This window comes from Enterobacter cloacae complex sp. SHL012, from assembly GCF_049237505.1.
GTDB lineage: Bacteria > Pseudomonadota > Gammaproteobacteria > Enterobacterales > Enterobacteriaceae > Enterobacter > Enterobacter kobei.
Genome location: NZ_JBMKIZ010000003.1, coordinates 228,107 through 458,792 on the forward strand (window position 1 = coordinate 228,107; position 230,686 = coordinate 458,792).

At 55.6% G+C, this 230,686-nt stretch carries 206 protein-coding genes, 6 tRNA genes, 1 other RNA gene and 1 pseudogene (2 of these 214 cut by a window edge); 88 read left to right on the top strand and 126 right to left on the bottom strand.

Features of this window, described 5'->3' with window-relative positions; all coding sequences use genetic code 11:
* The 3 genes from ACOTY9_RS12235 to ACOTY9_RS12245 form a co-directional block, all read right to left on the bottom strand.
* A protein-coding gene (locus ACOTY9_RS12235; RefSeq protein WP_014885065.1) for a DUF423 domain-containing protein crosses the window boundary here: on the bottom strand, nucleotides 1–295 show its 5' portion. Its footprint begins 101 nt before the window's first position; the window shows 295 of its 396 coding nt (coding positions 1–295); its start codon is at nucleotides 293–295; its stop codon lies off the left edge, out of view.
* A 39-nt stretch (nucleotides 296–334) separates the two neighbouring features.
* Nucleotides 335–1,252, bottom strand: coding sequence for a glycine cleavage system transcriptional regulator GcvA (gcvA, locus tag ACOTY9_RS12240; RefSeq protein WP_014885066.1), 918 nt, complete (start codon nucleotides 1,250–1,252; stop codon nucleotides 335–337).
* Between the two features lie 349 nt (nucleotides 1,253–1,601).
* A complete protein-coding gene (locus ACOTY9_RS12245) occupies nucleotides 1,602–1,829 on the bottom strand; it encodes a YgdI/YgdR family lipoprotein (RefSeq protein ID WP_008499648.1) in 228 nt (75 codons plus the stop codon).
* A 192-nt stretch (nucleotides 1,830–2,021) separates the two neighbouring features.
* Between ACOTY9_RS12245 and csdA the strand changes: the two genes are divergently transcribed.
* Together csdA and csdE are read left to right on the top strand one after the other, a co-directional pair.
* Nucleotides 2,022–3,227 carry a cysteine desulfurase CsdA gene (gene csdA, locus ACOTY9_RS12250; protein WP_348565885.1) on the top strand — a complete coding sequence of 402 codons (1,206 nt, stop codon included), beginning with the start codon at nucleotides 2,022–2,024 and terminating at the stop codon, nucleotides 3,225–3,227.
* Complete coding sequence (csdE, locus tag ACOTY9_RS12255; RefSeq protein WP_348565886.1) at nucleotides 3,227–3,673, top strand: cysteine desulfurase sulfur acceptor subunit CsdE; 447 nt, start codon at nucleotides 3,227–3,229, stop codon at nucleotides 3,671–3,673. Before csdA ends, csdE begins: the two co-directional genes overlap by 1 nt.
* Here csdE and tcdA read toward each other — a convergent pair.
* Together tcdA and mltA are read right to left on the bottom strand one after the other, a co-directional pair.
* On the bottom strand, nucleotides 3,664–4,470 hold the full coding sequence (gene tcdA / locus ACOTY9_RS12260) for a tRNA cyclic N6-threonylcarbamoyladenosine(37) synthase TcdA (RefSeq protein ID WP_006811804.1): 807 nt from the start codon (nucleotides 4,468–4,470) through the stop codon (nucleotides 3,664–3,666). The two genes, csdE and tcdA, sit on opposite strands and share 10 nt — an antisense overlap.
* Nucleotides 4,471–4,547: 77 nt before the next feature.
* Nucleotides 4,548–5,645 carry a murein transglycosylase A gene (gene mltA / locus ACOTY9_RS12265; protein ID WP_014885070.1) on the bottom strand — a complete coding sequence of 366 codons (1,098 nt, stop codon included), beginning with the start codon at nucleotides 5,643–5,645 and terminating at the stop codon, nucleotides 4,548–4,550.
* 208 nt (nucleotides 5,646–5,853) lie between these two features.
* On the opposite strand from mltA, the gene ACOTY9_RS12270 reads away from it, so the two are divergent.
* From ACOTY9_RS12270 to ACOTY9_RS12285, 4 genes are all read left to right on the top strand, one after another.
* Nucleotides 5,854–5,930, top strand: a tRNA-Met gene (locus tag ACOTY9_RS12270).
* A 44-nt stretch (nucleotides 5,931–5,974) separates the two neighbouring features.
* A tRNA-Met gene (locus tag ACOTY9_RS12275) sits at nucleotides 5,975–6,051 on the top strand.
* Nucleotides 6,052–6,095: 44 nt separating this feature from the next.
* Nucleotides 6,096–6,172 (top strand) — tRNA-Met (locus ACOTY9_RS12280).
* A gap of 44 nt (nucleotides 6,173–6,216) precedes the next feature.
* A tRNA-Met gene (locus ACOTY9_RS12285) sits at nucleotides 6,217–6,293 on the top strand.
* 89 nt (nucleotides 6,294–6,382) lie between these two features.
* Here ACOTY9_RS12285 and amiC read toward each other — a convergent pair.
* Nucleotides 6,383–7,636 (bottom strand): N-acetylmuramoyl-L-alanine amidase AmiC, encoded by a 1,254-nt coding sequence (amiC, locus tag ACOTY9_RS12290; protein WP_348565887.1) that lies wholly within the window; start codon nucleotides 7,634–7,636, stop codon nucleotides 6,383–6,385.
* A 226-nt stretch (nucleotides 7,637–7,862) separates the two neighbouring features.
* Between amiC and argA the strand changes: the two genes are divergently transcribed.
* Nucleotides 7,863–9,194 (top strand): amino-acid N-acetyltransferase, encoded by a 1,332-nt coding sequence (gene argA / locus ACOTY9_RS12295; protein ID WP_014885072.1) that lies wholly within the window; start codon nucleotides 7,863–7,865, stop codon nucleotides 9,192–9,194.
* Nucleotides 9,195–9,248: 54 nt separating this feature from the next.
* On the opposite strand, the gene recD is transcribed toward argA, so the two are convergent.
* The 12 genes from recD to rppH all read right to left on the bottom strand — a co-directional run bounded on the left by recD (nucleotide 9,249) and on the right by rppH (nucleotide 27,706).
* Nucleotides 9,249–11,069 carry an exodeoxyribonuclease V subunit alpha gene (gene recD, locus ACOTY9_RS12300; RefSeq protein ID WP_421637368.1) on the bottom strand — a complete coding sequence of 607 codons (1,821 nt, stop codon included), beginning with the start codon at nucleotides 11,067–11,069 and terminating at the stop codon, nucleotides 9,249–9,251.
* Nucleotides 11,066–14,608, bottom strand: coding sequence for an exodeoxyribonuclease V subunit beta (gene recB / locus ACOTY9_RS12305; protein ID WP_348565889.1), 3,543 nt, complete (start codon nucleotides 14,606–14,608; stop codon nucleotides 11,066–11,068). Before recB ends, recD begins: the two co-directional genes overlap by 4 nt.
* Nucleotides 14,605–17,487, bottom strand: a complete 2,883-nt coding sequence (ptrA, locus tag ACOTY9_RS12310) for a pitrilysin (protein WP_250128225.1) — start codon at nucleotides 17,485–17,487, stop codon at nucleotides 14,605–14,607. Before ptrA ends, recB begins: the two co-directional genes overlap by 4 nt.
* 265 nt (nucleotides 17,488–17,752) lie before the next feature.
* Nucleotides 17,753–21,127: an exodeoxyribonuclease V subunit gamma gene (recC, locus tag ACOTY9_RS12315; RefSeq protein ID WP_348565890.1), complete on the bottom strand. Its 3,375-nt coding sequence runs from the start codon at nucleotides 21,125–21,127 to the stop codon at nucleotides 17,753–17,755.
* A gap of 12 nt (nucleotides 21,128–21,139) precedes the next feature.
* On the bottom strand, nucleotides 21,140–21,463 hold the full coding sequence (locus ACOTY9_RS12320; RefSeq protein WP_047343437.1) for a prepilin-type N-terminal cleavage/methylation domain-containing protein: 324 nt from the start codon (nucleotides 21,461–21,463) through the stop codon (nucleotides 21,140–21,142).
* On the bottom strand, nucleotides 21,448–21,849 hold the full coding sequence (locus tag ACOTY9_RS12325) for a DUF2509 family protein (protein ID WP_348565892.1): 402 nt from the start codon (nucleotides 21,847–21,849) through the stop codon (nucleotides 21,448–21,450). Before ACOTY9_RS12325 ends, ACOTY9_RS12320 begins: the two co-directional genes overlap by 16 nt.
* Nucleotides 21,846–22,406: a prepilin peptidase-dependent protein gene (locus ACOTY9_RS12330; protein WP_045269595.1), complete on the bottom strand. Its 561-nt coding sequence runs from the start codon at nucleotides 22,404–22,406 to the stop codon at nucleotides 21,846–21,848. Before ACOTY9_RS12330 ends, ACOTY9_RS12325 begins: the two co-directional genes overlap by 4 nt.
* Nucleotides 22,400–22,861 (bottom strand): prepilin peptidase-dependent protein, encoded by a 462-nt coding sequence (locus tag ACOTY9_RS12335; RefSeq protein ID WP_045134120.1) that lies wholly within the window; start codon nucleotides 22,859–22,861, stop codon nucleotides 22,400–22,402. The genes ACOTY9_RS12330 and ACOTY9_RS12335 overlap by 7 nt, the downstream gene beginning before the upstream one ends.
* 184 nt (nucleotides 22,862–23,045) lie before the next feature.
* Complete coding sequence (gene thyA / locus ACOTY9_RS12340) at nucleotides 23,046–23,840, bottom strand: thymidylate synthase (RefSeq protein WP_014885081.1); 795 nt, start codon at nucleotides 23,838–23,840, stop codon at nucleotides 23,046–23,048.
* Nucleotides 23,841–23,846: 6 nt separating this feature from the next.
* The gene (gene lgt, locus ACOTY9_RS12345; RefSeq protein ID WP_032635654.1) at nucleotides 23,847–24,722 is read right to left on the bottom strand and encodes a prolipoprotein diacylglyceryl transferase; all 876 of its coding nucleotides are present in this window, start codon (nucleotides 24,720–24,722) and stop codon (nucleotides 23,847–23,849) included.
* A 194-nt stretch (nucleotides 24,723–24,916) separates the two neighbouring features.
* Nucleotides 24,917–27,163, bottom strand: coding sequence for a phosphoenolpyruvate--protein phosphotransferase (gene ptsP, locus ACOTY9_RS12350; protein ID WP_014885083.1), 2,247 nt, complete (start codon nucleotides 27,161–27,163; stop codon nucleotides 24,917–24,919).
* A 12-nt stretch (nucleotides 27,164–27,175) separates the two neighbouring features.
* Nucleotides 27,176–27,706 (bottom strand): RNA pyrophosphohydrolase, encoded by a 531-nt coding sequence (rppH, locus tag ACOTY9_RS12355; RefSeq protein ID WP_013098553.1) that lies wholly within the window; start codon nucleotides 27,704–27,706, stop codon nucleotides 27,176–27,178.
* 463 nt (nucleotides 27,707–28,169) lie between these two features.
* Between rppH and ACOTY9_RS12360 the strand changes: the two are divergent.
* The 4 genes and pseudogenes from ACOTY9_RS12360 to ACOTY9_RS12375 all read left to right on the top strand — a co-directional run.
* Nucleotides 28,170–28,235, top strand: a pseudogene (locus ACOTY9_RS12360) (hypothetical protein); the annotation flags it as partial.
* A 154-nt stretch (nucleotides 28,236–28,389) separates the two neighbouring features.
* Nucleotides 28,390–29,082 carry a DNA mismatch repair endonuclease MutH gene (gene mutH, locus ACOTY9_RS12365; RefSeq protein WP_014885084.1) on the top strand — a complete coding sequence of 231 codons (693 nt, stop codon included), beginning with the start codon at nucleotides 28,390–28,392 and terminating at the stop codon, nucleotides 29,080–29,082.
* Between the two features lie 128 nt (nucleotides 29,083–29,210).
* Nucleotides 29,211–29,429 carry a YgdI/YgdR family lipoprotein gene (locus tag ACOTY9_RS12370; RefSeq protein WP_014885085.1) on the top strand — a complete coding sequence of 73 codons (219 nt, stop codon included), beginning with the start codon at nucleotides 29,211–29,213 and terminating at the stop codon, nucleotides 29,427–29,429.
* A 131-nt stretch (nucleotides 29,430–29,560) separates the two neighbouring features.
* Nucleotides 29,561–30,601, top strand: a complete 1,041-nt coding sequence (locus tag ACOTY9_RS12375; RefSeq protein ID WP_014885086.1) for an NADP(H)-dependent aldo-keto reductase — start codon at nucleotides 29,561–29,563, stop codon at nucleotides 30,599–30,601.
* 92 nt (nucleotides 30,602–30,693) lie between these two features.
* On the opposite strand, the gene lplT is transcribed toward ACOTY9_RS12375, so the two are convergent.
* Complete coding sequence (gene lplT / locus ACOTY9_RS12380; RefSeq protein ID WP_045269593.1) at nucleotides 30,694–31,887, bottom strand: lysophospholipid transporter LplT; 1,194 nt, start codon at nucleotides 31,885–31,887, stop codon at nucleotides 30,694–30,696.
* Entirely contained in the window at nucleotides 31,880–34,039 is a 2,160-nt protein-coding gene (aas, locus tag ACOTY9_RS12385; RefSeq protein WP_348565893.1) for a bifunctional acyl-ACP--phospholipid O-acyltransferase/long-chain-fatty-acid--ACP ligase, read from the bottom strand. Before aas ends, lplT begins: the two co-directional genes overlap by 8 nt.
* A gap of 624 nt (nucleotides 34,040–34,663) precedes the next feature.
* Between aas and galR the strand changes: the two genes are divergently transcribed.
* Nucleotides 34,664–35,680 (top strand): HTH-type transcriptional regulator GalR, encoded by a 1,017-nt coding sequence (gene galR, locus ACOTY9_RS12390; protein WP_014885089.1) that lies wholly within the window; start codon nucleotides 34,664–34,666, stop codon nucleotides 35,678–35,680.
* Here the strand turns inward: galR and ACOTY9_RS12395 are convergent.
* Nucleotides 35,641–36,126, bottom strand: coding sequence for a GNAT family N-acetyltransferase (locus ACOTY9_RS12395; protein ID WP_014885090.1), 486 nt, complete (start codon nucleotides 36,124–36,126; stop codon nucleotides 35,641–35,643). The two genes, galR and ACOTY9_RS12395, sit on opposite strands and share 40 nt — an antisense overlap.
* Before the next feature lie 221 nt (nucleotides 36,127–36,347).
* On the opposite strand from ACOTY9_RS12395, the gene ACOTY9_RS12400 reads away from it, so the two are divergent.
* Entirely contained in the window at nucleotides 36,348–37,385 is a 1,038-nt protein-coding gene (locus tag ACOTY9_RS12400) for a LacI family DNA-binding transcriptional regulator (RefSeq protein ID WP_014885091.1), read from the top strand.
* On the opposite strand, the gene lysA is transcribed toward ACOTY9_RS12400, so the two are convergent.
* Nucleotides 37,355–38,617: a diaminopimelate decarboxylase gene (gene lysA / locus ACOTY9_RS12405; protein ID WP_213783060.1), complete on the bottom strand. Its 1,263-nt coding sequence runs from the start codon at nucleotides 38,615–38,617 to the stop codon at nucleotides 37,355–37,357. The two genes, ACOTY9_RS12400 and lysA, sit on opposite strands and share 31 nt — an antisense overlap.
* Nucleotides 38,618–38,739: 122 nt before the next feature.
* Here lysA and ACOTY9_RS12410 point away from each other — a divergent pair, with 122 nt between their 5' ends.
* Complete coding sequence (locus tag ACOTY9_RS12410) at nucleotides 38,740–39,666, top strand: LysR family transcriptional regulator (protein WP_014885093.1); 927 nt, start codon at nucleotides 38,740–38,742, stop codon at nucleotides 39,664–39,666.
* On the opposite strand, the gene ACOTY9_RS12415 is transcribed toward ACOTY9_RS12410, so the two are convergent.
* The 7 genes from ACOTY9_RS12415 to ACOTY9_RS12445 form a co-directional block, all read right to left on the bottom strand.
* Complete coding sequence (locus tag ACOTY9_RS12415; RefSeq protein ID WP_014885094.1) at nucleotides 39,661–40,353, bottom strand: aspartate/glutamate racemase; 693 nt, start codon at nucleotides 40,351–40,353, stop codon at nucleotides 39,661–39,663. The genes ACOTY9_RS12410 and ACOTY9_RS12415 overlap by 6 nt on opposite strands.
* An 88-nt stretch (nucleotides 40,354–40,441) precedes the next feature.
* Complete coding sequence (gene wzz(fepE), locus ACOTY9_RS12420) at nucleotides 40,442–41,566, bottom strand: LPS O-antigen length regulator Wzz(fepE) (protein WP_045134118.1); 1,125 nt, start codon at nucleotides 41,564–41,566, stop codon at nucleotides 40,442–40,444.
* Nucleotides 41,567–41,816: 250 nt separating this feature from the next.
* Complete coding sequence (locus tag ACOTY9_RS12425; RefSeq protein ID WP_023331227.1) at nucleotides 41,817–43,232, bottom strand: sugar porter family MFS transporter; 1,416 nt, start codon at nucleotides 43,230–43,232, stop codon at nucleotides 41,817–41,819.
* A gap of 312 nt (nucleotides 43,233–43,544) precedes the next feature.
* Nucleotides 43,545–44,306 carry a 2-dehydro-3-deoxy-D-gluconate 5-dehydrogenase KduD gene (gene kduD, locus ACOTY9_RS12430; protein ID WP_014885097.1) on the bottom strand — a complete coding sequence of 254 codons (762 nt, stop codon included), beginning with the start codon at nucleotides 44,304–44,306 and terminating at the stop codon, nucleotides 43,545–43,547.
* 62 nt (nucleotides 44,307–44,368) lie between these two features.
* Nucleotides 44,369–45,205 (bottom strand): 5-dehydro-4-deoxy-D-glucuronate isomerase, encoded by an 837-nt coding sequence (gene kduI / locus ACOTY9_RS12435; protein WP_014885098.1) that lies wholly within the window; start codon nucleotides 45,203–45,205, stop codon nucleotides 44,369–44,371.
* 235 nt (nucleotides 45,206–45,440) lie between these two features.
* Entirely contained in the window at nucleotides 45,441–46,619 is a 1,179-nt protein-coding gene (locus ACOTY9_RS12440; protein WP_014885099.1) for an acetyl-CoA C-acetyltransferase, read from the bottom strand.
* A gap of 93 nt (nucleotides 46,620–46,712) precedes the next feature.
* Nucleotides 46,713–47,579, bottom strand: coding sequence for a LysR family transcriptional regulator (locus ACOTY9_RS12445; protein WP_045281958.1), 867 nt, complete (start codon nucleotides 47,577–47,579; stop codon nucleotides 46,713–46,715).
* Between the two features lie 104 nt (nucleotides 47,580–47,683).
* Here ACOTY9_RS12445 and ACOTY9_RS12450 point away from each other — a divergent pair, with 104 nt between their 5' ends.
* Both ACOTY9_RS12450 and ACOTY9_RS12455 read left to right on the top strand, forming a co-directional pair.
* Complete coding sequence (locus ACOTY9_RS12450; protein ID WP_032635641.1) at nucleotides 47,684–48,145, top strand: multidrug/biocide efflux PACE transporter; 462 nt, start codon at nucleotides 47,684–47,686, stop codon at nucleotides 48,143–48,145.
* A gap of 119 nt (nucleotides 48,146–48,264) precedes the next feature.
* Nucleotides 48,265–49,494, top strand: a complete 1,230-nt coding sequence (locus ACOTY9_RS12455) for an amino acid permease (protein ID WP_348565894.1) — start codon at nucleotides 48,265–48,267, stop codon at nucleotides 49,492–49,494.
* Between the two features lie 63 nt (nucleotides 49,495–49,557).
* Here the strand turns inward: ACOTY9_RS12455 and ACOTY9_RS12460 are convergent, their stop codons facing one another.
* On the bottom strand, nucleotides 49,558–49,830 hold the full coding sequence (locus ACOTY9_RS12460; protein ID WP_014071634.1) for a GNAT family N-acetyltransferase: 273 nt from the start codon (nucleotides 49,828–49,830) through the stop codon (nucleotides 49,558–49,560).
* Nucleotides 49,831–49,840: 10 nt separating this feature from the next.
* Nucleotides 49,841–50,071: a 4Fe-4S mono-cluster protein YjdI gene (gene yjdI, locus ACOTY9_RS12465; RefSeq protein ID WP_008499689.1), complete on the bottom strand. Its 231-nt coding sequence runs from the start codon at nucleotides 50,069–50,071 to the stop codon at nucleotides 49,841–49,843.
* 178 nt (nucleotides 50,072–50,249) lie between these two features.
* Between yjdI and ACOTY9_RS12470 the strand changes: the two genes are divergently transcribed.
* The 5 genes from ACOTY9_RS12470 (at nucleotide 50,250) to ACOTY9_RS12490 (ending at nucleotide 56,745) form a co-directional block, all read left to right on the top strand.
* Nucleotides 50,250–51,890, top strand: a complete 1,641-nt coding sequence (locus tag ACOTY9_RS12470; RefSeq protein WP_348565895.1) for a sensor histidine kinase — start codon at nucleotides 50,250–50,252, stop codon at nucleotides 51,888–51,890.
* Entirely contained in the window at nucleotides 51,874–52,569 is a 696-nt protein-coding gene (locus ACOTY9_RS12475) for a response regulator (RefSeq protein WP_014885104.1), read from the top strand. The genes ACOTY9_RS12470 and ACOTY9_RS12475 overlap by 17 nt, the downstream gene beginning before the upstream one ends.
* A 168-nt stretch (nucleotides 52,570–52,737) precedes the next feature.
* Entirely contained in the window at nucleotides 52,738–53,826 is a 1,089-nt protein-coding gene (locus tag ACOTY9_RS12480) for an ABC transporter substrate-binding protein (RefSeq protein WP_096217983.1), read from the top strand.
* Between the two features lie 86 nt (nucleotides 53,827–53,912).
* Nucleotides 53,913–55,682 carry an ABC transporter permease gene (locus ACOTY9_RS12485; RefSeq protein ID WP_256027602.1) on the top strand — a complete coding sequence of 590 codons (1,770 nt, stop codon included), beginning with the start codon at nucleotides 53,913–53,915 and terminating at the stop codon, nucleotides 55,680–55,682.
* Nucleotides 55,675–56,745, top strand: a complete 1,071-nt coding sequence (locus ACOTY9_RS12490; RefSeq protein WP_047343448.1) for an ABC transporter ATP-binding protein — start codon at nucleotides 55,675–55,677, stop codon at nucleotides 56,743–56,745. The genes ACOTY9_RS12485 and ACOTY9_RS12490 overlap by 8 nt, the downstream gene beginning before the upstream one ends.
* A gap of 75 nt (nucleotides 56,746–56,820) precedes the next feature.
* Here the strand turns inward: ACOTY9_RS12490 and arsC are convergent, their stop codons facing one another.
* From arsC to actS, 12 genes are all read right to left on the bottom strand, one after another.
* Nucleotides 56,821–57,246, bottom strand: coding sequence for a glutaredoxin-dependent arsenate reductase (arsC, locus tag ACOTY9_RS12495; RefSeq protein ID WP_014885108.1), 426 nt, complete (start codon nucleotides 57,244–57,246; stop codon nucleotides 56,821–56,823).
* 12 nt (nucleotides 57,247–57,258) lie between these two features.
* The gene (gene arsB, locus ACOTY9_RS12500) at nucleotides 57,259–58,548 is read right to left on the bottom strand and encodes an arsenite efflux transporter membrane subunit ArsB (RefSeq protein ID WP_014885109.1); all 1,290 of its coding nucleotides are present in this window, start codon (nucleotides 58,546–58,548) and stop codon (nucleotides 57,259–57,261) included.
* A gap of 47 nt (nucleotides 58,549–58,595) precedes the next feature.
* A complete protein-coding gene (gene arsA, locus ACOTY9_RS12505) occupies nucleotides 58,596–60,347 on the bottom strand; it encodes an arsenite efflux transporter ATPase subunit ArsA (RefSeq protein ID WP_047343449.1) in 1,752 nt (583 codons plus the stop codon).
* A 17-nt stretch (nucleotides 60,348–60,364) separates the two neighbouring features.
* Nucleotides 60,365–60,727, bottom strand: a complete 363-nt coding sequence (gene arsD, locus ACOTY9_RS12510; protein ID WP_348565896.1) for an arsenite efflux transporter metallochaperone ArsD — start codon at nucleotides 60,725–60,727, stop codon at nucleotides 60,365–60,367.
* A gap of 49 nt (nucleotides 60,728–60,776) precedes the next feature.
* On the bottom strand, nucleotides 60,777–61,127 hold the full coding sequence (gene arsR, locus ACOTY9_RS12515) for an As(III)-sensing metalloregulatory transcriptional repressor ArsR (RefSeq protein WP_014885112.1): 351 nt from the start codon (nucleotides 61,125–61,127) through the stop codon (nucleotides 60,777–60,779).
* 1,169 nt (nucleotides 61,128–62,296) lie between these two features.
* Complete coding sequence (locus ACOTY9_RS12520) at nucleotides 62,297–63,286, bottom strand: hypothetical protein (protein WP_348565897.1); 990 nt, start codon at nucleotides 63,284–63,286, stop codon at nucleotides 62,297–62,299.
* 64 nt (nucleotides 63,287–63,350) lie between these two features.
* Entirely contained in the window at nucleotides 63,351–63,842 is a 492-nt protein-coding gene (locus ACOTY9_RS12525; RefSeq protein WP_348565898.1) for a hypothetical protein, read from the bottom strand.
* Nucleotides 63,843–64,156: 314 nt separating this feature from the next.
* On the bottom strand, nucleotides 64,157–64,885 hold the full coding sequence (locus ACOTY9_RS12530; RefSeq protein ID WP_000082600.1) for a Rha family transcriptional regulator: 729 nt from the start codon (nucleotides 64,883–64,885) through the stop codon (nucleotides 64,157–64,159).
* 975 nt (nucleotides 64,886–65,860) lie between these two features.
* Nucleotides 65,861–66,517: a DUF4145 domain-containing protein gene (locus ACOTY9_RS12535; RefSeq protein ID WP_348565900.1), complete on the bottom strand. Its 657-nt coding sequence runs from the start codon at nucleotides 66,515–66,517 to the stop codon at nucleotides 65,861–65,863.
* Complete coding sequence (locus ACOTY9_RS12540; protein ID WP_348565901.1) at nucleotides 66,510–68,141, bottom strand: site-specific integrase; 1,632 nt, start codon at nucleotides 68,139–68,141, stop codon at nucleotides 66,510–66,512. Before ACOTY9_RS12540 ends, ACOTY9_RS12535 begins: the two co-directional genes overlap by 8 nt.
* A gap of 134 nt (nucleotides 68,142–68,275) precedes the next feature.
* A tRNA-Gly gene (locus ACOTY9_RS12545) sits at nucleotides 68,276–68,349 on the bottom strand.
* Between the two features lie 80 nt (nucleotides 68,350–68,429).
* Nucleotides 68,430–69,173 (bottom strand): amidase activator ActS, encoded by a 744-nt coding sequence (gene actS / locus ACOTY9_RS12550; protein ID WP_032635615.1) that lies wholly within the window; start codon nucleotides 69,171–69,173, stop codon nucleotides 68,430–68,432.
* Nucleotides 69,174–69,337: 164 nt separating this feature from the next.
* Here actS and idi point away from each other — a divergent pair, with 164 nt between their 5' ends.
* A complete protein-coding gene (idi, locus tag ACOTY9_RS12555) occupies nucleotides 69,338–69,880 on the top strand; it encodes an isopentenyl-diphosphate Delta-isomerase (RefSeq protein WP_014885129.1) in 543 nt (180 codons plus the stop codon).
* A gap of 38 nt (nucleotides 69,881–69,918) precedes the next feature.
* Here the strand turns inward: idi and lysS are convergent, their stop codons facing one another.
* The 5 genes from lysS to xerD form a co-directional block, all read right to left on the bottom strand.
* Entirely contained in the window at nucleotides 69,919–71,436 is a 1,518-nt protein-coding gene (gene lysS / locus ACOTY9_RS12560; protein WP_348565902.1) for a lysine--tRNA ligase, read from the bottom strand.
* A gap of 9 nt (nucleotides 71,437–71,445) precedes the next feature.
* A protein-coding gene (prfB, locus tag ACOTY9_RS12565; protein ID WP_096059326.1) for a peptide chain release factor 2 occupies nucleotides 71,446–72,544 on the bottom strand; the annotation gives its coding sequence in 2 pieces (ribosomal slippage) (nucleotides 71,446–72,468 and nucleotides 72,470–72,544; 1,098 coding nt in all).
* Nucleotides 72,545–72,634: 90 nt separating this feature from the next.
* Complete coding sequence (recJ, locus tag ACOTY9_RS12570; RefSeq protein WP_032635612.1) at nucleotides 72,635–74,368, bottom strand: single-stranded-DNA-specific exonuclease RecJ; 1,734 nt, start codon at nucleotides 74,366–74,368, stop codon at nucleotides 72,635–72,637.
* Between the two features lie 5 nt (nucleotides 74,369–74,373).
* The gene (gene dsbC, locus ACOTY9_RS12575) at nucleotides 74,374–75,087 is read right to left on the bottom strand and encodes a bifunctional protein-disulfide isomerase/oxidoreductase DsbC (RefSeq protein ID WP_014885133.1); all 714 of its coding nucleotides are present in this window, start codon (nucleotides 75,085–75,087) and stop codon (nucleotides 74,374–74,376) included.
* A 28-nt stretch (nucleotides 75,088–75,115) separates the two neighbouring features.
* Nucleotides 75,116–76,012, bottom strand: a complete 897-nt coding sequence (gene xerD, locus ACOTY9_RS12580) for a site-specific tyrosine recombinase XerD (protein ID WP_014885134.1) — start codon at nucleotides 76,010–76,012, stop codon at nucleotides 75,116–75,118.
* Nucleotides 76,013–76,113: 101 nt separating this feature from the next.
* Here xerD and fldB point away from each other — a divergent pair, with 101 nt between their 5' ends.
* Entirely contained in the window at nucleotides 76,114–76,635 is a 522-nt protein-coding gene (gene fldB / locus ACOTY9_RS12585) for a flavodoxin FldB (RefSeq protein WP_071922917.1), read from the top strand.
* A 5-nt stretch (nucleotides 76,636–76,640) separates the two neighbouring features.
* Here fldB and ACOTY9_RS12590 read toward each other — a convergent pair whose 3' ends face one another.
* Nucleotides 76,641–77,051 carry a protein YgfX gene (locus ACOTY9_RS12590; RefSeq protein WP_014885136.1) on the bottom strand — a complete coding sequence of 137 codons (411 nt, stop codon included), beginning with the start codon at nucleotides 77,049–77,051 and terminating at the stop codon, nucleotides 76,641–76,643.
* Entirely contained in the window at nucleotides 77,032–77,298 is a 267-nt protein-coding gene (gene sdhE, locus ACOTY9_RS12595) for an FAD assembly factor SdhE (protein WP_010435322.1), read from the bottom strand. Before sdhE ends, ACOTY9_RS12590 begins: the two co-directional genes overlap by 20 nt.
* Nucleotides 77,299–77,592: 294 nt before the next feature.
* Here sdhE and ygfZ point away from each other — a divergent pair, with 294 nt between their 5' ends.
* Nucleotides 77,593–78,573 (top strand): tRNA-modifying protein YgfZ, encoded by a 981-nt coding sequence (gene ygfZ / locus ACOTY9_RS12600; RefSeq protein ID WP_348565903.1) that lies wholly within the window; start codon nucleotides 77,593–77,595, stop codon nucleotides 78,571–78,573.
* Between the two features lie 84 nt (nucleotides 78,574–78,657).
* On the opposite strand, the gene trhA is transcribed toward ygfZ, so the two are convergent.
* Nucleotides 78,658–79,317, bottom strand: coding sequence for a PAQR family membrane homeostasis protein TrhA (gene trhA, locus ACOTY9_RS12605; RefSeq protein ID WP_023331242.1), 660 nt, complete (start codon nucleotides 79,315–79,317; stop codon nucleotides 78,658–78,660).
* A gap of 265 nt (nucleotides 79,318–79,582) precedes the next feature.
* Here trhA and ACOTY9_RS12610 point away from each other — a divergent pair, with 265 nt between their 5' ends.
* A complete protein-coding gene (locus ACOTY9_RS12610) occupies nucleotides 79,583–80,314 on the top strand; it encodes a MurR/RpiR family transcriptional regulator (protein WP_348565910.1) in 732 nt (243 codons plus the stop codon).
* A 116-nt stretch (nucleotides 80,315–80,430) separates the two neighbouring features.
* A complete protein-coding gene (bglA, locus tag ACOTY9_RS12615; protein WP_014885140.1) occupies nucleotides 80,431–81,864 on the top strand; it encodes a 6-phospho-beta-glucosidase BglA in 1,434 nt (477 codons plus the stop codon).
* An 88-nt stretch (nucleotides 81,865–81,952) separates the two neighbouring features.
* Here the strand turns inward: bglA and ACOTY9_RS12620 are convergent, their stop codons facing one another.
* The 8 genes from ACOTY9_RS12620 to ACOTY9_RS12655 form a co-directional block, all read right to left on the bottom strand.
* Nucleotides 81,953–82,696 carry an SDR family oxidoreductase gene (locus tag ACOTY9_RS12620; protein ID WP_014885141.1) on the bottom strand — a complete coding sequence of 248 codons (744 nt, stop codon included), beginning with the start codon at nucleotides 82,694–82,696 and terminating at the stop codon, nucleotides 81,953–81,955.
* A gap of 70 nt (nucleotides 82,697–82,766) precedes the next feature.
* The gene (gene gcvP, locus ACOTY9_RS12625; RefSeq protein WP_032635606.1) at nucleotides 82,767–85,640 is read right to left on the bottom strand and encodes an aminomethyl-transferring glycine dehydrogenase; all 2,874 of its coding nucleotides are present in this window, start codon (nucleotides 85,638–85,640) and stop codon (nucleotides 82,767–82,769) included.
* A 123-nt stretch (nucleotides 85,641–85,763) separates the two neighbouring features.
* Nucleotides 85,764–86,153 carry a glycine cleavage system protein GcvH gene (gene gcvH / locus ACOTY9_RS12630; RefSeq protein ID WP_014885143.1) on the bottom strand — a complete coding sequence of 130 codons (390 nt, stop codon included), beginning with the start codon at nucleotides 86,151–86,153 and terminating at the stop codon, nucleotides 85,764–85,766.
* Nucleotides 86,154–86,176: 23 nt separating this feature from the next.
* Nucleotides 86,177–87,271, bottom strand: a complete 1,095-nt coding sequence (gene gcvT / locus ACOTY9_RS12635) for a glycine cleavage system aminomethyltransferase GcvT (protein ID WP_014885144.1) — start codon at nucleotides 87,269–87,271, stop codon at nucleotides 86,177–86,179.
* A gap of 397 nt (nucleotides 87,272–87,668) precedes the next feature.
* A complete protein-coding gene (ubiI, locus tag ACOTY9_RS12640; RefSeq protein ID WP_023337733.1) occupies nucleotides 87,669–88,871 on the bottom strand; it encodes an FAD-dependent 2-octaprenylphenol hydroxylase in 1,203 nt (400 codons plus the stop codon).
* Nucleotides 88,872–88,883: 12 nt separating this feature from the next.
* Nucleotides 88,884–90,062 carry a 2-octaprenyl-6-methoxyphenyl hydroxylase gene (gene ubiH / locus ACOTY9_RS12645; RefSeq protein WP_121528251.1) on the bottom strand — a complete coding sequence of 393 codons (1,179 nt, stop codon included), beginning with the start codon at nucleotides 90,060–90,062 and terminating at the stop codon, nucleotides 88,884–88,886.
* Nucleotides 90,059–91,372 carry a Xaa-Pro aminopeptidase gene (gene pepP / locus ACOTY9_RS12650; protein WP_086527817.1) on the bottom strand — a complete coding sequence of 438 codons (1,314 nt, stop codon included), beginning with the start codon at nucleotides 91,370–91,372 and terminating at the stop codon, nucleotides 90,059–90,061. The genes ubiH and pepP overlap by 4 nt, the downstream gene beginning before the upstream one ends.
* A gap of 31 nt (nucleotides 91,373–91,403) precedes the next feature.
* A complete protein-coding gene (locus tag ACOTY9_RS12655) occupies nucleotides 91,404–91,982 on the bottom strand; it encodes a YecA family protein (protein ID WP_074146929.1) in 579 nt (192 codons plus the stop codon).
* A 167-nt stretch (nucleotides 91,983–92,149) separates the two neighbouring features.
* Here ACOTY9_RS12655 and zapA point away from each other — a divergent pair, with 167 nt between their 5' ends.
* The 3 genes from zapA (at nucleotide 92,150) to ACOTY9_RS12670 (ending at nucleotide 93,325) form a co-directional block, all read left to right on the top strand.
* Nucleotides 92,150–92,479, top strand: a complete 330-nt coding sequence (zapA, locus tag ACOTY9_RS12660; RefSeq protein ID WP_006811891.1) for a cell division protein ZapA — start codon at nucleotides 92,150–92,152, stop codon at nucleotides 92,477–92,479.
* Nucleotides 92,480–92,520: 41 nt separating this feature from the next.
* A non-coding RNA gene (gene ssrS / locus ACOTY9_RS12665) (6S RNA) lies at nucleotides 92,521–92,704 on the top strand.
* A 24-nt stretch (nucleotides 92,705–92,728) separates the two neighbouring features.
* On the top strand, nucleotides 92,729–93,325 hold the full coding sequence (locus ACOTY9_RS12670) for a 5-formyltetrahydrofolate cyclo-ligase (protein ID WP_045269626.1): 597 nt from the start codon (nucleotides 92,729–92,731) through the stop codon (nucleotides 93,323–93,325).
* A 114-nt stretch (nucleotides 93,326–93,439) separates the two neighbouring features.
* On the opposite strand, the gene serA is transcribed toward ACOTY9_RS12670, so the two are convergent.
* Together serA and rpiA are read right to left on the bottom strand one after the other, a co-directional pair.
* Nucleotides 93,440–94,672, bottom strand: coding sequence for a phosphoglycerate dehydrogenase (gene serA, locus ACOTY9_RS12675; protein ID WP_014885150.1), 1,233 nt, complete (start codon nucleotides 94,670–94,672; stop codon nucleotides 93,440–93,442).
* 267 nt (nucleotides 94,673–94,939) lie between these two features.
* Complete coding sequence (gene rpiA, locus ACOTY9_RS12680; protein WP_014885151.1) at nucleotides 94,940–95,599, bottom strand: ribose-5-phosphate isomerase RpiA; 660 nt, start codon at nucleotides 95,597–95,599, stop codon at nucleotides 94,940–94,942.
* A gap of 127 nt (nucleotides 95,600–95,726) precedes the next feature.
* On the opposite strand from rpiA, the gene argP reads away from it, so the two are divergent.
* Nucleotides 95,727–96,620, top strand: coding sequence for a DNA-binding transcriptional regulator ArgP (gene argP / locus ACOTY9_RS12685; protein WP_008499727.1), 894 nt, complete (start codon nucleotides 95,727–95,729; stop codon nucleotides 96,618–96,620).
* A 44-nt stretch (nucleotides 96,621–96,664) separates the two neighbouring features.
* Here argP and ACOTY9_RS12690 read toward each other — a convergent pair whose 3' ends face one another.
* The 7 genes from ACOTY9_RS12690 to tkt form a co-directional block, all read right to left on the bottom strand.
* Complete coding sequence (locus ACOTY9_RS12690; protein ID WP_014885152.1) at nucleotides 96,665–97,396, bottom strand: oxidative stress defense protein; 732 nt, start codon at nucleotides 97,394–97,396, stop codon at nucleotides 96,665–96,667.
* A 92-nt stretch (nucleotides 97,397–97,488) separates the two neighbouring features.
* A complete protein-coding gene (argO, locus tag ACOTY9_RS12695) occupies nucleotides 97,489–98,124 on the bottom strand; it encodes an arginine exporter ArgO (protein WP_023338768.1) in 636 nt (211 codons plus the stop codon).
* A gap of 145 nt (nucleotides 98,125–98,269) precedes the next feature.
* Nucleotides 98,270–99,124 carry a small-conductance mechanosensitive channel MscS gene (mscS, locus tag ACOTY9_RS12700; RefSeq protein WP_232933030.1) on the bottom strand — a complete coding sequence of 285 codons (855 nt, stop codon included), beginning with the start codon at nucleotides 99,122–99,124 and terminating at the stop codon, nucleotides 98,270–98,272.
* A gap of 186 nt (nucleotides 99,125–99,310) precedes the next feature.
* Entirely contained in the window at nucleotides 99,311–100,390 is a 1,080-nt protein-coding gene (fbaA, locus tag ACOTY9_RS12705; RefSeq protein WP_014885155.1) for a class II fructose-bisphosphate aldolase, read from the bottom strand.
* A gap of 92 nt (nucleotides 100,391–100,482) precedes the next feature.
* Nucleotides 100,483–101,646, bottom strand: coding sequence for a phosphoglycerate kinase (gene pgk / locus ACOTY9_RS12710; protein ID WP_014885156.1), 1,164 nt, complete (start codon nucleotides 101,644–101,646; stop codon nucleotides 100,483–100,485).
* Between the two features lie 49 nt (nucleotides 101,647–101,695).
* On the bottom strand, nucleotides 101,696–102,715 hold the full coding sequence (gene epd, locus ACOTY9_RS12715) for an erythrose-4-phosphate dehydrogenase (protein ID WP_014885157.1): 1,020 nt from the start codon (nucleotides 102,713–102,715) through the stop codon (nucleotides 101,696–101,698).
* A 340-nt stretch (nucleotides 102,716–103,055) separates the two neighbouring features.
* Nucleotides 103,056–105,047 carry a transketolase gene (tkt, locus tag ACOTY9_RS12720; protein ID WP_023331255.1) on the bottom strand — a complete coding sequence of 664 codons (1,992 nt, stop codon included), beginning with the start codon at nucleotides 105,045–105,047 and terminating at the stop codon, nucleotides 103,056–103,058.
* 272 nt (nucleotides 105,048–105,319) lie between these two features.
* Here tkt and ACOTY9_RS12725 point away from each other — a divergent pair, with 272 nt between their 5' ends.
* The gene (locus tag ACOTY9_RS12725) at nucleotides 105,320–106,078 is read left to right on the top strand and encodes a M48 family metallopeptidase (protein ID WP_023331256.1); all 759 of its coding nucleotides are present in this window, start codon (nucleotides 105,320–105,322) and stop codon (nucleotides 106,076–106,078) included.
* A gap of 210 nt (nucleotides 106,079–106,288) precedes the next feature.
* On the top strand, nucleotides 106,289–107,557 hold the full coding sequence (locus ACOTY9_RS12730) for an OprD family outer membrane porin (protein ID WP_023331257.1): 1,269 nt from the start codon (nucleotides 106,289–106,291) through the stop codon (nucleotides 107,555–107,557).
* Between the two features lie 113 nt (nucleotides 107,558–107,670).
* Here the strand turns inward: ACOTY9_RS12730 and ACOTY9_RS12735 are convergent, their stop codons facing one another.
* The 14 genes from ACOTY9_RS12735 to ACOTY9_RS12800 all read right to left on the bottom strand — a co-directional run bounded on the left by ACOTY9_RS12735 (nucleotide 107,671) and on the right by ACOTY9_RS12800 (nucleotide 120,365).
* Nucleotides 107,671–109,311 (bottom strand): thiamine pyrophosphate-binding protein, encoded by a 1,641-nt coding sequence (locus ACOTY9_RS12735; protein WP_348565904.1) that lies wholly within the window; start codon nucleotides 109,309–109,311, stop codon nucleotides 107,671–107,673.
* 13 nt (nucleotides 109,312–109,324) lie between these two features.
* Nucleotides 109,325–110,794, bottom strand: coding sequence for an aldehyde dehydrogenase (locus tag ACOTY9_RS12740; RefSeq protein ID WP_059372830.1), 1,470 nt, complete (start codon nucleotides 110,792–110,794; stop codon nucleotides 109,325–109,327).
* 9 nt (nucleotides 110,795–110,803) lie between these two features.
* Entirely contained in the window at nucleotides 110,804–111,574 is a 771-nt protein-coding gene (locus ACOTY9_RS12745) for an aspartate dehydrogenase (protein ID WP_023331260.1), read from the bottom strand.
* Nucleotides 111,575–111,583: 9 nt separating this feature from the next.
* Nucleotides 111,584–112,378: an SDR family oxidoreductase gene (locus ACOTY9_RS12750; RefSeq protein WP_045134098.1), complete on the bottom strand. Its 795-nt coding sequence runs from the start codon at nucleotides 112,376–112,378 to the stop codon at nucleotides 111,584–111,586.
* On the bottom strand, nucleotides 112,362–113,132 hold the full coding sequence (locus ACOTY9_RS12755; protein WP_023337743.1) for an alpha/beta fold hydrolase: 771 nt from the start codon (nucleotides 113,130–113,132) through the stop codon (nucleotides 112,362–112,364). Before ACOTY9_RS12755 ends, ACOTY9_RS12750 begins: the two co-directional genes overlap by 17 nt.
* A gap of 9 nt (nucleotides 113,133–113,141) precedes the next feature.
* Entirely contained in the window at nucleotides 113,142–113,672 is a 531-nt protein-coding gene (locus ACOTY9_RS12760; protein WP_014885166.1) for a cupin domain-containing protein, read from the bottom strand.
* A 10-nt stretch (nucleotides 113,673–113,682) separates the two neighbouring features.
* Nucleotides 113,683–114,939 (bottom strand): MFS transporter, encoded by a 1,257-nt coding sequence (locus tag ACOTY9_RS12765; RefSeq protein ID WP_023338769.1) that lies wholly within the window; start codon nucleotides 114,937–114,939, stop codon nucleotides 113,683–113,685.
* 25 nt (nucleotides 114,940–114,964) lie between these two features.
* Nucleotides 114,965–116,152 carry an NAD(P)/FAD-dependent oxidoreductase gene (locus ACOTY9_RS12770; RefSeq protein ID WP_045269620.1) on the bottom strand — a complete coding sequence of 396 codons (1,188 nt, stop codon included), beginning with the start codon at nucleotides 116,150–116,152 and terminating at the stop codon, nucleotides 114,965–114,967.
* Complete coding sequence (locus ACOTY9_RS12775; protein WP_014885169.1) at nucleotides 116,149–117,075, bottom strand: VOC family protein; 927 nt, start codon at nucleotides 117,073–117,075, stop codon at nucleotides 116,149–116,151. Before ACOTY9_RS12775 ends, ACOTY9_RS12770 begins: the two co-directional genes overlap by 4 nt.
* Before the next feature lie 78 nt (nucleotides 117,076–117,153).
* Entirely contained in the window at nucleotides 117,154–117,942 is a 789-nt protein-coding gene (locus ACOTY9_RS12780) for an IclR family transcriptional regulator (protein ID WP_014885170.1), read from the bottom strand.
* 12 nt (nucleotides 117,943–117,954) lie between these two features.
* Nucleotides 117,955–118,704: an SDR family oxidoreductase gene (locus tag ACOTY9_RS12785; protein ID WP_196347562.1), complete on the bottom strand. Its 750-nt coding sequence runs from the start codon at nucleotides 118,702–118,704 to the stop codon at nucleotides 117,955–117,957.
* Nucleotides 118,704–119,726 (bottom strand): aromatic ring-hydroxylating oxygenase subunit alpha, encoded by a 1,023-nt coding sequence (locus ACOTY9_RS12790; RefSeq protein WP_047027268.1) that lies wholly within the window; start codon nucleotides 119,724–119,726, stop codon nucleotides 118,704–118,706. Before ACOTY9_RS12790 ends, ACOTY9_RS12785 begins: the two co-directional genes overlap by 1 nt.
* 10 nt (nucleotides 119,727–119,736) lie before the next feature.
* The gene (locus tag ACOTY9_RS12795; protein ID WP_014885173.1) at nucleotides 119,737–120,045 is read right to left on the bottom strand and encodes a recombinase-like helix-turn-helix domain-containing protein; all 309 of its coding nucleotides are present in this window, start codon (nucleotides 120,043–120,045) and stop codon (nucleotides 119,737–119,739) included.
* On the bottom strand, nucleotides 120,042–120,365 hold the full coding sequence (locus ACOTY9_RS12800) for a Rieske (2Fe-2S) protein (protein WP_014885174.1): 324 nt from the start codon (nucleotides 120,363–120,365) through the stop codon (nucleotides 120,042–120,044). The genes ACOTY9_RS12795 and ACOTY9_RS12800 overlap by 4 nt, the downstream gene beginning before the upstream one ends.
* 415 nt (nucleotides 120,366–120,780) lie before the next feature.
* Between ACOTY9_RS12800 and ACOTY9_RS12805 the strand changes: the two genes are divergently transcribed.
* Nucleotides 120,781–121,992 (top strand): MFS transporter, encoded by a 1,212-nt coding sequence (locus tag ACOTY9_RS12805; protein WP_047027267.1) that lies wholly within the window; start codon nucleotides 120,781–120,783, stop codon nucleotides 121,990–121,992.
* Nucleotides 121,993–121,995: 3 nt separating this feature from the next.
* Here the strand turns inward: ACOTY9_RS12805 and speB are convergent, their stop codons facing one another.
* On the bottom strand, nucleotides 121,996–122,916 hold the full coding sequence (speB, locus tag ACOTY9_RS12810; RefSeq protein ID WP_002434404.1) for an agmatinase: 921 nt from the start codon (nucleotides 122,914–122,916) through the stop codon (nucleotides 121,996–121,998).
* A gap of 411 nt (nucleotides 122,917–123,327) precedes the next feature.
* On the opposite strand from speB, the gene ACOTY9_RS12815 reads away from it, so the two are divergent.
* The 6 genes from ACOTY9_RS12815 to ACOTY9_RS12840 are packed head-to-tail and all read left to right on the top strand — an operon-like array spanning nucleotide 123,328 to nucleotide 138,818.
* Nucleotides 123,328–123,894, top strand: coding sequence for a fimbrial protein (locus ACOTY9_RS12815; protein ID WP_023331269.1), 567 nt, complete (start codon nucleotides 123,328–123,330; stop codon nucleotides 123,892–123,894).
* 54 nt (nucleotides 123,895–123,948) lie between these two features.
* A complete protein-coding gene (locus ACOTY9_RS12820; protein WP_023331270.1) occupies nucleotides 123,949–124,686 on the top strand; it encodes a fimbrial biogenesis chaperone in 738 nt (245 codons plus the stop codon).
* Nucleotides 124,687–124,715: 29 nt separating this feature from the next.
* The gene (locus ACOTY9_RS12825; protein ID WP_348565905.1) at nucleotides 124,716–127,289 is read left to right on the top strand and encodes a fimbria/pilus outer membrane usher protein; all 2,574 of its coding nucleotides are present in this window, start codon (nucleotides 124,716–124,718) and stop codon (nucleotides 127,287–127,289) included.
* Nucleotides 127,286–128,281: a fimbrial protein gene (locus ACOTY9_RS12830; protein ID WP_348565906.1), complete on the top strand. Its 996-nt coding sequence runs from the start codon at nucleotides 127,286–127,288 to the stop codon at nucleotides 128,279–128,281. Before ACOTY9_RS12825 ends, ACOTY9_RS12830 begins: the two co-directional genes overlap by 4 nt.
* A 17-nt stretch (nucleotides 128,282–128,298) precedes the next feature.
* Nucleotides 128,299–130,032, top strand: coding sequence for a ShlB/FhaC/HecB family hemolysin secretion/activation protein (locus ACOTY9_RS12835; RefSeq protein ID WP_348565907.1), 1,734 nt, complete (start codon nucleotides 128,299–128,301; stop codon nucleotides 130,030–130,032).
* A 14-nt stretch (nucleotides 130,033–130,046) separates the two neighbouring features.
* The gene (locus ACOTY9_RS12840; RefSeq protein WP_421637369.1) at nucleotides 130,047–138,818 is read left to right on the top strand and encodes a hemagglutinin repeat-containing protein; all 8,772 of its coding nucleotides are present in this window, start codon (nucleotides 130,047–130,049) and stop codon (nucleotides 138,816–138,818) included.
* A gap of 98 nt (nucleotides 138,819–138,916) precedes the next feature.
* On the opposite strand, the gene speA is transcribed toward ACOTY9_RS12840, so the two are convergent.
* From speA to ACOTY9_RS12860, 4 genes are all read right to left on the bottom strand, one after another.
* The gene (gene speA / locus ACOTY9_RS12845; RefSeq protein WP_014885182.1) at nucleotides 138,917–140,893 is read right to left on the bottom strand and encodes a biosynthetic arginine decarboxylase; all 1,977 of its coding nucleotides are present in this window, start codon (nucleotides 140,891–140,893) and stop codon (nucleotides 138,917–138,919) included.
* 8 nt (nucleotides 140,894–140,901) lie between these two features.
* Complete coding sequence (gene yqgB / locus ACOTY9_RS12850; RefSeq protein WP_127312443.1) at nucleotides 140,902–141,033, bottom strand: acid stress response protein YqgB; 132 nt, start codon at nucleotides 141,031–141,033, stop codon at nucleotides 140,902–140,904.
* Between the two features lie 94 nt (nucleotides 141,034–141,127).
* Nucleotides 141,128–141,271, bottom strand: coding sequence for a hypothetical protein (locus ACOTY9_RS12855; RefSeq protein ID WP_418251728.1), 144 nt, complete (start codon nucleotides 141,269–141,271; stop codon nucleotides 141,128–141,130).
* A gap of 68 nt (nucleotides 141,272–141,339) precedes the next feature.
* On the bottom strand, nucleotides 141,340–141,558 hold the full coding sequence (locus tag ACOTY9_RS12860; RefSeq protein ID WP_014885183.1) for a hypothetical protein: 219 nt from the start codon (nucleotides 141,556–141,558) through the stop codon (nucleotides 141,340–141,342).
* A gap of 138 nt (nucleotides 141,559–141,696) precedes the next feature.
* On the opposite strand from ACOTY9_RS12860, the gene metK reads away from it, so the two are divergent.
* From metK to ruvX, 8 genes are all read left to right on the top strand, one after another.
* Nucleotides 141,697–142,851, top strand: a complete 1,155-nt coding sequence (gene metK / locus ACOTY9_RS12865; RefSeq protein ID WP_014885184.1) for a methionine adenosyltransferase — start codon at nucleotides 141,697–141,699, stop codon at nucleotides 142,849–142,851.
* Between the two features lie 334 nt (nucleotides 142,852–143,185).
* Nucleotides 143,186–144,583 (top strand): galactose/proton symporter, encoded by a 1,398-nt coding sequence (gene galP / locus ACOTY9_RS12870; RefSeq protein ID WP_014885185.1) that lies wholly within the window; start codon nucleotides 143,186–143,188, stop codon nucleotides 144,581–144,583.
* A gap of 58 nt (nucleotides 144,584–144,641) precedes the next feature.
* Nucleotides 144,642–145,139 (top strand): SprT family zinc-dependent metalloprotease, encoded by a 498-nt coding sequence (locus ACOTY9_RS12875; RefSeq protein ID WP_196361269.1) that lies wholly within the window; start codon nucleotides 144,642–144,644, stop codon nucleotides 145,137–145,139.
* Nucleotides 145,140–145,233: 94 nt separating this feature from the next.
* A complete protein-coding gene (gene endA, locus ACOTY9_RS12880; RefSeq protein WP_014885187.1) occupies nucleotides 145,234–145,941 on the top strand; it encodes a deoxyribonuclease I in 708 nt (235 codons plus the stop codon).
* A 51-nt stretch (nucleotides 145,942–145,992) separates the two neighbouring features.
* Entirely contained in the window at nucleotides 145,993–146,724 is a 732-nt protein-coding gene (gene rsmE, locus ACOTY9_RS12885; RefSeq protein ID WP_023331277.1) for a 16S rRNA (uracil(1498)-N(3))-methyltransferase, read from the top strand.
* Between the two features lie 19 nt (nucleotides 146,725–146,743).
* Complete coding sequence (gene gshB, locus ACOTY9_RS12890; RefSeq protein ID WP_023331278.1) at nucleotides 146,744–147,691, top strand: glutathione synthase; 948 nt, start codon at nucleotides 146,744–146,746, stop codon at nucleotides 147,689–147,691.
* Between the two features lie 74 nt (nucleotides 147,692–147,765).
* Nucleotides 147,766–148,326, top strand: coding sequence for a YqgE/AlgH family protein (locus ACOTY9_RS12895; RefSeq protein WP_008499752.1), 561 nt, complete (start codon nucleotides 147,766–147,768; stop codon nucleotides 148,324–148,326).
* Nucleotides 148,326–148,742, top strand: a complete 417-nt coding sequence (gene ruvX, locus ACOTY9_RS12900) for a Holliday junction resolvase RuvX (RefSeq protein WP_006811925.1) — start codon at nucleotides 148,326–148,328, stop codon at nucleotides 148,740–148,742. The genes ACOTY9_RS12895 and ruvX overlap by 1 nt, the downstream gene beginning before the upstream one ends.
* A gap of 10 nt (nucleotides 148,743–148,752) precedes the next feature.
* On the opposite strand, the gene ACOTY9_RS12905 is transcribed toward ruvX, so the two are convergent.
* On the bottom strand, nucleotides 148,753–149,733 hold the full coding sequence (locus tag ACOTY9_RS12905) for a type IV pilus twitching motility protein PilT (RefSeq protein ID WP_032635579.1): 981 nt from the start codon (nucleotides 149,731–149,733) through the stop codon (nucleotides 148,753–148,755).
* A gap of 17 nt (nucleotides 149,734–149,750) precedes the next feature.
* Between ACOTY9_RS12905 and ACOTY9_RS12910 the strand changes: the two genes are divergently transcribed.
* From ACOTY9_RS12910 to ACOTY9_RS12935, 6 genes are all read left to right on the top strand, one after another.
* A complete protein-coding gene (locus ACOTY9_RS12910) occupies nucleotides 149,751–150,452 on the top strand; it encodes a YggS family pyridoxal phosphate-dependent enzyme (protein ID WP_014885191.1) in 702 nt (233 codons plus the stop codon).
* Between the two features lie 21 nt (nucleotides 150,453–150,473).
* Nucleotides 150,474–151,040 (top strand): YggT family protein, encoded by a 567-nt coding sequence (locus ACOTY9_RS12915; RefSeq protein WP_014885192.1) that lies wholly within the window; start codon nucleotides 150,474–150,476, stop codon nucleotides 151,038–151,040.
* The gene (gene yggU / locus ACOTY9_RS12920; protein ID WP_014885193.1) at nucleotides 151,037–151,333 is read left to right on the top strand and encodes a DUF167 family protein YggU; all 297 of its coding nucleotides are present in this window, start codon (nucleotides 151,037–151,039) and stop codon (nucleotides 151,331–151,333) included. The genes ACOTY9_RS12915 and yggU overlap by 4 nt, the downstream gene beginning before the upstream one ends.
* A 3-nt stretch (nucleotides 151,334–151,336) precedes the next feature.
* On the top strand, nucleotides 151,337–151,930 hold the full coding sequence (locus ACOTY9_RS12925; protein ID WP_023331280.1) for an XTP/dITP diphosphatase: 594 nt from the start codon (nucleotides 151,337–151,339) through the stop codon (nucleotides 151,928–151,930).
* Nucleotides 151,923–153,065 (top strand): radical SAM family heme chaperone HemW, encoded by a 1,143-nt coding sequence (gene hemW, locus ACOTY9_RS12930; RefSeq protein WP_023338778.1) that lies wholly within the window; start codon nucleotides 151,923–151,925, stop codon nucleotides 153,063–153,065. The genes ACOTY9_RS12925 and hemW overlap by 8 nt, the downstream gene beginning before the upstream one ends.
* A gap of 63 nt (nucleotides 153,066–153,128) precedes the next feature.
* Nucleotides 153,129–153,491 carry an endonuclease domain-containing protein gene (locus tag ACOTY9_RS12935; RefSeq protein ID WP_014885196.1) on the top strand — a complete coding sequence of 121 codons (363 nt, stop codon included), beginning with the start codon at nucleotides 153,129–153,131 and terminating at the stop codon, nucleotides 153,489–153,491.
* 74 nt (nucleotides 153,492–153,565) lie between these two features.
* Here the strand turns inward: ACOTY9_RS12935 and ACOTY9_RS12940 are convergent, their stop codons facing one another.
* Genes ACOTY9_RS12940 through trmB form a run of 3 tightly spaced genes read right to left on the bottom strand, consistent with a single transcriptional unit; the run spans nucleotide 153,566 to nucleotide 155,384 of the window.
* Nucleotides 153,566–154,282 carry a DUF2884 domain-containing protein gene (locus ACOTY9_RS12940; protein ID WP_014885197.1) on the bottom strand — a complete coding sequence of 239 codons (717 nt, stop codon included), beginning with the start codon at nucleotides 154,280–154,282 and terminating at the stop codon, nucleotides 153,566–153,568.
* 56 nt (nucleotides 154,283–154,338) lie between these two features.
* The gene (locus ACOTY9_RS12945; protein ID WP_348565913.1) at nucleotides 154,339–154,665 is read right to left on the bottom strand and encodes a YggL family protein; all 327 of its coding nucleotides are present in this window, start codon (nucleotides 154,663–154,665) and stop codon (nucleotides 154,339–154,341) included.
* Nucleotides 154,665–155,384, bottom strand: coding sequence for a tRNA (guanosine(46)-N7)-methyltransferase TrmB (gene trmB / locus ACOTY9_RS12950; protein WP_014885199.1), 720 nt, complete (start codon nucleotides 155,382–155,384; stop codon nucleotides 154,665–154,667). The genes ACOTY9_RS12945 and trmB overlap by 1 nt, the downstream gene beginning before the upstream one ends.
* A 144-nt stretch (nucleotides 155,385–155,528) precedes the next feature.
* On the opposite strand from trmB, the gene mutY reads away from it, so the two are divergent.
* The 4 genes from mutY to ACOTY9_RS12970 all read left to right on the top strand — a co-directional run bounded on the left by mutY (nucleotide 155,529) and on the right by ACOTY9_RS12970 (nucleotide 159,608).
* Nucleotides 155,529–156,581 carry an A/G-specific adenine glycosylase gene (mutY, locus tag ACOTY9_RS12955; protein WP_023338780.1) on the top strand — a complete coding sequence of 351 codons (1,053 nt, stop codon included), beginning with the start codon at nucleotides 155,529–155,531 and terminating at the stop codon, nucleotides 156,579–156,581.
* Nucleotides 156,582–156,607: 26 nt separating this feature from the next.
* Entirely contained in the window at nucleotides 156,608–156,880 is a 273-nt protein-coding gene (locus tag ACOTY9_RS12960; RefSeq protein WP_003862425.1) for an oxidative damage protection protein, read from the top strand.
* Between the two features lie 124 nt (nucleotides 156,881–157,004).
* A complete protein-coding gene (gene mltC, locus ACOTY9_RS12965; RefSeq protein WP_014885201.1) occupies nucleotides 157,005–158,081 on the top strand; it encodes a membrane-bound lytic murein transglycosylase MltC in 1,077 nt (358 codons plus the stop codon).
* A gap of 270 nt (nucleotides 158,082–158,351) precedes the next feature.
* Complete coding sequence (locus tag ACOTY9_RS12970) at nucleotides 158,352–159,608, top strand: nucleoside permease (protein WP_014885202.1); 1,257 nt, start codon at nucleotides 158,352–158,354, stop codon at nucleotides 159,606–159,608.
* A gap of 88 nt (nucleotides 159,609–159,696) precedes the next feature.
* Here the strand turns inward: ACOTY9_RS12970 and citG are convergent, their stop codons facing one another.
* From citG to ACOTY9_RS13010, 8 genes are read right to left on the bottom strand one after another with little or no spacing between them, the layout of a single operon-like run.
* A complete protein-coding gene (citG, locus tag ACOTY9_RS12975) occupies nucleotides 159,697–160,500 on the bottom strand; it encodes a triphosphoribosyl-dephospho-CoA synthase CitG (RefSeq protein ID WP_348565914.1) in 804 nt (267 codons plus the stop codon).
* Entirely contained in the window at nucleotides 160,478–161,017 is a 540-nt protein-coding gene (gene citX, locus ACOTY9_RS12980) for a citrate lyase holo-[acyl-carrier protein] synthase (RefSeq protein WP_348565915.1), read from the bottom strand. Before citX ends, citG begins: the two co-directional genes overlap by 23 nt.
* Nucleotides 161,018–161,019: 2 nt before the next feature.
* On the bottom strand, nucleotides 161,020–162,537 hold the full coding sequence (gene citF, locus ACOTY9_RS12985; RefSeq protein ID WP_180253790.1) for a citrate lyase subunit alpha: 1,518 nt from the start codon (nucleotides 162,535–162,537) through the stop codon (nucleotides 161,020–161,022).
* Nucleotides 162,538–162,547: 10 nt separating this feature from the next.
* On the bottom strand, nucleotides 162,548–163,423 hold the full coding sequence (gene citE / locus ACOTY9_RS12990) for a citrate (pro-3S)-lyase subunit beta (RefSeq protein ID WP_014885206.1): 876 nt from the start codon (nucleotides 163,421–163,423) through the stop codon (nucleotides 162,548–162,550).
* Nucleotides 163,420–163,713, bottom strand: a complete 294-nt coding sequence (gene citD, locus ACOTY9_RS12995; protein WP_014885207.1) for a citrate lyase acyl carrier protein — start codon at nucleotides 163,711–163,713, stop codon at nucleotides 163,420–163,422. The genes citE and citD overlap by 4 nt, the downstream gene beginning before the upstream one ends.
* Nucleotides 163,714–163,729: 16 nt before the next feature.
* Entirely contained in the window at nucleotides 163,730–164,752 is a 1,023-nt protein-coding gene (gene citC, locus ACOTY9_RS13000) for a [citrate (pro-3S)-lyase] ligase (protein WP_047028062.1), read from the bottom strand.
* A gap of 10 nt (nucleotides 164,753–164,762) precedes the next feature.
* A complete protein-coding gene (locus ACOTY9_RS13005; RefSeq protein WP_045134818.1) occupies nucleotides 164,763–165,626 on the bottom strand; it encodes a fumarylacetoacetate hydrolase family protein in 864 nt (287 codons plus the stop codon).
* 17 nt (nucleotides 165,627–165,643) lie between these two features.
* Nucleotides 165,644–167,005 (bottom strand): 2-hydroxycarboxylate transporter family protein, encoded by a 1,362-nt coding sequence (locus ACOTY9_RS13010; RefSeq protein ID WP_014885210.1) that lies wholly within the window; start codon nucleotides 167,003–167,005, stop codon nucleotides 165,644–165,646.
* 347 nt (nucleotides 167,006–167,352) lie between these two features.
* Between ACOTY9_RS13010 and ACOTY9_RS13015 the strand changes: the two genes are divergently transcribed.
* Together ACOTY9_RS13015 and ACOTY9_RS13020 are read left to right on the top strand one after the other, a co-directional pair.
* Nucleotides 167,353–168,978: an ATP-binding protein gene (locus ACOTY9_RS13015; protein ID WP_023331291.1), complete on the top strand. Its 1,626-nt coding sequence runs from the start codon at nucleotides 167,353–167,355 to the stop codon at nucleotides 168,976–168,978.
* Nucleotides 168,968–169,660, top strand: coding sequence for a response regulator (locus ACOTY9_RS13020; RefSeq protein WP_023337769.1), 693 nt, complete (start codon nucleotides 168,968–168,970; stop codon nucleotides 169,658–169,660). Before ACOTY9_RS13015 ends, ACOTY9_RS13020 begins: the two co-directional genes overlap by 11 nt.
* 54 nt (nucleotides 169,661–169,714) lie before the next feature.
* On the opposite strand, the gene ACOTY9_RS13025 is transcribed toward ACOTY9_RS13020, so the two are convergent.
* Complete coding sequence (locus tag ACOTY9_RS13025; RefSeq protein ID WP_348565916.1) at nucleotides 169,715–171,850, bottom strand: ornithine decarboxylase; 2,136 nt, start codon at nucleotides 171,848–171,850, stop codon at nucleotides 169,715–169,717.
* A 182-nt stretch (nucleotides 171,851–172,032) separates the two neighbouring features.
* On the opposite strand from ACOTY9_RS13025, the gene ACOTY9_RS13030 reads away from it, so the two are divergent.
* Nucleotides 172,033–172,746: a DUF554 domain-containing protein gene (locus tag ACOTY9_RS13030; protein WP_047625992.1), complete on the top strand. Its 714-nt coding sequence runs from the start codon at nucleotides 172,033–172,035 to the stop codon at nucleotides 172,744–172,746.
* 95 nt (nucleotides 172,747–172,841) lie between these two features.
* Nucleotides 172,842–172,917 (top strand) — tRNA-Phe (locus tag ACOTY9_RS13035).
* An 87-nt stretch (nucleotides 172,918–173,004) separates the two neighbouring features.
* On the opposite strand, the gene ACOTY9_RS13040 is transcribed toward ACOTY9_RS13035, so the two are convergent.
* Both ACOTY9_RS13040 and ACOTY9_RS13045 read right to left on the bottom strand, forming a co-directional pair.
* The gene (locus ACOTY9_RS13040) at nucleotides 173,005–174,783 is read right to left on the bottom strand and encodes a hybrid sensor histidine kinase/response regulator (protein ID WP_348565917.1); all 1,779 of its coding nucleotides are present in this window, start codon (nucleotides 174,781–174,783) and stop codon (nucleotides 173,005–173,007) included.
* Nucleotides 174,780–175,412 (bottom strand): LuxR C-terminal-related transcriptional regulator, encoded by a 633-nt coding sequence (locus ACOTY9_RS13045; RefSeq protein WP_047344502.1) that lies wholly within the window; start codon nucleotides 175,410–175,412, stop codon nucleotides 174,780–174,782. Before ACOTY9_RS13045 ends, ACOTY9_RS13040 begins: the two co-directional genes overlap by 4 nt.
* A 175-nt stretch (nucleotides 175,413–175,587) precedes the next feature.
* On the opposite strand from ACOTY9_RS13045, the gene ACOTY9_RS13050 reads away from it, so the two are divergent.
* Both ACOTY9_RS13050 and ACOTY9_RS13055 read left to right on the top strand, forming a co-directional pair.
* The gene (locus ACOTY9_RS13050) at nucleotides 175,588–175,902 is read left to right on the top strand and encodes a lipoprotein (protein ID WP_047344503.1); all 315 of its coding nucleotides are present in this window, start codon (nucleotides 175,588–175,590) and stop codon (nucleotides 175,900–175,902) included.
* A gap of 116 nt (nucleotides 175,903–176,018) precedes the next feature.
* Nucleotides 176,019–178,976, top strand: coding sequence for an autotransporter outer membrane beta-barrel domain-containing protein (locus ACOTY9_RS13055; protein ID WP_180253787.1), 2,958 nt, complete (start codon nucleotides 176,019–176,021; stop codon nucleotides 178,974–178,976).
* Between the two features lie 61 nt (nucleotides 178,977–179,037).
* Here ACOTY9_RS13055 and ACOTY9_RS13060 read toward each other — a convergent pair whose 3' ends face one another.
* Nucleotides 179,038–179,565 carry a helix-turn-helix domain-containing protein gene (locus ACOTY9_RS13060; protein ID WP_348565959.1) on the bottom strand — a complete coding sequence of 176 codons (528 nt, stop codon included), beginning with the start codon at nucleotides 179,563–179,565 and terminating at the stop codon, nucleotides 179,038–179,040.
* Nucleotides 179,566–180,237: 672 nt separating this feature from the next.
* On the opposite strand from ACOTY9_RS13060, the gene pgaA reads away from it, so the two are divergent.
* The 4 genes from pgaA to pgaD are packed head-to-tail and all read left to right on the top strand — an operon-like array spanning nucleotide 180,238 to nucleotide 186,386.
* Nucleotides 180,238–182,676, top strand: coding sequence for a poly-beta-1,6 N-acetyl-D-glucosamine export porin PgaA (gene pgaA, locus ACOTY9_RS13065; RefSeq protein WP_348565918.1), 2,439 nt, complete (start codon nucleotides 180,238–180,240; stop codon nucleotides 182,674–182,676).
* Nucleotides 182,677–182,684: 8 nt separating this feature from the next.
* A complete protein-coding gene (gene pgaB / locus ACOTY9_RS13070; RefSeq protein ID WP_348565919.1) occupies nucleotides 182,685–184,634 on the top strand; it encodes a poly-beta-1,6-N-acetyl-D-glucosamine N-deacetylase PgaB in 1,950 nt (649 codons plus the stop codon).
* Complete coding sequence (gene pgaC, locus ACOTY9_RS13075) at nucleotides 184,627–185,958, top strand: poly-beta-1,6-N-acetyl-D-glucosamine synthase (RefSeq protein WP_023331300.1); 1,332 nt, start codon at nucleotides 184,627–184,629, stop codon at nucleotides 185,956–185,958. Before pgaB ends, pgaC begins: the two co-directional genes overlap by 8 nt.
* Nucleotides 185,955–186,386, top strand: a complete 432-nt coding sequence (pgaD, locus tag ACOTY9_RS13080; RefSeq protein ID WP_014885222.1) for a poly-beta-1,6-N-acetyl-D-glucosamine biosynthesis protein PgaD — start codon at nucleotides 185,955–185,957, stop codon at nucleotides 186,384–186,386. Before pgaC ends, pgaD begins: the two co-directional genes overlap by 4 nt.
* Nucleotides 186,387–186,438: 52 nt before the next feature.
* Here pgaD and gss read toward each other — a convergent pair whose 3' ends face one another.
* On the bottom strand, nucleotides 186,439–188,301 hold the full coding sequence (gene gss / locus ACOTY9_RS13085) for a bifunctional glutathionylspermidine amidase/synthase (RefSeq protein WP_023331301.1): 1,863 nt from the start codon (nucleotides 188,299–188,301) through the stop codon (nucleotides 186,439–186,441).
* Between the two features lie 183 nt (nucleotides 188,302–188,484).
* Between gss and yghU the strand changes: the two genes are divergently transcribed.
* The 4 genes from yghU to ACOTY9_RS13105 all read left to right on the top strand — a co-directional run bounded on the left by yghU (nucleotide 188,485) and on the right by ACOTY9_RS13105 (nucleotide 190,731).
* On the top strand, nucleotides 188,485–189,354 hold the full coding sequence (gene yghU, locus ACOTY9_RS13090) for a glutathione-dependent disulfide-bond oxidoreductase (RefSeq protein WP_014885224.1): 870 nt from the start codon (nucleotides 188,485–188,487) through the stop codon (nucleotides 189,352–189,354).
* A gap of 158 nt (nucleotides 189,355–189,512) precedes the next feature.
* Nucleotides 189,513–189,845 (top strand): YMGG-like glycine zipper-containing protein, encoded by a 333-nt coding sequence (locus ACOTY9_RS13095; protein WP_014885225.1) that lies wholly within the window; start codon nucleotides 189,513–189,515, stop codon nucleotides 189,843–189,845.
* A 193-nt stretch (nucleotides 189,846–190,038) separates the two neighbouring features.
* Nucleotides 190,039–190,371: a type II toxin-antitoxin system RelE/ParE family toxin gene (locus tag ACOTY9_RS13100; RefSeq protein WP_348565920.1), complete on the top strand. Its 333-nt coding sequence runs from the start codon at nucleotides 190,039–190,041 to the stop codon at nucleotides 190,369–190,371.
* Nucleotides 190,372–190,383: 12 nt separating this feature from the next.
* The gene (locus tag ACOTY9_RS13105) at nucleotides 190,384–190,731 is read left to right on the top strand and encodes a DNA-binding protein (RefSeq protein WP_014885227.1); all 348 of its coding nucleotides are present in this window, start codon (nucleotides 190,384–190,386) and stop codon (nucleotides 190,729–190,731) included.
* A gap of 7 nt (nucleotides 190,732–190,738) precedes the next feature.
* Here the strand turns inward: ACOTY9_RS13105 and ACOTY9_RS13110 are convergent, their stop codons facing one another.
* On the bottom strand, nucleotides 190,739–192,286 hold the full coding sequence (locus tag ACOTY9_RS13110; protein ID WP_014885228.1) for a methyl-accepting chemotaxis protein: 1,548 nt from the start codon (nucleotides 192,284–192,286) through the stop codon (nucleotides 190,739–190,741).
* A 257-nt stretch (nucleotides 192,287–192,543) separates the two neighbouring features.
* Here ACOTY9_RS13110 and ACOTY9_RS13115 point away from each other — a divergent pair, with 257 nt between their 5' ends.
* On the top strand, nucleotides 192,544–193,584 hold the full coding sequence (locus ACOTY9_RS13115) for an aldo/keto reductase (RefSeq protein WP_014885229.1): 1,041 nt from the start codon (nucleotides 192,544–192,546) through the stop codon (nucleotides 193,582–193,584).
* Nucleotides 193,585–193,628: 44 nt separating this feature from the next.
* Here ACOTY9_RS13115 and ACOTY9_RS13120 read toward each other — a convergent pair whose 3' ends face one another.
* A complete protein-coding gene (locus ACOTY9_RS13120) occupies nucleotides 193,629–194,117 on the bottom strand; it encodes a TIGR00645 family protein (protein ID WP_014171606.1) in 489 nt (162 codons plus the stop codon).
* A gap of 81 nt (nucleotides 194,118–194,198) precedes the next feature.
* On the bottom strand, nucleotides 194,199–194,702 hold the full coding sequence (locus ACOTY9_RS13125) for an ESA_00282 family adhesion-associated protein (RefSeq protein ID WP_008499806.1): 504 nt from the start codon (nucleotides 194,700–194,702) through the stop codon (nucleotides 194,199–194,201).
* Nucleotides 194,703–194,806: 104 nt separating this feature from the next.
* Between ACOTY9_RS13125 and ACOTY9_RS13130 the strand changes: the two genes are divergently transcribed.
* Together ACOTY9_RS13130 and ACOTY9_RS13135 are read left to right on the top strand one after the other, a co-directional pair.
* A complete protein-coding gene (locus ACOTY9_RS13130; protein ID WP_014885230.1) occupies nucleotides 194,807–195,211 on the top strand; it encodes a hypothetical protein in 405 nt (134 codons plus the stop codon).
* Between the two features lies 1 nt (nucleotide 195,212).
* The gene (locus ACOTY9_RS13135) at nucleotides 195,213–195,662 is read left to right on the top strand and encodes a hypothetical protein (RefSeq protein ID WP_014885231.1); all 450 of its coding nucleotides are present in this window, start codon (nucleotides 195,213–195,215) and stop codon (nucleotides 195,660–195,662) included.
* A gap of 42 nt (nucleotides 195,663–195,704) precedes the next feature.
* Here ACOTY9_RS13135 and exbD read toward each other — a convergent pair whose 3' ends face one another.
* The gene (gene exbD / locus ACOTY9_RS13140; protein ID WP_014885232.1) at nucleotides 195,705–196,130 is read right to left on the bottom strand and encodes a TonB system transport protein ExbD; all 426 of its coding nucleotides are present in this window, start codon (nucleotides 196,128–196,130) and stop codon (nucleotides 195,705–195,707) included.
* 4 nt (nucleotides 196,131–196,134) lie between these two features.
* Nucleotides 196,135–196,866, bottom strand: coding sequence for a tol-pal system-associated acyl-CoA thioesterase (exbB, locus tag ACOTY9_RS13145; RefSeq protein ID WP_014885233.1), 732 nt, complete (start codon nucleotides 196,864–196,866; stop codon nucleotides 196,135–196,137).
* 251 nt (nucleotides 196,867–197,117) lie between these two features.
* Here exbB and metC point away from each other — a divergent pair, with 251 nt between their 5' ends.
* Entirely contained in the window at nucleotides 197,118–198,305 is a 1,188-nt protein-coding gene (metC, locus tag ACOTY9_RS13150; RefSeq protein WP_348565921.1) for a cystathionine beta-lyase, read from the top strand.
* Between the two features lie 143 nt (nucleotides 198,306–198,448).
* Nucleotides 198,449–199,108 (top strand): DedA family general envelope maintenance protein YghB, encoded by a 660-nt coding sequence (gene yghB / locus ACOTY9_RS13155; protein ID WP_023338787.1) that lies wholly within the window; start codon nucleotides 198,449–198,451, stop codon nucleotides 199,106–199,108.
* Between the two features lie 46 nt (nucleotides 199,109–199,154).
* On the opposite strand, the gene ACOTY9_RS13160 is transcribed toward yghB, so the two are convergent.
* Nucleotides 199,155–200,054: an AraC family transcriptional regulator gene (locus ACOTY9_RS13160; protein ID WP_014885236.1), complete on the bottom strand. Its 900-nt coding sequence runs from the start codon at nucleotides 200,052–200,054 to the stop codon at nucleotides 199,155–199,157.
* A 195-nt stretch (nucleotides 200,055–200,249) separates the two neighbouring features.
* On the opposite strand from ACOTY9_RS13160, the gene yqhD reads away from it, so the two are divergent.
* Together yqhD and dkgA are read left to right on the top strand one after the other, a co-directional pair.
* Nucleotides 200,250–201,413 (top strand): alcohol dehydrogenase, encoded by a 1,164-nt coding sequence (gene yqhD / locus ACOTY9_RS13165; RefSeq protein ID WP_023331305.1) that lies wholly within the window; start codon nucleotides 200,250–200,252, stop codon nucleotides 201,411–201,413.
* Nucleotides 201,414–201,518: 105 nt separating this feature from the next.
* A complete protein-coding gene (gene dkgA / locus ACOTY9_RS13170; RefSeq protein ID WP_348565922.1) occupies nucleotides 201,519–202,346 on the top strand; it encodes a 2,5-didehydrogluconate reductase DkgA in 828 nt (275 codons plus the stop codon).
* Nucleotides 202,347–202,387: 41 nt separating this feature from the next.
* On the opposite strand, the gene ACOTY9_RS13175 is transcribed toward dkgA, so the two are convergent.
* Nucleotides 202,388–202,762: a carboxypeptidase-like regulatory domain-containing protein gene (locus ACOTY9_RS13175; protein WP_348565923.1), complete on the bottom strand. Its 375-nt coding sequence runs from the start codon at nucleotides 202,760–202,762 to the stop codon at nucleotides 202,388–202,390.
* 129 nt (nucleotides 202,763–202,891) lie between these two features.
* On the bottom strand, nucleotides 202,892–205,066 hold the full coding sequence (locus ACOTY9_RS13180; protein WP_047344513.1) for a YgiQ family radical SAM protein: 2,175 nt from the start codon (nucleotides 205,064–205,066) through the stop codon (nucleotides 202,892–202,894).
* Between the two features lie 200 nt (nucleotides 205,067–205,266).
* Between ACOTY9_RS13180 and ACOTY9_RS13185 the strand changes: the two genes are divergently transcribed.
* Nucleotides 205,267–206,742, top strand: coding sequence for a TrkH family potassium uptake protein (locus ACOTY9_RS13185; RefSeq protein WP_421637370.1), 1,476 nt, complete (start codon nucleotides 205,267–205,269; stop codon nucleotides 206,740–206,742).
* 32 nt (nucleotides 206,743–206,774) lie between these two features.
* Here ACOTY9_RS13185 and ftsP read toward each other — a convergent pair whose 3' ends face one another.
* The 4 genes from ftsP to ACOTY9_RS13205 form a co-directional block, all read right to left on the bottom strand.
* Entirely contained in the window at nucleotides 206,775–208,187 is a 1,413-nt protein-coding gene (gene ftsP / locus ACOTY9_RS13190; protein WP_023331309.1) for a cell division protein FtsP, read from the bottom strand.
* Between the two features lie 58 nt (nucleotides 208,188–208,245).
* Entirely contained in the window at nucleotides 208,246–208,983 is a 738-nt protein-coding gene (gene plsC / locus ACOTY9_RS13195; protein WP_014885242.1) for a 1-acylglycerol-3-phosphate O-acyltransferase, read from the bottom strand.
* A 163-nt stretch (nucleotides 208,984–209,146) separates the two neighbouring features.
* Nucleotides 209,147–211,405 carry a DNA topoisomerase IV subunit A gene (gene parC / locus ACOTY9_RS13200; RefSeq protein WP_014885243.1) on the bottom strand — a complete coding sequence of 753 codons (2,259 nt, stop codon included), beginning with the start codon at nucleotides 211,403–211,405 and terminating at the stop codon, nucleotides 209,147–209,149.
* A 118-nt stretch (nucleotides 211,406–211,523) separates the two neighbouring features.
* Nucleotides 211,524–211,925 carry a YgiW/YdeI family stress tolerance OB fold protein gene (locus tag ACOTY9_RS13205; protein WP_014885244.1) on the bottom strand — a complete coding sequence of 134 codons (402 nt, stop codon included), beginning with the start codon at nucleotides 211,923–211,925 and terminating at the stop codon, nucleotides 211,524–211,526.
* A gap of 139 nt (nucleotides 211,926–212,064) precedes the next feature.
* Between ACOTY9_RS13205 and qseB the strand changes: the two genes are divergently transcribed.
* The 5 genes from qseB (at nucleotide 212,065) to lysM (ending at nucleotide 215,683) form a co-directional block, all read left to right on the top strand.
* Nucleotides 212,065–212,724 (top strand): quorum sensing response regulator transcription factor QseB, encoded by a 660-nt coding sequence (qseB, locus tag ACOTY9_RS13210; RefSeq protein ID WP_014885245.1) that lies wholly within the window; start codon nucleotides 212,065–212,067, stop codon nucleotides 212,722–212,724.
* Entirely contained in the window at nucleotides 212,721–214,058 is a 1,338-nt protein-coding gene (qseC, locus tag ACOTY9_RS13215) for a quorum sensing histidine kinase QseC (RefSeq protein ID WP_348565925.1), read from the top strand. The genes qseB and qseC overlap by 4 nt, the downstream gene beginning before the upstream one ends.
* Before the next feature lie 105 nt (nucleotides 214,059–214,163).
* Nucleotides 214,164–214,745, top strand: a complete 582-nt coding sequence (locus ACOTY9_RS13220; protein ID WP_014885247.1) for an NAD(P)H-dependent oxidoreductase — start codon at nucleotides 214,164–214,166, stop codon at nucleotides 214,743–214,745.
* A 31-nt stretch (nucleotides 214,746–214,776) separates the two neighbouring features.
* A complete protein-coding gene (locus ACOTY9_RS13225; protein ID WP_008502984.1) occupies nucleotides 214,777–215,091 on the top strand; it encodes a putative quinol monooxygenase in 315 nt (104 codons plus the stop codon).
* Between the two features lie 151 nt (nucleotides 215,092–215,242).
* Nucleotides 215,243–215,683, top strand: coding sequence for a peptidoglycan-binding protein LysM (gene lysM / locus ACOTY9_RS13230; protein ID WP_014885249.1), 441 nt, complete (start codon nucleotides 215,243–215,245; stop codon nucleotides 215,681–215,683).
* Nucleotides 215,684–215,713: 30 nt separating this feature from the next.
* Here the strand turns inward: lysM and ACOTY9_RS13235 are convergent, their stop codons facing one another.
* From ACOTY9_RS13235 to ACOTY9_RS13255, 5 genes are read right to left on the bottom strand one after another with little or no spacing between them, the layout of a single operon-like run.
* Nucleotides 215,714–216,589, bottom strand: coding sequence for a MurR/RpiR family transcriptional regulator (locus tag ACOTY9_RS13235; protein ID WP_200557902.1), 876 nt, complete (start codon nucleotides 216,587–216,589; stop codon nucleotides 215,714–215,716).
* Nucleotides 216,586–217,536 carry an iron-siderophore ABC transporter substrate-binding protein gene (locus tag ACOTY9_RS13240; RefSeq protein ID WP_248197201.1) on the bottom strand — a complete coding sequence of 317 codons (951 nt, stop codon included), beginning with the start codon at nucleotides 217,534–217,536 and terminating at the stop codon, nucleotides 216,586–216,588. Before ACOTY9_RS13240 ends, ACOTY9_RS13235 begins: the two co-directional genes overlap by 4 nt.
* A 9-nt stretch (nucleotides 217,537–217,545) precedes the next feature.
* A complete protein-coding gene (locus ACOTY9_RS13245; protein WP_059373185.1) occupies nucleotides 217,546–218,586 on the bottom strand; it encodes a FecCD family ABC transporter permease in 1,041 nt (346 codons plus the stop codon).
* Nucleotides 218,583–219,566 (bottom strand): FecCD family ABC transporter permease, encoded by a 984-nt coding sequence (locus ACOTY9_RS13250; protein ID WP_014885253.1) that lies wholly within the window; start codon nucleotides 219,564–219,566, stop codon nucleotides 218,583–218,585. The genes ACOTY9_RS13245 and ACOTY9_RS13250 overlap by 4 nt, the downstream gene beginning before the upstream one ends.
* Complete coding sequence (locus ACOTY9_RS13255; protein ID WP_023331315.1) at nucleotides 219,563–220,375, bottom strand: ABC transporter ATP-binding protein; 813 nt, start codon at nucleotides 220,373–220,375, stop codon at nucleotides 219,563–219,565. The genes ACOTY9_RS13250 and ACOTY9_RS13255 overlap by 4 nt, the downstream gene beginning before the upstream one ends.
* A 385-nt stretch (nucleotides 220,376–220,760) precedes the next feature.
* Between ACOTY9_RS13255 and ACOTY9_RS13260 the strand changes: the two genes are divergently transcribed.
* Nucleotides 220,761–222,902, top strand: a complete 2,142-nt coding sequence (locus tag ACOTY9_RS13260; protein WP_014885255.1) for a TonB-dependent siderophore receptor — start codon at nucleotides 220,761–220,763, stop codon at nucleotides 222,900–222,902.
* Between the two features lie 83 nt (nucleotides 222,903–222,985).
* Here the strand turns inward: ACOTY9_RS13260 and parE are convergent, their stop codons facing one another.
* From parE to nudF, 5 genes are read right to left on the bottom strand one after another with little or no spacing between them, the layout of a single operon-like run.
* Entirely contained in the window at nucleotides 222,986–224,878 is a 1,893-nt protein-coding gene (gene parE / locus ACOTY9_RS13265; RefSeq protein ID WP_179121208.1) for a DNA topoisomerase IV subunit B, read from the bottom strand.
* A 28-nt stretch (nucleotides 224,879–224,906) separates the two neighbouring features.
* On the bottom strand, nucleotides 224,907–225,488 hold the full coding sequence (gene yqiA / locus ACOTY9_RS13270) for an esterase YqiA (RefSeq protein WP_023331317.1): 582 nt from the start codon (nucleotides 225,486–225,488) through the stop codon (nucleotides 224,907–224,909).
* Nucleotides 225,488–226,315: a 3',5'-cyclic-AMP phosphodiesterase gene (gene cpdA / locus ACOTY9_RS13275; RefSeq protein ID WP_014885258.1), complete on the bottom strand. Its 828-nt coding sequence runs from the start codon at nucleotides 226,313–226,315 to the stop codon at nucleotides 225,488–225,490. Before cpdA ends, yqiA begins: the two co-directional genes overlap by 1 nt.
* Before the next feature lie 27 nt (nucleotides 226,316–226,342).
* Nucleotides 226,343–226,765, bottom strand: coding sequence for a DUF1249 family protein (locus ACOTY9_RS13280; RefSeq protein WP_003862516.1), 423 nt, complete (start codon nucleotides 226,763–226,765; stop codon nucleotides 226,343–226,345).
* Nucleotides 226,762–227,394, bottom strand: coding sequence for an ADP-ribose diphosphatase (nudF, locus tag ACOTY9_RS13285; protein ID WP_008502974.1), 633 nt, complete (start codon nucleotides 227,392–227,394; stop codon nucleotides 226,762–226,764). Before nudF ends, ACOTY9_RS13280 begins: the two co-directional genes overlap by 4 nt.
* 198 nt (nucleotides 227,395–227,592) lie before the next feature.
* On the opposite strand from nudF, the gene tolC reads away from it, so the two are divergent.
* The 3 genes from tolC to ACOTY9_RS13300 form a co-directional block, all read left to right on the top strand.
* Nucleotides 227,593–229,077, top strand: coding sequence for an outer membrane channel protein TolC (gene tolC, locus ACOTY9_RS13290; RefSeq protein ID WP_348565926.1), 1,485 nt, complete (start codon nucleotides 227,593–227,595; stop codon nucleotides 229,075–229,077).
* 194 nt (nucleotides 229,078–229,271) lie between these two features.
* Nucleotides 229,272–229,937 (top strand): DUF1190 family protein, encoded by a 666-nt coding sequence (locus ACOTY9_RS13295; RefSeq protein WP_014885260.1) that lies wholly within the window; start codon nucleotides 229,272–229,274, stop codon nucleotides 229,935–229,937.
* 2 nt (nucleotides 229,938–229,939) lie between these two features.
* Nucleotides 229,940–230,686, top strand: partial view of a glutathionylspermidine synthase family protein gene (locus tag ACOTY9_RS13300; protein WP_023337808.1) — the 5' portion only. It continues 414 nt past the right edge of the window; the window shows 747 of its 1,161 coding nt (coding positions 1–747); the start codon lies at nucleotides 229,940–229,942; its stop codon lies beyond the right edge, outside the window.

The following is a 230,686-nucleotide window of genomic DNA, read 5'->3' on the forward strand; positions in this document are numbered from 1 at the left end:
CCCACAGGCGCAGATGTGAAAGTGCCAGACAGTAGAGGCTGCCGCTGAACAGCACAGTACCCAGCGCCAGAAAAACGCTGCTCCAGTAAAACCAGATGCTGATCCGACGCTGCATCGCCACCGCCAGTCCGAAAATAGCCAGCGTATGGAACGCCTGGTATTCAAGGCCGGTCTGGATCCAGCCCATCTCGACAGCACCCAACGACTTGCTCAATACATGTGCGCCAAAGGCGCCCAGTGCAACAAAAATAAAGCCACTCACCGCGGCAAAAATAAGCATGAATCGGCTGGTCATGTTTAAGTCCTGAATTAATGCGTGCCCGGCACACAAACGTTATTGTTCATACCTGAAGCGGAATTTCTCTTGCTCGCTTGCCGCCTTTGCCAGTATCCACTGCCGGAAGGCGGCTATTTTACCCAGTTCTGCCTGACTGTCATGACAAACCAGATAAAATGCATTTTTGCTGACCAGTACGTCATTAAATGGGCAAACCAGACGGCCTGCCTCAATTTCGGACTGCGCCATCACGTTGTTAGCCAACGCCACGCCCTGCCCGTGAATGGCAGCCTGTAGCACCATCGCACTGTGGCTAAAAATGGGCCCCTGCTGCACATTTATATGGCTTAGACCTAATTGACGGGTATACGTTTGCCAGTCGCGGCGAGAGGCATCATGTAAAAGCGTATGCTGCGCCAGGTCAGCGGGGGTCTTCAGCGCTTTATCGCCCGTTAACAGCAGAGGCGAGCAGACCGGCAGCAGATATTCTGCGTATAATTTCTCGACACGCAAGCCCGGCCAGTTACCTCGACCGTAAAAAATGGCGACATCCACATCATCGGCCAGCTTGTCTTCCTGACGATCCACCGCCTGGATTCGAACGTCGATCCCCGGATAAGCTGAGTTAAAGCTTGAGAGTCTTGGCACCAGCCACTGAATGGCAAAACTGGGTAATAAACTGACAGTCAGGGCACCTTTTGCACTGCGGGCCTGCAGCTTGCGCGTGGCTTCCGTGAGCTGGGAAAAAATCTCTTTAATATCCTGAAAATAGCTCTGCCCCTCTTCAGTCAACAGCAATGAACGATTGCGTCGACGAAATAGCTTAAGGCCCAGGAAATCCTCCAGAGACTTGATTTGGTGACTTACTGCGGCCTGTGTCACAAAAAGCTCATCTGCCGCACGGGTGAAGCTGAGGTGACGTGCTGCTGCATCAAAAACGCGTAATGCATTAAGGGGTGGCAATCGCTTTGACATGGTTATCTGGCTTAGATGTTAACTGAATTTAACAAATAGGAAACAACGTTTAACCTATTAGTTTTTTTTATCTGAGCCATTATAATTTGTCCGTTGAGGAACTACCAGCAAATACCTATAGTGGCGGCACTTCCTGAGCCGGAACGAAGAGCTTTTTTCGGAATGCGTGTTCTGAAGGGCTTTTGGCTTACGGTTGTGATGTTGTGTTGTTGTGTTTGCAATTGGTCTGCGATTCAGACCACGGTAGCAACGCTACCAATTTTTCACTTCCTGTACATTTACCCTGTCTGTCCATAGTGATTAATGTAGCACCGCCAACTTGCGGTGCTTTTTTTTCGCCTGCGATCGGTTAATGCTCGATCTCTTTCATCTCTTTCACGTCCGTGCGGTTGATCTGCTGCTTGTTCCCGTTCGCATCTTTATACGAAATCATCCCGGTATCGTTATCGGTTGTCGGTTTCCCTTCCGAAACGATGGAACGACCATCGTTGGTATGCATCACGTAGTTGTTACCAGAACAGGCGCTCAGGGCAAAAGTAAACGCACAGGCAGAAATGATTGCAGCTGTCTTATTCATGATTATTCTCCTTTAGCAATTAATGCTATTCAAACCTCGATTTATAACAGGCTAAAACATCCGCCTAACACTATTTAGCATAACCTGCTTTTACGAGGTCGCCAGGATAAGCAGACGAATCTGATAGATATCAACCTCCTTGCCCTGCCGCTGAAATTGCGCGACGATCGCGTTATTGATATGAGGAGTCCCATGAACGCTTTCAGTCCTGCGCAGTTTCGCGCACAGTTCCCGGTGCTGGCCGATGCCGGTGTTTACCTTGATAGCGCCGCCACCGCTTTGAAGCCCCAGGCGGTGATTGACGCGACGCAGCAGTTCTACAGCCTGAGCGCCGGGAACGTGCATCGCAGTCAGTTTGCCGAAGCGCAGCGCTTAACCGCGCGCTACGAAGCCGCACGCGATCAGGTTGCACGCCTGATCAATGCTGAAAGCGGAAAAAGTATCGTCTGGACGCGCGGCACGACCGAAGCCATTAATATGGTGGCTCAGTGCTATGCCCGCCCACGGCTGCAGGCAGGAGATGAAATCATCGTCAGCGAGGCGGAACACCACGCTAACCTGGTGCCGTGGCTGATGGTGGCCGAGCAAACGGGGGCGCAGATTGTCAAACTTCCGTTGGGTGCAGACTTCCTGCCTGATGTGGCACGTTTGCCCGAGCTGATTACCCCACGCAGCCGCATCCTGGCGTTGGGGCAGATGTCCAACGTCACCGGTGGCTGCCCGGATCTGGCCCGCGCTATTGAGATTGCCCATGCCAGCGGTATGGTGGTGATGGTCGACGGGGCGCAGGGGGTAGTGCATTTCCCGGCTGATGTGCAGGCGCTTGATATCGACTTCTATGCCTTCTCCGGACATAAGCTCTACGGGCCAACCGGCATTGGCGCACTCTACGGCAAGCCGGAACGGCTGACGCAAATGACGCCGTGGCTCGGGGGCGGCAAAATGATTACCGAGGTGACATTCGACGGCTTCAAAACGCAGGATGTACCTTATCGTCTGGAAGCCGGTACGCCAAACGTGGCGGGCGTGATTGGCTTAAGCGCTGCGCTGGAGTGGCTGACTGAAACAGACATTGTTCAGGCGGAGAGCTGGAGCCGCGGCCTGGCGACGCTGGCAGAAGAAGAACTTAAAAAACGCCCCGGTTTCCGCTCGTTCCGCGTACAAGACTCGAGCCTGCTCGCCTTTGATTTCGCAGGCGTTCATCATAGCGACATGGTGACGCTGCTGGCCGGGTACGGCATTGCCCTGCGGGCAGGACAGCACTGCGCCCAGCCGCTTCTGGCAGCGCTCGGCGTGAGCGGCACCCTGCGCGCCTCGTTTGCGCCGTATAATACTCAAAGCGATGTCGAGGCACTGATTAGCGCCGTTGACCGCGCCCTTGAAATACTGGTGGATTAATGACTCAAGCAGCGTTAGCCGGACATCCGTTCGGCACGGTCATCACAGAAGAGACCTTAAAACAGACCTTCGTTCCCCTTACGCAGTGGGAGGACAAATATCGTCAGCTGATCCTGCTGGGCAAGCAGCTCCCCACGCTTTCAGACGATCTTAAAGCGCAGGCGAAAGAGATCGCTGGCTGCGAGAACCGCGTCTGGCTCGGGTTTAGCGTATCCGGGGAGAAGCTTCACTTCTTCGGCGACAGCGAAGGCCGTATCGTGCGCGGACTGCTGGCGGTTCTGTTAACCGCAGTGGAAGGGAAAAGCGCGGCAGAATTGTTAGCACATTCGCCGCTAATGTTCTTCGATGAGCTCGGGCTGCGCGCGCAGCTCAGCGCCTCACGCGGTCAGGGTCTGATCGCGCTCAGCGACGCGGTACTGGACGCAGCACGTCAGGCTCAGGCCTGACGTTCCGCCTTCGCCATCATCTTTTTCAGGGCGTGAGAAACCGCCACAAAGCCAAAGGAAGCGGTTACCATGGTGGCCGCCCCAAACCCTGAGGCGCAATCCATACGTTTGGGTCCTTCCGCCGTACTTTTCATTGCGCAGACCGACCCGTCCGCCTGGGGATAGACCAGCGCTTCGGTTGAGAACACGCAGTCAACGCCCAGCTTGCCTTTGCTGTTCTTCACCACGTTAAAGTCGCTTTTCAGGCGTTCACGCAGCTTTGCCGCCAGCGGATCCTGAATGGTTTTCGCCAGGTCGGCGACCTGGATTTGCGTCGGATCGATTTGTCCGCCCGCGCCGCCCGTCGTGACCAGCGGCACCTTGTAGCGACGGCAGTAGGCGATCAGCGCCGCTTTGGGACGCACGCTGTCGATAGCGTCAATCACATAGCTGTAGCCTTTACTCATGTACTCCGCGACGTTATCTGCCGTGACAAAGTCGTCGATCACCGTCACGCGACATTCCGGGTTAATGAGACGAATGCGTTCCGCCATCACTTCAGACTTTGCCAGACCGACGTTATCACGAAGGGCATGGATTTGACGGTTGGTATTGGTGACGCAAACGTCATCCATATCAATCAGCGTGATTGCGCCAATACCGGTTCTCGCCAGCGCCTCTGCCGCCCACGACCCCACACCACCAATGCCCACGACGCAGACATGCGCATCCGCAAACAGCTGCAGGGCTTTTTCACCATAGAGACGTGCCGTGCCGCCAAAACGCTGACGCCAGGCATCGCTGATTACCACAGACATAAAACCTCAGATGTAAAAAGGGTGAGGTTCTTCCTCACCCTGAACAAGTAATCCGTATTGCGCTCAGAATACCACAATCAACCGCTGAATACGTTTCCGGTACCCGGTGCGGCCTTCAGCACCCACACGCGTCCGTAGTGGTTATACCAGCCCGCACGGTGGCCAGCATCCGGACCAATGCCCTGATAAATATCGAAGTGCTGGCCTTTAATCGCCCCGCCCACATCCAGCGCCACCATCAGACGCAGCTCATACTGACCGTTGAATTTACCGTTGTTGTCCAGCAGCGGGACTTCCGCCAGCAGCGTGGTACCCGCAGGAATAATAGAACGATCCGATGCCACCGACGCACGGCCAATCAGCGGAACGGCACTCGCCCCCTTCACCGGCGCGAAGTTTTGCGGTTTAAAGAAGACGAACGACGGGTTCTGCTCCAGTAGTTCACGCACCTCGGCTTCACTGTGCTTTTCGCCCCACTCGCGGATCGCCTGCATCGACATATCTTCCTTCTTCACTTCACCGCGGTCGATCAGCACCTTACCAATACTGCGATAGGCGTGGCCGTTTTTACCGGAATAGCTGAAGAAGTTAAGCGGCGAACCGTCGCCAAAATCGATGTAGCCACTGCCCTGAACGTCCATGATGAAGTTATCCATCAGGGAGTTGCTGTAAGCCAGAACGTAGTTTTCGCTCAGCGCACCCGCGTAGATCTCTGCACGAGAAGGCAGACGACCGCGTTTTGGCGGCATACGGTAGATAGGATACTGGAACTCACCCTGGCGCGTGTGTCGCGCCTGAATCACGGGCGTGTAATACCCTGTGAACTGGACGTTGCCGTAGTTATCCGCCCCTTCCATCTGCCAGGCGTCAATACCAAACTGGCGCATGTTGCGCGTATCACCGCCTGCTTTCAGCCAGTCCTGGACCGCGTTGTACACGCTACTCTGAGTGCCATACAGACGCGGCGACGCATTGCGGATCTGGTAAACCTGCTCGGAGAAATCGCCGGCGTTGATCGGAGCACCGACAGCATCAGGCTGATTAACTAAAGAGAAAGGCTGGGATAACTTCCCGTCTTTATACTGTTGACCGCGATCGGTCGGTTTGGAAGAGCAGGCCGCAAGAATCGCTACCATTGCGCCTGCCATCAGATACTTCGCCCAACGTCCTTTCATTATATCTCGTCTTTAAGTTGCCCATTTCCGCGTGATGAAGATAACAAACCGCCAGGGCTAATGAAATGCGTTCGCATGCCCTTTGGCAAATTTTGCGCAAAAAATAGTCCATACAGCGCCATGTCGTTCAATTTGCATACAAAATCATGATTTATGTAAAAAAGGGGTTGCATCACAAACCTATCCGAGTATAGTGCGCATCCACGGACGCGGGGTGGAGCAGCCTGGTAGCTCGTCGGGCTCATAACCCGAAGGTCGTCGGTTCAAATCCGGCCCCCGCAACCAATTAAAATTTGATGAAGTATCTTCTACAACAGTAGAAAGACGGACGCGGGGTGGAGCAGCCTGGTAGCTCGTCGGGCTCATAACCCGAAGGTCGTCGGTTCAAATCCGGCCCCCGCAACCAATCAAATTTGAAGAAGTAAGTTTCTACAAGAGTAGAAAGACGGACGCGGGGTGGAGCAGCCTGGTAGCTCGTCGGGCTCATAACCCGAAGGTCGTCGGTTCAAATCCGGCCCCCGCAACCAATCAAATTTGAAGAAGTAAGTTTCTACAAGAGTAGAAAGACGGACGCGGGGTGGAGCAGCCTGGTAGCTCGTCGGGCTCATAACCCGAAGGTCGTCGGTTCAAATCCGGCCCCCGCAACCAACACTTCTGAAAACAATAAACACCCTGAAGGGTGTTTTTTTGTATCTGTCGTTTGTGAATGTGCCGGGCGTTTCACCCGGCTGAATGCGCTATCCGCGTCGCGCCAGCGTCGCCCCGTCTGAGAAATACGCCCGAATCCCCGCCAGAATCGACTCCGCCACCTCCTGCTGGAATTTTGCCGTCTTGAGCTTACGCTCCTCTTCAACGTTACTGATAAACGCCGTTTCGACCAGTATGGAGGGAATATCCGGCGCTTTAAGCACCGCAAACCCGGCCTGCTCAACGCTGTTTTTATGCAGCTTATTGATGTTACCCAGCTTGCCCAGCACCGCTTTACCAAACTTCAGGCTGTCGTTAATGGTCAGGGACTGCACCATATCGAACATCGTGTGGTCGACGTAGCGGTCACCGCTTTTGCTCACGCCACCGATCAGATCCGAGGCGTTCTGAGTGTCGGCCAGGTAACGCGCCGCGGTACTGGTCGCGCCTTTGGTTGAGAGCGCAAACACTGACGATCCACTCGGCTGACGGCTGGTAAAGGCATCTGCGTGGATCGAGACGAAGAGATCCGCGCGCTGCTTCTGCGCTTTCGCCACGCGAACTTTCAGCGGGATAAAGACATCTTCATTGCGCGTCATGTAGGCGCGCATATTGCCCTCTTTATCAATCAACGCCTTCAGACGACGGGCAATTTGCAGCACCACGTCTTTCTCCCGCGTATGATATTTCCCCACCGCACCCGAGTCTTCGCCGCCGTGGCCAGGATCGAGCATGATCACAATCGGGCGATCGCGCCCCGCTTTGCCCGGCTGCGGACCACTTTGCGCAGGCGGAACCTGACGTTGCAGATCGCCTTTGTTGTAATCCTCCAGCAGGGCCAGAAGCGGATCCTGAATATCCGTTGCATTGGCTGGGTAGATATCCATTACCAGACGCTCTTTAAACGTCGCCACAGGGGCGAGAGCGAACAGCTGCGGCTTCACGTTCTGTTTGAGCTCAAACACCATACGCACGGTTTGCGGATCAAACTGCCCGACGCGCGCCGATTTAATAAACGGATCGTCACCGCGGATCTGCGCCGCCATCCCCTTCAGCACGGAGTTAAGGTTCACGCCTTCGAGATCCACTACCACACGTTCAGGATTGCTGAGGGCAAATTGCTTATATTTCAGCACACGATTGGATTCGACCGTCACGCGCGTGTACGTCGACGACGGCCAGACGCGCACCGCCACCACCTGACTCGTGGCGGCAAGGCCGACCTGGCTGACGCTAAGCAACCACATTGCCCCGGCCCCTTTTAACAAACGGCGGCGGCTTATTGCTGAATTGGATCCCGACATGCTTCTCCCGAGCAAGAAAACGAACTGATATACAAAAGTCCAGATTGACCGAAAACTTTAACGAATGACGCATAAACTGTCATCTATAAAAGGGTAAACAATTCGCTGCTAACGCACGGATTACTTATTCATTTCTGTGGGTCGCAGAAAATTTGCACTTGCACACGCGGCCACAATCGAATAAAAATACAGAAATTACGAATAAACATTCATTAAGGGTTGTGCCATGGTGAAGGAACGTAGAACCGAACTGGTCCAGGGATTCCGCCATTCTGTTCCCTATATCAACGCCCACCGGGGAAAAACGTTTGTCATCATGCTTGGTGGCGAAGCCATTGAACATGAAAACTTTTCAAGCATAGTCAATGACATAGGCCTGCTGCACAGTCTCGGGATCCGCCTGGTGGTGGTCTACGGCGCGCGCCCGCAGATCGATGCCAACCTGGCCGCTCACCACCACGAGCCGATTTATCACAAACATACCCGCGTCACAGATGCGAAAACCCTGGAACTGGTGAAACAGGCGGCGGGGCTGCTGCAGCTGGATATTACGGCTCGCCTGTCGATGAGTCTGAACAACACGCCGCTGCAGGGGGCGCATATCAACGTCGTGAGCGGCAACTTTATCATCGCCCAGCCCCTCGGCGTGGACGATGGCGTGGATTACTGCCACAGCGGTCGCATTCGTCGTATTGATGAAGAGGCCATTCACCGTCAGCTGGACAGCGGTGCCATCGTGCTCATGGGCCCGGTGGCGGTATCCGTGACCGGCGAAAGCTTCAACCTCACGTCAGAAGAGATTGCCACCCAGCTGGCTATCAAGCTGAAGGCGGAAAAAATGATTGGGTTTTGCTCCTCACAGGGCGTCGTTAACGATGAAGGGGTGATTGTGCCGGAACTCTTCCCGAATGAAGCCCAGGCGCGCGTGGAAGCGCTGGAGGCCGAAGGAGATTACCACTCCGGCACCGTGCGTTTTCTGCGTGGTGCGGTGAAGGCCTGCCGTAGCGGCGTGCGCCGTAGCCACCTGATCAGCTATCAGGAAGACGGGGCCTTACTGCAGGAGCTCTTCTCCCGGGATGGCATCGGCACCCAGATTGTCATGGAGAGTGCGGAGCAGATACGCCGCGCGACCATCAACGATATCGGCGGTATTCTGGAACTGATCCGCCCGCTGGAACAGCAGGGTATTCTGGTGCGTCGTTCCCGTGAACAGCTGGAGATGGAGATCGACAAATTCACCATTATTCAGCGCGATAACCTGACCATTGCCTGCGCCGCGCTCTATCCGTTCCCGGAAGAGAAGATCGGTGAAATGGCCTGTGTGGCTGTGCATCCTGACTACCGGAGCTCTTCTCGCGGAGAAATGCTGCTAGAGCGCGTGGCGGCGCAGGCGCGCCAGATGGGATTGAGCAAGCTGTTCGTCCTGACCACGCGCAGCATTCACTGGTTCCAGGAACGCGGGTTCACGCCGGTGGATATCGATTCCCTGCCGGAAACGAAGAAAGAGATGTACAACTATCAGCGCCGTTCAAAAGTGCTGATGGCCGACCTGGGATAATACGCCACTTGCCGGGAAGCGCTGCGCTTACCCGGCCTGCATTTCGTCCCTCATTCAGAGAGACTCAAAGATTGCGCCCAGCCCGCTTCGGCGTTCCGTGCGGGTGGCGATGGCCTGCATCAGCACGCGTTCATCGGTATACAGCGACAGGCGCTGACGCGCACGCGTGATGGCGGTATAGATCAGCTCGCGGGTAACGACAGGTGAAAGCTGCGTCGGCAGGATCAACGCCGCATGGTTAAACTCAGAGCCCTGCGATTTATGCACCGTCATCGCCCACGCAGTTTCATGCTCGGGCAAACGGCTGGGCTGGAAGGACTTCACGCTACCATCCGGCATCTGGAACCAGACGCGCAACCCCTGCCCGCGATCGAGTGCAATGCCGATATCGCCATTAAACAACCCCAGCGCACTGTCGTTGCGGGAAATCATCACCGGGCGTCCTTCATACCAGCGCGAGTGCAGGGTACGGTTGATTTTACGTTTCTGCGCCAGCAGCTGTTCCAGCCTGTCATTCAGGCCGCTGACGCCAAACGGTCCCTCCCTCAACGCGCAGAGCAACTGATATTCGCCAAACGCGGCAATCACCTGCTCCGGCGGACGTTGCTGTTGTACGCCGGTGAGAAAATGTTGATACCCCAGCAGGGCATCATCCAGCATCGCCTGATACTCTTCCCCACTTTGCAGCGATTTTTTCTCAATGTCGGTAAAGGTACCGTCAAACACCGCACAGGTCGTGTGCCGGTCTCCCCGGTTCACCGCCGACGCAAGCTGCCCGATGCCGGAGTCGCTGCCGAAACGGTAGCTTTTTTGCAGCAGGCACAAGCTGTCGCGCAGCGCGCCCGCGACCGAGTGCTGTTCCGCCGCAAGGGAACACCCTGTCAGGCGGGCCAACTCCTCCGCGCGTTCCGCGGTATAACCCAGACTGGCATAGGTGCAGATATCACCCAGCACGGCCCCAGCTTCCACGGACGCTAGCTGGTCACGGTCGCCGAGGAAAATGACCCGCGCATGAGGCGGCAAAGCATCGATCAGCCGAGACATCATCGTCAGGTCAATCATCGACGCTTCATCCACCACCAGCACATCCAGGTGTAGCGGGTTACCGGCATGGTAGCGCAGACGCTGGCTACCCGGCTGCGCGCCAAGTAACCGATGCAACGTGCTGGCTTCATTGGGAAAAAGCGCAAGCTGTTCCCCTGTGAGCGGCAATTTTTGCAGGGCACCGCTTAATGACTCCGTCAGACGTGCCGCAGCTTTACCGGTGGGAGCCGCCAGACGAATACGACACTTTTGCTCACCGGATAACTGAATCAGCGCGGCAAGCAGTTTTGCCACCGTCGTTGTTTTCCCGGTGCCCGGGCCGCCCGAAATCACCGAGATCCGCCGCGTTAACGCCACGGCGGCCGCCACTTTCTGCCAGTCAGTCGCGTCGTCAGAGGTAAACAGCGTATCCAGCACTTGCCGGAGCTGCGCTTCATCGCAGGGAAGCGGGGCGTTGGTCTCGCTGAAGAAACGCGCCACCGTCAGTTCGTTACGCCAGAGTCGGTTCAGATACAAACGCTCGCCGGTCAAAATCAGTGGCGTCCCGGTATCGGTCGCGCTGACGGCAGGCGAGCGGAGTAGTATCGCCTGCCAGTCCACTGCCTCACCGAGCAGCGCGAAACACGACTGCAGCGCCGGAGGCATTTTCTCATCCACAGCCAGACGCGACAGCGGAAGGCACACATGCCCCTCGCCTGCGTCCTTACTCAGAATGGCGGCAGCGAGCATAACGGCTGGCGCCTCGCCCGCCACCATCATGGCAAACTGCACGTCCAGGTGGCGCAATAATCGTTGTTCTACCGCCTCCAGCAATAGCGCCTGCATCGTCATGCCATCTCCTCTGTGCGTGCAGCAAACAGGTTATCCATTTTTTCAATCAGCTCCGCATCCGGACGGGTGCTAAAAACGCCCGACTGCGGGTCGTTAGCATCCACGCCGCGCAGGAACAGGTAAATAACGCCGCCAAAATGGTCTTCGTAACGGTAATCGGCCATGCGATGGCGCAGGTACCGGTGCAACGCCAGGGTATAGAGCTGATACTGCAGGTCGTAGCGATGCATTTGCATCGCTGAGGCCATCGCCTGTTGGGTATAGGCTTCGCTGTTCTCACCCAGCCAGTTCGATTTGTAATCCAGCAGGTAGTAGCGCCCTTCGTGGCGGAAAACCAGGTCGATGAACCCTTTTAACATCCCCTGAACCTGGCGGAAGTTGAGCGGTGGGCAACCGGCGGATAACGGATCGTACTCACGGATCAACGCGTCAAGCGCGTCGGCCCTGAGCGGGCTGGCAATGGGGAGATAAAACTCCATTTCGACCTGTTTATCTTTGGCGGTCAGCTGGCTGAGGGAAATCCCCTGTGTCGTGAGCGGCGCGTGCAAAACAGCGCGGAGCCAGTCGGTGAGAACCGGCTGCCATTGGGCGTCGTAGCCGCCGCTCTGGAGCATCTTCAGCACCCATTCTTCAGAGACCGGCTGGGTAAAATCCAGCTCTTCAAACAGGCTGTGTAAAAACGTGCCCGGCGAGGCCCCACGCGGGAACTGATGCGGTGTGAGCACCGGTTCAGCGGGCACGCTTCCTGCGCCTGCGGCATCTACGTCCAGTTTAGGCATCAAATCCTGAGCAACGCTTTGCCCGTGCTGCTGTAAACCGGAGTAACTGGTAACGCGCCAGTCGTCGGCAATCGTGCGGGCAACCTGGCGGGCATGCAGCTCTGACGTTCTCTGTTCCGGCGTCTGCCAGCGGCTGTTGTCGGGCTGAGACGGAATATGCAGGGCAACATGCTCTGAGCAAAGAGATTCGATGCACTGGCGCAGACCGGCAGCATCTTTGGGTTCGCCTCGCTGGATAAGCCTTCCCAGCGCACTCAGATGAAAATCACTCTCGCCGCTCTTATCGCCCCGGCGACGAAACAGCGGCGCAACGCCCAGGCTGCAGTGCCAGACCGAGCGGGTCAGCGCCACATAAAGCAGACGCAGATCTTCTGCCAGACGCTCGGCTTCGGCCAGCTCAACGCTTGACTCTGCGTTGCTGAGATCGAGTACCGCTTCAAACGACTCGCGATCGTGGTAAAAAGCCTGATCCTGCACGCGGTAATTGGCGATAAAGGGCAGCCAGACCAGCGGATATTCCAGGCCTTTAGATTTGTGAATGGTGACGATTTGCACCAGGTGTTTATCACTCTCAAGGCGCATCTGCTGGCTGGACGAATTACTGTTCGGGTCGGCAATCTGCTGCGCCAGCCAGCGCACCAGGGCATGCTCGCTCTCCAGCTGTGTCCCCGCTTCCTGCAGCAATTCGCTGATATGCAGAATATCGGTCAGACGGCGCTCGCCGCCCGCGGTTGCGAGCATGTTCTCCGCAATGTGACGCTCTGCCATGAGCTCGCGCACCATCGCCATCACGCCGCGCTTTTGCCATTTTTCGCGGTAGCGAACAAACTCTTCTACCACGGCATCCCACGCGGCTTCGTCATTGTTGAGCACATCAATATCACGCGCATTCATCCCGAGCATCGCACTCGCCAGTGCACTGCGCAGCGTACTTTCACGCTCTGGCGCCAGCACGGCCTGCAGCAGCCAAAGCATCTCCTGGGCTTCCAGCGTTTCAAAAACGCTGTCGCGGTTTGAAAGATAGACGGACGGAATATTCAGTAGCGTCAGGGCGTCGCGAATAAGCGCGGCCTCCTGGCGGCTTCGCACCAGCACCGTGATATCGGATGCTTTTACCGGCGCGGGTTTATCGCCCTTCCACAGCAGCGCATCTCCCCGCGCGCCTGCGCTGAGCCAGTCCCTAATCTGCGCCGCACAGTACTGGGCCATGGCATTTTGATAGTCGGCGACGCCACAGCCTTCGCCGTCCAGCAGCCAGAAGTGCATGGCGGACTGCGTCTCACCGTTGAATTCGAAGCGCAACGAATCGTTTTTCGGGGCAAATTTGACCGGCAGAAACGGGATTTCCCGGAACATAAACGCCATATCCATGCGACTGAACAGCGCGTTAACGCTTTCCACCATGCCGGGAGAGGATCGCCAGTTGGTATCGAGCGTATAGTGCGCATCAACCTCACTGCGGGCTTTCATGTAGGTGAAAATATCCGCACCGCGGAAAGCGTAAATGGCCTGCTTCGGATCGCCGATTAACAGCAGTGCGGTGCCGGGCTGATGGCGCCAGATACGGCGGAAAATACGGTACTGCTGAGGGTCGGTATCCTGAAACTCGTCAATCATTGCGACCGGGAAGCGAGTACGAATCGCCTCTGCAAGCGCTTCGCCATTTTCGCTGCACAACGCCGCATCAAGGCGACTCAGCATGTCATCAAACCCCAGCTCGCCCCGCCGGCGCTTTTCGCGCGCCACGGCATCGCGAATTTCCGTCATCGCACGGGTGATCATCAGATCGTTAAGCGTCAGGGGCTCCGCCAGCAGAGTTTCAATTGCCACAAACAGGGGATGTTCAGGCACAATGCCGTCGGCTTTGGTCCGCTCAACCAGGAAACGCTGTGAGAATTTCTCCAGCGCGTCCGGAAGCTGATAACCGCGCGTCTCTTCCTTCGCCCATGCGCTGATCTTCTCGATCCATTTTCCCTGGTTGCCACGGTTGAACTTGCGTCTGTCGATCCCGGAACTCTCGATGATCGCCTCAATCTCGCCGACTGATTCATTCCATTTTTGCTTGATGTCTGCGATTCGCGCGATGATTTTTTCATGGCGTGAGGCCAGGGTTTCATCCGCTGGCGGCGGCGATTTGATGACCGGCGCTTCCCCCTGAAGATAACGATCGATGGCGCGCAGCAGTGCCTCTGGCCCTTTCCACAAGGCATGTACCGCTTCGGCGATATCGCGCGGTAACGGGTAGCAGTGGCGACGCCAGAAATCCGCACAGGCCTGATAGCGCAGCACGGATTCATCTTCAATGAGTTGTTGTTCAAACAGCATGCCGGATTCGAACGCATTCAGGCTCAGCATGCGCTGGCAAAACCCGTGAATGGTGAAGACGGACGCTTCGTCCATCTGTCGTTCCGCAAGGAGCAGCCACTGGGCGGCCTGCTGCTTATCAGCAATTTCTTCCAGAAGGCTCGCGTAGAGAGGGTTATCCGTACTCTGGCGCAGGCAGGCGATGCGCAGTTCGTGAATATTGGTACGAATACGGCCGCGCAACTCAGCGGTGGCGGCCTCGGTAAAGGTCACGACCAACAGCTCTTCAACGCTCAAAGGGCGCGGAAAAGCAGCGTTACCGCCAAGCCCTAACAGCAGGCGCAGATAGAGCGCGGCAATGGTAAACGTTTTTCCCGTTCCCGCTGAGGCTTCAATCAATCGTTCACCCTGTAGAGGTAAACGTAAGGGATCAAGGGACTCAGCGGTATCGGTCATTCTTTCTTACTCCAGGGCATTGATTGCTGCAGCGCGCTGACGCTCTTCCAGACTTTCCAGCCGTGCGGGTTCACGTACTCCGTTTTCCCGTTCTGGCTACCGGAAACCTGAGACAGAATGGTGATGCCCTGCGGCTTAATCACGGCCTGATGGAAGAAGTCCGCAACCTTCTGCGGCGTCAGCTGTTTTATCTCGGCCACTACTTTATCACGCGAATCAAATTTCATATTACCGCGATCAAAATCTTTGCTCAGCTGCGACGCCTCTTCGCCCAGCGTCTGCGGCGGCTGCATCACCTGCGCAATGACGGCCTGCTGGATCTGGGAAAATTCTTCCGGCTTCATGGCCCGCAGCTTTGCTTCCACCTGCGGGAAGAACGCCTGATAGCGCTGCCAGAGATAGGCCGGTTGTTTATCGCTGCTTTGCAGCAGGAAGCCCAGCCCCCACTGACGGCCAACGTTCATCGAGAAAGCAAATACCGCGTAGCCAAGCTGCTCTTCCGTGCGCAGTTGGTTATAGAACCACGGCTGAATAATCTGCCCCAGCACCGCGCTCTGTGCGGACCCGGAGAATTCGTCATAGCCCGTGGGCACAAACACTGCAGCCAGCGCGGAATCGGTACTGCTCCCCGCTTTTTCAAAAATCACATTCTGTTTTTTCTCAACCAGCACGTCCTGATTACGACACCACTCGTCGCCTTTCGAACCCAACTGAGTGCGGACATTCTCTGCCAGCGTTTTAGCCTGATCCTCGCTCATGTTACCGACGATAAGGAACTCAGGACGCGTGTTAGTTTTCAGCGCATCACGGTAATCCAGCACCTCTTTTAATGAGATAGATGGCAGCAATGCCCGGCGTTCTTCACGCTGGAAATACGGGATTTGCGACAGCATTTGCGCTGGCATCAGCGCCTGATCGTAGGCTTTGCCCTTTTCCGCAGAATCCATCATCTGCGCATACCAGGACTTGGCCTGCTCAAGCTGCTCTTCCGTCGGCGTATAGCTAAAATAGCCCTCCAGCAGTGCCTGGAACAGCTGAGGCAAACGCTGGGTATAGCCATTTGCATTCAGCATCAAACCATTGTTGGCATTGGTGGAGAAGCTGATCCCGCCAACGGCTGCCTGGTTGCTAAGCTGATCGAGCGCGATACCCGCGAGATAGTCATTAAGCGCGAACATCACCTGATTTTTGGCACTATTCATCGCTTTCGGATTACGCAGCACCACGCTGACATCCACCTTTGGCTCGCTCGCGAAATAACGGCTTGGGGTATACACCACGCGCAGCGTCGGCTCATCGACAATGAGCTCGGGGTGCGGATAATCCTTAGTGGTTTTGATAAGCGTAAAATCATCCGGAATGTAAGGGTTCAGTTCCGGCAACGTCAACGCAATCTCTCCAGCCTTCTTTTGCCAGGCAGCGAAGGTCTGGTCGCCGATCTTGTCTACCTGATAAGGTGCATCGACAAAGTAGGCGGTTTTGTTATGCGGTTCGTTCGGGCTGATGTACCAGATACGGGCATTCTGCGGGGTCATCATCGCCAGGCGCGCTTTTAACGCCGCCGCATCATAGCGATCGGCAATATTGACCGCATCGAGGGTGTGTTCCACCGGCACGCGGATCATGGTATCCGCCAGCCACTCCACATAATCCATGTCGCGGGTGATGGACGGGTAACGGAAATCGAGATCCAGCACATGAGCGAGTTCATCAAAATAGCGCTTATCGACGCCTTTCTCACGCAGCAAAGAGAGGTAGCTGAAGATAGCGGCAACCACTTCATCACGGTTGGCCTGCCCTTTGTCGGTCAGGGTGGCGGAAATTGCCAGCACGCCGCTGTTGCCGTTTACAACAGGATCCGAATCGGCGCGAATCCCTTCCACCAGCCCCTGTTTTTGCAGCCAGTCGGATAATGTTCCCGGACTGCGGTTACCAATCAGGTAGGTCACCAGCTCGTCGGTTTTGCTGCGAAACTGTGCGGTGTTGTTATCAATGCGGAACTCAACGCGCAGCACTTTGCGGGGCATGGCAGGAACGTAGTGGATGACGATCCCTTTTTGCGCGTCCGTGACAACCGGCACGTCAATCTTTGGCTGGTCGATATTTTTATTTGGCACCCGGCCAAACGTTTTTGCCGCCAAACCAGCCAGTTCAGGCAGCGGTTTGTTGCTGTAAATAACCGCTTTCATCAGGTTGGCTGAGTAGTATTTGTCGCGAAACGCATGCAGAGCATCAATGACCGGGCTGCCGGGTTTATCGCTGAGCGTCTCCAGATTGCCGCCCGAGAAGCGTGCACCTGGGTGCGCCGGGTTGATCGTCTCAGCGCTGACCTGCGCCATACGCATACCGTCTCGGGTACGGGCCATCGTCAGTTCGGCATTCACTGCATTGCGTTCACGATCGGCGTACTTTTTATCCAGCAGCGGCGCGGCGATAGCATCCGCAAGACGATCAACCGCCCCGTCCAGCGCGTCATTTTCGACTTCGAGATAAAAGGCCGTGCGGTAAGGTGCCGTGCTGGCATTGTGGCTGCCGCCATGCATTTTTAGAAATTCGGACAGGCTATCCGGCTGCGGATACTTCTTTGACCCCATTAACGTCATGTGTTCGAGGTAATGCGCCAGCCCCGGGTGAGCCTCAGGATCTTCCAGCGATCCAATCGGCACGACCAATGCCGAGAGGGATTTCACCGCCTGCGGATCGGAAACCAGCAGCACGGTCATGCCGTTATCAAGCCGGATCGCCTGATACTGCCGGGTGTCTTTTTCGCTCTTACGGATAGTGTCCTGAACGGGTTGCCAACCGGAGTCTGCCTGAGTGAAGGGAGCCCAAAGGGCGATAAACAAAACAAACGCTTTGAACACGGTGCTGCCTGGCATTACGACCTCTTTATCACGGCTATCCCCGTCATACTTCAAGTTGCATGTGCGTTGGCTGCGTGCGTTCACCCCAGTCACTTACTTATGTAAGCTCCAGGGGATTCACACCCTTGCCGCCTTCCTGCAACTCGAATTATTTAGGGTAAACATCATTAACACACTGCGTGCTGGACACGCCAACATCTCTTTATTGGGGGTACATCAGTCCGTGATAAGAAGTGCATCATAAATGAACACCCCATACTGCGCAATTTTTATACAGCGCTCAGGACTGATTAAATTTAAACAACGGTAACAGGTAGCGCTTTGCCTCTTCCGTGATAGCCTCAAAGTACTCTGGTTCGAGCGTGCGCCATAGGCGCTGATACCAGACATCTTCCCCCTCGCCGCGCACCATCATGTTCCCTTCATAGGCCTGCATAAATTTACTGCGCGCTTTCTGCAGAGAAGCCTCATCCGTTAACATCGCATCATTCTGTGCGTCGTAACAGGCTTTTATCCACGCGCCACCACTTTCAGGCAATAACAGCAGGGGTTTGTTCATTCCCTGGAGATAGCCTTCAATGTACAAAGAGAGGTAGCGAAACGCCTGATCTGCCTCCATTGGCGGAAAGCGCCACTCGCCCTCTTTGCGCACGAAGATCCGGCTTTCGCCTTTGTGGCCCAACGCACTGTAGACAAGATGTTCCAGCCAGAGTTGCAATCCTTGTGAAACGCTGAGCAGTGAAGGCCGCCAGCGCAGCAGCCCATCAGGCTGAACCTGAGTGAGCCAGCCGGTGAGCTGGATGCCATTGCAGCTGAGATCGATTTCAAGACTTTGTCCGGGCTGACGCTGCTCTCTTACGCGCTCCGCCAGAGCGTTCATCTCCTGGCATTGCGCCTCCCAGACGATCTCCCCAAACGCGCCGTAAGGCAGTTGCCCTGCCGCACGATAGCGGCGATAAAGCTTGTCAGCATCTTCCTCGTCAACCAGTGCATTCAGCAGTTGCAGATTTAACTGATAGCGCTCCAGCCCTTCCAGCGTAAAAGGCTCTGCATCCGGAATTTCGCTCTCTTCAGAACGGAAGTTGACCTGCAATCGTTGCTGGAAGAAGGCGCGAACAGGATGCGCCCAAAAGCGTTGAAGCTGTTCAAAAGTCAGGGTGTTAATGGGCAGCGGGTCAAGTGTCTGAATGAAATCCGTATGTGCTCTCCCCTCCTTTTTCGCCGCCGGTAGCCACTCGCGGGCATAGCTCTGCTGTTCGCTAACAACGTAGTTCATCGGGTCAAACGGCATACGGCTGTGGACACAGGTGATATGCGCCTTGACCCGCTGTTCGCTTTCATCACAGTTAAGGGCTTCATCACCCGCCAGATAGTGGCTCTGGCCGATATAATCCACTAACTCCTGCACCAGAACGGAGGGGAAGCGCTCGCTGTTATCCTGAATGGAGCGGCCGATATAGCTGATATAGAGCTTACTCTGGGCAGAGATGAGCGCTTCGAGGAAAAGATAGCGGTCATCATCACGACGACTACGGTCACCCCGCTTTGGATTTGCGCTCATTAAATCGAACCCCAGCGGCGCCAGGGCGCGAGGATAAACGCCATCATTCATGCCGAGCAAACAGACCACCTTAAAGGGGATTGAACGCATTGGCATCAGCGTGCAGATATTGATTGGGCCCGCCAGGAAACGCTGACTGATTCGCTCCTGGTCAAGACGCTGCGTCAATTCATCCCTCAGCAGCGACAATGGAATCGCCTCGTGATAGTGGGAATTCACGCCCTCGTCGACGATAGCCTGCCACTGCGTTTCAATGAGCGCCATCGCCGCTTCGGTGTCACTGTCTGGCAGGAAGAAATCATTGAGCAACGCCCTGCAAACCGGAAGCCACTCTTCAAGCTGACGCGGCTGCATTAACTCACGACGCCAGCGGTTAAGCTGCATCAGCAGAGACGCTAAATGCCCCACCAGTTCAGCAATCAAACCGCTGGACTCATCGTATGGCAGCACCTCATTCCACTCGCCCTGACTGCTTTCCATGGCGTAGCCCAGCAGCATACGCGTCAGGCCAAACCGCCAGGTATGTTGCCCGGTCGGAGGAAGCTCGAACTCCTGGACGTTGTCGTCATCAATCCCCCAGCGCACGCCAGATTCATTCACCCACTGGCGAAGGTAGCGCAGCCCTTCCTCATTGATGTTGAAGCGTGCGGCCAGCACGGGAACATCCAGTAACGCCAGGACATCTTCCGAGATGAAGCGGCTATCCGGCAGTGAAAGCAGGGTAACAAAGGCCTGCAAGGCGGGATGCGACTGACGAGCGCGACGGTCAGAGATAGCGTAAGGCAAGTATCGCTCCCCTGTCGCACTGCCGAAAACAGCCTGAATAAAGGGGCTGTAGCTATCGATGTCTGCCACCATCACCACGATGTCACGCGGCGTGAGTTCGGGATCGTCCTGCAGCATCGCCAGCAACTGGTCGTGAAGCACTTCGACCTCACGCTGCGGGCTATGGCACACATGGATCGTGATACTACGATCGTCAGCATCCAGCTTCCGCTTGCTGTCGCTGCGTTCAAACTCTTTCGCCGTCACGCCCATAACGGCACGGTTTTCCAGATCAAGAATATCGAGCTGAATGTTATGCAGCAGGTTATCCGGGGCGATCTCGACAAAAGCATCCACATCGCCTTCACCCGAAGAAGTGATATCAGAGAGCATGTGAATGTAATCACGTCCCAGCTTCCCCCATGAGGCAAGTAGCGGATTGGGCAGGTTCTGAATACCGTCTTCATCGAAAAGCTGCGCGGCGGTGGAGCCGTCTTTAAACAAAGGGACGGATCGCTCTTCAAAAAGGCGCTTTCTTTGGCGGGTTACCAGTCGTGAAAGCCAGCGTTCATCGAGGATATCCCCCCAATAGTGCCGGCAGGGGTTGGTAAACAAAATATGAATATCAATATGTTTACCCAGCGCATTCAGTGCCTTCAGATAGACAGGGGGTAATGCGGATATCCCACAGATAAAGACGCGTGACGGCAGACGGGCCGGGCGCTCCGACGCATTTTCGAGTATCGAGATAAACCGATCGTACAAATTGGCACGGTGCCACTTAGGCTGGCCCAGTTTCTCCGTATGCTCAACCAGCGCTTTCCACAGCGGCGCCTGCCAGATTTGCGCCTCCGGTAGCCCTTCAACCCGCTCACCCGCTTCCCAGCGAATTAACCAGTCAGCACGGTAAACCAGATATTGGTCGTAGAGATCGGCGGTACGGGACGCCAGTTGGAACAGCTTGCGCTTATCGGCATCGTCATTGAGATAGTGGCGCAGCATGGCGAATTCATCGTGCTGCAGCATTTCCGGCAGCAGCGCCATCAGCTTCCAGCTCATGCTCTGCTTGTTGAAGGCGCTCTGCTCGGGAATGTCTGGCAATACGCGAACAAACATTTCCCAGATAAAGCTCGCCGGCAGCGGAAAATCAATGTTCGCGGCAATGCCAAATTTACGGGAAAGCGACATTTGCAGCCACTGCGCCATACCGGTGCTTTGCACCAGCATCATTTCAGGCTCAAAAGGGTCGTCCAGCCGCTCGCGCTCAACGATAAATTCCATCAGCGCTTCCAGCACATCCAGACGATTTGAGTGGTAGACCCTTAACATAGACGCTCCCGACTACTGGCTAACAGGGCAATGCAGACGCGTTATCTCACCGCGCCGCCCCAGAGGCGAAAAAAGTGTAACCGTGATGCTGACACATCCTGAGTGCGTTGTCTGCACCCGACTCACCTGCCAGCCTGCGGGCAGCGCAGTCGTTGAGAGCTGAGCCTGGTTCCAGGCATAATGCCAGAGCTGGCGGTACTGGTTAAACAGGGTAAACCGCGCCGCCAGTGCCCTGTGATAACCGGCCAGTGCGGTGACGATCATCACCAGCAGCATCATCGCCAGCAGAACCTCAACCATGCTAAATCCATTCTCTTTGTTTACGGTAGCTGGCATAACGCGCGATCCTTAAGGGGACAAAAATCACTCCAGCCGCGGGGTGAAAAGTGAATTTTACCGTCGATTATCTCTCCTGAGCGCCAGAGCAGCAGGTCATTGCCTCCGGCAATCAGCAGCACACGCGTCTCACTCAGCCGCCGTAAACACACTCGCCACGCTGATGCCTGTTTGCACTGCGCCAGAGGCTCCGATGACCAACGCTGAACGCGTCCCCACTCAAGCGCAGATTGCACCGCGGCCTGCTGCTGAAATGAACGGCTTTCTCCGCCAACGAGCGCACTAAACGTAGTGAGTTGCTGGTTGAGACCGGTGAGGATCAGAGTACCAAGCACCAGTAAAAGCAGAACCAGCGCAAGGGAAGACATTCCACGTTGACGGTTCACAAGTTGTACCCCGTAACCGTATACACCGCCTGATAAGGCTTCCCCTGCTCGCCCTTGCGGATAGCGGCCAGTTCGATAGTAAACTCAGGCGCAAACCTGGCGTGTTCAACTTTACTCACCATAAAGTGCGTGATCACCAGCCTGTCCGGATCCGTGAGCTTTTCCCATCCTTTGCCTTCACACGAGGTTGCACCACGCAGGGTTTCCAGTGCACCCGACTCCAGACGAAAACCGGTGCTGTCGTTTTCTGATGCACTGTTATCCCAGCTGCCGTTACTGTTGGCATCCCATCGCACAATGACACAGCTACCTTGCCTGCCCGTTAACAACCCTTGTCCCGGGCAGTTACCCGCACAGTAGCCTGCTCGCTGGAGCTGTTTGCCGAGGGAAAACAGTCTCTGCCAGACCTCCTCTTCCTGTTCTCGCTGGCCGGATTGCAGTAACACCGCTCGCTGCAAACCGGGTAAAAAGCGCGATGCGCCGATCAATAACAGGCTGCTGATGGCCGTAGCAATCAGAACTTCAGTAAGGGAAAATCCCTGCTGACGCTTCAACATTGTCCCCCCTGCGAGACCTGACACATCCTGATGCGCCCTCCATCTGAGACAATAATCAGCCACGCTCCTGCACGGCTTTGCACTCTTATCCGACCTGCCCATGCCGTATCCCTCAATCCATAGAACCCGAGTGACGGCGTTACCTCGCTGACCGCGACTTCTGGCCAGAGTGGAATCAGTGCAAAGGGGCTGCCCTGCTCACAGCCTTTTACGGCAGAACTCACCAGGCATGCCCTTTCCCCCACCTGCTGCAAGGTAATGCGGTGCTCGCGGTTGTACCGGTTGGCATGGTTGCGCAGAAACACCAGGTAGTCGCGCACCTGGCTGGCGGTTTGCCACAGCCGCTGCTGCCCCTGCCAACTGCTCCAGCCGTACAGGCCTGAGGCACTGAGAATAACGACCAGCGACACAGCCACCAGCGTTTCGATAAGCGTAAAACCGTTCTCTTTTTTCATACGGGGAGTGTGGCGATGCGCCGATAAAGTGGCGAGCAGCGAATTAACGTTTTACGAGGCGTTATCCAGGGTATTAAGCGAGTTGCAGCGCGTTGCACGCTTTCTGGATAACGCCTCGGGAAACGGGATAAAGACGAAAAAAAACCGGCGCTAAATAGCACCGGTTGTGTCACGCTTTACCGCATCAGATAGCGACGGGCGCTTTGATGCCAGGGTGCGGGTCGTAGCCCTCAATCTCAAAATCATCGAAGCGGTAGTCAAAGATTGACGCCGGTTTGCGCTTGATGATGAGCTTCGGCAGTGCGCGCGGTTCGCGGGTCAGCTGGAGATGGGTCTGCTCCATATGGTTGCTGTAGAGATGGGTGTCCCCACCGGTCCAGACAAAATCCCCCACTTCCAGGTCACACTGCTGCGCCATCATATGGACTAACAGCGCATAGCTGGCAATGTTAAACGGCAGGCCGAGGAACACATCACAGGAACGCTGGTAGAGCTGGCAGGAGAGCTTTCCGTCAGCGACGTAGAACTGGAAGAACGCGTGGCACGGAGCCAGCGCCATTTTGTCCAGCTCGCCCACGTTCCAGGCGGAAACAATGATTCGGCGCGAGTCCGGATCGTTTTTCAGCTGGTTCATCACGGTGGTGATCTGGTCAATATGGCGGCCATCAGGCGTTGGCCATGCGCGCCACTGCTTGCCGTAAACCGGGCCCAGGTTGCCGTTTTCATCTGCCCATTCGTCCCAGATGGAGACGTTGTTTTCGTGCAGATACGCAACGTTGGTATCGCCTTGCAGGAACCAGAGCAGTTCATGAATGATCGAGCGCAGATGGCAGCGCTTGGTCGTCACCAGAGGGAAGCCTTCCTGTAAATTGAAGCGCATCTGGTGGCCAAAAATGGAGAGCGTACCGGTGCCGGTACGGTCGTTTTTCGGCGTGCCCTCATCGAGCACTTTTTTCATCAATTCAAGATACTGTTTCATGGTTCCTCAGGAAAGTTGTTGCTGTGGACGACGACGATACGCCCAAATCATCATAATGGCACCCGCGACAATCATCGGAATGGAGAGGATCTGCCCCATGCTGATGTACTGTACCCATTCACCGGTGAACTGTGCATCCGGCTGGCGGAAGAATTCAACAATGATGCGGAACGCGCCGTAGCCAATCAGGAACAGGCCGGAGACAGACCCCATCGGGCGCGGTTTGCGAATAAACAGGTTCAGGATGATGAACAGCACGACGCCTTCCAGTGCCAGCTCATAAAGCTGGGACATATGACGCGGCAGCACGCCGTAGGTATCGAAAATGGATTGCCACTCTGGATGCGACGGCAGCAACGCCATGTCTTCTGCACGCGAGCCGGGGAACAGCATGGTGAAAGAGACGCTCGGGTCAACACGCCCCCACAGCTCACCGTTGATAAAGTTGCCCAGACGGCCAGCCCCCAGCCCAAATGGGATCAGTGGTGCGATAAAATCTGATACCTGGAAGAAGTTGCGTTTGGTGCGTTTGGCAAAAATCACCATCACCAGGATCACCCCAATCAGGCCGCCGTGGAAGGACATGCCGCCGTCCCAGACGCGGAACAGGTAGAGGGGATCGTTCAGGAATACCGGGAGGTTATAGAACAGCACATACCCAATACGGCCACCGAGGAACACGCCGAGGAAGCCCGCGTACAGCAGGTTTTCCACTTCGTTTTTGGTCCAGCCGCTGCCAGGACGGCTGGCGCGACGACCAGCAAGCCACATGGCAAAAATGAAGCCCACCAGGTACATCAAACCGTACCAGTGAAGCGAAACAGGTCCTAATGAGAAAATGACCGGATCAAATTCCGGAAAATGCAGATAACCACTGTTCATCTGTCACCACAAGATGTTGTTATTCCGCTGAAAGTGGACAGCGGTAGAAATGCGATTCTGCCTTAAGCAGAGGCTCCAAAGTTGCGAATCATAGCATAAGGCGGGCGTGGAGGATGCGCCAGAGATGTAAAAGATGTGTATAGGGTTTTATCAGCACTGGTGCCCTCTCACCACAGGGAGAGGGAGTAAGAGGATTAGCGGCCGCCGCGAATCAGGCCACCCATACCGCGTCGTTCCATAAACGCCGCCACCTGGTGCCGTACCTCCGCGGACAGCTGCGCTTCAAGACTGCGCTCAGCCAGCTCGCGAGCATCATTGATGTCGATATGTCGCAACAAATACTTCACGCGTGCGACGGCACGGCCGTTCATCGACAGGTGGCGATACCCCAGACCAATCAGGATCGCGACGCACATTGAATCCCCGGCCATTTCGCCGCACAGGCGTAAATCAATGCCGTACTGCTCCGCCTCACGGGCAATCATCGCTAACGCGCGAATGATCGCCGGATGCAGACTGTCGTAAATACTGGCGACGCGGGTGTTGTTACGATCGACGGCCAGAATATATTGCGTCAGGTCGTTCGTACCGACAGAGATAAAATCAACGCGGTTAGCCAGCTGCGGCAACATAAAGACCATCGACGGCACTTCGAGCATGACACCGATCCGTGGTTTAGGGATCGCATAGCCAATCATCTCTTCCACTTCCCGGCCAGCACGTTCGATCAGGCGCCGCGCTTCGTCGATCTCATCAATACTGGTCACCATCGGCAGTAAGATGCTGAGATTTCCCGTCGCCGCGTTGGCGCGCAGCATGGCGCGCACCTGGATCAGAAAGATCTCCGGCTGATCGAGCGTAATACGGATCCCGCGCCAGCCCAGGCATGGGTTCTCTTCGCTGATCGGCATATACGGCAGCTGTTTATCCGCCCCGACGTCCAGGGTACGCAGGGTGACGGGCTTGTCGTTAAACATCTGCAACATGCCCTGATACTGCGCCACCTGCTCCTCTTCGGAGGGGAAACCACTTTGCAACATAAACGGGATTTCAGTGCGGTATAAACCGATGCCGTCGATGCGGCTGCCAAGCTTCTCCTCGTGTTCCGGGCTTAAGCCCGCGTTGAGCATGACTTTGATCCGCTCTCCGCTTTTGAGTTGCGCAGGCAGGTTAACGTCATCTTCCGCCAGCTTGCTTAATTCATTCTCTTCGCTGATGAGACGCTGATATTCCTGAAGCAGAACCGGCTCAGGATCGACCAGCAGTTCACCGCGGTAACCATCAACCACCAGCGTGCGTCGGTGCAGTACCGACGGCTGGATATCCGCCCCCATAACGGTAGGAATACCCAGCGCACGTACCATAATGGCGGCATGTGAGTTGGCGGCACCATCGCGCACCACGACGCCGGCCAGCCGGTCCTGAGGCAGTTCAGCCAGCGTGGTTGCCGAGAGTTCATCGGCAACCAGGACAAACCGTTTTGGCCAGGCATTTGGCCCCTGAATGGTGTCATCCAGATGGAACAGCAGACGTTGGCCCAGCGCGCGTAAATCTCCGGCGCGCTCCTTCAGATAACCGTCAGTTAATACAGCAAACTGTTCAGCAAACTTTTCGATAACCTTTTTAACGGCCCATTCTGCTACCGAACCTTTATCCACCTCGGCAAAAAGCTCACGACGCAAACGCGCGTCTGAGAGCAGGTGTGAATAGAGGTCAAAGATAGCCGCCGTCTCTTTTTGCGCACCCGCCGCAAAGCGTTTGCTGTAGCGACGAAATTCATTCGCCGCCTCTTCCAGGGCTGCGGTAAGACGCTCGCGCTCCAGCGCTTCATCAAGCGTGGAGGCTTCGTACACCTGCTCCATTAACGGCAGCGTGGCGTCCATCCAGCCTTCAGCAATCGCCACGCCTGGCGAGGCCGGAAGAGCACGGATACGCGTATGACGATACTGACCAAAAAGCGCAGCAAGCTGAGACTGTGAGAGGATCGCCGCCATCTGTGTGGCCAGCGTAACGAGGAATGACTCTTCGCTTTCATCGTACTGACGCAGCTCACGCTGCTGGACGACCAGAACGCCGAGCAGCTGACGACGCTGGATAATTGGCACACCAAGGAAAGCGCGGAAGCGCTCTTCTTTTACGGAAGGAATGTATTTAAAACTGGGGTGTTTTTGCGCATCGGCAAGGTTGATGGGTTCCGCCAGCCGTCCAACCAGACCGACAATCCCTTCATCGAATGCGAGCGTTACGGTTCGTCCCCGTGGTTTTTTCAAACCACGGGTCGCCATCAGGTAATAGCAGCGCCGATCGTGGTCGGCCAGATACACCGAACAGACCTCGGTCTCCATCGCAAGACAGATGTCAGTAACCAGAATATTCAACGCCTCGTTCAGACGCGGAGCACTGGCCACCTTCTCGACTATTTCTCGCAAGCGGGTGAGCATGATTTGCGTAGCTTAACCTCTTTTACGTCGCCAGGCAGGTGCGCTTTGCGGCTTAGGCGGGATCTCCTGAAGCTGCATAACCACACTTGCAAACTCTTTCATCACCCTACGGTAAACATCGCGTTTAAATGACACGACCTGACGAACAGGATACCAATAGCTTACCCAGCGCCAGCCATCGAACTCCGGCGTACTGCTGGTTTGCATATTGATGTCTGAATCGTTGCCCACCAACTGCAGAAGAAACCACTTCTGTTTCTGGCCGATACAAACCGGCTTTGTGTCCCAACGCACCAAACGTTTCGGTAACTTGTAACGCAACCAGTTGCGGGTCGAGGCCAGGATGCGAACATCTTTACGGCTTAAACCGACCTCTTCAAAAAGCTCCCGGTACATCGCTTGTTCTGGGGACTCTCCCGGATTGATCCCACCTTGCGGGAACTGCCAGGAGTGCTGACCATATCGCCTTGCCCACATGACCTGGCCCTGACGATTACAAATTACTATTCCTACGTTCGGGCGGTAGCCATCGTCATCAATCACCGGACTACCCCAATCTAAACCTTATATATGAATGATTGTTTCACACTACAGGGAGGCGGTAAACCACTCTCTTACAGGCCTGCAACCTAATAACATTTGAATAACTCACAAATAAGGGCAGAGTTATAAACAGAAGTGCAGCAGCGAAGGGAATTTTATTCACCTTTTCTGTGGATATAGTTGTGAAGAAGTGTCTGATTACCCATGAACAACCTGAATCACCGTCAGGCTCCCTCTTTTAATGAAATTATATAAAATTATTATTTTCATATAGTTAAGAATGAAACCATCAACAAAAAAGAGAATAGCGTGACGATCATCACACAAGGGATCATCGTGCTGATGAAAGATCGAACAGCGTCGGTTTTATCCACAGATTGTGCCAATAAGTTAAACACAATTTGTCTGAAATTTGGATTTTCGTCGCACGTCAAGGCTGTAAATTGAAACAGTAGTCAGGGTTATGCCCAGTTATCCCACTTTTCTGTGGATAACATGGTGTAAGATCCTGTTTATTGTCAGTGACCAGATTTGAACAACCCATTTTACGTTTCAGATCTGGTGCTAAATTTTCGATAAAAAAACCTATAAATCATAGACATGGAATATTGGTACAGAAAAAGTTAAACTCTATCCACAAGGGACAATTTCTTCGTTTATTTTTTAATCAAAAGGTTACCTTCATGCATCCGCTTACCCCCTTGCTCACACCGCCGTCAAGCGAGCGTCAGTTGCTGCAGCAGGCTCAGCGTCTGGCGGGTTTCTCGCTGGGCGAACTGGCGGCGATGGCAGGGCTTCCGATCCCGAAGGATCTGAAACGAGATAAAGGCTGGATCGGCATGCTGCTGGAACTGTGGCTGGGTGCCAGCGCCGGGAGCAAACCAGAGCAAGATTTTGCCGCCCTTGGCGTAGAGTTAAAAACCATTCCCATCGACAGCCAGGGCAAGCCTCTGGAGACCACGTTTGTCTGCGTTGCGCCTTTGACCGGTAACACCGGCGTGACGTGGGAGACCAGCCACGTGCGCCATAAGCTGAAGCGCGTGCTGTGGGTTCCGGTTGAAGGTGAACGTCAGATCCCACTGGCTGAGCGTCGCGTTGGCGCGCCGCTGCTCTGGAGCCCGGATGAAGAGGAAGAGCATCAGCTGCGTCTGGACTGGGAAGAGCTGATGGACATGATCGTGCTCGGGCAGGTGGAGCGCATCACCGCCCGACACGGAGAAGTGTTACAGCTGCGCCCAAAGGCGGCTAACAGCAAAGCGCTGACCGAGGCGATCGGCGCAATGGGCGAGCCGATACTGACGTTGCCGCGCGGTTTTTATCTCAAAAAGAATTTCACCGGCGCACTGCTTGCTCGTCATTTCTTACTAAAAACATAGTTTTTTACTTATTTTGCGAGCTAACAAACATAATCGCCTGGTTTTTAAGATTTTACTGCTTCTCCCTGTTTTCATAACGGGTTAATACTACACTATGATTTGATACGAGCCAGATGAGGACGATAACGATGAAAAAATGGGCGGTGTTAATTTCAGCAGTCGGGTTGGCGTTTGCTGTATCGGGCTGTAGCAGCGATTACGTTATGGCGACAAAAGATGGCCGAATGATCCTGACCGACGGCAAACCCGAAGTCGACGACGATACCGGTCTGGTCAGCTACCACGACCAGGCAGGCAATAAAATGCAGATCAATCGCGACGAAGTTTCGCAAATTATTGAGCGATAACAGTCAGAGGTCAGTAGCGTACTGGCCTTTTTGATTTTTTTCTTCCCCTTTTGCTTCCCCTCTGCCATGTTTATATTCCTTTGTCGGGAGGTTCCTGACGCGGTCTACATGTCTATTGAAGGAAGCCGGCTATGCATTATCACCGTATCCCCCACAGCGCTCTGGAGATAAGTCAACTGGGGTTGGGCACGATGACATTTGGTGAACAAAACAGCGAAGCCGATGCCCATGCACAACTCGATTATGCCGTCAGCCAGGGCATTAACCTGATTGATGTCGCAGAGATGTACCCTGTGCCGCCACGCCCTGAAACCCAGGGACTTACCGAAACCTACGTCGGTAACTGGCTGGCAAAACGCGGCAACCGTGAAAAGCTGGTTATCGCCTCGAAAGTCAGCGGCCCCTCGCGCAATAACGATGCCGGGATCCGCCCAAACCAAATCCTCGATCGCAAAAATATCCGCGCCGCGCTGGATGCCAGCCTGAAGCGCCTGCAAACCGACTATCTTGATCTGTACCAGGTCCACTGGCCACAGCGTCCAACCAATTGTTTCGGTAAGCTCGGCTACAGCTGGAATGAGAGTGCTCCCGCCGTTACGCTGCTAGAAACGCTGGAAGCGCTGACCGAATGCCAGCGCGCGGGGAAAATCCGCTACATTGGCGTGTCTAACGAAACGGCCTTTGGCGTGATGCGCTATCTGCACCTGGCGGATAAACACGATCTGCCGCGCATCGTCACCATTCAAAACCCCTACAGCCTGCTTAACCGCAGCTACGAAGTTGGCCTGGCGGAAGTGACACAATATGAAGAGGTGGAACTGCTCGCCTATTCCTGCCTCGGTTTTGGCACGCTGACGGGGAAATACCTGAACGGCGCAAAACCGGCCGGGGCGCGTAATACCCTCTTTAGCCGCTTTACCCGCTACAGCGGCGAGCAGACACAGAAAGCCGTTGCGGCCTATGTGGATATCGCAAAGCGTCACGGTCTTGACCCCGCACAGATGGCGCTGGCCTTCGTGCGCCGTCAGCCGTTTGTGGCCAGTACTCTGCTGGGGGCTACCACTCTGGAACAGCTGAAAACCAATATTGAGAGTTTCCATCTGGACCTGAGTGAAGAGGTATTAGCGGAGATTGAAGCGGTGCATCAGGTTTATACGTATCCTGCACCGTAATAAATGCAAAACGGCAACGCACGTTGCCGTTTTTAGTGTTCGCACCCTCTCCCGTGGGAGAGGGCCGGGGTGAGGGCATCAGACCGCATAAATCAACGGCGACGCTGCCAAAGCCATAATGCGGCAATCGCCAGCGCAAACAGCGCACCAAACCCGACGCCAATTCCCACCACTGGCACACCGACTTTCACCGCCAGCGAGTAGAGCCCCAGCATTAACAGCATCGCCAGGTTTTCACCCAGATTTTGCACCGCAATGGCATTTCCCGCCCCAACAGTCTGCTTGCCGCGCTCCTGCAGTAACGCGTTGAGCGGTACCACGAAGAAACCACCCAGAATACCAATCAGGATCAGCAGAACATAAGCAGGCAATAACGCATGCTGTAGCGAGAAAAGGAGCACCGCGACGCCAATCAGGATCCCCGCAGGCATGCAGCGTGCCACCGTTTCGAGCGTCACCAGCTTCGCCGCCGCGCCCGCACCAACAACAATACCAATCGCCACCATCGCGTTAAGATAGGTCGGCGTCGCATTGTCGGTAATGCCCAGCGCCACCGGCACCCACAGCACCAGCAGGAAGCGCAGCGTGACGCCTGCCCCCCAGAACATACTGGTGCCCATCAGAGAGAAACGTGTTTCACCGTTACGCCACAGCACGCGGCAGGCATTAAAGAAACTGCCGGTCATCGGTTTGAAGCGCCAGGATTGTCCCGGACGGGCTACCGGCAGCTTTGGAATGAACAGGTTAGCCACGACCGCACCGCCATACACCACCGCACAAACGCCCAGCGCCGCCAGGACATGCCAGTCGGCCAGTACACCGCCCGCGACGGAGCCGAGCAGGATAGCGGCGATAGTAGACGACTCCATCAGGCCGTTGGCTTTCACCAGCTTATCACCCGTGGTCAGCTCCCCGAGGATGCCATATTTCGCCGGTGAGTAGGCGGCAGCACCAATGCCCACCAGCGTGTAGCCAATAAACGGATTGAAACCAAAGCAAATGCTGGCGGCCCCCAGCAGCTTCAGACCGTTGGCAAACATCATCACCCGACCTTTCGGGAAACTGTCCGCCACCTGCCCTACAAACGGCGCGAAGATAATGTAAGCGCCCACAAACACCATCTGCAGGATCGGCTGACTCCAGTCAGGGTAAAACTCGGCCTTCAGCAGCGCCAGGGTGGCAAACAACAGCGCGTTATCGCCGAACGCAGAGAGAAACTGCGCGGCAATCACTGCCATCATGCCTTTAGACCTAAGCGATGTGTTAGTGTGCACTGACTCACGCATTTTGCTGTTCCGCCTCTTCAACCATGCCTTTCAGGGTCACAAAGTCAGGCTTACCGCTACCCAGTACCGGAAGGTGTTTCAGGTAACGAATATCGCGCGGTACCGCCAGTTCGGGAATACCATGCTCACGCGCATGGCTAAGTAACCTGTCGCGCTTCAGCTCACTGTCGGTGGTAAACAGGACCAGCGCCTCGCCTTTGCTGGCATCACTCTTCACCACGGTCGCGTGCATCTTATCCGCGGACACCGCCGTCGCCAGCTGCTCAACCATCTCCAGAGAGACCATTTCACCGGCGATTTTGGCGAAGCGTTTTGCACGCCCCTGAATCTGCACAAAGCCCTGCTCGTCGAAGCGAACGATATCACCGGTGTCGTACCAGCCGGTTTCGACCTCACCGTTCACGTTTTCCGCCGTTGGCGCTTCCAGCACGCCCGGGTTTTCCACGCGCAGGTAACCGTTCATCACGTTTGGTCCTTTCAGCTGCAGGCGGCCACCGTCCTCAATGCCCGGTACCGCCAGCAGACGCGCATCCATTCCCGGCAGAATTCGGCCAACCGTACCCGGCTTCGCCGCCATCGGCACGTTGATGGAGACGACGGGTGCGCACTCCGTAACGCCATAGCCTTCAAGAATGCGCAGGCCAAACTTGTCCTGCCAGATCTGACGCGTGCTCTCCTGCAGTTTTTCCGCCCCCGCCACCACATAACGCACACGATAGAAATCATATGGATTAGCGAAACGCGCATAGTTGCCCAGGAAGGTTGAGGTCCCAAACAGGACGGTGCAGTTACGGTCATACACCAGCTCCGGCACAATGCGGTAATGCAGCGGGCTGGGATAGAGGAACACTTCTGCGCCGGTCAGCAGCGGCGTAAACAGCCCCACCGTCAGACCAAAGGAGTGGAACAGCGGCAGCGCAGACATAAAACGGTCACTGGCGGTAAAGTCAGCAATGCTTTTGATCTGTTCAACGTTCGCGAGAATACTCTTGTGGCTGTGAACAACGCCTTTCGGGTTGCCTTCCGAACCGGAGGTAAAGAGGATAATCGCGTCATCTTCCGGCTGCTGTTTAACCTGTGCCAGATGGGGCATCAGCAGGTGAGCGAAAATCCACAGCTTGTCGCCCGTCGTCACGTCCGCCTTCAGATCTTCCAGGAAGACCCAGCGAACCTGAGTCAGCTGCTCCGGCAGATGCCACAGCTTGCCTTTATCCAGGAACTGGCGAGAGGTAAAAACGGTGTTGATTTGGGCCGCAGTGATGGCACTGGTCAGCCCTTTTACACCCGCCGTGTAGTTCATCATTGCCGGAATACGTCCGCGGGACACCGCACCAAAAATCACCGCTGCGCTGATGCCCGCGTTAGGCAGCATCAGGCCAATCTTTTCACCCTTCTTACTGTATTTTTCAAGAATGCGGCCCACAAACAGGGTCTTGGTCAGCAGTTTGCGATATGTGTCAGGCGTGAAATTGATGTCTTCAATACAGTTTTTCCTGGCACCATAGCGATACTGTGCCGAAAGCAGAGATTCATACAGCGTTTCGCGCGGACGAACGGCCATTCGCGCTTCCATCATAATCTGGTGCAGCATTTCTCCGGCAATTTTACGGCGATCGCGGGCACGCGGTGCATCGGGCATCGGTAACGACGTTGGCGGCAGAATATGCAGGGTAATTTTTGGGAACAGACGCTGCTTCACCAGCCCTTTCAGGCGGCTGAAGTGGCTCAGCTCTGCGCCTTCGATACGCAGTGGCACCACGGTCGCTTTTGACTTCGCCGCGACAAATCCCGCGCCGTCATAGATTTTCATTAGCGAGCCGGTCACGGAAATGCGCCCTTCCGGGAAAATGACCACCGGACGCCCCTGCTCTACCAGACGTACCAGATGTTTAATCATCATCGGTTTGGTGGGGTCGAGCGGCACGAAGTCAATTAGCGGCGTGAGCCAGCGCATATACCACTGCTGGCTGATGGAGGTATACACCGCAAACACCGGACGCACGGGCAAAAACAGCGCCAGCAGGATGCCATCGATAAAGGAAACATGATTTGGTGTGATGAGAACGCGTTCGCCGCGAAGCGCCTGGGCATCGCCAGTGACGCGGATGCGAAAAATAATACGGAAAAGTGTACGGAAGAACCCAAATAGCATCTCAACTCCCTTTGCCAGACAGTGTGGAGGGTTGACAGTAAATGGTGGCAGATTACACGAGAAGTGGTATGGGAGCGACAGCAAAAGTGGAGGCAAAAAAAAACCTGCGCATCCGCGCAGGTTGGTGCAAGAGATGAGTACGAAAACGTACTAAGAATTCTCACCAATCAATACCTCTGGGATCTTGATTGTGGCCGTTGCCCCTGCGCTTCGCCAGCAGGAAAACGCAAGGGAATGAGCCGAAGTGCAACCAGGTGTGAATATTCTCTTTTGCTGTTACAGGTTGAACTATCAGGCAAAAAAAAACCTGCGTAAAAACGCAGGCTGGTGTAAGTCGTGTTAATCAACCGGAGTTGATTCCACCTATCAATACCTCTGGGATCTCGACTCTATCAACCTCTTTAACGTCATCGCCACCGGACAATCGCAACAGCCTGAGGCAAAGTGTAACCAAAGGTTCAGATTCACCGTCTTCTGACATGACTGCGCGTGTAACGATTACACGATCAGGGGTGTTCTGCGTCACGTTTGTAGTGAGGGGAAATCGGTGCCCCTTGAATGCACGCCACTTTTCCGCAACACTATTTGGTGTGTAAACGCTTACCCCTAATAAGAAGGTTATAAATGGCGACAATAAAGGATGTGGCTCGTCTGGCCGGTGTTTCGGTTGCCACCGTCTCCCGCGTGATTAATGATTCCCCCAAAGCCAGCGACGCATCGCGCCAGGCGGTACAAAGCGCCATGGAAACCCTGAACTACCACCCCAACGCCAATGCTCGCGCGCTCGCCCAGCAGTCCACTGAAACCATTGGTCTGGTGGTGGGTGATGTATCCGACCCCTTTTTCGGCGCCATGGTGAAGGCGGTTGAACAGGTCTCTTATCAGACGGGTAACTTTTTACTGATCGGCAATGGCTATCATAATGAGCAAAAAGAGCGCCAGGCGATCGAACAGCTGATCCGCCACCGCTGCGCAGCGCTGGTGGTTCACGCCAAAATGATCCCGGATGCCGAACTGATCCACCTGATGAAGCAGATGCCCGGCATGGTCATCATCAACCGCATTATTCCTGGATTTGAAAAACGCTGCGTGGCTCTCGACGACCGCTACGGCGCCTGGCTTGCGACCCGTCATCTGATTCAACAGGGACATACGCGGATTGGCTATCTCTGTTCCAACCACCCTATTTCTGACGCAGAAGATCGTCTTCAGGGCTACTACGATGCCCTGCGCGAAAACGGTCTGCCCTGTAATGACCGTCTGGTGGCCTATGGTGAACCGGATGAGAGCGGTGGCGAACAGGCTATGACGGAACTGCTGGGCCGCGGACGGAACTTCACGGCAGTGGCCAGCTATAACGACTCGATGGCCGCTGGCGCAATGGGGGTATTGAATGATAACGGGATTGAGGTCCCGGCAGAAATCTCGCTGATTGGCTTTGATGATGTGCTGGTCTCTCGCTATGTGCGCCCGCGCCTGACCACCGTGCGTTACCCTATCATCACGATGGCCACACAGGCTGCCGAGCTGGCGTTAGCGCTGGCCGAGCAACGCCAGCCACCGGAAATTACCCATCTCTTCAGCCCAACCTTAGTGCGCCGTCACTCCGTTGCGTCGCCTGCTGAAGCGCAAAGCGAATAACGGTACAGATGTACCGTTTTATCGGGATACTCCAGCCCATCGCCAATGTACTGCCAGCCGTAACGTTCATAGAAGTCACGGCAGGCAGACCAGAGATGGAGTTCGTCGTATCCGGCCTGTGCGGCAAAGGCGATAACGTGTTGCTGTAACTTACCTGCCAGTCCCTTACCGCGCGCCGCCTCATCAACGTAGAGCGCCGCCAGCCACGGACAGAGATCCTGTCGGGTGATCAAATCGCAGCGCCAGAGGCCCACCGTGCCGAGAAGCTGTTGGTCTTCTAAAGCGATAAACGTCAACGGCAGTGCCCCCGGCGCCTGGCTGTGCTCAACGATGCTGTGGAAAAATGCCCGTGGGAGCCCCTCGCCAAACGCCTGCCATATCCAGTCGGTAACCTGCTCCGCATACTGCGGGGCTTCATAAAGCGGGAGGATGACACTCTTTTTCACGTTTCACCTGGGTGTTCTTATTAATGGGCTAGCCTGACGCCTCCAGCCCGGTTTGTCGATTATTTTACCAGAGTCAGACTATTACGTTTTACTTCTGAGGGGCCAGGCGAATCGTTACCAAAAAGCGTGATCGTGGCAGAAGTTTTGCCCTTCCCGCATCGCTTATACGCCGTCAGGTCTGTGTTAAACTGCAGGGCATTACGTGGAAGCAGGAATGTAGAATGGCAACAATGCTGGATGTCTCACTGCGTGCGGGCGTGTCGAAGGCTACCGTCTCGCGCGTGCTGAACGGCACGGGTCAGGTTAAAGAGAGTACGCGTCAGCAGGTCTTTGCTGCGATGGAAGAGCTGGGCTACCGCCCCAACTTTCTCGCGCGCTCACTGGCTAACCAGACCAGCAACAGCATTGGTCTGGTCGTCTCCACCTTCGACGGCTTTTATTTTGGGCGCCTTCTGCAGCAGGCGTCGCGGCAGACCGAAACCCACGGCAAACAGCTGATTGTCACCGACGGTCACGACGCGCCGGAACAGGAAGAACAGGCGGTGCAAATGCTGGCCGATCGTCAGTGTGATGCCATTGTGCTTTACACGCGCTATATGAGCGAAAAAGCGATCATCAAACTGATGAATACCGTGCAAACGCCGCTGGTGGTCATCAACCGTGAAGTCAGTCAGGCTCCGGATCGCTGCGTGTTCTTCGAACAGCAGGATGCCGCATTTAAGGCGGTGGATTACCTGATCAATCAGGGCCATCGGGAGATCGCCTGTATTACCGTCCCGATCCACACGCCCACGGGTAAAGCGCGGCTGATGGGCTATCGCAAAGCGCTGGAAAAGCACGGTATTCGCCTGGACGAGCGTCGAATTAAGTACGGTGATGCCGGAATGACGAGAGGCTATGAGCTGTGCAAGGAGCTGATTGCCGACGGCGTGCCGTTTAGCGCCCTGTTTGCCTGTAACGATGATATGGCACTGGGTGCGTCCAAAGCATTGCACCAGGCAGGACTCAAGATCCCGCAGGATATCTCCCTGTTCGGTTTTGACGATGCCCCAAGCGCGAAGTGGCTGGAGCCTGCGCTTTCATCGGTTTATCTGCCGATAGATAACATGATTATTACGGCCATCGATCAGGCGATCCGGCTGGCAAAAAACCAGCCGGTCGATGCGATCCCACCGTTTACCGGCACGCTGGTATTACGCGATTCGGTCACCACCGGGCCGTACTTTACTCAGATGAGTTCTAAAGCCAGCAGTTCCTGAATGGTCTGACGACGACGGATCAACTCCGCTTTGCCGTTATCAAACAGTACTTCCGGCAGCAGCGGGCGGCTGTTGTAGTTCGAGGACATCGACGCCCCGTACGCCCCGGTGTCGTGAAGCACCAGGTAATCGCCCGGCTTCACCTCTGGCAGCGCGCGGGTTTCCACTTTTCCACCTTCCTGCTGAGTGAATACGTCCCCCGATTCACACAGCGGGCCTGCGACAACCGTCTCGCGGCGCGGCGCATTCGTTAAATCGCGGCCATCAGCGGCCAGCGCGGTAATGTGATGATAGCTGCCGTACATCGATGGACGCATCAGGTCGTTAAAGCCCGCGTCAATCAATACGAAGTGGCGGGAGCCCATCTCTTTGACGCTGCGTACCTGCGCCACCAGCACACCGGCTTCGGCCACCAGGAAACGACCCGGCTCAATTTCCAGCTTCACGTCATGACCGAGATGGGCGGCGATTTGGTCACGCGCGGCGCTCCACAGGCCGTAATAGTGATCGGTATCGATCGCCTCCTCTCCTTCGCGGTAAGGAATGGAAAGCCCGCCCCCGGCGGAGATCGCCTCAAGATCCTGGCCAAAATCGACAACCTGGCGCACCATCGCTCCGCAAACCTGCTCCAGATGACCGTAATCCACGCCAGAGCCAATGTGCATGTGAATACCCACCAGCTTCAGGTTGTAACGCTGCAACACGTCAAGCGCGGCTGGCATGTCGGCATACCAGATGCCGTGCTTGCTGTTTTCGCCGCCGGTGTTCGTTTTTTGGCTATGACCGTGACCGAAACCCGGATTCACACGCAGCCAGACGCGATGACCTGGTGAAACCTGACCCAGCTGCTCCAGCATATCCACCGAACCGGCATTCACCGGCACCTGTAGTTCATGCACGCGCGCCAGCGTGGCGTCGTCAATCAGATCCGCAGTAAAGACAATCGCGTCTGGATCGGTTTTCGGATCAAATCCGGCCGCCAGCGCACGTTCGATTTCACCCAGCGAGACAGAGTCAACCTTGACCCCCTGCTCACGCATCAGACGCAGGATGTGAATATTGGAGCAGGCCTTCTGGGCAAAACGCACCACGTCAAACTGATGCAGGGCCGCGATCTTCTCGCGAACGATCTGCGCGTCGTAGACCCATACCGGGCAACCAAACTCGGCGGGCAGGCGGAGCAAGTTTTCGGCATTTAAATCGGTATCAGTTTGATTGAGCGGGCGTGGCATGGTCTTCTCCGGATAAATTCATTTTTCATGATTACGCCACAGCGGAAGGAGAATAAAAAATATCGTTTTATCGTGAGTCTATGCAAAAATGATATGGACAGTTCTCTGCTTTCAGGTGCCCTATGCCCGCTGTGAATTTACGCCATATAGAGATTTTTCACGCTGTGATGACCACCGGCAATCTCACCGAAGCCGCGCAGATGCTGCATACGTCGCAGCCGACGGTCAGCCGCGAGCTGGCGCGCTTCGAAAAGGTACTGGAACTGAAACTGTTCGAGCGCACCCGAGGAAGACTTCACCCAACGGTGCAGGGGTTGCGCCTGTTTGAGGAAGTCCAACGCTCCTGGTACGGGCTGGACAGAATTGTCAGTGCGGCGGAAAGTCTGCGCGAGTTTCGTCAGGGCGAGCTGTCGATTGTCTGTCTTCCGGTTTTCTCTCAGTCTTTTTTACCGACCCTGCTTCAGCCTTTTCTGGCCCGCTATCCGGAAGTCAATCTCACCATCGTGCCGCAGGAGTCCCCCCTGCTTGAAGAGTGGCTTTCAGCACAGCGTCATGATTTGGGCCTGACCGAAACGCTCTCCACGCCTGCGGGAACGGCACGCACGGAGTTACTTTCTTTAGATGAAGTGTGCGTTTTGCCCGCCGGGCACCGGCTCGCCGGTAAGACAGTGATTGCACCAGAGGATTTCCACGGGGAGAACTATATTAGCCTGTCGCAAACCGACAGCTACCGGCAGCTGCTGGATACGCTTTTTGCTGAGCATCAGGTGAAACGGCGGATGGTAGTGGAAACGCACAGCGCGGCGTCAATATGTGCAATGGTGCGGGCTGGCGTCGGCGTCGCGGTCGTTAACCCGCTCACGGCGCTGGATTATGCCGGGAGCGATATCGTGATTCGCCCGTTTAGCCTATCCGTTCCGTTCACCGTGAGCCTGATCCGCCCGCTACACCGTCCGGCCTCCGCGCTGGTGGACACATTCACCGAACACTTAATGGAGCACGCCCGCCAGGTGGCGCTTCGCTTACCTGAACGGCAAAACCCATTATGAGAGCATAAACTCCACGGCATCGGCGGCGTGAATGGCGGCGGTATCAAAGACCGGGACCGGGCTTCGCTCTGCAGGCACCAGCAGGCCGATCTCCGTGCAGCCGAAGATCACCCCTTCAGCCCCCTGCTGCGCCAGCTTTTCAATCACGCTGACGTAATACGCCCGGGAAGGCTCGCTGAAGGTACCCAGGCACAGTTCTTCGAAGATAATCTGATTGAGGCGCGCCCGGTCTTTCTCATCCGGTATCAGGCTTTCGATGCCGAACTCGCTGTGCAAACGCCCGCGATAGAAATCCTGCTCCATGGTGTAGCGCGTGCCGAGCAATGCCACGCGCGACATCCCCGACGAGCGAATCGCACGTCCTGTGGCATCGGCGATGTGCAGGAATGGCAGCGAACAGCGTGCTTCAATGTGCGATGCAACTTTGTGCATCGTATTGGTACACAGCAGAATGCCCTGCGCCCCCGCACGCTCCAGCCCCAGCGCGGCATCCGCCAGTATTTCACCGGCTTTATCCCACTCTCCGCTCGACTGACAGGCTTCAATTTCATGGAAATCAACGCTGTGCAGCAGCAGACTCGCAGAATGCAGTCCGCCCAGACGCTGCTTTACTCCTTCGTTAATCAGGCGGTAATAAGGGATTGTCGATTCCCAGCTCATCCCACCTATCAGGCCGATCGTTTTCATTATCTCTCCTTATCTCTGGTATCTCTTTTAACACAACCGACGCCCATAAAAAAAGGCGCTGTATTCAGCGCCTTTTTAAACCCTGCGTTTATTGTGTCAACGGCTCTGACAGCGGATGACGGGAGAGCATCGCTTCACGCAGCAACACGCTACCGCAGGCAAAGAGCCCGCCCAGGAGTGCCGCCAGAATTACAATCAGAGGTTTGCCCGGACCGTCTTTTTTCACCGGCAAAGACGGAGAAAGCTGATACCTGAAGGGTTCAAGCTTAACGTCTGCAAAGGAGAGATTTTTCAGCTGCGCCAGATAGTATTCCCGGTTCTGGAAGTCCGCGTTCAGCTCCGTCACATCTTTGAGATTTTTTTCAATCTGCAGCTTTTGCGCGATTCCGTCAGCACCGAGCGCAACGGAGTAATCCGGGTCATCTTTTACCGCCTGCCCGCTGCTGTAGACTGGCTTCTTAATGCCCGCAGCATTTGCCACTTCCAGCGAATAATTCAGCCGCTGCAGGTTAGTATTGTGAATATTGGTCAGACGCACACGGTCGAGCTTAAGCTGCTGCTCTACCTCATTCGTCCTCAGGGCGATCTGGTTACGGATATTTTGCACTGTCTCTTTTTCAACAACCGCCGCGATATAATTGATATACCCCTCCAGTACGGTTTGCGCATCACTGGCTTTCGGTGCCGTGAAGCTCAGAGTCCAGGAGACATAAGGCACTTTATCCGCATCTTTTGCCTGCGCGTCATTCACCGCTTTCATTCTTTCCGCAATATTGACGACCGCACGGTGCAGTTCAAGCGCGTCAACCTCAACCTCTTCGAGCTGTGACATGACGTAAGGGGAAGAGGTCAAATACTCTTTGAGCAATGACTGCGACTGGAATTTTTTGATAAACAGGTCAAAGATTTCCGAACGTGTCACCTGCGCCTTCACATCCAGAACCTGCAGCGCAACCATCATCTGGCGCAGCGGGTTCCACTGCGTCTGCTCTGCCGGGGTGATCACCGCTTTACTGGTCCATTTTTGCGGCAACATAAACGCAATAGCCAGACCTGCCAGCGCAAAGATAAAGACGATGGTGACGATGCGTTTTTTCGCGGCAAGCAGAACATCTAACAGACCCAGAAGGTCGATCTCTTTTGGAGAGATTGCGGGGGTAGCATATGAGGGAAAATCGAGATCCGTATTTTTTTTGAAATCCATTGCTGACATAGCCGTTCTTCTGTTGCGATTGCAGTAAAGTCCTGCCTGGTGAATTCAGTGTTCAGATAATACTAGGAAATAAGAATAATCTGAACGCAAGAATCGGCTATGTGTGTGCTTGCTATCAAAGTTGGTAGTTATTTACGACATTGCTCTTGTTAATTATCGAGCTAAAAAAAAGCCGGGTGGCGCTAGCGCTTACCCGGCGTACATTTTGCCCACGCAGGCCCAGTAAACGTAGGGCCCCCCGGCATTTACATTACACGCCGATATTACGCAGTTTTTCCCCGGCCATCAGTTTGCGTTCAATATGTTCCAGCGTCACACCTTTGGTTTCCGGAATCAGCCAGAAGGTCACGCCAATAAACGCCACGTTCAGCACCGTGTAGAGCCAGAAGGTTCCCGCAGCGCCAATGGCATCCAGCAGCGTCAGGAAGGTCGCACCAATGATCATGTTCGACACCCAGTTGGTGGTGGTGGAACAGGTGATCCCAAAGTCACGGCATTTGAGCGGCTGAATTTCGGAGCACAGGATCCACACCACAGGTGCGGCGCTCATCGCGTAACCGGCAATACACATCATGGTCATCCCGACAGAAAGCCAGGAAAGACCGCTTGAGGCCGTGCCGTTATCAAACTGCATCAGGCAGTAGCCGAGGATCAGCGTACCGAGAGCCATCACGCTAAAGCCAATTTTCAGCGCCGGTTTACGCCCGGCTTTATCGACGGTGAATACCGCAATAAAAGTGGCGAACATAAAGGTGAGCCCCACCACCAGCGTGGCAATCATCTGCTGCTCAGTGGTGGTAAAACCGGCCATTTTGAAGATGCGTGGCGCGTAGTACATGATGATGTTCATCCCGGTGAACTGCTGCATCGCCTGCAGCAACATGCCGAGGAACACCGCGCGGCGCACGTTGCGGTTGATCTTAAACAGCGCCCAGCCCCCCTGCTTCAGCTTCAGGCTTTCGCGGATTTCGTTCAGCTCTTCACGCGCTTTTTCAGAAGTATCGCGCAGCATCCGCAGCACCTCTTCCGCCTCGACGTGACGCCCTTTTTGCGCCAGCCAGCGCGGGCTATTGGGCAGGAAGATCACTAGTACAATCAGCACCACCGCAGGCAACGCCAGCACGCCGAGCATGGCGCGCCAGTTGCCGCTGTAGCTGAAGTACGTATCGGACAGGAACGCCAGCACGATGCCCAGCGTCACCATCAGCTGATACATACTGATCATCCTGCCGCGCACATTCTCACTTGCCATCTCAGAGAGATAAAGCGGTGCTGTGTAGGATGCGATCCCCACTGCCACGCCGAGCAGCACGCGGGAAAGCAGCAGCACCTCTACGTTGGTCGCAAATGCAGAGCCAATCGACCCCGCAACAAACAGGACGGCGCCGACCATCAGGCTGTATTTGCGCCCGAGGCGGAACGAAAGCCAGCCGTTAAACAGCGCACCGATAGCCGCACCAAGCATCATGCTGCTCACCACCCACTCCTGCAGGCGATTACTCAACGTAAAATGATCGGTAATAAACGGCAGCGCCCCGGCGATGACGCCGATATCCAGGCCGAACAGCAGACCCGCTACAGCTGCCGCAATGGAGACAAACTGGTTCATGCGTCGGGTATCGCGCAGCGCAGCGGGCATCAGGGTAGAGTCATTGATAGATGTCATATTTTTCCTGCCTCAACAGCAAAATTTGTTAAGTGAAATTACGAGAAAGCGCGGAAAAGTGTCAGGCTGGAATTCGCGAAGATATGGATGATTTCGCTATGGCATAGCGATCTGTGATGGACATTACAATTTCAACTAATCCTGAATAATCACAATATTTTACTAATGCGTTAATTTTTCAGGAATAAAAGTGTGACAGCAGTCATTTATCATTTTTCAGTATGGATTTTTCGTGTTTATCGATATGGATTTTGACAATTTTTAAGCAAAAAAAACCTCCGCTGAAGCGCAGAGGTTTTGTCAGAAGCGACGTTATCGTGCCAGCCAGCCGCCATCCACCGCAATGGTATAACCATTGATGTAGTCCGAGGCTGAGGAGGCCAGAAACACAACCGGCCCCATCAGGTCACTCGGCAGACCCCAGCGCCCGGCCGGGATACGCTCCAGAATGGCCGCACTGCGTTCTTCGTCCGCACGCAGCTGCTGGGTGTTATTAGTGGCCATGTAGCCCGGGGCAATCGCGTTGACGTTGATATTGTGCTGCGCCCACTCGTTCGCCAGCAGACGGGTCACGCCCATCACCGCGCTTTTTGACGCCGTATAAGACGGCACGCGGATGCCGCCCTGGAAGGAGAGCATCGAGGCGATGTTAATGATCTTGCCGCCTTTTCCCTGCGCGATGAAGTGCTTTGCCGCCGCCTGAGACATAAAGAATACGCTCTTAATATTCAGGTTCATGACGTCGTCCCAGTCAGTCTCGCTGAAATTAATCGCGTCTTCACGACGGATCAGACCCGCGTTGTTGACCAGAATATCAATATGGCCCCATTCCGCCACCGCGCGCTCAAGCAGTTGCGGAATGCCGTCAATTTTACGCAGGTCGGCGGTAAGGCTAAGAAAACGACGCCCCAGCGCAGTCACGCGCTCAATCGTTTCTGTGGGTTCAACGATATTAATCCCGACGATGTCACAACCCGCTTCCGCCAGACCTAACGCCATCCCCTGACCCAGGCCAGTGTCGCAACCGGAAACCACCGCCACTTTGCCCTGCAGAGAAAATGCATCCAGAATCATGTTAGTTCCTTACTCTTCAGCGCCTGTCACCAACAGGCAGATTGATACTTAACTGCCCGCGACTAGCGCAGATCCTTAACAGCAACGTGGTCCATGTCATCGAAGACCTGGTTTTCGCCGACCATACCCCAGATGAAGGTATAGGCTTTGGTCCCTACGCCAGAGTGAATAGACCAGCTTGGTGAAATCACCGCCTGCTCGTTATGCATGACGATATGGCGCGTCTCCTGCGGCTGCCCCATCATGTGGAACACGCAGGCATCGTCGTCCATGTTGAAGTAGAAGTAGACTTCCATGCGGCGTTCATGGGTATGGCACGGCATGGTATTCCACAGGTTGCCCGGAGCCAGTTCAGTCAGCCCCATGCTGAGCTGGCAGGTTTCCAGCACATCCGGAACGAAATATTTATTGATGGTGCGACGGTTGCTGGTGAGGTTATCGCCCAGCGTTACGGGCGCTGCGTCCTCAGGCGTCACTTTTTTTGTCGGGTATGAGGTATGCGCAGGGGCGCAGTTATAGTAAAACTTCGCGGGCTTACCGCCGTCGATGCTGGCAAAGACCACCTCTTTCGCCCCTTTACCGACGTACAGCGCATCGCGGTGACCAATCTCGAAGCACTGGCCGTCCACGGTAATCGTGCCCGGCCCGCCGATATTAATCACCCCCAGCTCACGACGCTCCAGAAAATAGCTCACGCCCAGCTGTTTACCCACTTCCCCGCCCACGGAGACGGTTTTTGCCACCGGCATAATGCCGCCGACAATAATGCGGTCGATATGGCTGTAGACCATGGTGTACTTGTCGGCCTCGAACACCTGCTCAACTAAAAACTCACTGCGCAGCCCCTGCGTATCCAGCGTTTTGGCGTGCGCACTGTGAATGCTTTGTCTGACGTCCACGGTAACCTCCAGATGTGGTCATGCCCAAAAGAAGAAAATAAACGAAACAACGTTCCGTTTTCATGATGAACACATACTATCGGCATAAAATAGGCTTTTCAATTAAATTCAAAACAACGTTTCATTTTTTATTTTGTTTATAACGAAAATGACACCCGGATCACGGTTAAGAGGTATGGGAATGAAGGGAGGATAAAAAAAACCTCCCGGAGGAGGTTTCATTAATCAGGAAAGATTAGCGTTCGATGGCCAGCGCCACCCCTTGCCCACCGCCTATACAGAGCGTTGCTATCCCTTTGCGGGCATTGCGTTTTTTCATTTCGTGGACCAGTGAAACCAGTATCCGGCAACCGGACGCCCCGATAGGGTGACCCAGCGCAATGGCTCCACCGTTTACGTTGACCCGCAGCGGATCCCACTCCAGCATTTTGCCGACGGAGATCGCCTGCGCGGCAAACGCTTCGTTCACTTCAATCAGATCCACATCGGAGAGTTGCCACCCTGCGCGATCCAGACAGCGACGGGTAGCGTAGACGGGTGCGATCCCCATCAGTGCCGGATCAACACCCACGCTGGCAAACGCCTTGATGCGGGCCAGGACAGGGAGATCCAGCTCCAGGGCTTTACTTTCACTCATCATCATAACGGCTGCGGCGCCGTCGTTAATGGAAGAGGCATTGCCCGCCGTGACCGAGCCCTGGGTTTCAAACGCAGGATTGAGTCTTGCCAGGCCTTCAGCACTGGCGTCAGTGCGCGGCTGTTCGTCAGTATCCACGACAACCACCTCGCCGTTCTGACGCTGCGTACTGACCGGGACAATCTCGTCGCGAAAACGACCAGAATCAATCGCAGCACGCGCCTTTTGCTGGGAACTGAGCGCGTAAGCATCCTGCAATTCACGGCTGATACCGTACTCGCGCGCCAGGTTTTCCGCCGTCACGCCCATATGATAGTCATTGAACGCATCCCACAGCCCGTCATGCACCAGGCTGTCGAGCAACTGACTGTTACCTAACTGCGCACCGGTACGACTGTCGGTGAGAACGTGCGGCGCACGGCTCATATTCTCTTGTCCGCCAGCAATAACCACATCCGCTTCACCGCATTGAATGGCTTGCGTAGCGAGATGAAGCGCTTTGAGTCCTGAACCACAGACGTCGTTGATGGTGATGGCGGATACGGTGTTGGGCAGACCGCCTTTCAGGGCCGCCTGGCGCGCAGGGTTTTGCCCGGCTCCGGCAGTGAGAACCTGCCCCAGGATCACCTCATCAATTTCGTGTGCGGCGACCCCGCTACGTTCCACCAGCGCTTTGACCACCACGCTGCCCAGGTCAACCGCCGAGTGACGCGCGAGCGCTCCCTGAAAACAGCCGATAGCTGTACGCAACGCACCCACTATGACGACATCTTTCATCACGACCTCTGTGTTAAATGACATGACGATAGTAGAGGATTGTTACTGGCAATTATCTTAATTGTTTAAAAATAGTGAGTTTAATCACAAGGATTAACGGACATCCTGCAGATACTGCCGCAGCCAGCTTCCGGCAACGCCGGGAGGGGATCGTTTATTCCACAGCAGATCGATGCCGATCGCTCTTGGCCAGCCAGGCACATTGAGCTGAACCAGGGATTTCGCGGCGGCAAATTCATCCACCAGCGCGCACGGCAACACGCACCAGCCGAATCCCTGCACTGCCATACTCAAGAGTAACAGGTAATTCGGTGCTGACCAGACGGGCCCTCGCGCAATTTCAGCCTCGCGTTCCAGATAAGTGCTAAGCCGCAGTTCGCGCCAGCCGTGCAGCTCGTCACTCTGCACTTCGGCTTGGCCCGCCAGGGGGTGCGTGGTCGCAACATAAATTGCCATACGGGTCTGCATCGGCAGGCGGGTAACGCCAATGTCGGTGGGGTAACTGTCCCGCGCTTCCGTCAGCCCCACCTGCGCTCGCGCCTTTTGCAGCAGATCGATCACATCCTCTTCCTCGCCAATCAGACATTCGAACGCCGTATGGGGAAAGCGAGCGTCAAACTGCTTCATCATCTCTTCCAGCACGTCCGGGTTCAGGGTATCGGAAAGGACAAATGTCAGACGCGCCTCCGTTTGTGCCGTTAGCGACACCGCCAGTTCATCCAGCCGCGTGCTGGCGGCAAGGATGGCCTGCACATAACCCAGCACCTGTTCACCCTGAGCCGTTAACACCGGCTGACGCGCCGAGCGGTCAAACAGCTCAAAACCGAGATCGGCTTCAAGATGGGCAATGGAGGTGCTGATCGTCGACTGACTTTTACGCAGCCGACGTGCGGCAGCAGAGAAAGAGCCAGCCGCAACGGCCTCAACAAACGCGGTAAGGGCTTCAGGTGAATAGCGCATAACCTATCTACTTTATCGATGGATACCATCTTTAATATATCAGCTTTAACGATAAAAATAGGCCGCATCACCGCCCATACCGGCGAATTAATGAGGTCTACACTATGCAACATCAGGATGCACTCCAACGTAAACTGCCGGAGCGGATCTTCCATGCTGTCTGTTTCGAAGGGATTGCCACGGCGATCCTCGCCCCTACGGCCGCGTGGCTCATGCAGCGCTCCGTAGTGGAAATGGGGGGATTGACCGTTATTCTGGCCACTACCGCCATGCTCTGGAACATTATTTATAACTTCGGTTTCGACCGTTTCTGGCCAGTCCAGCGGGTAACACGCACGGCAAAAGTGCGTGCGCTGCACGCCCTGGGGTTCGAATGTGGGTTTATTGTGATTGGTGTGTCGATTGTCGCTGCCGTGCTGGGCGTCACCTTGCTTCAGGCATTCACACTGGAAATAGGTTTCTTCCTGTTCTTCCTGCCCTACACCATGTTCTATAACTGGGCATACGATAACCTGCGTGAGAAATTCCTTAAGCGTCGCCAGCAACGACGCGCCCTGGCAGGCTAAATGCTCTCTGGCCGGACGCCTGTTCCGGCCAAATGCCAACGAAGCAACTGCGCTCTACGAACATAATTATGGTAAATTGCACGCCATTCTGATGGTTTGATAGTTGAAACGTTGCTCTAATGTCGAAAATTTGGTCAAAAGATGAGACTCTCTGGAGTTTCGCTCTCTATGGCACGGCCGTGGGCGCAGGAACGCTGTTCTTGCCCATTCAGCTGGGCTCTGCAGGCGCTATTGTTCTGTTTATTACCGCCCTTGTGGCCTACCCGTTAACCTACTGGCCGCATCGCGCGCTGGCGCAATTTATTCTCTCTTCAAAAACAAAAGGCAATGAAGGGATCACCGGCGCCGTCTCGCACTATTACGGCAAGAAGATTGGCAATCTGATCACCACACTCTATTTCATCGCCTTCTTTGTGGTGGTGCAGATTTACGCGGTGGCCATCACCAACTCGTTAACCGAGCAACTGGCAAAACACCTGACGGTGGATACCGCCGTGCGCGTGCTGGTCAGTTTAAGTGTGGTGCTGGTGCTGAATCTGATCTTCCTGATGGGACGGCATATCACGATAAAGGTGATGGGCTTCCTGGTATTCCCGCTGATTGCCTACTTCCTGTTTGTCTCGATCTACCTGACCGGGAGCTGGCAACCCTCGCTACTTACCAGCCAGATGGCCGTTGATCGCCATACGCTGCATCAGGTATGGATTTCCATTCCGGTGATGGTGTTTGCCTTCAGCCATACCCCGATTATCTCGACATTTGCCGTGGATCGTCGCGAGAAGTTTGCTGACGCCGCCATGGATAAATGCAAGAAGATCATGAAGGTAGCGTACCTGATTATCTGCCTGAGCGTGCTGTTCTTTGTCTTCAGCTGCCTGCTCTCGATTCCGCCGTCCTATATTGTGGCCGCCAAAGAGCAAGGGGTAACCATCCTGTCAGCACTGTCGATGATGCCCTCTTCTCCCGCATGGCTCGGCATTTCCGGGATAATCGTGGCGATTGTTGCGATGTCGAAATCGTTCCTCGGCACCTATTTTGGGGTCATTGAGGGGGCGACGGAGATCGTGAAGTCGTCGCTCAATCAGGTGGGTATGAAAAAGAGCCGCGCCTTTAACCGCGCGATTTCCATTATGGGTGTGTCGTTAATTACCTTCGCGGTCTGCTGCATAAACCCGAACGCGATTTCGATGATTTACGCCATCAGCGGCCCGCTTATCGCCATGATTTTGTTTATCATGCCGACGCTGTCGACGTACCTGATCCCTTCGCTGAAGCCTTACCGCTCCCCTGGCAGCCTGCTGACGCTGATCGTCGGCGTGCTGTGCGTGTCGGTGATGTTTGTTGGCTAATGTTCCTGCCATACATTGTGCCGGGTAGCGCTGCGCTTACCCGGCCTACATTCCTACAGAGAATCACGCCCGGATATCGTCATATTCCCGCGTATTATCAAACTCATGTTTCGCAAACGGACACAGCGGAATAATTTTACGGTTCTCACCGCGCATCTTCTCGACCACTTTCGCCACCAGCTGTTTGCCAACGCCCTGCCCTTTCAGGCTCGGATCGACATCAGTATGCTCAATAATGCTAAGGTGCTCGCCGGTCGGCACGAAGACAATCTCCGCCACCTGATTTCCGTCTGCATCATTCACGTAAAACTTGTTATGGCCTTCCAGAATATCCATGGTTCCTCGCTTATTTTTGGCGATACTTCAGCGCACCGCTCGGGCAGGTATCAATTACGCGTACAACCGTTTCGACGTCCACTTCATCAGGAATAATCCACGGTTTACGTTTCAGATTAAACAGCTTTGCGCTCCCACGCACGCAGTTACCTGAGTGTTTGCAGATCCCGGTGTTGAAGTACACGTCAATTTTCTCGCCGGTATAGGCCCGGTAACCCGCATCCAGAAGTTCTTTATCCATGACATTGCCTCTGTAATTATTCTCGTGCTGAATGAAGCATAGCCTTACGGGATCCCGATGGCTATCACGTTGAAAACGAAAAGCCAGCTCACAACTCTTTTCTTACCGGATTGCGTCCCCTATTTGCACATGTCAGGCTCCATAAATGTCCCCCTTTTCCATGGCTACCGCGGGTTGAATGAAACGCAGACTCTCTTTTCAGGTAAAGCTGTTTTTAGCGCTGGTGTGCTTCTCCTGCCTGCTGTTAGTGCTGCTGGGTACGATCCTGTTTCATTTTATTGACCGGCAGCTCCATCACGATCTCGGCCAGCGCGCCCGGGTTCAGGCCAGTGAGATTGCGCTGATGCCGGGTCTGGCGGAAAAGGTGGCGGCCAGAGATATCCCCGGCATCGCCCGGTTAATTCAGCCGCTGCGTGCCGAAAGTGACGCCAGCTATATTGTGATTGGCGATACCCGGGAGCAGCATCTTTATCATTCGGAATCCCCGGAGCGCATTAATTTACCGATGATCGGCGGCGATAATGCCGAAGTACTCAAGGGCAAAACCATTATTTCCGTGCGTCAGGGCGGGATTGGGGTTTCGCTGCGCAGCAAAGCGCCCATCTTCAATGCACAGTATCAGGTGATTGGCATTGTCTCGGTCGGCTATCTGACTTCGTATATTGCCAACATTAACGCCCGCATTCTCTGGCAGGCCGGTTTATACGGGATTGCCCTTCTGCTGCTGCTGTTTATTTTCTCCTGGCTGTTTACCCGCAACCTTAAAAAACAGATGTTCAGACTTGAGCCGAAAGATATTGCCCAGCTGGTTTTGCAGCAAAGGGCGCTGTTAGAAGCCATGTATGAAGGGGTATTTGCCGTCAATGAAGAGAAGCAGCTGATTTTAATTAACCGCGCGGCACGAGAAATGCTGGATATTCATCGTAGTGAAAAAGATCTTATCGGCAAGCCGCTGGACGAGGTTCTGCAAACCTCGCCGGGGTTTTTAACACAGCGCTACGCCTCGGTGAGCAGCGGCCGCCACGACCAGATTGCGGTACTTAACCAGCGCGAGGTCATCGTCAACCGCGTGGCGATTGAGGTCGAGCCCGGCGTTGAAAGCGGCTGGGTATACAGCTTTCGCGACAAAAACGACATTAATACCCTCAGCAGCCAGCTCAGCCAGATCAAACGCTATGCCGACAACCTGCGCATTATGCGCCACGAACAGCTGAACTGGACCGCGACGCTGGTGGGGTTGTTGCAGATGAAACACTATGACGAAGCGATCCGCTATATCCAGGTGCAGTCGGAAGGAGCACAGCGCGTGCTGGACTTCGTGTCGGCCCATTTTGCCTCTCCGGCCTTATGCGGGCTGCTGCTCGGGAAATATGTCAGCGCACGTGAAAAAGGGGTTGAGCTACAGTTTGATCCCGCATGCCAGCTCACCCGCATGCCGTCCCGCCTCAGTGAAACGGAGCTGATGTCCATTATTGGTAATTTGCTGGATAACGCCGTGGATGCGACCCTCACCGCACCGGTCCCCGCGCCGGTAGAACTCTATATTTCCGATCGCAACCAGGAGCTGCTGATTGAGGTGGCCGACCGGGGCTGCGGAGTGGATGATGCGCTGAAGCCGCATATCTTTCGACAGGGATTCAGCAGCAAGCCGGACAGTGAAAACGACATTGTGGGTACCGAGCACGGTATCGGCCTGTTTCTGGTGGCAGGCTATATCAACAAAGCGGGCGGCAGCATTGAGATTGCCGACAATACGCCGCAGGGCACGATTTTCTCTGTATTTATTCCGAATGGGCTAAAGCATGACCCAAGCACTTGATGTTGTGATCGTTGAGGATGAGCCGCACCTGGCGGAGCTGCATCGCGAGTATATTGAGCAGAACTTTCATCTGCACGTGGTGGGCATCGCCGCGTCGATTGAGCAGGCATGCAGCCTGATTCGCCAGCATCAGCCGCGGCTTATTCTGCTGGATAACTATCTTCCGGACGGCAAAGGCGTGGAGTTAATCGACACTCCCCTGCTGAAAAGCTATGAGTGCTCGGTGATCTTCATCACCGCCGCCAGCGATATGCAGACCTGCAGCCATGCCATGCGCAGCGGCGCGTTTGATTACCTGATTAAACCGGTCTTTTTCCAGCGCCTGCACGCCTCGCTGGAGCGTTTTATGCGCTTCATCCACACCGTGCAGCAGGTAAAAGTCGTTGATCAGCATGCGCTGGATCGCCTGTTTAACCTGCCTGCTGCTGAATCCCCGCACACGCCGTCGACGAAGGGCATTGAGCCTCAGACCCTGGAGCGGATCAAACGGCTGTTTGCCGATCGTCCCGACAGCGCAATGTCGGTGGAGGAGGTCGTGGAAAACGTCGGGGTCAGCAAAACCACGGGGCGTCGCTATCTTGAATACTGCGTGGAGAGTGGGTTAATCAGCGTCGAAATGCTGTACGGCAATATCGGTCATCCGCGAAGGCTATACCGTAAAGCCCCCGATAAAACGTAATCCGCGAACATTAGCCAGCAAACGTTCGCGGATTCTATGGTGTTAATTGCTGAAACGACGGTGACAATCACACTTCGGAATCATCGCCCGCTTCCCCCTATTGTGGGTGGAGGCCGATAGGCTATGTTGACAATTAGTTCCTCAAATGTAACTAAAAGGTTAACTATAATGTCGAACACATTCCGAATTTCTCTGATTACCGCTACCGTCCTGTTCTCCGCTTCTGCGCTGTCTGCCCTGCCGCAGGGCTATCCGGCTGAGTATCAAAAGGTTGTCGATGCCGCCACGAAAGAGGGCAAAGTTGTCATCTACTCCACCACCGACACCAAAGCCGCCGGGCCGCTGATCGAAGGCTTCGAAAAAACGTATCCAGGCATCAAAGTTGAATATAACGACATGAACAGCACGGAACTGTACAACCGTTTTATCAGCGAACAGGCCTCCGGTGGCGGTAGCGGTGATGTGGTCTGGAGCTCGTCCATGGACACCGGACTGAAGCTCGCCGCTGACTACGCTATGGAGTATAAATCGCCGGAGCAGAGCCAGTTGCCGAAATGGGCGGTCTGGAAAGATAAGGCGTACGGCACCACCTATGAGCCGGTGGTCTTTATCTACAACAAACGCCTGATCCCGGCCGGTGACGTGCCGGATTCACACGCCGCGCTGGCGAAGCTGATTGCCAGCCAGACGGATAAATTCAAGAGTAAAGTCACCACCTATGACATTGAGAAATCGGGTCTTGGTTTTATGCTCTCAGTGCAGGATCACAAGGCCGATCCAAATTACTTTAAAACCCTGGCCGACGTTGCCAAAGGTGGCTTAGCGGTGCAGTCATCTACCGGCACCATGATGGAGAGGGTCTCCTCCGGTGAAAACCTGATCGGCTTCAATATCCTTGGTTCTTACGCTGAAGCGCGTGCGAAGAACGACCCGTCGCTCGGCATAGCCTATCCAAAAGATTACACCCTGGTGCTGTCGCGCGTGTCGTTCATCAGCCAGCAGGCGCAAAACAGCAATGCGGCAAAACTGTGGCTGGACTATGTGCTGTCTGAAAAAGGCCAAAGCATCCTGGCAAATCAGGCGGACATTCCATCCATTCGTAACGATATCGAAGGCAAAAACGATATCGACGGCCTGACCAAAATCCTCGGCACTGCGCTGAAGCCGATCCCGGTTGATGAATCGCTGCTGGAGTATCTGCAACCGAAGAAACGCCTGGAGTACATCAAAGAGTGGCGTGCAGCCGCCGCCAAATAAGCGTCCTGGCGCGGCGGCGTGCGCCGTCGCGCGTCTGTTCATCTGACTGAGTTCATTTTTCCGGGCTGCAACACCAGGGATACCCCATGAATACATTACGCAGAAAGTGGCAAAGCCTGCCGCGCGGTATTGTCGTGTTGATAACCGCCCTGGTTATCTATACGCCACTGTCGTTTATCGTGATACAGAGCTTCCTGTCCGCTCCGTTCTTTTCCCCGGCAAAAGAGTGGAGCCTTGAATCATTTGGTTTTATCTTCACCGACCCTGATTTCTACAAGGCCCTGAGAAGCGGCTTTCTTCTCGCGTTCGGACTGGTCATCATTGCCATTCCGCTGGGTGGCGTGCTGGCGTTTCTGATGGTGCGTACCGATCTGCCAGGCCGACGCCTGATCGAACCGCTGATCCTGGTCCCGATTTTCGTTTCACCGATGGTGCTGGGTTTTGGCTATGTGGTGGCTGCCGGTCCGGTGGGCTTCCTGTCCCTGTGGGCACAGGCGCTGATCGGCTTTGTGCCGTGGAACATCTATGACATGTCGAGCATCGTGGTCATTGCCGGCCTGACGCATGTTCCGCATGCCTATCTCTATATTTCCTCCGCGCTGCGTAGCGTGGGCTCCGATGTGGAAGAAGCCGCGCGCATCGCGGGCGCCTCTCCGCTGCAGGTGATGACCTCCGTCAGCCTGCCGATGGTGCGGCCATCCATCCTGTACGCCATCGTGCTGCTGTTCTTCCTCGGGCTGGAAGTGTTTGGTCTGATGCTGGTACTTGGCGATCCGGAAGGCAACATGGTGCTGGCGACCTATCTGTACCAGCTGACGAACAAGCTCGGAACGCCTTCCTATCATCTGATGGCGGCGGTCGCCGTGGTGCTGATTTGCATCACTATCCCGCTGGTCATGCTCCAGCGTCGCCTGATGCGCACCGCCAACCGCTTTGTCACCATGAAAGGGAAAGCCTCTCAGGCTCGCGCGTTACCACTGGGTAAATGGCGCTGGGTGGCCGGGGCGGTGGTCGCCTTCTGGCTGACTGTCACCATCGGTGTTCCCCTGCTTGGCGTGGTGCTGCGCGCGTTCATCTCCAACTGGGGGGTGGGCGTTTCACTGTGGGATGAGCTTTCGCTGAGTACCTTTCGCACCATCTGGGCGCAGCCTAACCTGCTGCGCGCCATCGTCAACTCGATGTCGATTGGCGTGATTGGCGGCGCACTGGCCGTCGCGTGCTACCTGTTTGTTGGTATTGCCATGCACCGTAAACCGGACAACACCACGCGGTTCCTGGATTACAGCGTGCTGGTGCCGCGCGCCGTGCCGGGATTGCTGGCGGGTCTGGCCTTTTTGTGGGTGTTTCTCTTCCTGCCGATGTGGCTGGATAACGCCCTGAAATCCGGCTGGCTTTCCGGATTCGTCTGGACCGACTGGATGCGCGAAAACGTCATCGTCTGGCTGCGCTCGCTGCGCAGCACCATTTTCAGCGTCTGGCTGGCTTATACCGTGGTGTGGATGGCTTACGGACTGAGGCTCATCTCTTCCACGCTGTTGCAGGTGGGGCCGGAGCTTGAAGAGGCGGCACGCAGCACCGGCGCGACGCGCGGGCAGATCACCCGCCACGTCACCATTCCGCTCTCCCGCTACGGGCTTATCGGCTCATGGCTGCTGATGTTCCTGATCTTTGAGCGCGAATACTCAACCGGTGTGTACCTGCTCTCCCCCGGCACGGAAACCATCGGCTCGATGCTGGTTTCCCTGTGGGCCGCGGGTGCAATTGATATCGTGGCGGCGCTCTCTTTCATTAATATCCTGCTGGTCGTGGTAGGTCTGGGCATTGCCCTTCGTTTCGGAGTGAAATTACATGATTGAATTAGCGGTTGACGATCTGCACTTAACCTACGGCGACAATCCTGTTTTAAAAGGGGTCTCCATGAACCTGAAACGCGGCGAAGTGGTCTCCCTGCTGGGCCCTTCCGGCAGCGGCAAAACCACCCTGCTGCGCGCCGTCGCGGGTCTGGAAAAACCAACTCAGGGGTCGATTGTCATTGGTCAAAATAAAGTTTATGACGGTACGCCGCGCAGCGAGGTTCCGGCGGAGGAGCGTAACCTGGGGCTGGTGTTCCAGTCCTACGCCTTGTGGCCGCACAAAACCGTATTTGAAAACGTGGCCTATCCGCTCAAGTTGCGTAAAGTCCCGGCTAAAGAGATCCAGCAGCGCGTACAGGATGTGCTGGACCAGCTGGGTCTCGGTCATCTTGGTAAACGTCACCCGCACCAGCTCTCCGGCGGGCAGCAGCAGCGCGTGGCGATTGGCCGGGCGCTGGTCTATAACCCGCCGGTGATTTTGCTGGACGAGCCGCTGTCCAACCTCGATGCCAAACTGCGCGAAGAGGCCCGCGTATTTCTGCGCGAGCTGATCATTAAGCTCGGGTTATCCGCGCTGATGGTGACGCACGACCAGAACGAAGCGATGTCGATTTCTGACCGCATCCTGCTGCTCAACAACGGTAAAATTGAGCAACAGGGTACACCACAGGAGATGTACGGTTCGCCGAAAACGCTGTTTACGGCCGAGTTTATGGGCAGTAATAACCGCCTGCATGGCAAAATCACCGAAGTACGCGACGGCAAAGCACGCATTGAAGGAAAAGACTGGGTGCTCTGGGGCCAGGCGGGTGAAGGGGTACAGAGCGGTAATGAGGCTACGGCGGTGATCCGCGTCGAGCGCGTGGCGGTAGTCGAAGGGCCGGGGGAAAATCAGCTTGCGCTGCCGCTCCTCACCAGCATGTATCTTGGCGACCGCTGGGAGTACCTGTTCCGCACGGCGGGGGATGATTTTGTGATCCGCGCTTACGGGAATGAGCTTCGCGACCCGCAGCATTGTCATCTATCGCTGCCAGAGAAGCATGTCTGGATATTCCCGAAAAACTAGAGAAATCGGCCTGCCATTCAGTGGCTAAACGGGATGGCAGGCCGACAATCAAAGCGCGAATGCGCTCCTCCATACTTATTTCAATCGTTTACCTGTTTCATCAACGACCTTCTCGCCGTCTTCCTTCGCGAAAGCCGCTTTCTGCGCATCCGGAAGAATATCCAGAACCACTTCTGAAGGACGGCACAGTTTGGTTCCCAGCGGCGTCACGACAATAGGCCGGTTAATCAGGATCGGATGCTGCAGCATAAAGTCGATTAACCGATCGTCAGTAAACTTATCTTCCGCCAGCCCCAGTTCTTCATAAGGCTCGACATTTTTACGCAGCAGCGCACGTACCGTGATCCCCATATCTGCAATAAGTTTGACCAGTTCATCGCGAGACGGCGGATTCTCCAGGTAATGAATGACGGTGGGTTCATTTCCGCTGTTGCGGATCATCTCCAGCGTATTACGCGACGTACCGCAGGCCGGGTTGTGATAAATAGTGATGTTGCTCATAACAGTATCTCATTACAAAGTGAAAGAGAGACGTAGCGCCAGCGCGGCCAGCGTTACAAACAGCACAGGCAGAGTCATAACGATCCCGGTGCGGAAATAATATCCCCAGGTAATCGTCATGTTCTTCTGTGAAAGGACATGCAGCCAGAGCAGCGTTGCCAGGCTCCCAATAGGGGTGATTTTTGGCCCCAGGTCGCAGCCAATCACGTTGGCGTAGATCATCGCCTCTTTGATAACACCGGTTGCGGTGCTGCCATCAATAGAGAGCGCACCAACCAGCACGGTCGGCATGTTATTCATGATGGAAGACAGGAAAGCCGTCAGGAAGCCGGTACCCAGCGTCGCGGCCCAGAGTCCTTTATCCGCCAGCACGTTCAGCACACCTGAAAGGTATTCGGTAAGCCCGGCGTTGCGCAGACCGTAGACCACCAGGTACATCCCCAGCGAGAAGATGACGATCTGCCAGGGTGCGCCATGCAGCACTTTGCCCGTGTTAATGGCATGGCCGCGTTTCGCCACAGCAAACAGGATGACGGCCCCCACTGCCGCAATCGCGCTCACCGGAATACCGAGCGGCTCAAGGACGAAAAAACCTACCAGCAACAGAATTAAAACGACCCAGCCGGTACGAAACGTCGCCGGATCTTTAATCGCTTTTGCCGGTGTCTTAAGAAGAGACAGCTCGTAAGTCGGCGGGATATCTTTGCGAAAGAACAGATGCAGCATCACAAGCGTGGTGACAATGGCTGCAATATCGACCGGAACCATCACCGACGCGTATTCGGTGAACCCCAGACCGAAGAAGTCTGCCGAAACAATATTCACCAGGTTCGACACGATAAGCGGCAGGCTGGCGGTATCGGCAATAAACCCGGCGGCCATCACGAATGCCAGCGTGGTGCCTTTGCTGAACCCTAATGCCAGCAGCATGGCAATCACGATCGGTGTCAGAATAAGAGCAGCACCGTCGTTGGCAAACAGTGCAGCCACCGCTGCGCCGAGCAGAACGATATAGGTAAAGAGCAAACGGCCCCGACCGTTTCCCCAACGCGATACATGCAGCGCTGCCCACTCGAAAAAGCCGGATTCATCAAGCAGCAGGCTGATAATAATGACGGCAATAAACGTTGCCGTCGCGTTCCAGACGATATTCCACACCACCGGAATATCGCCTAAATGCACAACGCCTGAAATTAAAGCCAGGGCTGCGCCCAGCGTCGCGCTCCAGCCAATTCCCACCCCCTTCGGCTGCCAGATAACCAAAACAAGGGTCAGGACAAAAATAGCGCCTGCCAGTAACATAAAACCTCCTGACAGAGCGGCTCTGCCGCCCTGTATTAACCAAAAAATTAACGCATCAACGCTCTGAGTTTTTCTATACCGGCAGGCTCTGACGCCAGTAGCGGAACAAGCGCTATACGGTCAGCATGCTGATGCTTAACCGCCTCAATCTGCGGCAATTCCTGCCGGGCGCGCTGGCAAAGCAATGGAGAATGCGTATCCGCAATAGAAAGGCTGTTATTGATAATCCAGCCCCACGGATGAATTCCCGCGCGTTCAAGATCGGCCTGCAAATTCGCTGCCTCCAGCACAGGAGTGGTTTCCGCAAGCGTAACCAGCAGCACTTTGGTTCGCTCCGGGTCCTGGAGCTGCATCATCGGGGTAGTAAAATGGCTTTTGTCGCCCATTTTTTTGGCAATTTCGCGGTGATAAGCACCGGTTGCATCCAGCAGCAACAGCGTATGCCCCGTGGGAGCCGTATCCATCACTACAAACCGCTTACCTGCTTCGCGGATCACGCGGGAAAATGCCTGGAAGACGGCGATCTCTTCAGTACAGGGGGAACGTAAATCTTCTTCCAGTAGCCGTTTCCCTGCTTCGTCCAGATATTTTCCCTTCGTCTCAAGGACATGCCGGCGATAGCGTTCGGTTTCCTCGTGTGGGTTGATCCGGCTGACCTGCAGGTTATTCAGGCTGCCATTTAACGTTGTGCTGAGATGTGCGGCGGGATCGGAGGTGGTGAGATGGACATCAAACCCCATGTCTGCCAGCCTGACGGCGACTGCAGCCGCCATCGTGGTTTTACCCACGCCACCTTTGCCCATCAGCATAATCAGGCCGTGTTCGTTACGGGCGATATCCTCGACCAGGCCAGAGAGCGATGCGTTTGCAGGCGTATCCAGGGCGTTCGTTGCAGGGAGCGGTAATGCCTCAGAACGGCTGTCCAGCAGGCCCTTTAATGCCGACACGCCAACCATGTTGACGGGTTGCAGTAATAAGGTATCTGTCGGCAGCCCGGATAAACCGGCAGGAAGATTTGCCAGGGCCTCTTGCTCCCGTTGCCATATCGCAGCAGCCAGTGCGTCATGTTCCGCTTCGGCTGCCGGCAAAACGCCATTAATCACCAGATACTGGTTTTTCAGGCCGATCGCCGCCAGTTCTTCATGGGTGCGGGCGACTTCCTGCAAAGTGGATTTCTGCAGTCGTGCAACCAGAACCAGACGGGTACGCGCAGGATCGGATAACGCCTCTACCGCGTGTGCGTACTGCTCACGCTGTTTTTCCAGCCCGGCCATTGGGCCGAGACAGGAAGCACCGTCCGGGTTACTTTCAATGAAGCTACTCCAGGCGCCGGGAAGCTGGAGCAGGCGAATAGTGTGGCCCGTCGGCGCTGTATCAAAAATGATGTGATCGAAGCGGGTCAGCAGGGAAGCGTCTGTCAATAAACCGGTGAACTCATCGAACGCCGCAATCTCAGTCGTACAGGCGCCGGAAAGCTGCTCGCTGATACTGTTAACGACGTCATCGGGCAAAAGCCCCTTAACAGGATCAACGATTCTGGCGCGATACTGCTGTGCAGCTTCCTGTGGGTCTATCTCCAGAGCGGAAAGCCCGGGAACGGCATTAATAGAGTGGATCGTGTTACCGATAGTTTGATCAAAGACCTGGCCGACATTGGAAGCGGGATCGGTACTCACCAGCAATACCCGCTTACCCCGTCCCGCCAGGCGGATAGCCGTCGCGCAGGAAATGGAGGTTTTGCCCACCCCGCCCTTTCCGGTAAAAAACAGGTAAGGCGGGATATTCTGTAAGAATTTCATATGTCCTCCCGACATACTCAGCAACAGGAAGTATTCCCACCACAGCAGCCGGTGGGCGCTAAGCCCACTTTTTCCAGCGGGATCCCAAACCAGCGAGCCAGCTCAGCGCGTTTTGGATATCGCCCGGCCATTACCGTTTCACCGTCCAGCAACAGCAGCGGAAGCCCTTCTGCTCCCGAGGCTTCCAGGAAGGCTTTCGCTTTTTCGTTCTGAACGAAGCTCATGGGCTGCTGCGCCAGGTTGTAACGTTCCACCTGTACGCCACGTCCTTTCAACCACTGCACATCCGCAGAAAAATCAACCAGAACCTGATCGACATCTGAACCACATACGCCGGTACTGCAGCACAATGCCGGGTCAAACACCGTTAACATTTTCATTCTGAACACCTCACATTTGAAAAATCATATATGTTCAGGCAAATTTTTTTTAGAGACAAATAGCCTTACCGCTACCAGAGCAATTTGCCGTTGCCAGCTTACGGGCGATGGCCTGTACGTCGTCCTGCTGGCTTAACCAGGCTTGCTCAATCACCTGAGCAGCCCATGACGGAATATGCGGGGAAAGACGATAGTGAACCCACTTGCCCTGCTTACGATCCTGCAATAGCCCACTTTCCCGTAGCATTGCCAGATGACGGGAGATCTTGGGCTGCGACTGATCCAGTGCCGTGCAGAGATCGCATACGCACAACTCTCCCATCTCTCTGAGCAGCAGTACGATGCCCAGACGGGTTTCATCGGAGAGGTATTTGAAGAGTTGTAAGGATGTTAGTGACATCAAACCTCCTGAGTATTTACCAACAGGATACTCGGCATGAACGAAAACTCAATACACATTCGAAAAAACACATATGTTTTTAATGATGGGTTTGAATCGCGACGGATGCTTTATGTCTTATAAGGGGAAGAAAATTATTAGCATCACTAATACCCGATTAAAATTAGTGACTTGCTCCACCCGATCCCACCAGTAATAATACCGCCCAGAAACGTTACCAGCATAATAATCACGCAAAAAAACAAAATGAAAATCTTTTTAGAAATAGTGGCGCAGTCAGTGCTATGGCTCGTCATCGGCTGGATCTTCTGTCGTGCATGGATGCGAGGCTGCAACGGGGAAGATAAATGATCAGATTGTCTCTTGAGGAAGTAGTAGAAGGAGTTGAACGTCATAGCTTTATCTTTGAAGACGAACAACAGCATTCTCTGATCGTATTTATACTCTCCAGCATTTACGCCCAGGCGTCACAGGGTACAGGAGGCCAGCCAAATCACTGGAATGGCTAATTACCGCACCAGGGAGTACAGCCCTTTATTTTCCGGGATAAGAAATATCAGCAGTGACTAAATGCGTCTCTGATTTATCAGTTTGGATGCGATACGCAAAATTATACCGCTCCCCAGATGTAAACTTATTACTGATCCCATAAACCAGCAAAAAAAAATAATCAGCTAAAACAGAAGCTTGTTGTTCAAGGTAAAGGGAAGAGGTTACAAGGCTTTTAAAGGAGTGGAGCGGGCGAAGGGAGCCGAGGACAACTAGCTAACTTCTTGTTTCTTAAAGACTGATGAATCCAGTGGTTACAGTGATGGTTACACATTGAGAAGCTGAAGGTCAAGACTTGAAGTACGTAACATTCCCACAAAGGAATAGAACACAGTCACGGACTACCCGGCCCTTTGGTCTGACTGAGGGTCGGGCTACGGGGTAAATCGTCAGGCTTATTGTATTAGATGGTCTCTCACATTTTTCAGTCAAAACTCATCAGTATCAGTCTTTAGGCCAGACCATCAGCACGACTACCAGAGCCAGCTTTAGCAGGAAGACCACGAGATAGACTTTGTGCAGGTCCATTTGGTCCTCCTTTCTGTATCCACGAACTAGATTACTAGTACAAAATAAAGGCCAGACATCCAGTTCGGAAGTCTGACCAATAGTCGTTATTGTTAGTTAGCTTCTTTAGTGAAGCTCAGGCGTTTGACTACAGGCAGGACAGCAGTAGCCGAGCCAGTACCCATCTTGATGGTCGTAGCGGCCTCAGCGACCACAAAGACCTTACCGAGGATTTCCAAGTCGTGGGACTGAGAGTCGCCATCACGGGATAAAACCACAGTAACATTCTCACCATCGTGACGGAAGCAACCGAAGCTCAGAGCCGTAAAGCGCTTAGCCATCATGAAGACGCCACGGTCTGCACCGTTGTAGTAGGCGATGTCTGTCCCCAGCATATCGACGATAGCGTCCTCACCACCGAAGCCCTGCTTAGCAGCCAGACGGGAGAGAGCCTTGAGGTGTGACTCATGGGCGATGATACCGTAATCAGTAACCTCAGAACCGAAAGAAGACTCGGTGTTCTCATACAGAGCGTCCATGATGGAGTCCGCTTTAGTGGTCAGACTGCCCGTCAGGACTGGAAGCTCTACGGTCTTCAGCAGCTTGGAGGACTCCAGTACATCGACCATCTTAGAGTTAATGGTACGGACCACGTTATCGCAGATGTTCAGAGCGTCCTGCTGGAGCGTCCCCTGAGTGAAACCAGTAGAGGACTTCTGGTCCCATAGCTTGGTCTGGTGAGACACGAGGATAGCCTGTTCAATCGGCTCAACGGTGATTTCAGTGCCAGACGGAGCGGTCACGACTTCAGGTCGCTTACCACCACGGACAGGAACGACCACAGAGCGGTCAGCCAGAGTGTGAGCAATGATTGGAGTCGGTAAGCTGTTACGGGTCGGCAGGACTTCTACCGGGAACGGGATGTTATCCTGAGCGTCTTTAAGCACAGAATTGAGCATGGTCTTCACCAGCTTAGCTAATTTGAAGGCATAGACCTGAGGGTCTGCGTCAGTTGGCAAACCTTCGTTAATCTGAAGGTTGTCGGTGTCGGTGATACGAACAGGCTCAATGCCGAACTGGAAAGCGTCTTTAGTCGTAGTCATGATAATTAATCTCCTTATGTCAAATACTTGAAGTCCCTAACGGTAAGTCAGGGACCGTGTGTTCTTAGATGGAATCCATCCAGTTAGCGCCACTATCGAGGTCAGCCATAATTGAAGCCTTGGAACGACCAGCAGAATGGGTAGCGCTGCGGAGGTTCTCACCATATGTCCGGCGTTCAGCTTTGACCTGTTCGCGGCGCTGTAGCTCTTTCTGCCATTCGTCCTCGGTCATGAACATTTCGCGGGTACGCTCTTTTTGAGACGCCAGCTCTTTCGCGATACGCTCAGCCTCGACACGTTTGTTCATCTGGCGGCGTTGGTAGGCGGTCATCAGGTCATTACTGAAGAAGTTGCCAATAGCTACACCAGCCTCAGCCAGAGCTTCAAGTAACTCCATCGCCTCGCGGCTGGTAGACGGTAGGCCTGACAGGTAGCCCGGAATAAGGGTCTTGATAGCGAGGGACAGCGGATAGGGCTGACCGTCCAGACTCACAGTATTCTCGTAGAGATTGATGTCGGTGACTGACAGTCTCCAGTCTTGGTTATTGAATAACATAGTAATTACTCCTCTTGAGAGTTGAGACTATCGGTCGACCACAGGCGTGTTTAGTCCTGCGGCGTCTCCCCGCATCGGTCATCTCAAAAGGTTTAAAATTAGGTATTAAGTAAGTGAGCTGCTAACGGTTAGGCGCTAGCTTGCTAGCTGACGGCAGTTTCATAGCGACCAGTTGCGCTATCAGATCGTCTCGTGATTGGTGCTGGCGGGTCTCATCTTCCGGGTCTAGACCAAGCTCTCTGAGGAGGACTTCAGTCCGGTAGCCACGGTAACGGAGAGTCATGCGGCCCTCAGGTGTGTGCGGGTCAATCATCTTAGAGTCCCTCCAGCTTGCCGGATTGGGCCTGCTTCAGTAGATGCTCTTGCTTCTGCTGGTCGGTGCCAGTGAAGGCAATAAGGATGCCTCGCAGTTTATCGACTATCGCAGGCTTACCGAAGACCTCCAATCCCTTAGCGTTGAAGCGAAAGTTATAACCACCTGCTGAGAACTTCTGGTCTGACGGCTTAATGATACGGAAGCAGTCGGAATACTTTGGATTTACAGACCACTCGTTACTGATTGGGTTCTTACGAAAGAGACCACGATGCTGAAGAAGTGCGGTCATTAGCTTCTGAGCGGGTAGACCATAGGTTTTGCAGTAGTCACCCCAAGTCACGCCTCGACGGTTAGCAGACTGAATGGCTGCTCGCTTCTTCTGGTCTTCCAGTTGAAGGACTCGACGCTCTAACGTCTGAATATGGTCGTAACACTTGGCGCGGAGGTGAACGGAATAGCCAGCGACCAGAATAAAAGTATGCTTACGGTCTAGACGATACAACGGCTGCTGTTTCCCCTGCGCGTTTAGATAGACATCTTCAGTCACCCCGATATGACTGCTCAGTTTTGAGCACTGCTCAGTTTTGAGCGCGTTAAGCTCCTCAGCCATATTGCGAATATCACGCAGGACATTTCGGTGCTCCTTGCCTGTCAGCTCAGCAATTTCAACTGAGGTCATGGAGACAAGCTGGTCGAGGTTAATGACGCTGATTTCTTGTTGGGACATTTACGTGTACTCCTTTTGTTTGCACCCTGAAGTCGCACCCCACTGACCTACTCAAGCCCCCACGTAAAGGGAGACCAGCAGGCAACAGGACGCAAACAGAATGACTTGAGGTAATTGTGATGTGGTCTGCGATGACCAGTAGTGATAAAGGTGCAAGACAGCATGTCCGACTTCCAGATGGTGAGCGGCGATAGACCCAAGTCATAATGAAGACACGAGAACGCTAACGGGCTGGGGGGTCTGACAGAGGCTGTCTTGCTAGCCTTGGTATGGAGAAAGACTTAATGTCGGGAGAGCTTCCGCATAACTTGACGCATCAAGACCAGAGGCGGAATGTATGGTCCCTATAGTGATAGCTAAGGGTCCAGTCCCTATAGTGAGGGTATAAGATTTGCTACCTGATAAGGCCATAATCTGACCTCCAGTTAGACCCGAAGCATGGAGACCACATCATATCGACCATAGTTTACTTCGGGCTGACAGGACTGGAGGCTGGACTTAAAGTTCTCTTTATTGGAATTGTGATAACACAATCCATAACAAGATAAACTCATGGTCTCCTCCAGCCTGCTGGTCAGGGCTCAAAGTCCAACCTCAGACACCACTACTGGTCTAACCTCTTTGAGTTTCCGCCTGTCCACGAATGGATGGCAGACCTCAGTAATGGTGTCTTGGTTCTTCACAATCTCGCACACCGATGGTCTCATAGACGGAAGTTCCGCTGAGGTCTGGTGTTCTCCGCCTGTCAAAGGAGAGAGATTGCTACGTTAAAGGGAATGGTCTCAGGCCAAGGCGATTTAACACTAGGCATATGCGGATGGTTTCCAATCGGTCCGCTACCGGAAGCCTGAGACTTAATGAATGCGTGTATGGGTCGTGACTGCTGTTAAGGTGGGGGACTTAGGGTCTCCCCCTATAGTGATAGTTTAGTCCCCTTCCCTATAGTGAGGGTATATTCAATCTGACCGACCAGTCTTACTCGTTAGCTGCCTGCTGCTCCCTCGCCTTCTTATCCTGATTCTCAATGCCTTGGCGTGGACCTTCAGGCATACTCTTGAACATATCATCAAGCTCTCTAGGTCTCGTGATTTGGTCATCGACAATGATGTTCAGTAACTTAAAGAGACCATGAGCTAACTTCGGGTCATCATCAAGGTTAATCTCTCCCGGATGGACTGCCTGATTACCAACGATTCGGCAAATGTCTGCGGCCTGCTGGATACGAACGGGGAGTCCTTTCTTAACGAGAGACCGAATGTCAGTGTTAATGTTTTCACCCGGCTCCTTGAGATGGACCATTAGCTTCTGAAGACATAAGCGTAGAAGTGCAGCAGCGCCTTTAGGAGAAAGATTAACAATGCTTCTGGCTTCCATGTAATCGGACTTGCAGTCTTCCGGCATGTCTGGGTTTGGTAGTTCAACATTACCAGATGCCGGGATAACCATATTGCCTTTAAACCAAAAAGCGTCGTCATCACAATGGGTGCAGGTTGACATATGGAAGTCGGTCTCTTTGTAATAATATTGGCTGTTACTTCCTCCCATATGCCGCCATACCTGCTTCGCATAAACGCCACAGTGAGGACAGTTAAAAGCCTCTCCTTTAAATTCCGCCGGATAATACTCAGCCATTTACTTCAGTCTCCTTATAAATACCCGCCATCACATTAACCAATCTATCTACCTCGACCTCTTTCGCGTAACGGTCGTAAGTTATAGACCCTGAGCTATGACCCATAATCGCCTGAGCATACGCTAACTCGACCCCATGTTGTTTTAACTGGGTCGCAACTGTATGTCTAAACGAGTGGAATGCTAAGCCACTACGGTCAGCGAGGACTTTAGGCAGCAACGTCCGGTTAAACCATTTGCTCACCTGCTCACCGTAGCCGTTCTTCATCAGCTTGAGGCCATCGAATACCATAGCATTATCACCCTTAGCCTTTCTACGGTCTTCCACAAGCGACATAAAGTCAGCCAATACAAAACCATAAGCACCATCTACCAACGGGACACAGCGATCACTATGCGCATTCTTAACGCTCTTGCCCGGTAAGCTGATATCGTCTTCGTTGATATGGATATACACGGTCCCGGCCTCAGTGACCCTGACGTCTTTGACCTGTAGCTGAGCCACCTCATTAAGTCTTGCTCCAGTGATTGCCGCCAGAGCAGTGACGTAATAGTGGTAGGGCTTACCTGAGGTCTTCTGAGAGTACGCTTTAGCGGCGACCAGTAGTTGCCCTACCTGCTCAGGACTGAACGCATCACGAGCGTCGGAGGCTTTACGCTGCGGGACTTTCAGCTCAAGACCTTCGGTCAGGTTCTTAGCTATCAAGTCGTTGCGTACCGCCCACTTAAACACAGCAGCCATCTTGATAAGATATTTATTGTTGATGGTAACGACGTCCAAACAGTCAGTTTTAGACTCCCGGTTCAGCAGGTCAGACAGCGGCATAGACTTAAAGCGTTGCTTGCGGTTCTTAGGTATCTGCTGGAGGACTTCACGGACCCTGAGCATATCTGAACGGGTCGCCTTGCCGACATCCTGAATATCCAGATAGTCGAATATCTCGATTAGCGTGGAGTGCGACGCTCGGTTCTCGCTTAGGGTCGCTGGCTTCCAGTTCTGGGCGTTCTCCTGCTCGTACTGCTCAATGAGAGACGCGAGGGTCAGAGCTTTAGTTACTCGTTCCAGAGTCGCGAGAGGTTCAGGGACTTCAGGTTCTGCCAATACAGATAGGGAGACGGACGGTCTTAGACTGCCAGTCTCAGGCTCAAGGTAAGACAACAGGCCAGAGCTATCACCTTTGAGTCTATCCTGACAGGCTTTAAGTACACCGATAACGTCATTGATATAGCGATGCTGGTCTACAGTCAGACGCTCAGTCGCTACAGCTTCCCGAAGGTTGGACTTAATGTCGTCGTACTGGTCAACGTAAAGCTGGTAGGACTCAGGGTCGTTCAGGTCATCACGGCTGACACTAAGTTCCCACTCGACAATGGTCTTCAGGTGCTCCCGCAGCTCCTCATAAGAGGCGTTAGGGTTATCTGCGTGGATTGCTTTAAGTGCTGACTTGATGTGCCGTGAGTGAGCCATAGCGGTACGTCTATCCTTGGTCCGTAAAGATACTGACGCTAGTTTATAACGGTTGTGAGAAGGAAGCGAAGCGGTCAGGCGACCAGTGGTCTTCATCCTAAGACGGATGTAAAAGACACCGTTACGCTGATAAAGGTAGGTTCTTGAGTTGAGCATGTACTGAGACCTTAGGTCTGCTCACTACTTCAACAAAGTTAGTCACAGTGTTGGTTACAGTGAGTAAAACTATCGGAAGGCTTTAAGCCATGTCCCTTAGGATTCAGTAACTTATTGAACTTTAAGAAGTGTCATGGAGCGGGCGAAGGGAATCGAACCCTCGTATAGAGCTTGGGAAGCTCTCGTTCTACCATTGAACTACGCCCGCTTTGAGGTGCGTAAGGCATTATAGACCTTACGCCTCTTCATACAAGCCTCTTCACCACTAAGTGGCGATAAAATAATCACTTAGCACTTCGGTTTGCTGCCGGGTGCCGGAAGATAACGCTGCGGATCGATGGCCGTCGCCTTATAACGAATCTGGAAGTGCAGCTTCACCGAATCCGTTCCCGTGCTGCCCATGGTGGCAATCTTCTGCCCTGCTTTGACGTTTTGCCCGTTATTGACCAGCATCGTGTCGTTGTGCGCATAGGCCGTGATGTAGTCTTCGCCATGCTTAATCATGATCAGGTTACCGTAGCCGCGTAGCTGGTTACCGACATAAACCACCTTACCTGCGCCTGAGGCATAAACCGGCGTACCGCGTGCAGCGGCGATATCAATGCCTTTGTTACCCCCTTCAGACAGGGAGTACGGCAGCACCACTTTACCGCTGGCTGGCCAAATCCAGCAGCGTTGACCGACCGGTGGCCAGGAGGACTGCGGCACCGCATAGGATGGCGTCACTTTAGCGGTTTTGCCTTTCGCAGAGGATTTTTTACCCGAGGTCGAACTACCGTTAACCTTCAGCTTCTGCCCCACTTCGATGGTATACGGTGGAGAGATGTTATTCAGACGCGCCAGATCCTTCACGCTGGTCCCCGTCGCGCGCGAAATCCGATACAGCGTGTCACCGCGCTTAACGGTGTAGACCGAACCGGAATAGCTGCCCATATCTGAAGATTTACTCCCCGAACAGCCGGCCAGTAATAATGTCAGCGTCAGGCAAAAAATGGCGATGATGGGGTTTCTCGTCAGGCTTCCTGCAAACAAAACAGATCCTCGGTCAGCGTGAATGGCGCCCTATGATACCAGCCCTGGCAGAAATGGGTCAGCCCTTTTCCGCTCTGTGGGTCAAACCGTTCGTATAAGAATGCCGTATAATACTGCTCTGCTGATGGTGCAGAACCATCCGCATCGTTGGCACTGGAGCACGAATGAGTATTCAAGAACACGTTATTTTGGTAAACGACCAGGGAATGGTGATTGGCACTCAGGAAAAGTACGCCGCACACACCACCCAAACCCCTCTGCATCTGGCCTTCTCCTCCTGGCTGTTTAACGCCGAAGGGGAGTGTCTGGTCACCCGACGCGCGCTAAGCAAAAAAGCCTGGCCGGGTGTCTGGACGAATTCCGTCTGCGGGCACCCTCAAACCGGTGAAAAGACGGAAGAGGCGATTATCCGCCGCTGCCGCTATGAGGTTGGCGCTGAAATCACGGCGATTACCCCCGTGGCCGCCGAGTTTCGCTACCGCGAAACCGATCCTTCCGGGATTGTGGAAAATGAGATTTGCCCGGTATTCGCGGCACGCATTACCAGCGAACTGCGTATTAATCACGAAGAAGTGATGGAATTTGAATGGGTTAAGCTGGAATCGTTGTTCCACGCCCTAAACGCCGCGCCCTGGGGTTTCAGCCCGTGGATGGTGCTGGAAGCAACGGTCGCACGAGACGCTTTGAGAGCGTTTGCCGCGCAATAAAAAAGCCCCTAACGGGGCTTTTTTTACATCTTAACGCCTTATTTCACCGGACGCATCGCCGGGAACAGGATCACGTCACGGATGGTGTGGCTGTTGGTGAACAGCATGACCATACGGTCAATACCAATACCCAGACCCGCCGTCGGTGGCAGGCCGTGCTCCAGCGCGGTCACGTAGTCTTCGTCGAAGAACATCGCTTCGTCATCGCCCGCTGCTTTCGCATCAACCTGATCCTGGAAGCGCTGCGCCTGATCTTCCGCATCGTTCAGCTCGCTAAAGCCGTTGCCGATTTCACGGCCGCCGATGAAGAATTCGAAACGGTCAGTGATTTCCGGGTTCTCGTCATTACGACGCGCCAGCGGAGACACTTCAGCAGGGTATTCGGTGATGAAGGTCGGCTGAATCAGGTGCGCTTCGGCCACTTCTTCGAAGATCTCGGTCACGATACGGCCCAGACCCCAACTCTTCTCAACCTTGATACCGATGCTTTCCGCGATCGCTTTCGCAGAGTCGAAGTTATCCAGATCCGCCATGTTGGTTTCAGGACGGTATTTCTTGATTGCTTCGCGCATGGTCAGTTTTTCGAACGGCTTGCCGAAGTCGAACACTTCTTCACCGTAAGGGACCTGGGTGGTGCCCAGAATGTCCTGCGCCAGGGTACGGAACAGGGATTCGGTCAGCTCGATCAGATCTTTGTAATCTGCATACGCCATATAGAGTTCCATCATGGTGAACTCTGGGTTATGACGAACGGAGATACCTTCGTTACGGAAGTTACGGTTGATCTCGAATACGCGATCAAAGCCACCTACCACCAGACGCTTCAGGTACAGTTCCGGCGCGATACGCAGGTACATGTCCAGGTCCAGGGCGTTATGATGGGTGATGAATGGACGGGCAGACGCACCGCCTGGGATCACCTGCATCATCGGGGTTTCCACTTCCATAAAGTCGCGGTTCACCATGAACTGGCGAATACCGGCCATGATCTGGGAGCGAATTTTGAAGGTCTTGCGGGATTCATTGTTAGAGATGAGATCCAGATAACGCTGACGATAGCGCGCTTCCTGATCCTGCAGGCCGTGGAATTTGTCCGGCAGCGGACGCAGCGCTTTGGTCAGCAGACGCAGCTCGGTACAGTGGATAGACAGTTCACCGGTTTTGGTTTTGAACAGTTTACCTTTCGCGCCAAGGATATCGCCCAGATCCCACTTCTTGAACTGCTCGTTGTAGATGCCTTCCGGCAGATCGTCACGGGAAACATACAGCTGAATACGGCCACCCACGTCCTGCAAAGTCACGAAGGAGGCTTTACCCATAATACGACGGGTCATCATACGGCCAGCAACGGCCACTTCGATGTTCAGCGCTTCCAGCTCTTCGTTCTCTTTACCGTCGAAGTCAGCGTGCAGTTGGTCTGAGGTGTGGTCACGACGAAAATCGTTCGGGAACGGCACGCCCTGCTCACGCAGCGCTGCCAGCTTCTCGCGGCGGGTTTTCAGTTCGTTGTTAAGATCGACTACCGCGTCAGCGCCCTGTGCTTGTTGTTCAGACATGTTGGTTCCTCATAACCCTGCTTTCAAACTTGCTTCGATAAATTGGTCCAGGCTGCCGTCCAGCACCGCCTGCGTGTTACGGGTTTCAACCCCGGTACGCAGGTCTTTGATGCGGGAGTCATCAAGGACGTAAGAACGGATCTGGCTGCCCCAACCGATGTCGGACTTGTTATCTTCCATCGCCTGTTTCTCAGCATTTTTCTTCTGCATCTCCAGCTCATAAAGCTTCGCTTTCATCTGCTTCATGGCCTGGTCTTTGTTCTTATGCTGGGAACGGTCGTTCTGGCATTGTGTTACCAGCCCGGTTGGAATGTGGGTAATACGCACCGCCGATTCCGTACGGTTAACGTGCTGACCACCCGCACCGGAGGCGCGATAAACGTCAATACGCAGGTCCGCCGGGTTAATTTCGATATCAATATCTTCGTCAACTTCCGGGTAAACAAACGCCGAGCTGAAGGAGGTATGGCGACGGCCACCGGAGTCGAACGGGCTCTTACGCACCAGACGGTGAACGCCGGTCTCGGTACGCAGCCAGCCGTAGGCGTAGTCGCCAATGATCTTGATGGTGACGGATTTAATACCGGCCACTTCACCTTCAGACTCTTCGATGATTTCGGTTTTGAAGCCGCGCGCTTCTGCCCAACGCAGGTACATACGCGTCAGCATGCTGGCCCAGTCCTGCGCTTCGGTACCGCCAGAACCTGCCTGAATATCGAGGTAACAGTCAGCGCTGTCGTATTCGCCGGAGAACATACGACGGAATTCCAGCTGCGCCAGCTTCTCTTCCAGCACGTCGAGTTCTGCCACGGCTTCGTTAAAGGTTTCTTCGTCGTCGGCTTCGACGGCCAGCTCGAGCAAACCGGAAACATCTTCCAGCCCCTGAGCCATTTGATCCAGCGTATCTACGATAGCTTCGAGAGAGGAACGCTCTTTACCCAACGCCTGTGCGCGTTCAGGTTCGTTCCAGACGTCCGGCTGTTCCAGCTCGGCGTTTACTTCTTCAAGACGCTCTTTCTTGGCATCGTAGTCAAAGATACCCCCTAAGAACGTCAGAGCGCTCCGTGAGGTCCTGAATACGGTTTTTTACCGGATTAATTTCAAACATGGTCTGTTTTCTTTTATGGACTTGTCAAAATGCGGTGATAAGAGCGGGATTGTACCGAATCCACGCCCTTTTTTATAGAGATTACTGCCGCTAAATTGGCCAGATATTGTCGATGATGATCTGAAGGGTGCGGTTTCCGCGAAACTCGTTGATATCCAGTTTGTATGCCAGTTCGACCTCGCGCACGCCGTTGTCCGGCCAGATGGCCGTATCGACGTTGAAGGCGATGCCGTCCAGCAGCGGTCCGCCGCCAACGGGCTCAACCATGACTTTCAGATGACGCTCGCCGACGATACGTTGCTGAAGCAGGCGGAAACGGCCGTCGAACAGCGGTTCAGGGAACATCTGTCCCCACGGACCGGCATCGCGCAGCATCTGCGCCACGTCCATTGTCATCTCATGCGGTGAGAGCTCGCCGTCGGACACCACTTCTCCCTGCAACAAGGCAGGGTCTATCCAGTCGGTGACCAGTTCACCAAATAGCCGCTGAAATTCGTCAAATTTCGCCTCTTCCAGCGACAGACCCGCCGCCATCGCATGGCCGCCAAATTTGATCATCAGGCCCGGGTACAGCGTATCCAGACGCTCCAGTGCATCACGCATGTGAAGACCCTGAATCGAACGGCCAGAGCCTTTCAGCGTGCCGTCACCAGCCGGGGCAAACGCGATCACCGGGCGGTGGAAGCGCTCTTTAATGCGCGAGGCCAGAATGCCAACCACACCCTGATGCCACTCAGGATGATACATCGCCAGCCCGCCCGGCAGCGTTTCACCGCTGCGTTCGAGTTTTTCGCAAAGGGTCAGCGCTTCGGCCTGCATTCCCTGCTCTATCTCTTTACGGGTCTGGTTCAACGCGTCGAGCTCATTGGCCAGGACGCGCGCTTCGCCGATGTTATCGCACAGCAGCAGCGCCACACCGACGGACATATCGTCCAGCCTTCCGGCAGCGTTCAGACGCGGCCCAAGGGCAAAACCCAAATCACTTGCCGCCAGCTTGAGCGGATCGCGGTTGGCAATTTCCAGCAGCGCCTTAATCCCCGGACGGCACTTGCCCGCGCGAATGCGGCTTAAGCCCTGCCAGGTCAAAATACGGTTATTGGTATCGAGCGGCACGACGTCCGCGACGGTTCCCAGCGCCACCAGGTCGAGATATTCGGCCAGGTTTGGTATGGCGATACCGCGTGATTCGAACCAGCCCTTATCACGAAGCAGGGTCCGCAGCGCCAGCATCAGATAAAACGCTACCCCCACACCGGCGAGAGATTTTGACGGGAAATCGCAGTCGCGCAGGTTGGGATTGATGATCGCTTCAGCGTCCGGCAATGTTTCACCCGGCAAGTGGTGATCGGTGACCAACACCGGGATCCCCAGCGCGTGCGCATGATCGACACCTGCATGGGAAGAGATCCCGTTATCAACGGTCATGATCATCTGTGCCCCGCGGGCGTGAGCCTGATCGACTACTTCCGGGCTGAGGCCGTAACCGTCTTCAAAGCGGTTCGGCACAAGGTAAGTGACGTTATCGCAGCCCAGCGCGCGCAGACTCAATACGCTCAAGGCCGTGCTGGTTGCGCCATCTGCATCGAAATCCCCTACCACCACAATACGCGTTCCCTCACGGAGCGCGTTGTAGAGCATTTCGATGGCTTTTTCGATGCCGTTGAGCTGCTGCCAGGGCAGCATCCCTTTGACGCTGCGTTCAAGATCCTCAGCACTGCGCACGCCGCGGCTGGCGTAGAGACGCTTCAGCAGGGGTGGGAGATCGTCTGGCAAATCAACCGGTTCAACCGCCTCGCGGCGGCGCAATTTTATCGGGGCTTTCACGCGGATTATTTACCACCAAACTGTTTCTGGTGCGCGTCGAGGAACTCTTTCATCTCTTTTGGTCCCTGGTAACCCGGCACAACATAGCCATTGCTCAGGACAATCGCTGGCGTACCGCTTACGCCAAACTGCACGCCCAGCGCGTAGTGGTTAGCAATATCGATATCGCAGGACGCAGGCTTAACCTCTTTACCGCTCATCGCATCGTCAAACGCTTTGTTGCGATCTTTCGCACACCAAATCGCTTTCATGTCTTGCTCTGGCTGGCTCTGCACGCCTGCACGCGGGAAGGCCAGGTAACGCACGGTAATGCCCAGCGCGTTATAGTCTTTCATCTGCTCATGGAGCTTGTGGCAGTAGCCACAGGTGATGTCGGTGAAGACGGTAATCACATGTTTTTCCTGCGCCGCTTTATAGACGATCATCTCTTTTTCGAGCGCATTCAGGTTTTTCATCAGCAGCTGGTTGGTGACATTGACCGGCTGCGCGCCGCTCACGTCATACATTGGCCCCTGAATAATATGTTTGCCGTCTTCGGTGACATACAGCACGCCGCTGTTAGTCAGTACCGTTTTCATCCCGGCAACCGGTGCAGACTGGATGTCGCTGCTGGTAACGCCCAGTTTAGCCAGTGACTGTTTAATAGCGGCGTCATCCGCATGGGCGAACCCGGTAAAAGAGGCTGCCAGCAGAGTGAACAGCGCGAAAGACTTTTTCATAGTTGATCCCGTTACAATTTGTCGGCACTCACGCACGAGGGTGGTGCTGTTGGTGTAGCTGCCGCAGGCGTTCCGTCGCGACATGGGTGTAAATTTGCGTCGTAGAAAGATCGCTGTGTCCCAGTAGCATCTGCACCACGCGTAAATCTGCGCCGTGGTTTAACAGATGCGTCGCGAAAGCGTGACGCAATACGTGCGGCGAAAGCTTTTCACTGTCGATACCCGCCAGTGTGGCGTAATGCTTGATGCGATGCCAGAACGTTTGTCGTGTCATCTGCTGTGCGCGCTGGCTCGGAAACAGGACGTCGATAGACACGCCATTGAGCAACCATGGACGGCCATGCTCAAGATACGTTTCCAGCCAGTAAACCGCTTCTTCTCCCAGCGGCACCAGCCTTTCCTTATTTCCTTTACCGATGACGCGCACCACGCCCTGACGCAGGCTGATGTCGCTCATCGTCAGGCCAACCAGTTCAGAGACACGCAAACCGGTAGCATACAATAGCTCAAGCATGGCTTTATCGCGTAACTCCAGCGGCAGGTCAACAGCAGGTGACTGTAATAATCTCTCAACTTGTGCTTCGCTGAGATCTTTCGGCAGCCGCTGCGGAAGTTTTGGGGACGCCAGCAGCGCACTCGGATCGTCTTCCCGAATCTTCTCACGGTAGAGATGCTGGAACAGCCGACGCATCGCGCTGAGCAAGCGTGCAGAACTGGTGGCCTTATAGCCCCCTTCAACCCGTTCCGCGAGCAGCGCCTGAAGGTCGTCGCTTTGCGCACTCGCCAACGATAATTCGCGACGCGCCAGCCACTCCACCAGCATGGTGAGATCGCGCCGATAGGCACTGAGCGTGTTCTCGGCCAGATTTTTTTCCAGCCACAGCGCATCGAGAAACTGTTCAACGAGTGCGAGATCCTTTTCCACATCGGCCCCTTTGATTCTGCAGTCAGGCCATTATGCCTGATTGCGACTGGTTTCTGGTACACTACGCACAAAGTCAAAGCATGAATTGAGATAGTTACGCGATGAATATTGGTCTTTTCTATGGTTCCAGCACCTGCTACACCGAAATGGCGGCAGAGAAAATTCGCGACATCATTGGCCCCGAACTGGTGACGTTGCATAACCTGAAAGATGACGCGGTCGCGCTGATGGAACAGTACGATGTACTGATCCTCGGCATCCCAACCTGGGATTTTGGTGAGATACAGGAAGACTGGGAAGCCATCTGGGATCAGCTCGATTCAGTCAATCTCGACGGCAAAATCATTGCGATGTACGGCATGGGCGATCAGTTGGGCTACGGCGAATGGTTTCTTGATGCACTTGGCATGCTGCATGACAAACTGGTACCGAAAGGGGCGACGTTTATCGGCTACTGGCCAACCGAAGGATACGAGTTCACCAGTCAAAAACCGATCATTGCCAACGGCCAGCTGTTTGTCGGACTCGCGCTGGATGAAACCAATCAGTACGATCTCAGCGACGAGCGCCTGCAGGCCTGGTGCGAACAGATACTTGGCGAAATGGCAGAAAAATTTAGCTAAGTGGGTTACTCCTGCGTCGGCTGTTGCAACAACATCCGGCGCAGATCTCGCCATTCTGAGGCATCCATACTGTCTGCCGCCAGCCACAGGTGCTGGCAACGCCCGCCGTCCACATTGCGTAACCGTAACATCATGCCGGAGTTGAGCATCCATGGCATGCCCAGAATATCCCACTCTTTTCCCTGCCAGCGCAGGCGGGAATCCATCAGTAACTTGATCTCACCCTGACGAGCATTAATGCGACGCTGGCTGCGTACGCTGTCAAAAACGACAAACGAAAGTAACAGCAGCCACAGCGGCGTATAGCTCAGGGGCCATGGCATGAGTAACACGATGGCCGCAACCAGGCCGTGGAGCATTAACGACATCCACTGCGAGCGCCACGAGACGCGAAGATCAGATTGCCACAGGACCACGTTCCCGATTCCGTGTTTGAATTAATTGCACCATCCGTTGCAACTCGGTGTCGGCGGGTTTGCCGTGGTTCATCAGCCAGTTGAATAAATCCGGATCGTCAGACTCAAGCAGGCGAACAAACAGCCGCTTATCATCATCGCTTAAGCTGTCATACTCATATTCGAAGAAAGGCATGATGGAAATATCAAGTTCACGCATGCCGCGACGGCATGCCCAGTGAATACGGGCCTTGTTGTTAATATCCATGTTCAGTTTCCTGCATTACGTTTGGCACAGTCGGGCCCCCGTTCAGTGTTCTTTATTTCTCTACGGGGACACCAGCTAGTGTAACGTGTTTTTGACCGTTTCATTACTGGAATATTGCGATCAACGAGCAGGCTTCCAGAATAAACCCTACAAAGACAGCGGATTACACTATTTTACGTAGCGCTACGCATAACCGGTTTATGGCACAAATGGTCTGCTGAAAGCGCTTGCATTGCCAGCAGGCTCTTTTACCATTAGGCATTATCAAAGCGTTAAGCAATTCAGGATATCGTTATGGCATTTACACCATTTTCTCCTCGCCAGCCCGCCGCCTCTGCGCGTCTGCCGCTGACGCTTATTTCTCTTGATGACTGGGCGCTGGCGACGCTCGCCGGCGCCGACGCCGAAAAATACCTCCAGGGCCAGGTCACCGCCGACGTCAGCCAGATGACCGAACACCAGCACCTGCTGGCGGCGCATTGTGACCCCAAAGGCAAAATGTGGAGCAATCTGCGTCTTTTCCGCCGTCAGGACGGTTTTGCCTTTATTGAACGCCGCAGCCTGCGAGATGCGCAGCTCAAAGAACTGAAAAAGTATGCAGTCTTTTCCAAAGTCACTATCGTCCCGGACGACGAACATGTTCTGCTGGGCGTGGCGGGCTTCCAGGCACGTGCCGCGCTGAAAAATCTGTTTGCTGAGCTGCCGGATGCAGAAAAACAGGTCGTCAGCGAGGGGGCCACCTCCATCCTGTGGTTTGAACATCCGGCGGAGCGCTTCCTGCTTGTCACGGATGCCGCAACCGCCGAACGCGTCACCGAAGCACTGCGCGGCGAAGCGCAGCTCAACAACAGCCAGCAGTGGCTGGCGCTGAATATTGAAGCCGGTCTGCCGATCATTGACGCCGCCAACAGCGCGCAGTTTATTCCACAGGCTACTAACCTGCAGGCGCTGGGCGGCATCAGCTTTAAAAAAGGCTGTTACACCGGCCAGGAGATGGTGGCGCGTGCAAAATTCCGTGGGGCAAATAAACGTGCACTGTGGACACTGGCAGGTCATGCCAGCCGCGTACCGGAAGCGGGTGAAAATTTAGAGCTGAAAATGGGCGATAACTGGCGCCGTACCGGCACCGTGTTAGCCGCCGTACAGCTGGATGATGGTCGTCTTTTAGTCCAGGCTGTCATGAACAACGACATGGAAGCCGACAGCGTGTTCCGCGTGCGTGATGATGCGAATACGTTGAGTATTGAGCCGTTACCGTATTCGCTGGAAGAGTGATGCTATATCGCCCGGTGGCGCTGCGCTTACCGGGCCTACCGATCCCGTAGGTCGGGTAAGGCGAAGCCGCCACCCGACAACAAACTACACCTGCCCGACATACAAATAAATCGCCAAAAAATGGCACACGCTGCCGCCCAGTACAAAACCATGCCAGATGGCATGATTGTATGGAATGCGCTTGCAGACGTAGAAAATGACGCCCAGCGAGTACACTACGCCTCCCACTGCCAGCAACGTAACCCCGCCAACCGCCAGCTTAATCGCCAGTTGATACACCACAATCAGCGACAGCCAACCCATGGTCAGATAGGTTACCAGTGACAATACTTTAAACCGGTGTGCAATGGTTAGCTTGAAGAGGATCCCCAGCAGCGCCAGGCTCCAGATGACAATCATCAGTCCGCGCGACAGCGGCGAGTTGAGCCCCACCAGCAGAAAAGGCGTATAGGTTCCTGCAATAAGCAGATAGATAGCACAGTGGTCAAATTTCTTGAGCCATATCTTGGCCCGTTGATGCGGAATCGCGTGATAGAGCGTCGACGCCAGGAACAACAGGATCATGCTTCCGCCATACAGGCTATAGCTGGTAATCGCCATCGCGCTGGCATTGGTATCAACCGCCTGTACCAGCAATAACACTAAACCGACTATCCCAAACACCAGGCCAATGCCATGGCTGATGCTGTTGGCTACTTCCTCCGCCAGTGAATATCCCTGTGCGATTAATGGTCTGCTCGCCATACAAAACTCCGGGAAACTAAAGATGATTATTCATCGCATGACTATGCTAACTGAGAATGATTCCAGTGAACACCTGTTAGCTAAAATATTTTCCATGTAATTTTTTTACAATAAAAATCAAAAGCATAGATATATTTTTCACCTGACATTTGTTCACATTAAAATTTATGCGTTACGAATCAATAGCATAAAATTAGATCCTGCCGTCTGGCTGCATGTTATGATGGTTAAACGAGGTCTGAATGAGAGTTTTGCCACTGTGAGTATGTTCACCCACTCCGCCATTGCCAGTCTCAATAACCTGGAGATGATGGTCTACAACTATGTCATTAAAAACCGTGACAAAGTGATGTACATGACCATCCGCGAACTGGCGGATGCGGCGGGCGTCTCAACCACCACCATCCTGCGCTTTTGCCGTAAGCTCAACTGTGAAGGGTATTCTGAGTTTCGCGTGCGCTTTAAGCTCCATCTTGAACAAAACGAACCTCAGCAGGCGAATTTCGGCGCCAGCGAAATTATCAGTTTCTTTAAAAGCGTGAATAATGAAGAGTTCGACGCTTTACTGGATGACGCGGTAAATATCATTCTCTCTTCGGAGCGAATTATATTTGTCGGCGCAGGGACATCAGGATCGCTGGCAAAATACGGTGCCCGTTTCTTTTCGAATATCGGAAAATTCAGCAACCATATTGATGACCCTTATTTCCCGGTCACCAATGATATGGCGAAAAATGCACTGGCAATTGTGCTCTCTGTGTCGGGCGAGACCGAGGAGATCCTGCGCTTCGCCAGCCAGTTCAGCCTGCATCACTGCAAGGTTCTCTCCATTACCAGCCATGAACACTCGCGCCTGGCAAAACTGGCGGACTTTAATCTCTCCTGGCACGTTCCCCAGACGCGTATTGCAGGCGTCTACGACATCACCACACAAATCCCCGTTATCTATATTCTGGAATCTCTCGGACGCAAACTGGCGAAGAAACTGGCGGAATAAAACATCCTGTTTTTTTGATGTGACAAATCACAATTTCCGCGAATTGTTATATCGTGACATTCAATTTCGCTTTGCTAGACTCAAAACCAATACGTCATTTATTGAGAATAGCAGCGATGAAAAAATTGACCTTACCGAAAGATTTTCTATGGGGCGGTGCCGTTGCGGCGCATCAGGTTGAAGGCGGCTGGGACAAAGGCGGCAAAGGGCCGAGCATCTGCGACGTACTGACCGGCGGGGCGCACGGCGTGCCGCGCGAAATCACGCAGGACGTAGTGCCGGGTAAATACTACCCAAATCACGAGGCCATCGACTTCCACGGCCACTACAAAGAAGATATCAAGCTGTTTGCCGAGATGGGCTTCAAATGTTTCCGCACCTCGATTGCCTGGACGCGCATCTTCCCGAAAGGTGACGAAACGCAGCCAAACGAGGAAGGGCTGAAGTTCTATGACGACATGTTCGATGAGCTGCTGAAATACAACATCGAGCCGGTGATCACCCTCTCCCACTTCGAAATGCCGCTGCACCTGGTGCAGGAGTACGGCAGCTGGACCAACCGTAAAGTGGTCGATTTCTTTGTACGCTTCGCGGAAGTGGTTTTTGAGCGCTACAAGCACAAGGTCAAATACTGGATGACCTTCAATGAAATCAACAACCAGCGTAACTGGCGTGCGCCACTCTTTGGTTACTGCTGCTCAGGCGTGGTCTATACCGAACATGAAAATCCGGAAGAGACCATGTACCAGGTGCTGCACCACCAGTTTGTGGCGAGTGCCCTGGCGGTGAAAGCCGCGCGCCGTATCAATCCGGAGATGAAAGTCGGCTGCATGCTGGCCATGGTGGCGCTCTATCCGTTCTCCTGCAAACCAGAAGACGTGATGTTCGCCCAGGAATCCATGCGCGAGCGCTATGTCTTTACCGATGTTCAGCTGCGTGGCTACTATCCGTCTTACGTACTGAATGAATGGGAGCGCCGCGGTTTCTCCATCAAAATGGACGCAGGCGATGAGCAGATCCTGCGCGAAGGTACCTGCGACTACCTGGGCTTCAGCTACTACATGACCAATGCGGTGAAAGCGGAAGGTGGCACCGGTGACGCGATTTCTGGCTTCGAGGGCAGCGTACCTAATCCGCACGTCAAGGCGTCCGACTGGGGCTGGCAGATTGACCCGGTGGGCCTGCGTTATTCCCTGTGCGAACTGTACGAACGCTATCAGAAGCCGCTGTTTATCGTGGAAAACGGCTTCGGTGCCTACGATAAGGTGGAAGAGGATGGCAGCATCAACGATGACTATCGTATCGACTACCTGCGCGCCCACGTTGAAGAGATGATCAAAGCCGTCACCCACGATGGCGTGGATCTGATGGGCTATACGCCATGGGGCTGCATTGACTGCGTGTCATTCACTACCGGCCAGTACAGCAAGCGCTACGGTTTTATCTACGTCAATAAACACGACGACGGCACCGGCGACATGTCGCGTTCCCGTAAGAAAAGCTTCGAATGGTATAAAGGCGTGATTGCCAGCAACGGCGAGCAACTTTAACGCCGTAACGCCGGGCGGCGCTACGCTTGCACCGGCCTACAAAACCTGCGAATCGTAGGCCGGGTAAGGCGAAGCCGCCACCCGGCGTTTATTTCCCGCCCGCCAGTTCAATAAAACTGCCCGTCACGTATGACGCCTTCTCGCTCAGCAGCCAGACTATCGCCTGCGCGACCTCTTCCGGCTGGCCGCCGCGCTGCATCGGCAGTAACGATTTCACGCGATCCACCCGCCCCGGCTCCCCACCAGACGCGTGAATATCGGTATAAATCAGCCCGGGCCGCACGCAGTTTACGCGGATACCCTGCGCCGCGACCTCCAGCGATAATCCGGTAGTCAGGGAATCTACCGCGCCTTTGGAGGCCGCGTAATCGACATACTCCCCCGGCGCGCCCAGACGAGACGCGGCAGAGGAGACATTGACAATCGCGCCACCCTTGCCGCCATGTTTGTGCGACATGCGCTTTACCGCCTCACGGCAGCAGAGAAAATAGCCCGTGACGTTGGTGCTCAGCACGCGATTAATGCGTTCAGCGGACAGATTTTCAATAGTGGATTGCTCAAACAGAATGCCTGCATTATTGACCAGCGCGGTAAGGGGCTCACCTTCGCGATCGAGGCTGTCAAACATGGCCATGACCTGCGCTTCATCGCTAATGTCTGCACGCAGGGCAAATGCTTTTCCACCCGCCTCAACGATCTGATTGATGACGTCCTTTGCGGCTTTGATATTGTGGTGATAGTTCACCGCCACGGTATAACCTTCGCGAGCCAGTTGCAGCGCGGTGGCTTTGCCAATGCCGCGGCTGGCGCCGGTGACCAGTGCAATTGCCATTCTCTTCTCCCAATAAAAAAGCCGGGTGGCGGCTTCGCCTTACCCGGCTTACGTTACTACAGCAAAAAAATTACTGGTATTCGCTCATCGGCACACAGGAGCAGAACAGGTTACGGTCGCCGTATACGTCATCAAGACGCTTCACGGTCGGCCAGTATTTATTCGCCACGCCTGCCGGGAAGACAGCCAGTTCACGGGAATAACCGTGATTCCACTCGGCCACCATCTCGTGCTGGGTGTGCGGAGCGTTAACCAACGGGTTATCTTCCAGCGTCCATTCGCCGTCCTGCACGCGGTCTATCTCCATGCGGATGGCCAGCATCGCGTCAATAAAGCGGTCCAGCTCGGCTTTGCTTTCAGACTCCGTTGGCTCCACCATCAGCGTACCCGCAACCGGGAACGACATGGTTGGTGCGTGGAAGCCGTAGTCGATCAGACGCTTGGCGATATCCAGTTCGCTGATACCCGTCGCTTCTTTCAGCGGACGAATATCGAGGATGCACTCGTGTGCCACACGCCCATCGCGGCCGGTGTAAAGCACCGGGAAAGCCGACTTCAGGCGAGTCGCAATATAGTTAGCATTCAGGATCGCGACCTGGCTTGCCTGTTTCAGCCCTTCCGCGCCCATCATGCGGATGTACATCCAGCTGATTGGCAGGATTGAAGCGCTACCGAACGGTGCAGCAGAGACCGCGCCCTGACGGGTCAGCATACCTTCTATCTGCACGACGCTGTGACCCGGCACGAACGGCGCCAGATGCGCTTTCACGCCGATAGGCCCCATGCCCGGACCGCCACCACCGTGTGGGATGCAGAAGGTTTTGTGCAGGTTCAGGTGCGACACGTCCGCGCCGATGAAGCCCGGAGAGGTAATGCCCACCTGAGCATTCATGTTCGCGCCGTCGAGGTACACCTGACCGCCGAACTGATGCACCACTTCACACACTTCGCGGATGGTTTCTTCGTACACGCCGTGAGTCGACGGGTAGGTCACCATGATGCAGGAGAGCTTATCGCCCGCCTGCTCGGCTTTCGCGCGCAGGTCGGCCAGGTCGATGTTACCGTTCTTATCACACGCCACGACCACCACTTCCATGCCCGCCATCTGGGCAGACGCCGGGTTGGTGCCGTGGGCAGAGCTCGGGATCAGGCAGATATCACGGTGGCCTTCGTTACGGCTTTCGTGATAGTGACGGATTGCCAGCAGCCCCGCATATTCACCCTGCGCGCCGGAGTTCGGCTGCATGCAGAGCGCGTCATAACCGGTCAGTTTCACCAGCCAGTCGGAAAGCTGGTTGATCATGACATGATACCCTTCAGCCTGCTCTGGCGGGCAGAACGGGTGCAGCTCGGAGAACTCAGGCCAGGTGATAGGGATCATTTCTGCCGCGGCGTTCAGCTTCATGGTGCACGAGCCCAGCGGGATCATCGCCTGGTTCAGCGCCAGATCTTTGCGCTCCAGAGAGTGCATATAACGCATCATCTCGGTTTCGCTGTGATAACGGTTGAACACAGGATGCGTCAGGATAGCGTCATTGCGCAGCATGCTCTCCTGAATAGAGCGGCTGTCATGCGCGACCTCTTTGTCCAGCGCATCAATATCCAGACCGTGCGCATCGCCCAGCACGACATTAAACAGGTTGACGATATCGTCGCGCGTGGTGGATTCATCAAGGGTGATGCCCACGGCGTGATGAATGTCGCTGCGCAGGTTAATTTGTGCGGCATCCGCACGTGCCAGCACCGCCGCTTTATCTGCGACGTCAACGCACAGCGTGTCGAAGTAGTGCTCATGACGCAGCTTCAGGCCTTTCTGCTGCAGGCCACAGGCCAGAATATCCGCCAGACGGTGGATGCGGCTGGCAATGCGTTTCAGCCCAACCGGGCCGTGGAAGACGGCGTACAGGCTGGCGATGTTTGCCAGCAGAACCTGAGAAGTACAGATATTAGAGTTCGCTTTCTCGCGGCGGATATGCTGCTCGCGAGTCTGCATCGCCATGCGCAGCGCGGTGTTACCGGCGGCATCTTTCGATACGCCAATAATGCGGCCCGGCATGGAACGTTTAAATTCATCTTTCGCGCCAAAGAATGCCGCGTGCGGTCCGCCGTAGCCCATCGGCACGCCGAAACGCTGGGCCGAGCCGAATACAATATCCGCACCCTGTTTGCCCGGAGCCGTCAGCAGCACCAGCGCCATAAAATCAGCGGCAACGCTGACCACCACTTTGCGGGATTTCAGCTCGGCAATCAGTGCGCTGTAATCATGCACTTCGCCGGTGGTACCCACCTGCTGTAACAGCACACCAAAGACGTCCTGGTGATCCAGCACTTTGTCAGCGTCGTCGACAATCACGTCAAAACCAAAGGTTTCCGCACGGGTACGCACCACGTCCAGCGTCTGCGGATGCACGTCCGCCGCCACGAAGAAGCGGTTGGCATTTTTCAGCTTGCTGACGCGTTTTGCCATCGCCATGGCTTCAGCTGCCGCGGTCGCTTCATCCAGCAACGAGGCGGAAGCGATATCCATCCCGGTCAGGTCGAGCGTCACCTGCTGGAAGTTCAGCAGCGCTTCCAGACGGCCCTGGGACACTTCCGGCTGATACGGGGTATAGGCGGTGTACCAGCCCGGGTTTTCCAGCATATTACGCAGGATAACCGGCGGTAACTGCACGTTGGTGTAGCCCATGCCAATGTAAGACTTATAGCGCTTGTTAAGGCCAGCGATGGCCTTCAGCTCCGCCAGTGCGGCGAATTCCGTGGTGGCTTCTCCCACCTGAGGCGGCGTGGCAAGCTGGATGTCTTTTGGCACGATCTGGCCGATCAGTGCGTTTAATGAATCCGCGCCAACCGTTTTCAGCATCTCCTGCTGTTGCTGAGCATCCGGCCCAATGTGACGTTCAATGAAAGCGCCACGGTTTTCAAGCTGGCTTAAAGTCTGTGTCATGAGCGATGGTTCCTGAAACGTGCAGTGAATTTAAGTTCCCTCTCCCCTCGGGAGAGGGTTAGGGTGAGGGAAGATAGGCACCCTCACCCCTGCCCTCTCCCGGAGGGAGAGGGGGATTAACAATTACTCGTCTTCTAACAGGGCTTCGTACGCGGTCGCATCCAGCAGCGCGGCAACCTGAGATTCGTCACTGGCTTTGATCTTGAAGATCCAGCCACCTTCATAAGGCTCGCTGTTCACCAGCTCCGGCGAATCGCTCAGCGCGTCGTTCACGGCCACAATTTCACCGCTTACCGGTGCGTAGATATCGGATGCTGCTTTAACGGACTCCGCCACGGCGCAGTCATCGCCCGCGCTCACGGTTGCGCCCACTTCCGGCAGGTCAACAAACACCATGTCGCCCAGCAGCTCCTGCGCATGCTCGGTGATCCCTACGGTGTAAGTGCCGTCCGCCTCTTTGCGCAGCCACTCGTGTTCTTTGCTGTATTTCAGTTCTGCTGGCACATTGCTCATTGAAGTTCTCCTGATAAAAATAGTTAGGCGACCGGCTTACCGGCGCGAACAAAAATCGGTTTGGTCACGTTGACCGGCATTTCGCGGTTGCGGATTTGCACCACCGCCGTCTCGCCAATGCCCGCCGGCACGCGAGCCAGTGCAATACTGTAGCCCAGCGTCGGGGAGAAGGACCCGCTGGTGATCACGCCTTCGCGCGGATTGCCGTCGGCATCGGTAAAACGCACCGGCAGTTCTCCGCGCAGCACGCCTTTTTCCTTCATCACCAGACCAACCAGCTGTTCAGTGCCCTTCTCGCGCTGCATTTCCAGCGCTTCACGGCCAATAAACTCACGGTCAGCGGGTTCCCATGCGATGGTCCAGCCCATGTTGGCCGCCAGCGGAGAGACGCCTTCGTCCATCTCCTGACCGTAGAGGTTCATCCCCGCTTCAAGGCGCAGCGTATCGCGCGCGCCCAGGCCAGCCGGCTTCACGCCCGCTTCCACAAGCGCACGCCAGAAATCAGCTGCTTTCTCGTTTGGCATGGCAATTTCATAGCCCGCTTCACCGGTATAACCGGTCGTGGCAATAAACAGATCGCCCGCCTGCACGCCAAAGAAGGGCTTCATCCCTTCGGTGGCTTTACGCTGCTCGTCGCTGAACAGAGACGCGGCTTTCGCCTGCGCGTTCGGCCCCTGCACGGCAATCAGCGACAGATCGTCACGGACGGTGATGTCGATGGCATAAGGTTCGGCGTGTTGGGTGATCCAGGAGAGGTCTTTTTCGCGGGTGGCGGAGTTTACAACGAGGCGGAAGAAGTCTTCGGTGAAGTAGTAGACGATAAGGTCATCAATCACGCCACCCGAGGCGTTCAGCATACCGGTATAGAGCGCTTTCCCCGGTGTCTTCAGCTTCGCGACATCGTTCGCCAGCAGATAACGTAGAAACTCCCGGGTGCGGCTACCGCGCAGATCGACAATTGTCATGTGGGACACGTCGAACATACCGGCATCGGTGCGCACCGCGTGGTGCTCATCAATTTGCGAGCCGTAGTGCAGCGGCATCATCCAGCCATGGAAATCCACCATGCGGGCGCCGCATAACACGTGCTGTTCGTACAAAGGAGTCTGTTGAGCCATCTTGTCCTCGTTGAAAAATTCACCGTGAAACCCGGTATCGGCCTCGTTTCCGAATGCCGACGCAAACGTTCTCTTTTACCTGAACTTACCACCGAAACCGGCGGTTAACCATAAGGTAAAACGGGTCATCACATTAGCTTATGACCAAAAAACGCTGAAAAGCCTACAGAGTTATTCACTGGAAAAATGCGATTAACCCCGCACAAAATTAACAATGATCTAACAGGATTTAGCACATGGTGATATTTCATGCGGAAAAACGGGCCGAATTTCCGTCACATAAAAATCATGACATTAGATTATCTAATGCGAAAAATGACGTGGAATTAGAATATTTCAAACGAGGGAATTTTCCCGGCACAGAGGCCGGGAAAAGAAAGTGTGACGGGGGTCTATTTTATTTCAGCCAGTCCGGCAGGTCGTTAAGACCCATCGCCTGACGCAGGAGTTGAGGTTTGACGCCAGGGAGGGTATCGGCGAGCTTGAGCCCAATATCACGCAGCAGTTTTTTCGCCGGATTTGCCCCGGCAAACAGCTCGCGGAAGCCCTGCATGCCTGCAAGCATCATCGCCGCACTGTGCTTGCGGCTGCGCTCGTAGCGACGCAGATACACATGCTGCCCAATATCTTTACCCTCTCGCTGCAGACGACGCAGCTCTTCTACCAGCTCCGCCGCATCCATAAAGCCGAGATTAACGCCCTGCCCGGCCAGCGGATGAATGGTATGGGCCGCGTCGCCCACCAGCGCCAGACGGTGCGCGGCAAACTGACGCGCATAGCGTCCGGTTAAGGGGAAGACCTGACGCTCGCTCTCAAGAGTACAAAGCCCCAGACGGTTATCAAACGCCACGCACAGTGCCTGGTTAAAGGCCTCTGGCGTCGCCTCTTGCATCTGCTGCGCTTTTTCCGGCACCAGAGACCAGACAATTGAGCAGAGATGCGGATCGCTTAACGGCAGGAATGCCAGAATGCCGTCGTTGTGGAAAATCTGGCGCGCCACGCCGCCGTGCGGCTCTTGGGTACGGATCGTCGCCACCATGGCATGATGGCGGTAATCCCAGTAGGTCAGCGGAATATCCGCTTTATTGCGCAGCCAGGAGTTAGCGCCATCGGCACCGACCACCAGACGCGCGGTGAGCATATCGCCACTTTGCAGGGTGATAAACGCCTCGTTTTCGCCCCACGCAACCTGCTGGATTTGCGCAGGCGCAACCAGCGTTACGTCGCTGCACTGCTGAGCTTTCTGCCACAGCGCGTGGTGGATCACCGCATTCTCAATGATGTGACCCAGATGGCTATAGCCCATGCTTTCATCATCAAAAGCAATATGACCAAAGCTGTCTTTATCCCATACCTCCATGCCGTGATAGCAGCTCGCACGCTGGGCCACGATATCTGACCAGACGCCAAGGCGCGTCAGCAGCTTTTCGCTAGCCGCATTTATTGCCGACACGCGGAGTTCCGGCGGGGCATCAGGTGCGACGGGCTGAGGCTGCTTTTGCTCCAGCACGGCCACACGCAGGCCGCTGCCTTGTAATCCGCAGGCCAGGGCCAGTCCAACCATTCCGCCGCCAACGATGGCAACATCAACATTTTGCACAGTGATAACTCCTTAACGCGCGACCCAACCCAGGGTCCGCTGCGCCAGCACGTCGCGTGCCGGAATGAACAGTTCCATCGCCATCAGCCCGAGGTTGCGACCGGCAACCAGCGGCGCCCAGCGATTGGCAAAGAGATGGACTAAACCATCGGTAACGCCGATTGTCGCCTCTTTATCGGCCTGACGTCGCTTCTGGTAATGGCTGAGTACCGGGTATGCGCCGCAATCTTTCTGTTCGCTCCACGCTTGCGAAAGCGCTTCGGCCAGGCTCATCACATCCCGCAGACCCAGATTAAAACCCTGACCCGCGATGGGGTGAAGCGTTTGCGCGGCGTTGCCGACCAGCGCCACGCGGTGCGAAACAGACTGTGATGCGGTAGTTAACGACAGCGGGTATACCGCACGTTTTCCCGCATGGGTAATGCGACCCAGCCGCCAGCCAAACGCTTTCTGCAGTTCACTGCAAAAACGTTCGTCGGACCAGGCCTTAACGTCTTCCGCCTTTTCCTGCGGATGGCACCAGACCAGAGAGCAACGACCATCCGACATCGGCAGCATCGCCAGCGGACCGTGTTGCGTGAAGCGCTCAAACGCCCGGCCGTTGTGTTCTGCGGCAGTAGAGACGTTCGCAATGACCGCAACCTGCCCATAAGGCTGCTGCTGCCACTCAACGCCGCACTGGGTTGCGAGCGCCGAGCGCGACCCGTCCGCCGCCACAAGAAGCTGGCCGTCGAGAACGGTGCCATTATTCAGCGTCACGCTGACCGTTTCTTCACTGCGGGTAAAGCTCGCAACGCGTGACGGACAATGCAGGGTCACGCCTGGCGCGTCCTGCAACAGACGAAACAGGCGCAGGCCAACATCATGGAGTTCAACGACCTGACCCAGGGCGTCAATACGGTAATCATGGGCATCCAGCGTCACAAACCCGGCATGGCCGCGATCGCTCACATGCACGGTATGAATGGCGGTGGCGCAGTCGGCAATCGCCTGCCAGATGCCAATTCGGGAAAGCTGTTGGCAGGTTCCCTGCGCCAGGGCAATGGCGCGAGAATCAAAGCCGGGGTGATTCTTCGTTTGTGGTGCAACCGCCTCAACGAGATGCACCGGAAGCTGCCCCTTCGTCAAATGCGAGATCGCCAGTGCCAGGGTGGCGCCGGTCATGCCGCCGCCAACGATAATCACGCTCATACGCGTGCCGCTGCCATCAGCGCCTCGATATCGTCTGCGTGTTTCACCACGCTCGCGGTCAGGTTTTCGTTACCGGTTTCGGTGATGACGATGTCATCTTCAATACGAATGCCAATTCCGCGGTACGCTTCGGGCACATCGGCATCCGGCGCGATATACAGCCCCGGCTCGACGGTCAGCACCATGCCCGGTTCCAGCACGCGTGAACGGTCGGTACCGTACGCCCCCACATCATGCACATCCAGCCCCAGCCAGTGGCTCAGGCCGTGCATAAAGTACGGACGATGCGCATTTTCGGCGATCAGGGTGTCCACGTCGCCTTTCAGGATGCCAAGCTTCACCAGTCCGGTAATCATGATGCGCACAACTTCGCCGGTCACCTCCTGAATGGACGTGCCCGGGCGATACAGCGTGAGCGCCGTTTCAAGTGATTCGAGAACGATGTCATAAATTGCTCGTTGCGCGGGCGAGAACTTACCGTTCACCGGGAAAGTACGGGTGATGTCACCCGCGTAGCCCTGATATTCACAACCGGCGTCAATCAGCACCAGATCGCCATCGCGCAGCGCACTTTCGTTTTCGGTGTAATGCAGAATGCAGCCGTTCTCCCCGCCGCCGACAATGGTGTTGTATGACGGGAAGCGCGCGCCGTGACGGTTAAATTCGTGGTGAATTTCGCCTTCCAGCTGGTATTCGAACAGACCAGGACGGCATTTTTCCATGGCGCGGGTGTGTGCCAGGGCGCTGATTTCGCCAGCGCGGCGCATCACGTTCAGCTCTTCTTCAGATTTGAACAGGCGCATCTCATGCACCACCGGACGCCAGTCCGTCAGCGTGGCCGGCGCGGACAGATTCTGACGCGAGCCTTTGCGCAGCTTATCCAGAGCGGTGAAAACAATCTCATCGGCGTACGCATATTCGCCCTGCGCGTGATAAAGCACGTCGAGGCCGTTGAGCAACTGATAGAGCTGCTGATTGATTTCGCTAAACGCCAGCGCGCGGTCGACGCCCAGCTTCTCCGGTGCGGCCTCTTGCCCTAAGCGGCGGCCAAACCAGATTTCAGCGGTTAAATCGCGTACGCGGTTAAAAATCACGCTGTGGTTGTGGGTGTCATTACTCTTAATCAGCACCAGGACCGCTTCCGGCTCGTTAAAGCCGGTGAAGTACCAGAAATCGCTATTCTGGCGATAGGGGTATTCGCTGTCGGCACTGCGCGTCACTTCCGGCGCGGCAAAAATCAGCGCCGCACTGCCGGGCTGCATTTTTGCCAGCAGCGCCTGACGACGGCGCAAATACTCTTGTTGCGAGATAACCATGACACCCTCCTGTGCGTTATTTTTCTTAATGTAAGGTTGGCTTACGAACTTCCGGCGCGGTCGGCTGTGAGCGCGTAAAGTTGTCGTGGCACAGCAGCGCCGCCACGCGCACGTACTCAATAATCTCTTCGAGGGACATTTCCAGCTCTTCCTGGTCTTCCTCTTCATCGTAGCCGAGCTGGGCGATGTTACGCAGATCGTCGATCGCTTCACCCGCTTCGCCGGTCACTTTATCAAGCTTAGGCTGGGTTACGCCCAGGCCAAGCAGATAGTGGTTTACCCAACCCGCGAGCGCATCGGCACGATCGAAGACGCTGACGTCATCACCATCAGGCAGATAAAGCTGAAAAAGGAAGCCATCGTCCTCCAGCGAATCACTGGTTGCCGCATGCATTTTACGCAGCGATTCTGCCAGCTCGTGGCCAAACGCCAGCCCTTCGTTCGTGAGGTCGTGGATCAGCGGCTGCCATGAGCTGTCGCTGTTTCCGCCGCACAGTATGCCGCTGATCAGACCGTGCATTTCGGCAGGGGTTAGTCCGACTCCCTGCTGGTTCAGTAACTGGTTTAAATCCTTGTAACCAGGCATTTCGTTCTGTATAGACATACGCATTCGTCATCAAAGGGAGGATATTCATGATATGCTACCACTTTGGACCCTGGTGATACCAGAAAAGGGCTTGTATCTTCACATCAGGGTAGCTATAGTGTCGCCCCTTCGCAGCCCCCGGGGCAGTAAGCGAAGGCAGCGCAGTCAATCAGCAGGAAGGTGGCATGTCTGCACAACCCGTCGATCTCCAGATTTTTGGCCGTTCACTGCGAGTGAATTGTCCGCCTGAACAAAGGGATGCTTTGAATCAGGCTGCGGACGATTTGAATCAGCGGTTGCAAGATCTAAAAGAACGCACTAGAGTCACAAATACTGAGCAGCTGGTTTTCATCGCCGCGTTGAACATCAGCTATGAACTGACTCAGGAAAAAGCGAAGACCCGCGACTACGCGGCTAGCATGGAGCAGCGCATTAAAATGCTCCAGCAGACCATAGAACAGGCATTGCTTGATCAAGGTCGCAATCCCGAAAGACCGGGACCAAAGTTTGAATAACACTTCTCAGTTGACTATGGTAGAGTAACTGTGAAGACAAAATTTCTCTGAGATGTTCGCAAGCGGGCCAGTCCCCTGAGCCGATATTTCATACCACAAGAATGTGGCGCTCCATGGTTGGTGAGCATGCTCGGTCCGTCCGAGAAGCCTTAAAACTATGACGACACATTCACCTTGAACCAAGGGTTCAAGGGTTACAGCCTGCGGCGGCATCTCGGAGATTCCCTCTTTCTTCTTCTACCTACTACCATGACTCAATTCCCTGAAGTTTCTGCCTCACGCCAGGATATCCGTCAACTTATTCGCCAGCGTCGTCGTGCACTTACGGCTGAACAACAGTCGCATTTTGCCCAGCAGGCCGCCGCGCGCATGATGGCGTGGCCCCCGGTGGTTATGGCTAACACGGTCGCTCTGTTCCTGTCGTTTGATGGCGAGCTCGATACCCAACCACTTATCGACCAGCTCTGGCGCGCCGGGAAGAAGGTTTATCTGCCGGTGCTGCATCCTTTTAGCAAAGGCAATCTTCTGTTTCTGCACTACCATCCGCACAGCGAGCTGGTGGTGAATCGTCTGAAAATTACCGAGCCCAAACTCGACGTGCGCGACGTGCTCCCGCTGTCACAGCTGGACGTGCTGATTACGCCGCTGGTGGCGTTTGATGAACAGGGCCAGCGCTTAGGAATGGGCGGCGGTTTTTACGACCGGACGCTGCAAAACTGGCAGCAGTATGGATTACAGCCGGTGGGGTATGCGCATGATTGTCAGGGCGTGGAGGCGTTGCCCGTGGAGAAATGGGATGTGCCGTTGCCGGCGGTAGTGACGCCATCGACGTTGTGGGAGTGGTGAAACAGGCGTGCAGCCTGATGCCCTCACCCCAGCCCTCTCCCACAGGGAGAGGGTGAAAACATAAAAACGGTAACGATAGTTACCGTTTTGCATTTACCTCGCCACCCGACACCATCAGTAAAGCAGACGCGCGCGAATCGTCCCCGGAATAGCTTTCATGCTCTGCAGCGCTTTCTCGGCAACATCTTCATCCGCTTCGATATCAATTACCACGTAACCCATCTGCGAGTTGGTTTGCAGGTACTGGGCGGCAATGTTGACGCTCTGCTCGGCAAAGATTTGGTTGATAGCCGTCAGCACGCCAGGACGGTTTTCGTGGATGTGCAGCAGACGGCGACCACCGTGCAGCGGCAGAGACACTTCCGGGAAGTTCACCGCAGAGAGCGTGGAACCGTTGTCGGAGTATTTGCTCAGCTTACCCGCCACTTCAAGGCCGATATTCTCCTGCGCTTCCTGAGTAGACCCGCCGATGTGTGGCGTCAGGATCACGTTGTCGAATTCGCAGAGCGGAGAGTTAAACGGATCGCTGTTGGTGGCAGGCTCCGTCGGGAACACGTCAATGGCCGCCCCCGCCAGATGCTTACGCTTCAGAGCATCGCACAGCGCAGGGATGTCGACCACCGTACCGCGCGCGGCGTTGATCAGCAGTGAGCCCGGTTTCATCAGCGCCAGCTCTTCTGCACCCATCATGTTTTTGGTGGACGCATTTTCCGGCACATGCAGGCTTACCACGTCGCTCATGTTCAGCAGGTCAGAGAGATGCTGCACCTGCGTCGCATTCCCTAGCGGCAGCTTGCTTTCGATATCGTAAAAGTAGACGTGCATCCCCAGAGATTCCGCCAGAATCCCCAGCTGAGTACCGATGTGGCCATAGCCGATGATACCCAGTTTTTTACCGCGCGCTTCGTATGAGCCCGCAGCCAGTTTGTTCCACACGCCGCGGTGCGCTTTGGCGTTAGCCTCCGGAATACCGCGCAGCAGCAGCAGTAATTCGCCAATCACCAGCTCCGCCACGGAACGGGTGTTGGAGAACGGGGCGTTAAATACCGGGATACCGCGTTTGGCGGCAGCATTCAGATCAACCTGGTTGGTACCGATGCAGAAACAGCCAATCGCAACCAGCTTCTCCGCCGCAGCAATAACGTCTTCCGTCAGTTGAGTACGGGATCGCAGGCCAATGAAATGGGCATCACGGATGGACGCTTTCAGCTCTTCGGTATCGAGCGCGCCCTTGTGAAATTCGATGTTGGTGTAACCCGCCGCACGAAGGCTATCAAGCGCTTTCTGATGCACGCCCTCGACCAGCAGGAATTTAATCTTGTCTTTCTCCAGTGATACCTTTGCCATTTCCCCGACCCTGTTTTTTATCTGAACTGATGTTGTGCTGGATTGAAATCCGCTGTAGCCAACATATCAAAAAAAACTATTGCAGCAATATGAACGTTTGCGTCGGCACTCTGAAGAAAAGTCATACAGGGCAAAATGGCAGAGCAAAATGCTAAGGAAATTTACAAATGTGGCAGGATCGGCAAAAGAGGTGGAAAAACGTGACACAAGTCACCGAATTTAGCTTTTCAAAAATTTTTTAGCGGGGGGAGCGCTCCCCCCGTCAGATCATTTTACGATGGTTTTCACACCGTCAGCGGTGCCGATCAGCGCCACATCCGCGCCACGGTTGGCGAACAGCCCTACGGTGACAACGCCTGGAATAGCGTTAATCGCATTTTCCAGGGCAATCGCGTCGAGAATTTCCAGGCCGTGCACGTCGAGGATGACGTTACCGTTATCAGTGACCACACCCTGACGGTATTCCGGACGACCACCCAGTTTCACCAGCTGACGGGCAACCGCACTACGCGCCATCGGGATCACTTCGACCGGCAGCGGGAAATTACCCAGAATATCGACCTGCTTGGAGGCGTCAGCGATGCAGATAAATTTGTCTGCAACGGAAGCGATGATCTTTTCACGGGTCAGCGCTGCGCCACCGCCTTTGATCATCTGCATGTGGCCGTTGATTTCGTCTGCGCCATCAACGTAAATCCCCAGACGATCCACTTCGTTGAGGTCGAAAACGGTAATGCCGAGGCTTTTCAGCTTTTCCGTGGACGCATCAGAGCTCGAAACCGCGCCCTCGATCTGCCCCTTCATCGTGCCCAGCGCATCGATAAAGTGTGCCGCCGTTGACCCCGTACCAACACCGACAATGGTACCTGGCTGTACGTACTGGAGAGCGGCCCATCCTACTGCTTTTTTCAGTTCATCCTGCGTCATGATCGTTTTGCCTGTGGTGTGAAAACTCAGGGCGCATTATAGAACACGTCGAATGGATTTCGTCTGCCACAAAGGGAAAATTGTGTCATAGTGCAGATTAAGCAAAATTTAGGAGCCAGCCAGAGCAATGAAACGTCCGGACTACAGAACACTACAGGCACTTGATGCAGTTATTCGTGAACGCGGTTTTGAGCGCGCAGCGCAAAAGCTGTGTATCACCCAGTCCGCCGTATCACAGCGTATCAAACAGCTTGAAAACATGTTCGGGCAGCCGCTGCTGGTGCGTACCGTGCCGCCTCGCCCAACGGAGCAAGGTCAAAAGCTCCTCGCCCTGCTGCGCCAGGTTGAGCTGCTGGAAGACGAGTGGCTGGGTGACGAACAAACGGGCTCCACGCCGCTGCTGCTCTCTCTGGCGGTCAACGCCGACAGTCTGGCAACCTGGTTACTGCCCGCCCTTGCCCCGGTCCTGGCCGACTCCCCTATTCGCCTGAATCTACAGGTTGAAGATGAAACCCGTACCCAGGAACGTCTGCGTCGCGGTGAAGTTGTTGGGGCGGTCAGTATTCAGCCTCAGGCGCTGCCAAGCTGCCTGGTGGATCAACTGGGGGCGCTGGACTACCTGTTTGTGGGTTCAAAAGCCTTTGCGGAGCGCTACTTCCCTAACGGCGTCACCCGCGCCGCGCTGCTGAAGGCGCCTGCCGTGGCGTTTGACCATCTGGACGATATGCATCAGGCGTTCCTGCAGCAGAACTTTGACCTGCCGCCGGGCAGCGTGCCGTGCCATATCGTCAACTCGTCTGAAGCTTTTGTGCAGCTTGCGCGTCAGGGCACTACCTGCTGTATGATCCCGCATCTGCAGATTGAGAAAGAGTTGAAAAGCGGTGAGTTGATTGATTTAACGCCGGGGCTGTATCAGCGCCGGATGCTCTACTGGCATCGTTTTGCGCCGGAAAGTCGCATGATGCGCAACGTCACCGATGCACTGCTGGCGTATGGGCATAAGGTGTTGAGACAGGATTAAAAAGAAAAAGCCGGGTGGCGGCTACGCCTTACCCGGCCTACAGGTTACTGAGCCGGTTTCGGCTGTGCTGCAACGGGCTCCAGCTGGAACACCACATCCACCTGATCGTCGAACTGAATGGTTGGCTGCTCGTAAGTTTCCTGCGCAGAAACCGGTGCCGCGTCAGCCTTCATCATCCGTACCATCGGGCTTGGCTGATAGTTAGAGACGTGGTAACGCACACTATATACCGGGCCAAGCTTGCTCTTGAAGCCGGACGCCAGCTGTTCAGCCTGGTGAATGGCATCATCAATCGCCGCTTTACGCGCTTCGTCTTTGTATTTCTCCGGTTGCGCAACGCCCAGCGACACGGAACGGATTTCGTTCAAACCGGCCTTCAGCGCACCATCCAGCAGTGAATTCAGCTTGTCCAGCTGACGCACGGTCACTTCAACCGTACGCACGGCACGGTAGCCTTTCAGGATGCTTTTGCCGTTCTGGTAGTCGTAATCCGGTTGTGTACGCAGGTTAGCAGAGCTGATGTCTTTCTTGGCGACACCGTTCTGTTCCAGGAAGGAGAGATATTGCGCAACGCGGTCGTCCGCCTGTTTTTTGGCAGAGGCGGCATCTTTTGCAGCCACGTTGACTTCAATTGCCAGGGTTGCAACATCCGGTACCGCGTCCACGCTTGCGGTGCCTGACGTGACAATGTGCGGGCCATCCGGCAGTTCACTCGCCTGCGCCGACACCGCACCTAAACTCACTAATGCCGCCAGGGCCATCACTTTAAACTTCACTGTCATTCCTCCATGTTGCGAAGAGTGCCCCAGAAACAGGGCTCATGCCAGCAAGCTTAGCGGGTCTGGCTCAGTTGTCCATAAGACAACGCTTAGTTGAGCAAACCCTGAACATGATGAACGCCCTCTTTCGCCAGCTGGAAAGCGATAAACCACATCACCAGACCGACCAGCGTATTAATGATGCGCTGGGCTTTGGCGGTCCGCAGTCGTGGCGCCAGCCACGCCGCCAGAATCGCAAGACCGAAGAACCACAGGAACGACGCGCTGACGGTTCCCAGCGCAAACCAGCGTTTAGGCTCAACGTCTAACTGTCCGCCGAGGCTACCCAGCACCACGAAGGTATCCAGATAGACATGCGGGTTAAGCCAGGTCACCGCCAGCATGGTGACGATAATCTTCCAGCGCCCCTGCTTCATCACTTCAGCGCTTGCCAGTTCGAGGTTACTGCTCATCGCCGTTTTCAACGCACCGAATCCGTACCACAGCAGGAAGGCCACACCGCCCCAGGTCACCAGCGCCAGCAGCCACGGCGACTGCATCAGAAGCGCACTCCCGCCAAAAATCCCGGCGCAGATCAGCAGCAAATCGCTCACCGCGCACAGCAGGGCAATCATCAGATGATACTGGCGGCGAATACCCTGGTTCATCACGAACGCATTCTGGGGGCCGAGGGGAAGGATCATGGCCGCACCTAAAGCAAGCCCTTGAAAATAATAGGATAACATGACGAAATTCTCACAGTAATGTTCTGGATGCAGACTATACTGCGCGAATCACATTAGAGGAAATGGATAATATTAATTGGGGATTAGCAGGGCTTATAAAAATAAAGCCCGGTGGCGCTGACGCTTACCGGGCCTGGGTGTGACGTTACTCTGCTTCTTTGACTTTTTTGACGTTTACGTCCATCTGCGGATACGGGAAGCTGATGCCGTTGGCGTCAAACTCACGCTTAATACGTTCCAGCACGTCCCAGTATACGTTTTGCAGATCGCTGCTTTTGCTCCAGATACGCACCACGAAGTTGATAGAGGACGCGCCCAGTTCGTTCAGGCGTACAGTCTGCTCTTTATCCTTCAGAATACGATCGTCAGAGGCAATGATGTTGCTAATCAGTGACTTCACCTGATCGATATCAGAGTCGTACGCTACGCTGATAATCAACTCATTACGACGTACCGGCTCACGGGAGAAGTTGGTGATGTTCCCGTCGATGACCTTCTTGTTCGGCACGATCACGATTTTACCGTCTATCGAACGCAGCGTGGTGGAGAAAATCTGCACATTCAGCACGGTACCCGCCGTGCCGCCAAGATCGACATATTCACCGGCGCGGAACGGACGGAAGGTGACCAGCAGAACGCCAGCCGCCAGGTTAGCGAGCGAGCCCTGAAGTGCCAGACCAACGGCCAGACCGGCGGCGCCCAGCACGGCAATGACGGAGGCGGTCTGAACACCAACACGGCCTAATGCGGCAATGAGGGTAAACGCGATAATGCCATAGCGCACCAGCGCTGACAGGAAATCAGCAACCGTGGCGTCAATGTGGCGAGTGAGCATGACGCGATTGATGGCTCGGGAAACGGTACGGGCAACAATCATCCCCACGACAATAATGGCAATTGCCGCCGCAATATTCACGGCGTAGCTGATGAGCAGCGCCTGATTGCGCACCAGCCAGGAGCCAGCGTTATTGATGCTATCTACAACACCGAGATCTTCCATTTATCTTTCCTTATGCTCTTATAAACAACAAAAACCATCCCATAGCGAGACAGGCAGGTCAGTAAAGGGTAAACAAAAAGTACGCCCATTGCCAAACAGATCACAAAAACAGGTATTGCAGGATATTGAAAAAGCATAAAAAAAGGCCCGCTATTGCGGGCCTTTTAACGCTTTCAGCAGCTCAAATTACAGAACGTCAACCGCGTTCAGTTCTTTGAATGCCTGCTCCAGACGAGTAATCATTGAAGTCTGTGCAGCGCGCAGCCATACGCGTGGATCGTAGTATTTCTTGTTCGGCTGGTCTTCGCCTTTCGGGTTGCCCAGCTGACCCTGCAGGTAAGCTTCGTTAGCTTTGTAGTACTGCAGGATACCGTCCCAGGTAGCCCACTGGGTGTCGGTATCGATGTTCATTTTCACAACACCGTAGCTGACGGAGTCTTTGATTTCCTGAGCAGAAGAACCGGAACCGCCGTGGAAGACGAAGTTCAGGCTGTTGTGAGGCAGGTTGTGTTTCTTAGAAACGTATTCCTGAGAATCACGCAGGATGGTTGGAGTCAGAACCACGTTACCTGGTTTGTAAACGCCGTGTACGTTACCGAAGGACGCTGCAATGGTGAAGCGTGGGCTGATTTTGCTCAGCTCGGTGTACGCGTAATCAACGTCTTCTGGCTGGGTGTACAGGGCAGAAGCGTCCATGTGGCTGTTGTCCACGCCGTCTTCTTCACCACCGGTGCAACCCAGTTCAATTTCCAGAGTCATGCCCATTTTGGCCATGCGCGCCAGGTACTTAGAGCAGATTTCGATGTTTTCGTGCAGTGACTCTTCAGACAGGTCGATCATGTGAGAAGAGAACAGTGGTTTACCGGTGGCTGCGAAGTGTTTTTCACCCGCGTCCAGCAGACCGTCGATCCACGGCAGCAGTTTCTTCGCGCAGTGGTCGGTGTGCAGGATAACAGGAACACCGTAGTGCTCAGCCATCTGATGTACGTGGTGCGCACCAGAGATAGCGCCCAGGATAGCAGCACCCTGAGGAATGTCAGTTTTCACGCCTTTGCCCGCGATGAACGCAGCACCACCGTTAGAGAACTGAACGATAACCGGTGCTTTAACTTTGGCAGCGGTTTCCAGTACGGCGTTGATGGAGTCGGTACCTACGCAGTTAACTGCTGGCAGAGCGAAGTTGTTTTCTTTAGCTACCTGGAACACTTTCTGTACGTCATCACCAGTGATCACGCCAGGTTTTACGAAATCAAAAATTTTAGACATGTTGCTTAGTCCTGTATCTTCGGCCGTTAGAAAAGGTGCGAGCTCTGATAAGCGCGCTGAAAATTGGGCAGGTTTCCCTGCCCTTGAATGGCTTACTTCTTAGCGCGCTCTTCGAGCATTGCTACTGCTGGCAGTACTTTGCCTTCCACGAATTCGAGGAATGCACCGCCACCAGTGGAGATGTAGGAGATCTTGTCAGCGATACCGAACAGATCGATAGCTGCCAGGGTGTCACCACCGCCTGCGATAGAGAACGCTTCGCTGTCCGCAATAGCGTTAGCCACGATTTCAGTCCCTTTGCGGAAGTTCGGGAATTCGAACACGCCAACAGGACCGTTCCACAGGATAGTTTTTGCGTTTTTCAGGATATCAGCCAGTTTCTGTGCAGAAACGTCGCCCAGGTCCAGAATCTGCTCTTCATCTTTGATGTCGTTAACAGATTTCAGGGTCGCGGTTGCGGTTTCGGAGAACTCGGTCGCCACGCGAACGTCAGTTGGAACCGGGATGTCACAGGTGCCCAGCAGGCGTTTCGCTTCGTCAACCAGGTCCGCTTCATACAGGGATTTACCCACATTGTGGCCTTGAGCAGCAACGAAGGTGTTCGCGATACCACCGCCAACGATCAGCTGGTCAGCGATTTTTGACAGGGAATCCAGCACGGTCAGTTTGGTAGACACTTTAGAACCACCAACGATAGCGACCATTGGACGAGCAGGTTCTTTCAGCGCTTTACCCAGTGCTTCCAGTTCGTCAGCCAGCAGAGGACCGGCACACGCTACGTCTGCAAATTTACCGATACCGTGGGTAGAGGCCTGAGCACGGTGTGCCGTACCGAATGCATCCATTACGAACACGTCGCACAGTGCAGCGTATTTCTTAGACAGGGTTTCGTCGTCTTTCTTTTCGCCTTTGTTGAAGCGAACGTTTTCCAGAACAACCAGCTCACCAGCAGCCACTTCAACGCCGTCCAGGTAATCTTTTACCAGGCGAACCGGGTTGGACAGTTTGTCTTTCAGGTAATTAACCACTGGCAGCAGAGAGAACTCTTCGTTGTACTCGCCTTCGGTAGGACGACCCAGGTGGGAGGTGACCATCACTTTCGCGCCCTGCTTCAGAGCCAGTTCGATGGTTGGCAGGGATGCACGGATACGCGCGTCGCTGGTCACTTTACCCTCTTTAACCGGTACGTTCAGATCAGCACGGATGAAAACGCGTTTACCAGCCAGATCCAGATCGGTCATCTTAATTACAGACATGGTGAATCCTCTCGTTGATTCTTAAAGTTTTGCAGACGCACGATGCGTCTTACCTGAAACCTTGAGCGGCCATTGCTAACGTGGTGTCGAGCATCCGGTTAGCAAAGCCCCATTCGTTATCACACCAGACCAGCGTCTTGATAAGGTGTGCGCCACTGACCCTCGTTTGCGTGCCATCAACAATAGCGCTGTGCGGGTCGTGGTTAAAATCTACTGAGACCAACGGTAATTCCGTATAGTCAACTATACCATGAAATGCTCCCTGTGCCGCTTTTTGCAGCAACAGGTTGACTTCACAGGCTTTTACCGGTTTTTTTACCGTCACGCTCAGGTCGATTGCGGTGACGTTAATCGTCGGGACACGCACGGCAATCGCTTCAAAACGGTCATTAAACTGCGGGAAAATTCGGGTGATCCCTGCCGCCAGTTTCGTATCTACCGGGATGATTGACTGGCTCGCCGCGCGAGTGCGTCGTAAATCCGGATGGTAGGCATCAATAACCTGCTGGTCGTGCATGGCGGAGTGAATCGTGGTCACGGTGCCGGACTCAATGCCATACGCATCGTCTAACAGTTTGATGACCGGAATAATGCAGTTGGTGGTACAGGAGGCGTTGGAAACGATGAGGTGTTCAGCCTGCAGCTCATGCTGGTTGACGCCAAACACGACGGTCGCGTCAAGGTCGTTACTGCCGGGATGAGAAAACAGGACTTTTTTCGCACCGGCTGCCAGGTGAGCTTCGCCATGTTCGCGATTGCCGTAAACCCCGGTACAGTCGAGCACCACATCCACGCCCAGCTCACGCCACGGTAGCCCTGCGATACTGCTTTCATGCAGCACGCGGATGGCATCGTCACCGACAAACAGCTGCTCTCTTTCCTGGCGAACATCCCAGGCAAAGCGGCCGTGGCTGGTGTCATATTTCAACAAATGCGCCATGCCCGCAGCATCCGCCAGTTCGTTGATTGCCACCACGGTTATTTCCGCACGACGCCCGGATTCATATAAAGCACGAACCACGTTGCGCCCGATGCGACCGAAGCCATTAATCGCTACGCGTACGGTCATAGATCTCCTGCAAAGCTATCCCTGAGTTTGAGGTGGCTGAAAGAGTAATCCAGCTACGCCCGAAGGGGAATCTTTGCTATCACAAACTGCGATTGATTGGTCAATTGTCGAACATTTAATCGACTGAAACGCTTCAGCAAGAATAAGCGAATCGAGGAATAAAAGGAATGGCTGTCCAGATGAATAAGCGTGCTATATGACATGCGTCACATTTTCGGTGGAATAATGCCGGGGAGGTAAAAGCAAAACGGTAACCCAAAGGTTACCGTTTTTAGTGTTTGCACCCTCTCCCTGTGGGAGAGGGCTGGGGTGAGGGCATCAGCCCGCACCGTACAAGCAATTACAGCAGTTCTTTCGCCTTAGCGACAACGTTATCAACGGTGAAGCCGAACTCTTCGAACAGCAATTCTGCCGGCGCAGACTCACCGAAGGTGGTCATACCGACGATAGCGCCATTCAGGCCCACGTATTTGAACCAGTAGTCAGCAATACCCGCTTCCACTGCCACACGCGCAGAAACCGCTTTAGGCAGAACAGATTCACGGTAAGCCGCATCCTGTTTGTCGAACGCATCGGTAGACGGCATGGAGACCACGCGCGCCTTCACGCCTTCGGCAGTCAGTTTTTCCCATGCTGCAACCGCCAGTTCAACTTCAGAACCGGTCGCGATGAAGATCAGCTCAGGCTGGCCTGCACAGTCTTTCAGCACGTAACCACCGCGAGCGATGTTCGCCAGCTGCTCTGGCGTACGCTCCTGCTGTGCCAGGTTCTGACGGGAGAGGATCAGCGCAGTTGGGCCGTCCTGACGCTCAACGCCGTATTTCCACGCTACCGCAGATTCAACCTGGTCACATGGACGCCAGGTGCTCATGTTCGGGGTCACGCGCAGGGAAGCCACCTGCTCTACCGGCTGGTGAGTTGGGCCATCTTCGCCCAGACCGATGGAGTCGTGGGTGTAGACCATCACCTGACGCTGTTTCATCAGCGCAGCCATACGCACGGCGTTACGCGCATACTCTACGAACATCAGGAAAGTAGAGGTGTACGGCAGGAAACCGCCGTGCAGGGAGATACCGTTGGCAATCGCGGTCATACCGAATTCACGTACACCGTAATGGATGTAGTTACCGGCAGTGTCTTCGTTAATTGGCTTAGAACCAGACCACAGAGTCAGGTTAGATGGCGCCAGGTCAGCGGAACCGCCGAGGAATTCAGGCAGCAATGGACCAAACGCTTCGATCGCATTCTGGGACGCTTTACGGCTGGCGATTTTAGATGGGTTCGCCTGCAGCTTAGCGATGAATTCGTTCGCTTTCGCGTCGAAGTCAGACGGCATATCGCCTTTCATACGACGGGTAAACTCAGCCGCTTCCTGAGGGAAGGCTTTCGCATAGGCGGCGAATTTCTCGTTCCAGGCAGCTTCTTTCGCCTGGCCCACTTCTTTTGCATCCCACTGAGCATAGATCTCAGATGGAATTTCGAATGCAGGGTGTTTCCAGCCCAATGCTTCACGGGTCAATGCGATTTCCGCGTCGCCCAGCGGTGCGCCGTGGGAGTCATGCGTACCCGCTTTGTTCGGAGAACCGAAGCCGATGATGGTTTTGCACATCAGCAGGGACGGTTTATCGGTGACCGCGCGCGCTTCTTCTACTGCACGTTTAATCGAGTCAGCATCGTGGCCATCAACGCCACGCACAACGTGCCAGCCGTAGGCTTCGAAACGTGCTGCGGTGTCGTCAGTGAACCAGCCCTCAACGTGACCGTCGATGGAGATGCCGTTGTCATCATAGAACGCAACCAGTTTACCCAGCTTCAGGGTACCTGCCAGGGAGCACACTTCATGAGAAATGCCTTCCATCATGCAGCCGTCGCCCATGAACGCGTAGGTGAAATGGTCAACAATGTCATGACCAGGACGGTTGAACTGCGCCGCCAGCGTCTTCTCAGCAATCGCCATACCCACTGCGTTAGCAATACCCTGACCCAGTGGGCCGGTGGTGGTTTCTACGCCAGCGGTGTAACCCACTTCCGGGTGACCTGGAGTTTTGGAGTGCAGTTGGCGGAAGTTTTTCAGCTCTTCAATAGGCAGATCGTAGCCAGTGAGGTGCAGCAGGCTGTAGATCAGCATAGAGCCGTGGCCGTTAGACAGCACGAAACGGTCGCGGTCAGCCCATGCCGGGTTCTGCGGGTTGTGGTTAAGGAAATCACGCCACAGGACTTCGGCGATATCTGCCATACCCATAGGGGCACCCGGGTGGCCGGATTTGGCTTTCTGTACTGCATCCATGCTCAGCGCACGAATAGCATTAGCAAGCTCTTTACGTGAGGACATTTTAACTCCAGATCGGACTGTTAAAGGCCATGCCCTTGACGACAGCGCGTTTTGGGCTACGCCGGAAAAAAGTGCCAACAATGTAACCCAAGCCGCAGGGCATGTACATGGACCATTCTTTTGCAGCTTAAGAAATCTCTGGATCATGCTCGCATGTTGCGCAATCTGCTCGCCCGCGCCTGTAGATATTCCTTATACTTATCCCGGCCCCGGCTTCGTTGCGGGTGCACTTTTCGGATTTTATTGAGATTAACAAGTACGGAAGCAACTTCATGAAAATGCGTGCAATAGTGCTGGCCCTGGGTACAACGCTCATGCTGAGCGGCTGTCAGAATATGGATTCTAACGGTCTGATGACGTCAGGCGCAGAAGCCTTTCAGGCCTACTCCCTGAGCGATGCGCAGGTTAAAGCGCTGAGCGATCAGGCCTGTAAAGATATGGACGGAAAAGCCACGATTGCGCCGGCTAACAGTACCTACACACAGCGTCTGAATAAGATTGCTTCCGCGCTCGGCGATAACATCAACGGTCAGCCGGTGAACTATAAGGTTTACATGGCTAAAGACGTCAACGCCTTCGCGATGGCAAACGGCTGCATCCGCGTCTATAGCGGGCTGATGGATATGATGACCGACAACGAAGTGGAAGCGGTTATCGGCCATGAAATGGGTCACGTTGCGCTCGGCCACGTGAAAAAAGGGATGCAGGTCGCCTTAGGCACCAACGCCATCCGTGCGGCGGCTGCCTCTGCGGGCGGTATCGTGGGCAGCCTGTCTCAGTCACAGCTCGGCGATGTCGGAGAAAAGCTGGTCAATTCCCAGTTCTCCCAGCGCCAGGAGTCCGAAGCGGATGACTACTCTTACGATCTGTTGCGCAAACGCGGAATTAATCCGTCAGGTTTAGCCACCAGCTTCGAAAAACTGGCGAAGCTGGAAGCGGGACGCCAGAGCTCCATGTTTGACGATCACCCGGCCTCAGAAGAACGTGCACAACATATTCGCGACCGTATGGCCGCAGATGGAATTAAATAATTCTGGAAGGAGGCAAATTTGCCTCCTTTTTATTTCGCATGAATTGCCAACTTAATCGCACGTATCGGTAACTCCCGCAAAACCCTCTCCATATCCGGCTCTTAGCGCTGAAACGTCTGGACACATAATTATTGCAATCATTAACCATTCGGGTAATTATCCGACCTGCAGTAATTCATTTTAATATATTAAGACAGAGACGTTCCCTCCGTGAAAAAAGAATTATCGTTAATTGCTTTAGGTTTATTCGCCGCATTACCCGCCGCTGCAAGCCAGCAATCCGACAGTCAGGGTTTTATTGACGACAGCCATCTGGACCTGTTTTTACGCAATGCGTATATCAGTCGCGACTATCATCAGGGCCAGCAGGATAAAGCCGAATGGGGCCAGGGTATTATTGCCACCTTCACATCCGGTTATACCGAAGGGCTGGTGGGCTTTGGTGTAGACGGCATTGCACAGTATGGCGTTCGTCTGGACGGTGGCCGTGGAAAAAGCGGTGCGGGCGGTATCGACTTCTTTAAACAGGAAGAGGATGGCCGGGCAAAATCCGATTTAGCGAAATTTGGCGCAACCGCCAAAATGCGTATCTCAAATACCGTGCTGAGCTACGGTAGTCAGCGTCCTGAGCTGCCGATCGTGAATGCCGACAACTCCCGCCTGCTGTTTGAAAGCTACACCGGCACCCTGCTGACCTCAAAAGAGATCGACGGTCTGGAAGTCAACGCCGGTTACTTCACCGACGAGCAGCGCAAAAGTGATGACCGCCACGACAGCGGCCTGAAGAGCCTGACCTTCGGTGGCGCGAGCTACCAGTTTAACGAGCAGTTCAGCGGTGCGGTGTATGCCTCGCATAATGAAGAGGTAATGAACAAGCAGTACCTGGGCCTGAACTTCAAACAACCGTTCAGCACCGGGCAGCAGCTGGTACTCGACTTTAACGGCTATAACTCGCGTCTGGAGCAGGGTTACGCCGACAGCCTCGACACGGGCCGCAGCAACACCATCTGGAGCCTGGCAGCGAGCTATATCTGGGACATTCACACGTTCAAAGTGGCATACCAGCAGAGCAGCGGCAGCACCGGCTACAACTACGGTGGCTACCGCGACCAGGGCGGTGTGGGTGACGGCGGCAACACCATCTGGCTGGCTAACTCCTACTGGTCTGATTTCAACGGCGAAGACGAACGCTCATGGCAGGCATCGTACGGCCTGGACTTTGGCGGACTCGGCCTGCCGGGCCTGAGCTGGACCACCGCCTACGTGCGTGGCGATAACATCAAAACCTCTGAAACCAGCAACGGCAAAGAGCATGAGTGGTTCAACCAGATCCAGTACCAGGTGCAGGATGGTCCGGCGAAAGATCTGAAGCTGAAGCTGCGCTATTCCGTGCTGCGTGTCTCCAGCAACGCCAGCGATTACAACGTGGGTGGGGATGAGATCCGTGCTTACGTGGAATACCCGTTTAACGTGTTCTGATGAAAAAAGCCGGGTGGCGGCTTCGCCTTACCCGGCCTACGGTTTTTTCGCTGTTATTGAGTGAGAAACCGTAGGCCCGGTAAGCGCAGCGCCACCGGGCGATATCCACGATATCAATACAGCGTCTTCTGCGGCGGCCCGGCAAACTTCAGGGCGCCAATCTGCCCCATCCGCACTTCTACTACCGACGGGCCCGGCATCGCCAGCGCTTCTGTCATAACGGCATCAAAATCATCGGCACGCTCAACGCTCCATGCCTGCAGGCCAATCGCCTGCGCCAGCAGAGTGAAGTCCGGCGTATGCAGCTCGTTGTAATACTGACGCCCGCCGAAATACTTATCCTGAATACCACGCATTACGCCGTACCCCCCGTCGTTCATGATCAGCAGCGTCACGTTGGCTTTCTCCTGGGCCAGCGTCGCCAGTTCGCCGAGGTTCAGACTCAGACCACCATCACCCACCAGCCCCACAACCTTGCGCTGCGGGTTAGCTATCGCGGTGCCAATGGCCATCGGCAGCCCCATACCAATGGCTCCGGCCAGCGAGTGAATGTTCATCAGCGGGCCGTTGGCGCGGAACAGGCGGCTGCCCCACAGGCTGCCGGACACGGTGATATCGCGCACCAGCAGGCCGTCCTGCGGAAGCGCTTTCTCGATGGCATCGTTAAGTCTCGCATAGGGGCCGCACTGATCGCGCAGGCCCTGCCCGGCTTGCTCAACCGCCTGTTGAACCAGCGCGTCCCACTGCGCGTTGCCCCACTCACGCCCCTGTACGTTGTCGGCCAGCGCGCTAAGCAACGCGGAACAATCGGCTATCAGCGTGTTATCCATCAGATAATTACGGCTCGCCGCAGCCGGGTCGATATCTACCTGTACCCGTGGAGACGGCAGCGACAGCGTCCATGAGCGGGTTTCGTTGCTGCGCAGGCGTGAACCGGCGACCAGCGTAAAGTCACACTGCGCGATGAGCGCTTCAACGGATGGCGAGTTGTGAAACGCCCGCAGGCTACCGCGATGGCTGTCCGGCAGCACGCCCCGCGCGTGGGTGCTGGAGATGACGGTGATGCCTGCATCCGCCAGCTTTTTCACCGCATCAGCGCTTCTCAGCGCTCCGCCGCCCAGCCACAGCAACGGCTGTTTTGCCTGCTTCAGCTGCGCCCAGAGTGCGTCAACTATCGCGGGGTCCACGGTGGCGACCGACGTCGGTTTCACCGGTGCGGTCACCAGCGAAAGCGGAATGTTGGCACTCTGAATATCAATCGGGATCTCAACAGAGACCGGCCCGCACGGCGGCGTCTGCGCGTCCTGAATCGCTTTGTGCAGGATAGCTATCGCCTGGTTGGCGCTGCTGATGCGGTACGCCCGTTTGGAGCTGGCCTTCAGGAAGGTCAGCTGGTCGCGGGTTTCATGGATAAATCCGGTATCGGCATCCAGCCAGGCTTTTTCGACCTGTCCGGTTAAATGCAGCAGCGGCGTGCAGGCGTTCATCGCTTCTACCAGCGCGCCTACCGCGTTACCCGCACCCGCACCGGTGCTGGTCAGCGCCACGCCGAGACCGGAAAAACGTCCGTGGGCGTCGGCCATGGTCACGGATCCCGCTTCACCGCGCGCAGGCACGAAGCGAATGTTGCCGCGCTGCCCGACCGCATCCGCGATTGGCAGGTTGTGAATGGAGATGACGCCGTAGATGGCCTCAACCTGATACTGCTCCAGCGTTCTGGCGATAGCGTCGCCGACGGTTATCATTTCGCTCATTGCTCACCCTTTCTCAGTCGCACCAGTGGTTGACGCTGTTACCCGTCGCCAGATAAATGCTCTTTTGCTGCATCCAGGCTTTCAGCCCCTGAATGCCCTTTTCGCGGCCCAGACCGCTCTCTTTAAAGCCCCCGAACGGGGTTGAAATCGCAAAGACTTTGTAGGTGTTGATCCACACCGTGCCCGCCTCAAGCTGTTCGCTCAGGCGCAGCGCGCGCCCGGCATCGCGCGTCCAGATCCCCGCCGCCAGGCCGTACACCGAGTCGTTGGCCTCGCGGATAAGCGTGGCCTCGTCGCGAAACGGCATCGCCACCAGTACCGGGCCGAAGATCTCCTCCTGACACGCGCGGGCGCTGTTGCTCAGCCCTTCAATAAGGGTCGGCAGGAAGAAACTGCCGTTTGCCAGCTCAGGATCGGCCGGGATCTCCCCGCCACACAGCACGCGGCCCCCTTCGCGCTTCGCCAGCTCGACGTAATCCTGCACGCTCTGACGATGTTTAGGGTTAATCAGCGGCCCGACATGGGTACCGTCAGTAAACGGATGTCCGACGCGCAGCCCGCGCGTGAGCTCAAGCAGCCGCGACATCAGCGGCGCGTAAACACTCTCGTGGATAAACAGCCGTGAACCGGCGATGCACGCCTGCCCTGCCGAGCTAAAAATGCCGTAGCAGATGCCGCGCGCGGCCTGCTCGATGTCTGCGTCTTCCAGCACGATGGTCGGGGATTTTCCGCCCAGCTCCAGCGATGCCGGGATCAGCTTTTCCGCCGCCACGTGTGCAAGATGGCGGCCCGTAGTGGTGCCACCGGTAAAGGAGATTTTGCGCACCTTAGGGTGACGCGCCAGCGCATCGCCAATCACCGAGCCTTTACCGGGTAGCACGCTCAGCAGCCCGGCGGGCAGCCCGGCCTGTTCAAAAATACGCGCCAGCTCCAGCGCCATCAGCGGCGTGGCCTCGGCAGGTTTGAGGATCACCGCATTTCCGGCGGCAATCGCCGGGGCAACCTTTTGCATTTCGCTGGCAATCGGCGAGTTCCATGGCGTGATGGCAGCCACCACGCCGAGCGGTTCATAGCGGCTCAGGGTCAGCAGATCCGGCTGGCGTGGCGTCGGGAGTTCCCCTTCCAGCAGCTCGCAGGCAGAGGCAAAGTAGCGCGCTGTCCCTGCCGCACTCATCACCAGCCCACGCGCCTCCGCGAGCGGCTTGCCGTTATCGCGGCTCTGCATTTTCGCCAGTTCCTCGACGCGGGATTCAATCAGATCCGCGACCTTATGCAGGATCCTCGCGCGCATGTGCGGCAGGCTGCTGCGCCACGCGGGATCGCGCCACGCCCGCTCGCCGGCCTCGATTGCGTCATTCAGATCGTCGAGACTTGCCGCATTCAGCGTCGCATTGATCGACCCGTCTGCCGGGAAATGGCTCTGCATCGGGTTGCCTCCACCATGTCGCCAGTGGCCGCCGATAAAAATCTTCAGATCGTCCATCATCGCTCCTCAGCTCAGGGCCAGCTCGCGGCAGGCGCGTACCGCGCTCAGTGCTGCAAGAGTGGAGGTTTTAGGGTTAGACGCCAGCGGCAGCCCGCTCAGCTCAAGATGGAACTCGCCGAACACGCCTTCGACATGCAGCGTGTGGGTATTGCGCTTCGTTGCCGGGTCGACCATCAGCTGCACGCGCGTCTCGTCCATCCCGACGCCACCGAGCGCCACCGTCGCCGCCACGTTGGCGTTCGCCGGGAACAGGCGCGCCGCCTCGCGGGCGCTGCCTTCAAAGAAAACGCTCGCCTCAGACACCGCGTTAAGGTCGATAAGCTGCTCAGCATAACTGCCGCGCCAGCTGGCCGGGCTTTTGCGCGACTGATAGGTCACGCGTTCCAGCCCGCCCTCTTTCGCCGCCGCAAGCCCGTCGATACCGGCAACCGCGCCGGAGAGCAACGTCAGCTTGCCCCCAGCACTGAGCAAACGCTGCTCCAGCGCGCTGTCCGCCAGCGCGCCGGTGGAGATCACCGCGAGATGCCAGCCGCGACGCAATATGTCCTCGCCGTACTGCGCCACCGCCTGCTGGCTGGCGCACTCCAGCACCAGATCGGGCGTGTCAGCGCATGCCACCGGCGTACCGAGCGCCATCACTGCATCACCAAACTGTGTGTGAATCGCCGCATGATGAGATTCACGCGCCACGATCCAGCCAATAGCCACGCCCGCGGGTAAACGCTCAATCACCGCCTGCGCCATGGCGCCAAAACCAATTAACATGATCTTTTTCATAATGTGTCCTTACAGGTGGCGGCAGAAGCCGCCGGAAACGTCCAGCGAGGCGCCGGTGGTGAATGACGCCAGCGGCGAGGCGAGGAACAGCAGCGCCTGCGCGGGCTCCTGCGGTTTGCCGAGACGCGCCATCGGGATGCCACGTTTACGCGCGATATCCGCCGTCCACTCCGGCCAGCTCTGACTTTTGTCCGTCCGGCTCTCAAAGCGGCGCTGCCACTGCCCGGACTCCACCATGCCGAGCAAAATGGAATTCACGCGGATACCTTTACCCACCAGCTCTTTTGAGAGCGTCAGCGTCATATTCAGCAGCGCAGCACGGGCGGCAGAAGTGGCGATCATGTGCTCCTCCGGCTGCAGCGCCAGCAGGGAGTTCACGCAGGTAATGGAGGCGATATCGGACCGCTCCAGCAGAGGCTGAAACGCCTGCACCGGGTTGATCACCCCGAACAATTTCAGTTCGGCTTCGTGCAGCCACGCTTCGCGCGGGGTATCGCTGAAATGCGCCACGTAGCCCTGCCCGGCGTTGTTGATCAGCATGTCCGCCGCGCCAAAGCGGGCCTGAACGGCATCCGCAAAGCCCTGGACTTCGGCAGCGTTTAGCACGTCGCAGCGGTAGGAGAAAATCTCGCCGTCGGGGTATTCGTTTTGCAGCGTCGCGTGGGCGCTGGCGAGCCGGTCCGGGTCTCGGCCGCAGAAAGCCACTTTTGTCCCCTCGCCCAGCAGCAGGCGCAGCGTTTCAAAGCCAATGCCAGAAGAACCGCCGGTGACTACCGCTACGCGCCCGTCAATTTGTGCATTCATCGCGCACCTCTTCGTTAATGCGTAAAAGCTGTTGGTTAAAAAACGCCGCGTTATCGAGATAGCTGGCGTGCCCGGCCTGGGGAATGGCGGTAAACGGCATGCCGTAGCGCAGTGCCAGCCCCTGCACCAGCTCGGGCTGCGTGATCGCATCCTGCTCGCCGCACCAGACCTCAAACGTGCCGGAGTAACGTTTAAGCCAGCCGTGAATATCGTCGTGTGCCAGCATCCACGCGGCGGCAAGGTAGCCCTCAGGACGCAGCTTGCGCATGCCCGACGCGACGGTGGCGATATCTTCCCCGCGGGCGCCGGGGCGCAACAGCTTCGCCGCGCGGGTCTGGGCAAGGATTTCACCGCCCAGCGCCATCTGCTGCTCGCGGCTGCGCCAGACCTGCTCGCGTTGCTCCGGTGCGGCCTGACCGTAGCCCTGCGCGGCATCTGCCAGCACCAGATGCCGCACCCGGTCGGGAAACTTCGCCGCAAAGGCGCTGGCGACCAGCGCCCCGAGAGAATGGCCGACCAGTACCGCCTGCCAGACGCCCGCGCGGTCAAGCATTGCCGCCAGTGCATCGGCGTAATCTCCCGCACTCGCCCGTTCTACGGTCAGCATCGGGCTTTCGCCATAACCAGGCATGTCCCACGCCAGCACGCGAAAACCCTTCAGCGCCATCTGCTTATGCCAGGAGGCAGCACCCGAGCTGATCCCATGCAGCAGCATCAGCGGAATGCCGCTTCCCTGTTCACGAAAACCCGTCATCATGCCCCCTTAGTTCCGCTTCACTTTTGAAAGCGGATGATCGGCGGGATAGGTTGGGATTTCCGGCTTGTTGGTCCCCAGCATGACGCACATCAGCGCCTCTTCTTCCCCGTGGTTAAACAGGCCGCGATAGATACCCGGCGGGACGGAGATCAGGTCACGCTCGCGCAGCACGGTTTCGGTGTAGTGTTCGCCGTCCTGGATCATCAGCGTGATTTGCCCTTTAAGCATGAAGAACACCTCTTCCACGTCGTCATGCAGGTGCAGCGGCCCTTCACACTTCGACGGCAGCACCATGGTGGAGAAGGTGAAATGGTCCGCCTGCACGGTGTTGGTGTCGTTCGCCACGCCCGTTGCGCCGGTGCCGATGTAGCGCATCTGCGCCCGGCGATATTTCGGGTCATAGTCGGCCTGGAACTTCAGCGCGTTCCAGTCGTACTTACGGCCTTCAAAGCGCGCGATGCGCGACTCGACCCACTCTTCCATCGTCAGGTGCTCAGGTTTGATGCCTGATTTATGGGTTACGGTTGAATCAGTCATGACACTCTCCTCAGTAACGTCTCAGCAGCGGCAGTAACAGGACGCAGCCCACCGCCGCCATCACCGCCAGAAAAATCAGCCCGGAATCCATGCTGTGGGTGAAGGCGATAAGCGCCCCCATCACCGCTGGCGACAGTGCGCCCGCGAAGTTTCCCAGCCCGTTGAAAATGCCGCCCGCCGTCGCGCTCACCCGTGGATGAGTGGCCTTCGCCAGCAGGGCAAAAATGTTGGGTGCGCCAGTGCCCCACATAAAGGTGCTGAAGCTCATCGCGGCGATGATGGTCAGCGGGGTGTCGAGGTGCATGACCGCCGCCAGCCCGACAGCCGCGCCCGCCATGGAAATAAAGCAGGCTGCCGCACGCTTATCGACCCGGTCAGAGAGCCACGCGCCAATCACTTCGCCCGCCAGCATGGCGATGAACGGCATCGACGACAGCCAGCCCGCATGCTCCAGGTGAATGCCTTTGCCTTTGATCAGGTAGCCCGGCAGCCAGCCATTGATCCCCCACAGGTAGGTCAGGAAGGCGATGTTAAAGATGCAGATGATCCAGAAGTGCGGGCTGACGAACAGCTCGCGCCGCGCGGCACGCCGCTCATCCTGAGACGCCTGCGTGGTGCCGGGTTTCGCCTCCAGGCGGATACCACGCAGACCGACGCGCACAAAAATCAATACCGGCACGGTAAGCATCGCCATCACGAAGAAGGTGCTCTGCCAGCCGAAGGTGTTCAGCAGCCAGAGGGAGAGCGGAAAACCAATCGCCGCGCCCACCGGCGTGCCAAGCAGCCACAGCATGGTGGCGCGCGCCTGCAGATGCTGCGGGAAGTTGTGACGCACAATGGCGAAGGCCAGCGGGAACAGCGGCCCCTCCGCCACCCCCAGCAGAATGCGCAGCACGATCATCAGCGTATAGTTGTGGGTAAAGCCCATCGCCACCATCAGCACGCACCAGATCGCCATCATCCCGGTCAGCAGGCGCAGCGGCGCGATTTTATCTCCCAGCCCGCTGAGAAAGACTGACGAAAAACCGTAGCTCAGCAGAAAGGCGCTCATCAGAATGCCGAGGCGCGTGGTGTCGAAATCGATCCCCATCGCCTGCTGGAAATGGCTGTCAGAAAACAGCGCCGCAATACTGATTTTGTCGAAAAACGCCAGCAGCACGCAGGCCAGCAGCGACAGCGGGATAGCCCAGCGCACTGCTTTTTCAGGCGTGCGGGTTCCCTCACCGCCTGCCTCAACGGGCGCGGTGTTGGTCTCTAATGTGGTCATCTCTCCCCCTACGGGTGCGGGTTAGCTATCGCAATGACATCAGTGAAAAAGTCGGGTCGGCGAGCGGTACGTCCGATAAATCCCGCCCTGCCGCCATCCAGCGTTTCGCCAGCTTGACGGTGCGCGCATCGTTAAACGCCACCAGCTGCGTCAGTCGCCCGTTTTCATCCAGCGAGAAAAAGAGCGAATCTTCACGCGCTATCGTGTTGCTGCCCGGCTGCGGAATGCCGAGGATCTGAATATTGTGCTGGTATTGATCCGACCACAGCCACGGCGCGTCGTCGTAGCCTGGCGCATCGGGGTTGAGCATCGCTTTCGCCGTCGCCACCGCCTGATTCTGGGCAAATGCCCACGACTGAATGCACAAGCCGTAGTGGTGATGCTGAGCCACATCGCCAGCCGCAAAGATGAACGGATCCGAGGTACGCCCCTGAGCGTCCACCACGATCCCGCGCCCGGTATGAAGCCCCGCATCGCGCGCCAGTTCCAGATTGAGATCGACGCCGATCCCGACCACCACCGCATCAAAGGTTTCGCGCTGGCCATCACAGTGAATAACCGGCAGGCCATTGTCGTCCTCCAGCTCCAGCGCGCCGCAGCCGGTACGGATGTCGACGCCCTGTTCGCGATGGATGGCCGCTAAGCGTTGCGATACTTCTCCGCTCACCGACCGCATGCACAGCGCGGGCTGCTGCTCGAACAGCGTGACCGCCACGCCGTTTTTGCGCGCGGAGGCGGCAATCTCAAGGCCGATCCAGCCGCCGCCCACAATCGCCAGGGTTTTACTCTGCGCCAGACGCCCCTTCAGACGCTGCGCGTCCTGCCAGTGGCGCAGGGTATAGACCTGCGGATGCGCCGCCCACGCCTCGCCCGGCAGACGCGCCCGCCCTCCGGTGGCAATCAAAAGAATGTTGTAACTAAGATGCGTACCGTTGCTTAAACGCACCGTTTTTGTCTGACGGTCGATCTGCTCCGCACGCAGTGGGCGGTACCAGGTCAGATCCAGCGCCTGCTGTGCCTCTTCGGAAAACAGCCGCGGGAGCGCCGCGTCAGGCTCCAGCAGAGACGCCTTCGACAGCGGCGGACGTTCGTAGAAATCCCACGCTTCTTCCGCCACCACGCAAATCTCGCCCTCGAAGCCCTCGTCGCGGAGGGTTTTTGCCGCCCAGCCGCCCGCCTGACCGCCGCCGATAATGACAATGCGCGACGTCATACCGCCTCCGGCTTTTTCTGCTGACGGCGCGTGTCGTGGTCGATGCCGCCTTCCACCGCCCATTCGGTGAAGGAGACCAGCGAATGCTCCAGCTCGCGCGGCTGCCAGTTTTCGGTCAGGTAATCGTCGTTGGTGTAATACTCAAACGCGCCGCCGGTCGGGCTGTTGACGTACCAGAAATAGGCCGACGACACCGGATGACGGCCCGGCCCAATAAACGTGCTCCAGGCGTTTTTATTCATCGCAATCCCGCCGCCGATCACCTCGTGGATGTCGCGCACCGTAAACGCAACGTGGTTTAGCCCGCGCTTGCGGTTCGGTAATTGCAGCAGGAACAGGTTGTGATGGCCGCCGCGCACGCCGCATCGCAGGAATACGGCGCGGTTGATGTAGCGGTCAGAGACCTGGAAGCCGAGCACCTCGCGATAGAATGTCTCCACCGCGGCCAGCTCCTCAACGAAAAACACCACGTGCCCGACGTTAATCGGCTGGGCGCGATCGTAGACCGGGCTGGGGGTGTCGATTCGGCGAGCGTCTCCCCACTGGTTAATCGGCTCAACGTTCAGCTCCACGTCGGTCTGCTGGCTGACCTGCACGCGCAGCGTCATGCCGTTCGGATCGCGGCACTCCAGGGCGTCGCCCACTTCACGAAAGCCAGGCTGCCCGGCAAGCTTCGGGCGCAGCGCATCGAGGTCTGCCGGGGTGGCCACCGCCCAGGTCATACGGCGCAGGGTGTTGCCCGCTTCAAAGGCTGGCGGCAGGTCGGGGCTGTCGATCGGATTAAGCTCCACGCGCGCGCCGCTCAGGGTGGTAAAACGCTGGCCGCTGGCATCGCCCGTCAGGCCAAAATCACGCATAAATTTGGCGCAGTGCGTCAGGTCTTCCACGCCAAATTCCAGCTTTTCAATTCCGGTTACACTCATCGTTCGTTGCCTCATCTGGCCCAAATTGGGCGTAAAACATGCCCGACGCACTGAAGCGCCTGACGTTAACTCACTGATTTAACTGGCCTGTGACAGGTACCCTAAGAAGCCAGAAATTTTATCTGCCGCGAGGCGAACCTCGTTCTGGAGCCGCTCGCGGTCGGTCTGCGGGATCTCCTCCGACGGCACCAGAATGCTGACCACCGCCGCCACGCGCTGGCTTCGGTCATACACCGGATAGACGATGGAAGAGATGCCGTGGCGGAAGAAAGACTCGCCAATCACATATCCGCGGGCTTTGTCCTGCTGCACCATCTGCCACAGGGCTTCGCGGTCGTGAAGCTGCCCCGGCGTGTTGCCCGGCAGCCGCTCGTGCGGGAACAGCTGTTCAAAATCGGCGCGGGAAATATCGGTCAATAACATGCGCCCAAGCGAGGTACAGTGCACCGGCAGACGGGTGCCAATGCTGACCTGATTGATACGCGACCCGGCGGCGCTGACGCGGGCAATGTAAATAATGTCGCGTCCGTCGCGGATCGCCAGATGGCTGCTGCACTGGCTGACATCGCGAAGCTGCTCGATCACCGGCTGGCCTACCTGCGCCACGTCCAGCGAGGCGATGTACTCAAAGCCCAGGCGCAGCACGTTCATGCCCAGCGAGAAGGTATTGGTGCGCGCATTGCGCTCCAGAAAACCCATATACTCCAGCGTCTGCACCACGCGGTAGGCAGTGGCCTTCGGCATATCCACCAGCCGGTGTAGCTCGGCAAAGGTCAGCTCGCGATGCTGCTCGCCGAAGGCCAACAGCAGCTGCAAACCGCGTTCAAGCCCCGGCACCAGATACTTCACTTCCTGATCGTTTGCCATAATCGCCATACCTTAGTTAAAGACAAAACCGCCGTTGACCGGGATCAGCTGCCCGGTGATAAACCGCGACAGATCGCTTAACAGCCAGACCACGCTGCCGGTGACATCCTCCGGCTGCTGCGCGCCCGTTAACGCGCGGCCATTTTCGTAGAGCTGATGGCGTTCGGCGGGCACATATTCGGTGGCCTCGACGCGGGTCAGCCCCGGCGCGATAGCGTTGATTCGAATGCGTTTATCGCCCAGCTCGCGCGCCATTGAGCGGGTCATCGCAATCACCGCCCCCTTACTGGCCACGTAGGCCATCAGGCGCGGCGCGCCCCACAGCGCGGTATCGGACGCCACGTTCACAATCCCCGCCCCTTCGCGCAGCAGCGGCACGGCGGCACGCGTCACCAGCCAGGTGCCCTTGACGTTCACGCTCATCACCCGATCCCAGAGATCCGGATCGTAATCCAGCATGTTTTTACCGCCCACGCCGGTCGCCATTGCCGCGTTGTTCACCAGGCCGTCAATCTGCCCCAGCTTGCCAATGGCGCTGAATACCTGCTCGATGGACTGCGGATCGGCCAGATCGATAACGTGCGATTCGGTTGCATACCCTTGCTCGTTCAGACGGTGGGCGCTTTCGGCCAGCTCGCCTTTGAGGATGTCGCACATCACCACGCAGGCACCTTGCGCAGCGCAGGCGCTGGCAAAGTGGTAACCCAGCCCGCGCGCGGCGCCGGTCACGACGATGCGCTTCCCGCTCAGCAGTCCGTTCATCAGGCGGCTCCCTGCTGCGCTTCGCGCATCGCCAGCTGTTCTTTCGCGGCCTTTTGCATCATGCGGCGCAGGCGCGAGAGCCCGACGTCGTGCTGGTAGAGGTATTCATGGTCACGGGCATTTGGCGCCAGGCTTTCCAGCACCACGCGGTCCTGCTCCAGCACTTCCCAGTGCAGTTTTTCCAGACGATTGCGGTACATAAAGCGCCACATATCGCGCTGCCAGCCCTGCACGCGGCGGATGCGCCAGAAGAAGACGCGGCAGTTGTCGTTATCTTCCGGCACCACCATGCCGACGATAAAGAAATGGCCGCCCGGTCCGAAACGCTTCTTATACGGAATGGAAAGACGCATCCAGCAGGTGCCGCTGTTGCCCAATTCCACCCAGTCGAAATTGACGCCGCTCTGCCCCTTTTTCTCGAAGATGAAGCCGGTTTTGGTCGGCTGAAGCACCATGTCGGCCTTGCGATCCCCTTCCGCCATCGAATGTGACGACGAATGCAGATAGGTGCCGTGCATCGGGTCCATGACGTTTTCCAGCGCGTACTGGTAATTGCATTTCCACGCGGCGGTGCAGAGGAAGTTGCTGAAACTGTCCGTGTCGGCGAGCTCATCCGGGAAAGTCAGCTCGTCCGGCTGCTGGTCAGTAGTGACGCCGAACCACAGGAAAATGGCGCCGTGCGCCTCCTGCACGTTATAGCTGCGCACGCACTGCTGGCCGACCAGCGGGCATTTGTCCACGGCGGGCACATCTTTCACTTCGCCATTGCCCGCCACTTCCACGCCGTGGTACCAGCAGGCAATACGGTCCCCAAGGTTCCAGCCCATCGACAGGCGTGCGCCGCGGTGCGGACAGCGGTCTTCCAGCGCCTGCACCTGGCCGTCTTTATTGCGCCAGACCACAATCTGCTCGCCCAGGCGGGTAATCCCCACCGGCGCGGACTGCACTTCCCAGCTCGCCAGTACCGGATACCAGAGGCCGCGCAGACCTTTATCCAGATAGTTTTGTACGGTAGTCGTCATCGCGTTGTCCTCAGTAGCCGTTAACCTGTAAGAATGCCTGGAAGCTGGCGTCGCTCCAGGGCTCGCCCTGCTGGTCGTGCATGCGCACCGCGTTCAGCCCGTTCACCAGCTCCGGCAAGGTTTCAACGCCCTGCTCGAAGAGATCTTCCAGCGTCGCGATCAGGTTCATCTCCCAGTTTTCCGGCTCGCGGCTGCGGGTTTGCCAGATCAGGTTCTGGTAATCGCCTGGCTTATGAATGGCACCGTTACCGCCTTCTGCAGGCGGAGTAAACTGGCGGCTTTCCGGCAGCGCCGGGTTGTAGTTCAGGGTGTCGCTCATGCCACGCTCTCCTCGACGAAGGTAATCTGGATTTGGTTTTCAAAGACCCGAACCGGGTAGCGGTTAAGGTTGCGACCACCGGGGCCATGCAGGCACTGGCCGGTTTTGACGTCGAACACCGCCTCGTGTAGCGGGCATTCCACCTTGCCATCTTCGACGAAGCCCTGGCTCAGCAGGGCATATGCGTGCGGGCATACGTCTTCCAGCGCGTAATATTCACCGTCAATCAAATAAACGCCGATCTCTTTACCGTCGACGTTGCCGCTAAAAGGGAAATCTTCCTGTACTTGTTCTGCGTCACATACGCCTATCCAGCTCATCACGATCCTCCAGGCTTTTGTTTCATATATGAAACTCTGTTTCTTATTTAATACGGTCAATATAAAAGCGATGAATGTTTCGTCAAGCACGAATGTGACGAATTTGTTAACCAGGAGGTAATTAATTAACTAAGTGTGCAAAGGATCACGAAAAAATGCAGCGATATGAAATTTTCATTATTGCCGCGTGAAAGAATACGATTTTTCGATAGTCTAAAATTTCAAAAAACAGATATTGACTTCTTTTCTTTTTGCTCATTAAAAATAAAAAGGTGGCACGTCATCGTGTTTCACCTGTGAAACTTATTTTTACTTTATTCTTAATAAACAATGAGTTTCACAGGTGAACCATTTTACACCCGTGACAATCACTCTGATAAAAAATATTCACACGCGCAGACATAAGGCAGGCATCATGACGGCAAGATGGCAAGGTACAATTGCACTGTTATTACTCATCATTATTTCCTACATCGACCGTGTGAATATCTCGGTAATGATTTTACACCCGGAATTTGCCACACATTTTCAGTTAAATGAAAACAGAATGTTACAAGGAATGCTCATGACCTGCTTTCTGCTGGGTTATGGTTTTTCGGCTTTATTATTAACGCCAGTTATTGAAAGCAAACTTCATTATCGGCAGGGATTATTAAGCAGCATTGCGATTTGGGCCGCGGTCTGTGCGATTTCGCCCTTGCTCGGCTCGCTGATGGGGATGCTCATTGCGCGCGTGATTCTGGGGATTGCGGAGGGGCCGCTCTTTTCATTAAAAACGCGCTTTATCAGCGAGCGCTTTGACGCAGAAGAGATCGGCAAACCCAACGCGGTGACCGCGCTGGGCGTCTCGCTCGGGCTGGCGGTAGGCTTTCCACTGATCACCTGGCTGATGGCGCATCTGGGCTGGGCGGGATCGTTCTACGCGTTGGCCGTCATGAATCTTGTGCTGGGTGGCGGGTTAATCTGGCGCTTCCTGCCAGCGCCCCAGAGCCGGGGGAAGATGAAAAAGCCGGGATGGGTGCAGACCTTCACCCTTGCCTGGCAAACGCCGCTGCTGGGCTGGATCCTGTTGGTTGAAATCGCCACGCTGAGCTATCTCTGGGGGAGCAGCGCCTGGCTGCCCGCATGGCTGCGCGATGAACATCACTTCTCACTGCATGCTACGGGCCTGCTTGCAGCCATTCCCTTCCTGCTGAGCCTGGGGTCGAAATTTTTGGGCGGCGTGCTGCTCGACAAAATGCGCCCGGAACAGGCACCGGTGCTGTTTGTGGTGGGAGGCGCGTTAACGGCGCTGTCCGTGGTCGCGCTGATGCTCAGCCATCAGCCTGTCTGGCTGGGGATGTTTATGTTGTCTGCCAATGCTTTCTGGGGACTTCAGGGGGCTGCGATCCCTGCGGTGATCCAACATCATGCCGCGCGGGAAGCGGTGGGTAGCGCGTATGGGATCATTAATGGCATCGGGAATATCTGCGCGGCGTTTATTCCGCTGCTGATGGGGGTGGTGATGAAATCGGTCGGGTCGGTCAGCTCTGGCTTTTCGGTCCTGGTCGTGTCGCAGGCGATCACCCTGCTGGCCGGAGGAATGTTGCTGCTGCGCATGCGTCGCGCAGCAGCAATCAGCGCCTAAGGCTTATTCGCCTTTTTTCGCCGCCTGAATGTAGAGCATTTCCAGTGCCAGGGTCGCTGCCGCCAGGGCCGTGATTTCTGACTGGTCATAGGCTGGCGCCACTTCCACCACGTCCATCCCGACGATGTTCAAATCCTTCAGGCCGCGCACCAGCTTGATGGCGCGGTCGGACGTCAGGCCACCGATCACCGGCGTACCGGTGCCTGGCGCAAAGGCAGGATCCAGGCAGTCGATGTCGAAGGTCAGGTAGACTGGCATATCGCCGACAATCTGCTTCACCTGCGCGATGATGTCGTCCACGCCGCGATCGTTCACCTGGCAGGCATCCAGCACGGTGAAGCCGTTGTCTTTGTCGAACTCAGTACGAATACCGATCTGCACGGAGTGGTTCGGATCGATCAGGCCTTCGTTCGGTGCAGTGTAGAACATAGTTCCGTGGTCAAACTCGCAGCCGTTCGCGTAGGTGTCGGTATGCGCATCAAAATGGACCAGCGCCATTTTGCCAAAGTGTTTCGCGTGGGCGCGCAGCAGTGGCAGAGTCACAAAGTGGTCGCCACCGAAGGAGAGCATACGCTTACCGGCAGCCAACAGTTTCTCGGCGTGGGCCTGCAGCTTTTCGCTCATCTCACGCGCGTCGCCGAAGGCATACACGAGGTCACCGCAGTCAACCACGTTCAGGCGCTCGCGCATGTCGAAATTCCACGGGAAGCGGTTGTGCTCCCAGGCCAGGTTGGTGGAAACCTGACGGATCGCCGCCGGGCCATGACGTCCACCGGCACGACCCGAGGTTGCCATATCGAACGGCACACCGGTGATCACCCAGTCAGCATCGCTGTCGTAGGGCTGGAAGTTCATCGGAAGGCGTAAAAAACCAAACGCGTTAGATACCAGAGAGTTGTCGTACTGATGACCTAAAGTGCTCATGTCCTGACCTCTTAAAAGTCGTTGCATTAGATACAGATGAAAAAAAATCCCCTCCGCGTCGTTAAACCCGACGAGGAAGGGATTGATGTCCTTACTGCTTTTGCCTAATGCTAGCCTCTGGAACGTGAAGATTCAAGCTCACTTTTCAAAACATAAATCAATTGTGTTGCCAGACTTTTACGGCCCCTAATTATTCACCATACCGATAAAATTCATTTTTAGAATTGATATTATCTTAACCCCCCCATTTCTTCGCATTATTTGCGTTTAAAAGTTTGAAGCAAAACTTAATTCATAAATTTAATAAATATACCATTTTAAAACTAGGAATATATTTAGGCCTGGCCGATAGCGGTGGAGGAGATGACCTCTATACAATAGCCCCCCCAATGAAATGATATGGATATTTTTATGAATAAGTTATCTAAGCTGGCAATCCTGGCCGTTCTTTCAACCGTCGGTACCGCCGCTGCAGCAGAAGATGGCACGATTACTTTTGAAGGTACTATTAGCGACGCAACCTGTACTATTACCGGCGGTGACGCACAGGGCGAATCTGAAAGCCCAGACTTTACCGTTCATTTACCTTCTATTAGTACAACCGCGCTTGCAACGGATGGACAGCGCGCAGGTGATACCCCATTCCACATTACGTTAAGCGGCGCAAACTGCACCAATGGCAAAGTTGCCAGCGTATTCTTCGAACTGGCGCAAAGCACCAATATCGATGCCACCACCGGTAACCTGAAAAATACCGTGGCTAAAGCGTCAGGCGGAGCGGAGAAAGTTCAGGTTGGTTTACTGGATTCTTCAAAAGCAAAACTGAACCTGAATACTGCAAACGATAGCGCTAAAACCGTTACGGTTGCCGGTAATACGGCTCGCTTTGATTACTGGGCACAATATGTGGCGACGGGTGGTGCATCTACTGCCGGTCAAGTCTCAACCGACGTTGTGTACTCCATTAAATATCAGTAATCGCGCGCCCCGCGGGTTTATCCGCTAAGAGTATCACCTAAAGGATTAGGCCAGATGTTAAAAAAACTTGTTATATCTTCTGTATTCATGATGACGCTGGCCTTTTCCTTTGCGGCCAGTGCAACGATTCAAATTATGACGACCCGCGTGGCATTCAACGCCGGGGAGAAAGAACAAACGATTCGTATTAATAACGTCAGCAAAGCGCCTGAACTGGTTCAGGTGTGGCTTTCCAGCACCGATAAGAGTGACGGCATCGCCAAAGAAGATTTGCCTTTCTTTATCACCCCACCGGCGGCCAGAATTAACGGCCAAAAGGGGAAAGTTTTCCGCATATTCCAGACGGAAGGCGCCGCCGCGAAATATCCAAAAGATCGTGAAACGGTTCTGTGGCTCAATGTCCTGGATATTCCGCCTGAAATGGCGGAAGACGTAGATAAAAATCAGCTAAAGATGGCGTTCAGAACGCTGATTAAATTTTTCTATCGCCCGGTTGGTCTGAAAGGTAATCCGATGAAAGCGGCGGATGAATTAACCTGGAAATTGAAAAAAACAGCCAACGGTTATGACGTCGTTGGAACAAATAATTCGCCTTTCCATGTAAGCATGACAAATGTCTGGCTCAGAGATGCTCAGGGTAAAGATGTCATGATTGATGGCGAGATGATCGCGCCATATAGCACGCTGGTATATCACTTCCCGCAGGTTAACGCCGTGCAGGGGAAAGGGACATTCCAATACAATTATATTACCGATCTGGGTGCATATATTAAGCGCACGTATAACTTCTGATTAGTAATCATATTGACCAGGACGGTGATATGTCGATGTTTTACAAGAAAACTAACATTCTGCGGGTGATTAGTGGCTTTGTCATTTCGGTGACCATTGCGCCACTCGCAGTATATGCCAGTGATACCAGTAAGCCGATGACATTTTCTCGTGGGTTTATGAAGTATTACGATAGCGGAATCGATCTGACACAATTTGACGGCGTTGAAAAAATACTGCCGGGGAAATATACGCTTGAGGTTTACAGCAACCTCAAGCCGGTTAATACCTGGACCGTTACCTTTGTGGCTGCAAATAATGAGCAGGGATTCAACGCCTGCATGACGCCCGAAATGGTCGTCCGCTTTGACGTCGACACATCAAAACTTCCCCCCGACTGGAAGCAGAATACCTGCATTATTCTCCCTGAGCTGATTAAAGGCGCGACGGTTAATTATAATGCGGTAGAAGAACAGCTGGATGTCACGATTCCTCAGGCAATGCTGCTGAATACGCCTGCGGGTTACGTAAGCCCGGAGTTATGGGATAACGGCGTACCGGCGCTGATGTCCTCCTATACCCTTAGCGCCACCAGTTCACGTTATCGCCCCACTCAGGACAACGCGACCTATCTCTACAGCAATTTGCACAACACCCTCGCACTGGGGGCATGGCGTTTTACGACCTACGACAGCCTGAGCTCCGGCAGCGACACTGAAAATACCGGCGTACAGCATATCCAGGCCTATGCAGAGCGGGCGATTGCGCCGCTGCAATCGCAGATAGTGCTGGGCGATCTGAACACCACCGGTGATTTTTTTGACACTACCGCCCTGCGTGGCGTTCGTCTCGCCACGGACGATCGCATGCTTCCCGACTCGGTACGCAACTATGCCCCGGTGGTGCGCGGCATCGCCAACAGCAACGCCACGGTGACCATCAAGCAGGCTGGCAATACCCTGTATGAAAAGGTGGTGCCGCCTGGGGAGTTCGCCATCAGCGATCTCTATGCGACCGGCTATAACGGCGATCTTGAGGTCACCGTTAAAGAGACAAACGGCAAAGAGTCCTACTTCGTGGTCCCCTACTCCAGCGTGCCGCAGCTGCTGCGCGAAGGTTACTCCCGCTACTCTGTGGCTGCGGGTGAAATCCGCGATACCTGGCTGAAAGAGGATCCGAAAGCGGTTGAGGGCACGTTTCAGTACGGCTTATTCAATAACTTTACCGGCTACGTTGGCGGACAGAGCGCGTTCGAAGGTGATTATGCGGCGCTGATGAGCGGTTTTGCGATTAACACCCGTCTGGGCGCATTAGGCGTAGACGTGACGCGCTCTTTCACCCGCTTCGAGGGGCAGCCGGACACCGCAGGCTGCGGCACGTTCTGCAATATGAGCCTGCGCATTAGCCTGGCGAAGACCCTCCCGACAACCGGGACGAACTTCAGCCTGATTGGCTATCGCTACTCCAGCGCGAATTTCTACTCCCTGAGCGACGCGGTCAGCCTGAAGCGCTCGATTGAAGCCGATGAAGAAGACTTTCTCCCGGAACGCTATCGCGAGCGACTGGAAGCCAACATCAACCAGACGCTTCCGGCCGGTTGGGGAAGCTTCTACGTCAGCGGGTTTGTGGGCAACGTCTGGAATAACGAGCAGGGCCGGAATGAAAAGTCGAACTTCGTGCTGGGCTACAACAACCAGTTTGGCATCACGACCTGGGGGATCTCCCTTGGCCGCACCAATAACGACGATGGCGACCACGAAGATACGCTCTACCTGAACGTGAGCATGCCGCTTGGCCACCACTACGAGAAGCAGGCTCGCCTGGGGGCCAACTTTAGCTATAACAGCGAAGAAGCCAACTTCCGTACCTCGCTGAACGGCTCCGCCGGGGAACGCTCACAGTTTGGCTTTGGCGGCTATTTCAGCCAGTCCAACACGCCGGAAACTAACTTCGGCATGAACCTCTCCTACACGGGCGAGAGCGCCTCGGGCGGGATGACCTACAGCCAGTCCCGGGACTCCTTTATGGGAGGGGTCAACCTGAACGGCGGCGTGGTGGTGCATGAAGGCGGCATCAACTTTGTGCCAACCCTCGCAGACACCATTGGCATCGTGGAAGCAAAAGGCGCAGAAGGCTCTCGCATCTACCCGGATTCCCAGGCCGTCATCAAAGACAACGGCTACGGCATTGTCGGGTATCTGGTGCCTTACAAGTACAACGAGGTGTACGCCGACCCGAAAGGCACCGCGTATACCGTCGAGGTCGACGACACCCGCCGAACCATCGTGCCAACCTCCGGCGCGGCAGTGCTGATCAAAATGGACACCCAGGCCAATCGCCAGAGCTTTGTGCGCTTTATGCAGCCTTCCGGCGAAGTGATCCCATTTGGTGCGTCGGTACTGGACGAATCGCACAACGCGATCGGCATGGTCGGGCAAAACGGCGTGGCGATGGTGGCGCTTAAGGAAGGCCAAAACGTCTTTACCCTCCAGTGGAAGAAAAATAAAAAGCCCGCGCAGTGCGGTGCGCGTTATGTGAAGCAAGGCACTGAGGACCGACCAACCGAGGAAGAAGCGTTTAAGGCTATTGAAATTACCTGCATCAATAACGGGGCAACACCATGAAACGGATTTTTACGGCTGCGCTGATTCTTTTATCCACGGCATTTATCTCTTTAACGTGCAACAACGCCTATGCGGCGTTGTGCACCCTCACGTCCCCGTTGGCGACGCTGAATATCATGGACGACATCACGCTTAACGTCATAAAGCAGCGTGAAGTCGGCAAGGTTTTATGGAGCAAAACCTATCAGGTGCCGGACGTCAGCTACACCTGCGACGCGTCCACCCAATCTTCATGGCATTCAAGCTATTCGCGAAGCTATATCCGATCGCAGATTGATCATGTCTATAACACCGAAATCCCGGGGATAGGCATTCGCATGCGGTGGCCAACGCAGACCGAATCTTCATGGCTGCCGGGTAACTCGGGTTCGCCGACCACGTGCTCCACCGGTTGTGGGGTGAAAAACAGTACGGTTCTGGTGGAAATGGTCCAGACCGGTTCGATGCCTGAAGGGGAATACTTTATTCCAGCGGGTAAGGTGGCCGAAGCACTGGTGATCCCGTCCGCCGATGAAAGCGAAAAACTGCCGATTATGGCCATCAACTTTGGTGTTGCCATTAAGGTGGTTACCGCCTCGTGCTCAATTTACCCCTCAGCGACGAACGTCGATTTAGGCACCTATAACATCGCCGATTTTCAAAACGACGATACTTTTCAGGGTGTTAAAAAAGACTTCAGCATCACCGTGGGCTGCCCTTCTACGGAACAAATTGGCATCACCTTCAACTCCTTAATTAACACCCCTTTAGGCGCGTTGACCGGTGTGATCGGCGTTGAAAGCGGCGATGGCTATGCAAGCAATTTTAGTATTCGCCTTTTTGAGAAGAACTCAACCGCGATCACGCTGGGTAAGGAGAAGGTCTATACCGCCTCCACGCTCACCAAAAACTATCAGGCACATATCTATGTTGGCGGCGGGGTCGATCGTAAGACGGACCTCACCCCCGGCAAAGTTGTCGGCGCCGTTCAATACACCGTTGTCATTAAATAACGCTCAGGGAGAGAGTGATGCGTTGTCATTTCAAAATCAAAAACGTCCTGTTTTTACTGCCTTTATTACAGGTGGCCCATGCCGCCATACTGCCCTCAGTTCAGAACAAGCAGGAACTTGACCGCCTGGAGCGGCAGAGTAACCAGTATCTGATTGAAGAGGCGAAAAGAACGGAAGCGTTGCTGCAACAGCAGCGCGCAACTCGCGGCGAAGACGCGGAGACCGGGCTGCCGGCAGACTCATCGTGGAAGTTCAACGTAACCCGGATCGAGATCCTCGACGATCATCTGTTCGACGGATCGCCGCAGCGCGAGGAGATCGTCCAGCGCTATCTGGGTAAGGATCTGGGTAAATCTGACATTTTTACCTTAGTGAAAGAGTTAACGGATTTTTATATTTCCCGTGGCTATGCCACCACTCTTATCAGCATCGACCCCGGCAACATCAAGAGCGGTACGCTTAAGCTTCGCGTGCTGTGGGGAAAGATTAACGATTTTAAGGTGAACGGCCAGACACCGGGCCTGCGTGATAGCACGCGTCTTTTTACCGCCTACCCGTTTGCCAAAGACAAGATCCTCAATATGCAGGATGTCGACCAGATGGTTGAGAACCTGATGCGGGTCTCGGAGAGGGATAATATTAGCGTTGAACCCTCAATCATTAATGGCTATTCCGATCTTAACCTGATTCATCAGCCCTCATTTCCGATTGACGCGGCGGCGGGGTTAAATAACTCCGGGAGCAAATCAGAAGGCTGGCAGCAATATTACGGCAGCCTGACGGCAAAAAATATTGCCGGGTTAAACGACATCTTTAATGCGTATTACTCCTGGAACGATCTGAAAAATAATAATGATAAACAGGACTCCTGGTCATTTAGCTACAGCGTGCCGCTGGGCTATTGGGGTTTTGATACCAGCTATTACAAATCCGAATACGAAAAAGGCATCGACGGCGGCTTCGGCATTTACGATTCCGATGGCACGTCGGAGCGTGCATCCCTGCGTATCAGCCGCATGCTGATGCGTGGCGCAACGGGCAAAACCAGCGCCTGGATGAAAGTCGAACGCCGGGATAACTACAACGGCATCGAAAACGCGCGCATTGACGTTAGCTCAAAAACCTACACCTCGCTGGCGTCGGGCCTGACCTACGTTGGCGCCATGGGCGGTGGCTGGTTCTATGGCGATCTGAGCGTCACCGCGGCGGTGCCGTGGTTTGGTTCAGCCCGCGACGGCGATAAAGACCTTGAAGGTTTCGACGTCGATTATCTGAAGTACAACGGCATTGCCTCCTGGACGCGCCCGCTCGCTAAGTTTGGCCGACTCGGCATGACCTACGAGCTGAACAGCGGTTTTCAGTACACGCCGGATGTGCTGGTGAGTGATGCCAAAGTGACTATCGGCGATGAATACACCGTTCGTGGTTTCAAAGACGATAACGTGATGAGCGACAGCGGCGCGTGGATTGCCAATAGCCTGCAGTTTCCTTTTGATATTGGACTGGCCGGTATTTACCAGCTGACGCCCTATATCGGCTACGACGTTGGCTTCACAAAAGATAATTGCCCGAAAGGCGTCAATGTCTGCGACAGCCAATTCATGATGGGCGCATCAGTGGGCGTTAAAGCCACTGGCAGCCATTTCTCTTCCTACGTTATGGCAGGGTGGCCCGTTAAAAAACCAGACTCAATGGAAGAAGAAACCGTCGATAACACGGTGGTTTATTACAAAACGGAAATTAACTTCTAACAAAGGGAAGAATAATGAAAAAAAAAAACACACGCAGCGGAAAAATAACCACGCGCAATTTGCATAAGCGGCTCTGCCCATTATATCTGTCTTTGGCCGGCATTTTCTCGGCCCCCGTCGATGCGGCAACCACGCCTGATAATCGTCAGTCGAAAGGCCCTACCATGGGCCAGGCGGCCAACGGCACGCCCGTGGTGAATATTGCCGATCCTAATGCGAAAGGCATCTCCATGAATAAATTCAACGAATTTAACGTTGAAAAACAGGGGATGATCTTTAACAACAGCATGCAGGACGGCGTAACGAAAATTGGCGGCTATGCGGTAAAAAACGCCCAACTGCAGCACGAAGCCAGCGCCATCATCAGCGAAGTAACGGGTGCGAAAGCGTCCTACATTAACGGCACGATGGAAGTTTTCGGTAAAAAGGCCGACATCATCATTGCCAACGAAAACGGCATTAGCGTGAACGGCGCAACCACCATCAATGCCAACAGCCTGACCCTCAGCACCGGTAAAGTGCAGGCAAATAACGACGGTTCCTATAAGCTGGCGGTCGAAAAAGGGGCGGTATCCGTCACCGGTCAGGGCATTAATACCGACGGGCTGGGCTACTTTGACATCGTTAGCCGCAGCGCGCAGCTGGAAGGCGAAATTGCCGGTAAAGCAGACATCAAAGTGCTGGCGGGCCAGAACGACTACGACCTTGCGACCCGTAGCCACACCGTGCGTAACAAAGGCGACGGACGGGGTCCGGCCGTGGCTATCGACGGTAGCGCGCTTGGCTCCATGTACGGCGGCAAGATCCAGCTGATCAGCACCGAATCCGGGGCGGGCGTCCGTCATGCCGGCGGCATTATCGCCAGCAGCGATCTCGAGATCAGCGCGGATGGCGACATTACGCTCGCCAGCCTGTCGAGCGAGAAAAATATGTCGCTCTCCGGCAAGAATATCACCCTGAACAAATCCACTTCCGGCGTTCAGGCAAAAAACGACATTATCATGAACGCCCTGGCGGGCATCACGCTGAATAACGACGTGATCGCCTCAACCGGCAAAATCCGCATTGATGCCAGCTCGCTGGTGCAAAATGCCGCCTCGCTGGTAACCAATAACACCACCACCACCGTCCCGGCAATTCAGATTAACGTCGCGGGCCAGTATACCCTGAACGGCAAACTGCAGGCGCTGGATGCCAACGGTAAGATCATTGCAGACGGCGTCGTGACGCTGAAAAACGGCGATTTCGTCGTGAAGGTCAACGGCGTTGAAGTGCCGTTTGCCTCGCTGATCTCGGATACCCAGGTGATCAGCCACAGCGGTGACGTAGAGATTACCGCAGGCAGCATGAATAACGGCGGCGGCAGCGTCCTGGCGAAAAAAGGCACCCTGCAGTTCACCCTGAAAGAGGCCTTTGTGAACAGCGGCTCCGTCAGCGCGACGGGGGACCTGACGATTGCGTCCGGCTCACTGAAGAACGACGGCGTGCTGTACGCATCCAATAACCAGACGCTCCGCGTAGGGAACCTGGACAACAACGGCCGCATCTTCGCGGAAAAGCGGCTGGTGATGAACGCCAGCGCGCTGAACAACCGTGGAAACATCGGTGCGACCACTGACGCACTGCAGGTCACCACGACCGGCAACTTGACCAACAGCGGCACCCTCGTGGGTGATGCGGCAGCCGTCAGCCTGAACGTCGGCGGCGACGTCGACAACAGCGGTAACATCATCAGCAACGAAAAAGATGTCACCCTCGCTGCCAGCGGTAAATCCATCAAGAACCTGGGCAAAATCGAGGGGAAAAACGTTACCCTGACCGCGTCCAACGTCGATGCGACGCTTGAAAACAGCGGCACGCTGAACGCCAGACAAAAAGCGCAGGTGAAAGCGGCGAAGCTGAATAACAACGGCGGAACCCTGAGCGCAGCGGGCGATGTTGCGCTGAACGTCAGTAAGCAATTAAATAACACCCACGGCGGCGAGATCCTGGCGGGAGAAAACCTTACGCTGGACGGCGCGCAGACGACTGCACTGACCAACGACAATAGCCGGATCCAGGGGAAAAACGTCACCCTGACCAACATGTCCACTCTCACCAACACGGGCGACGCCGTTCTGCTCGCGAGTGGGGCGATGGATCTGTCCGGCGCAACAACGCTGACCAACTCGGCCTCAGGCATTCAGGCAACGTCCATCCTGCTGGACCACATCGGCACGCTGAATAATACCCGCGATGCCACCCTCTACAGCAGCGGCAATCTCACTCTGTCCAACATCGGTACCCTCACCAACGATGCGTCTCAGGTGGTTGCAGACGGTGCGCTGGCGATGCTGAACATCACAAACGTATCCAACACCAACAGCGCCGCGATGGTCGGTAGCGGCAGCGTAACAATCAGCAATGTGGATACGCTCAACAACAGCAACAGTGCGGCGATCCAGTCTGAGCATGCCCTCAGCATCAACAACGTGGGTACGCTGAACAACAGCACTGACGCGGCGCTCCTCGCCTCGGGCAACATGACCCTGGACGGTGTGAATACGCTGAACAATGCCTCGGTGATCCTCAGCGATGGCAGCATTACGGTGCAGAACGGCGACACGCTGCACAATAACGGCGTCGTGCAGGCGGGCACCGATCTGATTATCCGCAATATCCGCAGCCTGATGAACGACGGGAGCGACCATGTGCTCATGGCCCTGCGGAACCTGACGATCGAGGATGTGGATTCCCTGACCAACTCCAGCCAGGCGGCGATCACGGCCAGCATGAACACGGTGCTGAACGCCGTTGGCGTACTGACTAACCTCTCCGGTGGGGTGATTCAGGCCGTTGATGGGGCGTTAACCGTCGCGGCAAATTCACTCCTCAACAGCGGCAGTGAAAATGGTTCGAATTCGACTCTGGTGGCGGGCGGCGATGTGACCGTGACGTCAGAGAATGTGACCAACGAGAGTGGCGCGGCCATTGTCTCGACGGATAACAACCTGACGCTGAACGTGAAGAACACCCTTAACAACAGCGATGAAGCCGTGCTCGCAGGGGCAAAAACGACCTCGCTGAATGTTCAGACAGGCAACATCAAAAACACCACTGAAGCAGTCATTGCGGGCACAAATATTGCAGTTGCGACCAAAAACCTGCAAAACGATGCCAACGCCTCCATCACCGCCGACCGGGATCTGCAGCTGACTCTCGCCAGCCTGAACAACACGGCCGGTATTCTTGAGGCCGGACGCGATCTCACGCTTAGCGTTGACAACAGCCTGACCCTCGACGCCAATAACCAGAATATCTACGCCGGACGCGCGATGGCGATCGCCACGCACGGCGACTTTACCAATAGCACCCAGATGGAAGCGATTGGCGATTTGACCGTGAATGCAGACGGTAATTTCACCAACGCCGTCTCTATCGTGACCGGAGGCGATCTCAACGTCACCGCGGGCAATATCACCAACAATGCCGGTAGCCTGCTGTGGACGATGGGCGATATGAGTCTGGAAGCCCGTAACGGTACTTTCTTCAACGGCGTGTCGGGTAACGTGCTCAGCATGGGCGATATGTCGATTATCGCGAAGGAGATCCATAACCAGGCCGGGATCATTCGCGCAGAGAAGGATGTGAATTTAGACGCGGAATCCATCAGAAACGAAAGTAGCTATGCCGGCGACGAAATCTCCATGACGGGTTATCAGAACGCCAGTGCGGTATATAGCACCGTAGAGCATCTCGCGACGAAATCTAACACCATGATTAACTTCTCAATGCCGGTTGTGACCTCGGGATTGAGACTGGATCATCAGGCCGAGATCAGCGCGGGCGGCAACATTAATATCAACCAGCGCAATATCTACGACAGAAAACAGATTACAAACAAAGGTGGTCTGATTCAGGCAGCGAAAGATATTACGGTTACCGGTGATATCTACAACTCACCGGAATACGGTGAAATGTCCATTTATGATTATCTGCAGCTGCCGTTAGAGATGCAGGGCGGGCTCACCTATCAGTGGCATTTAGGCGCCTATCATACGTCAACGTGGAACTTTGATACCCTTTACCAGTTCCTCGACTTCGAGTTTGGCAATGGCGCAGCGGCCGGTAAGACAGGCAGTGATGACCCTGAAAAAGCGCTCTGGTACAACGCCGTCGTGATGACCGGCAACGAGTCCACGCTTTTCAACAAAATGATGTCCGACATCTTCGGTGAAACCTGGCAAACCACCGACTACGGTACAATGTGCGGTATCTGGGCGAGCGTAACAGCCTCCAATAATGAGGCATTAAAAAACAATAAAACCTACTTCGTCCCTTCTGAAAAAGGTGAGATCACCGCGGGCGGTAACTTTACGCATAACGGCGGCACGCTGGATAACGGTATTGCGGACGCTGGGGTGATTAACAGCCACAGCGACGTAAGCGATATCGACGTGGGTGAATACACCGTGGATACGGTCATTGCCGGTTACGATGTCCAGGTGAATACCAAAAAAATTGACGAGCTGGCGATGGGCATTAGCCCGATGCCAACCATCAAGGATATGGTCTCCATTCCGGGCATGTTTGAAGTCTCAACCGACTTTAAGAAAACCGCCGAAGCGGAAAAAAATGGCACGGCTTATCCGGGGCCAGCCAACAATATCGTTCCGATCTTTGAAACGCGTCCGTCAATGATCGATCAGAGCGCTTACACAGGATCGGATTACTTCTTCGATCAGGTGGGCTATGACCCGCAGAAGCCGGTTAACGTTATTGGTGATAACTACTTCACCTCAGAATTGATCCGCCGTGAGATCAACAGCTCGGTGGGCAGTTTCTTTTCGATCCGTGATGGTCTGGAAGGCGACGCGCTGGTGCAGGCCCTGATGGACAATGCAGGCGTGGCCGCACAGGACAGCGAGCTGGGGCTGGTTGTCGGTCAATCCCTGACCGAGGAGCAGCGCAACGGACTGGACGCCGATATCGTCTGGTTCGTCAATCAGACGGTGAACGGAGTGGACGTGATGGTCCCGGTCGTGTACCTGTGCCCTGAAACGCTTCGTCAGATGGAGAGCGGAGACGTTAACGGCGGCACCGCGACCGTTCATGCCGGTGGCGATATGAACGTCGACGCGAACAGCATCAATAACGCCAACGGTACAATCTCATCCAAAGGCGACATGACGCTGGTCTCTGATGGGGATATCAACAACGTTAGCAACGGCATGAGCGCGGGTATCTCTGCGGACGGCGACATCAATATGTCCAGCACCAGCGGCAATATCAATAACAACGGCGCGGCGATTAACGCTGAGGGCGACGTGAACATGTCCGCAGCTCAGGGTGACATCACCATGACGGCCAGCGTAGGGCGCGATGAGAGCGGCAAGCAGGTGATCCACGCCTTTGAGGACGGCGTTACCGCAGGCGGCAGCATTAACATGGAGGCTAAATCCATCACCTCCAACGCGTCGGATATTACGGCGGGTCAGGATGTAAGCATGAAGGCCACCGACGGCGACGTCACCTTCAATGACCTGCATGAAATTGACGCCACGCGTATCATTGATAACGACGTCAGAAGCGCGCTCAACTACACGATGTCTGATACCTCAACCACCACGGGCAAAGCCATTGGCGCGAATGTTTCCGCTGGCGGCAACATGAGTATCGAGGCCAAAAACGACGTAGTGATGGAAGGGGGGACCTACAACGCCCAGACCGGCAGCATCACCGCTGAAAATGACGTGACGATCAAAACGTCCCAGGACGTTGCTCACGAAGAACAGCACAGCTCGTCACGCGAGTTTGTCATCAGCGCGGGCGTCAGCGGCGGCGGCCAGTCGGTTAACACCAGCTACGGCACCATGGACGGCGGCAGCACCGAAACGACCTCCGGCGACTATGTCAGCGCAGGATCAGAATCCGACACCTCTGCAATCGGCAAGAAGCCTGGCCGTGCGCCGGTGAATGATACGGCTGGCTTCACGTTTGGCATGAGCACCTCCAGTGACTCGTCCGTCACCGACAGCAAAAAGAACACCAATGCCGCAATCAACTTTGGCCAGTCCGGGACGATTGAAGCCGGTAAGACCGCTGACATCGGCGGGGCGGATCTCAGCGCGGGCGACGCCCTGACCATCAACGCCGAGGACGTCGCGACCACGAAATATGAAGATGAGATGAAAAACACCTCATCCCATAAAGCGACGTCGTTTGGTATCACGGGTGAAGCCCACAGCACCCTTGTAGATACCTTTGATAAAGCCGGTAACCTGATTGAAAAAGGCACCGAAGGCCAGACTGCCAACGCCGGAACAACGGCTGCGGAAGTGCTGGGCGAGGCCTCTAACCTGCTGCTTAACGATCTGGCTGGCGGTTCCGTTACCATTGGCGGCAGTTCGTCTAAATCGCACTCAACCTCCACCTCCACGGCGGAAAACATTAACCACATCAGCGCCAATAACGTTTCGATCAATACCAAAAAAGACACCACGTTGAACGGAACAGACATTAGCGGCCAGAACGTTGAAATTAACGCAGGCGGCGATGTGAACATGAATGCGGCGAAATCCACATCCAGCTACAGCAACACCACCGAGGAGCACTCGGCGGGCATCTCGGCTGGCGTGGGCGTGGATCTCTCCGGCGTGAGCGGCGGCGCGTCTGTCGACTACAGCGGCAGCAAAGAGACCGGAACAGGCAACAGCACCAGCTACACCAACAGCACCATTACGGCAGGCGACGTCAAAATTAAGTCCGGCGGCGACATGACCATGAGCGGTGCCAACATTGATGCCAATACCGCGGACGTGGATGTTGCAGGGGATATGACCGTGAACTCCCTTCAGGATACGGTTCACACGGACAACGAGCGTGCCAACTGGGGTGCATCCGTCGGTGTAGCCGTGTCGACGAAAGGCGTGATGCCTACCGGGGCCGTTAACGGCGGCGGCGGCTCAGAGGCTTATGACTCGGCAACCACCGCGAAGCAGTCCGGCATTCACACCACGGGGGACGTGCAGGTGAAAACCGGCGGCGACCTCAACATGGCGGGGGCCAATATCGTCTCTGATAATGGCACCGGTAACGTCAACGTTGCGGGCAATATCAACGCCAAAGACCTGCAAGATACCGTTGAGCAGGACGGCCTGTACGGCGGTGGCGGCGTAGGTATCGGTGGTTTGCCGGGTAAAAAAGGCGGCATTCCATCGGCTAACATCTACGTGGATACGGTCGATGAGATCCACCGTAACGAAACGCAGAGATCCACCATTTCCGTGGGGGGCACCACCAGCAAAGGTACGACTGGCGAGATCAACACCAACAAGGATGAGATGTCCGTTGTCACCCGTGACGAAAAAGAAGCGGGTAACAATATCTCCTATACCCTTGCGGATCCTGGTATCGGTAAGAAGAAAAAAGGCAGTTACGACGTCGATACGCCGAGCGACCACCGCAATGGCGGGGGCTCGTCGAAGCATTCAGGCGATGGCACGAAGAAGAAAGAGGATACGCCAGCGAAACCTGCGCACAGCGAAGCGGTGCCTGCCGTTACGCCGTCGAAAGCGGACAATCTTAAGCCTGCGCCAAAACCGGCTGACAGCACGACGAAGACGGATACCACCCCGTCTGGAACCGCGCACAGCGAAGCGGTGCCTGCCGTTAAGCCGTCGAAAGCGGAAGATCTGAAGCCTGCGCCGAAACCGGCTGACAGCACGACGAAGACGGATACCACCCCGTCTAAAACCGCGCACAGCGAAGAGGCACCTGCCGTTACGCCGTCGAAAGCGGACGATCTGAAGCCTGCACCAAAACCGGCTGACAGCGCGAAGAAGACGGATACCACCCCGTCTGAAACCGCGCACAGCGAAGCGGTGCCGGCCGTTAAACCGTCGAAAGCGGATGACCTGAAGCCTGCGCCGAAACCGGCTGACAGCACAACGAAGACGGATACCACTCCGTCTGAAACCGCGCACAGCGAAGCGGTGCCGGCCGTTACGCCGTCGAAAGCGGACGATCTGAAGCCTGCGCCGAAACCGGCTGACAGCACGACGCCGAAGAAAAAATGGGACGTTCCGAATACGAATTACCCAACGCTTTCTCCAGGTTCTGCAACCGGTAAAACCGGCAAAGATATGCCGAAAACGCCTGAGCACAGAAAGTGGAACGGCGATATGACCAACGGCGTGGCGCCGTCGAGCAACCCGAAAGGCACCGACGTCAAGCTCTCGCCGGGTTCGTCTACCGGCCAGACCGGCATGGACATGCCGAAAACGCCTGAGCACAAGCAGTGGAACGGCGACATGACCAACGGCGTGGCGCCGTCGAGCAACCCGAAAGGCACCGACGTGAAGCTCTCGCCGGGTTCGTCCACCGGTCAGACCGGCATGGACATGCCGAAAACGCCTGAGCACAAGCAGTGGAACGGCGATATGACCAACGGCGTGGCGCCGTCGAGCAACCCGAAAGGCACCGACGTCAAGCTCTCGCCGGGTTCATCCACCGGTCAGACCGGCATGGACATGCCGAAAACGCCTGAGCACAAGCAGTGGAACGGCGACATGACCAACGGCGTGGCACCGTCGAGCAACCCGAAAGGCACCGACGTTAAGCTCTCGCCGGGTTCATCCACCGGTCAGACCGGCATGGATATGCCGAAAACGCCTGAGCACAAGCAGTGGAACGGCGATATGAGCGCAACAGCGCAGCCGAAGCAGTGGCTGCCGCTGATGACGGAAACGCCAATTAATATCTATGCGAAGGTGATCATTACGTTCGAGGATGAACAGCTGAGTTAACCGCCCTCCCCCGTCGTTCACCGGCGGGGTTTTCATGTAGCCATAAAAAAAGGGTCTGACCGCGGTCAGACCCTTTTCATATTTAACTGGCGGAATAATTATTCGTCTTCGAGATAAGTATACCCGTACAGCCCCGCCTCAAACTCTTCCAGGAACTGCTGCTGCAATGCATCGTCGAGACCGGTGTTTTTCACCTGGTCGCGGAACTGGGTCAGCAGCGTTTTCGGATCGAGCTGAACGTATTCCAGCATGTCTGCCACGGTATCCCCCTCGTCAGACAGCTCAACTTCCACGCTGCCGTCAGGGAAGACAAACACGTCAACCGCTTCGGTATCACCGAACAGGTTGTGCATGTTGCCGAGGATCTCCTGGTACGCCCCAACCATAAAGAAGCCCAGCATCGGCGGGTTCTCCGGGTCGTACTCCGGCATTGGCATGGTGGTGGCGATACCGTCGCCGTCAACGTAGTGGTCGATAGCACCGTCGGAGTCACAGGTGATGTCCAGCAGCACCGCGCGACGTTCCGGGGCGTGGTTCAGCCCTTCCAGCGGCAGAACCGGGAACAGCTGGTCGATACCCCATGCATCCGGCATCGACTGGAACAGCGAGAAGTTGACGTAAATCTTATCCGCCATACGTTCCTGCAGCTCGTCGATAATCGGACGGTGCGCGCGGTTGCTCGGATCGAGCTGCTTCTGCACTTCATGGCACATGTTCAGATAAAGCTGCTCCGCCCACGCACGCTCCTGCAGGCTGAAGGTGCCTGAAGAGTAGCCGACGTGAATATCGTGCAGATCCATCTGGCTGTCGTGCAGCCATTCGCGCAGGGAGCGACGCGTGCCCGGCTCGTGCATCTCCTGCCAGGTTTCCCACATGCTTTGCAGGGAACGCGGTGCGTCATCCTGCGGCGGCGTCGCTTCAGAAATTTCGCTACGCTCAACGCCGATGATATTAGAGACCAGCACCGTATGGTGCGCGGTCACCGCGCGACCGGATTCGGTGATCACCGTCGGGTGCGGCAGGCCGTGCTCTTCACAGGCATCACCGATCGCCCAGATGATGTTATTGGCGTATTCATTCAGACCGTAGTTCACCGAGCAGTCAGACTGCGAGCGGGTCCCTTCGTAGTCCACGCCCAGGCCACCGCCCACGTCGAAGCACTGAATATTCACGCCAAGCTTGTGCAGCTCAACGTAGAAACGGGCTGATTCACGCACGCCGGTGGCGATATCGCGAATATTGGCCATCTGCGAACCGAGGTGGAAGTGCAGAAGCTGAATGCTGTCCAGACGACCGCGCTCGCGCAGAATCTCCACCAGCTGCAGTACCTGGTTCGCCGCGAGGCCGAATTTGGATTTTTCACCGCCGGAGGACTGCCATTTACCGGAACCCTGAGACGCCAGACGCGCACGCACGCCGAGGCGTGGCACCACGTTAAGACGTTCAGCCTCTTCCAGCACGATCGCGATTTCAGTCATCTTCTCGATAACCAGATAGACCTTGTGGCCCATCTTCTCGCCAATCAGCGCCAGACGAATGTACTCACGGTCTTTGTAGCCGTTACAGACAATGACCGAACGGGTCATGCCCGCATGCGCCAGAACCGCCATCAGCTCCGCTTTGGAGCCGGCTTCGAGGCCCAGCGGCTCGCCGGAGTGGATAAGGGACTCAATCACGCGGCGGTGCTGGTTCACCTTAATCGGGTAAACCAGGAAGTAGTCGCCTTTATAGCCGTAGGATTCACGCGCGCGCTTGAAGGCGGCGTTAATAGAACGCAGGCGATGTTGCAGGATCTGCGGGAAGCAGAACAGTGCAGGCAAACGCTGGCCCTGTGCTTCACGGGCTTTCACCAGTTTGGCGAGGTCCACGCGCGCTTCAGGGACGTCCGGATCCGGGCAAACGCTGATGTGGCCCAGTTCGTTGACGTCGTAGTAGTTATTGCCCCACCAGGCAATATTGTATGTGCGCAGCATCTTGCTGGCTTCCTGGGAGCTCATCGCAACCTCCTGCATAGAACGTAGTACACCCTGTTCGCCCGCTGACGAAGGCGAAAAAGAAGACATGTCGTCAGACATAGCGAACCTCAACTCTTTGTATTAAGTGTAAAACAGTTGACTACTATCGCAGCGTTATACGGCGATAACAACCCATAAACGGCTCCGTTTCCCAGCAGAGTATGCTGAAATCCAGACCGTGCGACCGGTTTCTTATTCATATCATTGTAAAACACGTATCCGAACTCTGTATGACAAGGTTCGGCGAAACCACGAGAAAACTCTTGTATTAACAAGAGCGCCCTTGTTCAGTTTTCACACAGCCTGACCGGCCCTGGAATCCTGAGAAGCGCCGAGATGGGTATAACATCGGCAGGTTTGCAGACTAGAAATGCGGGTTGCGGGAATCAAATGCGCGCCAGAACGGCTGCGCTGAATTAGCGGAAAACGATGGTTCATTATCTCGTATCACCTCCACGGCCGCCTCTGCTGAAACGGACCCCAAGCCAAAGCTAAAAGTTCACTGCTTAACCCGGCTGGAAGTGGCGACTCGATGAGTTCATCGAGCGCTTATTTTGTATGAGCCGCGCGCCGCGTTTTATACCGAGAAGGGGGCTAAAAAGCAAAACAAAAATGCGTGGGTTGCCAGCGCCGTCAGGAAAAATTTCCAGCAGACATTTCAACGCCGTGAGAGATGAATCAAAAAAAACTGGAAATCGGGCGAAGAAGTGACCTAAAATAGCCATCCAGATGTTAATCCATCTATACTGATTAACACTCATACTGCCAGTGTCAAAAACCTGCAGGCCTTGGTAGAATTATCTCCTTTGGCTATTCCACACAGCAGCTTGAGCTAACCAAATTCCTCTTAGGTGAAATAAAACATGGCAAAACACCTGTTTACGTCCGAGTCCGTATCAGAAGGACATCCTGATAAAATTGCTGACCAAATCTCCGATGCGGTGCTGGATGCGATCCTGGCGCAGGATCCTAAAGCGCGCGTCGCGTGCGAAACCTACGTCAAAACTGGCATGGTTCTGGTTGGCGGTGAGATCACCACCAGCGCATGGGTTGATATCGAAGAGATCACCCGTAACACGGTGCGTGAAATCGGTTATGTGCATTCTGATATGGGCTTTGATGCCAATTCTTGCGCGGTGCTGAGCGCCATTGGCAAACAGTCTCCAGACATCAACCAGGGCGTTGACCGTGCCGATCCACTGGAACAGGGCGCGGGCGACCAGGGCCTGATGTTTGGCTACGCGACCAACGAAACCGACGTGCTGATGCCAGCCCCGGTCACCTACGCGCACCGTCTGGTACAGCGTCAGGCTGAAGTGCGCAAAAACGGCACCCTGCCGTGGCTGCGCCCGGATGCAAAAAGCCAGGTCACCTTCCAGTACGATGACGGCAAAATCGTTGGCATCGATGCGGTGGTACTGTCTACCCAGCATTCCGAAGAGATTGACCAGAAATCCCTGCAAGAAGCAGTGATGGAAGAGATCATCAAGCCGGTTCTGCCGACCGAATGGCTGAGCTCTGCGACCAAATTCTTCATCAACCCAACCGGACGCTTTGTTATCGGCGGCCCAATGGGTGACTGCGGTCTGACCGGACGTAAAATCATCGTTGATACCTACGGCGGCATGGCACGTCACGGCGGCGGTGCGTTCTCTGGTAAAGATCCGTCTAAAGTTGACCGCTCTGCGGCATACGCGGCACGTTATGTTGCGAAAAACATCGTTGCTGCCGGCCTGGCTGACCGCTGTGAGATTCAGGTTTCTTACGCCATCGGCGTGGCTGAGCCAACCTCCATCATGGTTGAAACCTTCGGTACCGAGAAAGTGCCTTCAGAACAGCTGACCCTGCTGGTACGCGAGTTCTTCGACCTGCGTCCATACGGACTGATTCAGATGCTGGATCTGCTGCACCCAATCTACAAAGAAACCGCGGCATACGGTCACTTTGGTCGTGAACATTTCCCATGGGAAAAAACCGACAAAGCCGCCCTGCTGCGTGAAGCTGCCGGTCTGAAATAATCGACTGACAAGAGCGTTAAAAAAGCCAGCCTTTGTGCTGGCTTTTTTTTGTTTGGAACCGCTTACACGCCAGTCCATGTACCTCGCTTTCGGAATAATCTCTTTGCGTGATGGCATTTCTTATGCTGTTACATTTACTTTCAGTTAAGTCTGAAATGTATTCTTTCGCGATGCATATCACCTAATTTACCTCTATATTTTCAAAGCTTTAATAATTTTTACGGTTACACACCAGTGTAACCGATTACACCAATGTGATTAATCTCACATATTTTTACGGGTCACTCACCTACCCTTAACATCAATAAAACTGATAACCCAACTGGAGGGCATAATGCCTGACAATAAAAAACAGGGGCGTACGTCCAACAAGGCGATGACATTCTTCGTCTGCTTCCTCGCCGCCCTGGCAGGTTTACTTTTTGGCCTGGATATCGGCGTGATTGCTGGCGCCCTTCCCTTCATCGCAGACGAATTCCAGATTAACGCGCATACCCAGGAATGGGTGGTCAGCTCGATGATGTTTGGCGCAGCGGTTGGTGCTGTCGGCAGCGGCTGGCTCTCCTTCAAGCTCGGACGTAAAAAGAGCCTGATGATTGGTGCCATTCTCTTCGTCGCCGGTTCACTCTTCTCTGCTGCCGCCCCTAACGTTGAAGTGCTTATTCTTTCCCGCGTACTGCTGGGGCTGGCCGTCGGCGTCGCGTCCTACACCGCCCCGCTCTATCTCTCTGAAATTGCGCCAGAGAAAATTCGCGGCAGTATGATTTCGATGTACCAGCTGATGATTACCATCGGTATTCTCGGGGCTTATCTTTCCGATACCGCGTTCAGCTACAGCGGGGCATGGCGCTGGATGCTTGGCGTGATCATCATCCCGGCCATTTTGCTGCTGATTGGCGTCTTCTTCCTGCCGGACAGCCCACGCTGGTTTGCCGCAAAGCGCCGCTTCCACGATGCCGAACGGGTGCTGCTGCGCCTGCGCGACACCAGTGCGGAGGCGAAAAACGAGCTGGAAGAGATCCGCGAAAGCCTGAAGGTGAAGCAGTCTGGCTGGGCGCTGTTTAAAGAGAACAGCAACTTCCGTCGCGCAGTATTCCTCGGCGTGCTGCTGCAGGTGATGCAACAGTTCACCGGGATGAACGTCATCATGTATTACGCGCCAAAAATCTTTGAGCTGGCGGGTTATACCAACACCACCGAGCAGATGTGGGGCACCGTCATCGTCGGCCTGACAAACGTGCTGGCGACCTTTATCGCGATCGGCCTGGTGGACCGCTGGGGACGTAAACCTACCCTGACGCTGGGCTTCCTGGTCATGGCGATCGGTATGGGCGTGCTGGGCACCATGATGCACGTCGGCATCCACTCCCCAACCGCACAGTATTTTGCGGTAGGCATGCTGCTGATGTTTATCGTCGGGTTCGCGATGAGCGCCGGTCCGCTGATTTGGGTACTGTGTTCTGAGATCCAGCCGCTGAAAGGGCGTGATTTTGGTATCACCTGCTCAACTGCAACCAACTGGATTGCCAACATGATCGTCGGCGCGACGTTCCTGACCATGCTCAATACCCTGGGCAATGCCAACACCTTCTGGGTCTACGCCGGTCTGAACATCTTCTTTATTGTGTTGACCATCTGGCTGGTTCCAGAAACCAAACATGTTTCACTGGAACATATTGAACGTAACCTGATGAAAGGTCGTCCACTGCGCGAAATCGGCGCACACGACTAATCCTCTTGCGGGAGGCGCCTCTTGCGCCTCCCCGCTTCGCGCTTTATGCTCTGCCCCTATGAAAGCTCCCCGTCTCCCCATCGCCCTTCAGCAAGCCGTTATGCGCAGCCTGCGGGAAAAACTCGCCCAGGCGAACCTGAAGCTCGGTCGGAATTACCCTGAACCGAAGCTCGTCTATCAGCAGCGTGGCACCGCGGCGGGTACTGCCTGGCTGGAATCGTATGAGATCCGCCTGAACCCTGTGTTGATGATGGAAAACCAGCAGGCGTTTATTGAGGAAGTGGTGCCGCATGAGCTGGCTCACCTCCTGGTGTGGAAACATTTTGGTCGCGTCGCGCCGCACGGAAAAGAGTGGAAGTGGATGATGGAGGCAGTCCTGGGCGTTCCGGCGCGCAGAACTCATCATTTCGAGCTGGAATCTGTACGTCGCAATACGTTCCCCTACCGCTGCCAGTGTCAGCAGCATCAGCTTACCGTCCGCCGCCATAATCGCGTGGTCCGCGGCGAGGCGACCTACCGCTGCGTCAAATGCGGCGAACCGCTGATTGCGGAGTAATCATTTGAACATTCAGGAACTTTCCTGATCTGACTGATTGCATACAGGAAAAACATTCGTTACGTTGCGGGCTCGTTTTGACACGGAGTGTAAGATGTCCCGTAATTTTTCTCTCGCGGTCGCCTTTCTGACGACAGCGTTCTCAGGCCATGCTCTGGCCGATGGTATCAACAGTTTTTCCCAGGCCAAGGCAGCAGGCGTGAAGGTGAACGCCGATGTGCCGGGCGATTTCTACTGCGGCTGTAAAATTAACTGGCAGGGTAAAAAAGGGGTCGTGGACCTGGAGTCCTGCGGCTATAAGGTGCGTAAAAACGAAAACCGCGCCAGCCGCATCGAATGGGAACATGTCGTTCCGGCATGGCAGTTTGGCCACCAGCGCCAGTGCTGGCAGGATGGCGGTCGTAAAAACTGTTCTAAAGATCCTGTCTACCGCCAGATGGAAAGCGATATGCATAACCTGCAGCCCGCCGTGGGTGAAGTGAACGGTGACCGCGGCAACTTTATGTACAGCCAGTGGAACGGTGGCGAAGGCCAATATGGCCAGTGCGGCATGAAGGTGGATTTTAAAGAAAAAGTCGCCGAGCCGCCTGCCCGCGCGCGCGGCAGCATCGCCCGCACCTACTTCTACATGCGTGACCGCTACGACCTCAACCTCTCCCGTCAACAGACGCAGTTGTTCAATGCGTGGGATAAGCAATATCCGGTGACGGAGTGGGAATGTCAGCGCGACGAACGCATCGCCAGAGTCCAGGGGAATCATAACCCGTACGTCCAGCGGGCTTGCCAGGCGCAAAAGAGCTAACCTACACTACGGCAATTCGCTTATCTCGCATGACATATGGAATTTCTGACTATGCGCATTCCTCGCATTTACCACCCTGAACTGATTACCGCAGGTCGCGAAATCGCCCTGTCTGACGACGCCGCCAACCACGTTGGCCGCGTGCTGCGCATGGGGGCTGGGCAGGCAATACAGCTTTTCGACGGCTCTAATCAGATTTTCGAGGCGGAAATCACCCGGGCGGATAAAAAAAGCGTGCATGTGAATGTGTTGCGCGGTGAAGTGGACGACCGTGAATCGCCGCTGCACATCCACCTGGGCCAGGTGATGTCCCGCGGGGAAAAGATGGAATTCACCATTCAAAAATCCATTGAGCTGGGTGTAAGCCTCATTACGCCACTTTTTTCCGAGCGCTGTGGCGTTAAACTGGATGCGGAACGTCTGAACAAAAAGATCCAGCAGTGGCAGAAAATTGCCATTGCGGCGTGTGAACAGAGCGGCCGCAACCGCATACCGGAGATCCGCCCGGCAATGGACCTGGAGGACTGGTGTGCCGAAGAGGAGAGCGGACTGAAGCTCAATCTTCATCCGCGCGCCAGCGCCAGCATTAATACGCTGCCGCTGCCCGTTGAACGTGTACGCCTGCTGATTGGCCCCGAAGGCGGCCTGTCGGCGGACGAAATTGCGATGACGGCGCGTTACCAGTTTACTGATATTCTGTTGGGACCTCGCGTTCTGCGCACTGAGACAACGGCACTCACGGCCATTACCGCGCTACAGGTACGGTTTGGCGATCTGGGTTGAAGTATAAACGGAGAAGAACATGATTAAGCTCGGCATCGTGATGGACCCCATCGCAAACATTAACATCAAGAAAGATTCCAGCTTCGCTATGTTGCTGGAAGCGCAGCGTCGCGGCTATGAGCTCCACTATATGGAGATGAACGATCTTTACCTGATCAACGGTGAAGCCCGCGCGCGTACCCGCATCGTTAACGTCGAGCAGAACTACGACAAATGGTACGAGTTTGGCACCGAGCAGGATATTGCCCTGGCCGATCTCAACGTTATTCTGATGCGTAAAGATCCGCCGTTCGACACCGAATACATCTACTCCACCTATATCCTTGAGCGTGCCGAAGAGAAAGGGACGCTGATCGTCAATAAGCCGCAGAGCCTGCGCGACTGCAACGAGAAGCTTTATACCGCCTGGTTCTCAGACCTGACGCCTGAAACGCTGGTGACCCGCAGTAAAGCTCAGCTGAAGGAATTCTGGCAAAAACACGGCGATATCATCATGAAGCCGCTGGATGGCATGGGCGGCGCGTCTATTTTCCGCGTGAAGGAAGGCGACCCGAACATTGGGGTGATTGCCGAAACCCTGACCGAACTGGGTACCCGCTACTGCATGGCCCAGAACTATTTGCCCGCCATTAAAGATGGCGACAAACGCGTTCTGGTCGTGGATGGCGAACCCGTACCTTACTGCCTGGCACGTATCCCACAGGGTGGCGAAACGCGCGGTAACCTGGCGGCCGGTGGACGCGGTGAGCCGCGCCCGTTGACCGAAAGCGACTGGGAAATTGCCCGCCGCGTTGGCCCAACGCTTAAAGCCAAAGGCCTGATCTTTGTTGGCCTGGACATCATTGGCGATCGCCTGACGGAAGTGAACGTCACCAGCCCAACCTGCATTCGCGAAATCGAAGCGGAGTTCCCGATCTCGATCACCGGAATGCTGATGGACGCTATCGAAAAACGTTTACAGAAATAATCTGTGACAGCGCCCGGCTTTATCCCCATACTGGGCGCTGTCGCTTTTTAAACCAGGAAACAGTACCTCTGACAATGAATTTACAGCATCACTTTCTTATTGCCATGCCTGCTCTCCAGGATCCGATTTTTCGCCGCGCCGTGGTTTATATTTGTGAATACAATGAAGACGGCGCGATGGGCATTATCATCAATAAGCCGCTGGAAAACCTGCAGGTTGAAGGGATTCTGGACAAGCTGAAAATCCCGGCTGAAGCACGACTGCCGGAGATCCGGCTTGATAAACCGGTGATGCTGGGCGGACCACTTGCAGAAGATCGCGGCTTTATCCTGCATACCCCGCCGGTATTCTCTTCCAGTATCCGCATCTCCGATAACACCGTGATCACCACCTCGCGCGACGTGCTCGAAACGCTGGGTACCGCAGAACAGCCTTCCGAAGTGCTGGTGGCGCTGGGTTACTCGTCGTGGGAGAAAGGCCAGCTTGAGCAGGAAATCCTCGATAACGCCTGGCTTACCGCACCAGCGGACATGAATATTCTGTTTAAAACCCCGATAGCCGATCGCTGGCGCGATGCGGCAAAACTGATTGGCATTGATATTCTGACCATGCCTGGTGTCGCGGGGCACGCCTGATGAGCGGAACACTTTTGGCCTTTGATTTTGGTACCAAAAGCATTGGCGTCGCTGTGGGTCAGCGCATCACCGGTACCGCGCGTCCGCTCACGGCCCTGAAGGCCAACGACGGCACGCCTGACTGGAATCTTATCGAACGTCTGCTGAAAGAGTGGCAACCGGATGATGTTATCGTTGGGCTGCCGCTGAATATGGACGGCACCGAACAACCCCTTACCGCCCGCGCACGTAAGTTCGCCAATAAAATCCATGGCCGCTTTGGCGTCTCCGTGAAGCTTCACGACGAGCGTCTTAGCACCGTCGAAGCGCGTGCTGGCCTGTTTGAGCACGGCGGCTTCCGGGCGCTCAACAAAGGCAGCGTAGACTCCGCCTCTGCCGTCATCATCCTCGAAAGCTATTTCGAACAGGGCTATTAATCTCAGGGGCCTATAGCCGCCCCTGCGCCCGTCTCTCCGCCACGCTTTGATCAAAGTTCTGCATTCCCGCCTGCTGGCCTGTTTGAATGATACCGGGCAGTTGCCACGTTTTTCCTTCACGAATCAGATTTGCCGCCGCCGGGGTATTCACCAGCAGTTCATACAGCGCGACACGCCCACCCTGCAGGTCGGGAAGCAGCCTCTGTGCCAGCACCGCACGCAGGCTACCGGCCAGCTGGTTACGTACCGGGTCTTTCTCCTGCGCCGGGAAGGTGTCCACCAGCCGCTCAATGGCCTGCGAGGCACCCCGCGTATGCAGTGTCGCCAGCACCAGATGCCCGGTCTCCGCCGCCGTCAACGCGAGACGGATCGTCTCTGCATCACGCAGCTCCCCCAGCAAAATCACATCTGGATCCTCGCGTAACGCTCCGCGTAGTGCCTCGACAAAAGACGGGCAGTGCTGACCTATCTCCCGCTGCTGAATCAGGCAGCGTTCGCTCCGGTACAGATACTCCACCGGATCTTCAAGCGTGAGGATATGTCCGTCAGTATGGTGGTTGAGAAAATCGACCATCGCCGCCAGAGTGGTGGATTTGCCGCTGCCGGTCGCCCCCGTCACCAGAATCAACCCGTTGTCACTGGATAACAGTTCCGGAATGGCACGCGGCACGCCCAGCGAAGAGAGTGGCGAACAGGTGCGTGGCAGCAACCGCAGGGCGATGGACACCCCGTTAATCTGCTTAAACGCACTCCCACGCAGACGCTGGCCTTCTGCCACCGTCACGGCAAAATCGACCTGACCGTGAGCCCACCAGCTTCCCTGCTGCTCATCATTGAGCCACGCTTTTAATAACGCCCCGACATCTGGCGGCGGAAACGGCGCGGGTTCAAGGCGTCCTGACCGGCGCCAGCGTGGTGGCGAATCACTGCACAGGTGTAGATCGGAGACGTTATGCTTTACACTAAGGGCCACCATTTCTTCCACATCCATAGACTACTCCTCGGAAAATGAACGACATTGCGCATAACCTGGCACAGGTCCGGGACAAAATCTCAGCTGCCGCAACGCGTTGCGGCCGTGCTTCAGAAGAAATTACGCTCCTTGCAGTCAGCAAAACCAAGCCTGCGAGCGCCATCGCAGAAGCGATTGATGCAGGCCAGCGCGCATTTGGTGAGAACTACGTGCAGGAAGGCGTGGATAAAATTCGCGACTTCCGGGAAAAGGGGAATACGGATCTTCAGTGGCACTTTATTGGTCCACTGCAGTCGAACAAAAGCCGTCTGGTGGCAGAGCACTTCGACTGGTGCCATACGATTGACCGTCTGCGCATTGCCACACGCCTGAACGAACAACGCCCGGCAGAGATGCCAGCGCTTAACGTGCTGATACAAATCAACATCAGCGACGAAAATAGCAAGTCCGGCATTGCGCTAAGCGAGCTGGATGCGCTGGCCGCAGACGTGGCCGCCCTGCCACGCTTAACCCTGCGTGGGCTGATGGCTATTCCGGCGCCAGAGTCAAGTTATGAAAGGCAGTTTGCCGTGGCACAGCAAATGGCTGTAGCATTTGAGGCGCTTAAAGCGCGCTACAACACGGTAGACACGCTTTCTCTGGGCATGTCGGATGATATGGAAGCCGCCATCGCGGCAGGCAGCACTATGGTGCGCATCGGTACCGCCATTTTCGGTGCGCGCGACTACTCCAAATAATAAGGAAACCTGAGGAACGCCATGAAGACGTTGACTTTCCTGCTCTCAACGGTCATTGAGCTGTATACGATGGCGCTTTTGCTGCGCGTCTGGATGCAGTGGGCCCGTTGTGATTTTTACAATCCGTTCTCCCAGTTTGTCGTGAAAATCACGCAACCTATTGTCGGGCCCCTGCGCCGCATTATCCCGGCCATGGGTCCCATCGACAGCGCTTCGCTGCTGGTAGCGTTTATTCTTAGCGTTATCAAAGCCATCGTGCTGTTTATGGTCATCACCTTCCAGCCGATTATCTGGATTGCCGCCGTGCTGATTCTGATCAAAACCGTCGGTCTGCTGATTTTCTGGGTGCTGCTGGTGATGGCCATCATGAGCTGGGTGAGCCAGGGGCGTAGCCCGGTAGAGTATGCCCTGATTCAGCTGGCCGAGCCGCTGCTGCGTCCGATCCGTAACTTACTTCCCTCTATGGGCGGCATCGACTTCTCCCCGATGATTCTGGTTCTGCTGCTCTATGTGATCAACATGGGGATCGCTGAACTGCTGCAGTCTACGGGCGACATGCTGTTGCCGGGGCTGTGGATGGCGCTATGAGTGCCGTAAGCACCTGCGCTGACGGGCTGGTTTTGCGGCTGTATATTCAGCCGAAAGCCAGCCGTGACAGTATTGTTGGACTGCATGGCGACGAGTTAAAAGTCGCCATCACCGCCCCGCCGGTTGACGGTCAGGCAAACGCGCATCTGACCAAATATCTGGCAAAACAGTTTCGCGTGGCCAAAAGCCAGGTCATCATTGAAAAAGGCGAACTGGGGCGGCATAAACAGGTAAAAATCCTCAACCCGCAATCCATCCCGACGGAAGTCGCGGCTTTGACAGAACAGGACTAAACCATGCAGAAAGTTGTTCTCGCGACCGGCAACGCCGGTAAAGTGCGCGAGTTGGCCTCGCTATTAAATGATTTTGGGCTGGATGTGGTCGCTCAGACCGATCTTGGCGTAGATTCTGCCGAAGAGACGGGGCTGACGTTTATTGAAAATGCGATCCTGAAAGCACGCCATGCCGCGCAGATTACCGGTCTGCCCGCCATTGCCGATGACTCCGGTCTGGCCGTCGATTTCCTTGGCGGCGCGCCGGGGATTTACTCTGCTCGTTATTCCGGTGTTGATGCAACCGACCAGCAGAATCTGGAAAAGCTGCTTGTTGCCCTGAAAGACGTACCGGACGAACAGCGGACCGCACAGTTCCACTGCGTGCTGGTCTATCTGCGTCACGCAGAGGACCCGACGCCGATCGTCTGCCACGGTAGCTGGCCGGGCGTGATTACCCGTGAAGCTGCGGGCAACGGCGGTTTTGGCTACGACCCGATTTTCTTTGTCCCGTCCGAGGGCAAAACCGCAGCGGAACTGACCCGCGAAGAGAAAAGCGCGATTTCCCACCGTGGGCGCGCACTGAAACTGTTACTGGAAGCACTGCGTAATGGCTAATTTGCCACCTCTGAGTCTTTATATTCACATCCCGTGGTGCGTGCAGAAATGCCCGTACTGCGATTTCAACTCGCACGCGCTGAAAGGTGAAGTGCCGCACGATGACTACGTTGCGCATCTGCTGGCTGACCTGGACGCCGATGTACCTTACGCACAGGGACGTGAAGTTAAGACCATTTTCATTGGTGGCGGTACGCCGAGCCTGCTGTCAGGCCCGGCGATGCAGACGCTGCTGGACGGCGTGCGTGCGCGCCTGAGCCTGGCCGCGGATGCTGAAATTACGATGGAAGCCAACCCCGGTACCGTAGAGGCCGATCGTTTTGTCGAGTATCAGCGTGCAGGCGTGAACCGTATTTCCATCGGCGTGCAGAGCTTTAGCGAGCCAAAACTGAAGCGCCTGGGGCGCATTCACGGTCCTGAGGAAGCAAAGCGTGCGGCAAACCTGGCGACAGGACTGGGTCTGCGCAGCTTTAACCTCGATTTGATGCACGGCCTGCCGGACCAGTCGCTCGACGAAGCGCTGGACGATCTGCGCCAGGCGATTGAACTTAACCCGCCGCATCTGTCCTGGTATCAGCTCACCATTGAACCCAACACGCTGTTTGGTTCCCGTCCTCCGGTACTGCCGGATGACGACGCGCTGTGGGATATTTTCGAGCAGGGCCACCAGTTGTTAACCGCTGCGGGGTATCAGCAGTACGAGACCTCTGCGTATGCGAAACCGGGGTATCAGTGTCAGCACAACCTGAACTACTGGCGTTTTGGCGACTACCTGGGAATTGGCTGCGGCGCGCACGGTAAGGTGACTTTCCCGGACGGTCGCATTCTGCGTACCGCCAAAACCCGCCACCCGCGAGGGTATATGGAAGGTCGTTATCTCGAGCGCCAGCACGACGTTGAGGCGGCGGATAAACCGTTTGAGTTCTTTATGAACCGCTTCCGCCTGCTGGAAGCCGCGCCGCGCGCGGAATTTGCGCGTTACACCGGTCTGCCGGAGTCAGTGATTCGTCCTCAGATTGACGAGGCGCTGGCGCAGGGGTATCTGACTGAGTGTGAAGATTACTGGCAGATCACCGAGCACGGCAAACTGTTCTTAAATTCCCTTCTTGAGCTGTTCCTCGCCGACGATTCCTGAAGGCTAATTCAGGTTTTTGCATCCCGTTCTGCCGGCTGAAGGAAAAGCTGGCAGAGTGTGGGGATGGAAATTACGCGATCATACGCTAAACAGCTCAGACGCGAGCTGACGAAGGAAGAAAGACGGCTTTGGTATTTATTACGAAGCCGCCGTTTCGAAAATTATAAATTTCGCCGACAGCATCCGGCAGGAAACTACATCCTGGATTTCGCATGCTGTGCGGCTCGCCTGGCCATTGAACTGGATGGCGGACAGCATGATGAAAATCAGGAATACGATCGCCAAAGGTCGAAGTGGTTACACCAAAAGGGCTGGTATGTCATTCGCTTCTGGAACAACGAACTCTGGAAAAACGAAGAAGCTGTATTAGAAAAGATCCTTGAAACACTGCAAATGCTGCAACCCTCACCCCGGCCCTCTCCCTAAAAGGGAGAGGGAGCAAACCATCCCCTCGCCCCTTTGGGGAGAGGGTTAGGGTGAGGGGCCCAGCGCGCAGAGGATTACTTCAACGTCCCCACCAGCGCCTTCCGGCTATCTTCCAGCGACACCACGCGTTTACACACGTCTTTGCCGAACTGCTGGAAATCATCTTCCTGGTTCTTCCACTCGTTCTGAATTGAGGTCTGCAAGCCACCCAGACTGCCCAGCACGCCCTGCAGCGGGTTACCGCCGCCCTTCAGGACCGCTTTAGCCCCCATCTCGTTGATGCTGTCCTGCAGAATGCCGCCCATCGCCTGGTTCACCAGCTGCTGTCCGTCAGCACGGACCTGATCAATCGCCTTGTAGTGGAACGTCAGGCCATCAGAGCGCGTCTCGATAATCCGGTTCATCTGCTCTTTGAGCTGCTTATCGAGCTTCGTCAGGCGGGAGCGCATATTGCTGCTCTCCCCCACCTCTTTGGTAATGATCTTATCCAGTGCAACACGGCTTTTTTCAACGCGCGTCAGGGCACCTTCATTAATCCATGGCAGCGCGGTACGCAAATCGGCCTGATAGTCTTTCGCCTGCTCACGCTGTGCGGCTGTCAGATTGTACTCTTTGCCGTTAAAGGTGACGTTCCCTTGCGGCGTAATCACCAGATTGCCGTTCTCGCCTTTGACCTGCACGGTTTGCGGGCTTAACACCACGTCATCACGCGGGGTGACGCTACATTTATACTCCGCATGGGCGGTGAATCCGGTTGCCATCAAAGCAACAGCCAGCAACGTTTTGCGCATCTTAAACACTCCCTCAGACAAAATGGGCCAGCTAATGCTGGCCCTTGACTGCTTTATTAGTCCCACCAAACGTCGAAAAGTTCGCTGACGCGGACATCTTCCAGCTTGTGGTCTTCAAGCCATTTACGAACCAGCGCCTGATGTTCTTCGGTGCATTTACCCACATCCTGGGTGCAGATCAGACCTTCCCACGCCAGGTAACCGCTACCGTCGAAGGCCAGCTTGTTGGGCTCAATCACGTCGTTGATGAAGGCATCCACGTCCTGATCGATCTGTTCTACACTGGTGCCTTCCGGGAAACGCCACGCAACGGAGAAACCCACTTCCTGGAATTCTTCGATGTGCATTTTTTTACGCAGACGACGGCTACGATTCTTTGCCATTATTTCACCCTCTCGAACATTAAGTCCCATACACCGTGACCAAGACGATGGCCACGCTGTTCAAATTTCGTTACCGGACGTGAATCCGGACGCGGAACATAGTCGTTGCTTTCAGACTGGTTTTTATACCCGTCCAGAGACGACATCACTTCCAGCATATGTTCCGCATAAGGTTCCCAGTCGGTCGCCATATGGAAGACGCCGCCCAGTTTCAGCTTGCTTTTCACCAGCTCGGCAAACGGTGCCTGAACGATACGGCGTTTATTATGACGTGCTTTGTGCCACGGGTCAGGGAAAAAGAGCTGAACCATGGTTAAAGAATTGTCAGGAATCATTTTGTGCAGCACTTCCACCGCGTCATGACACATGACGCGCAGGTTCTCTACACCCTCTTCATGGGCAGTTGCGAGACACGCGCCGACGCCCGGGGAGTGCACTTCAATACCGAGGAAGTTCTGCTCCGGGCGAGCTTGCGCCATGGTCACCAGAGAGGTGCCCATACCAAAACCAATCTCCAGCGTGACTGGCGCTTCGCGGCCAAACAGCCCGGCAAAGTCCAGCGGCTGCTCGCTGAACTCAACGCCCATCACCGGCCAGTAGTTGTCCAGCGCATGTTGCTGCCCTTTTGTCAGGCGGCCCTGACGACGGACAAAGCTGCGAATACGGCGCAGCGGGCGACCGTTTTCATCAAATTCCGGTGAAATGACGTCGTTTTTCATAAAAGAGTTGTCTGCTTGTGAGAATGTTCGGGAAACGGGCATTATCCAAAGTTAAGGCGTCTATGCAAGCATGGGAAAGATCCGGTTTACAGCAGATTGACGCTGTGCTGCAATCTGCGTCCCTGATTATGTGAATCGATGACCATGCAAGCCTCTCAATTTTCAGCCCAGGTGCTGGACTGGTACGACAAATACGGGCGTAAAACCCTGCCCTGGCAAATTGAAAAAACGCCTTACAAAGTATGGCTCTCCGAAGTGATGTTGCAACAAACGCAGGTCGCTACGGTGATCCCATACTTTGAGCGTTTTATGGCACGCTTCCCGACGGTGACAGACCTGGCGAATGCCCCGCTGGACGAGGTATTGCACCTGTGGACAGGCCTGGGCTATTACGCCCGCGCGCGTAATCTGCACAAAGCCGCACAGCAGGTCGCCACGCGCCACAACGGTAAATTCCCGGAAACCTTCGATGAAGTGGCAGATTTACCCGGCGTCGGGCGTTCAACGGCGGGAGCCATTCTCTCCCTCTCTTTGGGTAAGCATTTCCCGATCCTCGACGGTAACGTAAAGCGCGTGCTGGCACGTTGCTATGCCGTGGACGGCTGGCCCGGTAAAAAAGAGGTTGAGAAACGTCTGTGGGAGATCAGTGAAGCGGTTACCCCGGCCAACGGCGTCGAACGTTTTAACCAGGCGATGATGGATCTGGGTGCGATGGTTTGCACGCGCTCAAAACCCAAATGCGAACTCTGCCCGGTGAATAATCTCTGCGCGGCGTATGCCAACCATTCATGGGCGCAGTATCCGGGTAAGAAACCCAAACAGACGCTACCGGAGCGCACCGGCTATATGCTGCTGATGCAGCACGGCGACGAGGTGTTCCTGGCCCAGCGCCCTCCGAGCGGCCTGTGGGGCGGTCTATACTGCTTCCCACAGTTTGAAGATGAAGATTTGCTGCGTGAATGGCTTAAACAGCGCGGTATTGCTGCCGATAACCTGACGCAGCTGACCGCGTTTCGCCATACCTTCAGCCATTTCCACCTGGATATTGTGCCGATGTGGCTTCCCGTGTCCTCATTTGCCTCGTGCATGGATGAAGGCACCGCTCTCTGGTATAACTTAGCGCAACCGCCATCAGTCGGGCTGGCGGCTCCCGTGGAGCGCCTGTTACAGCAATTACGTGCCGGTGCAATGGTTTAGCATCGACAAGAAAAAGAGGAATGAGTATGGCCAGAACGATTTTTTGTACTTTCCTGCAGCGTGACGCTGAAGGCCAGGATTTCCAGCTTTATCCGGGTGATCTGGGTAAACGCATTTATAACGAGATCTCCAAAGAAGCCTGGGGACAGTGGCAGAAAAAGCAGACCATGCTGATTAACGAGAAAAAGCTCAGCATGATGAACCCGGAACACCGCAAGCTGCTGGAACAGGAGATGGTGAACTTCCTGTTTGAAGGCAAAGACGTGCACATCGAAGGCTATACGCCTCCAGAAAAATAATATTGAGCGGCTGTTGCCGGGTGGCGCTACGCTTACCCGGCCTACAAAACCGTAGGCCCGTGCAAGCGAAGCTCCGCCGGGCAATAGCAACGACTAAGCAAACACAACACGCACGCCCGGAATGATGAAAAAACTTTTAGCGCTAGCCCTTGTTGCGCCGTTGCTGGTCTCCTGTTCGTCAAAAAAAGGCGATGATTACAACGAAGCCTGGATCAAGGACACCAACGGTTTTGACATTTTGATGGGGCAGTTTGCCCACAACATCGAGAACATATGGGGATTTAACGAAGTTCTTATTGCCGGACCGAAGGACTACGTTAAGTACACCGACGCCTATCTGACCCGTAGCCACATCAACTTTGATGAGGGTACGATCACCATTGAAACCATCGCGGGTACTGACCCTGCGGCACGACTGCGTCAGGCGATTATCAAAACCCTGCTGATGGGTGACGACCCGGGATCTATCGATCTCTACTCCGATGCCGACGATATCACCATCTCGAAAGAGCCGTTCCTGTACGGTCAGGTTGTCGATCAAACCGGCCAGCCAATCCGCTGGGAAGGTCGCGCCACGAAATTTGCCGACTATCTGCTGCAGACGCGACTGAAGAGCCGCTCTAACGGCCTGAAGATAATTTATAGCGTCACCATCAACCTCGTGCCGAACCACCTCGACAAGCGTGCGCATAAGTATCTTGGCATGGTGCGTCAGGCATCACGTAAGTACGGCGTGGATGAGTCGCTGATCCTGGCGATTATGCAGACCGAATCGTCGTTCAACCCTTACGCAGTTAGCCGTTCCGACGCCCTGGGGCTGATGCAGGTAGTCCAGCACAGCGCCGGTAAGGACGTCTTCCGCGCGCAGGGCAAATCCGGCACGCCGAGCCGTAGCTATCTGTTCGATCCCCAGAGCAACATTGATACCGGCACGGCCTATCTGGCGATGCTGAACAATGTTTATCTCGGCGGTATCGATAACCCGACCTCACGCCGCTATGCCGTAATCACCGCCTATAACGGCGGCGCGGGCAGCGTGCTACGCGTCTTCTCGAACGACAAAGTGCAGGCCGCAAACATCATCAACAGCATGGCGCCGGGGGATGTTTACTCAACCCTCACCACCCGCCACCCATCAGCGGAGTCCCGCCGCTATCTGTATAAGGTCAATACGGCGCAGAAGAACTATCGTCGTCGATAATCAACACATCTTCTCCTGCAAGGAGAAGGTGTTCTGCTTTCCCTCTCCCCGTGGGAGAGGGTCAGGGTGAGGGCATCAGGCCGCACTCACTCACCCCACCCATACGAAAATGTTATTTGCATCACAATCCAAACTGCAAATTAATGTGGATTGCATTTTTTTGCGGGAGGTAACAAAACATATCGTTGCCAACTGATAGAATTGCATCAAATAACAACCCTGAATGTTCCAAAAACAACATATCTCCCGCTCACTTGTGAGGAAAGTAACATGAACCTTAAGCTGCAGCTTAAAATATTGTCGTTTCTGCAGTTCTGCCTGTGGGGTAGCTGGCTGACTACACTCGGCTCCTATATGTTTGTGACGCTCAAGTTCGATGGTGCGTCAATCGGTGCCGTCTACAGCTCGCTGGGTATCGCGGCGGTCTTCATGCCAACACTGCTCGGTATCGTGGCGGATAAATGGTTAAGTGCGAAATGGCTGTACATGCTTTGCCATCTGGTAGGTGCGGGGACGCTGTTTATGGCGGCCGAAGTGACCACGCCGGGGGCAATGTTTATGGTGATCCTGCTTAACTCGCTGGCCTATATGCCAACGCTTGGGCTGATCAACACCATCTCTTACTACCGCCTGAAATCTGCCGGGATGGATATCGTGACCGATTTCCCGCCAATCCGTATCTGGGGTACCATTGGCTTTATCATGGCAATGTGGGGCGTGAGCTTCGCAGGCTTTGAACTGAGCCATATGCAGCTCTACATCGGTGCCGCGCTCTCCGTGCTGCTGGCGATCTTCACCCTGACGCTGCCAACCATTCCGGTTTCAAACCAGCAGAAAAACCAGAGCTGGAGCACCATGCTTGGTCTGGACGCGTTCGCGCTGTTTAAAAACAAACGGATGGCGATCTTCTTTATCTTCTCCATGCTGCTGGGCGCAGAGCTGCAGATCACCAACATGTTCGGCAACACCTTCCTGCACAGCTTCGATAACAATCCGCTGTTTGCCGGAAGCTTTATCGTTGAGCATGCGTCGGTGATGATGTCCATCTCTCAGATCTCTGAGACGCTGTTCATCCTGACCATCCCGTTCTTCCTGAGCCGCTACGGCATCAAGAACGTCATGCTGATCAGTATCGCGGCATGGATGTTGCGCTTTGGTCTGTTCGCCTACGGCGACCCGAGCGCATTCGGCACCGTACTGCTGGTGCTGTCGATGATTGTTTACGGCTGTGCCTTCGACTTCTTCAACATTTCCGGTTCCGTATTCGTGGAAAAAGAAGTGAAGCCTGAAATCCGCGCCAGCGCACAGGGCATGTTCCTGATGATGACCAACGGCTTCGGCTGTATTCTGGGCGGCGTGGTGAGCGGTAAAGTGGTAGAGATGTACACCACCAACGGCATCACCAACTGGCAGCCGGTGTGGCTGATCTTCGCCGCATACTCGCTGGTGCTGTTCTTCGCGTTCATCGCGCTGTTCAAGTACAAGCACGTGCGTGTGCCGAACGGTGCGCAGCCGATCGCGCACTAATCTTTGGTGTGTTGTGCCCGGTGGCGCTAACGCTTACCGGGCCTACAAAACCCAACCGTAGGCCGGGTAAGGCGAAGCCGCCACCCGGCTATTTTATTCCAGACAGCACCCACCCCACCGACAGCAAATCCGCGCTCCCCCCCGGACTCAGATTGCGTTCTATCAATGCGTTATCCATCTTAAGCAACGCTTCGCGGTCCCAGCCGTAAGCCAGCAATTGCCGCGCGTAGTCCTGAACGTAGCGCAGCCCTTCCATGCCACCGCGCGACACCAGGTTGCTGTCCTGATTGACTGACATCAGGCGTAACAGCAGGCTGTGAAGCGACCGTCCGTTCCACTGTGCCAACGCCTTACGCACCGTGGCAAAGCCGCTTTCCGCCTCACCGCGCGCGCCGGTTAAGCCGTACTGCTGAAACTGCCGCTCGCCCGCCGTCGCCTGCCCGCTGCGCGCGGCCAACTCTCGCGACACCAGCCCGCGGCAGATGTTACCCACCTCACAACAGAGGCTGTCCGCAGAAAGATTGTTCACACGTCCGGCGGCGAAGCACAGTAAACCCAGGGCAAAAATCCCGCCTTTGTGCGTATTCACGCCGTTCGTCGCGGCGTACATCGCCTGCTCGCAGGCCATCCCCATTGGGCGGATAATCCGTAGCTGTGCGTCAGCAGGTTTATCCGCATGCGCACTACCCAGCTCGGCAAAACGCGCAAACCACGGCGTAATCGCCGCAATGCTGCGGGCAAACAGCGCGTGGTCCATATCGCGGTGGGAACCGTTATTGAGCTTGTCCACAAGCCCCGGTTTGGGCGTCAGCTCCAGCTCCTGCCACAGTGCCGCTTCGGCAAGCGCGGGCACGTCCGCAATGCGGGGTTTAGTCGCGAGCAAACCAGTCATCAATCATCTTCTCCACCCGGGAAACCACCTGCTCAACGGGATGGTTCCGCGAGCGGGAACAGGCATGCGCAGGTTCGTCGCAGATCAGGCAGCGTCTGAGATTTGCCCCCAGCGACTGACGCCCGACGTGGCCATGCTGAGGGCAGATAACATCCAGATCCCACAGCCTGCCGAGCGGGTGCGTCTGCTCCAGATCCGCGCAGTGCGCTTTAATTTCCGCTGCCGGATGAGCCACGCACCACAGGGCCTCGGGCCCGGTCGGAAGCCACAGCACCTGACGGTCCAGCACCTGCCAGCGGCTCTCCCATAGCAGCTGGTCGCACGTCTGGAGCGCTACGCCCATGGTGTTGCGATAGCGCAGGCTGTCTTTAATTTCCCCTGGCGTGACCAGCGTGAGGGAAATCACCGGTTGTTGATAGTGCTCAAGCATGTCAGCCTGACGCGCTGCGCGGCGCTCTTTCGCCGCCAGCAGTTCGTCCAGGCTGACACCCGTCCGCACGGGTGTCGCTACTGTCATAATCACTCCTTCACCTGTCGCACGGTGTCGATCACGCTGCCGTCGCGGTAGCGGATCACCCCGACGATTTTGTCGGTAAACTCAATCGGCTTTGGTACGCCCGTCAGCGATATCGCCCGTTCATAGAGCGCGTTGATATCCACAATCTTCAGCCCGGCAGCCATCAGCCGCTCACGTACCTCCGGGCGCGCCGGGTTAACCGCAATGCCGTGATCGGTGACCAGCACGTCGATGCTCTCACCCGGCGTGAGGCGCGTGGTAACGCGCTTCACGACCGTCGGAATGCGGCTGCGCAGCAGCGGCGCAACGACGATGGTGAGGTTCGCCGCAGCGGCCACGTCGCAGTGTCCGCCGGACGCGCCGCGCATCACGCCGTCGGAGCCGGTGATGACGTTGACGTTGAAATCAACGTCGATTTCGAGGGCGCTGAGGATCACCACGTCGAGCTGGTCGCAGCTTGCCGCCTTGCTGCCGGGGTTGGCGTAAACATTGGTGGAGATCTCCACGTGGTTCGGGTTGCGCGCCAGAGACGCCGCCGCCTGGCCGTCAAAGCACTGGGTGTCGAGCAGCTTTTCGATGAGCCCCTTCTCGTGCAAATCCACCAGGCTGCCGGTGACGCCGCCAAGCGCGAAGCGCGCCTTCACGCCGCTGCGCTCCATTTTCTCTTCCATAAAACGCGTGCAGGCGGTCGCCGCCGCGCCGGAGCCGGTCTGCATTGAGAAGCCCGGGTTAAAGTAGCCGGAATGTTCAATCACGTCCGCCGCATAGCGGGCGATCATCAGCTCGCGCGGGTTGCTGGTGACGCGCGCCGCGCCAACGCTGATTTTCGCCGGGTCACCGACGCTCTCAACCTGCACGATGTAGTCCACCTGGTCCTGCACCAGGCTGGCGGGCATATTGGGGAACGGCACCAGTTCTTCGGTCAGCAGCACCACCTTGCGGGCAAAGTGCGCATCCACCATGGCGTAGCCCAGCGAGCCGCAGCAGGATTTACCGTGGGTGCCGTTGGCGTTGCCAAACTCATCGCTGCACGGCACGCCGAGAAACGCCACGTCGATATTCAGCTCGCCGTCCTGCAAGAGCTTCACGCGCCCGCCGTGGGAGTGAATTTGCACCGGCTCGTCCATCAGCCCGTGGGAGATGGCATCCGCCAGCCTGCCGCGCATTCCGGAGGTGTAAATCCGGGTGATGACGCCGCTTTCAATATGCTCGATCAGCGCGTCATTGCAGGTCATCAGCGAGCTGGAGGCCAGCGTCAGGTTTTTGAAACCCATTCGCGCCAGCAGCGCCACGACGGTGTTGATCACCCGGTCGCCTTCGCGAAACGCGTGGTGGAAAGAGATGGTCATCCCGTCCTGCAGGCCGCAGCGCTTCACCGCCTCTTCAACGGAGGCGCAGAGTTTGCGGCTGTGCTTCGCGTCAGCATCCGCCAGCCACGGCGTCGCGCTGTGGGCGGTATCAAACGGTTTTAAGCCCCGCAGATGGGGGAAATTCATATGGAGAAGTTCAGTCTGGTTCATTCTGTCATCCTTACCGACGCACGCCGGAGGCCGCCGCGCGCTCCAGCACCACCTGCGCGTGGTTAATAATCGGTGCATCCACCATTTTGCCGTTGAGCGACACCACGCCCAGGCCGTTACGCTCGCCCTCTTCTGCCGCCTCAATCACTCGCTTCGCGTGTTCCACCTCTTCCTGCGTCGGGGCGTAAGCGTTATGCAGCAGGTCAATCTGGCGCGGGTTAATCAGCGATTTGCCGTTAAAGCCCATCTTGCGGATCAGATCGACCTCGCGCAGGAACCCGGCCTCGTCGTTAACGTCTGACCACACCACGTCGAAGGCGTCGATGCCCGCCGCACGGGCGGCGTGCAATACGGCGCAGCGGGCGTAGAACAGCTCGGTGCCGTCGCCGCGCTCGGTCTGCATATCCATCACATAATCAAAGGCGGCCAGCGCGATGCCGATGAGGCGCGGGGAGCTGCGGGCAATCGCCACGGCATTTATCACGCCAATGGCCGATTCAATCGCCGCCATGACGCGGGTAGAGCCGACTTCGCGGCCGCACTCGCGTTCAATACGCGCCAGGTGCCCCTCCAGCTCGTAGATATCGTCCGGGGTGTCCGTTTTCGGCAGGCGAATCACGTCCACGCCCGCCCGCACGGCGGCTTCCAGATCCAGCAGGCCAAACGGCGTGCTCAGCGGGTTAATGCGCACCACGGTTTCGATATCCTGATACATCGGGTGCTGTAGCGCGTGGAACACCAGCATGCGCGCGGTGTCTTTCTCGCGCAGGGCAACGGCGTCTTCCAGGTCAAACATGATGGAATCAGGCCGGTAGATAAAGGCGGTGGAAAGCATGGCGGCGTTGGCGCCCGGCAGGAACAGCATACTGCGGCGGAGTTTGCTCATTTCAGCGCCCCCCAGTTGATGGTTTGATCATCGGCGGCACGCATCAGCGCGCTTTGCAGGCGGGCGCGAATAACACAGTCCAGCGCCCCTTTATCTTCAATAATGATGAGTCCCTGGTGCACGTTCATGGCGCGCAATGTGTCGTTGACCACTTGGCGAATCTGCTCGCCAAACTGCTTAATCACTTCACTGTGGATGACTATCTCCAGCTCGCCGTGAGCGGGAGCGATTTTCACCATCAGGTCGCTGGACTCCTGCGTGCCGGCCAGCGCCTCCCTTACAATATTCATGATAAATTCCTAGTAGTTATGCGACTTCGGCACTCGCACGGTAATGCGTTTCGAGATGCGCGAAGGTGGAGTCCGGGACAATCTCCCGGATCCGGGAAAATTGCTGTGCCTTGAGTAAACGGCGCACTTCGGACGCGGAAATGGCGTTGCCGGTGGCCTTGATGCGCGGCATTTCCACCACCTCAATATGCGAGGCCAGCAGATCGTGCAGCGTCTGGTTGTACTGCCGGGTGATATCGCAAAAGGGCTCCGAGCCGATGAAGCGGTGAGTGATGCCCAGCGCCGGGGCAATAAAGTCGCGGAAAATCAGCACGTCGATTTCACTCCACGCCTGCTGCACTTTGCCGGTCTCCTTCAGGAAGTAGGCCGGGAAGGTGGCGCGGGAGATGATGTACTGCGAGCCTTCATGCACCACCACGTTCGGCAGTTGTGCCACGCCCGCCCGCACCATCTCAATGCGCGCGCTAAACGGGAAGAACGACGCATCTTCACGCACCACGAAGAGATGCAGCGCATCGCACTGCTGCGCCGCCTGCTCCACCAGATGGCGATGGCCGAGGGTGAAAGGATTGGCGTTCATCACTATCGCGCCAATGTTCTCCCCGCTTTTGCGCTTCGCGCGCAGGGAACGGCAGTAGCGTTCGATCCCCTGCGGGGTGTTCTCCATCAGCACCGCGTTGTTTCCGCTCTGGGCAATCGGCCAGAAGCCACTGCGGGCAAAGCGCTCCCGGTTGCACGGACGGGTGCAGAGGAAGAGATGAAAATGGCCGCGCTCCAGCGCCGCATTTTCCACCTCAGCCAGCAGCCGCGCGCTGAGGTTCTCGCCGCGAAGCTGCTCGTTGACCGCCACGCATTTGATGACGTTGGCGGCAAGCCCTGCGCAACCCACCAGCTGCGAGCCGGACCAGGCTTCGACAAACAGCGTGATGTCGTTGTCCAGGCCAAGGCCGCTGTCTGCCAGCAGGTAGCGGATCTGGCTTAAGCGTTCCGGATGCTTCGCCACCAGAGTGTGGCGAAAATCGATGGGTTGACTGTTCATGCCGTTTTACTCAGTGTGCTGCCGCAAGCCCGACGGCGGGCGCTTCTACGATCACGTTGCTCAGATGACCGATATGCTCGATCTCCACCTCAATGCGATCGCCCTCTTTCATAAACAGCGGCGGGTTACGCTTTTTCCCCACCCCGCCCGGGGATCCGGTGATGATCACATCGCCCGGGCTGAGGCGGGTGAAGGTGCTGATGTACTCGATCAGCTCCGCAACCTTGTGGATCATGCTGCTGGTGTTGTCTTCCTGCACCATGCGGCCGTTCAGCCAGGTGCGGATTGCCAGCTGGTGCGGATCCGGGATCTCATCCGCCGTCGCCATCCAGGGGCCAAACGCACCGGTCTGACGCCAGTTTTTTCCGGCGGTAAACCAGGTGTGCTGCCAGTCACGGGCGGAGCCGTCCATGTAGCAGCTGTAGCCCGCCACGTGGCGCAGCGCGTCGTCGCGGCTGATGTTCTCCCCACCTTTGCCGATGATCACCGCCAGCTCGCCTTCGTAGTCGAATTCACTGGAGTGGCGCGGCTTCAGCACCGGTTCGTTATGGCCGGTCTGTGAATCCGGGAAGCGGACAAACAGCGTCGGGGCCGGGTTATGCTGGTCAAACTCCTTGCGCTTGTCGGCGTAGTTCATGCCCACGCAGAGAATTTTTTCCGGCTGCTCAATCACCGGTAAGAAGGTGATAGCGCTCATCGGCACGTCCACCGCGTCGTTCAGGTAGCGGGTGGCCTGCGCCAGCCCGTTGCCCTGCAGCAGCGCCTTGAGGTCGCTGTAGCGGTCGCCGAGACGGCGGCCTAAATCAATCACGCCGTCGGCCTGGACGATGCCGTAGCTGCGTTTTCCCTGGTATAAAAAGCTTGCGAGTTTCATTGTTCTTTCCTGAAAACTTAAACGAGGAAGTTGCCCAGAATCAGCAGAGAGATAGAGACGTTAATCGCTCCGCCGATACGGGTAGCAATCTGGGCGAACGGCATCAGGCTCATGCGGTTGCCTGCGGTCAGGATCGCCACGTCGCCGGTACCGCCCTGCCCGCTCTGGCAGCAGGAGACGATGGCGACATCAATCGGATGCATACCGATCTTTTTGCCGACGAAGAAGCCGGTCGCCACCAGCGCAGAAACGGTGCTGACAATCACCAGCAGGTTGCTGACGGTGAACGCCGCCACCAGTTCGTGCCACGGGGTAATAGCCACGCCGACGGCGAAGAGGATGGGGTAGGTCACGGAAGTCTGGAAGAATTTGTAGACGACCTGCGAACCTTCCAGCAGGCGCGGAGAGGCGCCGTTGCAGAGCTTCACCAGCACCGCCATAAACAGCATGCCGACCGGGGCTGGCAGGCCAATGAGCTTGTGGCCGAGCATGCCCAGCATGTAGAGCAGCACCGCCAGCAGAGCGCCAGAGGCGATTGTGGTCACGTCCGCTTTACCAGAGAACGCAGGCTGAGAGACGGTGGTATCGGCATTGGCGCGGTTAGGCATCAGTTGGCCTTCACCGGTCAGGTGCGGGTAGCGCTTACCAAGCTGGTTCAGGCAACCGGAGATAATGATCGCGGTCAGACCGCCGAGCATCACCATCGGCAGCACGCGGCCGAGAGCTACGCCCTGGTCCATGTGCAGCAGGGTGGCATAACCGATGGAAAGCGGAATTGCGCCTTCCCCGACGCCGCCCGCCATAATGGGCAAAATGATAAAGAAGAAAATCTGGAATGGCTCCAGGCCCAGCGCGAGACCAACGCCCATCCCCACCAGCATGCCGACGATTTCACCGCACAGCATCGGGAAGAAGATGCGCAGGAAGCCCTGAATCAGCACCGTGCGGTTCATGCTCATGATGCTGCCGACGATAATGCAGCAGATGTAAAGATAGAGAATATTGGTGGATTTATAGAACTTCGTGGTGGACTCGACCACCACATCCGGCAGCAGGCCGTAATAGACCAGCGCGGAAGGGATAAAGGTGGCGCAAATCGCCGCCGCACCGAGCTTGCCGACAATCGGCAGGCGCTTGCCAAACTCACCGCAGGCAAAGCCGAAGAAGGCCAGGGTCGCTACCATCACCACGATGTCGCTCGGCAGCTTTCCGCCCAGACAATCAATCGCAATCAGTGCGCCCGCCAGAACAAACAGCGGCAGAGGGATAATCCCGATTTTCCAGGTATCCATAATATGCCACCAACGCTCTTTGAGCGAGGGTCGCTGAATTTCAATCGGGTCGTGGGTAACAGAGAAAGAATCGTCAGTTGTGCTCATAATAAGCCCCTTGGTTATTTTGTGCATTCAGCTTAGAGTCACAAAGGCTTACTTTATGTGAGGGATGACATATTAAAAGCGAAGTTTTAATGGCCACTATGGTTTTAATGGTTTCTTTTATTTAATGTGATTTATGCCTTATTTATTATCGTGGTTTTTATGGTTTCTTTTCTGAATTGAACAAACAAATAACATTTATTCATATAGCCTGAACGAGGTAAGCCCTCAGGATAAATCTTTTACAGCGCCCGCTGTGCAAGGGATCACAAGTTTTCGGCAAAGCACAGGCAGCCACAGAAAAAAAGATGATATATTGGCGTTCTTTGTCGCTACCTTGCGTGATAGTTATGAAAGTCTCTTTCCAGATTAAGTTGTTTATTTCGCTGGTTGCCTTTTTCTCAGTGCTTTTTGCGTTGCTGGGCGGATATTATTATGCCGATGTCGGTAAGCAGCTTTATCAGGAAATGAGTGCGCGCGCAAAAATACAGGCGGAGGAGATTGCGCTTATTCCGTCATTACGCAATGAAGTTGAACAAAAAGATATCACCGCGATCCATGATTTTATGCAGAAAATGGCTGCCCATAGCGATGCCAGCTTTATTGTCATTGGGGATAACACGGGAAAGCACCTTTTTCATTCCGTCTTTGCCGACAGAGTGGGCACGACACTGGTTGGCGGCGACAATGAGGCCGTCCTGCAGGGGAAAAGCACGACAACCATCCGTAAAGGCGGACTGGGTATTTCGCTACGCAGTAAAGCCCCTATCTTCAACGATGCCGGGCAGGTGGTTGGCATTGTTTCCGTGGGCTATCTCACCAGCTACCTGGATACCATTACCGTCAGTAAAGTGGTCAATATCCTGATTGCCGCCGTACTGCTGCTTTTGGCCCTCTTTATCTTCTCCTGGTTCTTTACCCGCAGTATAAAGAAGCAGATCTTCTCCCTCGAACCGCGAGAAATCGGCCTGCTGGTACGTCAGCAAAAGGCGATGATGGAATCTATCTACGAAGGGGTGATTGCCATTGATAACGAGCGGCGCATAGAAGTGATCAACCAGGCGGCGCGCAAACTGCTGGGGCTGAGCCAGCCGGCGCGTGAACTGCGCGGGCAGTTGATAAGCCAGGTGATCGACCCGGTCCCGTTCTTCGACACGCAGACGATGCTGGCTAAAGATACCCACGATGAGATTTGCCGTTTTAACGATCTCACGGTGATTGCCAGCCGGGTTCACATCATGCTTGAGGGCTCGCTGCAGGGCTGGGTGATCACCTTTCGCGATCGCAACGAAATCGACTCTCTGAGCGCCCAGCTCAGCCAGGTAAAACGCTATGTCGATAACCTGCGCATTATGCGTCACGAGCAGTTAAACCGGATGACCACCCTCTCCGGCCTGCTGCATATGGGCCGCTATGAGGAGGCGATTGGCTACATACAGGCGCAGTCGGAACATGCCCAGGAGCTGCTGGACTTTATCTCGTCGCGCTTCAGTTCTCCCACCCTGTGCGGCCTGCTGCTCGGGAAAGCCGCCCGAGCGCGGGAAAAAGGCGTCGAGCTGAGTTTCGACCCGGCCTGTCGGCTGGATAAGCCGTTCCTGCCGCTTGGGGAGCAAGAGTTGATTTCGATTATTGGTAACCTGCTGGATAACGCCATCGAAGCAACACAGCGCTCGCCGCTTCCCCATGCGCCGGTGGAAGTGCTGATAAAACTCAGCGAGCAGGAGCTGATTATTGAAGTCGCCGACCAGGGCGTAGGCATTAAACCGGAGATCCGTGAGCGGATCTTTGAACGCGGCATCACCACCAAAACACGCGGCGATCATGGGATTGGTCTGTATCTGATCGAAAGCTACGTTACGCAGGCTGGCGGCGCGATAGAAGTTGCCGATAATACCCCACGCGGCGCCATTTTCTCATTGTTTATCCCGGCCTCGGGAACCGTCCGGCAACTGGAAGACACCGACTATGCAACATGAACTTATCGACGTACTGATTGTTGAAGACGAGAACGAACTGGCACAGCTGCACGCGGAGCTCATCAGCAAACACCCGCGTCTGAGACTGGTGGGGATTGCCTCGTCACTGGCCGACGCGCAGGTTCAGCTTGAGCGTAAACAGCCTCAGCTGATGCTGCTGGATAACTATCTGCCGGACGGCAAAGGCATCACCCTTATCAGTAACCCGATGCTGACCCGCGCCAACTGCTCGGTGATTTTCATCACCGCCGCCAGCGATATGGACACCTGCAGCCAGGCCATCCGCAACGGCGCGTTTGACTATATCCTTAAGCCGGTTTCCTGGAAGCGCCTCAGCCAGTCGCTGGAGCGCTTTGTGCAATTTGCCGAACAGCAGCGCGTCTGGAAGATTGTCGATCAGCAAAACGTCGATTCACTGTATCAACTCCAGGCGAAGAACTACCGCCAGGACAACGGCAGCAAAGGGATTGAGGAGAATACGCTGGCCCGGGTGCAGGCGCTGTTCAACGACAAGGCGACGCACTGCTTTACCGTGGATGAGGTGGTGAGCGAAACGGGGTTGAGTAAAACCACTACCCGGCGCTATCTGGAGCACTGCGTGGAGGCGGGGTTTCTGAGCGTGGAGATGCTGTACGGGAAGATTGGCCATCCAAGGAGGATGTACAAGCGTAGTGCGGTTTGATGAAACGTTCCCTCTCCCTGTGGGAGAGGGTTAGGGTGAGGGCAGCAGCCCGCACTACCTCAACACATATCCATACAGCCGTTTAATCCCGTCCGCATCCTTCTCGCTGTATACCCCCTGCAGCTCCGGCGAGAAGCCCGGCAGCAGGTTGATGCCCTCTTCCAGCGCCAGGAAGTAACGCTGTACCGCCCCGCCCCAGACTTCACCCGGCACCACGCACAGCACGCCAGGCGGATAGGGCAGCGCCCCTTCGGCAGCAATCCGCCCTTCGGCATCCCGTATGCGCACCAGCTCCACGTTACCGCGAATGTAGGCCTGGTTCGCGTCCTGTGGATTCATCACCACCTCAGGCAGGCTTTCTTTGCGGAACATCGCCTTCTGCAGATCTTTTACGTCAAAGCTGACATAAAGATCGTGCATCTCCTGACACAACTGGCGGAGGGTGTAATCCCGGTAGCGCACCGGGTATTTCTGGTAGATGGTCGGCAGTACGTCCGCCAGCGGCGTATCGTCTTCAATATGCTGCTCGAACTGTCCCAGCATTGCCACCAGCTGCGCCAGCTTCTCGCTGCTTTCAGCTGGCGTCAGCAGGAACAGGATTGAGTTGAGATCGCATTTCTCCGGCACGATGCCGTTTTCGCGCAGGTAGTGCGCAAGAATGGTCGCCGGAATGCCGAACCCGGTATATTCCCCGGTTTCCGCATCAATACCCGGCGTGGTCAGCAGCAGCTTGCACGGGTCGACAAAGTACTGCTCGCGGGCATAACCCGCAAACCCGTGCCATTTCGCCCCCGGCTCGAAGCTGAAGAAGCGGCGCTCGCTGGCAATGGCGTGCGTCGGATGATCCTGCCACGGCCGCCCCGCCACCACCGGCGGGATAAACGGCTTAATCATATGGCAGTTGGCAATGATCGCCTTGCGCGCCTCAATGCCCAGCTCAACACACTCCGCCCACAGCCTGCGACCACTCTCGCCTTCATGAATTTTGGCATTCACATCCAGCGCTGCAAACAGCGGATAAAACGGGCTGGTGGAGGCGTGCAGCATAAATGCATTGTTCAGCCGCTTATGGGGGCAAAACCGCGCCTGGCCACGAATGTGGTTATCCTTTTTATGGATCTGCGACGTTTGCGAGAACCCGGCCTGCTGCTTATGCACCGACTGGGTCACAAAAATGCCAGGATCGTTCTCGTTCAGCTCCAGCAACAGCGGAGACGTTTCCGCCATCATCGGAATAAATTGCTCGTAGCCCACCCAGGCAGAGTCAAACAGGATGTAATCACACAGATGGCCGATCTTGTCGATCACCTGACGGGCGTTGTAGATCGTGCCGTCATAGGTGCCAAGCTGGATGATCGCCAGGCGGAACGGACGCGCCTCGTCGGCTTTCTCCGGCGCAGCCTCGCGGATAAGATCGCGCAGGTACGCGTCATCAAAACAGTGCTCGTCAATCCCGCCAATAAAGCCAAATGGATTACGCGCAGCCTCAAGATACACCGGCGTGGCGCCTGCCTGAATCAGCGCCCCGTGGTGGTTAGATTTATGGTTGTTGCGGTCGAACAGCACCAGATCGCCACGCGTCAGCAGCGCGTTGGTCACCACCTTGTTGGCCGCCGACGTGCCGTTCAGCACGAAGTATGTTTTATCCGCATTGAACACTTTCGCCGCGAACTTTTGCGCATGCTTGGCGGACCCTTCGTGGATCAGTAAATCCCCGAGTTTCACGTCAGCATTGCACATGTCGGCACGAAACACGTTCTCACCGAAGAAATCAAAGAACTGTCGTCCCGCCGGATGCTTTTTGAAAAACGCCCCGTGCTGGTGACCAGGACAGGCGAAGGTGCTGTTACCCATCTCCACGTACTGGCTCAGGGTGTCAAAAAACGGCGGCAGCAGATTCTCTTCGTAACGGCTGGCAGCAGTCTCCAGTTCCAGAAACTCCTGCGCTTTTCCCGAGATGACCGCGGTAGCACCGTCAGGCACGTCCGTGTGCTCCTGCGAGAAAATAAACACCGGTAACTGAAAGCCCGTGCGTTTCAGCAACGCGAGAATACCGCTGCGACTTTCAGCAGTTGTCATGACGACTGCCGCCACATCGGTAAAATCCGTGTTATCCAGCGTCACCTTTTCACGGTGGGTTGAGACAGTGGAGAGCAGCTCGCGGCTGACGGCAATTTTCATGGTTTTCATAGGCGCTAGTTACCCTCACCGAACGGTGAGACAGGGAGGAGAAAATTCGCGCAATAATGTCACCTTTTATTTTGAGGTGCAAGAAGGAATCAATATGCACAAAACCTTCCAAATCTAAGCGTAGTGCCCGCTTTGCGTGTCATAATCATGCAATACCAATGATTAAGTAACAGGAGTTAGCGGTGGTAATTGGACCCTTTATCAACGCCGGCGCAGTGCTGCTGGGCGGCATACTTGGCGGCGTGTTAAGCCAGCGGCTACCGGAGCGTATTCGTACCTCCATGCCGTCTATTTTTGGCCTGGCCTCGCTGGGCATCGGCATCCTTTTAGTCATCAAATGCGCCAACCTGCCCGTCATGGTGCTGGCAACGCTGCTCGGCGCGCTGATTGGCGAATTTTGCTATCTGGAAAAAGGCATCAATAACGCGGTAGGCAAAGCCAAAAACCTGATTGCCCGACCCGGTAAGGCGAAAAACGGTTCGCACGAGTCGTTTATTCAGAACTACGTTGCGATCATTATTCTGTTTTGTGCCAGCGGCACCGGGATATTCGGTTCGATGCAGGAAGGGATGACAGGCGACCCGAGTATATTAATTGCGAAAGCGTTTCTCGATTTCTTCACCGCCACCATTTTTGCCACCACGCTCGGTATCGCCGTCGCGGCAATTTGCGTCCCGATGCTGCTGATTCAGCTGGCTCTCGCCACCTGCGCCACGTTGATTCTCCCGCTCACCACGCCGGCGATGATGGCAGACTTTACTGCCGTCGGCGGCCTGCTGTTGCTGGCGACCGGGTTACGCATCTGCGGGATTAAGATGTTTGCCGTGGTGAATATGCTGCCCGCGCTGCTGATCGCCATGCCGCTCTCAGCGCTCTGGACGCGCTTTTTCGCTTAAGAGTGCGGCGAAATGGCGAGAGATTGCGCAGTCCGTAACGAAAACAACATTTTTCGTTGACGGCAGGAAGCAGATCAGGTTTAATGCGCCCCGTTGCCCGGATAGCTCAGTCGGTAGAGCAGGGGATTGAAAATCCCCGTGTCCTTGGTTCGATTCCGAGTCCGGGCACCAAATTTATATCAACGGACCTCCACGGAGGTCCGTTTTTGCATTCTAAGCCCGCCAAAATCAATACTTCTACACTCTCTTTTATCCATGTCACCCGGACCACTGCGTCAGCAGCGCATGCAGTTTCGCCGGCTCCAGCGGCTTGCGCAGCACCAGGTACCCTTCCTGCTCAGCTTCCAGCAGAACCGGTGAATTAAATTCGCCGCTGACTATCGCGCCGCTCATATCCGGCAGACGTTCAAAAAGCGCTTTCAGGATGTCGAACCCGCTTTCGCCGGACCGCAGGCGCTGGTCGCACAGTACGGCGAACGGCGTGAAGCCGTCGTCGATTATGGCAAATGCCTCTTCAGCGGAGGCCGCACAGCGCACGTTGATTCCCCAGATGCTCATCAGGCTCTCCCAGGCTGACGTCACCAGCGGGTCGTCATCGACGACCAGGCAGGAACCGTGCAGCGGCGCATAGCGCACCGACGTGGCTGCGTGGTCATAAGCGGGCGAGGAGTCCGGTGCGATCTCTTCACCAGCAAATTGGGTGAAACGCATCCAGAATCGTGAGCCTTTACCTTCAATGGATTGCATCCCGTACTTCACCTTCATCAGCTTGGCACAACGAGCAACGACGGCCAGCCCCAACCCATGTCCGGCGCTGTCGATCTTCCAGGCCAGCTCGGGACGGTAGTAGGGTGAAAAGATTTTGCCCTTCTCGTCATCGGCGATACCGACCCCCGTATCCCACACCTCCACCATACACTCGTCACCGCGCGGTCGAATGGCGACCAGCACGCCGCCCCGTAGCGTGTAGCGAAGGGCGTTTTGAATCAGGTTAATCAGGGATTGTCGCACCAGCAGCGGATCGCCCATCACGTAAATGCGACGTTTTGGTCGCCAGGTGTACAGTCGCAGGGCTCGGCTGTTGGCCTCTTCGCGAAACAGTGTGATCACCGAGTCGAGCAGAACGCCGATATCCACTTTGGCAGGAGCAGAGAGTACATTCCCGGATTCAATTTTGCTGAGATCGAGCAGGGAATTGAGCATCAAATGTACGGAACGAATGCTCTGCTGCAGGTCAAGGAGTTGCGGCGTCAGGCTGTCGTCGCGGTTTCGGTGGAGGATGGCTTCAATCAGAAAACCCATGGCGTGTACGGGCTGGCGAAGATCGTGGCTGGCGGTTGTCAGAAACTGATTTTTATCCAGTAGAGCCTGCTCCGCGTCCTCTTTGGCCTGACGAAACTGTTCCGCCAGGCGTGAGCTTTTTTCCTCAAGCAGCGCCTGCTGAATAAAGAACGCATGTGAAGTTAACGCATGGCGGTAAATCGCAAAGCCGTAAAGCAGGTTCAGCATCAGTACGATGAACATCAGCTCATCCAGTCGCCAGATAATACCGAGGTTCAGTACCCCCCACGAGGCGAAGAAAAAGCGCGTAAAGGTGCTAATAACCGGGGTCAGATGCGTCGCATTGGCCGCGACGATAGCGGCGATGCTGATATTCAGTAGCAGGAAAAAGTCAAAGTTCTGCGTTTTAGGAGTAATTAAATAGAGTGATGAAATTCCCAGTCCGTGAATAAAGGCGACATTATTAATGCGCGGAAGCCAGCGTTGCAGGAGGTCCTTTTCAACATATTCTTTCGCTTCGCGCTGATAGCGTCGATGCAATATTCGTATCGCCACAGCGCATATCAGATAAATAATAATCCAGGTTATCGTTGGGCCAAGGTCATCCCCAAGCATATAAATCCAGATGGCAAAAGGAATACCGACAAAGGGCACTGCGCTAAAACTGAATACCAGCCGCAGAAAGGTATTGTTTAACAAACGGATCTGCGCAGCAGGAGAGATCCCATCGTTTTGTAAGCTCAGGAAAAATCTCATTCCGACGGTTCCTGTTTGCCATGCAGAAGCGTGATGGCTTCGACCCGACTGTTAACACCAATCTTTTTCAAAATATTGCTGATGTGTTCTTTGACTGTGGGTTCTGAAATTGAAAGCTGTGCGGCGATGCGTTTATTCGGCAGACCGCGCATAATCATATTTAACACATCTATTTGCCGCGGCGTTAAGTTAAATTTATTGAGTTTTTCATTATTCTTATTCACGGAAAATTCGTTTCCCTCAGGAAACCAGGTCTGATTATCAGCGAGTGCAAAAACAGCCTGTGAGAAAATTTCAGGAGGCTCACTTTTCAATACAAAACCATGTCCCCCGGCAGCGTGAATTTTCCGCCAGAGATCATTATTGTCGTCCCCGCTAACCACCAGGAGCCGCACCTGTGGGTAAAGTTGTTTTATCTCTTTGAGTAATTTCAATGCTGTTCCGGACGAAAGCCAAAAATCGATTACCAGCAAACGGGGCGGGCCATTATCCCTAATTTGACGGTAGCAATCCTCCTCATTCGTCACCACATACGCCTGCTTAAATCGGCATTGTGTAATCAGAAAATTGGCGATGCCGCTTGCTACCAATGGATGGTCATCAACGACCAACGCATAATTCTGTCCCAAAGGGTCCTCCTTTTACCTTCGCATCTCTGAGAGTACGGATGAATTATTATCTACCCACCCTACTTTAGGAGGGTTTTTTCGATTAGGAAAGGGAAATATATTATTCGCTGATTTGGGTAATAGAAAACATAAATACAATCAGTGAAATTAACTGATTGGATATAAAGGATAATTTATGAAAAAACCACTAATATTTTTAACCGTTACGTTGATGCTGGCCGGTTGTTCCACGCTGAAAACCGATCAGGCCATTCCACTGCTGCAGGCAGAGACTGCTAAAATGCTGGGTCTGGGCTCATCGGATGAAATAACAGTGACCAATGTTAATGGCGCCCAACCTGACGCACTAGGAGGGCAAAAACTATCTTATCGCGCTACGACGGAAAAAGGGCGTATTTTCGATTGCTCATCGATGATGATGCCCGGGATTTTGGGATCCGCACCGACGCTGAGCGCGCCAACCTGTACACCTGTTGTCACACATAAATAATTAACCCCAAATTAAAAGGCGTACATAAATAACGCCTTTTACATTTTCTCACGTATCTGAGTTTTCATATAAAAACGATTTTCCCGACATCACGCTAATGAGTACGGAGATAGCCCGTGAATAACTCTACATCGCATCTGCTAGCGGTTAAGACGCCGCTTTCCAGACTTTACCTCGCTCTATTTTCCGCTCCGCTGTTACTGCTTTCACCTGCCGATTTCGCACGTGCAGCGGATGCAATTTTTGATGGCGACTCGCGTATTACCGACACGCTGGGTTATACCGGAGATGTTTACGTTGGACGTAATCAACGCGGAAACCTGCTGATCGATAATGGCAAAATCACCGCCTATAACATCAATATCGGTCGGCTGTTCGACGGGCAAATTTATGAAAGCATGGTCACGGTCCGTGGGCCAAACGCAGAACTTAACGCAGTGAACGATCAATACGTCCTGCGCGGCGACCTCAATCTTGGCCTCGGCACCCTCCGCGTCGAAGAGGGCGCGCTCGCCAGCGCAAAGGAGATCGTTGTCGGCACCACCCGCGGCTACGATAGCCACCTTATCGCCACGGGCGCCGGGTCTCGTGTGACCAGTAACTTTCTTAGCGTAGGCACCGATTTGGGTGCACGATCCACGCTGTTGATTGAAGACGGCGCCGCGCTCAGTACCGCCTATGATGCGCGCATTGGGAATGGTACCGGGCCGGATGAAACCGACACGCTGAGCCCGAAAGCCACCGTCACGGGGAGCGGTTCCCAGTGGAATGTTGGCCGTACGCTGTCGCTTTATGGCGATCTGGACGTGCTGAACGGCGGGGCAGTTACCGTTGGAGGCGTGCAGGTGGCGGGCGTATCCGGGGCCAGGAAGACTGCTGAGCTGGTTATTGCGGGCAAAGACTCGCGTTTTACCAGCGACAGTAATGTGAGCGTGGGTGATTATGGCAATGGCGTGCTGTCGGTTATAGACGGTGGTTCATTTTCCGCTGGCAGCAATACGCTGATCGTGGGGGAATCGGGTTCTGGCTCGAACCGGGGCGCGCTAATCATCGGCAGCCGAGGCAACATGGACACCGGCACGGGTTTGACTGAGCCAACACTTGGCACAGCCGGCGGCGCGGGTACCCTCGATTCGAACACGGCGATCAGCCTACGGGGCGGGCTATTCGGCAGCTATGTCTACTTCAACCATACCAACGAAAATTACGTCTTCAGCAACAAAATGAGCGGCGAAGGTGAGGTGATCAATACTTCCGGGCAGACAACGCTGAACGGCGATCTTTCGGCCCTTCAGGCGAACGTGACCGCGCGTGGTGGCAAAGTCATTATTGCCAGCAACATCAACACCCAGCCAGAAGACGATATTTTTGATGTTCAGACCCTTAGCGCCGAGAACGGCGGTACGCTGATCCTCAACGCGACGGCAGGATCCGACGTTAACAACGGGCAGGGTTACAGCAGCGCCGCGTCAATCAAGGCCGGCGGCACACTGGGGGGGAACGGCACGCTGGGCCAGACCGAGATCCTGTCCGGCGGGCATATCTCTCCAGGGGATGGCGACATCGGCACGTTGACGCTGAAACGGTATCTGAATTTTGTGGGCGAGTCTTTCTATGACGTCGATATCGCCGGTGATGGCCGCAGCGACCAACTACTGGTATCAGGCAAAACGACCATCAGCGATCAGGCTAAAGTACAGGTCACCGCGCTGGATCCTCAAACCAGCTACAAAACAGGCCAAAGCTATCGTATTTTAACCTCCGACGGGGGAATTGACGGTCAGTTTGCCGGAGCGATTTCCAAATCCGCCTTCCTGGACGTGGCGCTCAAGCAGAGCACCGACGCCGTTGATCTGACCATCGCGCAGAAAGAGACCGGCGGCGAGAATCCTGGAGGCGAAAACCCCGGCGGTGAGAACCCGGGCGGTGAAAATCCTGGCAGCGGCAAGCCGGGAATTTTCCAGACCGTGGCCAAAAGCAGCAACCAGTGGAATACCGCTGGCGCGCTCTCCACGCTGACGCAAAGCGGCTCGTCGCTGGCGCTTTATAACTCTCTCCTGGTGCTGAGCGCGCCGGAAGCGCGCGAGGCGTTCAACCAGCTTTCCGGTGAAGTTTATCCGTCAATGCAGTCCAATCTCATCGCCGGCAGCACGCAGGTGTTTAACGTGTTAAACCAGCGTATGCAGCGCGCGTTTGATAACAATAGCCTGCCGATACCGCCGTTAGCGATGTCGCTGGTGCAGCAGCCGGAACCGCAAAACAATGGCGTCTGGGGCCAGACCTTCAGCTCCTGGAGCCGAAACAGCGGCGACGGTAATGTGGGCAAGCTGGACGGCAACACTACTGGCTTCCTGCTGGGGGCGGACCGCAAGCTGGCGGACCATAACGTACGTGTCGGTGGCTACTTCGGCTACAGCCGCGGTGATTACGACGTAGACAGCCGTCGTTCCTCAACGAATACCGACAATTATCACCTTGGTCTTTATGCGGCAGGTCAACAGGATGCGTTCTCTCTTCGCGGTGCGCTGGGCTACACCTGGCACAAGATCGAAGGCGAGCGAAATGTTGATTTTAGCGGCTTCTCGGATCGGCTGAAGTCGGATTACGACGCCAACTCACTGCTGGCGTTCACCGAAGCGGGCTACCGTTTCGGCCAGCCAGCGATGAATGTTGAACCCTTTATTAACCTGTCCTGGATTCGACTGCATACTGACAGTTTCAGGGAAGACGGCGGTGCTGCCGCGCTGAGCGTAAATAACGAAACGATGAACACCTTCTATTCTACCCTCGGGGTGCGTGGCGTGACCGAGCTGCCGAAGAACGTTAACCTCTACGGTTCGTTAGGCTGGCAGCACGCATATGGCGATAAGAATACCTCTTCGCGCATGGCGTTTGCGGGCAGCGACGCGTTCATTACACAGGGGCAGGCCGTGGATGAGGACGTGATGGTGGGCGATATCGGCGTGAGCGTACAACTATCGCGTGCTGCGACCCTGGATGTGGGTTATCAGGGGCAATATGGTGCGGATACCCGCGTCAATTCGGTTAACGCGAATCTGCGCTGGTCGTTCTGAATTATATCCATTCAATGAACCCGCCCTCGTGGCGGGTGTTTGCTTTTAGCTTCTGACGCATTCAGGGATCGTTCCCAATCACATCCAGCAGTTTATTTTTAAAGATAAACAAACACGCCTCATTGAAGTTCTCCGCCTCCAGCCGTTCCGAAAGCGCCGTTCGTTTGCGGTAGAGGCTTTTCACCGACGTATTCAGCTCATCGGCAACGGCTTCCATCGACATCCCTGCCCTCAGCAACCGCAGCATGATCGCCTCGTGCGTGCTAAGCCGTAAGTTAAGCAGCCATTTGGTTGTCAGACGCCTGCCCTTCATGTTGAGCACCAGATTAAACAGCGACGCCATATCCGGCGCGGTGAGCGACGTGTTCATAAACAACTTCATACTGAGTAGATTCTCTTCGCGATGTCGCATATCCAGCATAACGCAGCAGATCGTTTTCCTTGTTCTGGCCGGATGGCGTATCAGGTAATCATATAAACGGAGCGGAGAACGACTATCAATCAATACAGAGTATTCGTCGGCACCATTATCAAATATGTTTCTGTCAATCGAGTCGAGCAGGATAATATCTGGAAAAAAAAGCCTCATGCCCCTGACAAGATAGCGATCCTGAGTCACTAACACTATTGAAGTTGCCACTAACCATCCCTTTTAGATTAAAGCAAGAACGCTCCTTCCGAGAGAAGGCCGCCTTCGTTTTATAGCGCTGTCATATTAACGACAAATGTATTCTGGCTTTGAACATCCCTCAATACACACATTGATGAGTAAGACTTCCTGTAGACCATCATTCAATGTCTGACATTAATTATAAATAAAAAACAATCTCAGAAAAGACACTTCGCTAAACATTAAGAATTTTTGTCATGAAACTTCCCAAACATGCACAAGAAAGTACTTTAATTGATGCTTCCAGGCCTCATTAAAAATATAAACAAATTTGTCACAATAAAAATAAAACACTTAAATATCATAATGTTATAAATACAAAACCCCTTCAATATAATCATAAAAAACCGCTCACTACAGAATTATCTCAAAACCACCCACCCTCTATTCACCATATTTATCCGGCAACATATCAGGTGTACATTACCGTTTACCCAATCCACCGAGATAAGGATCCATAATTACCTTTAAGTAAGTACCCCATAACGTTACTGCATTCAGATTTAATGTTCTCATTTATCGCCTTTAACGCACAGTTAAAAGGCAGCCGTGTTATGCAATGGATTCATGATAAACAAATGGCAAATAGATATGGAAAGATCGCTTCGCTTCAATACGTTATTCTTTTATCGCACCCCAGGATTATTGTTACTGTTATTACTCTTTCCTGTTCTGGTTCAGGCAACGGAATCCGTTTATGAACAACAGATTCAACAGGCGCGTAACGGTAATTACACGCCGTTTCTTGATTATCTGCAGCATTATCAGCAACAGCACGCCCTGACGCCTGAACAGGTCGCAGACTGGTTACAGGTGGCATCCTGGGCAGGTCATGATGATGAGGTGATTGAGGTCTGGCATCGTTATGGCATTTATATGCCGCTGCCCGCTCGCGGCGTTGCTGCCGTTGCCCAGGCCAGGAGAAATCAAAAAGCGTGGCAGCCAGCCTTATCGCTCTGGAAAGAGGCGTGCAGCCTTGCGCCGAATAACGATGATTATCGTATCGGCTATATCAAAACCCTGGCCGATGCCCGCATGGATGCACTCGCGCTGCAGGAAGCCCGGCAGCTGGTCACCCAAAACCCCACTCAGGCGCATCTTCAGACGCTCTCGTATGTCTGGTTACGCCAGGGAAAAAGCTGGGATCGGCTTCTGGCGGACACGCGCGCACTGGCTACCGCGCCAGAGAATAATGTCCTGCTCAGCGAGCTTGTCGACGCCCTGACGGATAACCGCGTGAATACCCCCGCGCTCGTACTTTCACAGCGGGTGCCGCTGTCCCCGGCGGAGCGTCGCCGTCTTGAGCGTAACGCCGCCGCCGAAAGGGTTCGCCTTGCCGATGTGCCAGGCAGAACAGAAAAGGAGCGCCTGCAGCTTGCGCAATCTGCGCTGAATCGTTACGACGTTCTGCTTTCTCGCTGGAAAAGCGAGCCGCAGGCGGCGGAAGATGTCATCCTTGCGCGTATAGACCGGCTCGGCGCGCTGTACGCCCATGCTGATTATCCGCGGGTCATCAGCGAGTATCAGGATCTTACGGCAGCGCAGCACCCGGTGCCGGACTGGGCAATCGGCTGGGTTATCTCCGCGTATCTGCAGGAGAAAAACGCCGATGCCGCCTTCTCGCTTCTGCAACGCTATCCGCAATACGCCGCCGATCCGCAGGACGAAGAGCACGCACTTTTCTACGCCTGGCTGGATACCGGGCAGTATCGGGCCGCCCGCCAGTATGTAGAGCGCCAGACCCGTAACGTCCCCTGGACCCGCTACGATTTCGGTTCCCCTACCCCTCAGCCGAACGATCGATGGCTCACCGGGCAGTCTCTCCGTTTTAACTATCTGCTGGCGACCCATGCCCTGCCGGAAGCCGAAAAGCTGTCTCAGCGTCTGGCGACAACGGCGCCGGGCAACCAGGGATTGCAGATTGACTACGCCACTTTGCTACAGGCGCGGGGCCTGCCGCGTGCGGCCGAGCAGAAGCTGAAAATGGCGGAGGCACTGGAGCCATCAAATCTGGAGCTTGAGCAGCAGCAGGCTTACGTCGCCATGGATCTACAGGAGTGGCAAGAGATGGATTTACTGGCCGACGACGTGCTTGCTCGCGCACCGGTCGATCGCAGTGCCCGTCGTCTGGACAGGCTCAGAACGGTTCATCATATGTCCGAGCTTCGCCTCAATGCGAGCAAGGGTTTGCACTCCGATAACCCCGTCAGCGGTACGCACGACCTGAACTGGGACGCCACGCTCTATGGCCCGCCAGTTGCGGATAACTGGCGGCTGTTTGCCGGCACCCGCTATGCAGAGGGTAATTTCGATGAAGGCAAAGGCACCAGCCGCCACCTCCTGGGCGGCGTGGAATGGCGGCCTCGTGACCTCCAGCTCGAAGCCGAGCTTTCCAGTAACCGCTATCACGGCGCGAACAAGCCGGGGGCTCGCCTTTCCACAACTTACTTTCTCACCGATAACTGGCAGCTCAGCGGCAGCCTTGAACGCGTAGCTCGCACCACGCCCTTACGGGCATTACGCAACGGGATTAGCGCCAACCGGGGGGAAGGCGGCGTGCGCTGGTATCAAAACGAGCGACGTGAGTATCAGTTTAGCGCCGCCGTCAGCCGCTTCTCAGACCACAACCGCCGTCAGGAATACACCCTTACGGGTAAGGAGCGTCTCTGGCAAACCCCGTCCCTGACGCTGGATCTCGAACCGGGGATCGCCGCCAGTAAAAACAGCCTGCGGGACACGCTCTATTACAACCCGGCGCGGGATCTGTCCGTAACGGCCGCTCTGTCCGTCGATCATGAGATGTATCGCCATTACGACACCCTCTGGAGCCAGCAGTTCGTGGCAGGCGGCGGCAGCTACTGGCAGAAAAATCAGTCCGCCGGGGCCATCACCCTGCTGGGCTACGGACAACGCATCCAGTGGAACAACGTCATCGATACCGGCGTGATGCTGAACTGGGATAAACGCCCTTACGACGGCAAGCGCGAGAGCAATCTCTCCGTCACGTTTGATGCGACTTTACGCTTTTAAGGATGAATATGCTGAACATACGTTTTTCCGTGAGTGTGATACTCATTGGCTGGTTCTGCCTCAGCGCGAGCATTTGCGCCCAGGCACTCCCGTTTATTGCCCCCAAAGAGAGACCCCAGCTGGAGGCGAGCAAGCCCTGGCCAACGAATCGATTTCTGGTGCTGGCCTACCACGACGTCGAAGATGATGCCGCCGACCAGCGCTACCTCTCCGTTCGCACCAGCGCGTTAAACGAGCAAATAAGCTGGCTTTTGCATAACGGCTATCACGCCATCAGCGTGCAGGACATTATGGATGCCCATGACGGAAAAAAAACGCTGCCGCCGAAAGCCGTTTTGCTCAGTTTTGACGACGGCTACAGCAGCTTTTATACCCGCGTCTGGCCACTGCTTCAGGCCTGGAACGTCCCTGCTCTTTGGGCACCGGTAGGCAGTTGGGTGGACACGCCAGCGAATCAAAAGGTCAATTTTGGTGGTCTGATGACGCCCCGCGATCGCTTCGCAACGTGGGACATGGTGCGCGAGCTCAGCCAGTCTCCGCTGATTGAGATCGGCTCACATACCTGGGCCTCCCATTACGGTATCGTGGCTACCCCTCAGGGAAGCCGCGAGCCTGCCATCGCCAATCGCTTTTACGATAAGGCGACGGGTCGCTATGAAACCGATCGGCAGTTCAGCCAGCGGATCGGCGACGACGTGCATAAAGTGACCGAGAAAATCACGCAGGTGACGGGCAAAGCACCGCGCGCCTGGGTCTGGCCTTACGGTGCCGCCAACGGTACGTCGCTCGCCATCGCCAGACAACAGGGTTACCAGCTGGCCTTTACGCTGGAAGACGGTCTGGGGGACGTAAATGACCCTGGCAACATTCCCCGTCTGCTGATCGCCGGTAATCCTTCGCTAAAAACCTTTGCCAGTACGGTCAGCCAGATCCAGGAACACGATCCCGTTCGCGTCATGCACGTCGACCTCGACTACGTTTACGATCCCGATCCGGCCCAGCAAACCCAAAATATCAACAGGCTGATCCAGCGAGTCTACGACATGAAAATCAGCCATGTTTTCCTGCAGGCGTTTGCCGACCCGCAGGGCGATGGTCGGATCAAAGCGCTCTATTTCCCCAACCGTCGGCTTCCGGTCCGCGCCGATCTGTTCAATTTTGTCTCCTGGCAGCTCCAGACCCGTGCGGGGGTGAAAGTCTTCGCGTGGATGCCGGTGCTCTCGTTCGATCTCGATCCCTCCCTGCCGCGCGTGCAGCGTCGGGATCGTCAAACGGGCCAGCTGCACGAGGCCACTGAACCTTATATCCGGCTCTCCCCGTGGAACCCGCAGGTTCGCCAGCAGGTGACGGACATCTATGAAGATCTGGCCCGCTATAGCACCTTCAATGGGATTTTGTTCCATGACGATGCGGTGCTGACGGACGTTGACGATGCCGGACAAGACGCCGCTCAGGACACAACGCGTCAGAAAAGCCGTCTGCTGATGGGCTTTACCCGTGCGCTGGGCCAGGCGGTGAAGCACATCCGGGGACCGCAGATCAAAACCGCACGCAATATGTTCGTCTTACCGATCCTTGAGCCTGAAAGCGAAGCCTGGTTTGCACAGAATTTTGATGATTTTCTGGCGACCTATGACTGGACGGTGCCGATGGCCATGCCGCTGATGGAGTCCGTTCCGGCGAACGAAAGCGACGCCTGGCTGACGCGTCTGGTTAACGTGGTCGCCGCTCGTCCCGGCGCGCTCGATAAAACCATTTTCGAACTGCAGGCCAGAGACTGGGAGCAAAAAACGCAGCGTGCCGTTTCCGATAAACAGCTTGTCCAGTGGATGCGCGTTCTCCAGCTGAACGGCGTCAAAAACTACGGCTACTACCCCGACGATTTCATCAACAACCAGCCTGATATCTCCCGCATCAGGCCTGAATTTTCTTCCTACTGGTACCCTGACAATGACTGATCGCATCATCGCTTTTTCTATTTTGTGTCTGGTATTCGGGTTGCCTTTAGGCGTGGCCGCCCTTTTTACCGGCGAACTGATTCTGGATTTTGTGTTCTTCTGGCCGCTGTTCATGTCCGTGCTCTGGGTCACCGGCGGACTCTATTTCTGGTTTCAGCTTGAACGCCACTGGTCGTGGGATAAAGAGACCCCACCACCCTCGCTCGCTGGCGAGCCGCTTATTTCCATTCTGATCCCCTGTTTCAATGAGGAAAGGAACGCCAGAGAGACCATCAGCGCCGCGCTGGATCAGCGGTATAAGAATATAGAGGTTATCGCCATTAACGATGGCTCTTCTGATAACACGGCGGACGTGCTGCAGCAGCTGGCGCAGGAGCAGCCGCGCCTGCGGGTAATTAACCTCGCGGAGAACCAGGGAAAAGCCGTCGCGCTAAAAGCGGGTGCCGCGGCAGCCCGGGGCGATCTGCTGGTCTGCATTGATGGCGACGCCCTGCTCGACCGCGACACTGCGGTTTATCTGGTAGCCCCGCTGATTCAGTATCCTCACGTCGGCGCGGTCACCGGCAATCCGCGCATTCGCACGCGATCCTCGCTGATTGGGCGCATTCAGGTGGGCGAGTTCTCGTCCATTATTGGCCTTATCAAACGCACGCAGCGGATCTATGGCCGGGTCTTTACCGTGTCCGGCGTCATCGCCGCCTTTCGCCGCCAGGCGCTGGCGGACGTCGGGTACTGGAGCCCAGATATGATCACGGAAGACATCGACATAAGCTGGAAGCTTCAGCTGCGCCACTGGGACATCTTTTTCGAGCCGCGGGCGCTGTGCTGGATACTGATGCCGGAGACGCTCAAAGGCCTGTGGAAACAGCGCCTGCGCTGGGCTCAGGGCGGCGCGGAGGTTTTTCTGGTCAACCTTCGCAAGGTTGTGCGCTGGGAACATCATCGCATGTGGCCCCTGTTTCTGGAGTACGCGCTGTCCACGCTGTGGGCGTTCGCTTACGCGATGACGGTACTGCTGTTCATTATCAGCCAGGTCGCGCCGATTCCCGCCAGGCTGACCGTTGAGACCCTGTTCCCACCCGCGTTCACCGGTCTGCTGTTGGGCGTCATGTGTCTGCTGCAGTTCCTGGTCAGTTTGTTCATCGAGCGGCGATACGAGCGGAAGGTGGCAAGCTCGCTTTTCTGGGTGATTTGGTTCCCGATGGTGTACTGGATGATTGGCCTGTTCACTACCCTCGTCGCGTTTCCGAAAGTCATGCTTAAACGTCAGCGTGCCCGCGCGCGCTGGATCAGTCCGGACCGGGGAAAAGGAAGCATTCAATGAACGAAAATACCTTAATTTTGACTGAACATCGGCTGTTACCCCGTCTTTTCGATGCCGCGTTAACTCTGGTGGCGTGGGGAGGATTTCTGTTTTTCCTGTATGCCAGGCTGTGGATGCAGTTAACCGAAGAGAGTGAACACCGGTGGAGCGTCATTATTGCCTCCTTTAATACGGTGTTGATCTATTTGCTGTTCGCCGCGCTTAACGGATGGCTGCTGATTTTGTGGTATCAGTACAACCGCCGCCGCACGCATGTGAGGCGTCGTCAGCCGGGCTATTTTCACCAGGAGGAGCTGGCCCGCAGCTTTAATGTCTCACCACAGATCATCTCCGAGATGAGCCAGTACAACCTGCTGACGGTCTATCACGATCGGATTGGCCGTATTATTGATCTAAAGATCAGTCAACAGGACGAGGAAGAAGAGTGAAGAAACGTCCCCGCAGAATGGTCTGCGGGGAGCTATTTCGAGCGGTTCTGAGTTACTTATCCTTCACCACAATCAGCGGTTCAATATCGCTCTCTTTCTTCACCACCAGCGAGTCATCTCCGCGCAGACAGGTGCCGCCGTAGTTCCCGCCGACGGTAAAGGTGCAGACCTGAATGTACTTGCCGTCAACGTTTGGCAGGCACCACAGCTGCTGGTAAATGTTTTTGCGATCGATAAACTTACCGCTGGATTTATCCAGCAGTTCGTCCTGGGCACTAATGAGATCGATATTGCTGCCGCAGCGTCCGGCAATCGGCTTGACGGCATAACCGGTCTGCTTCAGCAGGTCGTTAACCTCAAAATCGGTGTCGAGCAGGTAACGGTGGTTCGGGAAAAGCTGCCACAGTACCGGCAGAATGGCTTTGTTACCCGGTATCACCGTCCACAGCGGCTCAAAGACCAGCACTTCCGGACGCAGCAGGACGTCGATCAGGCGCACTTCACCCTCGGGATGTCCGGTCCGAATCGGCACGGCAGCATATTCGGTTTCGCTGACCTCGCGGATTTGCTCTATCGCCGTTTCCCACGCCCAGGTTTTCCACACGCAGTTGACGTGGCGACCTTCGTCGTCAATCAGCTGCCCGGCAGCATCCCAGCTCAGCGCCCCCAGCCCGTGCAGAATTTTGGTTTCAAACCCGGCCTGCAACAGTGAACGCTGAATAAAGAGCGCGTGATAATCCTCTTCGACATCGTTGTCCTGCATGATGTGCACGAACGGACGCGCGTGGCTGTGTTTCCACGCGCCGGTCAGCTCTTCCAGCAACCCTTCTGCCGGGTTATGACCGTGGCCGCGATAACCGTTTTTCACCCACTCTTCGAGAATCAACCCGCCCTCGGTATGGCAGGACGCGGAGTCGGCATTGTACTCGTAGACCTTAATCCCGCGCTCATCCATGCAAAAATCCATACGGCCGGTGATCATATGGTGACGACGCCACTGCCAGGAGAGGCGCAGGCGCGGCCAGAGGATTTTGGGAATGTCGAAAAGCGCCAGCAAATTGTCGTCTTTCAGCACCTTGTCCGTCGCGTGCAGGTACATCAGGTGCAGTTCGTTGGTGGCCTTGATCAGCTCCTGCTCGGCGCTTTCGGTGATGGTGAAGTACTGGCAGGGATCTTTATTGATCACATGACCGTTCGCGCGGATATACGCCTGCTGCAGCGCGTCATTTTCGTTGAGCCATTTTCCGTCGAACTGACGTTTGTTTTTCAGCCGCGCACCGCGAATTTTCAGCAGTTCGCCGTCGATTTCCGGCTGGGGAATGCTGTGTTCCGTGTCGTCGGTCTGGATCATCCAGCCGAGAATTTCCGTGTCGCTGAAGGTGTCATGGATTGTGTAACATCCGTTCTCCACGCTCAGCCGCAGCTCGCGCGTCCACTGCTGCCCGAGCGGCAGCGGGGAGTGCAGGACGTTCTGCTCTGCAATGCGCACCTTGTCGTCCAGAAGCTGGGTGATTACCGCCACGTGGCCGGTCTCATGAAACTCTCCGCCCTTTTGCCAGATCAGCAGCGCCCCGGCGCGCGGCGCACGCTTCGAGCCATTGGCAAACGCCTGAAGGGGCAGAATGTTATCGTTCACTACCTGACGCAAAAAGCGCAGGGAGAAGATCTCCCACGCCATGCCGACGTCGGTAAACACGAAACCATAGTTGAGGAACAGGAAACGGCGGGCAAACTCAACACACTGCCATTTGTGGCCCATGTATTCGTTGCCGATATAACTGCGAAAATCCGCATCTTCCGGGTATTTTCGCGGGTCCAGACTGCCGTAATTTGAGGAGTAAATCGCCACACCACCCGGCGCATAGCCTAACAACGTCCCGAATGGCGCATCACTGCTTAACTTTCCTTTACGCATGTATCCAACCTAAAACAGGCAGGCGGCAATTTTTTGAAGGGTTGTCGTCGTCTGCACGTTGTAATTAACCTGACAGAGGTGGAATTATCATACACCTGCCCTGTCCATTACGCTCGCATCGTTAAACGGTTCCCCTGCCACCTGCTAAACTGCCTCAACACAACACCAAAGAGGCAGGCCAACATGTCAGACGAAAACACCTATCAGCCACCGAAAGTGTGGGAATGGAAAAAGAACGGCGGCGGCGCGTTCGCCAATATTAACCGCCCGATTTCGGGCGCGACGCATGAGAAAGATCTCCCCGTGGGCTCCCATCCGCTGCAACTTTATTCGCTGGGAACACCTAACGGCCAGAAAGTGACCATCATGCTTGAAGAGCTGCTGGCGCTGGGCGTGACGGGCGCGGAGTATGACGCCTGGTTGATCCGCATCGGCGAGGGCGATCAGTTCTCCAGCGGGTTCGTTGAAGTGAACCCGAACTCGAAAATACCGGCGCTGCGGGATCACTCCACGACCCCACCAACGCGCGTCTTTGAATCCGGCAATATCCTGCTCTATCTGGCAGAGAAGTTTGGTCACTTCCTGCCGAAAGATCCGGCGGGACGCACCGAAACGCTGAACTGGTTGTTCTGGCTGCAGGGCGCGGCGCCATTCCTGGGCGGCGGTTTTGGTCACTTCTACAACTACGCGCCAGTGAAAATTGAGTACGCGATCGATCGCTTTACCATGGAAGCCAAACGCCTGTTCGACGTGCTGGATAAACAGCTGGCGCGCGGCCGTTACGTGGCGGGCGAGGAGTACACCATCGCGGATATGGCGATCTGGCCATGGTTTGGCTGCGTGGCCCTGGGTAGCGTCTATAACGCCGCCGAGTTCCTGGATGCCGAAAAGTACACCAACGTCCAGCGTTGGGCGAAAGACGTGGCGAACCGCCATGCCGTGAAGCGTGGACGCATCGTTAACCGCACCAGCGGCGAGCTGAACGAGCAACTGCACGAACGTCACGCAGCGAGCGACTTCGATACCAACACGGAAGACAAGCGTCAGGCGTAATGCTTTGCCGGGCGGGCCACCGCCCGGCAGATGAGATCCTTGCCAGGGGCATGATTAGCCTAAAGGTTGAGCCGCAATTGCTGGCACTATCTGGCCGTTTTTCTCGCGCAGATGTGAGAAACGACGTATCAATCGACAGCAGTCACAAAGGATCTGTTATGAAACTTATTAAAACAACGCTGGTCATCAGCGCTCTCCTTTTTTCCACCTCGGGAATGGCCATCGACAAAACCGCCGCTGGCGCGGTAGCGGGCGCCGCCATTGGCGCGGCCACAGGCAAAGATCTGAAATCCACCGTCGGCGGTGCCGTTGTTGGCGCAGGTACAGGTGCCATGTTCAAAAACGGCGAAAAAGGTAAAGACGCACGTAAGGGGGGTGCCGTGGGTGCCGTCGTTGGCGCAGGAGCGGCTGCCGTGACGGGCAAGAGTGTGCTGAAAGGAGCGGCCGTGGGTGCGGGCACGGGTGCACTGATTGGCGAAGCGACCCACTGATAAGTATTGCCGGGCAGCGCTGCGTTTGCCCGGCCACAGCGTTGTTCAATAATCCCCCCCCTGCCAAATCTCTCGTTTTTGCGATCCGCTTTCTGAAAATTATCTTCCCACTCAGTTATTACGATGCAAACAATTGCCTGTCGTAGCCTGAAGATTACAATGCTTTGCTTATCGTAAACTACAGGCTACAATAATGGCTAACGTTAAACACTACATTACAGCTGATGGATATGATCCTTTTGATGCATATCTGCGAAGTTTGAAAGATCCCATAGCAAAAGCCATGATTGCCACGCGTGTCGCCAGAATGTCGACGGGTAACTTTGGCGATTGCAAACCATGCAGAGAGAGTGTTTCAGAGCTCAGAATTCACCGGGGACCCGGTTATCGTGTCTATTTTAGTGAAGTCTCCGATCCGGCAGATGGCGCAGTATGTCTGGTGCTATTGACTGGAACGAAAAAAAAGCAAAATGCAGACATTGAAAGGGCCGTTGAGTACCTCAACGACTACAAGCGCAGAATATAAGAGGAAATCGCAATGGCTAAATCAGTACTTCATGATGACGCAATGGTACAACTCCTGAAAGATTCTCCGGATTTCGCGCCCGTCTATCTTCACCAGGCTTTCATTGAAATTGACGAGCCAGGAGGCTATGAGGCGTTCATGCTCGCCTTACGGCATGTGATCGAAGCCTCTGGCGGGATGACTGTTATTGCAAAACGTGCTGGCATTTCTCGCGAATCACTTTATAAATCACTCTCACCAAACGGTAACCCCTCATTTAAGCGTATCGCAGAAGTGGCATCTGCAACGGGATATCCGATTTCTCGAATTGCAACAGCAGGGTTAAACGATAATACAAGGCCGCATCAGGCGGCCTTGTAACGTTGTGTTATGCCGTCAGGCGGAACTTCTGCACCGAACGCTGAAGCTCTTCGGTCTGACGTTCCAGCGCGGCGGCTGCCGCGGAAACCTCTTCCACCAGCGAGGCGTTTTGCTGGGTGACGCCGTCCATCTGCGTAATGGCAATCCCGACCTGCGAAATGCCCTTGCTTTGCTCTTCAGAAGCGGAAGCGATTTGCTTCATAATGGTCGTCACTTCCGTCACGTCGCGTAAGATGGCATCCATGGTCGTGCCCGTGTCGCCCACCAGCTGTGCCCCCTGTTCTACGCGATTAACCGAATCAGCAATCAGCCCCTCAATTTCCTTGGCCGCGTTGGCGCTGCGGCTTGCCAGATTACGGACTTCCCCCGCGACGACGGCGAAACCGCGGCCCTGCTCGCCTGCGCGTGCCGCTTCAACGGCTGCGTTGAGCGCCAGGATATTGGTCTGGAAGGCAATACTGTTGATGACGTTGGTGATTTCAGCAATTTTCTTCGAGCTTTCGGAAATACCGCTCATGGTGGTAACCACCTCTTCCACCAGCGAACCGCCGCGGCTGGCAGTCGTTGAAGCCACATCGGCAAGCTGGCTGGCCTGACGCGCGCTTTCCGCGTTCAGTTTCACGGTGGCGGTCAGCTGTTCCATGCTGGCCGCCGTCTCTTCCAGTGCGGCAGCCTGCTCTTCGGTACGCGAAGAGAGATCGTTATTGCCGCTGGAGATTTCCGTCGCCCCGCGCCAGATATTTTCACTGCCCGAGCGAATCGTACTGACGGCTTCACGCAGGCTGTCCTGCATGGCACTCAGCAGGGGAACCAGTTGTCCCACACAGTTGCGGCCGAACGGCGCAATGGGCTGGCTGAGATCGCCCTGGGCAATCTGGCGGAACTGCTGGCGGATACGCTCCAGCGGTTTTACCAGCATCGCCACCAGGTAACGGTCGGTAAAAAGCAGAATCAGCAGACCGATAATCGTGGCGACGATAATCACCGTGCGGGTCATACTGGTCAGGCCGTCCACCACCACGCGGGTACTGTCGAGCGTGTTCGCAGCGGCAGTGTTGAACGCCTCGGCAGCCGCACCGAACGCACGGCTCAACGGTGGCGTGACGTTGTTGGCCTGCTGGCGGTAGCCTTCCAGAGCCCCCTGCTTCGCCTGCGCCATTTGCGGCGTCACGCCCTGGTCGAGCAGCGCCTGCCAGGAGCCGATCACCCGGGATGCGATCGCCTCATCCATCGGGCCGGGTGACATCGCTTTCATCTCGGCCAGTTTCTTGCCCATGTTATCCAGCGCCTGTTGGGCGGAGGACAAATCGGGCGTGCCGCCAGCGGCTTTGACTTCCATTGCGCGGCTCAGGCGGGTCACGAAGCGGAAATACTGATCGTTGCCCTGGCTCAGTACCGTCATCTGTTTCACCAGATGGCGATCAACTTCATTGCCCTCTGAAACGCGTGACAAAGACCAGGTGCTGTACAGCCCAACGCCCGCCCACATTAAACAAAAGATCCCGAGAATCGTCAGCATGACGAAGCGGATCGTGAAATTACGTAGCATATTCATAAGATTTCCTTGCCGTGAGGGTGAATTCGCCCAGAGGCGAGTACTCCTCTCTTTATCGGCAGGCAGCGCGGAAATTATAACCTTTTGTGATTATTTTTAATTAGCGCGGCTTCACAGGTCACACAGCCAGGGTTAATTATTACCTTTCAATATGAAGGGGTTAAACCCTGTCATCGCTTCTGTGAACAATTTATGATTTGATAAACGCAGAATAAAAACGCTGTTTCGAAAATTCATTAAATAAGAAAGGAGACATCATGTCCTGGCACCCTTCCCCTGACCGCTACGAGAACATGCAGTACCGCTATTGTGGAAAGAGCGGCCTGCGCCTGCCAGCGCTGTCGCTGGGTCTGTGGCATAGCTTTGGCCACGTCCAGCCTCTCGATGCCCAGCGCGCACTGCTACGTAAAGCCTTCGATCTCGGCATTACCCATTTCGATCTTGCCAACAACTACGGCCCACCGGCAGGGAGCGCAGAGGAGAACTTTGGCCGCCTGCTGCGAGAGGACTTTGCCGCGTACCGCGACGAGCTCATCATCTCCACTAAAGCCGGTTACGACATGTGGCCGGGGCCGTACGGTTCAGGCGGTTCACGCAAATACCTGCTCGCCAGCCTCGATCAAAGCCTGAAACGCATGGGGGTCGAGTACGTTGATATTTTCTACTCCCACCGCGTGGATGAAAATACGCCGATGGAAGAGACGGCCTCAGCGCTGGCCCACGCCGTGCAGAGCGGCAAAGCGCTGTACGTCGGGATCTCGTCCTACTCAACGGAGCGCACTCAAAAAATGGCCGGGTTACTGCGCGAGTGGAAGATCCCACTGCTCATCCACCAGCCGTCCTATAACCTGCTTAACCGCTGGGTCGATAAGACCGGATTGCTGGATGCGCTGGAAGCAAACGGTACGGGGTGTATTGCCTTTACCCCGCTGGCGCAGGGTCTGCTGACCGGGAAATACCTGAACGGCATTCCGGAAGGTTCACGCATGCAGCGAGAAGGGCATAAGGTGCGCGGGCTGACAGAGAAGATGCTGACCGACGCCAACCTGAGCAGTCTTCGTCTGCTCAATGATATGGCACAGGCGCGTGGCCAGACCATGGCGCAAATGGCGTTGAGCTGGTTACTGAAAGATGCGCGCGTGACGTCAGTGCTGATTGGTGCCAGCCGTCCGGAACAGCTTGAGGAGAACGTGCGGGCGCTGGATAACCTGCGCTTTACAGAGGACGAGCTCACGCGGATTGACCAGCATGTTGCGGATGGGGAGTTGAATCTGTGGCAGGCGTCGTCGGATAAATAGTGCAGATTGATGCCCTCTCCCCTCTGGGGAGAGGGATATGCACTTTACTTCTTACTGATCTTATCCAGATACCCCATCACAAACGCCGACAGCACAAACGTCAGGTGGATAATCACGTACCACATCAGTTTATTATCCGGGACATTCTTCGCGTCCATAAACACGCGCAACAGGTGGATAGAGGAGATCGCCACAATCGACGCTGCCACTTTATTCTTCAGCGACGAGGCATCCATTTTGCCCAGCCAGTTGAGCTTCTCCTTGCGCTCGTCGATATCAAGCTGGGAGACAAAATTCTCGTAGCCGGAAAACATCACCATCACCAGCAATCCCCCCACCAGGGTCATATCCACCAGCGACAGCAGAACCAGAATCAGGTCCGCTTCGGCAATGGAAAAAATGTTCGGCAGAACATGCAGGATTTCCTGAAAAAACTTAATCGTCAGCGCGATAAGTGCCAGCGAAAGGCCAAAATAGACGGGAGCCAGTATCCAGCGGGAGGCGTACATGGCATTTTCAAAGAAGCGTTCCATAAAGTCCTGTTTGCAAAAGAAACCAGCGCCCAGTATATCTCAACGGCGCTGGCTATTTGCAAGAACTCAACTGTTCATGACTTAGACGTTGTCTGGATTAACCTCCGGACGCGCATACTCCGGCCAGACCAGCACCACAAGTTCGGGGTAGGCTTCCAGACTGAACTCACGAAAACACTGGCGAAGGTTTAATACGTCCAGGTCTGAATACGAGACCTTCTCTCCGTTAAGACAGCGCTTTTTGATATTGTCGTAATATTTATAAACCGCTGAATTCAGGTCGCTGCAACGACGCTGCGCCTCAAACAGACCGGGCGTGTCATTAATTTCGGACATTTTCATACGCTTAATTGTCGCGTGTAAAAAGTCGATATATTCGTGATTCACCCGCCAGTACCAGACAGGCGTAACAGAGTTCATCAAAACAGAGAAATGGTCTTCACCTTCCTCTTTTGTCATCAGTTCAGGCTGTGGAGGTTCACTGGTGTCTTTCGACACTTTCGTTTTATTGAACTCCTGCATCAATAAAAGCACACCAGCGGTCAGTAATAGTAATGTGATGACCGTAAAAAAGATGCTGTTCATGGGTTGGCTCCATTTTTTTTGATTTTAAAATTGCCTCATGATATTGTCAACGAATCTCACGCCTTTACCAACCCCACCCTGTTGAAAATAAAGGAAATTAAAAAATGCTGCCCGACTATCTCGTCCCGGCTAAGTACCACATTACGCCTGTGGAACAGCAACCGACGGAAGAAGAAAAAAAGGCCAGTTTCACTCAGGGGAAAAGAAAGCTCTCCGATTTCGAGCCTGATATATTAATTGGTGTTTCCCGCACTGGCAAATCCCGTAATATGTTGCTGGAGGAGCACGATCGCCATATAAAAGACCGCTTATTTCGCGCTATAAAAATTGAGGCCTTCGTCCACCTGCTGAATGACCTCCAGGCTGAAGGCGAAATAGATGCCCAGAAACTAAGTCAAATAATGGCTGAAAAAACAAAAGAAATAAATGAAGCGGGCAATGAAATTTGGCTTAATCTAATTACGCGTGAAAAAAACAACCCTATTTTTTATACCCTTGGGGAAGATTAACGTGAAAGAAGTTAAAGACAACGACGTTTATTTGACTTTAGATGATAAAAAAAGTGATGAATTTATCTTAAAGCAAAATCTCGACGCCCTGAGAAACACAAAAAATATCGAGATGACGCGTATTACGCAAGACCTGGTATCGATTCCGGCGACGCTGGTGCGGCTGAAATGGCAGAATCGCCGCGAGATTTACCCGCTACAGGTCAAAGAAGAGATTTACGGTGCGGTGATAAATAGCCTCATCGAGCAGCAACCCGAGCTGAAAGAGAAGCTGCTGGGCCGGCTAGAGGCCAACTATCAGTATCTGCTTGCCAGAGAAGTCGCCACCCTGCGCCTGACGCGCAAGCTGTCAGCCGGTGAGTACCGTACCTCAAACGTCACCTGCGTTGCGCTCGACGAAGACACGCTGGCAACCTCCTCTGCCGCGCAGACGGATAATAAAAACGCATAAACCGACAGACATAAAAAAAGCCGGCTTTCGCCAGCTTCTTTACTATTTTTTGGCCGCTTTCTCTTCGCCGACCAGCCCAATCTTCAGATAACCCGCCTGATGCAGCGTGTCCATCACCTTCATCATGGTTTCGTAGTCGACGGTTTTGTCCGCACGGAAGAAGACGGTGGTGTCTTTCTTGCCGCCGGTTAGCTGATCCAGCGCCGGAATAACCGAAGCATCCGTTACCGGGTCGTTACCCAGGAACATCGATTTATCCGCTTTCACAGAAAGATAGATGGGCTTTTCCGGACGCGGCTGCGGCTGGCTGGACGAGGCCGGCAGATTCACCTTCACGTCCACCGTCGCCAGCGGCGCAGCGACCATAAAGATAATCAGCAGAACCAGCATGACGTCAATAAACGGCGTCACGTTGATCTCATGCATTTCACCGTTATCGTCCAGATTTTCGTTTAGACGCATCGCCATAATATCAACCTACGCGCAGTTTAGACGCCGCATGCACCGGTTTCACGGCGCTGGCATTCAGGTCGAGATCGCGGCTTTGTAGCAGCAGAACCTGAGCGGCAACGTCACCGAGCGTGGCTTTGTAGCTGCCAATCATACGCGCGAAAATGTTATAGATAACGACTGCCGGAATCGCCGCGACCAGACCAATCGCCGTCGCCAGCAGCGCTTCTGCGATACCGGGCGCAACAACCGCCAGGTTGGTGGTTTGAGTCTGAGCGATACCGATAAAGCTGTTCATGATGCCCCAGACCGTACCGAAAAGACCGACGAACGGCGAAATTGCGCCGATGGTAGCCAGATAACCATTACCACGTCCCATGTGTCGGCCAACGGCCGCAACGCGACGCTCCAGACGGAAACCGGTACGCTCTTTAATGCCTTCGTTATCTTCACTGCCAGCGGAGAGTTCCAGCTCGTTCTGCGCTTCGTTCACTAACAGGGTGGTCAGGCTTTTTGCGTGGAAGGATGAGGTCATATCAGACGCCTGATCCAGAGAGCGGGCTTCTGCCAGCTGCTGCTGTTCCCGCTTGAGGCGACGCTTCTGCGAAAGCAGCTCGGCGCTTTTGCTGAAGAAGATAGCCCAGGTGACAACGGACGCCAGAATCAGGCCGATCATCACAATCTTAACCACGATGTCAGCATGTTGATACATGCCCCAAACGGAGAGATCCGTCTGCATCAAATTATTACCCACTCTGTATCTCCAGGACGCAAATCACAAAATCTGAACGTAATAATATCAAAACGTCGTCGAATTGATAGTAGTTCTCATTAGTATTTGCATGGTGCCGTAATTTTCGCTCACTTTCCTTGCGCTTACGCAGTAAAAATTTCTTATGCGGTTTTTTGCTAATATTTTCTGCTTATTCGATAAGCATGCGGGTGCAGTTTTTCACAATCGTGGTAGTCTGGACGTCCAGACGTATAAAAACAGGGTTAGCGAACATGACTAAGAAGCATCTTGATACCACGCTGGTACAGGCCGGACGCAGCAAAAAATATACGCAGGGTTCGGTTAACAGCGTGATTCAACGCGCCTCCTCCCTGGTGTTTGACACCGTTGAGGAGAAAAAAATCGCCACGCGTAACCGCGCAAAAGGCGGGCTGTTTTATGGCCGTCGCGGCACGCTAACCCATTTTTCTCTGCAGGAAGCGATGTGCGAGCTGGAAGGCGGTGCGGGCTGCGCGCTGTTCCCGTGCGGTGCGGCTGCGGTCGCCAATACCATTCTGGCGTTTGTGGAACAGGGCGACCATATCCTGATGCCCAACACCGCCTATGAACCCAGCCAGGACTTCTGCACCAAAATACTCAGTAAACTCGGCGTCACTACCGGGTGGTTCGATCCGCTGATTGGCGCAGGCATTGCCGAACTTATTCAGCCAAACACGCGCATCGTGTTTCTGGAGTCTCCCGGTTCAATCACCATGGAAGTGCACGACGTACCGGCTATCGTGAAGGCCGTGCGCAGCAAAGCGCCGGAGGCGATCATCATGATCGACAACACCTGGGCGGCGGGCGTGCTGTTTAAAGCGCTGGAATTCGACATTGATATCTCGATTCAGGCGGCGACGAAATACCTGATTGGCCATTCAGACGGGATGATTGGTACAGCAGTGTCTAACGCGCGCTGCTGGGATCAGCTGCGTGAAAATGCCTACCTGATGGGCCAGATGGTCGATGCAGATACGGCCTACATGACCAGCCGCGGTATCCGCACGCTGGGGGTTCGCCTGCGTCAACACCATGAAAGCAGCCTGAAAGTGGCAGAGTGGCTGGCTCAGCATCCACAGGTTGAGCGCGTTAATCATCCTGCGCTTGCGGGCAGTAAAGGCCATGAATTCTGGCAACGTGACTTTACGGGCAGCAGCGGGTTGTTCTCGTTTGTGCTTAAAAAACGGCTAGATAATGACGAACTGGCAAACTATCTGGATCACTTTACCCTCTTCAGCATGGCCTACTCCTGGGGCGGTTTTGAGTCCCTGATCCTGCCTAATCAGCCGGAGCAAATCGCGGCTCTGCGCCCTGGCGGCGAAGTGGACTTCAGCGGCACCCTGATTCGCCTGCACATCGGTTTAGAAAATGTGGACGATTTAATTGCGGATTTATCAGCAGGGTTTGAACGTATCGTGTAGAGTGCTCGCTGAAAATGTACTCCCCGGACGCTTTTCTTAACACTGCAAGCAGAAAAGTCTGCATGAGTTGCGCCTGCGATCAATCCCGGCAGGTATAATTGGGAGTACAATAGCGTTATCTCTGCTGTTCCACAGGAAAGTCCATGGCTGTTATTCAAGATATTATTGCGGCGCTCTGGCAACATGATTTTGCCGCACTGGCGGATCCGCACGTTATAGGCGTCGTCTATTTCGTGATGTTCGCAACGCTGTTTCTGGAAAATGGATTACTGCCAGCCTCGTTTTTACCCGGTGACAGTTTGCTTTTGCTTGCCGGGGCATTGATCGGTAAAGGCGTTATGGACTTTACGCCAACGATGGTTATCCTCACCTCTGCCGCGAGCCTGGGCTGCTGGCTGAGCTATCTGCAGGGCCGCTGGCTGGGGAACACGCGCGTCGTGAAAGGCTGGCTGGCGCAGTTACCGCATAAATACCATCAGCGGGCGACCTGTATGTTTGACCGACACGGCCTGCTGGCGCTGCTGGCCGGACGTTTTCTGGCTTTTATTCGCACCCTGCTGCCCACCATGGCGGGTATTTCCGGCCTGTCGAACCGCCGTTTTCAGTTCTTCAACTGGCTGAGCGGCCTGCTGTGGGTGGGGGTCGTGACCACGTTAGGCTACGCGCTGAATATGATCCCCTTTGTGAAACACCATGAAGATCAGGTGATGACTTTCCTGATGGTTCTGCCAATGGTCCTGCTGGTTGCAGGCCTGGTGGGAACCATTGCGGTGGTGATTAAGAAAAAGTACTGCAGCGCATAAACAAAAGCCGGGTGGCGGCTACGCCTTACCCGGCCTACGTTTCTCGTCAGGCGCCCTGCATCGTTCGTATACGCGACGCATCTTCTCCCGGCGTGACGCCGAAATAGCGCTTAAACTCCCGACTAAACTGCGACGCACTCTCATAGCCCACCCGCATTGCCGCCGCGCTGGCCTTCATGCCGTCGTGGATCATCAGCATCCGCGCCTTATGCAGCCGGTAGGTCTTGAGGTATTGCAGCGGCGAGGTGCTGGTCACCGATTTAAAGTTATGGTGAAACGCCGAGACACTCATGTTCGCTTCCGCGGCGAGCTGATCGACGCTGAGGTTTTCCGTGTACTGGCTCTCAATACGCTTGAGCACGCGGCTTATCAGACTGAAGTGGGTCTGTCGGCTCACCAGCGCCAGCAACGCTCCCCCGCCAGGGCCCAGCAGCACATGATAGAGAATTTCGCGAATGATCTGCTTGCCCAGGATACGCGCGTCCAGCGGCCGCTCCATGACGTCCAGCAGACGCTCGATGGCGCACAGGATCTCTTCAGACAGCGTGGCCGAGTTAATCCCGCTTGAAGCCATCGACGGCTGGAAGAGTTCATCTTCGCCTATCTCCATCAGCAGTTCCTGCAGCTGAAGGATATCGACATTAACGCGAATACCCGCCAGCGGGACCTCCTCTGTCGCGAAAGTTTCACATTCAAAGGGTAAAGGTACTGTCAGAAGCAGATATTCATTGGTGTCGTAGCGGAACACGCGGTCATTGATATAACCAATTTTATGGCCCGAAAAGAGAAAAACGATGCCCGGCTGGTACATCACTGGCGTGCGCGTCCCGGGCTGCGTGCCATAGAGCAGGCGAATATCAGGCAACTGATCGCTGACACTATTTTCATTATCTATCAATCTCTTAATCTGCGCGGTAAGCTGATGGCAGATCGCTTCACGGTTCATTTTTCGTTACTCCGGGTACGTTTTCCGACTTTCACAGTTTGCGCACTTTCCCGACGTTTCTCCAGCGCTCTGTAGAAATGGGCAAGACATTGGCAGGAATGTGCATTGAGAGCATAGCCCCGGACCGCCACAATGTGCAGCATCAGGCAGGCATCAGTGCCGCCACGGTTTTTCACCCACTAAAGGGAACGAGCAATGAACAATTTTAATCTCCATACCCCAACCCGCATTCTGTTTGGCAAAGACGCAATCGCTGACCTGCGTGCGCAGATCCCCGCTGATGCGCGTGTCCTGATCACCTACGGTGGCGGCAGCGTGAAAAAAACCGGCGTGCTGGATCAGGTTTACAGCGCCCTGGACGGTCTGGACGTGCGTGAGTTCGGCGGCATCGAGCCAAACCCGTCTTACGAAACGCTGATGAATGCGGTAAAAATCGCCCGTGAAGAAAACATTACTTTCCTGCTGGCGGTCGGTGGCGGTTCCGTTCTGGATGGCACGAAGTTCATCGCGGCGGCAGCGCACTACGCTGACGGCGTTGACCCGTGGCACATCCTGGAAACCCGCGGCAGCGACATTAAAAGCGCAATCCCGATGGGCTCCGTGCTGACCCTGCCAGCCACCGGTTCCGAATCCAACAAAGGCGCAGTGATCTCCCGTAAAACCACCGGTGACAAACAGGCCTTTATGAACGAGCACGTGCAGCCTGTCTTCGCTATCCTCGACCCGGTTTACACCTATACCCTGCCTGCACGTCAGGTAGCGAACGGTGTGGTTGATGCCTTTGTTCACACCGTTGAGCAGTACGTGACCTACCCGGTGAATGCCAAAATTCAGGATCGTTTCGCGGAAGGCATTCTGCTGACGCTGGTTGAAGAAGGTCCGAAAGCGCTGAAAGAGCCGGAAAACTATGACGTTCGTGCCAACGTCATGTGGGCGGCAACGCAGGCGCTGAACGGTCTGATCGGCGCAGGTGTGCCGCAGGACTGGGCGACCCACATGCTGGGTCACGAACTGACGGCGATGCACGGTCTCGATCACGCTCAGACGCTGGCGGTGGTTCTGCCTGCGCTGTGGAACGAAAAACGGGATACCAAACGCGCCAAACTGCTGCAGTACGCAGAGCGCGTGTGGAACATCACCGAGGGTTCTGACGATGCGCGTATTGACGCGGCCATCGAAGCGACACGCAACTTCTTCGAAAGCCTGGGCGTACCAACGCGCCTGTCTGGCTACGGCCTGGATGGCAGTTCTATCCCTGCTCTGCTGGAGAAACTCGACGCGCACGGCATGACCCAACTGGGCGAGCACGGTGACATTACGCTGGACGTCAGCCGCCGTATCTACGAAGCGGCACGCTAAGCGTTTTTGTCCTCCCGACTTTCGTTTTTTGACATTTCGTCCAGACTTAATGCACACCCCATCGCCGGAGCCCCCCTCCGGCGATGCGCACCTGAAGGAGGAAAAATGGCAAACCAAACCGTAATCAAGCTGCAGGATGGCAACGTGATGCCCCAGTTGGGGCTAGGTGTATGGAAAGCCGGTAACGACGAGGTCGTCTCCGCCATTCATAAAGCCCTGGAAGTCGGCTATCGGTCAATTGATACCGCCGCCGCCTACAAAAACGAGGACGGCGTAGGCACTGCACTGGCCAGCGCCGGCGTCCCCCGCGATGAATTATTCATTACCACGAAACTGTGGAATGACGATCAAAAACGCCCTCGCGAAGCCCTGCAGGAGAGTCTGGAGAAACTTCAGCTCGATTTCGTCGATCTGTATCTGATGCACTGGCCGGTTCCCGCCATCGACCATTATGTTGATGCCTGGAAAGGGATGATTGAACTGCAAAAAGAGGGGCTGGTGAAAAGCATCGGCGTCTGTAACTTCCAGGTTCATCACCTGCAGCGCCTGATTGATGAGACAGGCATCGCACCGGTGATTAACCAGATCGAGCTGCACCCGCTGATGCAGCAGCGCCAGCTTCACGCCTGGAATGCGACCCACAAGATCCAGACCGAATCCTGGAGCCCGCTGGCGCAGGGTGGCGAGGGGGTCTTCGATCAGAAAATCATCCACGACCTGGCGGATAAATACGGCAAAACGCCCGCACAGATCGTCATTCGCTGGCATCTGGACAACGGCCTGGTCGTCATTCCGAAATCAGTCACGCCATCACGTATTGCCGAGAACTTCGACGTCTGGGATTTCCGCCTGGACAAAGATGAGCTGGGTGAGATTGCGAAGCTGGAGAAGGGCAAACGCTTAGGGCCGGACCCGGATCAGTTTGGCGGTTAATACCTAAAACGAGCCCGGTCTTCCGCCGGGCTCGTTTTAATCTATAAACCTGACTGACATCTCGCTTCTCCGGGCAAGTCAGGCAATGTGCAAATAACGTTATACGCTTTCCCTTCAAGTTTATGTGGCCCACCGAGACCGCCGCCTGCTATTGCTTCATATTCCTTTCCGTTAATACTTATCTGGAGCGGGGTGTAATAAATCCAGTCCATCGGACCTATTGGCAGAAAAAAGATCCACTCATGCTGGCTCTGAAAAGCAAAACGACCGTTGTCGTCAGAAAGCGTTTGCTCCCTCTCTAATGTTATTTTAGCGCCCGGGACTGGCTTACCTGCGCTGTCGATTAGACGTCCTTCTACTTCTGGCTGTATCTGGCGGTGCATTACACAACCGCATAACGTCAGGCCAATCAGCATCGCTCCTGTTAACTTCCTTATTTTCATTTTGAGCCTCAGAAAAAAGCCGGGTGGCGGCTTCGCCTTACCCGGCCTACGCGCTGACCTGTAGGCCCGGTAAGCGCAGCGCCACCGGGCTTTGTTACAGGTTTAACCGATCTTACGTTTTACGTTCTTCTTCGTTCCCGCTCCACCGTTCGAACGCTGATGCACAATCGGCGTGTGCTTGGTCAGCGCCGGGCGCGTATTGCGGTTCTGGCGACGCGCTTCGCGCATCTCATCCAGCGTCGGGGCCGGTACCAGACAGTCGCGGCGTGAACCGATCAGGTGTTTTTTACCCATCTCTTCCAGCGCCTGGCGGATCAGCGGCCAGTTTTTCGGGTCATGATAACGCAGCAGCGCTTTATGCAGACGACGCTGTTTATCCCCTTTTGGCACCACCACCTCTTCACTCTTGTAGCCAATCTTACTCAGCGGGTTCTTGCCGGTGTAATACATGGTCGTCGAGTTGGCGAGCGGTGACGGGTAGAAGTTCTGCACCTGATCCAGACGGAAGCGACGCTGCTTCAGCCACAGTGCCAGGTTCACCATATCCTCATCACGCGTGCCGGGGTGCGCGGAGATAAAGTACGGGATCAGGTACTGCTCTTTGCCCGCCTGCTTTGAATACGTGTCGAACAGCTCTTTAAAGCGGTCATAGCTGCCCATACCCGGCTTCATCATCTTCGACAGCGGACCTTCTTCGGTGTGCTCCGGCGCAATCTTCAGGTAGCCGCCCACATGGTGGGTCGCCAGCTCTTTGATGTAGCGCGGATCTTCCACGGCGATGTCGTAACGCACCCCGGAGGCAATCAGGATCTTCTTGATGCCCTTCAGGTCGCGCGCGCGACGATAGAGATTGATCGTCGGCTCGTGGTTGGTATCCATATGCTCGCAGATGCTCGGATAGACGCAGGAGAGACGACGGCAGGTTTGCTCCGCGCGCGGCGACTTACAGCGCAGCATATACATGTTCGCGGTTGGACCGCCAAGGTCAGAGATCACACCGGTAAAGCCTGGCACCGTGTCGCGAATCGCTTCGATCTCATTGATGATCGAATCTTCAGAGCGGCTCTGAATAATACGGCCTTCGTGCTCGGTAATAGAGCAGAATGAGCACCCGCCAAAGCAGCCGCGCATGATGTTGATCGAGAAACGGATCATCTCATACGCCGGGATGCGGGCGTTGCCGTACGCCGGATGCGGTACGCGCTTGTACGGCAGCGCAAAGACGCTGTCCATCTCTTCGGTGGAGAGCGGGATCGCTGGCGGGTTGATCCAGATAAAGCGCTCGCCGTGCTTCTGCATTAACGCGCGGGCACAGCCCGGGTTGGTTTCGTGGTGCAAAATACGGGACGCATGGGCGTAGAGGACTTTGTCAGCCTTCACCTTCTCGTAAGACGGCAGCAGCACGTAGGTTTTTTCCCACGGTTTCGGGCGCGGCGGCTGCACGACAATCGCCTTTGCTTCCGCTTTCTTTGGCTCAACCGGTTTATTATCCGCACACGGCAAATCTTCGCCGTACGGGTGTGGGATAGGATCGATTTTGCCCGGCATATCAATGATGCGGGAATCCACCCCACTCCAGCCCGGCAGCGCCTCTTTCACCATGATGGCGGTATTGCGCACGTCGCGGATGCTGCTCACCGGTTCACCTTGCGAGAGACGATGCGCCACTTCCACCAGCGGACGTTCACCGTTGCCGTAAATCAGCATATCGGCTTTGGAATCCACCAGCACCGAGCGGCGAACGGTATCTGACCAGTAGTCGTAATGCGCGGTGCGGCGCAGACTCGCCTCAATGCCGCCCAGGATCACCGGCACGTCTTTCCAGGCTTCTTTACAGCGCTGGGTATAGACGAGGGTAGCGCGGTCCGGACGTTTGCCCGCCACGTTATCCGGCGTATAGGCATCGTCATGGCGCAGCTTACGGTCGGCGGTATAGCGGTTGATCATCGAATCCATGTTGCCCGCGGTCACGCCGAAGAACAGGTTCGGTTTACCCAGACGCATAAAGTCGTCTTTGCTGTTCCAGTCAGGCTGGGAGATGATCCCCACACGGAAGCCCTGCGCTTCGAGCATACGGCCGCAGATGGCCATGCCGAAACTCGGATGGTCAACATAGGCATCGCCTGTGACCAGAATGATATCGCAGCTGTCCCAGCCAAGTTGGTCCATCTCTTCCCGGGACATCGGCAGGAACGGCGCCGGTCCAAAGCAGGCCGCCCAGTACTGGGGCCAGGAGAAGAGGTCACGATCCGGCTGGATCAGGGAAATGGCGCTCATAATGCTTCCGAAGAAAAAATAGACAAAAGGAGCGGGATTATACGCTGTTCATCCATCCAATTTGAAGAAAAGGATGCAGGAAGCAGACATAAAATCGCGGAAGTCGTTAAAATACAGCGCCCTGTTAATTTTGCATCATAATTACCCCTGACGCCTCCGGTTCTCTGCCGCCGGGAGGCATTCTGGCGTGGAGTTTCCGTGTGAAGTTCAACGATTCGTTACATGTGTCTCAACTGCGGGTTGTGCTCCACCTCTGCGGTTTCCTGGTTCTGCTGTACAGCCTTTCAATGCTGCTGCCGATGGTCATTGCCCTGCTGCACAAAGAGCGGACCTACTTTGCGTTTTTAACCACGTTTCTGACCTTTTTCAGCCTCGGGGGGTTAACCTGGCGGGCGACCCGTCACGCCGGCATACAGCTGCGCACCCGTGACGGTTTCGTGATCATTGTGCTGTTCTGGCTGCTGTTTTCAGTGATCAGCGCCATGCCGCTCTGGATGGATGATGGTCTGCATCTCTCTTTTGCGGATGCGCTCTTCGAAGGGGTGTCCGGAATCACCACCACCGGGGCAACGGTGATCGGGGACGTCAGCGCCCTGCCTAAGTCGTACCTTTATTATCGCGCCCAGCTCAACTTCATTGGCGGGTTAGGCGTCATCGTGCTGGCCGTCGCGGTACTGCCGCTGCTGGGCATCGGGGGCATGAAGCTGTATCAGTCAGAAATGCCCGGGCCGTTCAAAGAGGAGCGCCTGACGCCCCGGCTTGCCGATACTGCGCGTACCCTGTGGCTGACCTATTTCGCGCTGGGCGTGACCTGCACGCTGGCCTACTGGCTGGCGGGGATGCCCGTTTTTGACGCCATCTGTCACGGGCTTTCAACTGTGTCACTGGGCGGGTTTTCTACCCGCAGCGAGAGCATTGGCTTTTATGACAGCCACGCAATTGAACTGGTTGCCGGGGCCTTTTCGCTGCTTTCTGCCTTTAACTTTACCCTCTGGTACGTCGCCATTGTCAGACGCACCCTGAAGCCGATCCGCCGCAGCCCGGAGGTCAAATTCTTTCTCAGTGCCGCCGCGGTGATTATCCTTATCACCGCCTGGCAGGTCTGGCATGCGGGAATGTACAACCCCACGGATAGCCTGGTACACGCTTTCTTCCTTGCCAGCTCGATGATGACCGATAACGGTCTCGCGACGGCCGACTATGCCCAATGGCCTGCCCACACCATCTTTTTACTGTTGAGCGCCAGCTTCTTTGGTGGCTGCGTCGGCTCGACCTGCGGCGGGATCAAAGCGCTGCGTTTTCTCATTATGTTTAAGCAGAGTATTCAGGAGATGAATCAGCTGGCCCATCCGCGCGCGCTGCTGAGTATTAAGGTGGGCAAAAGCGTGGTGAATGAACGCGTTCTGCGTTCGGTATGGAGCTTCTTTTTTCTCTACGTGATGATTACCGGATTTTTTGTCTGGGCGCTTAATCTGATGGGCTATGACCTGTTTACGTCATTCGCCACGGTTGCCGCCTGTATCAACAATATGGGACTGGGTTTTGGCGAGACAGCATCAACGTTTGGCACCTTAACCGAAGGGGCAAAACTGCTGATGTGCGCGGCGATGATCTTAGGGCGTCTGGAAATCTACCCGGTGCTGATTCTGTTCTCGCGCTTTTTCTGGCGGGCATAACACATTCCCGGCGAACCGGGAATGTCAGGGGGTTATGGCGCGGGGTTGATCAACATCTGCCCCACTGAGCCCCTGTCCATCATCTCCAGCGTCTGGCTATGGAACAGGAACGGGAAGTGCGGCCACGAAGGCTGGCCATAGTAGACAAGCAGTTCGACCTGACCATCCACCCAGACGGTATCTTTCCAGCCGCGATCTTCCGGGAACGGCATCGCACCGTTGACGTTACGGATCAGGAAGGACACCCCTTCAATATGGAACGACTGCGGCATATCTGAACGGACCGTCCAGCGCTCCCAGGTGCCCTGCTGGGCGGTGATGTCGATACGGTTGACGTCCCACAGCGCGCCGTTGATGCCCGGATCGTCGCCCAGGCTGATATCACGGCTGCGCACCGGCGAACCGCCCATGATCTCCTGCGGCAGCAAACGCATCGGCAGGCTATCGGTGACCAGCGGCAGCAGGCCGGTTGGACGCAGGGTTAACACCAGCGTGGAGACCAGAATGCTCGACGGCTCGAAGAACCCGCGAATACGGTCAACAATGCTCGCGGCTTCGCCACAGGTGACAGAGACTTCATCCCCGTTGGTCATATCAACCAGAATTTCCCGACGTTCCCCCGGCGCCAGCGCCAGTTGCTTAACGGAGACCGGCGCAGGTAAAAAACCCTGGTCGCCGGAGATCACGTGGAGCGGGCGGCCATCGCTCATCTGCAGCTGATAACGACGGGAGTTAGAGGCATTAAGCAAACGCAGACGCACCCAACCGCGGGAAACTTCGACATACGGGCTTTGCGCACCATTTACCAGCAGCGTATCGCCAACAAAGCCACCGCTCCCCGGCTCGCTGTACTCCGGCGTGCCAAAGTTATCCAGGCGCTTGTCCTGAATAATGATCGGGAAATCATCCACGCCGTAGTGGTTCGGGATCGGCAGCGACTTGCTGACCTCATCTTCCACCAGCCACATCCCGGCCAGACCGTTATAGACCTGCTGCGCCGTGCGGTTAGGCGTGTTGGCGTGATACCACAGCGTTGCCGCGCTCTGACGGATCGGCAGGACGGGTGCCCAGTCGGCGTTGGGAGACATCATGCGCGCCGCGCCACCGATCAGCGGGCCTGGAACCTGTAAACCGCTGATGGTCATGGCAACATTTTCAGTGGTGCGGTTGCTGTAAATGAGCTTAACGTCATCGCCGTTCCACACGCGAACGGTTGGCCCGAGGTAGCGCCCGTTAATGCCCCATACCTGCGCGCGCGTGCCCTGGGTAAAGGACCAGTGGCTGCGCTGTAGCGTCAGAAATAGCGGCTGGCCGCGACGGGATTCAATCAACGGCGGAATGGGCAGCGGCTGTTGCTGCCCGGCGGCGCTGGCTGTCAGCGGCATCGCACCCGCACAGAGGGCAATCCCCGAAGCCTGAATAAACTGACGCCGACTGAGTGACATATAAGCTCCATCTGAAACGACTAACAACGCGGGAATTCGTTTTCCCTTTAACGCCGGATTAAATCTTACCGGCGGCTTCTCTTTCTGCGACTTCTTTGTCCAGCTGCGCAATACGCTGAGCCATCAGCTCGCGGCAATGTGCTGCCAGCTCGCGTACCTGGTCTTTACCGTATTTGCTGGTATCGACAGGCGGCAACATTTCGACAATCACCAGACCATTATTCAGGCGGTTGAGATTAATCTTATTCGAAGTATTGGAAACGCACACAGGAATAATTGGAACACCCGCCGCAATTGCGGCATGAAAAGCGCCCGTTTTAAACGGCAGCAGGCCACGCCCACGGCTACGCGTTCCTTCCGGGAACATCCAGATGGATATTTTGCGCTTTTTAAAATGATTCACCACTTCCGCAATGGTGCTGTGTGCTTTTGCGCGGTTATTACGGTCGATCAGCAGGTTACCGGTCAGCCAGTACAGCTGGCCAAAAAACGGGATCCACAGCAGGCTCTTTTTCCCCACCGTCACGGTCGGCGGCAGAACGATATTGGAGGCCGTCACCATATCGTAGTTGTTTTGATGGTTGGCGATATAGATGGCATTACCGAAGTTCTCTGCCCCTTCAGGCAGGCGCTTTTCAACCTTCAGACCAAACAACGGTGCAAGGCGGCCGAACATATGGCCGAAGGTGGCAACGTGCTTAGGATTGCGCGGGCTGAACAGGCAATAAATTGAGCCGAAAACACAGACCAGAATACAGTAGATAACGGTAAGAATAAGACGAACAATATATAGCATAGCGACCTCTGAAGCCCCAACAGCTGACAATTATACTTCACCTGTGGCCAGGTAAGGACTTTATTACGAGCGCGTATTGTTAATCGCAACGCACGAATTAACAACGATTTTACGGGAAATTTTATTGAACTTCCCCCTCCGGACGGAGGGGGATATCACGAGACTACTCTTCGCTGTCACCCGCGCTGCTGCGCGCCGGTGAATCTATCTCCACACGGTCGATGCGCTGCAGGCCGCGCATCAGCGAACCGCGACGACCGCGTTCGCCCACCACTTTCTGCAGCTCTTCCGGGCGCAGTTTGATCTTACGCTTGCCAACATGAATGGTCAGCGTGCTCTGCGGCGGCAGCAGGAAGAGGTGCGCCAGACCATCTTCACCTTTCGCGGCTTCCGCCGACGGGATGTTGATGATCTTGTTGCCCTTCCCTTTCGACAGCTCCGGCAGGTCGCTGACCGGGAACATCAGCATGCGTCCGGCGGAGGTGATCGCCAGCAGCATATCGCTTTCGTTCTCGATCACCAGCGGCGTCATCACGCGAGCGTTGTCCGGCAGGCTAATCAGCGCTTTACCGGCACGGTTACGCGACACAAGATCGTTAAAGGTACAGATAAAGCCATAACCCGCGTCAGACGCCATCAGCAGCTTCTGGTCATCGGCTTCCATCAGCATATGATCAACCGTCGCCCCCGGCGGCAGCGTCAGCTTACCGGTAAGCGGTTCGCCCTGGCCGCGCGCGGAAGGCAGCGTGATCGGGTCGATGGCGTAGCTGCGACCGGTGGAGTCGATAAATGCCACCGGCTGGTTACTCTTGCCTTTCACCGCCGCTTTAAAGCTGTCTCCGGCTTTGTAGCTGAGACCCGGCGCGTCGATATCATGGCCTTTGGCGCTGCGCACCCAGCCGCTTTGCGACAGCACAATGGTCACCGGCTCGGAAGGCTGCATGTCATGCTCGTTCATCGCCTTCGCTTCTTCGCGCTCGTGCAGCGGAGAACGACGATCGTCGCCGAAAGCATCAGCATCCGCCTGCAGCTCTTTCTTCAGCAGGTTATTCATCTTGCGCTCGGACGCGAGGATCGCCTGCAGCTGATCGCGCTCTTTTTCCAGCTCGTTCTGTTCACCGCGGATCTTCATCTCTTCCAGTTTGGCGAGATGGCGCAGTTTCAGTTCGAGGATCGCTTCCGCCTGCGTCTCGCTGATGCCAAAGCGCGACATCAGGGCCGGCTTCGGCTCGTCCTCGGTACGGATGATCTCAATGACTTCGTCGATATTGAGGAACGCCACCAGCAAACCTTCGAGGATATGCAGGCGCTTCAGCACTTTCTCCAGACGATGGTTAAGACGACGGCGGACCGTATCGCGACGGAACGTTAGCCATTCGGAGAGGATCTCCAGCAGGTTTTTCACCGCCGGGCGTCCGTCAAGGCCGATCATGTTCAGGTTGATGCGGTAGCTTTTTTCCAGATCGGTGGTGGCAAACAGGTGGTTCATCACCTGCTCCATGTCCACGCGGTTGGAGCGCGGCACGATCACCAGACGGGTCGGGTTCTCGTGGTCAGATTCGTCGCGCAGGTCGTCCACCATCGGCAGCTTTTTATTGCGCATCTGGGAGGCGATCTGCTCCAGCACTTTCGCGCCGGAAACCTGGTGCGGCAGCGCGGTGATCACCACAGCGCCGTCTTCTTTATTCCACACCGCGCGCATGCGCACGGAGCCGCGACCGTTCTGGTAGATTTTGCGGATTTCCGCACGCGAGGTGATGATTTCCGCTTCAGTCGGATAATCCGGCCCCTGAACGATATCCAGCAGCTCGTCGAGCGACGTTTTAGGCTGCTCAATCAGGGTGATGGCGGCTTTCGCCACTTCACGCAGGTTGTGGGGCGGAATATCTGTCGCCATACCGACCGCAATACCGGTGGTACCGTTCAGCAGGATGTTTGGCAGACGCGCAGGCAGCATCTTCGGCTCCTGCATCGTACCGTCGAAGTTTGGCACCCAGTCAACGGTTCCCTGACCCAGCTCGCCCAGCAGCACTTCGGCATACTTAGAGAGACGAGATTCGGTATAACGCATCGCCGCGAAGGATTTCGGATCGTCCGGTGCCCCCCAGTTCCCCTGACCATCCACCAGCGGATAGCGGTAAGAGAACGGCTGCGCCATCAGGACCATCGCTTCATAACAGGCGCTGTCGCCGTGCGGATGGTATTTACCCAGCACGTCACCGACGGTACGGGCGGATTTCTTGAACTTGGCGGTGGCGTTCAGCCCCAGTTCGGACATCGCATAGACGATGCGGCGCTGAACCGGCTTCAGGCCATCCCCGATAAACGGCAACGCCCTGTCCATGATGACGTACATGGAGTAGTTCAGGTAGGCGTTTTCCGTGAATTCATGTAGCGCGAGGCGCTCTGCCATATCGCTCATTACGTGTGATTCCTCAACTCAGAAACCGATGGGTTTCAGGCAATATTGCCGCAGATACTACCCTATCTGACGAGTTGAGTCACAAAGAAAAAGGGCCGGGTGAGCGGCCCTTTTCGGGTTATTTGTTCAGCTTGATAACCTGCTTCACATCGATTTCAAACTCGTTCCAGTCTTTATCGACTTTACCCTGCAGCTCCACTTTATCCTGCGGGGTCACGGTCACGCCGTTCCAGCGCTTGTGGTCAATTTCGACCACCACCGTACCGGACTCATCGCGGAAGGTGTAGCGGTCATCGGACAGGCGCTCGGTAATGTTCCCGCGCAGCTTCACCCAGGCATCGTCCTTCAGATCTTTCACTTTAGCCGCGGTGGTGAGGTTGGCGTTGTTATCGACAAAACCGCCCTGCTGAGTTTGCGTCTGGGCCGGCGTGGCGGATGGGCCACTAAAACCGCCCTGAGCAGCAAAGACCGGCGCGGTGGTCATCATCATGATGGCAGCAATTGCAGCGAATTTTTTCATCGTAATCTCTCCCTTTAATGTCGTTTCGCAGTCCATTAAACAGGGTAATCCTTAACAACTTCTTAAGGGGAAAATTTATTTATTTTTTCTGTACACCAGCCGCTTACAGAGGGTTTACTGACGGCATCAAGGAGGGAACATGCGCATTTTACTGGTAGAAGATGACAAGCTCATCGGCGATGGCATCAAAGCGGGCTTAAGCAAACTGGGCTTTAGCGTGGACTGGTTTACCGAGGGGAAAACCGGGCAGGCCGCGCTCGCTTCCGCGCCCTATGATGCCGTGGTGCTGGACCTGACGCTGCCGGAAATTGACGGCCTGGACATTCTGCGCGCCTGGCGTGAAGGCGGACACAGCGAGCCGGTACTGATCCTGACGGCGCGGGATGCGCTGAACCAGCGTGTTGAAGGGCTGCGCCTCGGGGCGGACGATTATCTCTGTAAGCCTTTCGCCCTGATCGAAGTGGCTGCCCGCCTTGAAGCGCTGGTGCGCCGCAGCCACGGCCAGACGCGCAGCGAACTGCGCCACGGCAAGGTCACGCTCGATCCAGCGAGCCTTATCGCCACGCTGGATGGCGAAACGTTAACGCTTAAGCCTAAAGAGTTCGCGCTGCTGGAGCTGTTAATGCGTAACGCAGGCCGGGTACTGCCGCGCAAGCTGATCGAGGAAAAACTCTATACCTGGGACGATGACGTCTCCAGCAACGCCGTCGAAGTCCATGTTCATCATTTACGCCGCAAGCTTGGAAGCGACTTTATCCGCACCGTACACGGCATCGGTTATACCCTGGGTGACGCATGAAATTGAGCCTGAAGCTGCGCCTGACGCTGCTGTTTTTAGTCCTCTCTCTGACGGCATGGTTCGCCGCCAGCCTGGTGGCCTGGCAGCAGACCACCCACAAGCTGGATAAGCTGTTCGATACGCAGCAGATGCTGTTTGCCAAACGACTGCTGACGATGGAACTGGACGAGCTTCATGCGCCAGCGCGCATGCGAGAGGTGCCGAAAAAAGCCAAACACGGGCATCTTGACGACGACGCGCTGGCCTTTGCGATTTACGCTTCAGACGGCACGATGATCCTGAACGACGGCGAAAACGGCCGCGATATCCCGTATCACTATCGCCGTGACGGCTTTGACGACGGACTGCTTCAGGACGATAACGACGAATGGCGCTTTTTATGGCTGACCTCGCCAGATGGGAAATACCGCGTGGTGGTCGGCCAGGAGTGGGAGTACCGGCAGGATATGGCGCTCGACGTCGTCAGCTCACAGCTGACGCCTTGGCTGGTGGCGCTGCCGGTAATGCTGCTGTTGCTTATTGTCCTGCTGAGTCGGGAACTGAAACCGCTGAAAAAGCTGGCACAGACCCTGCGCGCGCGCTCGCCGGATGCCACCGATGCCCTGCCCACCCAGAGCGTACCGGCGGAAGTGCGCCCCCTGCTCGACTCACTGAATCATCTCTTTGCGCGTACCCAGGAGATGATGACCCGCGAGCGCCGTTTTACCTCCGATGCCGCCCATGAATTACGCAGCCCGCTGGCGGCGCTGAAGGTGCAAACCGACGTGGCGCAGCTCTCTCAGGACGATCCGCAGGCGCAGGAAAAAGCGCTGAAGCAGCTGCACGCGGGCATCGATCGCGCGTCCCGTCTGGTGGATCAGCTCCTCACGCTGTCGCGTCTGGACTCGCTGGACAGCCTGGACGGTGTAGAACAGATAGCGATGGCCGATTTGCTGCAGTCCGCGGTAATGGATATCTACCCTCCGGCGCAGCAGGCGGGCATTGATATTCGTCTGAACATTAACGCGCCAGAGGTGACGCGCACGGGTCAGCAACTGCTCCTGAGCCTGCTGGTTCGTAACCTGCTGGATAACGCCACCCGTTACAGTCCGCGCGGCAGCGTGGTGGATGTGACGCTGGATGCGCGTCGCTTTACCGTGCGCGACAACGGCCCGGGTATTTCCCTCGATGCGCTGACGCGTCTCGGCGAGCGGTTTTACCGTCCGCCAGGTCAGGATGCCACCGGAAGCGGGCTGGGGTTATCCATTGTGAAACGCATCGCCGCCCTGCACGGGATGCACGTCGCGCTGGGCAACGCCCCTGAAGGCGGCTTCGAAGTGAACGTCAGTTGGTAAAAGATTATTGCATTTAACGCAAAAGACTTTGCACATTTTGCTCATTTTTCCGCTCCGTCCTCGCGCGTAGAATACCCGGCATACTCTCAGTCACGAGGACAAATAATGAGCAACATTTTGATTATCAACGGCGCAAAAGAATTTGCGCACTCTAAAGGCCAACTGAATGACACCCTGACCGAGGTCGCGGATGGTTTCCTGCGCGACGCCGGGCATGATGTTAAGGTCGTGCGTGCGGACAGCGAGTATGACGTGAAGGCGGAAGTGCAGAACTTCCTGTGGGCCGACGTGGTGATTTGGCAGATGCCGGGCTGGTGGATGGGCGCACCGTGGACGGTGAAAAAGTACATGGACGACGTCTTCACCGAAGGTCACGGTTCACTGTATGCCAGCGACGGCCGCACCCGTTCAGACGCGTCGAAAAAATACGGTTCCGGCGGTCTGATTCAGGGCAAAAAATATATGCTTTCCCTGACCTGGAACGCTCCTCTGGAAGCCTTCACCGAAAAAGATCAGTTCTTTGAAGGCGTGGGTGTCGACGGCGCGTATCTGCCGTTCCACAAGGCGAACCAGTTCCTGGGGATGGATCCGCTGCCGACCTTTATCGTCAACGACGTGATTAAAATGCCGGACGTCCCGAGCTATATCGCAGAATATCGCAAGCATCTCGCGAAAATTTTTGCTTAACTGGTAGCCTGGAATTAAAGGAGTAGTAACCATGCTTACAGTAATCGCAGAAATCCGTACTCGTCCAGGTCAACATCACCGTCAGGCGGTGCTGGATCAGTTCGCGAAAATTATCCCAACCGTACTGAAAGAAGAAGGCTGCCACGGCTACGCGCCGATGGTGGACGCCGCTACCGACGCAAGCTTCCAGGCCACCGCGCCAGACTCCATTATCATGGTTGAGCAGTGGGAAACCGTCGCCCATCTTGAAGCGCATTTGCAGACCGCACATATGAAAGCGTGGAGCGATGCGGTGAAAGGTGACGTGCTGGAGACCCACATCCGTATTCTGGAGCAAGGGGTTTAAGTTCGTGGAATTTGCCGGGTGGCACTGCGTTTACCCGGCCTACAAAACCTGAACCGTAGGCCCGGTAAGCGTTAGCGCCACCGGGCTTTTTTAGCACCTTAAACCTCAACTGCTATGCTTATTCTGACTTCATGATTAACAGGAGGATGGAATGGGTCTTTTTAACTTCGTAAAAGAAGCAGGCGAAAAGCTGTGGGATAACCTGACCGATCATAAAGGCCAGGGCGACAAAATCACCGAGCACCTCAAGAAACTCAACATTCCCGGTTCAGACAAAGTCCAGGTTAACGTTACCGACGGCAAGGCCAGCGTAACGGGCGACGGGCTGACCCAGGAGCAGAAAGAGAAAATCCAGGTCGCCGTCGGGAACATCGCGGGCGTCAGCGAAGTGGAGAACAATATCACCGCGACCGATGCCAAAGATGAAGCCACCTACTACACGGTAAAATCCGGCGATACCCTGAGCGCCATCTCCAAAACCGTGTACGGCGATGCCAACCAGTACAACAAGATTTTCGAGGCCAATCGCCCTATGCTCTCCAGCCCGGATAAAATCTACCCGGGCCAGACGCTGCGTATTCCGAAAGCGTGATCAACGAGTCGGGGTTACCCCCGACTGTTTTTAACCGCTTTTCTTCCCCGGCTTTAACCCACGATGCAACTCATTGATACGCTTCATCGACTTAATGGTGCGCTGCGGCTCGGTGGAGGCAACGGATAAAACAATCATCTCCAGACACAGCAGCACCGTGCCATGAAGCGGGATTTTACCCTTCTCTCCACCACGCGGGACGTGGATCACCACGCTGGCCTCTTTACTGAATTGTGAGTCGGTGGCATTGGTCAGCAAAACGGTGGGGATCCCCAGGCGTTTCGCCTCGCGCAGCGTGGTTTGTCCTTCCCGATGCGCAGATTTTTGCGCCATCATGATCAGCACATCGCCGCGCTGGAGCCCAATCAACTGTTCCGCAAGCCCTATCCCGGTACGGTTGAGCGGCATGGCGGGGAGTCCCATCCGGGTGAAGAGTCTGGCAGTGTATTCGGCCAGAATCCCGGACGCGCCAATACCAAATAGGGCAACCTGCCTCGCCTGAGCCAGCAGTGAGACCGCCTGCGCCATCGCGAGGCGGTTGTGGGGTTCAGACAAGACGTTACAGGTATGCTGGTGCCCCTCCAGCACGAAATCAATGCTCGCATTGACGTCGCTGGTAAGCGTATTCACCGTGGTGGAGATCTTTTCGCTGGAGGTCACCACCGGACCAAACCACTGCTCCAGCGTCTGCTTGAGATCGCGCAATCCACCAAAACCGAGTGCCTGGATGGCGCGGACGACGGTAGCATCCGACGTTTTAAGCAGCGTCGCAATCTCCATCGCCGTCTGTTCCATCACCGCTTCACGATTTTCATTGATATAGCGCGCCACCAGCAGCAGCCGCGGCGTAAGCTGGTGCGCCCGCGAGCGGAGGCGGTCGCCGAAAACATCGACTTTTCGGCTCATCGTGACGCCTCCGGCAAAGGACGTCCGGTAATCTGCGACTGCACCTGCGCGGCCATGAGCCCTAACGAGGCGAACGAGTTCGAGATGGCCTCTTCGCGCGAGATCAGTACGTAGTGGCCGGTTCGGCAGGCATTCAGGAACTGACACCAGCCGGGCATGACCGCATCCATTGCTGCCAGCTCATCCTGCGGTTTGCCGCCCGTATCCCCGCGCCAGGTAGCGAAAACGAAATCAGCATCCAGCTCCGGCAGCCGTTCAGCACTGACGTCAATCCGTCCGCCCTCCGGGATGGACTCAATCAGCGGCGGGAAGGTAAACCCGGCATCACGCAGGACGCGCCCCAGCGAATGGTAGCTGTGCATGGCGTTGATTTTCCCCTGATTAGCCTGAATCACAGACACGGTGATTTTGCGTGTGTCGATAGTCGCCTTCAGCGCCTTGATTTGTTCCTGATAGCGGCGTTCAAGAACCTTGAGCCGCGCCTGCGTGCCCGTCAGCTGCGCCAGTTTGCGGTAGATCTCCGGCGCGCCGCCGTCGAGATGATCGATACTCACCGTCGGGGCTATCTTTTCCAGCTGCTCAACCGGCGTGTTGCGGGTCGGCTCGGTAATGATCAGGTCCGGTTTTGCCGCGGCGATGGCCTCAATGTCGATATCGGCAGTGCCGATAAACTTGATGTCGGAATTATCGAAGTCGACGCCGGTCAACATGCCGCTGGACCGCAGAAAGTGGCTACCGTCCGGTCGCGTGCGGCCATGGCTCGCCACGGGCGGTACGCCAAGCTCAATCAGTGGAATGGTGATATCCAGATCGTGTAACGAGACGATCCGTTTCGGATGTACCGGTACCACCACTTTCCGGTTCAGATCGTCCGTAAACGTCTGGGTCGGCTCGGCCGCACCCACCGCAAAGCCTACCAGCACCAGCATCGCAAACAGTACGCGCATCATAGTCTCCTAAAATCTGTCCCGACGCTGCCAGAGCAGCAGCAGGAAAAAGGGTCCACCAATCAGTGAAATCACAATGCCCGCAGGCAGCTGCAGCGGGAGGAATGCCAGCCGCCCGACGTTATCCGCCAGCAGCACCAGCAGCGCCCCCAGCACGGCGCTTCCCGTCAGGAGCGCGGTTTGCCCGCCGCGCAGCAGCAGGCGCGCCATATGTGGCGCAATGAGCCCGACAAAACCAATACTGCCCACGCAGGAGACGCAGGCCGCCGTCAGCACCACCGGGGCGAGAACGCGCAGCAGCGCCAGTCGGTTTGTGCGCACCCCCAGTCCCGCCGCCGCGTGGTTGCCGAGCAGCGCCACGTCGGCAGCGCGGGCGGTTAATAACAGCAGCGCAAATGCCGGAAGCGACCAGGCCGCCGCAATGCTGACCAGCGTCCAGTTTGCCGCGTGCAGGCTTCCCGCCAGCCATAGCATCGCCGTCTGCACGTCGCGCACGTCCGCCGTGGTCATAAAGACGCCCATTGCCGCGGCGAAGGCCCATGAAACGCCGATGCCGATCAGAATGAATCGTGGACGCGAAATATCACGCGCCAGGGCCACCACCAGCAGCGCAGTGAGTAGGCCTCCGGCTATGCCGACCAGCGGCCGCCAGCCTAGTCCCAGCGCCGGAAACTGAAAAATCAGCAGCAGTACCGCCGCGCTACAACCCTCTTTCACGCCGATAAGCCCCGGGTCCGCCAGGCCATTGCGGGTAATGGACTGCATTGCCGCGCCAGCCATGCCGAGCATCGCGCCGCACAGTACCGCCATCAGCAGGCGCGGCAGACGGATATCCATCACGATGTAGTGCGTCTCTGGGGTCAGGCTTTCGGGATAAAACAGCGCTCGCCCGATGGCGGATGCGGGGACGGGAAGCGAGCCGTGCGTCAGGCCAAAAGCGGTTAGCAAGCAGGCCGCCAGCGTCAGGACGGCCAGGCACGCCAGCGCTTTTGGACGAACCAGCGCCGAGAAAGCCCCCACGCGTAACGCACGCAATCCAGCCCGGTTCATTTGAACATCCTTGCAGCCATGAAGATAAAGACGGGCGCGCCGACCAGGGCAGTCATGATGCCGGTTGCCAGCTCCCAGGGCGTAAACAGCGTGCGGGCAGCAATGTCCGCCAGCAGCAGAACCAGTGCCCCGCACAAGGCAGACAGCGGCACCATCACGCGCAGATCGACCGACACCACACGGCGAATGAGCTGCGGCACCACAAGGCCGATAAAGCCAATCGGCCCGGCGAGGGAGACCGCCGCCCCGCAGAGCAGCGCGATAGAAAGCAGAGCGAGCAGGCGGGTTTTCAGCAGCGACACGCCCAGCCCCTGCGCCATCCTGTCGCCCATCGCCAGCATATTGAGCGAGGGCGATAACCCGAGCGCCAGCACAAACCCCATGGCTGCCACCCACAGGGCAGCGGCGATCGTTTCACCGCTAAGCCCTGCTAAATCTCCCGCCAGCCAGGTCCGCATGGCGAGCAGCGTCTGTTCATCCAGAATGAGCACCGTGGCGGTAATCGACGCGGCAAACGCCGACATCGCCACGCCGCACAGGGTCACCTTCATCGGCGTGAGCCCGGCGCGGCCGGACGAGGAGAACATCAGTACCAGCAGAAACAGCGCAGCGGCGCCAGCGGCGGCAATCAGTGGGCGTCCAAACGGCAGCGTTAGCCCAAGCGCGCTCGTCAGTACCACCGCCAGTGCCGCCCCGGCATTGAGCCCCAGAATATGCGGTTCGCCGAGCGGGTTGCGGATCACGGATTGCAGCAGCACGCCCGCGACGCCGAGGGCAGCACCTGTCACCATCGCGCCGCAGAGACGCAGCAGCCGCAGTTTGATAATGATGTTATGGTCGAAATTGCGCGGGTCGAAATGGAAGAAGGCCTCCACCACCGTCTTCGGGGCGATAAAACGCGCACCGATACCCAGATGCGCAATCGCGCCCATCGCCAGCAGCAAGGTGAAAAGCAGGAAAGCCAGAGAGGTGCGCATCATGGCTGTTCCGTGACCTGGCGGAACGGCATAAAGAACGGTTTGCCGGTCAGCGGATTGATGGACATATGCACGTCGACATCAAATACCGCTTTAATCAACGCCGGCGTGCAGACGTCGCCCTCATGTAATACGCCCTCCACTTTTCCCTGGCGCAAAAAGACCAGTGAATCACCATAATTCACGGCGAAGTTAAGGTCGTGCAGCACCACTACCACGGTACGTCCATGCGCGCGCGTCAGCGTATGCAGCAGTTCGAGGATTTCCACCTGGTAGCGGAGATCGAGGAAGGTTGTCGGTTCATCCAGCAGGATATACGGCGTTTGCTGTGCCAGCGCCATGGCGATCCAGCAGCGCTGGCGCTGGCCGCCGGACAGGCTTTCGACGGGCATATGGGCAAACTCCGCCGTGCCGGTCAGGCGCAGCGCCTCTTCCACCGCCCGCTCATCTTCGTCGCTCCACTGGCGCATAAAATTCTGCCACGGGAAACGCCCGCGCGAGACCAGCTCGAAAACGGTTAACCCTTCCGGCAGCAGCGGCGACTGCGGCAGGATGCCAAGCTGGCGGGCGACCGCTTTCGTCGGCTGCGCGTGGATTGCCTTGCCGTCGAGAACGGCCGCGCCGCCCAGCGGCTGGAGTAAGCGCGCAATCGTACTCAGCAGCGTCGATTTTCCGCAGCCGTTCGCGCCCACCAGAACGGTTATTTTCTGCTGCGGGATCGCAAGGGAGATATCATCAACGATGATTTTTTTCTGGTAACCGGCAGAAAGATTCTCCAGAACCAGTCCCGGTTTTTGGGTGTTGTGAGCCACGTGAATGCCAACGTAATGAAAAACAGCAATAAATATAAATAAAAATCATTCTCTTTTGAGAAGTTTGCCGCCGCGTCATGTAGTAGTCAAGTGAAGAAATACCCTTGAAAAACCAGGGGTAACGGGGCATTTACACGCGACACAAAACACAAATAAGTATCTATTTTTCAATCAATTAAATGGTTAATCTTTTGTATTTCCGTCACGTTTCGCCTGTGTAGCCAATTTTTACCTTTTTTCATTTACTACTACATTTCCGCATGGTTGAATGATTCTCAATTACATGTTCGATGCCGGTTCTGGCTAACGAGCAGACCATTTAGGGCAATGACTCACACATTCTTCCGTGAAGGTGATTCACGGATATTTCGGGATAACAGATGTAATGGCTACGTTCACACCTTCACTCTCTGGGGTAAAAGGGCGCGCGCTCTTTTCTCTGCTGTTTATCGCACCGCTGGTACAGGCCGCAGACGCTAATACGGCTAAAGACGGCGAAACACTTACCGTTATCGCCGATCCCACTGCCGTGGCGGAGGCCACCAACGGCTACCAGCCGCTGAACACCTCCACCGCGACGCTGACCACCATGCCCATGCTGGATATCCCGCAGGTAGTGAATACCGTCAGCGATAAAGTGCTTGCGGATCAGCACGCTACCACGCTCGATGAAGCGCTGTATAACGTCAGCAACGTGGTTCAGACCAACACCCTGGGCGGTACGCAGGATGCCTTTGTGCGCCGTGGATTTGGCGCGAACCGTGACGGCTCGATCATGACCAACGGTCTGCGTACCGTCCTGCCGCGTAGCTTCAACGCCGCTACCGAACGCGTGGAGGTGCTGAAAGGCCCGGCCTCAACGCTTTATGGCATTCTCGATCCGGGCGGCCTGATTAATGTCGTCACTAAACGCCCGGAGAAAACCTTCGGCGGCGCAATTTCTGCCACCTCCTCCAGCTTTGGCGGCGGCACCGGACAGGTTGACGTGACCGGCCCGATTGACGGGACCCGTCTGGCGTACCGCCTGACGGGGGAGTATCAGGACGAGGACTACTGGCGCAATTTCGGTAACGAACGCAGCACCTTTATCGCCCCCTCCCTGACCTGGTTTGGCGATGATGCCACGGTGACCGTGCTCTATTCCCACCGCGACTATAAAACGCCGTTCGATCGCGGCACGATCTTCGACCTCAACACCAAACAGCCGGTGAACGTCGATCGCAATACCCGTTTTGACGAGCCGTTTAACATCACTGACGGGCAGTCCGATCTCGCTCAGCTTAACGCGGAATACCGCCTTAATAGCCAGTGGACCGCGAAGTTCGACTACAGCTACAGCCAGGATAAATACAGCGATAATCAGGCCCGCGTAATGGCCTACGATGCCAAAACCGGTAACCTCACCCGTCGCGTGGATGCGACCCAGGGCTCAACCCAGCGCATGCACAGCACCCGCGCGGATTTGCAGGGCAACGTGGATATCGCGGGCTTTTACAATGAGATCCTGACCGGCGTGTCGTATGAAAATTACGATCTGCTGCGTACGGACATGATGCGCTGTAAGAACGTCAAAGGTTTCAATATTTACCATCCGGTTTACGGCAAACTCGACAAGTGTACAACCGTCTCCGCCGCTGACAGCGACCAGACGCTGAAGCAGGAGAGTTACTCTGCCTACGCGCAGGATGCCCTGTACCTGACCGATAAATGGATCGCCGTCGCCGGGATGCGCTATCAGTATTACACCCAGTACGCCGGTAAAGGCCGTCCTTTCAACGTTAACACCGACAGTCGCGACGAACAGTGGACGCCAAAGCTGGGGCTGGTTTACAAACTCACGCCGTCCGTTTCGCTGTTTGCTAACTACTCCCAGACGTTTATGCCGCAGTCGTCCATTGCGAGCTATATTGGCGACCTGCCGCCGGAAACGTCGAATGCCTACGAAGTGGGCGCAAAGTTCGACCTGTTCGACGGGGTTACTGCCAACATCGCGCTGTTTGATATTCACAAACGCAACGTGCTGTATACCGAAAGCATCGGGGGCGAAACCATCGCCAAAACCGCGGGCCGCGTGCGTTCTCAGGGCGTAGAGGTGGATCTCGCCGGGTCGCTGACGGAGAACACCAACATTATCGCCAGCTACGGCTATACCGACGCGAAAGTGCTGGAAGACCCGGACTATGCGGGTAAACCGCTGCCAAACGTACCACGCCATACCGGTTCCCTGTTCCTGACCTACGATATTCATAATGCGTTTGCCGGGAATACGCTGACCCTCGGCGGCGGCGGACATGGCGTGAGCCGTCGCTCAGCGACCAACGGTGCGGATTATTATCTGCCGGGCTATTTCGTGGCGGATGCGTTTGCGGCGTACAAGATGAAGCTGCAGTATCCGGTGACGCTGCAGGTCAACGTGAAGAACCTGTTTGATAAGACCTACTACACGTCATCTATCGCGACCAATAATCTGGGCAACCAAATCGGCGATCCGCGTGAAGTGCAGTTTACGGTGAAGATGGAGTTTTGATGTAAAAAAGCCCGGTGGCGCTCACGCTTACCGGGCCTACGATCCATTCCCTCTCCCTGTGGGAGAGGGTTAGGGTGAGGGCATCAGGCCTCAATATCCGCCATATCACCCTTCTCCTGCAGCCAGTTACGTCGGTCTTCCGAACGTTTCTTGGCAAGGAGCATATCCATCATGGCATTCGTTTGCTGTTCGTCTTCGTCGCTGATGGTCAGCTGCACCAGACGGCGCGTATTCGGATCCAGCGTCGTTTCACGCAGCTGCATTGGGTTCATCTCACCCAGCCCTTTAAAGCGCTGGACGTTAGGCTTGCCCTTCTTACGCTTCAGCTGTTCCAGCACGCCCGCCTTCTCTTCTTCCGTCAGCGCGTAATAAACCTCTTTGCCGAGGTCGATACGGTACAGCGGCGGCAGCGCCACGTGGACGTGACCGTTTTTCACCAGCGTGCGGAAGTGCTTCACGAACAGCGCGCACAGCAGCGTGGCAATGTGCAGACCATCGGAGTCCGCATCCGCGAGGATACAGATCTTGCCGTAACGCAGCTGGCTCAGATCGTCGCTGTCAGGATCGATACCGATCGCTACGGAAATATCATGCACTTCCTGCGAAGCCAGCACTTCATCTGAAGAGACTTCCCAGGTGTTCAGGATCTTACCCTTAAGCGGCATGATCGCCTGATATTCACGATCGCGCGCCTGCTTGGCCGACCCGCCCGCCGAGTCCCCTTCCACGAGGAACAGCTCGGTACGGTTGAGGTCCTGTGCGGTACAGTCCGCCAGCTTGCCCGGCAGCGCAGGGCCGCTGGTCAGCTTTTTACGTACCACTTTCTTCGCCGCACGCAGACGGCGCTGGGCGCTGGAAATCGCCATTTCAGCCAGCATCTCTGCCGCCTGAACGTTCTGGTTCAGCCACAGGGTAAAGGCATCTTTCACCACGCCGGAGACGAATGCCGCACACTGACGTGACGACAGACGCTCTTTGGTCTGGCCGGCAAACTGCGGATCCTGCATCTTCACGGAGAGCACGTAGGCGCAGCGATCCCAGATATCTTCCGCCGACAGCTTCACGCCGCGCGGCAGAATGTTGCGGTATTCGCAGAACTCGCGCATCGCATCCAGCAGGCCCTGACGCAGGCCGTTGACGTGCGTACCGCCAAGCATGGTTGGAATCAGGTTGACGTAGCTTTCCGTCAGCAGCTCGCCGCCTTCCGGCAGCCACAGCAGCGCCCAGTCCACCGCTTCGGTGTCACCGCTAAAGTTACCGACGAACGGTTTTTCCGGCAGCGTCGGCAGGCCGTTTACCGCTTCGCACAGATAGTCATTAAGACCATCGGCGTAGCACCAGGTCTGCTGGGTGTTGTTGACATGATCGGTAAAGGTGATTTCTACGCCCGGACACAGCACCGCTTTCGCTTTCAGCAGGTGCGTCAGGCGAGAAACGGAAAAACGCGGGCTGTCGAAGAAGCTTTCGTCTGGCCAGAAGTGGACGCTGGTACCGGTGTTGCGTTTGCCGCATGTGCCGACAACCTGCAAATCCTGCACCTTTTCGCCGTTTTCAAACGCGATGTTATAGACCTGACCGTCGCGACGGACGTTCACTTCCACCCGTTTGGACAGGGCGTTAACCACAGAGATCCCCACGCCGTGCAAACCGCCGGAGAACTGGTAGTTTTTGTTGGAGAACTTACCGCCCGCGTGCAGACGACACAGGATCAGCTCAACGGCAGGCACGCCCTCTTCCGGGTGGATGTCCACCGGCATGCCGCGCCCGTCGTCGATAACTTCCAGCGACTGATCGGCATGCAGGATGACGTCAACGCGTTTGGCATGGCCCGCCAGCGCTTCGTCCACACTGTTATCAATAACTTCCTGGCCCAGGTGGTTTGGGCGCGTTGTATCGGTGTACATCCCCGGGCGGCGGCGAACCGGCTCAAGCCCGGTGAGGACCTCAATGGCATCAGCGTTATAGGTTTGCGTCATGATTTAAACTAGCAATTCGCATTGATTGTCAGTGGCTGTGCAGTCCAAGAAAATCGACAATCTGGGTGAAATGATTCTCAAAGCCCGTGAAAGCATGGTTTCCGCCTTCTTCTATAGTCTGGCGGCAGGATGCGTAATACGCCACTGCCTGGCGGTAATCCAGCACTTCATCACCCGTCTGTTGCAGCAGCCAGATGAGATCCGGCGCTTCAAGCGGGTCGACCTGCATAACTTTGAGATCGTAAATATGGCGTGACTCTAGCACATATTGCTGCCCGGTGTAGGGGTTCTCGTTTTCACCAAGAAAGTCCCTCAGCAGCTCAAATGGCCGTACCGCCGGATTCACCACAACGGCCGGCAGCATAAAGCATTGCGAGAGCCAGGTGGCGTAGTACCCGCCCAGCGATGAGCCGACCACACCAAACGATTCACCGCCGTGTTCAAGCACGATGGATTCGAGCATTTCCGCCGCCTCCGCCGGATAAGGCGGCAGCTGCGGGATAATCATCTCAACATGGGGGTGATGCTCGCTCAGCCACTGGCGAAACTGTGTCGCTTTTGCGGAGCGCGGCGAGCTGTTGAATCCGTGCAGATAAAGGAGCGTAGACATCAATAGCCTTCTGAAGCGGTATCTGGTCGGAATTGTGCGCCTGCCAGACGGCAGACTTCCGTGGTCAGCGTGCCGTCGGCATGCAGTTCCAGCCAGCGCCAGCCTGGCGCGATAGTATCCAGCGTAAAGTTGGCACAGTGCGGTTTAAACTGCACGCAGGTCGACGGCGTCGCCAGCATGCGGCGCCCGTTCCAGTCGAGATCCTGTTCCTGATGAATGTGTCCGCACAGCAGATGTTTCACGCGGGGGAACTTCGTCAGCACGCGATCCAGCGCGGCGGAGTTACGCAGGCTGTGTTGATCGAGCCAGCTGCAGCCCGCCGGGAGCGGATGATGATGCAGCAACAGCAGGGTATGACGTTCAGGTTCGGCAGCCAGTTTGGTCTCCAGCCAGTCGAGTTGAAACTCGCTTAACTCACCGTGCGGGACGCCAAATACCTGGCTGTCCAGCAGCAGGATCTGCCACTTTTCACCCGCAAAAACACACTTCGCCGGAGAAATCCCCGCGTCCTGGAGCGAGCTGTACATCGCGGGCTGGAAATCGTGGTTTCCCGGCAGCCAGACGCAAGGCACGCTAAAGCTCGCGATGCCTTCAGCAAAATGCTGGTAGGCCGCGGAGGATTGGTCCTGCGCCAGATCGCCTGTTGCAACTATCAGATCGCAGTCGCGATGTTCAGCGTGAATGGCGCTAAGTACTGCCTGATAGCTCTCCCAGGTATTTACCCCGAGCAGCGTCTCATGCTTTTCGGCAAAAAGGTGGGTATCGGTGATTTGTAATATCCTGACTGGCGCCCCACCAGCAACAGTCAGGTTCAACAGGCTTTCCAAATGGTGTCCTTAGGTAGGTTTATGACGCTAACAAACCGGAATCGCCATTGCTCCATGTGCTAAACAATATCTTAGCCAGTCGGCTAAAAACTGGTTAATTTGATGCTTTTCGTCGCGTTGATGCAACTTTTTATTCGGGTAATCATACCGCGCCTTGAAGCGAAAGATCTGCTGACTCGAACACACTTCAGCGACCATCGCATCATGATAGAGGCGCACCGTCATTGACGGCAGGCTCCAGTAGCTAATGCTGGGCGCCGTTTGTTCAATTTCGACCAGCGTAGTGTAGCGCGTTGATTCTGTTATCGTTAACCGATACTGCGCATTGCTCACCTGATAGCTTACCGTTTCGCCGGGTGCGTCATTTCTCGGCAGCAGGCGGCGCAATTGTGCGAAATTGGTTTCGCACAGGCGCATCATTTCTGGGAAGTCAGGTGTATAGCGCTTCATTTTTTCCACTCGTTTCGTAATGTCTGATAATGCAGTTGCAGCCATTGCAGGGCAATGACAGACGCTGCGTTGTCGATTTTCCCCTCTTCTACCCACTGATAAGCCTGTTCCCGGCTCACCACATGAACCCGAATATCTTCGTTTTCATCAGCCAGACCGTGGATCCCTTCCGCCGTCGTGGCGTCCACTTCGCCCACCATGATGGACAAGCGCTCGCTGGTGCCCCCCGGGCTCGCCAGATAACTCAACACCGGTTTTGTACGACCAACCACCAGCCCGGCCTCTTCCAGCGCCTCGCGGCGGGCGACGTCTTCAACCGTCTCGCCCTCTTCGATCATCCCGGCCACCATCTCCAGCAGCCACGGGCTCTCACTGACGTCATACGCGGCGATGCGGATCTGCTCCACCAGCACAACTTCATCACGCACTGGGTCAAAGGGTAGCAAGACAGCCGCATGTCCGCGCTCAAAAATTTCGCGTCTGATTTCGCCGCTCATTTCACCGTTAAACAGGCGATGCCTGAAACGGTAAAGATCCATTGAAAAAAAACCGCTATAAAGCGTTTCTCGTGCAATAATTTCTACATCGTTTTTGGCGAATGTCACGGGCAACTTTTCTGGTTTTTGCATGAGTCGAGTCCTGGTAGCAATGGTGATGAAATTGTGAATTTCAAGGCTGTTTGGCTGCCGTTTGTAAGGCTATATGGTAGATTGGTGCAAATTACCGCCAGATGGCACGTAACGCCAACCTTTTGGTGTGGATGATTCTGTTAGAATCGGCAATTATTTTTTAATTAGATCAGCGCTAATACTGCTTCACAACAAGGAATGCAAATGAAGAAATTGCTCCCCATCCTTATCGGCCTGAGCCTGACGGGCTTCAGTGCAATGAGCCAGGCGGAAAACCTGTTACAGGTCTACCAGCAGGCACGTCTGGGCAACCCTGATTTACGTAAATCAGCGGCCGATCGTGATGCTGCGTTTGAAAAGATTAACGAAGCGCGTAGCCCACTGCTGCCACAGTTAGGTTTAGGTGCAGATTATACCTACAGCAACGGTTTCCGCGACGCTAACGGCGTTAACTCCAATGCTACCAGCGCCTCACTGCAATTAACACAGACGCTGTTTGATATGTCCAAATGGCGTGCCCTGACCCTGCAGGAAAAGAGCGCGGGTATTCAGGACGTCACCTATCAGACCTATCAGCAGACGCTGATCCTGAACACGGCCACCGCGTATTTCAACGTGCTGAGCGCCATCGACGCGCTCTCCTACACTGAAGCGCAGAAACAGGCGATTTACCGTCAGTTGGATCAAACCACCCAGCGCTTCAACGTGGGTCTGGTGGCGATCACCGACGTACAAAACGCCCGTTCACAGTACGACACCGTGCTGGCTAACGAAGTGACCGCGCGTAATAACCTCGACAACGCGCTCGAAGCGCTGCGTCAGGTCACCGGCAACTACTATCCTGAGCTGGCCTCTCTGAACGTGGACAGCTTTAAGACGGATAAACCGCAGGCGGTTAACGCGCTGCTGAAAGAGGCGGAAAACCGCAACCTGAGCTTGCTGCAGGCGCGTCTGAGCCAGGATCTGGCCCGCGAGCAAATTCGTCAGGCGCAGGACGGTCACCTGCCAACCCTGAGCCTGAGCGCGTCAACCGGCGTCTCTGATACCAGCTACAGCGGCTCTAAAACCAATACGTCACAGTATGACGACAGCAATATGGGCCAGAACAAAGTGGGCCTGAGCTTCTCCCTGCCGCTGTACCAGGGTGGTCAGGTTAACTCGCAGGTGAAACAGGCGCAGTACAACTTTGTTGGCGCTAGCGAGCAGCTGGAAAGCGCGCACCGCAACGTGGTGCAGACCGTTCGCTCTTCCTTCAACAACGTGAACGCCTCTATCAGCAGCATCAACGCCTATAAACAGGCCGTGGTGTCTGCACAGAGCTCCCTGGATGCGATGGAAGCCGGTTACTCCGTGGGTACACGTACGATTGTTGACGTGCTCGACGCGACCACCACGTTGTACAACGCGAAACAGCAGCTCTCCAGCGCACGTTACCAGTACCTGATTAACCAGCTGAACATCAAACAGGCTCTGGGTACGCTGAACGAGCAGGATCTGCAGATGCTGAACAGCACGTTGGGCAAACCGGTTTCAACGTCGCCAGAAAGCGTCGCGCCTGAGAACCCGGATCAGGTTGCCGCCGTTGATAACTTCAACGCTAACGGTAGCACCCCTGCGGCACAGCCAGCCGCCGCGCGTAGCACGGCCCCCGCAAGCAGCGGTTCTAACCCGTTCCGTCATTAAGCATTGCCCGATGGCGCTTCGCTTATCGGGCCTACTTAATCGTAGGCCGGGTAAGCGAAGCGCCACCCGGCGCAAAATCACACCCGAACGTAAGCCAACGTAAAGATCCCCCTGATTCCGCCTCTCTTCGCTTCATTTTCAACCACTCATCCTCTATCCTGAGCGTTATTACCACTGGGTCCTGGAAGACAAATATGAAACGGACAAAAACGATTAATCACGCGTCGTTCCGCAAAAGCTGGAATGCGCGCCACCTCACTCCCGTTGCGCTGGCGGTTACGGCTGTCTTTATGCTGGCAGGCTGTGAGAAAAACGACGAAACGGTTTCGCTGTATCAAAACGCAGATGACTGTTCCGCTGCAACCGGTCAGGCCGCAGAATGTAAGACGGCGTACACCAACGCGCTGAAAGAAGCGGAACGCACTGCGCCGAAGTATGCCTCACGTGAAGACTGTGTGGCGGAGTTTGGTGAAGGCCAGTGCCAGCAGACGCCAGCTCAGGCAGGTATGGCGCCGGAAAATCAGGCGCAGGCGCAGTCCAGCGGCAGCTTCTGGATGCCATTAATGGCAGGTTACATGATGGGCCGCCTGATGGGTGGCGGCGCGGGTTACCAGCAGCAGCCGCTGTTTAGCTCGAAAAACCCGGCCAGCCCGGCCTATGGTCAATATACCGATGCCAGCGGCAAAGGCTACGGCGCAGCAACCCCGGGCCGTACCGTGACCGTTCCGAAAACCGCAATGGCGCCGAAACCTGCGACCACCAACACCATCACTCGCGGTGGGTTTGGTGAGTCTGTGGCGAAACAGACCAGCATGCAGCGCAGTGCGTCAGGCACCTCTAGTCGCTCAATGGGCGGCTGATCATGGAACGAGTCAGTATTACCGAACGCCCGGACTGGCGCGAAAAAGCGACCGAGTACGGGTTTAACTTCCACACCATGTACGGGGAACCGTACTGGTGTGAAGATGCTTACTACAAGCTCACGCTCGCTCAGGTGGAAAAGCTTGAAGACGTGACCGCAGAACTGCACCAGATGTGCCTGAAAGTGGTGGAGAAAGTCATCGACAGCGACGAGCTGATGACCAAATTCCGCATTCCAAAGCACACCTGGAGCTTTGTTCGTCAGTCATGGAAAACGAATCAGCCTTCGCTCTACTCTCGCCTCGATCTGGCATGGGACGGCGTGGGCGAGCCTAAGCTTCTGGAAAACAACGCGGATACGCCAACCTCTCTGTACGAGGCGGCATTCTTCCAGTGGATTTGGCTGGAAGATCAGATGAACGCCGGAAACCTGCCGGCAGGCAGCGACCAGTTCAACAGCCTGCAGGAGAAGCTTATCGCGCGTTTCGCCGAGCTGCGCGAGCAGTTTGGCTTCAACCTGCTGCACCTCGCCTGCTGCCGCGACACGGAAGAAGACCGTGGAACGGTGCAGTATCTGCAGGACTGTGCCGCCGAAGCCGACGTGGCGACTGAATTCCTTTATATCGAAGATATCGGTTTGGGAGAAAAAGGTCAGTTTACGGATATGCAGGATCAGGTGATCAGCAACCTCTTCAAGCTCTATCCGTGGGAATACATGCTGCGCGAAATGTTCTCCACCAAGCTGGAA

Coding starts and splice junctions, on each gene's coding strand:
- bglA (WP_014885140.1), top strand. CDS start 80,431: ATGAAAAAATTGACCTTACCGAAAGATTTTCTATGGGGCGGTGCCGTT.
- ACOTY9_RS12860 (WP_014885183.1), bottom strand. CDS start 141,558: ATGGCTATTTTAGGTCACTTCTTCGCCCGATTTCCAGTTTTTTTTGAT.
- sdhE (WP_010435322.1), bottom strand. CDS start 77,298: ATGGATATTAACAACAAGGCCCGTATTCACTGGGCATGCCGTCGCGGC.
- ACOTY9_RS12475 (WP_014885104.1), top strand. CDS start 51,874: ATGACCCAAGCACTTGATGTTGTGATCGTTGAGGATGAGCCGCACCTG.
- ACOTY9_RS12925 (WP_023331280.1), top strand. CDS start 151,337: ATGCAGAAAGTTGTTCTCGCGACCGGCAACGCCGGTAAAGTGCGCGAG.
- nudF (WP_008502974.1), bottom strand. CDS start 227,394: ATGCAAAAACCAGAAAAGTTGCCCGTGACATTCGCCAAAAACGATGTA.
- ACOTY9_RS13060 (WP_348565959.1), bottom strand. CDS start 179,565: ATGAGGCTTTTTTTTCCAGATATTATCCTGCTCGACTCGATTGACAGA.
- ACOTY9_RS12740 (WP_059372830.1), bottom strand. CDS start 110,794: ATGGACGATCTGAAGATTTTTATCGGCGGCCACTGGCGACATGGTGGA.
- yghB (WP_023338787.1), top strand. CDS start 198,449: ATGGCTGTTATTCAAGATATTATTGCGGCGCTCTGGCAACATGATTTT.
- ACOTY9_RS12470 (WP_348565895.1), top strand. CDS start 50,250: ATGAAACGCAGACTCTCTTTTCAGGTAAAGCTGTTTTTAGCGCTGGTG.
- pgaC (WP_023331300.1), top strand. CDS start 184,627: ATGACTGATCGCATCATCGCTTTTTCTATTTTGTGTCTGGTATTCGGG.
- trmB (WP_014885199.1), bottom strand. CDS start 155,384: ATGAAAAACGACGTCATTTCACCGGAATTTGATGAAAACGGTCGCCCG.
- speA (WP_014885182.1), bottom strand. CDS start 140,893: ATGTCTGACGACATGTCTTCTTTTTCGCCTTCGTCAGCGGGCGAACAG.
- ACOTY9_RS12795 (WP_014885173.1), bottom strand. CDS start 120,045: ATGAGCGACACCCTGAACTACAACCCGGCGCTGCCGGAAAGCCGCCAG.
- csdE (WP_348565886.1), top strand. CDS start 3,227: ATGACTCAAGCAGCGTTAGCCGGACATCCGTTCGGCACGGTCATCACA.
- ACOTY9_RS13105 (WP_014885227.1), top strand. CDS start 190,384: ATGGCTAAATCAGTACTTCATGATGACGCAATGGTACAACTCCTGAAA.
- ACOTY9_RS12835 (WP_348565907.1), top strand. CDS start 128,299: ATGCGTTGTCATTTCAAAATCAAAAACGTCCTGTTTTTACTGCCTTTA.
- qseC (WP_348565925.1), top strand. CDS start 212,721: ATGAAATTGAGCCTGAAGCTGCGCCTGACGCTGCTGTTTTTAGTCCTC.
- citG (WP_348565914.1), bottom strand. CDS start 160,500: ATGACTGGTTTGCTCGCGACTAAACCCCGCATTGCGGACGTGCCCGCG.
- ACOTY9_RS12330 (WP_045269595.1), bottom strand. CDS start 22,406: ATGTTGAAGCGTCAGCAGGGATTTTCCCTTACTGAAGTTCTGATTGCT.
- ACOTY9_RS12245 (WP_008499648.1), bottom strand. CDS start 1,829: ATGAATAAGACAGCTGCAATCATTTCTGCCTGTGCGTTTACTTTTGCC.
- lysM (WP_014885249.1), top strand. CDS start 215,243: ATGGGTCTTTTTAACTTCGTAAAAGAAGCAGGCGAAAAGCTGTGGGAT.
- ACOTY9_RS12905 (WP_032635579.1), bottom strand. CDS start 149,733: ATGGATGTGGAAGAAATGGTGGCCCTTAGTGTAAAGCATAACGTCTCC.
- ACOTY9_RS13040 (WP_348565917.1), bottom strand. CDS start 174,783: ATGAGATTTTTCCTGAGCTTACAAAACGATGGGATCTCTCCTGCTGCG.
- ACOTY9_RS12830 (WP_348565906.1), top strand. CDS start 127,286: ATGAAACGGATTTTTACGGCTGCGCTGATTCTTTTATCCACGGCATTT.
- lysS (WP_348565902.1), bottom strand. CDS start 71,436: ATGTCTGAACAACAAGCACAGGGCGCTGACGCGGTAGTCGATCTTAAC.
- citD (WP_014885207.1), bottom strand. CDS start 163,713: ATGAATATTGTAAGGGAGGCGCTGGCCGGCACGCAGGAGTCCAGCGAC.
- gcvA (WP_014885066.1), bottom strand. CDS start 1,252: ATGTCAAAGCGATTGCCACCCCTTAATGCATTACGCGTTTTTGATGCA.
- argO (WP_023338768.1), bottom strand. CDS start 98,124: ATGTTATCCTATTATTTTCAAGGGCTTGCTTTAGGTGCGGCCATGATC.
- argP (WP_008499727.1), top strand. CDS start 95,727: ATGAAACGTCCGGACTACAGAACACTACAGGCACTTGATGCAGTTATT.
- ACOTY9_RS12855 (WP_418251728.1), bottom strand. CDS start 141,271: ATGAACCATCGTTTTCCGCTAATTCAGCGCAGCCGTTCTGGCGCGCAT.
- ACOTY9_RS13245 (WP_059373185.1), bottom strand. CDS start 218,586: ATGAACCGGGCTGGATTGCGTGCGTTACGCGTGGGGGCTTTCTCGGCG.
- qseB (WP_014885245.1), top strand. CDS start 212,065: ATGCGCATTTTACTGGTAGAAGATGACAAGCTCATCGGCGATGGCATC.
- pgk (WP_014885156.1), bottom strand. CDS start 101,646: ATGTCTGTAATTAAGATGACCGATCTGGATCTGGCTGGTAAACGCGTT.
- ACOTY9_RS12610 (WP_348565910.1), top strand. CDS start 79,583: ATGTTCACCCACTCCGCCATTGCCAGTCTCAATAACCTGGAGATGATG.
- ACOTY9_RS12455 (WP_348565894.1), top strand. CDS start 48,265: ATGTCGAAAATTTGGTCAAAAGATGAGACTCTCTGGAGTTTCGCTCTC.
- mltC (WP_014885201.1), top strand. CDS start 157,005: ATGAAAAAACTTTTAGCGCTAGCCCTTGTTGCGCCGTTGCTGGTCTCC.
- arsD (WP_348565896.1), bottom strand. CDS start 60,727: ATGAAAATGTTAACGGTGTTTGACCCGGCATTGTGCTGCAGTACCGGC.
- ACOTY9_RS12875 (WP_196361269.1), top strand. CDS start 144,642: ATGAAAGCTCCCCGTCTCCCCATCGCCCTTCAGCAAGCCGTTATGCGC.
- ACOTY9_RS12760 (WP_014885166.1), bottom strand. CDS start 113,672: ATGACTGATTCAACCGTAACCCATAAATCAGGCATCAAACCTGAGCAC.
- endA (WP_014885187.1), top strand. CDS start 145,234: ATGTCCCGTAATTTTTCTCTCGCGGTCGCCTTTCTGACGACAGCGTTC.
- yjdI (WP_008499689.1), bottom strand. CDS start 50,071: ATGGATAAAGAACTTCTGGATGCGGGTTACCGGGCCTATACCGGCGAG.
- parC (WP_014885243.1), bottom strand. CDS start 211,405: ATGAGCGATATGGCAGAGCGCCTCGCGCTACATGAATTCACGGAAAAC.
- ACOTY9_RS12935 (WP_014885196.1), top strand. CDS start 153,129: ATGGAAATTACGCGATCATACGCTAAACAGCTCAGACGCGAGCTGACG.
- ACOTY9_RS13235 (WP_200557902.1), bottom strand. CDS start 216,589: ATGAGCCGAAAAGTCGATGTTTTCGGCGACCGCCTCCGCTCGCGGGCG.
- ACOTY9_RS13115 (WP_014885229.1), top strand. CDS start 192,544: ATGTCCTGGCACCCTTCCCCTGACCGCTACGAGAACATGCAGTACCGC.
- tkt (WP_023331255.1), bottom strand. CDS start 105,047: ATGTCCTCACGTAAAGAGCTTGCTAATGCTATTCGTGCGCTGAGCATG.
- ACOTY9_RS12415 (WP_014885094.1), bottom strand. CDS start 40,353: ATGAAAACGATCGGCCTGATAGGTGGGATGAGCTGGGAATCGACAATC.
- ruvX (WP_006811925.1), top strand. CDS start 148,326: ATGAGCGGAACACTTTTGGCCTTTGATTTTGGTACCAAAAGCATTGGC.
- citX (WP_348565915.1), bottom strand. CDS start 161,017: ATGACAGTAGCGACACCCGTGCGGACGGGTGTCAGCCTGGACGAACTG.
- amiC (WP_348565887.1), bottom strand. CDS start 7,636: ATGTCGGGATCCAATTCAGCAATAAGCCGCCGCCGTTTGTTAAAAGGG.
- ACOTY9_RS12970 (WP_014885202.1), top strand. CDS start 158,352: ATGAACCTTAAGCTGCAGCTTAAAATATTGTCGTTTCTGCAGTTCTGC.
- dsbC (WP_014885133.1), bottom strand. CDS start 75,087: ATGAAAAAGTCTTTCGCGCTGTTCACTCTGCTGGCAGCCTCTTTTACC.
- yqiA (WP_023331317.1), bottom strand. CDS start 225,488: ATGTCTACGCTCCTTTATCTGCACGGATTCAACAGCTCGCCGCGCTCC.
- citE (WP_014885206.1), bottom strand. CDS start 163,423: ATGAGCAAACTCCGCCGCAGTATGCTGTTCCTGCCGGGCGCCAACGCC.
- ACOTY9_RS12445 (WP_045281958.1), bottom strand. CDS start 47,579: ATGCGCTATTCACCTGAAGCCCTTACCGCGTTTGTTGAGGCCGTTGCG.
- ACOTY9_RS13120 (WP_014171606.1), bottom strand. CDS start 194,117: ATGGAACGCTTCTTTGAAAATGCCATGTACGCCTCCCGCTGGATACTG.
- ACOTY9_RS12485 (WP_256027602.1), top strand. CDS start 53,913: ATGAATACATTACGCAGAAAGTGGCAAAGCCTGCCGCGCGGTATTGTC.
- ACOTY9_RS12540 (WP_348565901.1), bottom strand. CDS start 68,141: ATGCTCAACTCAAGAACCTACCTTTATCAGCGTAACGGTGTCTTTTAC.
- metC (WP_348565921.1), top strand. CDS start 197,118: ATGACTAAGAAGCATCTTGATACCACGCTGGTACAGGCCGGACGCAGC.
- ACOTY9_RS12800 (WP_014885174.1), bottom strand. CDS start 120,365: ATGAGCTGGATAGGCGTATGTGACGCAGAACAAGTACAGGAAGATTTC.
- exbD (WP_014885232.1), bottom strand. CDS start 196,130: ATGGCGATGCGTCTAAACGAAAATCTGGACGATAACGGTGAAATGCAT.
- tolC (WP_348565926.1), top strand. CDS start 227,593: ATGCAAATGAAGAAATTGCTCCCCATCCTTATCGGCCTGAGCCTGACG.
- ACOTY9_RS13110 (WP_014885228.1), bottom strand. CDS start 192,286: ATGAATATGCTACGTAATTTCACGATCCGCTTCGTCATGCTGACGATT.
- ACOTY9_RS12375 (WP_014885086.1), top strand. CDS start 29,561: ATGCATTATCACCGTATCCCCCACAGCGCTCTGGAGATAAGTCAACTG.
- ACOTY9_RS12725 (WP_023331256.1), top strand. CDS start 105,320: ATGAAAATGCGTGCAATAGTGCTGGCCCTGGGTACAACGCTCATGCTG.
- recD (WP_421637368.1), bottom strand. CDS start 11,069: ATGACGATGCAGGCGCTATTGCTGGAGGCGGTAGAACAACGATTATTG.
- gcvT (WP_014885144.1), bottom strand. CDS start 87,271: ATGGCTCAACAGACTCCTTTGTACGAACAGCACGTGTTATGCGGCGCC.
- ptsP (WP_014885083.1), bottom strand. CDS start 27,163: ATGCTCACCCGCTTGCGAGAAATAGTCGAGAAGGTGGCCAGTGCTCCG.
- hemW (WP_023338778.1), top strand. CDS start 151,923: ATGGCTAATTTGCCACCTCTGAGTCTTTATATTCACATCCCGTGGTGC.
- ACOTY9_RS12620 (WP_014885141.1), bottom strand. CDS start 82,696: ATGGCAATTGCACTGGTCACCGGCGCCAGCCGCGGCATTGGCAAAGCC.
- ACOTY9_RS12820 (WP_023331270.1), top strand. CDS start 123,949: ATGTTAAAAAAACTTGTTATATCTTCTGTATTCATGATGACGCTGGCC.
- ACOTY9_RS13180 (WP_047344513.1), bottom strand. CDS start 205,066: ATGAGCGCCATTTCCCTGATCCAGCCGGATCGTGACCTCTTCTCCTGG.
- argA (WP_014885072.1), top strand. CDS start 7,863: ATGGTGAAGGAACGTAGAACCGAACTGGTCCAGGGATTCCGCCATTCT.
- yghU (WP_014885224.1), top strand. CDS start 188,485: ATGTCAGACGAAAACACCTATCAGCCACCGAAAGTGTGGGAATGGAAA.
- lplT (WP_045269593.1), bottom strand. CDS start 31,887: ATGCGTGAGTCAGTGCACACTAACACATCGCTTAGGTCTAAAGGCATG.
- ACOTY9_RS13010 (WP_014885210.1), bottom strand. CDS start 167,005: ATGAGCACAACTGACGATTCTTTCTCTGTTACCCACGACCCGATTGAA.
- ACOTY9_RS12940 (WP_014885197.1), bottom strand. CDS start 154,282: ATGCGCAAAACGTTGCTGGCTGTTGCTTTGATGGCAACCGGATTCACC.
- ptrA (WP_250128225.1), bottom strand. CDS start 17,487: ATGCCAGGCAGCACCGTGTTCAAAGCGTTTGTTTTGTTTATCGCCCTT.
- zapA (WP_006811891.1), top strand. CDS start 92,150: ATGTCTGCACAACCCGTCGATCTCCAGATTTTTGGCCGTTCACTGCGA.
- ACOTY9_RS12400 (WP_014885091.1), top strand. CDS start 36,348: ATGGCAACAATGCTGGATGTCTCACTGCGTGCGGGCGTGTCGAAGGCT.
- ACOTY9_RS12745 (WP_023331260.1), bottom strand. CDS start 111,574: ATGAAAAAGATCATGTTAATTGGTTTTGGCGCCATGGCGCAGGCGGTG.
- ACOTY9_RS12825 (WP_348565905.1), top strand. CDS start 124,716: ATGTCGATGTTTTACAAGAAAACTAACATTCTGCGGGTGATTAGTGGC.
- ACOTY9_RS13025 (WP_348565916.1), bottom strand. CDS start 171,850: ATGAAAACCATGAAAATTGCCGTCAGCCGCGAGCTGCTCTCCACTGTC.
- ACOTY9_RS13175 (WP_348565923.1), bottom strand. CDS start 202,762: ATGCTGATTGGCCTGACGTTATGCGGTTGTGTAATGCACCGCCAGATA.
- recB (WP_348565889.1), bottom strand. CDS start 14,608: ATGACCGATACCGCTGAGTCCCTTGATCCCTTACGTTTACCTCTACAG.
- ACOTY9_RS13130 (WP_014885230.1), top strand. CDS start 194,807: ATGCTGCCCGACTATCTCGTCCCGGCTAAGTACCACATTACGCCTGTG.
- ACOTY9_RS12480 (WP_096217983.1), top strand. CDS start 52,738: ATGTCGAACACATTCCGAATTTCTCTGATTACCGCTACCGTCCTGTTC.
- gcvP (WP_032635606.1), bottom strand. CDS start 85,640: ATGACACAGACTTTAAGCCAGCTTGAAAACCGTGGCGCTTTCATTGAA.
- ACOTY9_RS13295 (WP_014885260.1), top strand. CDS start 229,272: ATGAAACGGACAAAAACGATTAATCACGCGTCGTTCCGCAAAAGCTGG.
- ACOTY9_RS12370 (WP_014885085.1), top strand. CDS start 29,211: ATGAAAAAATGGGCGGTGTTAATTTCAGCAGTCGGGTTGGCGTTTGCT.
- ACOTY9_RS12525 (WP_348565898.1), bottom strand. CDS start 63,842: ATGTTATTCAATAACCAAGACTGGAGACTGTCAGTCACCGACATCAAT.
- trhA (WP_023331242.1), bottom strand. CDS start 79,317: ATGGCGAGCAGACCATTAATCGCACAGGGATATTCACTGGCGGAGGAA.
- tcdA (WP_006811804.1), bottom strand. CDS start 4,470: ATGTCTGTGGTAATCAGCGATGCCTGGCGTCAGCGTTTTGGCGGCACG.
- ACOTY9_RS12670 (WP_045269626.1), top strand. CDS start 92,729: ATGACTCAATTCCCTGAAGTTTCTGCCTCACGCCAGGATATCCGTCAA.
- yqgB (WP_127312443.1), bottom strand. CDS start 141,033: ATGAATAAGAAACCGGTCGCACGGTCTGGATTTCAGCATACTCTGCTG.
- ACOTY9_RS13125 (WP_008499806.1), bottom strand. CDS start 194,702: ATGAACAGCATCTTTTTTACGGTCATCACATTACTATTACTGACCGCT.
- ACOTY9_RS13260 (WP_014885255.1), top strand. CDS start 220,761: ATGGCTACGTTCACACCTTCACTCTCTGGGGTAAAAGGGCGCGCGCTC.
- aas (WP_348565893.1), bottom strand. CDS start 34,039: ATGCTATTTGGGTTCTTCCGTACACTTTTCCGTATTATTTTTCGCATC.
- ACOTY9_RS12915 (WP_014885192.1), top strand. CDS start 150,474: ATGAAGACGTTGACTTTCCTGCTCTCAACGGTCATTGAGCTGTATACG.
- ACOTY9_RS12320 (WP_047343437.1), bottom strand. CDS start 21,463: ATGCCAGCTACCGTAAACAAAGAGAATGGATTTAGCATGGTTGAGGTT.
- ACOTY9_RS12440 (WP_014885099.1), bottom strand. CDS start 46,619: ATGAAAGATGTCGTCATAGTGGGTGCGTTGCGTACAGCTATCGGCTGT.
- yqhD (WP_023331305.1), top strand. CDS start 200,250: ATGAACAATTTTAATCTCCATACCCCAACCCGCATTCTGTTTGGCAAA.
- ACOTY9_RS12750 (WP_045134098.1), bottom strand. CDS start 112,378: ATGAATGCACAAATTGACGGGCGCGTAGCGGTAGTCACCGGCGGTTCT.
- metK (WP_014885184.1), top strand. CDS start 141,697: ATGGCAAAACACCTGTTTACGTCCGAGTCCGTATCAGAAGGACATCCT.
- ACOTY9_RS13020 (WP_023337769.1), top strand. CDS start 168,968: ATGCAACATGAACTTATCGACGTACTGATTGTTGAAGACGAGAACGAA.
- ACOTY9_RS12655 (WP_074146929.1), bottom strand. CDS start 91,982: ATGTCTATACAGAACGAAATGCCTGGTTACAAGGATTTAAACCAGTTA.
- ACOTY9_RS12945 (WP_348565913.1), bottom strand. CDS start 154,665: ATGGCAAAGAATCGTAGCCGTCGTCTGCGTAAAAAAATGCACATCGAA.
- lysA (WP_213783060.1), bottom strand. CDS start 38,617: ATGCCACGCCCGCTCAATCAAACTGATACCGATTTAAATGCCGAAAAC.
- ACOTY9_RS12785 (WP_196347562.1), bottom strand. CDS start 118,704: ATGAACGGACTGCTGAGCGGGAAGCGCATCGTCGTGACCGGCGCCGCG.
- galR (WP_014885089.1), top strand. CDS start 34,664: ATGGCGACAATAAAGGATGTGGCTCGTCTGGCCGGTGTTTCGGTTGCC.
- ACOTY9_RS13160 (WP_014885236.1), bottom strand. CDS start 200,054: ATGAACCGTGAAGCGATCTGCCATCAGCTTACCGCGCAGATTAAGAGA.
- plsC (WP_014885242.1), bottom strand. CDS start 208,983: ATGCTATATATTGTTCGTCTTATTCTTACCGTTATCTACTGTATTCTG.
- ACOTY9_RS12840 (WP_421637369.1), top strand. CDS start 130,047: ATGAAAAAAAAAAACACACGCAGCGGAAAAATAACCACGCGCAATTTG.
- ACOTY9_RS12765 (WP_023338769.1), bottom strand. CDS start 114,939: ATGACCACATTAGAGACCAACACCGCGCCCGTTGAGGCAGGCGGTGAG.
- ACOTY9_RS13050 (WP_047344503.1), top strand. CDS start 175,588: ATGAAAAAACCACTAATATTTTTAACCGTTACGTTGATGCTGGCCGGT.
- ACOTY9_RS12960 (WP_003862425.1), top strand. CDS start 156,608: ATGGCCAGAACGATTTTTTGTACTTTCCTGCAGCGTGACGCTGAAGGC.
- idi (WP_014885129.1), top strand. CDS start 69,338: ATGAGTATTCAAGAACACGTTATTTTGGTAAACGACCAGGGAATGGTG.
- speB (WP_002434404.1), bottom strand. CDS start 122,916: ATGAGCACTTTAGGTCATCAGTACGACAACTCTCTGGTATCTAACGCG.
- ACOTY9_RS12805 (WP_047027267.1), top strand. CDS start 120,781: ATGACGGCAAGATGGCAAGGTACAATTGCACTGTTATTACTCATCATT.
- ACOTY9_RS13280 (WP_003862516.1), bottom strand. CDS start 226,765: ATGAAGCGCTATACACCTGACTTCCCAGAAATGATGCGCCTGTGCGAA.
- mutH (WP_014885084.1), top strand. CDS start 28,390: ATGCATCCGCTTACCCCCTTGCTCACACCGCCGTCAAGCGAGCGTCAG.
- ACOTY9_RS13240 (WP_248197201.1), bottom strand. CDS start 217,536: ATGCGCGTACTGTTTGCGATGCTGGTGCTGGTAGGCTTTGCGGTGGGT.
- ACOTY9_RS12780 (WP_014885170.1), bottom strand. CDS start 117,942: ATGGCAAACGATCAGGAAGTGAAGTATCTGGTGCCGGGGCTTGAACGC.
- ACOTY9_RS12335 (WP_045134120.1), bottom strand. CDS start 22,861: ATGAAAAAAGAGAACGGTTTTACGCTTATCGAAACGCTGGTGGCTGTG.
- pgaB (WP_348565919.1), top strand. CDS start 182,685: ATGCTGAACATACGTTTTTCCGTGAGTGTGATACTCATTGGCTGGTTC.
- lgt (WP_032635654.1), bottom strand. CDS start 24,722: ATGAACAGTGGTTATCTGCATTTTCCGGAATTTGATCCGGTCATTTTC.
- epd (WP_014885157.1), bottom strand. CDS start 102,715: ATGACCGTACGCGTAGCGATTAATGGCTTCGGTCGCATCGGGCGCAAC.
- ACOTY9_RS12910 (WP_014885191.1), top strand. CDS start 149,751: ATGAACGACATTGCGCATAACCTGGCACAGGTCCGGGACAAAATCTCA.
- citF (WP_180253790.1), bottom strand. CDS start 162,537: ATGAACCAGACTGAACTTCTCCATATGAATTTCCCCCATCTGCGGGGC.
- rsmE (WP_023331277.1), top strand. CDS start 145,993: ATGCGCATTCCTCGCATTTACCACCCTGAACTGATTACCGCAGGTCGC.
- ACOTY9_RS13225 (WP_008502984.1), top strand. CDS start 214,777: ATGCTTACAGTAATCGCAGAAATCCGTACTCGTCCAGGTCAACATCAC.
- dkgA (WP_348565922.1), top strand. CDS start 201,519: ATGGCAAACCAAACCGTAATCAAGCTGCAGGATGGCAACGTGATGCCC.
- recC (WP_348565890.1), bottom strand. CDS start 21,127: ATGTTAAGGGTCTACCACTCAAATCGTCTGGATGTGCTGGAAGCGCTG.
- ACOTY9_RS12775 (WP_014885169.1), bottom strand. CDS start 117,075: ATGAGTGTAACCGGAATTGAAAAGCTGGAATTTGGCGTGGAAGACCTG.
- ACOTY9_RS12520 (WP_348565897.1), bottom strand. CDS start 63,286: ATGACTACGACTAAAGACGCTTTCCAGTTCGGCATTGAGCCTGTTCGT.
- kduD (WP_014885097.1), bottom strand. CDS start 44,306: ATGATTCTGGATGCATTTTCTCTGCAGGGCAAAGTGGCGGTGGTTTCC.
- gss (WP_023331301.1), bottom strand. CDS start 188,301: ATGCGTAAAGGAAAGTTAAGCAGTGATGCGCCATTCGGGACGTTGTTA.
- ACOTY9_RS12770 (WP_045269620.1), bottom strand. CDS start 116,152: ATGACGTCGCGCATTGTCATTATCGGCGGCGGTCAGGCGGGCGGCTGG.
- ACOTY9_RS12410 (WP_014885093.1), top strand. CDS start 38,740: ATGCCCGCTGTGAATTTACGCCATATAGAGATTTTTCACGCTGTGATG.
- ACOTY9_RS12450 (WP_032635641.1), top strand. CDS start 47,684: ATGCAACATCAGGATGCACTCCAACGTAAACTGCCGGAGCGGATCTTC.
- arsR (WP_014885112.1), bottom strand. CDS start 61,127: ATGTCACTAACATCCTTACAACTCTTCAAATACCTCTCCGATGAAACC.
- serA (WP_014885150.1), bottom strand. CDS start 94,672: ATGGCAAAGGTATCACTGGAGAAAGACAAGATTAAATTCCTGCTGGTC.
- arsB (WP_014885109.1), bottom strand. CDS start 58,548: ATGTTACTGGCAGGCGCTATTTTTGTCCTGACCCTTGTTTTGGTTATC.
- ACOTY9_RS12755 (WP_023337743.1), bottom strand. CDS start 113,132: ATGACGGGTTTTCGTGAACAGGGAAGCGGCATTCCGCTGATGCTGCTG.
- ACOTY9_RS13100 (WP_348565920.1), top strand. CDS start 190,039: ATGGCTAACGTTAAACACTACATTACAGCTGATGGATATGATCCTTTT.
- ACOTY9_RS13095 (WP_014885225.1), top strand. CDS start 189,513: ATGAAACTTATTAAAACAACGCTGGTCATCAGCGCTCTCCTTTTTTCC.
- ACOTY9_RS12425 (WP_023331227.1), bottom strand. CDS start 43,232: ATGACATCTATCAATGACTCTACCCTGATGCCCGCTGCGCTGCGCGAT.
- ACOTY9_RS12735 (WP_348565904.1), bottom strand. CDS start 109,311: ATGAGCGAAATGATAACCGTCGGCGACGCTATCGCCAGAACGCTGGAG.
- yggU (WP_014885193.1), top strand. CDS start 151,037: ATGAGTGCCGTAAGCACCTGCGCTGACGGGCTGGTTTTGCGGCTGTAT.
- ACOTY9_RS13220 (WP_014885247.1), top strand. CDS start 214,164: ATGAGCAACATTTTGATTATCAACGGCGCAAAAGAATTTGCGCACTCT.
- ACOTY9_RS12790 (WP_047027268.1), bottom strand. CDS start 119,726: ATGACGACTACCGTACAAAACTATCTGGATAAAGGTCTGCGCGGCCTC.
- citC (WP_047028062.1), bottom strand. CDS start 164,752: ATGAACAGTCAACCCATCGATTTTCGCCACACTCTGGTGGCGAAGCAT.
- fldB (WP_071922917.1), top strand. CDS start 76,114: ATGAATATTGGTCTTTTCTATGGTTCCAGCACCTGCTACACCGAAATG.
- csdA (WP_348565885.1), top strand. CDS start 2,022: ATGAACGCTTTCAGTCCTGCGCAGTTTCGCGCACAGTTCCCGGTGCTG.
- ACOTY9_RS13005 (WP_045134818.1), bottom strand. CDS start 165,626: ATGAAACTCGCAAGCTTTTTATACCAGGGAAAACGCAGCTACGGCATC.
- gshB (WP_023331278.1), top strand. CDS start 146,744: ATGATTAAGCTCGGCATCGTGATGGACCCCATCGCAAACATTAACATC.
- pgaD (WP_014885222.1), top strand. CDS start 185,955: ATGAACGAAAATACCTTAATTTTGACTGAACATCGGCTGTTACCCCGT.
- ACOTY9_RS12490 (WP_047343448.1), top strand. CDS start 55,675: ATGATTGAATTAGCGGTTGACGATCTGCACTTAACCTACGGCGACAAT.
- ACOTY9_RS12530 (WP_000082600.1), bottom strand. CDS start 64,885: ATGTCCCAACAAGAAATCAGCGTCATTAACCTCGACCAGCTTGTCTCC.
- ACOTY9_RS13250 (WP_014885253.1), bottom strand. CDS start 219,566: ATGATGCGCACCTCTCTGGCTTTCCTGCTTTTCACCTTGCTGCTGGCG.
- ACOTY9_RS12815 (WP_023331269.1), top strand. CDS start 123,328: ATGAATAAGTTATCTAAGCTGGCAATCCTGGCCGTTCTTTCAACCGTC.
- ACOTY9_RS12895 (WP_008499752.1), top strand. CDS start 147,766: ATGAATTTACAGCATCACTTTCTTATTGCCATGCCTGCTCTCCAGGAT.
- rpiA (WP_014885151.1), bottom strand. CDS start 95,599: ATGACGCAGGATGAACTGAAAAAAGCAGTAGGATGGGCCGCTCTCCAG.
- ubiH (WP_121528251.1), bottom strand. CDS start 90,062: ATGAGCGTGATTATCGTTGGCGGCGGCATGACCGGCGCCACCCTGGCA.
- mscS (WP_232933030.1), bottom strand. CDS start 99,124: ATGGAAGATCTCGGTGTTGTAGATAGCATCAATAACGCTGGCTCCTGG.
- pgaA (WP_348565918.1), top strand. CDS start 180,238: ATGGAAAGATCGCTTCGCTTCAATACGTTATTCTTTTATCGCACCCCA.
- ACOTY9_RS12460 (WP_014071634.1), bottom strand. CDS start 49,830: ATGGATATTCTGGAAGGCCATAACAAGTTTTACGTGAATGATGCAGAC.
- mutY (WP_023338780.1), top strand. CDS start 155,529: ATGCAAGCCTCTCAATTTTCAGCCCAGGTGCTGGACTGGTACGACAAA.
- ygfZ (WP_348565903.1), top strand. CDS start 77,593: ATGGCATTTACACCATTTTCTCCTCGCCAGCCCGCCGCCTCTGCGCGT.
- thyA (WP_014885081.1), bottom strand. CDS start 23,840: ATGAAACAGTATCTTGAATTGATGAAAAAAGTGCTCGATGAGGGCACG.
- parE (WP_179121208.1), bottom strand. CDS start 224,878: ATGACGCAAACCTATAACGCTGATGCCATTGAGGTCCTCACCGGGCTT.
- arsC (WP_014885108.1), bottom strand. CDS start 57,246: ATGAGCAACATCACTATTTATCACAACCCGGCCTGCGGTACGTCGCGT.
- mltA (WP_014885070.1), bottom strand. CDS start 5,645: ATGAAAGGACGTTGGGCGAAGTATCTGATGGCAGGCGCAATGGTAGCG.
- fbaA (WP_014885155.1), bottom strand. CDS start 100,390: ATGTCTAAAATTTTTGATTTCGTAAAACCTGGCGTGATCACTGGTGAT.
- ftsP (WP_023331309.1), bottom strand. CDS start 208,187: ATGTCACTCAGTCGGCGTCAGTTTATTCAGGCTTCGGGGATTGCCCTC.
- arsA (WP_047343449.1), bottom strand. CDS start 60,347: ATGAAATTCTTACAGAATATCCCGCCTTACCTGTTTTTTACCGGAAAG.
- ACOTY9_RS13205 (WP_014885244.1), bottom strand. CDS start 211,925: ATGAAAAAATTCGCTGCAATTGCTGCCATCATGATGATGACCACCGCG.
- ACOTY9_RS13015 (WP_023331291.1), top strand. CDS start 167,353: ATGAAAGTCTCTTTCCAGATTAAGTTGTTTATTTCGCTGGTTGCCTTT.
- galP (WP_014885185.1), top strand. CDS start 143,186: ATGCCTGACAATAAAAAACAGGGGCGTACGTCCAACAAGGCGATGACA.
- gcvH (WP_014885143.1), bottom strand. CDS start 86,153: ATGAGCAATGTGCCAGCAGAACTGAAATACAGCAAAGAACACGAGTGG.
- ACOTY9_RS12535 (WP_348565900.1), bottom strand. CDS start 66,517: ATGGCTGAGTATTATCCGGCGGAATTTAAAGGAGAGGCTTTTAACTGT.